The 228,143-nt window shown below is 59.1% G+C and carries 204 protein-coding genes, 4 tRNA genes, 2 pseudogenes and 1 riboswitch (2 of these 211 only partly in view); of the genes and pseudogenes, 124 read left to right on the forward strand and 86 right to left on the reverse strand.

The features are described 5' to 3' along the window. On the forward strand, nt 1-360 hold the final stretch of the coding sequence (locus RYC18_RS04145) for a LysR family transcriptional regulator (RefSeq protein WP_316883492.1). 549 nt of this gene lie to the left of the window's left edge; 360 of the gene's 909 nt are visible here — the last part of the coding sequence; its start codon lies beyond the left edge, outside the window; it ends in the stop codon at nt 358-360. A 32-nt stretch (nt 361-392) separates the two neighbouring features. Here RYC18_RS04145 and RYC18_RS04150 read toward each other — a convergent pair whose 3' ends face one another. The 3 genes from RYC18_RS04150 to RYC18_RS04160 form a co-directional block, all read right to left on the reverse strand. Then, nucleotides 393-983, reverse strand: a complete 591-nt coding sequence (locus tag RYC18_RS04150; protein WP_002552548.1) for a polyribonucleotide nucleotidyltransferase (polynucleotide phosphorylase) — start codon at nt 981-983, stop codon at nt 393-395. Nucleotides 984-1,125: 142 nt separating this feature from the next. Then, nucleotides 1,126-1,938 carry a VacJ family lipoprotein gene (locus RYC18_RS04155; protein ID WP_005733992.1) on the reverse strand — a complete coding sequence of 271 codons (813 nt, stop codon included), beginning with the start codon at nt 1,936-1,938 and terminating at the stop codon, nt 1,126-1,128. Next, complete coding sequence (locus tag RYC18_RS04160; protein WP_005733991.1) at nt 1,931-3,229, reverse strand: serine protein kinase PrkA; 1,299 nt, start codon at nt 3,227-3,229, stop codon at nt 1,931-1,933. Before RYC18_RS04160 ends, RYC18_RS04155 begins: the two co-directional genes overlap by 8 nt. A gap of 1,276 nt (nt 3,230-4,505) precedes the next feature. Here RYC18_RS04160 and RYC18_RS04165 point away from each other — a divergent pair. The 3 genes from RYC18_RS04165 (at nt 4,506) to RYC18_RS04175 (ending at nt 7,563) form a co-directional block, all read left to right on the forward strand. Beyond that, nucleotides 4,506-5,360: a glycine betaine ABC transporter substrate-binding protein gene (locus RYC18_RS04165; protein WP_002552551.1), complete on the forward strand. Its 855-nt coding sequence runs from the start codon at nt 4,506-4,508 to the stop codon at nt 5,358-5,360. A 236-nt stretch (nt 5,361-5,596) separates the two neighbouring features. Further along, nucleotides 5,597-5,908, forward strand: a complete 312-nt coding sequence (locus RYC18_RS04170; protein ID WP_002552552.1) for a DUF485 domain-containing protein — start codon at nt 5,597-5,599, stop codon at nt 5,906-5,908. Further along, nucleotides 5,905-7,563, forward strand: coding sequence for a cation acetate symporter (locus RYC18_RS04175; protein WP_005746255.1), 1,659 nt, complete (start codon nt 5,905-5,907; stop codon nt 7,561-7,563). The genes RYC18_RS04170 and RYC18_RS04175 overlap by 4 nt, the downstream gene beginning before the upstream one ends. 105 nt (nt 7,564-7,668) lie before the next feature. On the opposite strand, the gene RYC18_RS04180 is transcribed toward RYC18_RS04175, so the two are convergent. Further along, a complete protein-coding gene (locus RYC18_RS04180; RefSeq protein ID WP_002552554.1) occupies nt 7,669-7,827 on the reverse strand; it encodes a DUF3309 family protein in 159 nt (52 codons plus the stop codon). Nucleotides 7,828-8,141: 314 nt separating this feature from the next. Between RYC18_RS04180 and RYC18_RS04185 the strand changes: the two genes are divergently transcribed. From RYC18_RS04185 to csrA, 4 genes are all read left to right on the forward strand, one after another. Then, nucleotides 8,142-8,519, forward strand: coding sequence for a DUF2784 domain-containing protein (locus RYC18_RS04185; RefSeq protein WP_005746253.1), 378 nt, complete (start codon nt 8,142-8,144; stop codon nt 8,517-8,519). A gap of 103 nt (nt 8,520-8,622) precedes the next feature. Next, the gene (locus RYC18_RS04190; protein WP_005746252.1) at nt 8,623-9,438 is read left to right on the forward strand and encodes an SDR family oxidoreductase; all 816 of its coding nucleotides are present in this window, start codon (nt 8,623-8,625) and stop codon (nt 9,436-9,438) included. A gap of 368 nt (nt 9,439-9,806) precedes the next feature. Next, on the forward strand, nt 9,807-10,139 hold the full coding sequence (locus RYC18_RS04195; protein ID WP_029240841.1) for a YnfA family protein: 333 nt from the start codon (nt 9,807-9,809) through the stop codon (nt 10,137-10,139). Nucleotides 10,140-10,307: 168 nt separating this feature from the next. Then, nucleotides 10,308-10,502, forward strand: a complete 195-nt coding sequence (gene csrA, locus RYC18_RS04200) for a carbon storage regulator CsrA (RefSeq protein WP_002552557.1) — start codon at nt 10,308-10,310, stop codon at nt 10,500-10,502. Between the two features lie 47 nt (nt 10,503-10,549). On the opposite strand, the gene RYC18_RS04205 is transcribed toward csrA, so the two are convergent. From RYC18_RS04205 to RYC18_RS04220, 4 genes are all read right to left on the reverse strand, one after another. After that, entirely contained in the window at nt 10,550-10,777 is a 228-nt protein-coding gene (locus tag RYC18_RS04205; protein WP_003314533.1) for a YheU family protein, read from the reverse strand. Nucleotides 10,778-10,844: 67 nt separating this feature from the next. After that, nucleotides 10,845-12,041 (reverse strand): osmoprotectant NAGGN system M42 family peptidase, encoded by a 1,197-nt coding sequence (locus tag RYC18_RS04210; protein WP_002552559.1) that lies wholly within the window; start codon nt 12,039-12,041, stop codon nt 10,845-10,847. Nucleotides 12,042-12,122: 81 nt separating this feature from the next. Continuing rightward, a complete protein-coding gene (gene ngg, locus RYC18_RS04215; RefSeq protein WP_005746250.1) occupies nt 12,123-13,871 on the reverse strand; it encodes an N-acetylglutaminylglutamine synthetase in 1,749 nt (582 codons plus the stop codon). 3 nt (nt 13,872-13,874) lie between these two features. Next, nucleotides 13,875-15,647, reverse strand: coding sequence for an N-acetylglutaminylglutamine amidotransferase (locus RYC18_RS04220; protein WP_044322414.1), 1,773 nt, complete (start codon nt 15,645-15,647; stop codon nt 13,875-13,877). 378 nt (nt 15,648-16,025) lie between these two features. On the opposite strand from RYC18_RS04220, the gene RYC18_RS04225 reads away from it, so the two are divergent. After that, a complete protein-coding gene (locus tag RYC18_RS04225; RefSeq protein ID WP_005746247.1) occupies nt 16,026-16,598 on the forward strand; it encodes a DUF4760 domain-containing protein in 573 nt (190 codons plus the stop codon). 70 nt (nt 16,599-16,668) lie between these two features. Here RYC18_RS04225 and RYC18_RS04230 read toward each other — a convergent pair whose 3' ends face one another. From RYC18_RS04230 to mnmC, 4 genes are all read right to left on the reverse strand, one after another. Then, nucleotides 16,669-17,748 (reverse strand): lipocalin-like domain-containing protein, encoded by a 1,080-nt coding sequence (locus tag RYC18_RS04230; protein WP_316883537.1) that lies wholly within the window; start codon nt 17,746-17,748, stop codon nt 16,669-16,671. Next, entirely contained in the window at nt 17,738-20,218 is a 2,481-nt protein-coding gene (locus RYC18_RS04235) for an ABC transporter permease (protein ID WP_316883539.1), read from the reverse strand. Before RYC18_RS04235 ends, RYC18_RS04230 begins: the two co-directional genes overlap by 11 nt. After that, on the reverse strand, nt 20,218-20,886 hold the full coding sequence (locus RYC18_RS04240) for an ABC transporter ATP-binding protein (RefSeq protein WP_003434317.1): 669 nt from the start codon (nt 20,884-20,886) through the stop codon (nt 20,218-20,220). The genes RYC18_RS04235 and RYC18_RS04240 overlap by 1 nt, the downstream gene beginning before the upstream one ends. 174 nt (nt 20,887-21,060) lie before the next feature. Continuing rightward, nucleotides 21,061-23,043, reverse strand: a complete 1,983-nt coding sequence (gene mnmC / locus RYC18_RS04245) for a bifunctional tRNA (5-methylaminomethyl-2-thiouridine)(34)-methyltransferase MnmD/FAD-dependent 5-carboxymethylaminomethyl-2-thiouridine(34) oxidoreductase MnmC (RefSeq protein WP_316883542.1) — start codon at nt 23,041-23,043, stop codon at nt 21,061-21,063. A gap of 162 nt (nt 23,044-23,205) precedes the next feature. On the opposite strand from mnmC, the gene pap reads away from it, so the two are divergent. Further along, complete coding sequence (pap, locus tag RYC18_RS04250) at nt 23,206-24,702, forward strand: polyphosphate:AMP phosphotransferase (protein ID WP_004664251.1); 1,497 nt, start codon at nt 23,206-23,208, stop codon at nt 24,700-24,702. A 52-nt stretch (nt 24,703-24,754) separates the two neighbouring features. Here pap and RYC18_RS04255 read toward each other — a convergent pair whose 3' ends face one another. Together RYC18_RS04255 and RYC18_RS04260 are read right to left on the reverse strand one after the other, a co-directional pair. Continuing rightward, complete coding sequence (locus RYC18_RS04255; RefSeq protein WP_044345092.1) at nt 24,755-25,159, reverse strand: YbaN family protein; 405 nt, start codon at nt 25,157-25,159, stop codon at nt 24,755-24,757. Nucleotides 25,160-25,169: 10 nt separating this feature from the next. Continuing rightward, on the reverse strand, nt 25,170-25,757 hold the full coding sequence (locus RYC18_RS04260; RefSeq protein WP_002552569.1) for a YecA family protein: 588 nt from the start codon (nt 25,755-25,757) through the stop codon (nt 25,170-25,172). A gap of 176 nt (nt 25,758-25,933) precedes the next feature. On the opposite strand from RYC18_RS04260, the gene recQ reads away from it, so the two are divergent. From recQ to RYC18_RS04275, 3 genes are all read left to right on the forward strand, one after another. Continuing rightward, nucleotides 25,934-28,063 (forward strand): DNA helicase RecQ, encoded by a 2,130-nt coding sequence (gene recQ, locus RYC18_RS04265; RefSeq protein ID WP_005746239.1) that lies wholly within the window; start codon nt 25,934-25,936, stop codon nt 28,061-28,063. A 93-nt stretch (nt 28,064-28,156) separates the two neighbouring features. Beyond that, nucleotides 28,157-28,591, forward strand: coding sequence for a MarR family transcriptional regulator (locus RYC18_RS04270; RefSeq protein ID WP_002552570.1), 435 nt, complete (start codon nt 28,157-28,159; stop codon nt 28,589-28,591). A gap of 95 nt (nt 28,592-28,686) precedes the next feature. Next, the gene (locus RYC18_RS04275) at nt 28,687-30,894 is read left to right on the forward strand and encodes a FimV/HubP family polar landmark protein (RefSeq protein WP_316883553.1); all 2,208 of its coding nucleotides are present in this window, start codon (nt 28,687-28,689) and stop codon (nt 30,892-30,894) included. 39 nt (nt 30,895-30,933) lie between these two features. Here the strand turns inward: RYC18_RS04275 and RYC18_RS04280 are convergent, their stop codons facing one another. After that, nucleotides 30,934-31,284 carry a topoisomerase DNA-binding C4 zinc finger domain-containing protein gene (locus RYC18_RS04280; RefSeq protein WP_316883555.1) on the reverse strand — a complete coding sequence of 117 codons (351 nt, stop codon included), beginning with the start codon at nt 31,282-31,284 and terminating at the stop codon, nt 30,934-30,936. A gap of 262 nt (nt 31,285-31,546) precedes the next feature. On the opposite strand from RYC18_RS04280, the pseudogene RYC18_RS26310 reads away from it, so the two are divergent. From RYC18_RS26310 to RYC18_RS04300, 5 genes and pseudogenes are all read left to right on the forward strand, one after another. Beyond that, nucleotides 31,547-31,816 (forward strand): annotated as a pseudogene (locus tag RYC18_RS26310) (PAS domain-containing protein); the annotation flags it as partial. A 249-nt stretch (nt 31,817-32,065) separates the two neighbouring features. Next, nucleotides 32,066-33,100 carry a methyl-accepting chemotaxis protein gene (locus tag RYC18_RS04285; protein ID WP_410478348.1) on the forward strand — a complete coding sequence of 345 codons (1,035 nt, stop codon included), beginning with the start codon at nt 32,066-32,068 and terminating at the stop codon, nt 33,098-33,100. A 659-nt stretch (nt 33,101-33,759) separates the two neighbouring features. Then, entirely contained in the window at nt 33,760-36,765 is a 3,006-nt protein-coding gene (locus RYC18_RS04290; RefSeq protein WP_316883559.1) for an autotransporter domain-containing protein, read from the forward strand. 105 nt (nt 36,766-36,870) lie between these two features. Beyond that, the gene (locus RYC18_RS04295) at nt 36,871-39,987 is read left to right on the forward strand and encodes an autotransporter domain-containing protein (RefSeq protein WP_316883561.1); all 3,117 of its coding nucleotides are present in this window, start codon (nt 36,871-36,873) and stop codon (nt 39,985-39,987) included. Between the two features lie 357 nt (nt 39,988-40,344). Then, a complete protein-coding gene (locus tag RYC18_RS04300; protein WP_316883563.1) occupies nt 40,345-40,635 on the forward strand; it encodes a hypothetical protein in 291 nt (96 codons plus the stop codon). 52 nt (nt 40,636-40,687) lie between these two features. Here the strand turns inward: RYC18_RS04300 and RYC18_RS04305 are convergent, their stop codons facing one another. The 4 genes from RYC18_RS04305 to RYC18_RS04320 all read right to left on the reverse strand — a co-directional run bounded on the left by RYC18_RS04305 (nt 40,688) and on the right by RYC18_RS04320 (nt 47,449). Beyond that, on the reverse strand, nt 40,688-41,263 hold the full coding sequence (locus RYC18_RS04305; protein WP_316883565.1) for a Bro-N domain-containing protein: 576 nt from the start codon (nt 41,261-41,263) through the stop codon (nt 40,688-40,690). A gap of 415 nt (nt 41,264-41,678) precedes the next feature. Further along, nucleotides 41,679-42,611, reverse strand: a complete 933-nt coding sequence (locus tag RYC18_RS04310; RefSeq protein WP_316883566.1) for an HNH endonuclease signature motif containing protein — start codon at nt 42,609-42,611, stop codon at nt 41,679-41,681. Nucleotides 42,612-42,964: 353 nt separating this feature from the next. Then, on the reverse strand, nt 42,965-44,212 hold the full coding sequence (locus RYC18_RS04315) for a ribonucleotide-diphosphate reductase subunit beta (protein WP_316883567.1): 1,248 nt from the start codon (nt 44,210-44,212) through the stop codon (nt 42,965-42,967). 324 nt (nt 44,213-44,536) lie between these two features. Next, the gene (locus tag RYC18_RS04320) at nt 44,537-47,449 is read right to left on the reverse strand and encodes a ribonucleoside-diphosphate reductase subunit alpha (protein ID WP_002554636.1); all 2,913 of its coding nucleotides are present in this window, start codon (nt 47,447-47,449) and stop codon (nt 44,537-44,539) included. 685 nt (nt 47,450-48,134) lie between these two features. Between RYC18_RS04320 and RYC18_RS04325 the strand changes: the two genes are divergently transcribed. Genes RYC18_RS04325 through fhuF form a run of 3 tightly spaced genes read left to right on the forward strand, consistent with a single transcriptional unit; the run spans nt 48,135 to nt 51,233 of the window. Continuing rightward, nucleotides 48,135-48,902 carry a response regulator transcription factor gene (locus tag RYC18_RS04325; RefSeq protein WP_161794678.1) on the forward strand — a complete coding sequence of 256 codons (768 nt, stop codon included), beginning with the start codon at nt 48,135-48,137 and terminating at the stop codon, nt 48,900-48,902. Nucleotides 48,903-48,906: 4 nt separating this feature from the next. Next, nucleotides 48,907-50,517 carry an ATP-binding protein gene (locus tag RYC18_RS04330; protein WP_117139702.1) on the forward strand — a complete coding sequence of 537 codons (1,611 nt, stop codon included), beginning with the start codon at nt 48,907-48,909 and terminating at the stop codon, nt 50,515-50,517. After that, nucleotides 50,475-51,233 (forward strand): siderophore-iron reductase FhuF, encoded by a 759-nt coding sequence (gene fhuF, locus RYC18_RS04335; RefSeq protein WP_316883576.1) that lies wholly within the window; start codon nt 50,475-50,477, stop codon nt 51,231-51,233. The genes RYC18_RS04330 and fhuF overlap by 43 nt, the downstream gene beginning before the upstream one ends. Here the strand turns inward: fhuF and RYC18_RS04340 are convergent, their stop codons facing one another. After that, the gene (locus tag RYC18_RS04340) at nt 51,234-51,959 is read right to left on the reverse strand and encodes a 4'-phosphopantetheinyl transferase (RefSeq protein WP_316883577.1); all 726 of its coding nucleotides are present in this window, start codon (nt 51,957-51,959) and stop codon (nt 51,234-51,236) included. A 724-nt stretch (nt 51,960-52,683) separates the two neighbouring features. Between RYC18_RS04340 and RYC18_RS04345 the strand changes: the two genes are divergently transcribed. Continuing rightward, entirely contained in the window at nt 52,684-53,217 is a 534-nt protein-coding gene (locus tag RYC18_RS04345; protein WP_316883579.1) for an REP-associated tyrosine transposase, read from the forward strand. Between the two features lie 192 nt (nt 53,218-53,409). Here RYC18_RS04345 and RYC18_RS04350 read toward each other — a convergent pair whose 3' ends face one another. Next, on the reverse strand, nt 53,410-54,198 hold the full coding sequence (locus RYC18_RS04350; protein ID WP_057404097.1) for a dienelactone hydrolase family protein: 789 nt from the start codon (nt 54,196-54,198) through the stop codon (nt 53,410-53,412). A 172-nt stretch (nt 54,199-54,370) separates the two neighbouring features. Between RYC18_RS04350 and RYC18_RS04355 the strand changes: the two genes are divergently transcribed. The 4 genes from RYC18_RS04355 (at nt 54,371) to RYC18_RS04370 (ending at nt 58,581) form a co-directional block, all read left to right on the forward strand. Next, complete coding sequence (locus RYC18_RS04355; protein WP_002554630.1) at nt 54,371-54,721, forward strand: hypothetical protein; 351 nt, start codon at nt 54,371-54,373, stop codon at nt 54,719-54,721. A gap of 27 nt (nt 54,722-54,748) precedes the next feature. Continuing rightward, entirely contained in the window at nt 54,749-55,426 is a 678-nt protein-coding gene (locus RYC18_RS04360) for a response regulator (protein ID WP_002554629.1), read from the forward strand. Next, a complete protein-coding gene (locus RYC18_RS04365) occupies nt 55,423-56,769 on the forward strand; it encodes an ATP-binding protein (protein ID WP_004665996.1) in 1,347 nt (448 codons plus the stop codon). Before RYC18_RS04360 ends, RYC18_RS04365 begins: the two co-directional genes overlap by 4 nt. 459 nt (nt 56,770-57,228) lie before the next feature. Further along, on the forward strand, nt 57,229-58,581 hold the full coding sequence (locus tag RYC18_RS04370) for a dicarboxylate/amino acid:cation symporter (RefSeq protein ID WP_005744748.1): 1,353 nt from the start codon (nt 57,229-57,231) through the stop codon (nt 58,579-58,581). Between the two features lie 67 nt (nt 58,582-58,648). Here RYC18_RS04370 and RYC18_RS04375 read toward each other — a convergent pair whose 3' ends face one another. Next, on the reverse strand, nt 58,649-59,143 hold the full coding sequence (locus tag RYC18_RS04375; protein WP_002554626.1) for a SprT family zinc-dependent metalloprotease: 495 nt from the start codon (nt 59,141-59,143) through the stop codon (nt 58,649-58,651). Nucleotides 59,144-59,337: 194 nt separating this feature from the next. Between RYC18_RS04375 and ttcA the strand changes: the two genes are divergently transcribed. Continuing rightward, nucleotides 59,338-60,162, forward strand: a complete 825-nt coding sequence (gene ttcA / locus RYC18_RS04380) for a tRNA 2-thiocytidine(32) synthetase TtcA (protein WP_002554625.1) — start codon at nt 59,338-59,340, stop codon at nt 60,160-60,162. A 6-nt stretch (nt 60,163-60,168) separates the two neighbouring features. Here ttcA and RYC18_RS04385 read toward each other — a convergent pair whose 3' ends face one another. From RYC18_RS04385 to arsC, 3 genes are all read right to left on the reverse strand, one after another. Next, nucleotides 60,169-60,840: a DNA-3-methyladenine glycosylase I gene (locus tag RYC18_RS04385; protein WP_004657183.1), complete on the reverse strand. Its 672-nt coding sequence runs from the start codon at nt 60,838-60,840 to the stop codon at nt 60,169-60,171. Between the two features lie 102 nt (nt 60,841-60,942). Beyond that, nucleotides 60,943-61,548 (reverse strand): NAD(P)H:quinone oxidoreductase, encoded by a 606-nt coding sequence (wrbA, locus tag RYC18_RS04390; RefSeq protein ID WP_005744747.1) that lies wholly within the window; start codon nt 61,546-61,548, stop codon nt 60,943-60,945. Then, a complete protein-coding gene (gene arsC, locus RYC18_RS04395; RefSeq protein ID WP_002554622.1) occupies nt 61,545-61,898 on the reverse strand; it encodes an arsenate reductase (glutaredoxin) in 354 nt (117 codons plus the stop codon). Before arsC ends, wrbA begins: the two co-directional genes overlap by 4 nt. Before the next feature lie 129 nt (nt 61,899-62,027). Here arsC and RYC18_RS04400 point away from each other — a divergent pair, with 129 nt between their 5' ends. After that, complete coding sequence (locus tag RYC18_RS04400; protein ID WP_005739010.1) at nt 62,028-62,495, forward strand: TlpA disulfide reductase family protein; 468 nt, start codon at nt 62,028-62,030, stop codon at nt 62,493-62,495. A gap of 724 nt (nt 62,496-63,219) precedes the next feature. Here the strand turns inward: RYC18_RS04400 and RYC18_RS04405 are convergent. From RYC18_RS04405 to RYC18_RS04415, 3 genes are all read right to left on the reverse strand, one after another. After that, on the reverse strand, nt 63,220-63,627 hold the full coding sequence (locus RYC18_RS04405; RefSeq protein WP_004657193.1) for an META domain-containing protein: 408 nt from the start codon (nt 63,625-63,627) through the stop codon (nt 63,220-63,222). After that, the gene (locus RYC18_RS04410; RefSeq protein WP_002554619.1) at nt 63,624-64,061 is read right to left on the reverse strand and encodes a hypothetical protein; all 438 of its coding nucleotides are present in this window, start codon (nt 64,059-64,061) and stop codon (nt 63,624-63,626) included. The genes RYC18_RS04405 and RYC18_RS04410 overlap by 4 nt, the downstream gene beginning before the upstream one ends. A gap of 109 nt (nt 64,062-64,170) precedes the next feature. Then, nucleotides 64,171-66,924 carry a response regulator gene (locus RYC18_RS04415; protein WP_117139696.1) on the reverse strand — a complete coding sequence of 918 codons (2,754 nt, stop codon included), beginning with the start codon at nt 66,922-66,924 and terminating at the stop codon, nt 64,171-64,173. A gap of 250 nt (nt 66,925-67,174) precedes the next feature. On the opposite strand from RYC18_RS04415, the gene cysM reads away from it, so the two are divergent. The 5 genes from cysM to RYC18_RS04440 all read left to right on the forward strand — a co-directional run bounded on the left by cysM (nt 67,175) and on the right by RYC18_RS04440 (nt 73,263). Next, nucleotides 67,175-68,077: a cysteine synthase CysM gene (cysM, locus tag RYC18_RS04420; protein WP_002554618.1), complete on the forward strand. Its 903-nt coding sequence runs from the start codon at nt 67,175-67,177 to the stop codon at nt 68,075-68,077. After that, nucleotides 68,077-69,432, forward strand: a complete 1,356-nt coding sequence (gene rlmD / locus RYC18_RS04425) for a 23S rRNA (uracil(1939)-C(5))-methyltransferase RlmD (protein ID WP_316883627.1) — start codon at nt 68,077-68,079, stop codon at nt 69,430-69,432. The genes cysM and rlmD overlap by 1 nt, the downstream gene beginning before the upstream one ends. Before the next feature lie 156 nt (nt 69,433-69,588). After that, nucleotides 69,589-71,832, forward strand: coding sequence for a GTP diphosphokinase (gene relA / locus RYC18_RS04430; protein ID WP_004657204.1), 2,244 nt, complete (start codon nt 69,589-69,591; stop codon nt 71,830-71,832). 27 nt (nt 71,833-71,859) lie between these two features. After that, complete coding sequence (gene mazG, locus RYC18_RS04435; protein ID WP_002554615.1) at nt 71,860-72,693, forward strand: nucleoside triphosphate pyrophosphohydrolase; 834 nt, start codon at nt 71,860-71,862, stop codon at nt 72,691-72,693. Nucleotides 72,694-72,723: 30 nt separating this feature from the next. Continuing rightward, on the forward strand, nt 72,724-73,263 hold the full coding sequence (locus tag RYC18_RS04440) for a DUF2058 domain-containing protein (protein WP_005744739.1): 540 nt from the start codon (nt 72,724-72,726) through the stop codon (nt 73,261-73,263). A gap of 83 nt (nt 73,264-73,346) precedes the next feature. Here the strand turns inward: RYC18_RS04440 and RYC18_RS04445 are convergent, their stop codons facing one another. From RYC18_RS04445 to purM, 4 genes are all read right to left on the reverse strand, one after another. Further along, complete coding sequence (locus RYC18_RS04445) at nt 73,347-73,526, reverse strand: hypothetical protein (RefSeq protein ID WP_002554613.1); 180 nt, start codon at nt 73,524-73,526, stop codon at nt 73,347-73,349. A gap of 482 nt (nt 73,527-74,008) precedes the next feature. Then, nucleotides 74,009-74,722, reverse strand: a complete 714-nt coding sequence (locus RYC18_RS04450; protein ID WP_004665988.1) for a DUF3108 domain-containing protein — start codon at nt 74,720-74,722, stop codon at nt 74,009-74,011. A gap of 8 nt (nt 74,723-74,730) precedes the next feature. Further along, nucleotides 74,731-75,381, reverse strand: coding sequence for a phosphoribosylglycinamide formyltransferase (purN, locus tag RYC18_RS04455; protein ID WP_005783262.1), 651 nt, complete (start codon nt 75,379-75,381; stop codon nt 74,731-74,733). Continuing rightward, a complete protein-coding gene (gene purM, locus RYC18_RS04460; protein ID WP_016982705.1) occupies nt 75,381-76,439 on the reverse strand; it encodes a phosphoribosylformylglycinamidine cyclo-ligase in 1,059 nt (352 codons plus the stop codon). Before purM ends, purN begins: the two co-directional genes overlap by 1 nt. Before the next feature lie 341 nt (nt 76,440-76,780). Here purM and RYC18_RS04465 point away from each other — a divergent pair, with 341 nt between their 5' ends. From RYC18_RS04465 to RYC18_RS04490, 6 genes are all read left to right on the forward strand, one after another. Further along, complete coding sequence (locus RYC18_RS04465) at nt 76,781-77,878, forward strand: DUF2066 domain-containing protein (protein WP_316883649.1); 1,098 nt, start codon at nt 76,781-76,783, stop codon at nt 77,876-77,878. A gap of 38 nt (nt 77,879-77,916) precedes the next feature. Next, on the forward strand, nt 77,917-78,990 hold the full coding sequence (locus RYC18_RS04470; RefSeq protein ID WP_057405684.1) for an AI-2E family transporter: 1,074 nt from the start codon (nt 77,917-77,919) through the stop codon (nt 78,988-78,990). Between the two features lie 217 nt (nt 78,991-79,207). Next, nucleotides 79,208-79,912, forward strand: coding sequence for a DnaA regulatory inactivator Hda (gene hda / locus RYC18_RS04475; protein ID WP_002554607.1), 705 nt, complete (start codon nt 79,208-79,210; stop codon nt 79,910-79,912). Continuing rightward, complete coding sequence (locus RYC18_RS04480; protein WP_057405662.1) at nt 79,906-80,670, forward strand: NAD-dependent deacylase; 765 nt, start codon at nt 79,906-79,908, stop codon at nt 80,668-80,670. Before hda ends, RYC18_RS04480 begins: the two co-directional genes overlap by 7 nt. Nucleotides 80,671-80,745: 75 nt before the next feature. Continuing rightward, entirely contained in the window at nt 80,746-81,468 is a 723-nt protein-coding gene (locus RYC18_RS04485) for a C40 family peptidase (protein WP_002554605.1), read from the forward strand. A 90-nt stretch (nt 81,469-81,558) separates the two neighbouring features. Next, on the forward strand, nt 81,559-82,104 hold the full coding sequence (locus RYC18_RS04490; RefSeq protein ID WP_004657225.1) for a C40 family peptidase: 546 nt from the start codon (nt 81,559-81,561) through the stop codon (nt 82,102-82,104). Between the two features lie 480 nt (nt 82,105-82,584). On the opposite strand, the gene RYC18_RS04495 is transcribed toward RYC18_RS04490, so the two are convergent. Beyond that, nucleotides 82,585-83,913, reverse strand: coding sequence for a PQQ-dependent sugar dehydrogenase (locus RYC18_RS04495; protein ID WP_016981440.1), 1,329 nt, complete (start codon nt 83,911-83,913; stop codon nt 82,585-82,587). A 119-nt stretch (nt 83,914-84,032) separates the two neighbouring features. Next, nucleotides 84,033-84,247, forward strand: a riboswitch (cobalamin riboswitch). A gap of 90 nt (nt 84,248-84,337) precedes the next feature. Here RYC18_RS04495 and cobO point away from each other — a divergent pair. The 13 genes from cobO to RYC18_RS04560 all read left to right on the forward strand — a co-directional run bounded on the left by cobO (nt 84,338) and on the right by RYC18_RS04560 (nt 95,200). Next, nucleotides 84,338-84,949 (forward strand): cob(I)yrinic acid a,c-diamide adenosyltransferase, encoded by a 612-nt coding sequence (gene cobO / locus RYC18_RS04500; protein WP_002554602.1) that lies wholly within the window; start codon nt 84,338-84,340, stop codon nt 84,947-84,949. Nucleotides 84,950-84,988: 39 nt separating this feature from the next. Further along, nucleotides 84,989-86,284 carry a cobyrinate a,c-diamide synthase gene (locus RYC18_RS04505; RefSeq protein WP_004657233.1) on the forward strand — a complete coding sequence of 432 codons (1,296 nt, stop codon included), beginning with the start codon at nt 84,989-84,991 and terminating at the stop codon, nt 86,282-86,284. Next, a complete protein-coding gene (gene bluB / locus RYC18_RS04510) occupies nt 86,281-86,931 on the forward strand; it encodes a 5,6-dimethylbenzimidazole synthase (RefSeq protein ID WP_004657236.1) in 651 nt (216 codons plus the stop codon). Before RYC18_RS04505 ends, bluB begins: the two co-directional genes overlap by 4 nt. Continuing rightward, nucleotides 86,928-87,836, forward strand: a complete 909-nt coding sequence (gene cbiB, locus RYC18_RS04515) for an adenosylcobinamide-phosphate synthase CbiB (protein WP_057405665.1) — start codon at nt 86,928-86,930, stop codon at nt 87,834-87,836. The genes bluB and cbiB overlap by 4 nt, the downstream gene beginning before the upstream one ends. Beyond that, nucleotides 87,829-88,833: a threonine-phosphate decarboxylase CobD gene (cobD, locus tag RYC18_RS04520; protein WP_005782613.1), complete on the forward strand. Its 1,005-nt coding sequence runs from the start codon at nt 87,829-87,831 to the stop codon at nt 88,831-88,833. The genes cbiB and cobD overlap by 8 nt, the downstream gene beginning before the upstream one ends. After that, on the forward strand, nt 88,830-90,290 hold the full coding sequence (locus RYC18_RS04525; RefSeq protein ID WP_054995320.1) for a cobyric acid synthase: 1,461 nt from the start codon (nt 88,830-88,832) through the stop codon (nt 90,288-90,290). Before cobD ends, RYC18_RS04525 begins: the two co-directional genes overlap by 4 nt. Next, nucleotides 90,291-90,812 carry a bifunctional adenosylcobinamide kinase/adenosylcobinamide-phosphate guanylyltransferase gene (cobU, locus tag RYC18_RS04530; protein WP_004643289.1) on the forward strand — a complete coding sequence of 174 codons (522 nt, stop codon included), beginning with the start codon at nt 90,291-90,293 and terminating at the stop codon, nt 90,810-90,812. It abuts the gene before it with no gap. Further along, a complete protein-coding gene (cobT, locus tag RYC18_RS04535) occupies nt 90,809-91,861 on the forward strand; it encodes a nicotinate-nucleotide--dimethylbenzimidazole phosphoribosyltransferase (protein WP_057405673.1) in 1,053 nt (350 codons plus the stop codon). The genes cobU and cobT overlap by 4 nt, the downstream gene beginning before the upstream one ends. Beyond that, a complete protein-coding gene (gene cobC, locus RYC18_RS04540; RefSeq protein WP_057405675.1) occupies nt 91,858-92,430 on the forward strand; it encodes an alpha-ribazole phosphatase family protein in 573 nt (190 codons plus the stop codon). The genes cobT and cobC overlap by 4 nt, the downstream gene beginning before the upstream one ends. A gap of 1 nt (nt 92,431) precedes the next feature. Beyond that, entirely contained in the window at nt 92,432-93,163 is a 732-nt protein-coding gene (locus RYC18_RS04545) for an adenosylcobinamide-GDP ribazoletransferase (RefSeq protein ID WP_057405677.1), read from the forward strand. Nucleotides 93,164-93,259: 96 nt separating this feature from the next. Further along, entirely contained in the window at nt 93,260-94,468 is a 1,209-nt protein-coding gene (locus tag RYC18_RS04550; RefSeq protein ID WP_016981434.1) for an MFS transporter, read from the forward strand. Continuing rightward, nucleotides 94,465-94,587 carry a hypothetical protein gene (locus tag RYC18_RS04555; RefSeq protein WP_016981433.1) on the forward strand — a complete coding sequence of 41 codons (123 nt, stop codon included), beginning with the start codon at nt 94,465-94,467 and terminating at the stop codon, nt 94,585-94,587. Before RYC18_RS04550 ends, RYC18_RS04555 begins: the two co-directional genes overlap by 4 nt. Before the next feature lie 61 nt (nt 94,588-94,648). Next, nucleotides 94,649-95,200 (forward strand): glutathione peroxidase, encoded by a 552-nt coding sequence (locus RYC18_RS04560; RefSeq protein WP_002554590.1) that lies wholly within the window; start codon nt 94,649-94,651, stop codon nt 95,198-95,200. Between the two features lie 276 nt (nt 95,201-95,476). On the opposite strand, the gene RYC18_RS04565 is transcribed toward RYC18_RS04560, so the two are convergent. The 3 genes from RYC18_RS04565 to RYC18_RS04575 form a co-directional block, all read right to left on the reverse strand. Beyond that, nucleotides 95,477-96,760, reverse strand: a complete 1,284-nt coding sequence (locus RYC18_RS04565; protein ID WP_016981432.1) for an OmpP1/FadL family transporter — start codon at nt 96,758-96,760, stop codon at nt 95,477-95,479. A gap of 242 nt (nt 96,761-97,002) precedes the next feature. Then, nucleotides 97,003-97,221: a hypothetical protein gene (locus RYC18_RS04570; RefSeq protein WP_002554588.1), complete on the reverse strand. Its 219-nt coding sequence runs from the start codon at nt 97,219-97,221 to the stop codon at nt 97,003-97,005. Nucleotides 97,222-97,701: 480 nt separating this feature from the next. Further along, entirely contained in the window at nt 97,702-98,007 is a 306-nt protein-coding gene (locus tag RYC18_RS04575) for a hypothetical protein (protein WP_002554587.1), read from the reverse strand. Nucleotides 98,008-98,754: 747 nt separating this feature from the next. On the opposite strand from RYC18_RS04575, the gene rmuC reads away from it, so the two are divergent. After that, entirely contained in the window at nt 98,755-100,119 is a 1,365-nt protein-coding gene (gene rmuC / locus RYC18_RS04580; RefSeq protein WP_162836993.1) for a DNA recombination protein RmuC, read from the forward strand. A gap of 198 nt (nt 100,120-100,317) precedes the next feature. Next, nucleotides 100,318-100,440, forward strand: a complete 123-nt coding sequence (locus RYC18_RS04585) for a PA1414 family protein (protein WP_101165338.1) — start codon at nt 100,318-100,320, stop codon at nt 100,438-100,440. Between the two features lie 87 nt (nt 100,441-100,527). On the opposite strand, the gene RYC18_RS04590 is transcribed toward RYC18_RS04585, so the two are convergent. After that, entirely contained in the window at nt 100,528-100,821 is a 294-nt protein-coding gene (locus RYC18_RS04590) for a hypothetical protein (RefSeq protein ID WP_005755183.1), read from the reverse strand. 225 nt (nt 100,822-101,046) lie between these two features. Between RYC18_RS04590 and RYC18_RS04595 the strand changes: the two genes are divergently transcribed. Then, nucleotides 101,047-101,646 carry a tRNA-uridine aminocarboxypropyltransferase gene (locus RYC18_RS04595; RefSeq protein WP_002554584.1) on the forward strand — a complete coding sequence of 200 codons (600 nt, stop codon included), beginning with the start codon at nt 101,047-101,049 and terminating at the stop codon, nt 101,644-101,646. 100 nt (nt 101,647-101,746) lie between these two features. Beyond that, complete coding sequence (locus tag RYC18_RS04600; protein WP_005744715.1) at nt 101,747-102,706, forward strand: DMT family transporter; 960 nt, start codon at nt 101,747-101,749, stop codon at nt 102,704-102,706. Nucleotides 102,707-102,724: 18 nt separating this feature from the next. Here the strand turns inward: RYC18_RS04600 and RYC18_RS04605 are convergent, their stop codons facing one another. Together RYC18_RS04605 and RYC18_RS04610 are read right to left on the reverse strand one after the other, a co-directional pair. Then, on the reverse strand, nt 102,725-103,339 hold the full coding sequence (locus RYC18_RS04605; protein ID WP_005744713.1) for an NAD(P)H-dependent oxidoreductase: 615 nt from the start codon (nt 103,337-103,339) through the stop codon (nt 102,725-102,727). Continuing rightward, nucleotides 103,332-104,726, reverse strand: coding sequence for a class II fumarate hydratase (locus RYC18_RS04610; protein WP_002554581.1), 1,395 nt, complete (start codon nt 104,724-104,726; stop codon nt 103,332-103,334). The genes RYC18_RS04605 and RYC18_RS04610 overlap by 8 nt, the downstream gene beginning before the upstream one ends. 169 nt (nt 104,727-104,895) lie before the next feature. On the opposite strand from RYC18_RS04610, the gene RYC18_RS04615 reads away from it, so the two are divergent. From RYC18_RS04615 to RYC18_RS04645, 7 genes are all read left to right on the forward strand, one after another. Next, on the forward strand, nt 104,896-105,423 hold the full coding sequence (locus RYC18_RS04615) for a DUF2059 domain-containing protein (protein WP_003314637.1): 528 nt from the start codon (nt 104,896-104,898) through the stop codon (nt 105,421-105,423). 15 nt (nt 105,424-105,438) lie between these two features. Continuing rightward, on the forward strand, nt 105,439-105,732 hold the full coding sequence (locus RYC18_RS04620) for a BolA family protein (protein WP_002554579.1): 294 nt from the start codon (nt 105,439-105,441) through the stop codon (nt 105,730-105,732). A 172-nt stretch (nt 105,733-105,904) separates the two neighbouring features. Further along, the gene (locus tag RYC18_RS04625) at nt 105,905-106,858 is read left to right on the forward strand and encodes a rhodanese-related sulfurtransferase (RefSeq protein WP_010200048.1); all 954 of its coding nucleotides are present in this window, start codon (nt 105,905-105,907) and stop codon (nt 106,856-106,858) included. Between the two features lie 3 nt (nt 106,859-106,861). After that, a complete protein-coding gene (locus RYC18_RS04630; RefSeq protein WP_316883717.1) occupies nt 106,862-107,494 on the forward strand; it encodes a DsbA family protein in 633 nt (210 codons plus the stop codon). Next, a complete protein-coding gene (locus tag RYC18_RS04635) occupies nt 107,487-109,313 on the forward strand; it encodes an ABC transporter ATP-binding protein (protein ID WP_316883719.1) in 1,827 nt (608 codons plus the stop codon). The genes RYC18_RS04630 and RYC18_RS04635 overlap by 8 nt, the downstream gene beginning before the upstream one ends. A 123-nt stretch (nt 109,314-109,436) precedes the next feature. Continuing rightward, the gene (locus tag RYC18_RS04640; RefSeq protein ID WP_005755176.1) at nt 109,437-111,899 is read left to right on the forward strand and encodes an EAL domain-containing protein; all 2,463 of its coding nucleotides are present in this window, start codon (nt 109,437-109,439) and stop codon (nt 111,897-111,899) included. Between the two features lie 29 nt (nt 111,900-111,928). Next, nucleotides 111,929-112,714, forward strand: a complete 786-nt coding sequence (locus RYC18_RS04645) for a TenA family transcriptional regulator (RefSeq protein ID WP_054078247.1) — start codon at nt 111,929-111,931, stop codon at nt 112,712-112,714. Between the two features lie 29 nt (nt 112,715-112,743). On the opposite strand, the gene RYC18_RS04650 is transcribed toward RYC18_RS04645, so the two are convergent. From RYC18_RS04650 to RYC18_RS04670, 5 genes are all read right to left on the reverse strand, one after another. Further along, nucleotides 112,744-113,670 carry a GGDEF domain-containing protein gene (locus RYC18_RS04650; protein WP_002554573.1) on the reverse strand — a complete coding sequence of 309 codons (927 nt, stop codon included), beginning with the start codon at nt 113,668-113,670 and terminating at the stop codon, nt 112,744-112,746. 214 nt (nt 113,671-113,884) lie between these two features. Beyond that, on the reverse strand, nt 113,885-114,625 hold the full coding sequence (locus tag RYC18_RS04655) for a YciK family oxidoreductase (RefSeq protein WP_005744705.1): 741 nt from the start codon (nt 114,623-114,625) through the stop codon (nt 113,885-113,887). A gap of 12 nt (nt 114,626-114,637) precedes the next feature. Next, a complete protein-coding gene (gene mupP / locus RYC18_RS04660) occupies nt 114,638-115,309 on the reverse strand; it encodes an N-acetylmuramic acid 6-phosphate phosphatase MupP (RefSeq protein ID WP_316883726.1) in 672 nt (223 codons plus the stop codon). Between the two features lie 3 nt (nt 115,310-115,312). Then, the gene (ubiG, locus tag RYC18_RS04665; RefSeq protein WP_057401939.1) at nt 115,313-116,011 is read right to left on the reverse strand and encodes a bifunctional 2-polyprenyl-6-hydroxyphenol methylase/3-demethylubiquinol 3-O-methyltransferase UbiG; all 699 of its coding nucleotides are present in this window, start codon (nt 116,009-116,011) and stop codon (nt 115,313-115,315) included. Nucleotides 116,012-116,096: 85 nt separating this feature from the next. Beyond that, a complete protein-coding gene (locus tag RYC18_RS04670; protein ID WP_316883731.1) occupies nt 116,097-117,428 on the reverse strand; it encodes a TRZ/ATZ family hydrolase in 1,332 nt (443 codons plus the stop codon). A gap of 120 nt (nt 117,429-117,548) precedes the next feature. On the opposite strand from RYC18_RS04670, the gene mtnA reads away from it, so the two are divergent. From mtnA to RYC18_RS04740, 14 genes are all read left to right on the forward strand, one after another. Next, nucleotides 117,549-118,625, forward strand: a complete 1,077-nt coding sequence (gene mtnA, locus RYC18_RS04675; protein ID WP_005731285.1) for an S-methyl-5-thioribose-1-phosphate isomerase — start codon at nt 117,549-117,551, stop codon at nt 118,623-118,625. A 304-nt stretch (nt 118,626-118,929) separates the two neighbouring features. Beyond that, complete coding sequence (gene gyrA, locus RYC18_RS04680; protein WP_004665965.1) at nt 118,930-121,716, forward strand: DNA gyrase subunit A; 2,787 nt, start codon at nt 118,930-118,932, stop codon at nt 121,714-121,716. Nucleotides 121,717-121,920: 204 nt separating this feature from the next. Continuing rightward, complete coding sequence (gene serC, locus RYC18_RS04685; RefSeq protein ID WP_005744699.1) at nt 121,921-123,006, forward strand: 3-phosphoserine/phosphohydroxythreonine transaminase; 1,086 nt, start codon at nt 121,921-121,923, stop codon at nt 123,004-123,006. Then, nucleotides 123,006-124,100, forward strand: a complete 1,095-nt coding sequence (pheA, locus tag RYC18_RS04690) for a prephenate dehydratase (RefSeq protein WP_005755158.1) — start codon at nt 123,006-123,008, stop codon at nt 124,098-124,100. The genes serC and pheA overlap by 1 nt, the downstream gene beginning before the upstream one ends. A gap of 114 nt (nt 124,101-124,214) precedes the next feature. Continuing rightward, nucleotides 124,215-125,762, forward strand: coding sequence for a prephenate dehydrogenase/arogenate dehydrogenase family protein (locus RYC18_RS04695; protein ID WP_394326301.1), 1,548 nt, complete (start codon nt 124,215-124,217; stop codon nt 125,760-125,762). Beyond that, nucleotides 125,759-126,448: a (d)CMP kinase gene (gene cmk, locus RYC18_RS04700; protein ID WP_002554563.1), complete on the forward strand. Its 690-nt coding sequence runs from the start codon at nt 125,759-125,761 to the stop codon at nt 126,446-126,448. Before RYC18_RS04695 ends, cmk begins: the two co-directional genes overlap by 4 nt. Before the next feature lie 121 nt (nt 126,449-126,569). Further along, entirely contained in the window at nt 126,570-128,261 is a 1,692-nt protein-coding gene (rpsA, locus tag RYC18_RS04705; RefSeq protein WP_002554562.1) for a 30S ribosomal protein S1, read from the forward strand. A 320-nt stretch (nt 128,262-128,581) separates the two neighbouring features. Further along, nucleotides 128,582-128,878 carry an integration host factor subunit beta gene (ihfB, locus tag RYC18_RS04710; RefSeq protein ID WP_002554561.1) on the forward strand — a complete coding sequence of 99 codons (297 nt, stop codon included), beginning with the start codon at nt 128,582-128,584 and terminating at the stop codon, nt 128,876-128,878. A 24-nt stretch (nt 128,879-128,902) separates the two neighbouring features. Further along, on the forward strand, nt 128,903-129,145 hold the full coding sequence (locus RYC18_RS04715) for a lipopolysaccharide assembly protein LapA domain-containing protein (RefSeq protein WP_004657309.1): 243 nt from the start codon (nt 128,903-128,905) through the stop codon (nt 129,143-129,145). A 421-nt stretch (nt 129,146-129,566) separates the two neighbouring features. Further along, nucleotides 129,567-131,003 carry an MBL fold metallo-hydrolase gene (locus tag RYC18_RS04720; protein ID WP_016981425.1) on the forward strand — a complete coding sequence of 479 codons (1,437 nt, stop codon included), beginning with the start codon at nt 129,567-129,569 and terminating at the stop codon, nt 131,001-131,003. Nucleotides 131,004-131,260: 257 nt separating this feature from the next. Next, nucleotides 131,261-132,241 carry a UDP-glucose 4-epimerase family protein gene (locus RYC18_RS04725; protein ID WP_016981424.1) on the forward strand — a complete coding sequence of 327 codons (981 nt, stop codon included), beginning with the start codon at nt 131,261-131,263 and terminating at the stop codon, nt 132,239-132,241. After that, nucleotides 132,234-133,250, forward strand: coding sequence for an MraY family glycosyltransferase (locus RYC18_RS04730; protein WP_005744694.1), 1,017 nt, complete (start codon nt 132,234-132,236; stop codon nt 133,248-133,250). The genes RYC18_RS04725 and RYC18_RS04730 overlap by 8 nt, the downstream gene beginning before the upstream one ends. 99 nt (nt 133,251-133,349) lie before the next feature. Further along, nucleotides 133,350-135,344 carry a polysaccharide biosynthesis protein gene (locus RYC18_RS04735; RefSeq protein WP_004665954.1) on the forward strand — a complete coding sequence of 665 codons (1,995 nt, stop codon included), beginning with the start codon at nt 133,350-133,352 and terminating at the stop codon, nt 135,342-135,344. Between the two features lie 159 nt (nt 135,345-135,503). Beyond that, nucleotides 135,504-135,851 (forward strand): ComEA family DNA-binding protein, encoded by a 348-nt coding sequence (locus RYC18_RS04740; protein WP_002554556.1) that lies wholly within the window; start codon nt 135,504-135,506, stop codon nt 135,849-135,851. 104 nt (nt 135,852-135,955) lie between these two features. Here the strand turns inward: RYC18_RS04740 and RYC18_RS04745 are convergent, their stop codons facing one another. Then, nucleotides 135,956-136,525, reverse strand: a complete 570-nt coding sequence (locus RYC18_RS04745) for a TetR/AcrR family transcriptional regulator (RefSeq protein ID WP_004657326.1) — start codon at nt 136,523-136,525, stop codon at nt 135,956-135,958. Between the two features lie 443 nt (nt 136,526-136,968). Here RYC18_RS04745 and RYC18_RS04750 point away from each other — a divergent pair, with 443 nt between their 5' ends. Next, nucleotides 136,969-138,246, forward strand: coding sequence for an aromatic amino acid transport family protein (locus RYC18_RS04750; RefSeq protein ID WP_005782569.1), 1,278 nt, complete (start codon nt 136,969-136,971; stop codon nt 138,244-138,246). A 72-nt stretch (nt 138,247-138,318) separates the two neighbouring features. Here the strand turns inward: RYC18_RS04750 and RYC18_RS04755 are convergent, their stop codons facing one another. The 3 genes from RYC18_RS04755 to RYC18_RS04765 form a co-directional block, all read right to left on the reverse strand. Further along, complete coding sequence (locus tag RYC18_RS04755) at nt 138,319-138,525, reverse strand: hypothetical protein (protein ID WP_002554553.1); 207 nt, start codon at nt 138,523-138,525, stop codon at nt 138,319-138,321. Nucleotides 138,526-138,648: 123 nt separating this feature from the next. Further along, nucleotides 138,649-139,131: a transcription elongation factor GreAB gene (locus RYC18_RS04760; protein ID WP_316883797.1), complete on the reverse strand. Its 483-nt coding sequence runs from the start codon at nt 139,129-139,131 to the stop codon at nt 138,649-138,651. A gap of 3 nt (nt 139,132-139,134) precedes the next feature. Continuing rightward, nucleotides 139,135-139,533, reverse strand: coding sequence for a hypothetical protein (locus RYC18_RS04765; protein WP_004667822.1), 399 nt, complete (start codon nt 139,531-139,533; stop codon nt 139,135-139,137). Nucleotides 139,534-139,683: 150 nt separating this feature from the next. Between RYC18_RS04765 and earP the strand changes: the two genes are divergently transcribed. Continuing rightward, nucleotides 139,684-140,820: an elongation factor P maturation arginine rhamnosyltransferase EarP gene (earP, locus tag RYC18_RS04770; protein WP_316883802.1), complete on the forward strand. Its 1,137-nt coding sequence runs from the start codon at nt 139,684-139,686 to the stop codon at nt 140,818-140,820. A 99-nt stretch (nt 140,821-140,919) separates the two neighbouring features. Then, complete coding sequence (locus RYC18_RS04775; protein ID WP_005744690.1) at nt 140,920-141,489, forward strand: elongation factor P; 570 nt, start codon at nt 140,920-140,922, stop codon at nt 141,487-141,489. A 91-nt stretch (nt 141,490-141,580) separates the two neighbouring features. Here RYC18_RS04775 and RYC18_RS04780 read toward each other — a convergent pair whose 3' ends face one another. From RYC18_RS04780 to RYC18_RS04790, 3 genes are all read right to left on the reverse strand, one after another. Beyond that, the gene (locus tag RYC18_RS04780; RefSeq protein ID WP_005781734.1) at nt 141,581-142,600 is read right to left on the reverse strand and encodes an alpha/beta hydrolase; all 1,020 of its coding nucleotides are present in this window, start codon (nt 142,598-142,600) and stop codon (nt 141,581-141,583) included. 40 nt (nt 142,601-142,640) lie between these two features. Further along, on the reverse strand, nt 142,641-143,060 hold the full coding sequence (locus RYC18_RS04785) for an organic hydroperoxide resistance protein (protein ID WP_004657344.1): 420 nt from the start codon (nt 143,058-143,060) through the stop codon (nt 142,641-142,643). Between the two features lie 240 nt (nt 143,061-143,300). Next, nucleotides 143,301-143,774, reverse strand: coding sequence for a MarR family winged helix-turn-helix transcriptional regulator (locus tag RYC18_RS04790; protein ID WP_002554546.1), 474 nt, complete (start codon nt 143,772-143,774; stop codon nt 143,301-143,303). A gap of 189 nt (nt 143,775-143,963) precedes the next feature. Here RYC18_RS04790 and RYC18_RS04795 point away from each other — a divergent pair, with 189 nt between their 5' ends. Then, nucleotides 143,964-144,710, forward strand: coding sequence for a sulfite exporter TauE/SafE family protein (locus RYC18_RS04795; protein WP_039847302.1), 747 nt, complete (start codon nt 143,964-143,966; stop codon nt 144,708-144,710). On the opposite strand, the gene RYC18_RS04800 is transcribed toward RYC18_RS04795, so the two are convergent. The 3 genes from RYC18_RS04800 to RYC18_RS04810 all read right to left on the reverse strand — a co-directional run bounded on the left by RYC18_RS04800 (nt 144,700) and on the right by RYC18_RS04810 (nt 147,804). After that, nucleotides 144,700-145,554, reverse strand: a complete 855-nt coding sequence (locus RYC18_RS04800) for a LysR substrate-binding domain-containing protein (protein WP_029240944.1) — start codon at nt 145,552-145,554, stop codon at nt 144,700-144,702. The two genes, RYC18_RS04795 and RYC18_RS04800, sit on opposite strands and share 11 nt — an antisense overlap. A gap of 85 nt (nt 145,555-145,639) precedes the next feature. Further along, nucleotides 145,640-146,677: a glycosyltransferase family 4 protein gene (locus RYC18_RS04805; protein ID WP_005744686.1), complete on the reverse strand. Its 1,038-nt coding sequence runs from the start codon at nt 146,675-146,677 to the stop codon at nt 145,640-145,642. Next, nucleotides 146,674-147,804 carry a hypothetical protein gene (locus RYC18_RS04810; protein ID WP_016981417.1) on the reverse strand — a complete coding sequence of 377 codons (1,131 nt, stop codon included), beginning with the start codon at nt 147,802-147,804 and terminating at the stop codon, nt 146,674-146,676. Before RYC18_RS04810 ends, RYC18_RS04805 begins: the two co-directional genes overlap by 4 nt. 460 nt (nt 147,805-148,264) lie before the next feature. Between RYC18_RS04810 and RYC18_RS04815 the strand changes: the two genes are divergently transcribed. Next, nucleotides 148,265-148,498 carry a DUF1127 domain-containing protein gene (locus RYC18_RS04815; RefSeq protein ID WP_005744682.1) on the forward strand — a complete coding sequence of 78 codons (234 nt, stop codon included), beginning with the start codon at nt 148,265-148,267 and terminating at the stop codon, nt 148,496-148,498. A gap of 18 nt (nt 148,499-148,516) precedes the next feature. Here the strand turns inward: RYC18_RS04815 and RYC18_RS04820 are convergent, their stop codons facing one another. After that, nucleotides 148,517-149,863 (reverse strand): class II 3-deoxy-7-phosphoheptulonate synthase, encoded by a 1,347-nt coding sequence (locus tag RYC18_RS04820; RefSeq protein WP_002554540.1) that lies wholly within the window; start codon nt 149,861-149,863, stop codon nt 148,517-148,519. Between the two features lie 171 nt (nt 149,864-150,034). On the opposite strand from RYC18_RS04820, the gene RYC18_RS04825 reads away from it, so the two are divergent. Then, on the forward strand, nt 150,035-150,796 hold the full coding sequence (locus tag RYC18_RS04825; protein WP_057404782.1) for a spermidine synthase: 762 nt from the start codon (nt 150,035-150,037) through the stop codon (nt 150,794-150,796). 421 nt (nt 150,797-151,217) lie between these two features. Next, nucleotides 151,218-152,930, forward strand: coding sequence for a DEAD/DEAH box helicase (locus tag RYC18_RS04830; RefSeq protein ID WP_011169210.1), 1,713 nt, complete (start codon nt 151,218-151,220; stop codon nt 152,928-152,930). A 90-nt stretch (nt 152,931-153,020) separates the two neighbouring features. On the opposite strand, the gene RYC18_RS04835 is transcribed toward RYC18_RS04830, so the two are convergent. The 3 genes from RYC18_RS04835 to RYC18_RS04845 form a co-directional block, all read right to left on the reverse strand. Further along, nucleotides 153,021-153,788, reverse strand: coding sequence for a class III extradiol ring-cleavage dioxygenase (locus RYC18_RS04835; protein ID WP_316883820.1), 768 nt, complete (start codon nt 153,786-153,788; stop codon nt 153,021-153,023). A gap of 324 nt (nt 153,789-154,112) precedes the next feature. After that, on the reverse strand, nt 154,113-155,000 hold the full coding sequence (htpX, locus tag RYC18_RS04840; RefSeq protein ID WP_002554536.1) for a protease HtpX: 888 nt from the start codon (nt 154,998-155,000) through the stop codon (nt 154,113-154,115). Between the two features lie 267 nt (nt 155,001-155,267). Continuing rightward, complete coding sequence (locus RYC18_RS04845) at nt 155,268-156,479, reverse strand: pyridoxal phosphate-dependent aminotransferase (protein ID WP_004657364.1); 1,212 nt, start codon at nt 156,477-156,479, stop codon at nt 155,268-155,270. A 190-nt stretch (nt 156,480-156,669) separates the two neighbouring features. Here RYC18_RS04845 and msrB point away from each other — a divergent pair, with 190 nt between their 5' ends. Both msrB and RYC18_RS04855 read left to right on the forward strand, forming a co-directional pair. Beyond that, complete coding sequence (gene msrB / locus RYC18_RS04850) at nt 156,670-157,065, forward strand: peptide-methionine (R)-S-oxide reductase MsrB (RefSeq protein ID WP_002554534.1); 396 nt, start codon at nt 156,670-156,672, stop codon at nt 157,063-157,065. A 150-nt stretch (nt 157,066-157,215) separates the two neighbouring features. After that, nucleotides 157,216-157,701, forward strand: a complete 486-nt coding sequence (locus RYC18_RS04855; protein WP_004665941.1) for a glutathione peroxidase — start codon at nt 157,216-157,218, stop codon at nt 157,699-157,701. Nucleotides 157,702-157,707: 6 nt separating this feature from the next. Here the strand turns inward: RYC18_RS04855 and RYC18_RS04860 are convergent, their stop codons facing one another. Next, nucleotides 157,708-160,056, reverse strand: a complete 2,349-nt coding sequence (locus RYC18_RS04860; protein WP_046835210.1) for an ATP-binding protein — start codon at nt 160,054-160,056, stop codon at nt 157,708-157,710. Nucleotides 160,057-160,136: 80 nt separating this feature from the next. Between RYC18_RS04860 and RYC18_RS04865 the strand changes: the two genes are divergently transcribed. Continuing rightward, complete coding sequence (locus RYC18_RS04865; RefSeq protein ID WP_005744673.1) at nt 160,137-161,027, forward strand: ATP-binding protein; 891 nt, start codon at nt 160,137-160,139, stop codon at nt 161,025-161,027. Further along, nucleotides 161,024-161,506: a GAF domain-containing protein gene (locus RYC18_RS04870; protein ID WP_005744672.1), complete on the forward strand. Its 483-nt coding sequence runs from the start codon at nt 161,024-161,026 to the stop codon at nt 161,504-161,506. The genes RYC18_RS04865 and RYC18_RS04870 overlap by 4 nt, the downstream gene beginning before the upstream one ends. 54 nt (nt 161,507-161,560) lie before the next feature. Here RYC18_RS04870 and RYC18_RS04875 read toward each other — a convergent pair whose 3' ends face one another. After that, a complete protein-coding gene (locus RYC18_RS04875; protein ID WP_019742402.1) occupies nt 161,561-162,319 on the reverse strand; it encodes a hypothetical protein in 759 nt (252 codons plus the stop codon). Between the two features lie 294 nt (nt 162,320-162,613). On the opposite strand from RYC18_RS04875, the gene RYC18_RS04880 reads away from it, so the two are divergent. The 4 genes from RYC18_RS04880 to RYC18_RS04895 all read left to right on the forward strand — a co-directional run bounded on the left by RYC18_RS04880 (nt 162,614) and on the right by RYC18_RS04895 (nt 163,023). Next, a tRNA-Glu gene (locus RYC18_RS04880) sits at nt 162,614-162,689 on the forward strand. 2 nt (nt 162,690-162,691) lie between these two features. Beyond that, nucleotides 162,692-162,767, forward strand: a tRNA-Gly gene (locus tag RYC18_RS04885). Between the two features lie 100 nt (nt 162,768-162,867). After that, nucleotides 162,868-162,943 (forward strand) — tRNA-Glu (locus tag RYC18_RS04890). 4 nt (nt 162,944-162,947) lie between these two features. Further along, nucleotides 162,948-163,023: transfer RNA gene (locus RYC18_RS04895), tRNA-Gly, on the forward strand. 90 nt (nt 163,024-163,113) lie between these two features. Here RYC18_RS04895 and RYC18_RS04900 read toward each other — a convergent pair. Then, complete coding sequence (locus RYC18_RS04900; protein WP_223282381.1) at nt 163,114-163,470, reverse strand: cupin domain-containing protein; 357 nt, start codon at nt 163,468-163,470, stop codon at nt 163,114-163,116. Nucleotides 163,471-163,701: 231 nt separating this feature from the next. Further along, the gene (locus RYC18_RS04905; RefSeq protein WP_002554527.1) at nt 163,702-164,424 is read right to left on the reverse strand and encodes a pirin family protein; all 723 of its coding nucleotides are present in this window, start codon (nt 164,422-164,424) and stop codon (nt 163,702-163,704) included. Nucleotides 164,425-164,612: 188 nt separating this feature from the next. Here RYC18_RS04905 and RYC18_RS04910 point away from each other — a divergent pair, with 188 nt between their 5' ends. The 3 genes from RYC18_RS04910 (at nt 164,613) to RYC18_RS04920 (ending at nt 168,928) form a co-directional block, all read left to right on the forward strand. Continuing rightward, entirely contained in the window at nt 164,613-165,521 is a 909-nt protein-coding gene (locus tag RYC18_RS04910) for a LysR family transcriptional regulator (RefSeq protein WP_005744671.1), read from the forward strand. Between the two features lie 115 nt (nt 165,522-165,636). Next, nucleotides 165,637-166,629: an ABC transporter substrate-binding protein gene (locus RYC18_RS04915; RefSeq protein WP_183134526.1), complete on the forward strand. Its 993-nt coding sequence runs from the start codon at nt 165,637-165,639 to the stop codon at nt 166,627-166,629. Nucleotides 166,630-166,657: 28 nt separating this feature from the next. Beyond that, nucleotides 166,658-168,928: a molybdopterin guanine dinucleotide-containing S/N-oxide reductase gene (locus RYC18_RS04920; protein ID WP_316883840.1), complete on the forward strand. Its 2,271-nt coding sequence runs from the start codon at nt 166,658-166,660 to the stop codon at nt 168,926-168,928. 7 nt (nt 168,929-168,935) lie between these two features. On the opposite strand, the gene RYC18_RS04925 is transcribed toward RYC18_RS04920, so the two are convergent. From RYC18_RS04925 to RYC18_RS04940, 4 genes are read right to left on the reverse strand one after another with little or no spacing between them, the layout of a single operon-like run. After that, a complete protein-coding gene (locus tag RYC18_RS04925; RefSeq protein ID WP_005781758.1) occupies nt 168,936-170,129 on the reverse strand; it encodes an acyl-CoA dehydrogenase family protein in 1,194 nt (397 codons plus the stop codon). A 32-nt stretch (nt 170,130-170,161) separates the two neighbouring features. Further along, on the reverse strand, nt 170,162-171,151 hold the full coding sequence (locus RYC18_RS04930) for an ABC transporter substrate-binding protein (protein WP_004667817.1): 990 nt from the start codon (nt 171,149-171,151) through the stop codon (nt 170,162-170,164). Nucleotides 171,152-171,207: 56 nt separating this feature from the next. After that, nucleotides 171,208-172,791, reverse strand: coding sequence for a rhodanese-related sulfurtransferase (locus tag RYC18_RS04935; protein ID WP_016982456.1), 1,584 nt, complete (start codon nt 172,789-172,791; stop codon nt 171,208-171,210). After that, a complete protein-coding gene (locus RYC18_RS04940) occupies nt 172,788-173,402 on the reverse strand; it encodes a cysteine dioxygenase (protein WP_004667815.1) in 615 nt (204 codons plus the stop codon). Before RYC18_RS04940 ends, RYC18_RS04935 begins: the two co-directional genes overlap by 4 nt. Before the next feature lie 219 nt (nt 173,403-173,621). On the opposite strand from RYC18_RS04940, the gene RYC18_RS04945 reads away from it, so the two are divergent. After that, nucleotides 173,622-174,527 carry a LysR family transcriptional regulator gene (locus tag RYC18_RS04945; RefSeq protein WP_004657392.1) on the forward strand — a complete coding sequence of 302 codons (906 nt, stop codon included), beginning with the start codon at nt 173,622-173,624 and terminating at the stop codon, nt 174,525-174,527. A 61-nt stretch (nt 174,528-174,588) separates the two neighbouring features. On the opposite strand, the gene RYC18_RS04950 is transcribed toward RYC18_RS04945, so the two are convergent. Further along, a complete protein-coding gene (locus RYC18_RS04950) occupies nt 174,589-175,677 on the reverse strand; it encodes an LLM class flavin-dependent oxidoreductase (protein ID WP_316883843.1) in 1,089 nt (362 codons plus the stop codon). Nucleotides 175,678-175,934: 257 nt separating this feature from the next. On the opposite strand from RYC18_RS04950, the gene RYC18_RS04955 reads away from it, so the two are divergent. From RYC18_RS04955 to RYC18_RS04970, 4 genes are all read left to right on the forward strand, one after another. Beyond that, nucleotides 175,935-176,792 carry an ABC transporter permease gene (locus RYC18_RS04955; RefSeq protein WP_010194230.1) on the forward strand — a complete coding sequence of 286 codons (858 nt, stop codon included), beginning with the start codon at nt 175,935-175,937 and terminating at the stop codon, nt 176,790-176,792. Between the two features lie 2 nt (nt 176,793-176,794). Then, a complete protein-coding gene (locus tag RYC18_RS04960; RefSeq protein WP_005781766.1) occupies nt 176,795-177,601 on the forward strand; it encodes an ABC transporter ATP-binding protein in 807 nt (268 codons plus the stop codon). 50 nt (nt 177,602-177,651) lie between these two features. Then, nucleotides 177,652-177,954 (forward strand): SelT/SelW/SelH family protein, encoded by a 303-nt coding sequence (locus RYC18_RS04965; RefSeq protein ID WP_002554513.1) that lies wholly within the window; start codon nt 177,652-177,654, stop codon nt 177,952-177,954. A 92-nt stretch (nt 177,955-178,046) separates the two neighbouring features. Next, nucleotides 178,047-178,868 (forward strand): UDP-2,3-diacylglucosamine diphosphatase, encoded by an 822-nt coding sequence (locus RYC18_RS04970; RefSeq protein WP_002554512.1) that lies wholly within the window; start codon nt 178,047-178,049, stop codon nt 178,866-178,868. A 9-nt stretch (nt 178,869-178,877) separates the two neighbouring features. On the opposite strand, the gene RYC18_RS04975 is transcribed toward RYC18_RS04970, so the two are convergent. Further along, nucleotides 178,878-179,189, reverse strand: a complete 312-nt coding sequence (locus RYC18_RS04975; protein WP_057401964.1) for a DUF962 domain-containing protein — start codon at nt 179,187-179,189, stop codon at nt 178,878-178,880. A gap of 308 nt (nt 179,190-179,497) precedes the next feature. Between RYC18_RS04975 and RYC18_RS04980 the strand changes: the two genes are divergently transcribed. Then, nucleotides 179,498-180,706 (forward strand): MFS transporter, encoded by a 1,209-nt coding sequence (locus RYC18_RS04980; RefSeq protein ID WP_005781768.1) that lies wholly within the window; start codon nt 179,498-179,500, stop codon nt 180,704-180,706. After that, nucleotides 180,706-181,986, forward strand: coding sequence for an arsenic transporter (locus RYC18_RS04985; RefSeq protein ID WP_004665931.1), 1,281 nt, complete (start codon nt 180,706-180,708; stop codon nt 181,984-181,986). Before RYC18_RS04980 ends, RYC18_RS04985 begins: the two co-directional genes overlap by 1 nt. Here the strand turns inward: RYC18_RS04985 and RYC18_RS04990 are convergent. From RYC18_RS04990 to RYC18_RS05000, 3 genes and pseudogenes are all read right to left on the reverse strand, one after another. Continuing rightward, the gene (locus tag RYC18_RS04990) at nt 181,952-182,935 is read right to left on the reverse strand and encodes a DUF1853 family protein (RefSeq protein WP_046832755.1); all 984 of its coding nucleotides are present in this window, start codon (nt 182,933-182,935) and stop codon (nt 181,952-181,954) included. The two genes, RYC18_RS04985 and RYC18_RS04990, sit on opposite strands and share 35 nt — an antisense overlap. 63 nt (nt 182,936-182,998) lie before the next feature. Next, nucleotides 182,999-183,433, reverse strand: coding sequence for a hypothetical protein (locus RYC18_RS04995; protein WP_005781771.1), 435 nt, complete (start codon nt 183,431-183,433; stop codon nt 182,999-183,001). Nucleotides 183,434-183,512: 79 nt separating this feature from the next. After that, a pseudogene (locus tag RYC18_RS05000) lies at nt 183,513-184,016 on the reverse strand (PAAR domain-containing protein); the annotation flags it as partial. A 236-nt stretch (nt 184,017-184,252) separates the two neighbouring features. Between RYC18_RS05000 and RYC18_RS05005 the strand changes: the two are divergent. From RYC18_RS05005 to RYC18_RS05080, 16 genes are all read left to right on the forward strand, one after another. After that, the gene (locus RYC18_RS05005) at nt 184,253-185,143 is read left to right on the forward strand and encodes an NAD(+) kinase (RefSeq protein WP_002554505.1); all 891 of its coding nucleotides are present in this window, start codon (nt 184,253-184,255) and stop codon (nt 185,141-185,143) included. Beyond that, nucleotides 185,143-186,114 (forward strand): metallophosphoesterase, encoded by a 972-nt coding sequence (locus RYC18_RS05010; protein ID WP_005744654.1) that lies wholly within the window; start codon nt 185,143-185,145, stop codon nt 186,112-186,114. The genes RYC18_RS05005 and RYC18_RS05010 overlap by 1 nt, the downstream gene beginning before the upstream one ends. Then, nucleotides 186,111-186,983 carry a rhomboid family intramembrane serine protease gene (locus tag RYC18_RS05015; protein WP_005781775.1) on the forward strand — a complete coding sequence of 291 codons (873 nt, stop codon included), beginning with the start codon at nt 186,111-186,113 and terminating at the stop codon, nt 186,981-186,983. Before RYC18_RS05010 ends, RYC18_RS05015 begins: the two co-directional genes overlap by 4 nt. Nucleotides 186,984-187,011: 28 nt before the next feature. Continuing rightward, a complete protein-coding gene (locus RYC18_RS05020; protein ID WP_002554502.1) occupies nt 187,012-187,272 on the forward strand; it encodes a YeaC family protein in 261 nt (86 codons plus the stop codon). Then, on the forward strand, nt 187,269-188,102 hold the full coding sequence (locus RYC18_RS05025) for a DUF2797 domain-containing protein (RefSeq protein WP_010194261.1): 834 nt from the start codon (nt 187,269-187,271) through the stop codon (nt 188,100-188,102). The genes RYC18_RS05020 and RYC18_RS05025 overlap by 4 nt, the downstream gene beginning before the upstream one ends. A gap of 12 nt (nt 188,103-188,114) precedes the next feature. Then, nucleotides 188,115-190,781, forward strand: coding sequence for an aminopeptidase N (gene pepN, locus RYC18_RS05030; RefSeq protein WP_316883874.1), 2,667 nt, complete (start codon nt 188,115-188,117; stop codon nt 190,779-190,781). Between the two features lie 235 nt (nt 190,782-191,016). Continuing rightward, a complete protein-coding gene (locus tag RYC18_RS05035) occupies nt 191,017-191,670 on the forward strand; it encodes a YjfI family protein (protein WP_005744651.1) in 654 nt (217 codons plus the stop codon). A 26-nt stretch (nt 191,671-191,696) separates the two neighbouring features. Next, nucleotides 191,697-192,404, forward strand: a complete 708-nt coding sequence (locus RYC18_RS05040; protein WP_002554498.1) for a PspA/IM30 family protein — start codon at nt 191,697-191,699, stop codon at nt 192,402-192,404. A gap of 30 nt (nt 192,405-192,434) precedes the next feature. After that, nucleotides 192,435-192,989 (forward strand): rhomboid family intramembrane serine protease, encoded by a 555-nt coding sequence (locus RYC18_RS05045; RefSeq protein WP_002554497.1) that lies wholly within the window; start codon nt 192,435-192,437, stop codon nt 192,987-192,989. An 80-nt stretch (nt 192,990-193,069) separates the two neighbouring features. Continuing rightward, nucleotides 193,070-193,735 carry a DUF2491 family protein gene (locus RYC18_RS05050; RefSeq protein ID WP_005731335.1) on the forward strand — a complete coding sequence of 222 codons (666 nt, stop codon included), beginning with the start codon at nt 193,070-193,072 and terminating at the stop codon, nt 193,733-193,735. 13 nt (nt 193,736-193,748) lie between these two features. Continuing rightward, on the forward strand, nt 193,749-194,174 hold the full coding sequence (locus RYC18_RS05055; RefSeq protein ID WP_004657435.1) for a DUF350 domain-containing protein: 426 nt from the start codon (nt 193,749-193,751) through the stop codon (nt 194,172-194,174). A 27-nt stretch (nt 194,175-194,201) separates the two neighbouring features. After that, entirely contained in the window at nt 194,202-194,948 is a 747-nt protein-coding gene (locus RYC18_RS05060; protein ID WP_002554494.1) for a DUF1190 domain-containing protein, read from the forward strand. A gap of 11 nt (nt 194,949-194,959) precedes the next feature. Beyond that, nucleotides 194,960-196,117: a glutathionylspermidine synthase family protein gene (locus tag RYC18_RS05065; RefSeq protein WP_005781785.1), complete on the forward strand. Its 1,158-nt coding sequence runs from the start codon at nt 194,960-194,962 to the stop codon at nt 196,115-196,117. Between the two features lie 505 nt (nt 196,118-196,622). After that, a complete protein-coding gene (locus RYC18_RS05070) occupies nt 196,623-197,978 on the forward strand; it encodes a DUF1329 domain-containing protein (RefSeq protein ID WP_005781787.1) in 1,356 nt (451 codons plus the stop codon). 232 nt (nt 197,979-198,210) lie between these two features. Then, nucleotides 198,211-199,260, forward strand: a complete 1,050-nt coding sequence (locus tag RYC18_RS05075; protein ID WP_080725918.1) for a YCF48-related protein — start codon at nt 198,211-198,213, stop codon at nt 199,258-199,260. 27 nt (nt 199,261-199,287) lie between these two features. Then, nucleotides 199,288-201,678, forward strand: a complete 2,391-nt coding sequence (locus RYC18_RS05080) for an RND family transporter (RefSeq protein ID WP_316883886.1) — start codon at nt 199,288-199,290, stop codon at nt 201,676-201,678. Between the two features lie 187 nt (nt 201,679-201,865). Here RYC18_RS05080 and RYC18_RS05085 read toward each other — a convergent pair whose 3' ends face one another. The 5 genes from RYC18_RS05085 to RYC18_RS05105 form a co-directional block, all read right to left on the reverse strand. Next, entirely contained in the window at nt 201,866-202,306 is a 441-nt protein-coding gene (locus RYC18_RS05085; protein ID WP_080544533.1) for a hypothetical protein, read from the reverse strand. Next, on the reverse strand, nt 202,303-203,229 hold the full coding sequence (locus tag RYC18_RS05090) for a DUF6402 family protein (RefSeq protein ID WP_316883887.1): 927 nt from the start codon (nt 203,227-203,229) through the stop codon (nt 202,303-202,305). Before RYC18_RS05090 ends, RYC18_RS05085 begins: the two co-directional genes overlap by 4 nt. Nucleotides 203,230-203,234: 5 nt before the next feature. Continuing rightward, on the reverse strand, nt 203,235-203,819 hold the full coding sequence (locus RYC18_RS05095) for a PAAR domain-containing protein (protein WP_316883889.1): 585 nt from the start codon (nt 203,817-203,819) through the stop codon (nt 203,235-203,237). A 330-nt stretch (nt 203,820-204,149) separates the two neighbouring features. After that, nucleotides 204,150-204,863: a FadR/GntR family transcriptional regulator gene (locus RYC18_RS05100; RefSeq protein WP_002554489.1), complete on the reverse strand. Its 714-nt coding sequence runs from the start codon at nt 204,861-204,863 to the stop codon at nt 204,150-204,152. A 93-nt stretch (nt 204,864-204,956) separates the two neighbouring features. Continuing rightward, on the reverse strand, nt 204,957-206,699 hold the full coding sequence (locus tag RYC18_RS05105) for an IlvD/Edd family dehydratase (protein WP_016980971.1): 1,743 nt from the start codon (nt 206,697-206,699) through the stop codon (nt 204,957-204,959). Between the two features lie 214 nt (nt 206,700-206,913). On the opposite strand from RYC18_RS05105, the gene RYC18_RS05110 reads away from it, so the two are divergent. The 5 genes from RYC18_RS05110 to RYC18_RS05130 all read left to right on the forward strand — a co-directional run bounded on the left by RYC18_RS05110 (nt 206,914) and on the right by RYC18_RS05130 (nt 211,289). Continuing rightward, nucleotides 206,914-208,227: an MFS transporter gene (locus tag RYC18_RS05110; protein ID WP_057402602.1), complete on the forward strand. Its 1,314-nt coding sequence runs from the start codon at nt 206,914-206,916 to the stop codon at nt 208,225-208,227. A gap of 35 nt (nt 208,228-208,262) precedes the next feature. Continuing rightward, complete coding sequence (gene araD1, locus RYC18_RS05115) at nt 208,263-209,255, forward strand: AraD1 family protein (RefSeq protein WP_004418549.1); 993 nt, start codon at nt 208,263-208,265, stop codon at nt 209,253-209,255. Between the two features lie 127 nt (nt 209,256-209,382). Further along, entirely contained in the window at nt 209,383-209,667 is a 285-nt protein-coding gene (locus tag RYC18_RS05120; protein ID WP_004665918.1) for a DUF5629 family protein, read from the forward strand. A gap of 79 nt (nt 209,668-209,746) precedes the next feature. Next, the gene (locus RYC18_RS05125; protein WP_316883912.1) at nt 209,747-210,919 is read left to right on the forward strand and encodes a lactonase family protein; all 1,173 of its coding nucleotides are present in this window, start codon (nt 209,747-209,749) and stop codon (nt 210,917-210,919) included. Between the two features lie 175 nt (nt 210,920-211,094). Then, the gene (locus tag RYC18_RS05130) at nt 211,095-211,289 is read left to right on the forward strand and encodes a hypothetical protein (protein WP_004665916.1); all 195 of its coding nucleotides are present in this window, start codon (nt 211,095-211,097) and stop codon (nt 211,287-211,289) included. Between the two features lie 287 nt (nt 211,290-211,576). On the opposite strand, the gene RYC18_RS05135 is transcribed toward RYC18_RS05130, so the two are convergent. From RYC18_RS05135 to RYC18_RS05180, 10 genes are all read right to left on the reverse strand, one after another. Further along, the gene (locus RYC18_RS05135) at nt 211,577-215,221 is read right to left on the reverse strand and encodes an SbcC/MukB-like Walker B domain-containing protein (protein ID WP_316883915.1); all 3,645 of its coding nucleotides are present in this window, start codon (nt 215,219-215,221) and stop codon (nt 211,577-211,579) included. After that, complete coding sequence (locus RYC18_RS05140; RefSeq protein ID WP_005781813.1) at nt 215,218-216,462, reverse strand: exonuclease SbcCD subunit D C-terminal domain-containing protein; 1,245 nt, start codon at nt 216,460-216,462, stop codon at nt 215,218-215,220. The genes RYC18_RS05135 and RYC18_RS05140 overlap by 4 nt, the downstream gene beginning before the upstream one ends. Before the next feature lie 42 nt (nt 216,463-216,504). Next, nucleotides 216,505-218,163 (reverse strand): BatD family protein, encoded by a 1,659-nt coding sequence (locus RYC18_RS05145; protein WP_316883918.1) that lies wholly within the window; start codon nt 218,161-218,163, stop codon nt 216,505-216,507. Next, entirely contained in the window at nt 218,160-219,878 is a 1,719-nt protein-coding gene (locus tag RYC18_RS05150) for a VWA domain-containing protein (protein WP_316883920.1), read from the reverse strand. Before RYC18_RS05150 ends, RYC18_RS05145 begins: the two co-directional genes overlap by 4 nt. Then, nucleotides 219,875-220,933, reverse strand: coding sequence for a vWA domain-containing protein (locus RYC18_RS05155; RefSeq protein ID WP_057402598.1), 1,059 nt, complete (start codon nt 220,931-220,933; stop codon nt 219,875-219,877). Before RYC18_RS05155 ends, RYC18_RS05150 begins: the two co-directional genes overlap by 4 nt. Further along, nucleotides 220,926-221,420 (reverse strand): DUF4381 domain-containing protein, encoded by a 495-nt coding sequence (locus RYC18_RS05160; RefSeq protein WP_005746750.1) that lies wholly within the window; start codon nt 221,418-221,420, stop codon nt 220,926-220,928. The genes RYC18_RS05155 and RYC18_RS05160 overlap by 8 nt, the downstream gene beginning before the upstream one ends. Next, nucleotides 221,417-222,361, reverse strand: coding sequence for a DUF58 domain-containing protein (locus RYC18_RS05165; RefSeq protein ID WP_005781821.1), 945 nt, complete (start codon nt 222,359-222,361; stop codon nt 221,417-221,419). Before RYC18_RS05165 ends, RYC18_RS05160 begins: the two co-directional genes overlap by 4 nt. Before the next feature lie 4 nt (nt 222,362-222,365). Then, on the reverse strand, nt 222,366-223,325 hold the full coding sequence (locus RYC18_RS05170) for an AAA family ATPase (RefSeq protein ID WP_002554476.1): 960 nt from the start codon (nt 223,323-223,325) through the stop codon (nt 222,366-222,368). Between the two features lie 210 nt (nt 223,326-223,535). Continuing rightward, nucleotides 223,536-224,282, reverse strand: coding sequence for an amidohydrolase family protein (locus RYC18_RS05175; RefSeq protein WP_005781824.1), 747 nt, complete (start codon nt 224,280-224,282; stop codon nt 223,536-223,538). Nucleotides 224,283-224,328: 46 nt separating this feature from the next. Further along, a complete protein-coding gene (locus RYC18_RS05180) occupies nt 224,329-224,688 on the reverse strand; it encodes a hypothetical protein (protein ID WP_002554474.1) in 360 nt (119 codons plus the stop codon). A 368-nt stretch (nt 224,689-225,056) separates the two neighbouring features. On the opposite strand from RYC18_RS05180, the gene RYC18_RS05185 reads away from it, so the two are divergent. Then, nucleotides 225,057-228,143: the 5' portion of an NAD-glutamate dehydrogenase gene (locus RYC18_RS05185; protein WP_117139673.1), read on the forward strand. Its footprint extends 1,773 nt past the window's final position; the window shows 3,087 of its 4,860 coding nt (coding positions 1-3,087); it begins with the start codon at nt 225,057-225,059; its stop codon lies off the right edge, out of view.

A 228,143-nucleotide genomic window follows, 5' to 3' on the forward strand; every position in this document is an offset into this window, starting at 1 on the left:
ACGACGTTCGAGGACCTTGCCAGTCACGCATGTATTCTGTTTGGTCGTGGCGATGGCAGCACCAGCCCTTGGTTGTTTGTTGACGACCAAGGGCAGCGTGAGGCTCGCGCTGTCGAAGCGCGGCTGGTTATTGGCAACGGCGAAGCCCAGGTGGCTGCGGTGACTTCGGCGTGGGGCATTGCGCAGCTGGCGACCTGGCTGATCAGGGAGCAGTTGCAGCGTGGCGAGTTGGTGGAGATCCTTCCACAACTGGCCACTGACGGTTTGGCGCTGCATCTGGCCTGGCCGCGCAACCGCGAGTCATTGCCCAAGGTGCAGGCGCTGGTTGAGCGACTGTCAGAGGCGTTGCGGGTGGATTAAGCCATACTGGTCAGAGCCACCCGATGCTCGAATCATTCGCCTATGACGGCCTTCACCAGCGCTGCGTGTTCCTTCGGGTTTTTCGCGTTGGAGACCACATTGAGCACGGCTGCGCGGGCACCCGAAGCGGCAATGATCGATGTGCTCAGAACCTGGGCGTCGCTCATGGTCGCCGAGGTATCCAGCTGCCGCACACCCAGACCGTTCTTCTTGACGATCTTTTTGTCACCCAGCTTTTTGAAGTCTTTGTAGCCGGTACTCTGCTGGGCAAGTATCCCGGTGACCAGGCCATCAAGCACTACGCCGTCGTTGTCGCTGGCCTGCACGCCCATTGGCATAGGCGTCTCGGTAACGATCAGCACGCGCTTTTCAGCGGCATTGGTGTAGAGCGCACCCGTCACCCCCTGAGCCTTTGCCTTCGCGTCAATCTCGGGCATCTCGCCCTGCACGTAGCCCGCAGGAATGGTAAACGCCAGTTTGCCACCCAGCAGCGACGCCTTTTGTACCGCAGCGGCGGCAGGCGCAGCGGCCTGGGGCTTGGTCGCGGCCTGAACGCTGACCATGCTCTGGCAGGCTGCCAGCGCGACACACACAACAATTGCCTTGAAACCGAAAGACCGCATGGAAATTCCTTGTTTGTCTGTTAAATGGAGATGGATCGAGGCCTGTGTGCCCGAGGAATGTGAGTGGCCCGGCAGGTAAAAGTGCCCATAAAAAACGGCCAGCAGGATCACTCCAGCTGGCCGTCCTTTTACTGCGTTTCGCTTACTCGGCGATCTGCAGTTTGCGCGACTCGGTATAGACGTAACGCACTTTCTCGTACTCGAATGGCGAGTTCAGCTGGCCATATCGGAAGCTGGTGACATACCGGCGATCAATCGCACGCAGCACGGTGATTTCCGGATGGTCGTCGCTGACTTCGGCAACGTTCAGGAAGTTGATCTGGTTTTCAGCCGTGTAGTCGAACAGCATGCCGCCAGTGTCACGCAGGTTCGATGGGCCGAACAATGGCAACACCAGATAAGGGCCGGCAGGAACACCATAAAAGCCCAGCGTCTGGCCGAAGTCTTCGCTCTGGCGCGGCAGGCCCATCATGGTCGCCGGGTCCCACAGACCGGCGATGCCGATGGTGGTGTTGAGCAGCAGACGACCGGTTGTGTCCAGCGAACGCTCACCCTTGAACTGCAGCAGGCTGTTCAGCAGGTTGGAGACGTCCCCCAGGTTGCTGAAAAAGTTGCTCACGCCGCTGCGCACGAAGCCGGGTGTGATGTAGCGATAGCCGTCCACGACCGGCAGGAACACCCATTCATCAAAGCGGTAGTTGAAGTGGTACACCCGACGGTTCCAGGATTCCAGCGGGTCGTAGACTTCCAGCGCGTTAATGGAGGCGCGCTCGAATTCACGCTGATCCAGCCCCGGGTTGAATTGCAGCGACTTCAGCGGCTGGGTGAAACCGTCAGCATCGGTCTGACGGGCCACAGTGGCCGGGTGTTGAGCCTTGTTGCTGGTATCCGCGTCAGCGGCCTGGACTGTGCCGGCACAGAGCAGAGCGGCAAGAAGTAAAAGACGTTTAGCCACGGAAAAACTCCAGCATGGCGTCGGTGTTGACGCGGTAATTAAGGTTGCCGCAATGCCCGCCGTACGGATAAACGGTCAGACGATCCCCGAAGGTCTTGCGCAGGAAGCCCAGATCACCCGAGCCCAGAATCACATCGTCAGCGTTGTGCATGACGGCAATCTTGGTGTTGCTGTGCAGGTAATCCTTGAGTGCGTAAAGACTGACCTGGTCGACCAGCTGCAGCAGGCTACCGCCGTCAGTGCGGGCGCGCCACATCGGAATGACCTGTTCGGTCAGGTAGCAATCGAAGTCGCATTGCAGGGCACGCTTGAGGAACGGCGTCAGGCTGGTGCCTTCAGAAATAGGGAATTTCGGTGGCGTGATCAGACCGCGGCGGTTGATCAGGTCCGAGGTGAACGCGATGTCGGCAGACGAGAAGCGGAACGAGGTGCCGATCAGCATCGCCATCTGCTCATTGGTCAGGTGCTGCTTGGACTGCTGGAAGTCGAACAGCAATGCATCGTTGAGGTCGATGTAACCCTTTTGCCGGAAGTAACGGGTCAGCTTGGCCAGCACCAGTTCATAGAACGTGGTGGTGTTGTTGATGCCCTTGACGTTGGTCTGCACCAGTTTGTCGAGGTTGCTGATCGAGGTGTAAAGGTTGACCGGCGGGTTGAGCAGCAGCACTTTCTTAAAGTTGAAGCTGCGGCGGGTTTCATCCAGTTTGCTGACGAAGGCGGCATTCAGTGCGCCGAGGCTGTAACCGGTCAGGTAATAGTCGGTCACCGGCAGTTGCGCCTGCTGGGCACGAATGGCCTGCATGACGCGATAAATGTCTTCTGCATCGTCGGTGGAGACACCAGGAGTGGCAAAGCGCGAGGCCGAGCTCATGAAGTCATAGCTGGTGGGCGAAGACAGCTGCACGACGTGGTAGCCCGCGCCGTAATAGAGTTTTTTCAGGAATTCATTGATGGTGCTGTTATACGGCGCGCCTGTGCCGGCGATCAGGAAGATAAGCGGGGCAGCGTGGTCCTGCTTCGCCAGGCGATAGTGCAGCTTTTTTACCGCCCAGAAGTTGTCCGGCAGGGTGAACTCGCGTTCGGGATGCAGGTTCAGGGTGTAGACGTCCTGATCGATGTCTTCATCGTCAGGCAGATCGGGGCGCAGATCAGGCGGTGTGGTCGCAATGGTCGCTTCAAACGGATTAGTCAGCGGGTAGCCATAGGTAGCAGAGTCGACGGTGGTTGCCAGAGCGGACGCACTTAAACACAAGCCACCTATAACGGTAGCGAAGCGCAGAAAACGGAGCATGACTAAATCCCTTGGGAAAGAAGTGCTGATGAGATACGCAGGCTATGACCAAGGTGTAGTGCCAAAGTGCCGCATCCACCGGTTAACCGTGTAAATTATGACGGAACAATACACGTTCTTTGGAATTTGCAATGCAGTTATGCGGTTTATTTTTTGCAGGCGACGTAGATTGGCTCGGTTTGACCATACAGGCGGGGGACTGACTGCCGCTACATCCAGCTACGCTGCAGCTTCCTGGGGACGAAAAACACAAAGGAGAGCCGTAGCTCTCCTCTAATGTGTTTTACCTGCTCTTTTTATTGTTGTAGGGCGGCCTGTTATTGTTGTTGGCGGCCAGTCCCTTTACAGCGTTGTTGGGCGACCCCCATCCGGGGTCAAGAGCAAACGTATTTTTTTGAGCGCTGACTCGCTTTAATCACCTGTCTGCACAACATCGTGATCCCACCGGTTCGGGAGCTACCTGAAGGTAGTTTTATTGTTCTCTGTCCGGTCGCGAGGCCTTTCACCGAAAGGTCCCTGTAAAGCTGATCCACTCCAAAAAAATCTGTTAGCTGCGCCTCTGTCCGTTTTGTTCTTGTTATGTCAGAGCCGTTACGTCTTGTTTTTATTGGTTTGCCGCTTCGTTTCTTGTTTTTGTTGTACAAGAGAGATAGCAGAAGCTGTGCCAACTTTTTAAAGTGCTTTTAAAACAACGATTTAGCTGTTCTGCGGGAAGAGGTGAGTGGGCTGCGCTGGAAAAACTGTTCCCGTGTTACCCGTTCGGGCCGGTGGATGTGAGTCGGCGGTAACACATCCTGTTTCCTTTTATAAAACGAGCAGGCTGAGACGTTTTTCAGCAGCGCTTGTCGCTGATGACTGCATGTTGTCGTTTCCCGTTGCCCGAGTGTCGTAGCCAGAGCATGTCTGCTTGCCCGGCAGGTTGATGATGACGGTGGCAATTTGCTGCGTGTCACTGCGCGTGGCGGCGATCAGAGCGCAGCGTGCCCCGAAACTGGACGCTCAGCGTTATACATCAGCCCCGGAGAGCCCGGGAAGTGATGCTTTCAAGCTTCTGCCCGCAGGGCGTGGGAGCGAACCTGTTCGCGAAAGGGCCGGTACAATCTCTGAATATGCATCGTCTGAGATACAGCCTTCGCGAACCAGTTCGCTCCCACGGCCTTCAGCCAGAATCACAAGCAACGTGTGTATGACGATGAGAGCCAAGCGTGGGTGTGCGCTTGAAAACAACGTTGACGAAGCCCGACAACCGTCGGTGCAGACTTCCGGGGAAGCGACAATGATGATGCGAAAAATACTGGGGGCGGGTGCCGCTCTGGTGCTTGCTGTCAGCTCCACGCTGGCGATTGCTGAAACCAAAACCCTGACTATCGGCTATGTGGAAGGCTGGTCCGACAGCGTCGCCACCACCTTCGTGGCTTCCGAAGTGATCAAGCAGAAGCTTGGCTACGACGTCAAACTGCAATCGGTCGCGGCCGGGATCATGTGGCAGGCCGTGGCCACCGACAAGCTCGACCTGATGTTGTCTGCTTGGCTTCCGGGCACTCACGGCGAGTACTACACCAAGTACAAGGATCAGGTCGTCAACTACGGGCCCAACTTCAAGGACGCCAAAATCGGCCTGATCGTGCCTGAATACGTGAAAGCCAAAACCATCGAAGACCTCAAGACCGATGCTTCCTTCAACAAGAAGATCACCGGGATCGATGCCGGTTCAGGGGTTATGCTCAAGACAGATCAGGCCATCAAGGATTACGGTCTGGACGGTTACAAACTGCAGGCGAGTTCCGGCGCAGGCATGATTGCCGAACTGACTCGTGCGGAGAAAGCGCAGAAAGCCATCGTCGTCACCGGCTGGGTGCCGCACTGGATGTTCGCCAAGTGGAAACTGCGTTTCCTGGAAGACCCTAAAGGCGTCTACGGTGCAGCTGAAACCGTCGACAACGTCGCCAGCCTTGGCCTGGAGAAAAAAGCCCCCGAGGTCGTGGCCTTCCTGAAAAAATTCCAGTGGGCATCCAAGGATGAAATCGGTGAAGTGATGCTGGCGATTCAGGACGGTGCCAAACCTGAAGCCGCTGCCAAGGACTGGGTAGCCAAGCACCCGGATCGGGTTGCTGCATGGACCGCTAAATAGTTCTGCAGCCCTCTGCAAAAGCCGTTTCAAGGCCGTCTGGTGCCATCGCCAGACGGCCTTTGGCGTTTCTGGACCACGGTATTTTCTGCACAGGCTGACTGATGGCGGACCTGTGCCGTGCAAAGAGGTTCATCTGCGGCTAGTGTCGTTCTAATACTAAGGTCGTCTGGAGTGCGCGCCGGACCCGACTAAAGTGCGTTACGTGACATCTCATCTGTGCTGCGAGGACAAAAACAATGAACGACAGCATTTACCTCTCGATTCAAAACAGCCCGCGTTTCAAGGAGCTGGTATCCAAAAGAGAGCGGTTCGCCTGGATTCTCTCGGCGATCATGCTTGGCCTGTATGCGGCCTTTATTCTTTTGATTGCGTACGGACCCCATATTCTGGGGGCCAAGTTGAGCCCGACTTCAACCATTACCTGGGGAATGCCGATAGGCGTAGGGCTGATTCTCTCCGCGTTTGTGCTGACCGCCATCTATGTTCGCCGTGCCAATGGCGAATTCGATGATCTGAACAACGCCATCCTGAAGGAGGCTCAGCAATGATCCGGCGCCTATCAGCAGCACTTGGCCTTGCCGCCTTCGCGCCGACTCTCTGGGCGGCAGACGCATTGACGGGCGCCGTGCAGAAGCAACCCCTTAACATCGCCGCGATTGTCATGTTCGTGGTATTCGTCGCCTTCACGCTGTACATCACCTACTGGGCGTCGAAAAAGAACAAGACCGCGTCGGACTACTACTCGGCAGGCGGCAAGATCACCGGTTTCCAGAACGGTCTGGCAATTGCCGGTGATTACATGTCGGCAGCGTCCTTTCTGGGGATTTCCGCACTGGTCTACACCTCCGGCTACGACGGCCTGATCTACTCGATCGGCTTCCTGGTGGGCTGGCCGATCATTCTGTTCCTGATCGCCGAACGCTTGCGTAACCTGGGTAAATACACATTTGCTGACGTTGCGTCGTATCGCCTCAAGCAAAAGGAAATTCGCACCTTGTCCGCCTGCGGCTCGCTGGTGGTAGTGGCGTTCTACCTGATTGCGCAAATGGTCGGTGCCGGCAAGCTGATCCAACTGCTGTTCGGTCTGGACTACACGGTTGCGGTGGTACTGGTCGGCATCCTGATGTGCCTTTACGTATTGTTCGGCGGCATGCTGGCCACTACCTGGGTGCAGATCATCAAGGCAGTCATGTTGCTGTCCGGTGCGTCGTTCATGGCCCTTATGGTTATGAAACACGTTAACTTCGACTTCAACATGCTGTTCTCCGAGGCGATCAAGGTTCACCCTAAAGGTGAAGCGATCATGAGCCCTGGCGGTCTGGTGAAAGACCCGATTTCAGCGTTCTCGCTGGGTCTGGCGCTGATGTTCGGTACTGCTGGCCTGCCGCATATTCTGATGCGCTTCTTCACCGTGAGCGATGCCAAGGAAGCCCGCAAGTCTGTGCTGTACGCAACCGGCTTCATCGGCTACTTCTACATCCTGACCTTTATCATCGGTTTTGGCGCGATCCTGTTGGTCAGCACCAACCCGGCGTTCAAGGATGCAGCGGGTGCCTTGCTGGGCGGTAACAACATGGCAGCGGTTCACCTGGCCGATGCGGTCGGTGGCAGCCTGTTCCTGGGCTTCATCTCGGCAGTCGCCTTCGCCACCATTCTGGCAGTGGTTGCCGGTCTGACCCTGGCAGGTGCTTCGGCGGTCTCCCATGACCTGTATGCCAGCGTGATCAAAGCGGGCAAGGCCAACGAGAAAGACGAGATCCGTATCTCGAAAATCACCACCATTGCGCTGGCAGTCGTGGCGATCCTTCTGGGTATTGCCTTCGAAAGTCAGAACATCGCGTTCATGGTGGGTCTGGCGTTCTCGGTCGCTGCAAGCTGCAACTTCCCGATCCTGCTGCTTTCCATGTACTGGAAAAACCTGACCACCCGTGGCGCTATGATTGGCGGCTGGATGGGCCTGATCAGTGCCGTGGTGCTGATGATCCTGGGGCCAACCATCTGGGTGCAGATCCTGCATCACGAGAAAGCCATTTTCCCTTACGAATACCCGGCGCTGTTTTCTATCGCCATCGCCTTCGTAGGTATCTGGTTCTTCTCCATCACCGACAAGTCGAAAGCGGCAGAGGGCGAGCGCGCCTTGTTCTACCCGCAATTCGTCCGGTCACAAACAGGCCTGGGTGCCAGCGGTGCGGTTTCGCACTAAGTGCTGAAGCAGTAAATAAAGCAGCCTTCGGGCTGCTTTTTCATGGGCCATAAAAAAGCCCCGCCTGGAGAGGCGGGGCTTTTGCCTGTTGCTTGAAGCAACAGGTTATATCTTGCCGAGCAATACCAGAATCAGCAGGATCACCAGGATAGTACCGATGATGCCCGACGGACCGTAGCCCCAGCTGCGCGAGTGCGGGAATACCGGCAGACCGCCAACCAGCAACAGAATCAGAACGATGATAAGAATAGTGCCGATGCCCATGATGAGTTCCCTCTTTCATTTAAGTTAGTTAACAGATGCAGTACAGAATTTCATACCCAACGGCACTGAATTTGCCTGCTTGACTCATCCGACTATGGCCACTCGGGAAAGGTTTCATCTATTTTTAATAATTTCTTACATATCTAAAAAATCATTAAAATCATGGGCTTGATGTGTTTTTGTCCGACAATAATTCGGGTCTAGTTGATGGAAAGTGCCTGAAATGATCTTAAAAATAATTGAACTAAATGGCGTGAAAATTCTCCGCTGATTTGCACAGATGACCTGATTGAAATCCAGCAGAGGGCGCGCAGATGTTTTATCGAGTGGCGGCAGATGCCGTGGTCGCGTTTCATCTACTGTTCATCGTATTCGTGCTGTTCGGCGGTCTGTTGGTAGTGAGCAGGCCGTGGCTGGCATTACTACACGTTCCGGCAGTTGCGTGGGGGGCTGCGGTTGAGTTTCTGCATCTGTATTGCCCACTGACACCGCTGGAAAACACACTGCGCCGCACAGCCGGTGAGCAAGGATATGACGGCGGCTTCGTCGAGCATTATCTGATTCCGCTGATCTACCCGGCCGGGCTTACGCCGGGCATACAGCTGTGGCTGGGGGGCATTGTGCTGTTGGTCAATGTGTCGGTGTACGGTCTGTTATTGATGCGTTTCGTATCACGCGTGCGGCATTCATAAGCTTCGGGTTTGCTCCAGGCATTCAGCGCCTTGATGGTGGGGTTGTAGGGCCCCAGCTGTGATTACACTCAGGCAACTCCTGCACATCACAAGGCACTCGGCTATGCAAAACCGCATCATGATTACTGGCGCCGGCTCAGGTCTGGGTCGTGAAATTGCACTGCGCTGGGCGCGCGAAGGCTGGCGGCTGGCGCTGTCGGACATCAACGATGCCGGTCTGCAGGAAACCCTGATGCTGGTGCGCGAGGCGGGTGGTGACGGGTTCGTTCAGCGTTGCGATGTTCGCGATTACAGTCAGCTCACGGCGTTTGCTCAGGCATGTGAAGAGCGACTGGGCGGCATCGACATCATCGTCAACAACGCGGGCGTGGCATCGGGTGGCTTCTTCAACGAGCTGTCGCTGGAAGACTGGGACTGGCAGATCGCGATCAACCTGATGGGGGTCGTCAAAGGCTGCAAGGCGTTTTTGCCTATGTTGCAGGCCAGCAAAGGCAAAATCATCAACATTGCGTCGATGGCCGCGTTGATGCAGGCCCCGGCGATGAGCAATTACAACGTCGCCAAGGCAGGGGTTGTGGCACTTTCCGAAAGCCTGCTGGTTGAACTGCATGATCAGGGCGTCGCCGTGCATGTGGTCTGCCCGTCGTTCTTTCAGACCAACTTGCTGGATTCGTTTCGAGGCCCGACGCCTGCCATGAAAGCGCAGATCGGCAGACTGCTGGAGAAGTCACCGATCACTGCCGCAGATATTGCCGACTACATCTTCAGGCAAGTAGCCGCAGGCGAGTTCATGATCCTGCCCCACGAAGAAGGCCGAATGGCCTGGGACCTGAAGCGCAACCAGCCACAAGCGATGTATGACGAAATGACCATCATGTGCGCAAAGATGCGCGCCAAGGCGCAGAAAGGGCACGCCTGACACCGCCCCAAAGTTTCACTATCGTGCGACGCAGAGCGTCGACATGTCGTTGCGTACGTTGACTATCGTGCGACGCTCCGCGTCGCATGCCGTTCCGGACGCTCTGCGTCCTCCTGCGACGCAGAGCGTCGCGACCTGCATTCCCACGCTGGGGCGTGCGGAACGATAACCTCAACTTCGTGCTAAAGCTTTTGCGTCAGTCTGGCCCTGTATTTCAGCTATGACTATCGTGCGACGCTCCGCGTCGCATGCCGTTCTGGACGCTCTGCGTCCTCTTGAGCGACGTGTTCAAGGTCATCAGGGTCATGACCGCGCTGTTTTCTGATAGGGTTGCGCCCATCCTTTCAGCCCCTTTCAGCGAGTCCATCGTGCTCAATTACCTGTGGTTCTTTCTCGCAGCCCTGTTCGAGATATTCGGCTGCTATGCCTTCTGGCTATGGCTGCGCCAAGGCAAAAGCGCGCTGTGGGTCATTCCGGCACTCATCAGCCTGACACTGTTCGCGCTGTTGCTGACACGTGTGGAAGCGGCCTATGCGGGGCGAGCCTATGCGGCGTATGGCGGGATTTACATCGTCGCGTCGATTGCCTGGCTGGGGCTGGTCGAGCGGGTCAGGCCGCTGGGTACGGACTGGCTGGGTCTGGCTTTCTGCGTGATCGGCGCGACTATCATCCTGCTCGGGCCGCGCTGGTCAGCTCCATGAAAACTGCGGCTGTCAGCGATATTTCCTACAGATTTAGCTAGAAGTAAGACCCTTCCTTCAGTCTTTTCCGATGCGTTTGAAGGGCGTTACTGATTTGCCATCAGCGCATTGAAGCGCTCGGTTTCGCGATGCACCCTGCCTTTTTGCGCAACGAGAAGGGTGGGAAAAATGCTGGTACTGACGCGGGAAATTGGTGAAACGTTTTCAATCGGTGATGACATCACCGTGCAGATTCTGGGTATCAACGGCAATCAGGTGAGGCTCGGGATCAATGCCCCGAAAGACATCAAGGTTCACCGAGCCGAGGTCTACAAGCGCATCGCCAACAAACTTTCGCAACAAGCGACAACGCCGCTTCAATAGGCGACGTTGTTCGCCTCATTGAAAACCCGATTCAGGCCCGCCCAAGGTTATTCAAAAAACTCCTTGGGCACATCGTGCTTGAGCATCAACTGACATTGCTGACTCTCAAGATCGAAAAAGATTACCGCCTGGCCTTTGGTCAGCGCATGTCGCACACGCAGCACGCGGGTTTGCAGCGGTGTTTCGTCGCCATTATCGGTGCCCTCACGGGTGACGAAATCCTCGATCAGGCGGGTGAGGGTGTCGGGTTCCAGTTGGTCGTAGGGGATCAGCATGGCGGTTCTCGTGTCGATGAGCAGCGATGATAGAACTGCGGTGCCAGGCACCGCAATTCACAGGCCCTCAACTTTCCTCGCGATTCTGCCCGATCAGGCTGTCGACCGGTGGCACACGGGTGTCGGATTCCATCTGCGCATCATGTTCGATCTGATGGCTGAACCGCTCCAGTGAACTCTGGGCCGGTTTGGCATCGCTGGCGAACACAGGTGGGCTCAATATGTAAGCACCCAGCAGTTTGCTCAGCGCTGCCAGGCTATCGATGTGCGTACGCTCATACCCGTGAGTCGCGTCGCAGCCGAAGGCCAGCAGGGCCGTGCGGATGTCGTGCCCCGACGTCACTGCCGAATGCGCATCGCTGTAGTAATAGCGAAACAGGTCACGGCGTACCGGCAGTTCGTTCTCTACGCCCAGACGCAGCAAGTGGCGGGACAGATGGTAGTCGTACGGACCGCCCGAGTCCTGCATCGCCACGCTCACCGCGTGCTCGCTGGAGTGCTGGCCCGGTGCAACCGGCGCGATGTCGATACCGACGAACTCGCTCACGTCCCAAGGCAGTACGCCCGCTGCGCCCGTACCGGTTTCTTCGGTGATGGTGAACAGCGGGTGGCAATCGATCAACGGCTCTGCACCGCTGTCGACAATGGATTTCAGCGCCGCAAGCAGCGCCGCAACACCGGCCTTGTCATCCAGATGGCGTGCACTGATGTGACCGCTCTCGGTGAACTCCGGCAGCGGGTCGAAAGCCACAAAGTCGCCGATACCGATGCCCAGCGATTCGCAGTCGGCACGTGTGGTGCAATAGGCATCCAGACGTAGCTCGACGTGGTCCCAACTGATCGGCATCTCGTCCACGGCGGTATTGAACGCATGACCGGACGCCATCAACGGCAGAACGCTGCCACGAATCACGCCCGTGTCGGTGAATACACTGACACGGCTGCCCTCGGCAAACCGGCTTGACCAGCAACCGACTGCCGCCAGTGCCAGGCGGCCATTATCTTTGACTTCCCGAACGCTGGCACCGATGGTGTCCAGGTGCGCCGATACCGCACGGTCAGGGCTATTCTGCTTGCCCTTGAGGGTGGCGCGGATCGTGCCGCGGCGGGTCAGTTCGAACGGGATGCCCAGTTCTTCAAGACGCTCGGCCACGTAACGCACGATAGTGTCGGTAAAACCGGTCGGGCTTGGAATCGCGAGCATTTCCAACAGAACTTTCTGCAGGTATTTCAGATCCGGATCGGGGATATTTGCAGGGGTCATGGATGCTCCTTATGGAACAGTTGCAAGCCACAAGGCCGCAAGGGCTTATAGCCCTTTTGCAGCCTGTGTCCGCAACTGCGATCAGATATGCACAGGCAGGCTGTGCGGAAACAACAGATCGACGAAACGTTCGGCGGTGGGTTGTGGTTCATGGTTGGCAAGGCCCACGCGTTCATTGGCTTCGATGAACACGTACTCGGGCTGATCGGCGGCCGGCACCATCAGGTCCAGGCCGACGACCGGGATGTCCAGAGCCCGCGCTGCGCGTACTGCTGCATCGCTGAGCACCGGGTGCAGAATGGCCGTGACATCTTCAAGGCAGCCACCGGTGTGCAAGTTTGCAGCGCGGCGCACGGCCAGACGCTGATCCATCGGCAGGATATCGGCATACTCAAAACCGGCCTCGCGCACTGTGCGCTCGGTCTCCTGGTCCATCGGAATACGGCTTTCGCCATCAGTCGCGGCGGCACGGCGTCGGCTCTGGGCCTCGATCAACTGTTTGATGGTATGGCGCCCATCACCAATGACCTCAGCCGGACGACGGATCGCTGCAGCCACCACCTGAAAGCCGATCACCACGATGCGCAGGTCGAGGCCTTCATGAAAGCTTTCCAGAATGACGCGCGTGTCGAACCGACGGGCCTGTTCGATAGCGCTCTGAACGTCTTCGATGGTCCGCAGATCGACGGCGACACCCTGGCCTTGCTCGCCATCCAGCGGCTTGACCACGATTTGCCCGTGCTCTTCAAGAAACGCAAGGTTGTCGTCTGCACTGCCTGCCCGCTGCTGTGCGGGCAAGCGCAGGCCGGCAGCCTTCAACGCTCGATGGGTCAGGCTTTTGTCCTGACACAGGGTCATGCTCACCGCGCTGGTCAGATCGCTCAACGACTCGCGGCAGCGGATCCGCCGACCACCATAGCTGAGGGTAAACAGGCCAGCATCCGCGTCATCCACCTGTACATCAATGCCACGACGATGGGCTTCCTCGACGATGATTCGCGCATATGGATTGAAATCCGCCTGCGGACCGGGGCCGAGGAACAACGACTCGTTGATGCCGTTCTTGCGCTTGATGGCGAAGGTCGGCAGGTTACGGAAATTCAGCTTGGCGTACAGCGCCTTGGCCTGATCGTTGTCATGCAACACCGACAGATCAAGGTAGCTCAGACCGCGGCTCATGAAGTGCTCGATCAAATGCCGCACCAGCACTTCACCCACGCCGGGACGTGTGCATTGCGGGTCAACCGCCAGGCACCAGAGGCTGCTGCCTTTTTCCGGGTCATTAAAGGCTTTCTGATGATCAAGGCCCATGACGCTGCCGATGATCGTGCTGCTGCCCTCATCTTCGGCCACCCAATATACCGGGCCACCTTCATGACGCGGCGTGAGCAGGGCCGGGTCGATGGGCAACATGCCGCGTGCCAGATACAGGTTATTGATGGCTTGCCAGTCCGCTTCGTTATGCGCCCGCCGGATGCGATACCCGCGAAACACCCGGTGCGCCGGTCGGTAGTCGCTGAACCACAGACGAAGCGTGTCCGACGGGTCGAGAAACAACTGCTGCGGCGATTGCGCCAATACCTGCTGCGGCGCCGCCACATACAAGGCAATGTCACGCTCGCCGGGCTTTTCGTTGAGCAGGTCCTGGGCCAGTGCTGCCGGATCAGGGTAAGTGTGACCGATCAGCAAGCGACCCCAGCCACAATGCAGCGCCAAAGGCTCTGCGTCTATCTGGCTGCCATCTTCGGCAAGACGCGCTTGCAGACGTTCGTACGAGGGCGACTGGCCACGCAACAAGCGCTGGCTATAAGTCGTCGCGTTCTGTTTCATCAATCACAGTCCTTGTTCGCTGAGCCACAGGTTCAGCGCTGCCAGTTGCCACAGCTTGGAGCCGCGCAATGGCGTGAGCTGGCCTTCTGGGTTGGTCAGCAACTTATCGACCATGGCCGGATTGAACAGGCCGCGGTCCTGACTGGAGTCGGTCAACAGTTCACGCACCCAGTTAAGGGTGTCGCCCTGCAAGTGCTTGAGGCCGGGAACCGGGAAGTAGCCCTTCTTGCGGTCGATCACTTCCGAAGGAATGACCAGACGCGCCGCTTCTTTCAACACTTGCTTGCCGCCATCAGGCAATTTGAACTTGCCCGGAATACGCGCAGACAGCTCAACCAGACGGTAGTCAAGGAACGGTGTACGCGCTTCCAGGCCCCAGGCCATGGTCATGTTGTCGACTCGTTTGACCGGGTCATCGACCAGCATCACCGTACTGTCCAGGCGCAACGCCTTGTCGACCGCCGCGCTGGCACCGGGCTGGGCGAAATGATCGCGAACGAAATCACCGGCTGCGTCGTTGGCTGTGCGCCACTTCGGCTGCACCGTCTCGGCATATTCCGCATAGCTGCGGTCGACAAACGCATCGCGGTAGGCCGCAACCGGGTCGCTCGCGCCGTCTACTTGTGGGTACCAGTGGTAACCGGCAAACAGCTCGTCAGCGCCCTGACCGCTCTGTACCACCTTGCAATGCTTGGACACTTCACGCGATAGCAGGTAGAAGGCGATGCAATCGTGGCTGACCATCGGCTCGCTCATGGCGCGGAACGCCGCAGGCAGCTGTTCGATGATCTCGCTTTCCTGAATACGCAACTGGTGGTGGCGTGTGCCGTAATGCTTGGCGATCAGGTCGGAATACTGAAACTCATCTCCACGCTCGCCACCGGCATCCTGAAAGCCGATAGAGAAGGTCGACAGGTCTTCGACCCCCACTTCACGCAACAGGCCGACCAGCATGCTGGAGTCGACACCGCCGGAAAGCAGCACGCCGACGTCTACCGCGGCACGCTGACGAATCGCCACTGCTTCACGGGTGCTGTCCAGTACGCGGTCGCGCCAGTCTTCGAGCGTGAGGTTTTTCTCGTCTTCATGAGGACCGTAAGGCAGGGTCCACCAGACTTTCTGTTCGACCTTGCCGCTGGCGTCGATACGCATCCAGCTGGCTGGCGGAAGTTTTTCGACGCCGGCCAGCAAAGTGCGCGGCGCAGGCACCACAGCGTGGAAGTTGAGGTAATGGTTGAGCGCCACCGGATCAAGCATCCCGCTGATGTCACCACCCTTGAGCAGGGCAGGCAGCGAAGACGCGAAGCGCAGGCGCTTGTCGGTTTTCGACAGGTACAACGGCTTTACGCCGAGGCGGTCACGGGCGATGAACAGCTGCTTGCTGTCACGCTCCCAGATGGCGAAGGCGAACATGCCATTGAGCTTGGGAAGCATGTCTGCACCCCAGGCGTGATAGCCCTTGAGCAACACCTCGGTGTCGCCACCGGAATGGAACTGATAGCCAAGGCTTTCCAACTCGGCACGCAATTCCGGGAAGTTATAAATCGCACCGTTGAAGGCCATGGACAGGCCCAAGTGACTGTCGATCATCGGCTGCGCCGAGCCATCCGACAGGTCCATGATTTTCAGACGGCGATGACCAAGGGCAACCGGCCCCTGGCTGTGAAACCCCCACGCATCCGGGCCGCGAGGCGCCAGCTCATGGGTAATGCGCTCAACAGCGGCCAGGTCCGCTGGTTGATGGTCGAAACGTAATTCACCTGCTAATCCGCACATAAGTCCTTACCGGGTTTCCGTTGGGGAGGTGACTGAGAAAGTGCAGTCACCCAGAAACTGACCCAGTGCGGGCATGGTAGTTTTAGATCAAAAAGTTATAAGCGTTTGTTTTCAGCTGGTTGGCAACGTGCTTCTGGAATTGATGCTCTCACTGGGTTCGATTTGCCGTCGTGCTTACCGCACCCGCTTTAAGACGGATTTTTCTGACATGTAAAGCAGATTCGGCTCATTGACGGTGATGTTGGCAGCACGCTAGCTTGGGGCATGTGAAAGCACGCCAACTCACTTGCCATACGTAAAAAGGTATCGATATGAACAAGCACGCTGCAAAGGCTCGCGAAGAGTACGAAGGCTTTTAAACCCGCCCAGGAATTTCAGATGGAGACCCAGCCGGTCTCTATTTTTTATGAGAAAAATCATATGGATATGTGTCTGGCTCTGGCCGAATTGCTGGCAAAAGAAGCGCTCCGCAATATTCTTTTGCTATGCGGAGTGCTCACTGCAATCGTTTCGATGTACATGGTTTTGGCGACTGCAAAAAAGAAACAGACCGCAGACCTGTTATTTGGATGTCGGCTGGATGAACAGCTGCAGTTGGGTAACACGCGCATCGCCGCTATGCATGTCGCCCAGTCGCCAATGAAGGATTTGCTTTTGTCCTGCAACGAGGCCGACCGCAAGGAAAAGGAAGCGGTCAAGTATGTGTTAAACCATTGGGAGCGAGTGGCCGTCGGTATTGTTCAGGGGATCTATCACGAGGAGATGCTGCGTCAGTCCAACCATTCGAATGTCGTGAGCCTGTACAAGAAAGCCAAGCCTTTTATAGACGCGGTACGTTACAAGGAGCAGAAGGATACTTTTTACAGACATTTTGAAAAAATGGCGTTGTCTTGGGATGAGCGCCCTCTGAAAAATCTGAGAACATGGCCCTATTTCAAAAAGTCAGCCTGATGTGCGTCGGCGGTTCTCGCAGGGCCTGCTGGTGTTTCGAATTGAAAGCGCAACTGCCAGCAGGATCCGCTCAATACCCGGTCATCTCCAGATACCCCACGCCTTCCTGACTCCCGCTGAACCTCACCGGCCCCTCCCAGTAGGGAATGCTCACGCCCATCCAGGCGGCCGGGTTCAGCGCATCGGTGGTGATGTCCAGGTCTTTGCCGGGGACCCTGACTCTCCAGCGGGTGGGCACTTTATGCTCGCCGATCAATGTTTCTTTCAGTGGCTCCAGGCTGATCTCGTTGGCGTGCAGCATCCGGGTGGTGCCATCGGCGCTGATCCAGTTGCCGGTCAGGTAGGGTGTGCCGTCCTTGTGGCGGATGCGGTAAAGCATCAAGCGGTCGCCGCCTGCCAGTTGCAGCGAGAACCAGTCCCAGCCGCTCTGGTTGGCGGTCAGTGGCTGGCTGCTCCACTCCCGATCCAGCCAGGCGTTACCGGTGACCTGATAGGTTTTTCCTTCAATTACCACACTGCCTTTGGCGTCGAAGAAAGGCTGGCTGTAGTAGTACGACGCCTGGCCCGCTTCCGATTTCTGGCTGTAGCCTTGTTCGCCCTGCAACACCAGCGGCTTACTGGAGGTCAGGTGCAGGTCGTAGCGGAAATCCTTGCCGCTTGCCTTGAGTTGCATCGATGCGAGCGGGTCTCCGGTTTGAGCAGTGCTGGTGAATGCCCAATCGTCGATCCACGCCGAGAAGGGCGCCGACGTCACATTTGCCTGGCCGACTCCACCTCGTGCGTAACGCTCTGCCACGTAATGGCCGCTGCTTGATGTGGCTGCTGCATGGCCCAGCCAGATCGTGCCTTCGTTCCAGCCACTGCCGGTCTGTTGGCCGGGTCGCAGGGCATTGCGGAACAAGGTCCACTGCACGCCGAACTGCTGGCCCGCTTCATCCTTGAGGGTGGCGGTGATGTACCACCACTCGATACGAAAGCCGGGGTGCTGGCCGTGGTCCTGCGGGAATGAAAAGACCTTGCCGGGTGTCACCTGCGCATAGCTGTCGGCCGTATTGCCCAGACCGGCGAACCCGCTTTCAGGTTGGGGTTTGTCGTCGCAGGCGGTGAGTAGCACTGCGGCGACCAGCGGCATCAGCCATTTACTGTTCATTGGCGAATGTCCTGATTAGATCCGCTGGACGGCTACGGTACAGCCTCAGCAACGGCCAGGCCGAGGCCAGCAAAGTCGCCAGCATCGCCAGCGCCATCAATTGCAGCAGTTGCAGCGGGAACACCTGCAGCGGCAGGCGCCAGCCAAAGGCGCGAACGTTGATCACCGCATCCAGGCACCAGGCCAGCAGCAGCCCCAGTGGCAGCGCGAGCACCAGTGTCAGGACCGCCAGCAGCCAGGTCTGCCCCAGGTTGAGCAGCATCAGTTGCCGTCGCGTGACGCCCAGCGCCCACAACGGGGCGAGCTGCCCGAGGCGGCTCTGGCTCTGGGTCAGCAGGCTGATGAACAGCGCCACGCCAGCCACGCCCAGTGTCAGGCTGTTGAGTGCGGCAGTGGCGGCAAACGTACGTTCAAAGACCTGACTCGACCAGCCCTTGAGCTGGCTCTGATCGATGATGTGATTATCGTCCAGCTTGAAACGCGCTTGCAGCCGGGTGACCAGTGAGGGGATTGCCGCCTGATCGACTCTCAGGTTGAAACGCACCGGCATCGATTGCGGCCAGTGGGCGAGCAGGTGCCGGGAGTTGACCAGCAGATGGCCCTTAGGGTTGCCATAGTCGGCATAGATCCCGACGATGCGTGGGGTCCACTTGCCAGTGGGCACCGGGATACTCAGCGTATCTTCCAGCCCCAGTTGAAGGCGGCGGGCCAATTGTTCGCTGAGCATGACTGTGTCTTCATCGCGCCACAGATTCCACGGATCACCGGCGACGGATTCCAGCAACGCCCAATGCTGGCGATAGGTGTCGTGATCGATAACGCCAAACAGGTCCGCAGGCCAGCCCTGAACTTGCACCGGCACTTGCCAGTTGGGCAGCACGGCGCCGATATCCTGTTGCTGGCTCAGCCAGGTGTTCAGCGGCTCGGCCTGCTCCGGATTCTGCGGGCTGACATACAGTTCGGCGGTCAGGCGTTGCTCCAGCCAACTGTTGAATGTTTGCCGAAAACCCGAGGTCATGCTGCCTGCGCCGATGTTCGCGGCCATCGCCAGCAGCAGGGCCATCAGCGCCAGACTCAGGGCGGGCAACTGTTGACGGCAATCCGCCAGAAACCACTGCCCGAGCACCGAGCGGCTGCGCGTCAACAGACCGCCAAGCATGGTGTCCAGCAAAACCGGCAGGGCCAGCGCGGCACTGAGCAGTAGGGCGGACATCATCACAAACCCCAGCATCAGACTGGTGCCAAATAACAGCGCGCTCACGCCCACCAACGCGCCCAGCACCGCCACCCACGCCTGGCGCTGCAACCAGCGTGCATGGGCTTGCTGCCATGCCTGGGCATCGGCCAGTGCCAACAACGGCAAGCGCGCAGCCCGCAACAGGCTATTGGCACCGGCCAGCAACGCGCCAAGCAGACTCAGGCCGATACCGCTCAGCCACCACCACAGACTGAGGTTCAACTGGCCGGCGACCTCCGCGCCGTACAAGCCGCGCAGGCTGGCCGCGACATCCGGCAATAACAGGCTGGCCAGCAAGTAGCCGCTGACCACGCCGAAAATACCGCCCAACAGAGCCAGTGCGCCCAACTCTACGCCCAGCGCAGCTATCAACAGGCGTGCGCTGACGCCACAGGCACGCAAGTTACGCAACAGCCCACGGCGCTGTTCAAGGGCCAGGCCAATGGCCGCGTGGACAATGAACAGGCCGACGATGAAGGACAGCCCCCCGAGCGCATTCAGATTCAGGTGGAAGCTTTCGGTAAGGCGCTCCAGATTGTTTTCTTCGCCGCTTTTCTTGATCACCAGCAGATCGTTAAGGGTTGCCGGTAGCGCAGGGTTCTGCCGGGCAAAATCCTTGGCCAGCAGCATTCCGGACAATTGCCCCGGCTGGCCCAATAACGGTTGCGCAAAGCCTATGTCAGTCAGCAAAACGCCAGGCGCCATATCGGGTTTAGCGTGCAAGGGGGGCAGCGGAACACCGGTTTCGGTCAACGGTTGCTGGCCTTCTTCGAGCCCCAGCGCTTGCAGGGTCTGCGGCGCAATCCAGGTCATGCCCGGCGGCGTGAGGAAGTCCACGACCTGTTCGGCGTTCAGCGTCTGCCCGGCCAGTGCCGAGCCGGTCGGCAAGGTCACCGGCTCGATACCCATCAGTTGCAGGCGACGGTCTTCGCGCCCTTGAAGCACGATACGGCCTTGCAGCATGGGCGATACGGGCCAGCCTTCGCGGCGCAACTCGATAAACAATGCCTGCGGGAACAGCCCGCCGCTGCTGGCGGCGATACGGGTCTGCGGCTCGCCGCCAATCAACTGGCTGGCCCGCTGGTAGCTTTCCCGTGCCTGACTATTGAGCGCCTGAACGCCGGTCAGCAGTGCGGTGGCCAGCCACAAGCCGGTCAGCACACTGAAAAACTGCACCGGATGACGGCGCCAATGGCTCAGCAGGGCGCGCAGCGTCCAATAGAAAACCCGCATCAGCGTTCGCCTTCGTCAGCCAGACGCCCCATATGCAGTACCACTTTACGCGACAGGCGCTGCGCGACGCGCGGGCTGTGGGTGACCATCAGCAGGCTGGTGGGGCTGTCGGCGAGAATATCCAGCAGCAGTTGCAGCACCTCGTCGCTGGTGGCTTCGTCGAGATTGCCGGTGGGTTCGTCAGCCAGCAGCAGGCCGGGTCGAGAGGCGAGGGCGCGGCCTATCGCCACTCGTTGCTGCTGTCCGCCGGAGAGTTGTTCGGGATAGCGATCCAGCAGTGCGGCCAGACCCAGGCGCTCGATCAAATGCGCCTGCCAAGCTGCATCTACGCGCCCGGCCAGCCGTGCCTGGAACGCCAGGTTGTCGGCTATCTTCAGGCTGCCGATCAGGTTGAACTGCTGAAACACCAGACCGATCTCGGTACGCCGCCAGTTGGCCAGCTGGCTTTCGTTCATCAGGTCCAGACGCTGGCCTGCAACCTCGATGCTGCCATCGTCGACCTGATCCAGGCCCGCCACCAAATGCAGCAAGGTGCTCTTGCCACTGCCGGACTCACCCATCAACGCCAGGCTTTCGCCCTGTGCCAGATGCAGATCGACACCACGCAAGACATCCAGCGGTCCCTGTGCCGTGGTGTAGCGCTTGAATACGTTTCGCACTTGCAGCATGAGCGGCTCTATATGCTTGACTGAGTTCAAAGAGTAGCGCCTGAGCGCAAGCGCGTCGCGACCAGATATCAGCTATCGTGCGACGCTCCGCGTCGTCATGCCGTTCAGGACGCTCTGCGTCCTCTTTGCTACGCAGAGCGTCGCGACCAGCATTCCCGAACGACAATCATAAAGCTACTTCCCGCCGCCACGAATCAGCCCGCGCAGGGCAAACCGGTTGGGGTGACAGGCTTCGGCAACGCTGCGCGGCAAGGGCAGGGGCTCGTTGTCGAGCCAGGCGGCGATCAGCTCGCCACACAGCGGCGCGGTGATCAGCCCGCGCGAACCGTGGCCGCTGTTGACGTACAGGCCGTCCAGCCACGGGCAGGCGATGTTGGGCACTTGGCGCGCGTCCTTGCCCAGGGCAGCATAGGCCTGAAGGAATGCTTCGCGGTCGGCCAGCGGCCCGACGATGGGCAGGTAGTCCGGGCTTGTACAGCGAAAGGCTGCGCGACCCTGCAATTGCTCGGGCGACAAATCGGCGGTGTCGAGGCGCGAAGTGAGGTCTTCTGAAATCTCCCGCAACAGCCCCAGATTGTCCAGATGATCGGCCAGGTTGGGGGTCAGATCAGTACTGTTGAAGTCGAAACTGGCCCCCAGCGTATGTTCGCCCAGACGCGCCGGAGCCACATAACCCTCGGCGCACACCACACTGCGCAATGCCGCGCTGGCCTGAGTCTGCGGCAAACGGGTGATCTGCCCGCGGATGCGTTTGAGCGGTAAATCGGCGCTCTGCGAAAACTGCTTGATATCCGCCGCCCCGGCCAGCACGACGACCGGAGCACTGTCGATCAACTGTTCGTCACTCCAGACCTGCCACTGATCATCGACGCGTCTCAGCTCCAATGCCTGCTGATGAGCGATCAGACGGATATTGGCGTGCGCGGCCTGTGCGTGACACAGCGCAGGCGGATGAACCCAGCCGCCTTCGGGGTAAAACAGCCCGCCACTGTTCAGCGCAACGCCGCTCTGCGCTTCGGCCGCAGGCTGGTCCAGCAGGTGCAGGAGTGATTCGGGGAAGGCATCGGCCAGTTGTTTCTGACGCAGCGCCTCCTTGTCGTCGAAGGTCAGTTGCAGCACGCCGCAAGCGTCCCAGTCGACACCGCGCTGCAAGCGTTCAAGCAGCCTTCGCGTGTGGCCAAAACCACTGAGGATCAACTGTGAAAGCGCTGTGCCATGCGCCGATAACTTCAGGTACAGCACGCCCTGCGGATTGCCCGAGGCTTCCTGCGCCGGTGCGGCATGACGCTCCAGCAGGCTGACCTGCCAACCCCGCTGTGCCAGGCTCTGCGCCGTGGCGCAGCCGGCCAGCCCTGCGCCAATCACCAGCGCTTTGCGCTCGCCGCCAATCGGCGCGGGGCGGGCGAACCAGGGCTTGGCGGCAGGAGAGGGTGCAGCATCTTCAGGCCAGGCGATAAACGCGCCGCGCAGCACTTCCCATTTATGGCCGATGCCCGGCACCCGCTTCATTTTGAAGCCTGCTGCGTTCAGCGAGCGCCGCACCCAGCCGGTGCTGGTAAACGTGCCTATCGTGGTGCTCGGTGCAGACAGCCGCGCCAGTTCGGCAAACAGTTCGGGTGTCCACATTTCCGGGTTTTTCGCTGGCGCAAACCCGTCGAGAAACCACGCATCAATCTGCCCGTCCAGCTGCGGCAGCATCTGCAGCGCGTCACCAATCAGCAGGGTCAGGGTCACGCGGCCGTCATCGAATACCAGACGCTGAAAGCCTTCATGCACAGCCACATATTGATCGAGCAATTGACCCGCGAACGGCGACAGCTCCGGCCACAATGCCAGCGCGCGTTGCAGGTCGGCGCGGCTCAACGGGTATTTCTCGACGCTGACGAAATGCAGACGCGCCTCGGCTGGCGCGCATTCATCGAACAACTGCCAGGCACAGAGGAAATTCAGCCCGGTGCCGAATCCGGTTTCACCAATGATCAGCCTGCCGTCCTCCGGCAGCTCGCTGAAACGCCGACGCAGGTCGTTCTGTACCAGAAACACATGGCGCGTTTCGTCCAGACCGGACTCGGTGGAAAAGTAGACATCGGAGAAATCGCGGGAACGCGGGTTGCCTTGTTCGTCCCAGTCTATCCGGGCGTGGCGGGTAATGGTCATGTCAGGCTCAGCGGTGGCAGTGGGCGCATTTTAGCCGTGTGCGAGGATAAAAGTGCGATCACTGCTGCGCGGATTGACCGATGCCTGCAATCGGTGGTCAGAATGCTCACTGAGGGTTGTCCACCGGGCGTTCTCTGAGCCATCCCCAATCAGGAGTTGTGCATGTTTGAATCCGCTGAAATCGGTCATGCCATTGACGACGAGACCTACGAAGCTGCTTTGCCCGAGTTGCGCGAAGCTTTGCTGGAAGCGCAGATAGACCTGCACGAGCAGGCCGGTCGGCAGATCATCGTGCTGATCAACGGCATAGAGGGCGCAGGCAAGGGCGAGACCGTCAAACTGCTCAGCGAATGGATGGACCCGCGCCTGATCGAGGTACGCACCTTCGATCAGCAGACCGACGAAGAGCTGGCCCATCCACCCGCCTGGCGTTACTGGCGACAACTGCCTGCCAAGGGGCGCATGGGAATCTTCTTTGGTAACTGGTATAGCCAGATGTTGCAGGGCAGGGTCCACGGGCGTTTCAAGGACGCGGTGCTCGATCAGGCCATCAGCGGTGCCGAGCGCCTGGAAAAGATGCTCTGTGACGAAGGCGCGCTGATCTTCAAATTCTGGTTCCACCTGTCCAAGAAACAGATGAAGCTGCGCCTCAAAACCCTCAAGGATGATCCGCTGCACAGCTGGCGCATCAGCCCGCTGGACTGGCAGCAGTCCAAGACTTACGACAAGTTCGTGCGCTTCGGTGAGCGGGTGCTGCGCCGCACCAGCCGCGAATATGCGCCCTGGCATGTGATCGAAGGCGTGGACGCCAACTACCGCAGCCTGACGGTTGGCCGCCTGCTGCTGGAAGGCATGCAGGCTGCACTGAACAAGGTCGAACCCGAGCCCGCTGCGCTCACCGTCGGCCCGCTGGCGATCCATGACAACGAGCTGACCCTGCTGGACAGCCTCGACCTGAGCCTGCACCTGAGCAAGGACGACTACCAGCAGCAGCTCATCACCGAGCAGGCGCGCCTGTCCGGCAACATGCGCGACAAACGCATGAAAAGCCATGCACTGGTGGCCGTGTTCGAAGGCAACGACGCGGCAGGCAAGGGCGGCGCGATACGTCGTGTTGCAGCGGCGCTCGACCCGCGGCAGTACGCTATCGTACCGATTGCTGCACCGACTCAGGATGAACGCGCTCAGCCGTATTTGTGGCGTTTCTGGCGGCAGATACCGGCGCGCGGCAAATTCACTATTTTTGACCGCTCGTGGTACGGCCGGGTGTTGGTCGAGCGGGTCGAGGGCTTTTGCAGCGAGTCCGACTGGAAGCGCGCTTACGCCGAAATCAATGACTTCGAAGAGCAACTCACGGACGCAGGCATTGTGGTGGTCAAGTTCTGGCTGGCCATTGATCAGCAGACCCAGCTGGAACGCTTTCAAGAGCGCGAAAAGATCCCGTTCAAGCGTTACAAGATCACCGAAGACGACTGGCGCAACCGCAAGAAATGGCCGGATTACCGCCAGGCAGTGGGTGACATGGTGGATCGTACCAGCACCGAAATTGCGCCGTGGACGCTGATCGAGGCCAACGACAAGCGCTGGGCGAGGGTCAAGGTGTTACGCACGATCAACGAGGCGCTGGAAAAGGCGTTTGGCAAAGACAAGAAGAAGTGATCGTCTGAACCGCGTGCCTGTCTGCATCGGCACTGGCGGGCGCAGCGGGGCATCATTTGCGAGGCGGGCGCGTTTTCTGCCTGATGATGTAAATGGTCACCAGCACCGCGCTGGTCAGCATGAAGGCTCGTGCCCAAGGCTGTGCGATCAGGTAGCACGACAGGCTGATGCTCAGCCACATCAGGCCGATTGCGTACACCTTGCCCTTGAGCGGGATGCCGTTGCCTTCAAGGTAGTCTCGAATCCATGGGCCAAGCCGCGGGTGGTCGACCAGCCAGTGGTAGAAACGTGGAGAGCTGCGCGCGAAGCATGCAGCTGCCAGCAGCAGAAAGGGCGTGGTGGGCAGCACCGGCAGGAATATCCCGATGACGCCCGATACCACGCTCAACCAGCCAACCGCTATCAGCAGATAGCGCACCGAGCGGTGACGGCTGGTGCGCGGTGAGTCTTGCGCCATAGGCGCCGACTCAGTGGTGGCGGGGCTTGAGGATCGCCGGCTTTTCGTCCGGAGCCTGGCAGAGCAGGTACAGGGCGGTCAGTGCTTCGGGGATTTGCACGATCATGTCGTCCATCAGGTTGGCGTCCTGAGCGATGTCGGCGAACTCCGGCTGCTCATCGAACAGGCCCGAACCGACCATGATCGGCAGGAGCATTTCGCTGACTTCTTCCTCGGCACTTTCGAACCAGGCGTTTTCACGCAGGAATACGCCTTCCATGAAGCCGATGCACCAGCCACGCAGGTCCGAATCATCCGGATCGTCGCCCAGGTCGAGATCACATGGCAGTTCGAACTCTTCGTCCGACGCCAGCTGGCGGGCAATGTGTGCCTTGAGTGCGATCAGAGTGGCTTCGACTTCTGTCTGTTGCGCCTCGCTGCTGTACTGCGGCGGCTCGGAGAACAGCGCGTCGATCCACTCGCGCTCCGGTACGTCTTCGGCACAGATGGATAGGGCGGTCAGGTAGCCATGAGCGGCCACGTAGTCCAGTGCTTCTTCGTGCAGTTCATCTGCATCGAGGAAGACTTGCAGGCGGGTTAATTGCTCAGCGAAGGACATGGAAGCGCTACCTTGAAAATAAACGATGCTGGATTCTAGGCCCTGAGCGTCCTTGGCGCCAGCGCGCAGGCCAATTGCGGTTAATTTCGACCGCTCATGTCCGAGCCATCCATTGCTCCCGAGCGCTCGGGTATACTCCCCCGTTTTGCAGTGCAGCAGGATATTCCGGGGTTTTTATGCTTGAGCAGGCACAACGCGTACTTAAAGACATCTTCGGTTACGACAGTTTTCGTGGTCGCCAGGGTGCCATTATCGAGCGTGTAGCCAACGGTGGCGATGCACTGGTGCTGATGCCGACCGGTGGTGGCAAGTCCCTGTGTTTTCAGGTGCCGGGGCTGTTGCGTGAGGGGCTCTGTGTGGTCGTCTCGCCGCTCATTGCGCTGATGGACGATCAGGTCGCCACGCTGGATGAACTCGGTGTGTCCGCTGCTGCGCTCAACTCCACCCTCAGTGCCGAGCAACAGCGTGAGCTGGCCAACCGCATTCGCCTGGGCGAAGTCAAAATGCTTTACCTCGCCCCGGAGCGCCTGGTGCAGCCGCGCATGCTGTCGTTTCTGCAAAACCTTCAAATTGCCCTGTTTGCCATCGATGAAGCGCACTGCGTATCGCAATGGGGTCATGATTTCCGCCCTGAGTACCTGCAATTGGGGCAACTGGCCGAGCTGTTTCCGGATGTGCCGCGCATTGCGCTGACTGCCACCGCCGACAAGCGTACCCGTGAAGAAATCGTCACGCGCCTGCACCTGCAGAACGCCGAGCGCTTTCTGTCCAGCTTCGACCGGCCAAACATTTTCTATCGCATCGTGCCCAAGGAACAGCCGCGCAAACAGCTGCTGGCGTTCCTCTCCGAACGGCGCAGCGATGCTGGCATTGTCTACTGCCTGTCGCGCAAGAAAGTCGATGAAGTGGCCGTATTTCTGAGCGAAAACGGCTATCCCGCGCTGCCGTATCACGCCGGGCTGCCCTCGGAAACACGTGCTGCCAACCAGAAACGCTTCCTTAATGAGGAAGGGCTGATCATGGTGGCGACCATCGCGTTCGGCATGGGCATCGACAAACCCAACGTGCGTTTTGTGGCGCACATGGATCTGCCCAAATCGCTTGAGGCCTACTATCAGGAAACCGGCCGGGCCGGGCGTGATGGTCTGCCTGCCGATGCCTGGATGGCCTACGGTCTGCAAGACGTGCTGATGCTCAAGCAGATGTTGCAGAACTCCGAAGGTGACGAGCGCCATAAGCGTCTGGAGCAGCACAAGCTCGACGCCATGCTCGCCCTGTGCGAAGAAACCCGTTGCCGTCGACAGACCCTGCTAGCCTATTTCGACGAAGACATGCCCAACCCGTGCGGGCATTGCGACAATTGCGTCGATGGCGTGCAGACCTGGGATGCCACCGAACCTGCGCGTCAGGCGCTGTCGGCCATCTACCGTACCGGCCAGCGTTATGGCGTCGGTCATCTGGTCGATGTGCTGCTGGGCAAATCCAACGACAAGGTAGAAAGCTTCGGCCATCAGCATCTGTCGGTGTTCGGGGTCGGCAAGGCACGCACCGAGGCCGAGTGGCGCTCGCTGTTCCGCCAACTGGTGGCGCGCGGGCTGGCAGACATCGACCTTGAAGGCTATGGCGGCCTGCGCTTGAGCGACACGTGCCGGCCTTTGCTGCGTGGCGAAGTTACTCTGGAACTGCGCCGCGACCTCAAGCCACAAACCACTTCAAAGAGCAGTTCCGGCAGCCCGGCGAGCCAACTGGTGCGCGGCGAAGAGCGCGAGCAGTGGGAGGCCTTGCGTGCCTTGCGGCGCAAGCTGGCCGAGGAACATGCCGTGCCGCCTTACGTCATTTTCCCGGACTCGACCCTGCTGGAAATGCTGCGCAGCAAACCCGGATCAATGGCCGAGATGGCCCGAGTGGGCGGCGTGGGCGCGCGCAAGCTGGAGCGTTACGGCGAGGCCTTTCTTGAAGTGCTCAGTGGCAAGGCCGAGGCACCACGGGTGGTGGCCGATGTACGCCACGAGCTGATCAGCCTGGCGCGTGCCGGCATGACCCCTACGCAGATTGCCGGTCAGTTGCAGTGCTCGGAAAAGAATGTCTACACCCTGTTGGCCGAGGCCATCGGCAAGCAGCAGCTGTCCATCGAGCAGGCACTGGACTTACCGGAAGACCTGTTGGGCGAGGTTCAGGATGCCTTTCTCGATGGCGAAGGAGAACTACCACCGGTGTCGGCGATTGCCGAGCAGTTTGCCGGGCGGGTGCCGGAGGGCGTTTTGTATTGCGTGCGAGCGGCGTTGCAATCGGAATTTGAGGTATAACAGCGTGCGACGAAACGTCACCGTCCCGCGCTTGCCTGAACATAAGGACCATGCTTAGCTCGCTAATAATTAGTTTGAATCATGAGTTTCCTTATGCCATTGACTGATGAACACCGTTTCGGGATGCAACTCGGACATCTCACCCGGGGCTGGCGCGCCGAACTGGATCGTCGGCTTGCCGATCTTGGCCTGTCTCAGGCGCGTTGGCTGGTCCTGCTGCACCTCGCCCGGTTCACCGAGCCGCCCACCCAGCGCGAGCTTGCGCAAAGCGTGGGCGTCGAAGGGCCGACCCTGGCGCGTTTGCTCGACAGTCTTGAAAAGCAGGGCCTGGTTCAGCGCCAGGCAGTGGTCGAGGATCGACGCGCGAAAAAGATCCTGCTCAGTGATACTGCCTTGCCACTGATTGAAAAGATTGAAACCATCGCCAATGTGCTGCGTATCGAGCTGTTCGAGGGCGTGAGCGAGGAAGATTTGCGCGTCAGCATGCGGGTGCACTCGCAGATTCTGGCCAATCTGGAAAGATCCTGAGACGAAGCCGGGCGTTCTCAACCATAATCTTGCAACGGATACTGAAGTCCAACTGATTACGTGAGAAGCCTGCTGTGGTTTCTATAAGGGTTCGCATGCTGAAGAGTTCACTGGCTGCTGTCGAAGGTGCAGGTCGCAGGGCGCGCGTGGTGTTTTGCAAGAGCGTCATAGCGGCGTCATTGCTGGCCTGCTCTACGCTGGCGTCTGCGCTGGGGCTGGGTGAAATCACCTTGCACTCGGCGCTCAACCAACCGTTGAATGCCGAGATCCAGTTGCTGGAGACCGGTGGTCTGAGCAACGAAGACGTTGTCGCCAGGCTCGCGTCGCCCGAGGCTTTTGCCAAGGCGGGTATAGAGCGGGTGTTCTTTCTCAACGACCTGCGCTTCACCCCAGTGCTGCGCGGCGATCGCGGCGTGATCCGGGTGGTTTCCACCAAACCGGTCACCGAGCCCTACCTGAGCTTTCTCGTCCAGCTGGCGCGGCCGAATGGCGATTTGCTGCACGAATATACGGTGTTGCTTGATCCTGCCACCTCACCGCAAGGTCTGGCCGCCACGCGCAGCCGCAACACGCAACGTTCGACGGCCTCGGCGCAGGAAAGCCGCATGCCGGTCGCGCCACCGGCCGCCGTGCAGGGCAAGCATTACACGGTTGCCAATGGCGATACCCTGAATGGCATTGCCAGCCGTTTGCAAGGGCCGGGTAACAAGGTTTCGGCAAGTCAGCTGGCAGACGGCATTCGTTTGCTCAATCCGCAGGCATTCGCGGCGGGCGCCGGTTCCGCGCTTAAAGTTGGCCAGGATTTGTTGCTGCCCGATTCCGCGGTATTGCCAAGTGCCGCTGCGCCTGCCGCCAGCCCGGAGGCGTCGTCACCCAAGCCTGCCGAGTTGCAGCGCACCGCCGAGCAACTGTCGGCGGCCGCCATTGAAAACCAGCAACTGGCTCAATCGCTGGAGGCGCTCAAAGCCCAGACTCAAGAATTGCAAGAGCAGATGAGTGGCAAGGACAAGCAAATCACCGCGCTGCGCAGTGATCTTGCCGTTGCGCAATCCGCTGCCCGACCTGCCACGCCTGCCGCACCTGCAATGACTCCGGCTACTCCTGCTCAACCGGCCGCTGCCCCGACGCCAGGCACCGATTCATTCCTGAGCCTGCCGATACTGCTTGCTGCCGTGTTGATTGTGCTTCTGCTTGTAGCGTTTGCTTATTCGAGACGACGCCAGCAGCGCAAACAGTCCGCAGCACCTGCTGTTGCGCCGGATGAGCAACTGATCAAACCTGCTCAGGCGACCATGCTTCCGGTGTTCGAAGTGCCCGCCGTTGCGCCACAGCCCGTGGTGCAGCCACCACCGACCCCGGCAGCGACCAAACCACCGGCAGCGCAACGTTCGGCTGGCTCTACGCCGGATGCGCTGGACGGCGTCAGCATTTACATCGCCTACGGGCGCTTTACCGAGGCGATGGGCATTCTGCGCAGCGCCCTGGAAAAGCAGCCGGAGCGTGATGACATTCGCATCCGCTTGCTGGAATTGTTGGCGGAGCAGGGCGACGGCAGCGGTTTTGTTCGCGAAGAGCAATCAGCGCTGGAGCACGGTGTTGATCCGCAGACCATTCAAGACATCCGCGACCGCTTTCCACAAATCAAGGCCGCCGAAGTTGCGCCTGTGGCGGCGGTCGTCCCTGCCGCCGCGGTCGCGGCTACTACGCTGTCTTTCGAAAAGTCCGAGCCCGAGCCAGAATCTGCCGCCTATCTGCAGCCCGACCTGGAGCCTGAACCCGCGGCGCAGCTGGACGAAACCGCCGCAGCGGCGCTGAATCCGCAGGACGAGTTTCAGTTGAACCTTGATGACCTGTCGATGGATGCCGACTGGGATCTGGTCGATCCGTTCGACAGCCCGCCGCCGCGCATCAAGCCAGCAGCGGCGACTGCTGCGCCAGCCCCCGCTGACGTCGACCCTGGTTTTTCTTCGGACCTGACTCAACTGCCGGAAGTCTTTGAGCTCTCGGATGAGCAGTTCCTCAGTGATTTCTCCGAGCCCGATGTCATCGAGCCCATCGAAGTGGTGGCACCTGCCGCCGCTGACGACCTGAGCGATGACTTTCTCGACAGTTTCATGAGCGACGACGCAGAGTTCGACCTGCTGGACCTTGAAGAGCCACCGCTCAGCCAGATCAATCAGGCGCAGGTGCTGATCGAGGAGGGCGACCTCGAGTCGGCTCGTGAAATTCTGCAACAGGTCATTGCCGAGTCCGACGAGGAGCATCGGCGCATGGCGCGGGAACTGTTGGCGGGCATCAGCTGAACCCATTGTTTCCTTGAGCGGGCGTGACCGGTCTGGCGTTTAACGAAAGATCGGCCGAATGCCCCGGCATTTCGGATACGCCACACAGCCCCAGAACTCACCGGCATTCTTGCCGGTCCGGGCCACCTTGATCACCATGGTTTTTTTACAGTGCGGACACGCTGGCGCTGCTGGCTTTGCCGGCAGCTTTGGTGTGGCCGGTTCACGACGCTTTTCCGGGCGCTTGGCGCGGCTGGTTTTGACAGGCTTTTGCGGTTGCGGTGAATGCACTGTGGGTTTGGTGGGCTGCACATGTTGTTGCTGATCCGCTGTCTGACCGGCAACCCTGCTCAGTAGCCTGCGAAACGTGCGGATCAATGCCGCCAGAGCAGATGTCGTGTTGCGTGCCATAAAGGTGCCTTGAGTCGCGTCGCGTCCAGGGGCGGCATGGTGCAGGCATCCTCGTCAGGACGCAAACTCCTACGTGGCAATCATGCCCGTCTGCTGTTCCCCGCCCCACCTAATTGCCGCCTGTCGCTAAAGCCCTGCGTTTTGTGGGCGATAACAGTGCACGAGGACTGCCGGTTGCCACCCTGAAGGGTTGTGCTACACCTTCAGCACACGCCCGGCATATCAAGCATTATCACGGAGTGAATTATTAATGCGCGTCAACATGCCTATCACGCAGACTGAACGGACTTTTCCGGCATCTGAACGCCTCATCTCCACCACCGACCTCAATAGCCACATTACCTACTGCAACGATGCCTTCGTCGCGTTGAGCGGTTTTACCCGCGAAGAACTGGTCGGCCAGCCGCATAACCTTGTGCGCCACCCGGATATGCCGGCTTCGGTGTTCGCCCATATGTGGGAAACCATCAAGCAGGGCAAGCCGTGGATGGGCGTAGTCAAGAATCGCTCCAAACAGGGTGACTATTACTGGGTCAGCGCCTACGTGACGGCGGTGTATGAAAACGGTCGAATCGTCGGCTATGAGTCCGTACGCTCGTTGCCTACCCGCGATCAGGTTCGTCGGGCAGAAGCATTGTATGCACGGCTGCGTGCTGGCAAATCGGCGGTGTCGGCAACCAGCTCGGCGGCCTATCACTTGGTTCGCCAGCTACCGATGATCCTCTGCGCCCTGGCACTCGCTGTCGGCGTCTACCTGCTCGACGATCTGCCTTCGATAATCATGATTCCGATAGTAATGGTGGTGCTGGGCGTTTTTCTGGAAATGCGTCAGCGCCGCAGCATTCGCAACACCCTTGAAGAACATCCCAAAGCGTTCACCAGTTCTTTGGTTGCGCTGACCTACAGCAACAACCGTGGCCCGCAGGCGCAACTCGATCTGGCCATGCTCAGCGAAGAAGCCCGCCTGCAAACTGCCCTGACGCGCCTGGCCGATACCGGCGAGAGCGTACGCCAGCATGCCGGGCGTTCTGCGCAACTGTCGTTGCGTCAGGCCGAGTCGCTGGACCAGCAGCGCAGTGAGGCGGATCAATCGGCTACGGCCATCAATCAGATGGCGGCGACCATTCAGGAAGTGACCCACAACGTACAGAACACTGCCCACGCCGCCGAAGAAGCTGACAAACTGGCGCAACAGGGGCGTGGTCTGGCCGATGAAAGCCTGTTGGCGATTCGGCACATGGCCAACTCGGTCACCGACATCGGCAACGCAGTGGGTGAACTGGCCAGCGCGACGCAGTCAATCGGCAGCGTGGTTGACGTGATCACCTCCATCGCTCAACAAACCAACCTGCTGGCGCTCAATGCGGCCATCGAAGCGGCCCGTGCCGGTGAGCAGGGGCGTGGCTTTGCGGTGGTGGCCGATGAGGTTCGCTCGCTGGCTTCCCGTACGCAGTCCTCGACCGAGCAGATTCAGCAAATCATCACCTCGCTGCGTGATGGTGCCGACCGTGCGGTGCAGACCGCCAACAAAGGCGAGCAGATCTCCCAGGAAAGCGTCGCCAGCGTCGAAGCCGTGCAGAAGGCCCTGGACGGCATCAGCCAGTCGGTGACCCGTATCACAGGCATGAGCCAGCAAATGGCCTCGGCATCCGAAGAACAGAGCCACGTTGCGGAAAACATCAGCCAGCAGATTACCCGTATCGCGCAACTCTGCGACGAGAGTGCCAGCCAGGCGCAGCAAGGCTCGCAGATCAGCGGCGAACTGGAAGAAATGGCGCAGTACCTGCACAGCCTGGCCGAGCGATTCAGTCGCTAAGCATGCGCAGAGGACGCAGAGCGTCCGGAACGGCATTACCACGCGGAGCGTGGTAACGAGAATTGGGGGGATTGCGCCTGGGTGCGTTCACACTACAACCCCACTGTCCGGACCTCAGCCTGACCTCAGAAGGCGTAGCCCGAAGAGGACGCAGAGCGTCCAGAACGGCATTACCACGCGGAGCGTGGTAACGAGAATTGGGGGGATTGCGCCTGGGTGCGTTTACACAAAACCCAACCCCACCACCTATCGTGCCCATCGCTCCGCGTGGGCATGCAGTTCATGACGCTCCGCGTCATCTGTTTGCCGTAACGCAGACTCCATTTGGGTGATTATCAATTATTGTCGGACAATTATTGGTATATCCGAATAAATAAGGCGCTTAACTGAAGTTGTTGAAGATATTGGCTGGAAAACTAGACAAAGTGCAGGGCGTGCAATTAAATTGCCACTACTGAATTCAATTACCTCTATATCAAAAAACCAAACAAACTCAATACATTCAAACGGATATCACTGAACTATATATCCAGTGATGCATTATCCTTATGTCCTGAAACTTGTATCAGAATTGAAATAAATCTGTTGCCAAGTGCATAACTGCAGACTATGTTCTGGAATCGCTCAATGAAGAGCCGACCATTATCAGGTGTGCAGGGATGCGAAAGTCCAAGCGTTTGGGTGCTGTCCGTTATTCGTTTAAACCAGTAGCAAGCGGTGCTCTTTGTGCGTTGTCTTTTACGTTTGGCTGCTCTGCCTACGCGGATTATGTCGAGCAGGGCAAACCGGGTGACGCTGCCAGTTGGCGTTCGGCAGAATTCCAGAGCGACTGGGGCCTGGGGCGTATTCAGGCTGATCAGGCCTACGCCGCTGGCATCACTGGCGCAGGCGTCAAGATCGGTGCGCTGGACTCGGGTTTTGATTCGTCCCACCCTGAAGCCACTTTGTCCCGCTATCACGCAGTCACCGCTACCGGTACTTACGTTGACGGTTCGCCCTTCAGCATCACCGGCGCCATCAACCCGAACAACGATACCCACGGCACGCACGTTACCGGCACCATGGGCGCGGCGCGCGATGGCGTCGGCGTGCATGGCGTGGCGTACAACGCACAGATCTACGTCGGCAACACCAATCAGAACGACAGCTTCCTGTTCGGCCCGAGCCCGGACCCGCAGTATTTCAAGGCGGTGTATGGGGCGCTGGCGGATGCCGGAGTACGCGCCATCAACAACAGCTGGGGCAGCCAGCCATCCGACGTGACCTACGCCACCGAGGCAGGTGTGCGTGCGGCCTACGCTCAGCACTACAACCGTGGAACCTGGCTGGACGAAGCGGCGAACGTCTCGCGCAAGGGCGTGATCAACGTGTTCAGTGCAGGCAACAGCGGTTACGCCAATGCCAGCGTGCGGGCGTCGTTGCCGTATTTCGAGCCAGACCTCGAAGGCCACTGGCTGGCTGTATCGGGCCTCGACAGCAGCAACGGTCAGCGCTACAACCAGTGCGGCCTGTCCAAATACTGGTGCATCACCACGCCCGGGCGACTGATCAACGGCACCGTGCCCGGCGGCGGTTACGGGATCAAGTCCGGCACCTCGATGTCTGCACCGCACGCCACCGGGGCGCTGGCACTGGTGATGGAACGCTTCCCGTACCTGAATAACGAGCAGGCGCTGCAAGTGTTGCTGACCACCGCCACCCAGCTCGATGGCTCGGTCACTCAGGCACCGACCAACAGCGTGGGCTGGGGCGTGGCCAATCTTGAGCGGGCGATGCGCGGTCCCGGTCAATTGCTCGGCACCTTCGACGCCAACCTGGGGGCCGGTGTGAGCGATGTATGGAGCAACGATATTTCCGATCAGGCGCTGCTTCAGCGTCAGGCCGAAGACACTGCCGAGCAGGCCACCTGGCAGCAAACCCTGATCAGCAAAGGCTGGCAAAACGGCGTTGCCAGCACCGCCAGCCAGCAGGATCAGGCCGATTACGCCACCGGCACTGCGCGAGCCGCCGCAGCCGCTCAGCGTCAGTACCAAGGCAGCCTGGTCAAATCCGGTGCCGGTCGACTGATTCTGCAAGGCGCCAACACCTACCGTGGCGATACCCTGGTCAACGGCGGCTTGCTGTCGGTCAACGGCTCGCTGGTTTCCGCTGTGCAGGTCAATGCGGGCGGCACGCTGGGCGGTAACGGCCAGATCGGTGGGCTGACAGCGCGCAGTGGCGGTATCGTTGCGCCGGGTAATTCCATCGGTACGTTGCAGGTCAACGGTGATGTCACCCTGCAACCGGGTTCGACCTACGCTGTTGAGCTTTCGCCCACCGCCAGTGACCGTATCGTCGCCACCGGAAGCGCCACCGTGTCAGGCGCGAACATGACGCTGGCGCTGGAGAACGCGACGCCGGTGGCCTTGAGTTCTGCACCGATCCAAAGCGTCGTAGGTCGCCAGTACAACGTGCTGCAAGCCGCCAATGGCGTGAACGGCCAGTTCGGCTCAGTGACTTCGAACTACGCGTTTCTGGGTGGCCGACTCGACTACGCAGCCAACGGCGTCGCGCTGAACGTCGAGCAAACCAGCGCATTTAGCAGCGTCGCCCAAACCCCGAATCAATCTGCCGTAGCAACCGCTGCCGAACAGCTTGGCGCAGGCAACGCGGTGTACGAAAACCTGTTGCTGACTCAAAGCGCAACTGCTGCCCGAGACAGCTTTCAGCAACTGTCCGGCGAGATCTACCCGGCCATTGGCAGCGTGCTGATCAACGACAGCCGGCAGATCCGCGATGCAGTGGGTGAGCGTCTCGGGACCAGCGTATTCGGCACTGATGGCAATACGGCCGCGCAAGACAATGTCTGGATCAAAGCCCTAGGTGCCTGGGGCAAGACCGACTCGCGTGACGATACCGCCGGTTACACCACCTCGATTGGCGGCCTGCTGGCCGGTGTCGATGGCAACCTTACCGATGACACACGTCTGGGCGTGGTCGCGGGCTACAGCGACAGCTCATTGAACATGGGCTCCGGCACGCATTCCCGGGCTTCGGTGGACAGCTACCACCTGGGCGCTTACCTCGGCCATGAAATCGGCGCACTGCGCCTGACCCTCGGCGGCGCGCACAGTTGGCATCGCATTGATGCACAACGCGACGTGCAGGTCGGCGGTGCTGCTGGCAAAGAGAAAACCAAACACGATGCCCAGAGCACGCAAGTGTTTACCGAGGCGGCGTATCGCATCCACTTGCAACCCGCGACCCTCGAGCCGTTCGCCAATCTGGCCTACGTCCACCTCAACACCGACAGCTTCTCCGAGAAGGGTGACGCGGCGGCCCTGTCTGCCGGTAGCGATAACCGCGATGCGGTGCTGAGCACTCTCGGTGTACGGGCGCTGAAAACCATCGCGATCAGCGACCGACAGAAAATCGATCTGTCGGGCAGCCTCGGCTGGCAGCACAACCTGAGCAACACCGATTCCGAGCAGCACCTGGCATTTGCCTCGGGCGGTGGCAGTTTCGGTATCGAAAGCTCGCCGCTGGTCCGTGACGCCGCGCTGGTCGGTGCTCATGCCAGCGTTGCATTGAGCAAAGACGCCAGGGTCAGCCTCGACTACAGCGGCCAACTGGCCAGCCGGGAAAAAAGCCACGGTGTCGGCCTGAGCCTTAACTGGCAGTTCTAAACCCGGCATTACCCAACCCAAACCAACCCTCAAACCAAAAAAACGACGCGCATGCAGATGCATGCGCGCGGAGATTCGTGCGCGTTAACTAAGGACGGTCGTTTCATGAAAGATGCATCCACCACCCGACACACCTCTGTCAAACCCCTCGGTCAGGCCATTCGCGCCATCAACCGCGCCTCTTGCGGCGCACTGGCCTGCTACCTCGCGACCTTGGGCGTGGCACATGCCGCACCCTATGTGGAAGCAGGTCAGGCGGGCAATGCGGCCAGCTGGCGCAGTGCCGAATTCAATGCCGACTGGGGCCTGGGCGCGATCAATGCTGATCAAGCCTACGCCGCTGGCTACTCCGGCAAGGGCATCAAACTGGGCATCTTCGACCAGCCGGTCTACGCCCCGCATCCAGAGTTTTCCAGCGCCAACAAGGTGATCAATCTGGTCACCAGCGGTATCCGTGAATACACCGACCCGTATATCCCGGTGAAGGCGGGCGACGCGTTTCGCTACGACGGCGCACCGACTCTGGACTCCGGCGGCAAACTCGGTAACCACGGCACCCACGTCGGCGGCATCGCCGGTGGCGATCGTGATGGCGGGCCGATGCATGGCGTGGCCTACAACGCGCAAATCATCAGCGCCGACAACGGCGACCCAGGCCCGGAAGACGGCATCGTGCTGGGCAACGACGGCGCGGTGTATCAGGCTGGCTGGAACGCGCTGGTCAACAGCGGCGCGCGGGTCATCAACAACAGCTGGGGCATCGGCATTACTGATCGCTTCAGCAAGGGCGGTCGCGACCCGGCCTTCCCGCATTTCACCGTGCAGGACGCGCAAGTGCAGTTCGATCAGATCCGCCAGATCCTCGGCACCCGTCCAGGCGGCGCGTATCAGGGCGCTATCGATGCCGCACGCAGCGGTGTCGTGACCATCTTCGCCGCGGGCAACGACTACAACCTCAACAACCCGGACGCGATGGCCGGGCTCGGCTACTTCGTACCGGAAATCGCACCCAACTGGCTGACCGTCGCCGCCCTGCAACAAAACCCGGATGCCGCCGCAGCTGCAACCACGCCCTACACGCTGAGCACCTTCTCGTCGCGCTGCGGCTACACCGCCAGCTTCTGCGTCTCAGCGCCGGGCACGCGCATCTACAGCTCGGTGCTCAACGGCACCAGCCTTGCAGACCTGACCGTCGGCTGGGCCAACAAGAACGGCACCTCAATGGCCGCGCCACACGTGGCAGGCAGCATGGCCGTGCTGATGGAGCGCTTCCCGTACATGACCGGCGCGCAGGTCGCCGACGTCCTGAAGACCACCGCCACCGACCTTGGCGCACCGGGCGTCGACGCGCTGTACGGCTGGGGCATGATCAACCTCGGCAAAGCAGTCAACGGCCCGAGCATGTTCGTGACCGAGGCAGATATTCCTGCCGAGTTCCGCATCGACGGCGCCTACGGCGACAGCCAGTTCGTCGCTGACCTGCCCGGCGTCGGCGCGATTGTCGACGCAGGCAAACCGACCCAACGCACTTGCACCGGGCCGCAATGCGGGCTGGATGTATGGAGCAACGGCATCTCCGGTCACGGCGGACTGACCAAGCAAGGCATCGGCACCCTGGTGCTGACCGGGGCCAACAGCTACAGCGGCCCGACGCTGGTCAATCAAGGGCGCCTGGCCATCAACGGCTCGCTGGCCTCTGCGGTCACCGTCAACAACGGCGGCATACTGGGTGGCAACGGCAGCGTCGCGTCGCTGACCGCCAACCGTGGCGGCACCGTCGCGCCGGGCAACTCCATCGGCACCCTGCAAGTGGCGGGCGACCTCAACCTGGCACCGGGCTCGACCTACGCGGTTGAATTCTCGCCCACTGCCAGCGACCGCATCGTGGTCGGCGGCACCGCGACTGTGAGCGGTGCCAACATGGCCCTGTCTCTGGAAAACGACAATCCCGCACTGCTCAGCAGCAGCCAGACCCGCAGCGTTCTGGGTCAGCAGTTCAACGTGCTGCAGGCGGCTGGCGGCATTCAGGGTCAGTTTGGTTCGGTGACGGATAACTACGCATTCCTCGACGGCAACCTGGCTTACACCGGCACTGGCGTAACCCTGGCCCTGGAGCGCAATGGCGACAGCTTCGCCAGCGCGGCGCAAACGTCCAATCAACGCAGCGTGGCCCAGGCCATTGAGCAACTGAGTGCGGGCAACTCCGTCTATGAGAGCATCATCCTCAGCCAGGACGCCGCCAGCGCACGCCGCGCCTTCACCCAACTGTCGGGAGAAGTGCACCCGGCCATCGCTACACAATTGATCAACGACAGCCGCCAACTGCGCGACGCCGTAGGTGATCGCCTGCGCGTCGAAGGGCTGTACGACCAGCCAGCAGCGGGCAGCGAAGACAATTCGGTATGGGTCAAAGCGCTCGGCGCATGGGGCAAAAACAGCGGCAGCAGCGACAGCGCCAGCTCGACCTCATCGCTGGGCGGCCTGCTGGCAGGCGTTGACGGCCTGATCAGCGAACACACCCGTTTGGGCGCGATGGCAGGTTACAGCGACACCTCGCTGAGCCTTGGCGACGACACCCACTCGCGGGCCTCGGCAGACAGCTACCACCTGGGCGCCTACATCGGCCACGAACAGGGTGCTTTGCGCCTGACTGCAGGCGCATCGCACAGCTGGCACCGCATCGACGTGAAACGCGACCTGCAATTCGGCGCGTTCTCCGACCGCCAGAAGGTCAAGCGTGACGCCCAGTCAAGCCAGGTCTTCACCGAAGCCGCCTACCGCCTGAACCTGCAACCGCTGGCACTGGAGCCTTTCGCCAACCTGGCCTACGTACACTTCGACAGCGACAGCTTCACCGAAAAAGGCGGCGCCATGGCCCTCAAAGGCAGCGACGACACCCGCGACACCGTGCTCTCGACCCTGGGCATGCGCGCCGGAAACCGCTTCAACCTCAACGACACACAAAAACTCGACGTCTCCGCCACCCTCGGCTGGCAGCACAACCTGAGCGACACCTCGTCGGAACAACACCTGGCCTTCGCCAGCGCCGGCAACAGCTTCAACGTGCAAAGCGTCTCAATGGACCGCGACGCCGCCGTAGTCGGCGCCCGCGCCAGCCTGGCGCTGGGCAAGGATGCACGCATCAACCTGGACTACAACGGCTTGCTCGGTGCGCGGGATAAAACCCACGGCGTGGGCTTGTCGCTGGATTGGCAGTTCTGATGGAGGACGCCTGCGGGGTGTAGTAGCCCCGCAGGCACTCGGTAATACCTATCGTGCCAATGCTCCGCGTTGGCACGCATCTCGTGACGCTCTGCGTCACATCCAAGCCATCACGCGAATGCTGGATCACTCATAAGTCCAAGCTTCTGCCCGCAGGGCGTGGGAGCGAACTTGTTCGCGATCTGCCGGGAACCGGCAGCAAAACCTACGTATGCGGTACATCATTTGCGAACCAAATTTCAGGCTCGGCCTAGCCATGCCTCCCCAGATCGCCTCAATAAACAAAATTTGATGGCTCAATAGCATCATGGTAAAAGCTTGCAACAGACGCCCGTCTGCACTCGCTAAGGAATAGCCATGAAAAAGACAGGGACAGGCTTCGTCGCCATACTCGCATTCCTCTGTGCCTTCTCCGCAAACGCCAGAGAAGCCCAGGTAACAGACGCCTCAATCGTCAAAGCCATCATCCAGGAATCTATCGACAGCTACCCCGGCCGCTGCCCGTGCCCCTACAACTCTGCCAGCAATGGCAGTCAATGTGGCAAACGCAGCGCGTACAGCCGCAAAGGCGGCTACGCACCCATCTGCTACAAGGATGACGTCACCAAAGAAATGATCAACGACTACCGACGCCGCCTGAAAGACTGATCCCACGAGACACAATGGCCGTTACCCACATGGCACGGCCATCACCACGCATTCAACCTAGCCGAGAAGCAGGCAGCACCGCCCGCCACCAAGACCTGCCCAAACTACGTGGCCGCGCTTCAACCTGCATCTGCGGATGCGCCAACACCATAGGCATGTCCCGCAACCGTATCCACGGCTCGCCGTGCCAGTGCAACATACTCACAGACAAACCCGGCCACTGCAGCATGCTCAGGTGCGGCGTGCAGTCATCAAACGGCAACTGCCCATCCCGCAACGCAGGCACCACCTCATTGGTAAGCCACTGCCGCAACCCACGATTCTCCGCGTGATAGTGATGCACCATCATCGCGTACGCCCCCGACTCACTGACTATCAACTCCGGCTGTGCTTCGCCGTGCAGGTCGAGCGTGATCATCCGATGCTGGTCAGCGTCCAGCTTGCGCAGCGTCCGCTCGTTCAACGGCCAGCCGATCATGCGACCGAGATCGCGGGCGCTGAACCAGGGTTGGTTTTCGAGGAGGAGGGCGAGGAGTTGGCGGTTGTGGCGGTGGAAGGGGGTTGGGGTGAAACCGGCACACACCTCGCGCGGCTGACGAGCACTGGCCTGAAACAGATTGCTTAACATGCTGACCTCTACGTATGAACTGAAATGACGTTAAAGACAAACGTAGAGCGGGCGTAAGAAAACCCAACTGAGCGGATCAGCAAAGCCGAGATTCCCGTTTGATTAGAACGATTGGAATCTGAAGCTATACGTGAACTCACTGCATCTACGTTGGGTGTTTCTTAGGCACCGGCGCATATGATACTTGCGCTAGCAACGTGTCGATATCGGACAGGGGAGGGAGGGGCTGTCAGGGGTTTCCGATTTTTTAGAGGGCAGCGGGTCTCGGCAGCTCGGATTAGCTTGAGGTTGTGCGAATAAGGATTGCTTGATAGTTATTCGATTTTAGAAACTCACGACCACTACACCGCCACAGACGGTTGGCTAAGCCGTCTGTGCTCGGGTTTGGTGATATTGAAACTCTGGTTTAGCAAAGTTAATGCTTTTTTTTGTTAGATAGCCAAGGAGATTCTTTTGATGAAATTATTTGTTTAAGTATCTCATTTTTCTGCTCGCCCATTTTTCCGTAGTGAATTTCTTTATGACATGCCGGGCAGAGAGCTGCTATAAATTGTGGGTGGTCTAAGCCGCCATCTGATAAGCGATTTATGTGATGAGGTTCTAAATAAGGCTGTTCCTTTTTTGTGACGAAAGGAGCCGATTTCTCACAGCTCTCACATGCCCCATTAGCTCTTCGTAGCACATAGTCTTTTACTGCTTGGCTTCTAGCGTACACTGTACGAATTGCCGTCATCTTGCCTTTGCTAGGCAATGCAACTGTTGCTTCATATGCGCGATTGCGGAGTATCTCTATGTCAATTTCTTGTTGGTCTTCTTGCAAGATTTCTCTCGGGCTTTCTTCGTTTGTTAGCAGATCTATTGCAGGGATTAGGTGAAAGATTAAAACTTTTCGTGTAGTGCCTTCTCGATCTGGTCCGTCGGTCCACGAAATATCTGCGCATGAAAACTCACCAACGTATTGCTGTCCTTTCCGCCCATCAAGCGCTTTGAAAAGGTGTAAAGTTCTACCGGTTTCTGCGTGTTTTTGAATAGCTAGATTACCCCTGGTTAGAGTCATATCTCCAATTTGGCCCTCACCAGTGTACGAGTAAACACCACTCGCATCGATCTCGTCCCGATACCCGTATTGTTCGCCTGACGAACCAGTGAATAAAAATACTACAGGTGCTTTATCTGATGGTGCTATCCCACTTTGGAAACTACCGCCGAACGGCGTATGAATCTCAGATCTTCGGTCATATATTTCTCCCTTTACGAATTCAAGTCTTGGTGATTTACGTAGATCTACGACCTCAAACCCGCGAGCACGAAGATATCCATTTTGTAGGCCTACCTCCAGTAAAGTCATAAACGGCAATACCGGTAGCTAGAGAAACGATTTTTTTCGCAGGGTACAGCTGTCCCTCAACTCGGATAGCAAACTTATGTGACCTATTCGATTCCCATGTAGCCCAATCAGGCTGCTTCCTGAGCTCTTTGTCGAATTTTTTTAGTGCCTTTTCAATGGCTTTTTGTTCAACCGCCGGAATCGCCACTTCATCATCCTTGTAGGAAAAATCTCCTACAACTGTACGAAATGGATGAGCCTCTTGGCTACCTATACGATTACTAAAGACAGGAATTTCTCAGATGATTTTACGCAGCTAATAAAAAAGGCCGCCTATCGGCGACCTTCTTTGTGTAGGACTGGACGATTGCAAATCAATCCCAGCTCAACGCCCCACCAGTCTGATACTCAATAACCCGAGTCTCAAAGAAGTTCTTCTCTTTCTTCAGGTCCATGATCTCGCTCATCCAAGGGAACGGGTTGCTCGTCCCTGGATACTCTTCCTTCAAGCCAATCTGGCTCAAACGACGGTTAGCGATAAACTTCAGGTAATCCTCCATCATCGCTGCGTTCATGCCCAGCACGCCGCGGGGCATGGTGTCGCGGGCGTATTCGATTTCCAGCTGGGTGCCTTGCAGGATCATCTGCGTGGCTTCTTCTTTCATCTCGGCATCCCACAGGTGCGGGTTTTCGATTTTGATCTGGTTGATCACGTCGATGCCGAAGTTCAGGTGCATGGACTCGTCGCGCAGGATGTACTGGAACTGCTCGGCGACGCCGGTCATTTTGTTGCGGCGGCCCATGGAGAGGATCTGGGTGAAGCCGCAGTAGAAGAAGATGCCTTCCAGTACGCAGTAGTAGGCGATCAGGTTGCGCAGCAGCTCTTTGTCGGTTTCGACGGTGCCGGTTTCGAACTTCGGATCGGAGATCGAACGGGTGTACTTCAGGCCCCAGGCTGCTTTTTTAGCGACCGACGGGATCTCGTGGTACATGTTGAAGATCTCGCCTTCATCCATGGCCAGCGATTCGATGCAGTACTGGTAGGCGTGGGTGTGGATCGCCTCTTCGAAGGCCTGGCGCAGGATGTACTGGCGGCACTCCGGGTTGGTGATCAGGCGGTACACGGCCAGTACCAGGTTGTTGGCAACCAGCGAGTCAGCAGTGGAGAAGAAGCCCAGGTTACGCATGACGATGCGGCGCTCGTCGTCGGTCAGGCCTTCCGGGTTTTTCCAGAGGGCGATGTCGGCGGTCATGTTGACTTCTTGCGGCATCCAGTGGTTTGCGCAACCGTCCAGGTACTTCTGCCAGGCCCAGTCGTACTTGAAAGGTACGAGCTGATTGAGGTCGGCGCGGCAGTTGATCATCATTTTTTCGTCAACGGCGACGCGGGCGCTGGCGCCTTCGAGTTCGGCCAGGCCTTCAGCAACGTCCAGTGCGTCCAGCGCTTTCTTGGCGCGGATCAGGGCAGCGGAGTCGGCGGCGGTAACGGCGCGGGCTTCTTGTGCAGCCAGGCCACCGGCGCTGTCGAGGCGGTCCATGTTGGCTTCGTTGGCGTGACCGGCGTTGGTCGCTTTGGCGACTACTTCGCCGTCTTCTTTATCGAATTCGTCCCAGCTCAGCATGGTGTAATTCTCCTGCTTGAGGGTCAGTCGGGTGGACTGGCCTGTTGGATCCAGAGGGGGTGTTGCTTGCTTTTAAGGTGTTGCGCGCAAGGAACATGAATTTTTGGCTTTTTAGGCCTTTGGGTGAGGAGGAGGGTGGCAAGGGCATGTGTGTCCTTGCCGACCTCTTCGCGGACAAGTCCGCTCCTACAGGAGTCTACAAGTCAGCATTCGGCTTGTTGGCCTCTTTGCGGACAAGTCCGCTCCTACAGGTACAGCGTCAGGCTTGGTGACCTCTCGCTCCCACAGGGTTGTGTTTATCCTGTGGGGCGAGGTGCGGTTGCCTTACTGGCAAGCCTCACAATCCGGCTCGTCGATTGCGCAAGCCTTTGGCACTGGGGCCGGGCCGGCCGGTGCTGCTTCGGTTGGACGCGGGGCGGTGATCGCCGAGTCGTCCGGGCCGTGGCCGCCGCTCGATACTGCGTTGAGCTTGCCGGTGTTGACGGTGGACTTCTCGGTGCTGGTCGCGGCCAGGGCACGGAGGTAGTAAGTGGTTTTCAGACCACGGTACCAGGCCATGCGGTAGGTCACGTCCAGCTTCTTGCCCGAAGCGCCAGCGATGTACAGGTTCAGCGACTGAGCCTGGTCGATCCACTTTTGACGACGGCTTGCCGCGTCGACGATCCACTTGGTGTCCACTTCGAAAGCAGTCGCGTAAAGCTCCTTGAGCTCCTGCGGGATGCGCTCGATCTGTTGTACCGAACCGTCGTAGTACTTCAGGTCGTTGATCATGACCGAGTCCCACAGGTCGCGAGCCTTGAGGTCGCGAACCAGGTACGGGTTGATCACGGTGAATTCGCCGGACAGGTTCGATTTCACGTAGAGGTTCTGATAGGTCGGTTCGATCGACTGCGACACGCCAGTGATGTTGGCGATGGTGGCGGTCGGTGCGATGGCCATGATGTTCGAGTTACGGATACCTTTCTGCACACGGGCACGAACCGGCGCCCAGTCCAGGGTTTCCTTCAGGTCGACATCGATGTACTTCTCGCCACGCTGCTCGATCAGGATCTGTTGCGAATCCAGCGGCAGGATGCCTTTGGACCACAGCGAACCCTGGAACGTCTCGTAGGCACCGCGCTCGTCGGCCAGGTCGCAGGACGCCTGGATGGCGTAGTAGCTGACCGCTTCCATGGACGTGTCGGCGAACTGCACGGCAGCATCGGAACCGTACGGGATGTGCTGCAGGTACAGCGCATCCTGGAAGCCCATGATGCCCAGGCCGACCGGACGGTGACGCAGGTTGGAGTTCTTGGCCTGCGGCACGGAGTAGTAGTTGATGTCGATAACGTTATCGAGCATGCGCACTGCTACATCGACGGTGCGCTTGAGCTTGTCGGTGTCCAGCTTGCCGTTGACGATGTGGTTCGGCAGGTTGATCGAGCCCAGGTTGCAGACCGCGATCTCGTCCTTGTTGGTGTTCAGGGTGATCTCGGTGCACAGGTTCGAGCTGTGAACCACGCCCACGTGCTGCTGCGGGCTGCGCAGGTTGCACGGGTCCTTGAAGGTCAGCCATGGGTGGCCGGTTTCGAACAGCATCGAGAGCATCTTGCGCCACAGATCCTTGGCCTGGATGGTCTTGAACAGTTTGATCTTGCCCGGGTATTCGGTCAGCGCTTCGTAGTACTCGTAACGCTCCTGGAAGGCCTTGCCGGTCAGGTCGTGCAGGTCCGGTACTTCGGATGGCGAGAACAGGGTCCACGGGCCGTCGTCGAAGACGCGCTTCATGAACAGGTCAGGGATCCAGTTGGCGGTGTTCATGTCGTGGGTACGACGACGATCATCACCGGTGTTCTTGCGCAGCTCGATGAACTCTTCGATGTCCATGTGCCAGGTTTCCAGGTAGGCACAGACAGCGCCCTTGCGCTTGCCGCCCTGGTTGACCGCAACGGCGGTGTCGTTGACCACTTTCAGGAACGGCACGACGCCTTGCGATTTGCCGTTGGTGCCCTTGATGTACGAGCCCAGCGCACGAACCGGCGTCCAGTCGTTGCCCAGGCCGCCTGCGAATTTGGACAGCATGGCGTTATCGTGGATCGCGTGGTAGATGCCCGACAGGTCATCCGGCACGGTGGTCAGGTAGCAGCTGGACAGCTGTGGACGCAGGGTACCAGCGTTGAACAGCGTCGGGGTCGAGGACATGTAGTCGAACGACGACAGCAGGTTGTAGAACTCGATGGCGCGGTCTTCACGGGCTTTCTCTTCGATTGCCAGGCCCATGGCCACACGCATGAAGAAGATCTGCGGCAGTTCGAAACGCACGCCATCCTTGTGGATGAAGTAACGGTCGTACAGGGTTTGCAGGCCCAGGTAGGTGAACTGCTGATCGCGCTCGTGGTTGATGGCCTTGCCGAGTTTTTCGAGGTCGAATTCGGCCAGTACAGGGTTGAGCAGTTCGAACTTGATACCGGTGGCGACGTAGGCAGGCAGCGCCTTGGCGTACAGGTCGGCCATTTCGTGGTGGGTGGCGCTGTCGGCGACACCGAGGAAACCCAGGCCTTCGGCGCGCAGGGTGTCCATCAGCAGGCGGGCGGTGACGAACGAGTAGTTCGGCTCACGCTCGACCAGGGTACGTGCGGTCATGACCAGTGCGGTGTTGACGTCTTTCAGCGCCACGCCGTCATACAGGTTTTTCAGGGTTTCGGTCTGGATCAGGTTGGCGTCGACTTCAGCCAGGCCTTCACACGCTTCGGTAACGATGGTGTTCAGACGACCCATGTCCAGCGGCGCAAAGCTGCCGTCGGCGAGGGTGATGCGGATCGACGGGTGAGCCTGGACCTGATCTTCAGGGGCACGAACGGCACGCTCCTTGGCGCGCGAATCACGGTAGATGACGTAGTCGCGAGCCACTTTCTGCTCGCCGGCACGCATCAGCGCCAGTTCGACCTGATCCTGGATTTCTTCGATGTGGATGGTGCCGCCCGAAGGCATGCGCCGTTTGAACGTGGCGCTGACCTGTTCGGTCAGGCGTGCAACGGTGTCGTGGATGCGCGACGAGGCGGCAGCGTTGCCGCCCTCAACTGCAAGAAACGCCTTGGTGATGGCAACGGTGATCTTGTCATCCGTGTAAGGAACGACAGTGCCGTTACGCTTGATCACGCGCAGTTGACCGGGAGCAGTGGCAGACAGGTCCTGTGGGGTCTGGCTGGCCTGCGGCGCGCCGGTCGGCGAGTTCTCGCGAGTTGTGTCTGTTTGCATGTGTGACTCCACGTTCCTTTAAGTTTGTTCGGGCATTGCTGCCCACCGTTTCGTTTCGAGCAGTAAGTCGCAAAAGGCGACTCAAGGGCTCCAAAACGAAGGTGGAAGCGGGAGGTGCAGCCGCTTCCAGGTTTTGAAGCCAAAAAGGACCGGGCTGTGCCCGATCCTTTGAAAATCTGATGAAGAATGCGTGTTCGATGTTGCAAAACGTATACGGGATGGCTCTGGCTCAAGCGCGAGCGGTTTGGGTGCCTAAACCGGCTTGAAGTTCAACCCCTCAGACGCAACAAAAATGCTTGAATTTCCCATTTGAGTTGTGCTGGTGTTTTTGCGAAAAACCCCACATGTAGGGTGTGTCTCGTCGCCGGGCTACAAGATAATGCGTTTTGGACATGAATTGCAACGCACCGCCTGTGGATAAAGTGTGTGTAGTTTGTGTATGAATCGCACACCATGCGTGTAGGCCGCATAACTACTGGATCGTGACCGTTTGTCACCGATTTCTGTAGGTGCTGGCGACAGGTTGCTGATTTTTGAGGGCGCGAACCCTATCACAAAAAAACGCTGCTGCAAGACCTGTCTGGCATGTGATGTGCTAAGCCGCGCCGGGTGTCGTGCGAGGTGGGCGGCGGTTGCTACACTCGCCTGCGACGCGGTGCCGCAACCCTTGTTTTGAATAACAACAATGGGTCAATCACAACAAGGGGAGATTGCTTTGGAGCCACACACCTGGCATGTACTGATTGTCGAAGATGACCAGCGACTGGCCGAGCTGACCAGCGATTACCTGCACAACAACGGCCTGCGCGTGAGCATTGAGGGCAATGGCGCGCTGGCGGCGGCGCGAATCATTGCCGAACAGCCGGATCTGGTGATTCTCGACCTGATGCTGCCCGGTGAGGACGGTTTCAGTATCTGTCGCTCGGTACGTGACCGTTACGACGGGCCGATTCTGATGCTCACCGCGCGCACTGATGACACCGATCATATTCAGGGGCTCGATACCGGGGCTGACGATTTCGTCTGCAAACCGGTGCATCCGCGCGTGCTGCTGGCGCGTATTCATGCCTTGCTGCGCCGCAGTGAAGCGCCGCAGGTGCCTGCTGCAGAGCTGCGGCGGTTGGTGTTCGGCCCGTTGGTGGTGGACAACGCCCTGCGCGAGGCCTGGCTGCGCGAGCAGAGCATCGAACTGACCGGCGCCGAATTCGACCTGCTGTGGCTGCTGGTGGCCAACGCCGGGCGCACGCTGTCCCGCGAGGAAATCTTCACTGCGCTGCGCGGTGTAGGTTATGACGGGCAGGATCGCTCTATCGACGTGCGTATCTCGCGCATCCGCCCGAAAATCGGCGACGACCCCATCCACCCGCGTCTGATCAAGACCGTGCGCAGCAAGGGCTATCTGTTTGTGCCCGAAGCGGCGCAGGACATGAGCGGCCACGTGTTCAGCGGCTGACCTTATGAACTCGATCTTTCTGCGGATCTACGGCGGCATGCTCGGCGTACTGGTGCTGGTCGCGCTGCTTGGCGTGTTCGCCCTGCACGTGCTCAATCAGTCGCGCGGCGAGCAATACCGCGAACGTCTGGCCCACGGCACCTTTACGGTGATGGCCGATAACCTTGTGCCGCTCAACGACATCGAGCGCCGCCGCGCCCTGGCGATCTGGGAGCGCTTGCTGGGGATTCCCCTCAGCCTGCAAAGCATCGAGCAGGCTGGACTGGACAGCGGCGCGCGCGGTCGTCTGGCGCGTGGGCAGGTGGTGGTCGAGCAGATCGGCCCGCACGCCGCCAGGGTCTATCGTCAGTTGAACGACAAGGAGCCGCTGCTGCTGAGCGGCGAGGTGCAGCAGATCACCGAGCAACTGGCGCGAGCCACTATTTACCTGCTGATCGACGAGCTGGTGCGCTTTCCGGTCGATGAGCAACCGGCGCGCCTGCAAGCCCTGCGCATCGACAAGGGCTTTGGTTTCGACTTGCATCTACTGGCGCTGGACCAGGCTGACCTGGACGATGACCAGCGCCGCCGCATCTATGAAGGCGACACGGTGATGGCGCTGGGCAAGGGCGGCGACTCGATCCGCGTGCTGGCCGGAATCGTCGACACCAACTGGGTGCTGGAAATCGGCCCGCTGTATCAGATGAACCCTTATCCGCTGCACTGGCTACTGGTGATCGCCTTGATGGGCCTGTGTTTCATCGGTCTGGTAGTGTATTTGCTGGTGCGGCGTCTGGAGCGACGGGTGCTGGAGCTGGAAGCGGCGGCAACGCAGATTGCTCAAGGCAGCTTGCAAACCCGCGTGCCGACCGAGGGTTCCGACTCGGTGGGGCGTGTGGCGGCAGCGTTCAACAGCATGGCCGAGCATCTGCAGCGCTCGTTGATGATCCAGCGCGAGCTGGTGCGTGCGGTGTCTCACGAGCTACGCACGCCGGTTGCACGCTTGCGTTTCGGTCTGGAGATGGTCAGCGACGCCACCACTCCCGAGGCGCGACGCAAATACATGCGCGGCATGGACAGCGATATTCAGGACCTCGACAAACTGGTCGATGAAATGCTCACTTACGCGCGCCTTGAGCAAGGCGCGCCGACCCTGAACTTCCAGCGTGTCGATCTGGATGCGCTGATCGATCAGGTGATCGCCGAACTGGCACCCTTGCGCGCCGATGTGCGGGTTTCACGGGGCGAATGTTTGACCTCTGAAGAGGGCGAAGCCGCCTGGGTCGAGGCAGAACCGCGTTATCTGCATCGTGCGGTACAGAATCTGGTGAGCAACGCGATGCGCCATGCGGAAAACGAGGTGCGTATCAGTTACCGACTGGAGGCGCAGCAGTGCCGTATTGATGTGGACGACGACGGTCCCGGTGTTCCGGAAGAGGCGTGGGAGCAGATTTTCACGCCGTTCATGCGTATCGATGACAGCCGCACCCGAGCGTCAGGCGGGCATGGGCTGGGCCTTTCGATTGTGCGGCGGATCATCCATTGGCACGAAGGTCGCGCGCTGATTGGCCATAGTGTCAGCCTGGGTGGCGCGTGTTTCAGCCTGTCCTGGCCGCGTACGCAGGTGCCGCGTTGAGTGCTCAGCTGTTCAGTGGTCCGCTTGAGCGCTTCGGGCAGACGTTGCTGGCGGCAGATGATTCGCGCCCTGATTCGCGCCCTGTAGTGGCGTTGTCTGATCTGCTGCAAACCGAGCGGCTTGATCAGTTACTGCTGAGCATTTACGGGCCGCAGTTGATGCCCAGCCAATTGCCGGTGCTGGTGTCGCAGTGGGCCAAGTTTTACTTCATGCAGATTGTTCCGCCGGTGCTGGTTGCCAGTCTGGTGCATGGCTGGCATTGGCCGTTGGCGCTTGGGCAGGTCGCACTGGCAGTGGATGAACGTGGCCTGCCGAATGGTGTTCGGTTGGCGGGGGAGGGAGAGGCCTGGCGGGGCATTCCGGCTGATCCGTTTCAACAGTTTGCCGGATTGCTTGATGACAATCTGCAGCCCTTTATTGCCGCATTGAGCGCCTATGGCGGGCTGCCCTGCGCGGTGTTGTGGAGCAGCGCCGGGGATTATCTGGAAGGCTGTCTTGTGCAACTGGCCACGTGCAGCACTGTGTCATTGGCGCCAGGGCTGGCGCTGTTGAGAGAGAGGAAAAGGCCGGATGGGCGGGCCAATCCTCTGTTTCAGGCGGTGCGTTACGTTCCGCAGGCGCAGGGTGGTGAACCGCGCAGGCAACGGCGTGTGTGCTGCCTGAGTCATCGTGTGGAGTGGGTCGGGCGTTGCGAGCATTGTCCGCTGCCCGGCTGATCAGCCTTCGACTGCGACCAGACTCAACAGATGATCACCCAGCACACTGAACTGGCCGTCGAGTTCCTTGCCTGCGTGCCATTCACTGGACAGATCGATGAGCAGGCGCAAGCGGGCGCTGCCGTCGGCGGACCATTCAAGCAGTTGCGCGTCTTCAAAATAGAAGCGCTTTTGCACGATGGGATAGAGCGCCTTGAACAGCGCTTCCTTGATCGAAAAGGTCAGGGTCACGCGCAACGCGATCTGATCCTGCGGGCCTGCTGCCATGTCGGCCAGCTCGGCAGCCGTCAGAATTTCCCCGGCCAGTCGCGAGGCACGCTCATGGCTCAGCAGGTTCTCCGTGTCCAGCCCTAGCCCGCGCCATTGTCGCTTGTGCGCCACCACAGCGGCGGCCCAGCCGGTGCTGTGGGTGATCGAGCCACAGACATCAGCGGGCCAGATTGGCGCGCGGTCTTCCCCCACCACCGGAACATGTAAGCGGCCATCCAGCTGACGCATGGCTTCGCGGGCGCAGAGACGACCGGCGAGAAATTCGGCCTGACGCTTGGCGACTGAGCGCTGAATGCTCGCAGGCATCTGCACCGCACAGCGCTGAAAATCGCCGTCGATCAGCGTGTGCGGATCAAACCGCCCACTGACCAGCATCGCGCCCGGCAGCGCATGCGGCAACGGCCAGTGCTGAACGAGTTCGGGACAGCAGACGGGAAGGTCGGGTAATTGAGTCATGGGCGGCATTTTGCCGGGGGAACGGGTTTGAGGGAAGGGCACTGGTAACTATCCGCGCCCTTCTTGACGACGCAGAGCGTCGCGACCTGCATTCCCACGCTGGAGCGTGGGAACGAGAATCCCACTATCGTGCGTCGCTCCGCGTCGCATGCCGTTCCGGACGCTCCGCGTCCTCTTGACGACGCTGGGCGTCGCGACCTGCATTACCACGCTGGAGCGTGGGAACGAGAATTTCAACTATCGTGCGTCGCTCTGCGTCGCATGCCGTTCCGGACGCTCCGCGTCCTCTTGACGACGCTGGGCGTCGCGACCTGTATTACCACGCTGGAGCGTGGGAACGAGAATCCCACTATCGTGCGTCGCTCCGCGTCGCATGCGTTTCCGGACGCTCCGCGTCCTCTTGACGACGCAGAGCGTCGAGATCTGCATTCCCACGCTGGAGCGTGCGGAACGAGAATCCAACTATCGTGCGACGCTCCGCGTCGCATGCCGTTCCGGACGCTCCGCGTCCTCTTGGCGACGCAGAGCGTCGCGACCTGCATTCCCACGCTGGAGCGTGGGAACGAGAATCTCAACTATCGTGCGTCGCTCCGCGTCGAATGCCGTTCTGGACGCTCTGCGTCCTCTTTGCCAGGTAGAGCAAAAAGCTGGTCACACTTTCATCATTTCCACCCACTCAGTCGGGATGTACCGTTCGGGCCTCTGATGATTCAAGGACGAACTCATGGGCCGAAGCCGGTACACCATCGCCGAACGTGAAAAACCCCACTTTCTGACCTGTACGGTGGTGGAGTGGTTGCCGCTTTTTACCCGGCCTGCTCTGGTGGACGTTCTGTTGAACGCATGGCGCTATCAACAGGCTCATCAAGGACTGCAGCTCTTCGGGTATGTCGTCCTGGAAAACCATCTGCACTTCGTGGCCCAAGCCCCCGAGCTAGATAAATGTGTGAACAGTTTCAAGTCTTTCACTGCCCGGCAGATAATCCACGTCCTCGAGAAAGCGAATGCCCAGAGCGCGCTTCAGCGTCTGCGCTTTGTCAAACCCATGCACAAGACCGACAGGGTTTATCAGGTCTGGCAGGAAGGGTCTCATGCCGAGCTTGTCTGGAATGAAGCAGTGATGCGTCAAAAGCTCGATTACATTCACCACAACCCGGTAAAGAGAGGCTATGTGGACATCGGTGAGCACTGGAGATACTCCAGCGCTCGCGATTATGAGGGGCAGCGCGGTTTGATCGATATTCAGCGCTGGTATTAGCGAATTGATGCGACGCAGAGCGTGCGGAACGAGAATCCAGCTATCGTGCGACGCTCTGCGTCGCATGCCTTTCCGGACGCTCCGCGTCCTCTTGACGACGCAGAGCGTCGAGACCTGCATTCCCACGCTGGAGCGTGGGAACGATGATCGCAACTATCGTGCGACGCTCCGTGCAGAAGGAGCATCTGCTAGTCAACCAAATATCTTCTTGAAGAACACCTGCATGTCTGACCATGAGCTCTGGTCGGCAGCCTTGTTGTAGCCGATGTCCGGGCCGCCGTGGTCGCCGTGGCTCAGGCGGTCGGCGTCGGGGTTGGTGAAGCCGTGTTTGGCACCGTCGATGCTGACGAATTTGTAGTCTGCCTTGGCGTCGTCCATTTCCTTTTTGAACGCCGCAACGTTTTCAGCGGTGACCATGCTGTCCTTGGCGCCGTGCTCGACCAGCATCGGCACTTTGATGCCTGGTTTGGCCGGGGTATTGGTGACCAGTGCGCCGTGGAAGCTCACTACGCCCAGCAACGGTTCGCCGCGCCGCGCCGCGTCCAGCACGATCTTGCCGCCGAAGCAGTAACCGATCGCTGCAATTTTTTTCGGGTCGGTCTGAGGTTGCTTCTTCAATTGCTCCAGCCCGGCATCAAAGCGCTTGTCAGCCGCATCGCTGTCCTTCAGCGCAGCCTGCATGAATGCCATCGCGTCCTTCGGGTGCTCGGTGTTCTTGCCTTCGCCGTACATGTCGATAGCCATGGCGCTGTAGCCCAGGGCAGCCAGGTCGCGGGCGCGGCGCTTGGCGTAGTCGTTCAGGCCCCACCACTCGTGAACCACCAGAACACCGGGGCGTGGACCTTTTACCGCGTCGTCGTAAGCGTAGTAACCCACCAGTTTGGTTCCGTCGGCACTCTTGTAATCGATCTGCTCGGTCTTGATCGCTGCCTGAGCGAGTCCGGTCAGGCCCATCATGATCATTGCAATCCACACACGCATGGTCAGCTCCTTTTGATAGTTTGAGGTCGCAAACAACCATAGCCGATTCCGCTGCATCCGGTGTAGATGACTGTTCAGCGCCGGTTCATGGCGTGTTCAGTCGGGGTTCAGCCCGGCGCGATTACTGTTGGGCCGTACCTTGACAGCGTCCCCGAGCGCAAAAGGAGTCGATATGTTGAATCTCAACAAGTTTTTCCTGGCCTTGGCTTTTCTGGGTGGCAGCGCCGCAGCGCAGGCGGGCGATGGTCGGCTTGACGTGGCTCGTATCGAGTTCGGCAAGACCAGCGAAAGGCTTGATGACGCCAACAGCTGGGGGCATGCGCTCGGGGAACAGGCACATACCAATGTTTCTGTGGGCACACTTTATTCACCGCCGGTTTACGGCACCCTGACAGGGACTCACAATGGTGTGCCTGTCAGCCGCGAAATCCTGCTGGGCAGCTATGATGTGACACAACACGTGCCCGTCAGCGCCCGCCTGTTGAGTACTGATGCGACGATGTCGTTTCATTCTTTGTCTTGAGGCTGCGATTGTGCCTGGGAGAGCTGCATGAAGTTGTTGGTAGTTGAGGATGAAGCGCTGCTGCGCCATCACTTGCGAACCCGTCTGACCGAAGCGGGACATGTGGTGGAAGCGGTGGCCAACGCTGAGGAAGCGTTGTATCAGGTCACGCAATTCAATCACGACCTGGCCGTGATCGATCTGGGCTTGCCGGGCATCGGTGGGCTGGACCTGATTCGGCAGTTGCGCACCGTGGGCAAGGCGTTTCCTATTCTGATCCTGACCGCGCGCGGCAATTGGCAGGACAAGGTCGAAGGGCTGGCGGCCGGCGCTGACGACTACGTGGTCAAACCCTTCCAGTTCGAAGAGCTGGAAGCGCGGCTCAACGCCTTGTTGCGGCGTTCCAGCGGCTTCATTCAGTCCACCATCACGGCTGGCCCGCTGCTGCTGGACCTCAATCGCAAGCACGCCGCGCTGGCTGAACAACCGCTGGCGCTGACCGCCTACGAATACCGCATCCTTGAATACCTGATGCTCCATCACCAGCAAGTGGTGCCCAAAGAGCGCCTGATGGAGCAGCTGTATCCTGATGACGACGAGCGCGACCCAAACGTGATCGAAGTGCTGGTCGGCCGCCTGCGGCGCAAGCTGGACAGCAACGTGGCGTTCAAACCTATCGAAACCGTGCGCGGCATGGGCTACCTGTTCAATGAGCGCTGTACGTGATTCGTTCGCTTCGCCTGCGCCTGATGTTGGGTGCCGCCACTCTGGCGGTGATCTTCATGTTGCTGATGCTGCCTGCTTTGCAGGGGGCGTTCAGCCTGGCGCTGCGTGGGGCGATAGAGCAACGCCTGGCTTCCGACGTGACCACCATGATTTCGGCGGCGCGCGTCGAAGACGGTCATCTATTGATGCCGTCTGTGCTACCGGGCGAACAGTTCAACCTGCCGGGCAGTCGTCTGCTGGGCTACATCTATAACCGCCAGGGACAGATGGTCTGGCGCTCACTGTCCACCGAAGGCGAGAACATCGACTACCGCCCGCAGTATGACGGGCAGGGCAGCGAGTTCACCAAGATCAAGGAAATCAATGGCGATGAGTATTTCGTCTATGACGTCGAGATCCGGCTGCTCGGCGGGCGCAATGCCGCGTTCAGTATCGTCGCCGTGCAGCCCTTGCGTGGCTATCAGGAAACCATCGACGGTTTGCGCCGCAAGCTCTATCTGGGCTTTGGCGCAGCACTGGCGGTGCTGCTCGGGTTGCTGTGGATGGGCCTGACCTGGGGGTTGCGTGCCTTGCGCGGCTTGAGCCAGGAACTGGATCAGGTGGAAGCCGGCGTGCGCGACAGCCTGAGCGAGGAACATCCCAGCGAACTGCTGCGTCTGACCGACTCGCTCAACCGCCTGCTGCGCAGCGAACGTGAACAACGGATTCGTTACCGCGATTCGCTGGATGACCTGGCCCACAGCCTTAAAACACCGCTGGCGGTCTTGCAGGGGGTCAGCGAAAACATCGCCAAGCGTCCCGAGGATGTCGAGCAGGCGTGGGTGCTGCAATCGCAGATCGAGCGCATGAGCCAACAGATTGGCTATCAACTGCAACGGGCCAGCCTGCGCAAGAGCGGTCTGGTGCGCCATCACGTCATGCTGCGGCCTGTGGTCGAAAGCCTGTGCAACACACTCGACAAGGTGTATCGCGACAAACAGGTCAAGGCCACGCTGGACCTGCCGGAGCATTGTCAGGTGCATATGGAAGAGGGCGCGTTGCTGGAAATGCTCGGCAACCTGCTGGAAAACGCCTATCGGCTATGCCTGAGCGAAGTACGCGTGAGCTTTACCCGCTCAGCGGACGGCGATGAACTGTGCGTCGAAGACGACGGCCCCGGCGTTCCGCAGAGCCAGCGCGCGCGCATTCTCGAGCGTGGCGAACGCCTGGACCGCCAGAACCCTGGGCAAGGCATTGGTCTGGCGGTGGTCAAGGACATCATCGAAAGCTACGGCGCACAACTGACCCTGGGCGATTCCCCGCTGGGCGGCGCGGCGTTCAGGATTCATTTCCTGGCGCAGTGAGGGTGTGTTCGTCCAGTTTCAAGAGCGGACGCAGAGCGTCCAGAACGGCATGCCGACGCGGAGCATTGGCACGATAGTGTTATCACACCTGTCGTTCCTCACGCTCCAGCGTGGCAATGCCGTGCGTGACGCTCTGCGTCACACCTCTGCGCGTCACCGAGCACTCCTGTCACCACAGAAAGACGGCGGATACCCGCCACTGTGTGCCCATTTTTCCCACCATACGGCGGAAAACCGCCACGTCTTTTTCGGATTGCGTCTACCGTTACCCGTCTGCGCCTTGTAATGCGGGGTTTTGATGGCTATTTGATTCTATGGCACGCCTATTGCTATCTACATGGCAGAGGCCTGCCTTGCGCAGCTCGACAAAACAAATCCCTCCAGTGCAGGAGGGTTAGCGCTTTATAGGCTCGCGTGCATCAGGTGAAGATGCCGACGACGCCCTTGAGGAAAACTGCAATGACGACTCGTCAGCCCATCTACAAATCCCTCTATTTTCAGGTAATCGTTGCGATTGTCATCGGTATCCTGATCGGTCACTTCTACCCGGACACCGGCAAGGCTCTAAAGCCACTGGGTGACGGGTTTATCAAACTGATCAAGATGGTTATCGCGCCGATCATCTTCTGTACCGTCGTGAGCGGCATCGCCGGCATGCAGAACATGAAGTCGGTCGGCAAGACCGGCGGTTATGCGCTGCTGTACTTCGAGATCGTTTCGACCATCGCTCTGCTGATCGGTCTGATCGTGGTCAACGTGGTTCAGCCGGGTGCTGGCATGAACATCGACGTCAGCACGCTCGACGCATCCAAGATCGCGGCTTATGTGACTGCCGGTCAGGATCAGAGCATCGTCGGCTTCATCCTCAACGTGATTCCGAACACCATCGTCGGCGCGTTTGCCAACGGCGATATCCTGCAAGTCCTGATGTTCTCGGTGATCTTCGGCTTCGCCCTGCATCGTCTGGGTTCGTACGGCAAGCCGGTTCTGGACTTCATCGATCGCTTCGCCCACGTGATGTTCAACATCATCAACATGATCATGAAGCTGGCACCCATCGGTGCGTTTGGTGCCATGGCCTTCACCATCGGTGCCTACGGCGTAAGCTCGCTGGTGCAGTTGGGTCAGTTGATGATCTGCTTCTACATCACCTGCGCGCTGTTCGTGGTGCTAGTGCTGGGTGCCATCTGCCGCGCTCACGGTTTCAGCATCTTCAAGCTGGTTCGCTACATCCGTGAAGAGCTGTTGATCGTACTGGGTACTTCCTCGTCGGAATCGGCCCTGCCACGCATGCTGATCAAGATGGAGCGTCTGGGCGCCAAAAAATCTGTCGTGGGTCTGGTTATCCCGACGGGTTACTCGTTCAACCTCGACGGTACGTCGATCTACCTGACCATGGCTGCCGTGTTCATCGCTCAGGCGACCAACACGCACATGGACATCACCCACCAGATCACTTTGTTGCTGGTGTTGCTGCTGTCCTCCAAGGGTGCTGCTGGCGTAACCGGTAGCGGCTTCATCGTTCTGGCTGCAACCCTGTCGGCTGTCGGCCACCTGCCGGTTGCCGGTCTGGCGCTGATTCTGGGTATCGACCGCTTCATGTCCGAAGCCCGCGCCCTGACCAACCTGGTCGGTAACGCTGTTGCCACCGTTGTGGTTGCCAAGTGGGTCGGCGAGCTGGACACCGACAAGCTGCAATCCGAGCTGGCTTCCGGTGGCAGTGCCATCCTGGAAACCCGTCCTGAAGACGACCTCGGCGTTGCCGAAGGCCCGGCTCCGGCCAATGCGGTGAATACCACCAAAACCGTCTGATTAACCGTCAGGCCATAAAAAACCCATCTTCGGATGGGTTTTTTTATGCTCGTCGTTTGCGCGGGGGTTATTCCGTGCGCGTCTCGCCGCTGAACACCAACGGCTCGCGGCAGCGGCGGCACAGGTAGCGCCGGCCCTTGCGAACCATGCTATGACGCTGGGCAGTGAACGGAAAGTCGCTGTCCGGGCAAGGGCAGCGGTAGATGTAACGGATCACGCTGCGTCGCTTGACGGCGTAGGTGTGGCAGCGGTTGGGTGGCAGTTCATAGACGCCGCGCATGATCAGTTGCCATTCTTCGCCATGTGGCTGGATGCTGCCGCCAAACAGCTGGTGGGCAATCAGGTGCGCGACTTCGTGCGGCACTGTCTGGCGCAGGAAGTCTTCGGCGTTTTCCTTGTAGAGCTGCGGATTGAAGCGCAGCAGGTTTTCGTGCAGGTGAGCGACACCAGCCTTCTGGCCGCGCAACTGGAAACTGACCACTGGGCGTTTGAAGGTGCGCTTGAAGAAGGTTTCGGCTTGTTGGTAACAGGTTTCAACGCGTGAATTGAGTTGGTCGGGCATGCTTTAGGATTCTCCAGTGCGCCAAGTATGCCGCAATGTGGCTACGCTCTGAAAATGCTGGCCGCCCGGTGGTCGTTTTTGATCAAGGGCGATTGCCAGCCTGAACAGCACGCGCGCAGCATATTTAACCAAAGGTCGGTTATAGGTAAAATGCCCGGCTTTTCTCAAGCTACCGTCAGCGGATATTTCCATAAATGGGCACCCTTTCAGTCAATCAGAACAAACTGCAGAAACGTCTGCGTCGGCTGGCCGGCGAGGCGGTTGCCGACTTCAACATGATCGAAGAGGGTGACAAGGTCATGGTCTGCCTGTCCGGCGGTAAGGACAGTTACACCATGCTCGATGTGCTGATGCACTTGCAGAAAGTCGCGCCGATCAAATTCGACATCGTGGCCGTCAACATGGACCAGAAGCAGCCTGGCTTCCCCGAGCACGTGCTGCCTGCGTATCTGAAAGAGCTGGGTATCGAGTACCACATCGTCGAGAAAGACACGTATTCAGTGGTCAAGGAATTGATTCCTGAAGGCAAGACGACCTGTTCGCTGTGTTCACGGCTGCGTCGTGGCACGCTGTATACCTTCGCTGATGAAATAGGTGCTACCAAGATGGCACTGGGGCATCATCGAGACGATATCGTCGAGACGTTCTTCCTCAATATGTTTTTCAACGGCTCGCTCAAGGCCATGCCACCCAAACTGCGTGCCGACGATGGCCGTAACGTGGTGATTCGTCCATTGGCGTATTGCCATGAAAAGGACATTCAGGCCTATTCGGACCTTAAACAGTTTCCGATCATCCCGTGCAACCTCTGCGGCTCTCAGGAGAACCTGCAACGTCAGGTGGTCAAGGACATGTTGATCGACTGGGAGCGCAAGACACCGGGTCGTACGGAAAGCATCTTCCGCGCCCTGCAGAACGTACAGCCCTCGCAACTGGCTGACCGCAACCTGTTCGACTTCAGCAACCTGCGCATCGACGAAACCGCTGCGTCGCGGTTCGTCAATGTGGTGAATATCTGAGGGTGCTCAGTGGTTGACGGTGAACGCCAGCATGGCTGACAGCTGGCACATCGGCCGACCGCTTTCTGCGTGCCATTGGTTGAACACGTCCTGCACAATTGCCTGATCGCGTTTGCTGGTAGGCACGCGGTCAACAATATCCTGCGCGTTCAGCGCGGCCACCACGTCCCAGGTCGGAATGAACGTGTCCTTGCCGATCATGCGCAGAAAGCGTGGCGCTGACAGTCCGCCCATCTGGTTGCCGTGTTTGGCAATGTACTGCCACAAGCCAGTGATGTTATCGACCGGCCACTCGGCGATGAATTTGCCGAAACTGCCGTGTTCCTGTTCGATGTCCAGAATCAGTTGCGCATTGCGCGGCACGCTCTTGAGTTTGCCCAGGTGGCGGATGATGCGCGCGTCCTGCATCAGCCGCTCCAGGTGATCAGCCCCCATCAGCACGACTTTTTCCGGGTCGAAGCGGAAGAAGACTTCCTCGAACGCTGGCCATTTAGAGTCCACCAGGCTGTGTTTCAGGCCTGCGCGAAACACGCGCAGGGCCATGGTCGACAGATAGCGGTCGGCGCTGATGGCTTGCAGTTGTTTCGGTGTCTTCGGGGTCGGCAGGTGGGCTTCCAGTGCTTTGGCGGAGCCGAATCGATTCAGGCAATACTCGTTCAGCCATTTGTAGTCTTGCATCGGTTCTCCAAAGAAATTCAACAGGCAGGTCAAGGGTTCAGACCGACCCTTGCGCTGCAAGTTTGCGATTTAACTGAAAGCGTCAGACCACGCCCTGCCGATTCAGCTGCGTGCTGTGTCCAGCTGCAACGCGGTTTTGGCCAGGCGCTGGCCCAGTGCACGGCACAGGTCAGTCTCATGGCGGTCCAGCGCGCGCTTGCCATCGGCACCGGCGTGATGACTGGCACCATAAGGCGTGCCACCCCCTGCGGTTTCCAGCAGCGCCGATTCGCTGTAGGGCAGACCCATGATCAGCATGCCGTGGTGCAGCAACGGCAGCAGCATCGACATCAGCGTGGTTTCCTGGCCGCCGTGCAGGCTGGCAGTGGAAGTGAAGACGCCTGCGGGTTTGCCGACCAGTGCGCCGGTCAGCCAAAGGTTGCTGGTACCGTCGAGAAAGTATTTCAGCGGGGCGGCCATGTTGCCGAAGCGCGTCGGGCTGCCCAGCGCCAGGCCTGAGCAGTTTTTCAGGTCGTCGAGGGTCGCGTACAGCGCGCCGTTTTCCGGGATCTCAGGGGCGGTCGCTTCGCAGTCGGCGGAAACGGCAGGAACGGTGCGCAGCCGAGCTTCCATGCCGCCCAGCTCGATACCGCGGGCAATCTGCCGGGCCATTTCGCTGGTGGAACCGTTGCGGCTGTAATAGAGGACCAGAATGTAAGGTGTGCTCACGGCAGCAGCTCCAGGATGTTCTCGGGTGGGCGGCCAATCACAGCCTTGTCGCCTGCGACCAGAATTGGCCGCTCGATCAGTTTGGGGTGCGCGGCCATGGCGGCGATCAGTTGCTCGTCGCTCAGGCTCGGGTCGGCCAGGTTGAGTTGCTTGTAATCATCTTCGCCGGTACGCAGCAGTTGCCGGGCAGTGATGCCCAGCTTGCCGAGCAGATCGCGCAAACGCTCTGCGTCGGGCGGGGTTTCCAGGTACAGGACGATATCGGGCGTCAGGCCGCGGGCCTGAAGCAGTTCCAGCGCGCCGCGGGATTTGCTGCAGCGCGGGTTGTGATACAGCGTCAGATCGGTCATTTGCACGTCGCATCTTGTGTGGGGTGGCGTATTCTAACCAGCGATGGCACTGTCCGACATATCGAATGGTCAATAGTCGTAGCCTGGATATAAGTGATTGCAGGTTGAACGGGGCGAGGAAGGAAACAAATGGCAAGGCGATTAACAGCAGCAGTGATACTTTTCGGCAGCTTGCTGCTCAGCGGATGTGGCGTGGACCTGGGCACTGACCAGAACGGCCAGAAGGTGGCCAGCGAGCGAATCAAGGGGCATTGGCTGGTGGTGAACTACTGGGCCGAATGGTGTGGCCCGTGCCGTACCGAGGTTCCGGAATTCAACGCATTGTCCGAACAGCTCAAGGACAAGAAGGTCACGGTGCTGGGTGTCAACTTTGACAATCTGCAGGGCGACGAGCTGAAAAACGCTGCCAACGCACTGGGTATCAAATTCACCGTGCTGGCTCAGGACCCAGCCGAGCAGTACAGCCTGCCGCCCTCCGAAGCGCTGCCGGTGACCTACATCATCGACGACAAGGGCAAGATGCGCGAGCAACTGCTCGGTGAGCAGTCAGCCGCGACCGTGATCCAGAAGCTCAAGGCATTGCGCGGCGAGGGGTGATCGGATCGATTTTCGACGCTCTGCGCCGTAACGAGGACGCGGAGCGTCCAGAACGGCATGCGACGCGGAGCGCCGCACGATAGTGAAATGCGCGAGCAGTCGGCTTTGATCCAGGCGTTGCGCAGATCATCGCACGATAGTCTGGATTATCGTTCCGTACGCTCCAGCGTGGGAATGCAGGTCGCGACGCTCTGCGTCGAAAGAGGACGCGGAGCGTCCAGAACGGCATGCGACGCGGAGCGCCGCACGATAGTGAAATGCGCGAGCAGTCGGCTGTGATCCGGGCGTTGCGCAGAACATCGCACGATAGTCGGGATTATCGTTCCCTACGCTCCAGCGTGGGAATGCAGGTCGCGACGCTCTGCGTCGCAAGAGGACGCGGAGCGTCCAGAACGGCATGCGACGCGGAGCGTCGCACGATAGTGAAATGCGTGAGCAGTCGGCTTTGATCCAGGCGTTGCGCAGAACATCGCACGATAGTCGGGATTATCGTTCCCTACGCTCCAGCGTGGGAATGCAGGTCGCGACGCTCTGCGTCGCAAGAGGACGCGGAGCGTCCAGAACGGCATGCGACGCGGAGCGTCGCACGATAGTGAAATGCGCGAGCAGTCGGCTGTTATCCAGGCGTTGCGCGGGGCGTCGCAGGATAGTGATCGTTCCCTGCGCTCCAGCGTGGGAATGCAGTTCTAGACGCTCTGCGTCGCAAGTTACGCGGAGCTTCGGATCAGCTATCTTCCAGCCAGAAGCGCAGCGGCTTGCCTTGGGTTGGCCACAGGCGCAGTTGCTCGATGGGCGAGATGTCCCAGCGTTGCACGCTGCTGATGGCTTTGATGAAGCGTTGTTCCTGTTCCATCAGCGCGGGGGCGCACATCTTGCGGGTTTTGCCCACCGGACCGAAGCTGATGCTGTGGTCGTTCAGCGTATAGGGTGCGAACCAGTGGTTGCAGCCTGCATTGCCATATGCGCGGCCATCGGCACCCAGGGTCATGGTCAGGCGGCTGTTGTCGATGAGTGGACGTTCGCCAATCCATTCCATCACGTAGCTGTGGTCCTGACGGATCGGCAGCGGGTCAGCGGTACAACCGGCCAGCAGCGCGCCGCCGATCAGGCTCAGGAGCGCAAACTGTTTCATGCCGCTTTCTCCTGGCACTTCTTGCAGAGGTGCTTCTCGCCTTCGGTTTTCCAGCCCAGCTCCGCGATGCGCGCGATGGCGGCAGGTTTCTGCGCCTTGACGCCCAGCTTGCTCTCTACCATGAACTCGAAATTCAGTTCAGCGGCGCAGCTGTCGCAATTCACTTTCCACTGATGAATCGCCAACTCGTCGAACACCGGACCTTTGGCCACTGCAATCCATTGGCCCGGCGGGTTGATCAGGTGCCGGACTTTCTCGACGGTCAGGCGCATGTGCAGGCTTTTGCTGCCTTTGATCGTCACCAGCAACTGGTCGTTGTCGTGAATCGAGCCGCCGTTACCGGTGACCTGATAGCGACCGGGCGCCAAAGTGCGGCATTCGGTCAAGGTGTGCTGCGGGTTGAGCATGCTGTAGCGAAAATCGTGTTCGACCATGGGTCCTCCAAAATTGCGCGCATCCTATCATGCTCCACGCCTTCAGGACCGGACGCAGGGCACCCACAACGGCATTGCTGCGCTGAAGTGTGAGGAGCGAGCGTTACCATTACGCTGTCACCCGCGCCTCGGATTCCAGGCGAATGATGGCTTTGTCCAAATCGTCCAGAGCTTCTTCGGTGTGCGCGGCGTTCTGCTTGAGCAGGGTTTCAGCGCGTTGACAGGCGGTGCGCAGCTGCGGGACGCCGCAGTAGCGCGTTGCGCCGTGCAGACGGTGAATGCGTTCGATCAGCGCCTGTACATCCTGGTTGGCCCGCGCCGCACGGATGGCCTCGCGGTCGGCGGCCAGCGAGGCCAGCAGCATGGCCAGCATGTCGGCGGCGAGATCCGCCTTGCCCGCAGCCAGGCGCAGCCCTTCTTCATGATCGAGCACCAGCGGCCCGACGTGCCCTTCAGGTGCTTCGTTCTGGCGTTCTGGCGCAGGGTTGCGCAGTGCCAGCCCCGTCCACTTGAGGACCACCTGTGCCAGCTGCCGCTCGCTGATCGGTTTGGTCAGGTAGTCATCCATGCCACTTTGCAGCAGCGAGCGTTTTTCATTGGCCATCGCGTGGGCGGTAAGTGCCACGATCGGCAGTGAGCTCTGGTTGCGTTCAGCTTCCCAGGCCCGAATCGCCTCGGTGGCCTGGCGCCCGTCCATACCGGGCATCTGCACGTCCATCAACACTAGATCGAACGCTTCCTGCTGCACCGCGTTGACCGCTGCATAGCCGCCCTCGACGGCCACGACTTCTGCGCCCATGTCCTCAAGCAGGGTCTGCACCAGCAGCAGGTTGGCCGGGTTGTCATCCACGCACAGCACCCGCGGCGCGCGGCTCGACAACGGCGGGCCGATGTCGGCGCGGATCGCTCGCGGCGCGATCAGTTCGGACAAGGCTTTTTGCAGTTTTCGGGTGCAGGCGGGTTTGGCTTGTAACTGGGTATAGACATCGTGGACCGCCAACTGGAACAGCGCGTGCTCGGTGGTCGGACATAGCACCATGACCTTGCAGTTGAGGTTTTCCAGATCCCAGATGTGCTGGCGCAACCGTTCCGGGGAAATTTCCAGCGCCGTCACGCCGAGCACCGCCAGATCGATGGCCGACGGGGTCTCGTGCGCCGCCGTCACCCCGTTGAGCAGGTTTTCCAGGTTGTTGAACACGATGGTTTGCAGACCGCAGTCTTCCAGCTGATGCTCCAGCGCCTGGCGCGCTAGGTCATGGTGTTCAAGCACTGCTGCGCGTAGCCCTCCCAGCGGGATATTGAACGACTCTTCCTTGTCTTCGCGGGCCTTGGGCAGTTTCAGGCTGATCCAGAATTCCGAGCCTTCGCCCGGTGTGCTGTCGACACCGATTTCGCCGCCCATCTGTTCGATCAGGCGCTTGGAAATCACCAGGCCCAGACCCGTGCCGCCCGGCTGGCGCGAGAGCGAATTGTCGGCCTGGCTGAAGGCCTGGAACAGCGCCCGCACATCCTGGCTGGACAGGCCGATGCCGGTGTCCTGCACGCTGATGCGCAATTGCGCGTGCTCTTCGGTTTCGTCTTCAAGCATGGCGCGGGCGACGATGGTGCCTTCGCGGGTGAACTTGATCGCGTTGCTGACCAGGTTGGTCAGAATCTGCCGCAGGCGCAACGGGTCGCCGGACAGCGCCAGTGGTGTATCGCGGTACACCAGACTGACCAGTTCCAGCTGTTTGGCATGCGCCGCCGGGGCGAGGATGGTCAAGGTGTCCTGCAGCAGATCGCGCAGGTTGAACGGGATGTTGTCGAGCACCAGCTTGCCAGCCTCGATCTTCGAAAAGTCGAGAATCTCGTTGATGATGCTCAACAGGTTGTCGGCCGACTTCTCGATGGTGCCCAGATAGTCGAACTGACGCGGCGTCAGCTCGCTTTTTTGCAGCAAATGGGTGAAACCCAGAATGCCATTGAGCGGCGTGCGGATTTCGTGGCTCATGTTGGCCAGGAATTCGGACTTGATCCGGCTCGCTTCAAGGGCTTCCTTGCGAGCCAGGTCCAGCTCGATGTTCTGGATTTCGATGGTTTCCAGATTCTGGCGTACATCCTCGGTCGCCTGATCGATGCTCAGTTGCAGCTCTTCCTGCGCGTTCTGCAAGGTCGCCGCCATGCGATTGATGCCCGACGCCAGCTCGTCCAGCTCCCGACTGCCCAGCGGCGGCAGGCGGGTTTCGAGATTGCCGTCCTTGAGCTGCGACACCGCTTGTTTGATCTGGCTCATCGGCCCGTTGATGGTGCGGCTCATGCGCACTGCAAGAGTCGCGGTGCAGGCCAGCCCGGTCAGGATCAGCAGCAGGCTGGCAAACAGGCTTCGATAGCCGCGCAACAGCGTGCCGTTATGGGATATTTCAAGTTCGACCCAGCCCAGCAGGGTGTCGGCTTCGGCCGGAATGATCGGGCTGGTCAGGTGGCGTTGATTGCCGAATACCGGGAGCAAATAACGCGTGGCGTCGGTGCCGGTCGAATTGAGCAACTGCGAGCCGCTGCCAATGGGCGAAGGGCTGATCATGGTCGGTCCGGCGTGGGCCAGTGGCGTGCGATCGACGTCGAGAAACGACACGGCGCGCACGTCGGTCTGCTCCAGGGTCTGGGTCGCGATGCGGCTCAGCAGGACTTTGTCCTTGCGCCCCAATGCGTTGGCGGCCAATGGTGCCAGATCCTGGGCGATCATTTCGCCGCGTTGCAGCAATTGGCTTTGCAGTTCGCTCAACTGCATCCAGGTGAAATAACCACCAAGCATTGCGGCCATCAGGCTGGCAGGCAAAATAGTCAGTAGCAGCACACGGCCTTTTATACCCAGCTTGGTCAGCACGCTCGTTCTCCGGCAACACGTATCAGTCCGTCGATATCAGGCATCGGCTGCCTGGCTGTATCGGCACAAGGGGTTGAGTTTAGCCATTTACCGCCAGCATGGGCACCTAACTCTCTGTGCAGGACGAGGCCGCAGTGGAAAAAACAGTGTTTATTCTTTTTGGGAATAAGCAGCGCACTTTGCGTGATATGGGCTTTGGCCGTTTGCCGTTATGATAGGCACCCCCCGCAGTCTGGATTGCGAAGACGCCATGACCCTGCAGTATCAAACCATTGCCGATTGCGTCGGCAACACTCCGCTGGTGCGTCTGCAACGCATGGCGGGTAATACCAGCAATACCCTCCTGTTGAAGCTTGAAGGTAATAACCCCGCTGGCTCGGTAAAAGACCGTCCGGCCCTGTCGATGATCACCCGTGCCGAGTTGCGCGGCCAGATCCATCCGGGTGACACGCTGATCGAAGCGACTTCCGGCAATACCGGGATTGCACTGGCCATGGCCGCAGCGATAAAGGGTTACCGGATGATTCTGATCATGCCGGACAACTCCAGTGCCGAACGCAAGGCCGCAATGACCGCCTACGGTGCCGAGCTGATTTCGGTCAGCAAGGACGAGGGCATGGAAGGTGCCCGTGATCTGGCCGAGCGCATGCAGGCCGAAGGCCGCGGCAAAGTGCTCGATCAGTTCGCCAATGGCGACAATCCCGAGGCGCATTACACGTCCACCGGTCCGGAAATCTGGCGGCAGACGGGCGGTACCGTGACCCATTTCGTCAGCTCGATGGGCACCACCGGCACCATCATGGGCACCTCACGCTACCTCAAGGAGCAAAATCCCGAGGTGCAGATCGTCGGTCTGCAACCGATGGAGGGCGCTTCGATCCCCGGTATTCGCCGCTGGCCGCATGAATACCTGCCGAAAATCTATCAGTCGGACCGTGTCGACCGCATCATCGACATGGGCCAGACCGAGGCCGAAGACACCATGCGCCGACTGGCGCGCGAAGAAGGCATCTTCTGTGGCGTGTCGTCCGGCGGCTCGGTCGCTGGGGCACTGCGCATTTCCCGTGAAGTCGAAAATGCCGTGATTGTGGCGATCATCTGTGACCGAGGCGACCGCTACCTGTCGACCGGCATCTACGATTCGCCCAACTGATGGCCAAACATGAACGAGGTCTGCGCTTTCAGCCCACGGGCGGCGTCAAGACCGTGCAGATTCCTGCCGGTAAAAAACAGCGGCTGACCATCGAACGGCTGTCCGACGACGGTCGCGGTATCGCTTTTCTCGACGGCAAAACCTGGTTTGTCGCTGGCAGTCTGGCCGGCGAAGAGGTCGAGGCGCGCGTGCTCAATGCGCGCGGCAAGGTCGTCGAGGCGCGCACCGAGCGGGTCTTCAACGCCAGCACCATGCGTCGCGCTCCGGCCTGTGAGTATTTCGGTCGCTGCGGCGGCTGCAGTGTTCAGCATGTGCCCCACGAAGAACAGCTTGCCCTGAAACAGCGCATGCTCGCCGAGCAATTGTTGCGGGTGGCGAACGTGGTGCCGGATGAATGGGCTGCGCCGTTGATCGGTGCCGAGCTGGCCTATCGTCGACGCGCGCGGGTCGCGGTTCGCTGGGATGCCAAGGCCAAAAGGCTGGACGTGGGGTTCCGCGCAGCCGCCAGTCAGGACATCGTCAGCATCGAACACTGTCCGGTGCTGGTACAGGCCTTGCAACCCATCATGAATGAGTTGCCTGGCATGCTGAAAAACTTCAGCAAACCGCAGGCGCTGGGTCACGTCGAGTTGTTCAGTGGGGTTGCGACTGCCGTGTTGTTGCGCCACACCGCGCCGCTTGCCGAGGCCGACCTGACGTTGTTGCAGGCGTTTTGCTCCAAGCACGGCGCGCAGCTGTGGCTGCACGGCGAGGGCGAGCCCCAACCGGCCAGCCCCGGCGATACGCTGGGTTACCGGCTGGAGCCGTGGAACCTGCAACTGGCCTGGCGACCGGGAGATTTCATTCAGGTCAACGCGGCGGTTAACACCGCGATGATCGAGCAGGCTCTGCAATGGCTGGCGCCTGCCAAAGATGAACGGGTAATGGACCTGTTTTGCGGTCTGGGCAATTTTGCCTTGCCACTGGCGGGTCTGGCGAAGGAGGTGGTGGCGGTCGAAGGCGTTGCGACCATGGTCGAGCGTGCAGCCGTCAACGCAATGAGTAATGATCTGCACAATGTGCAGTTTTTTCAGGCGGATCTTTCCCAGCCGCTGACACACGCCGACTGGGCGGCGGAAGGGTTTTCTGCGGTACTCTTGGACCCACCGCGTGACGGGGCCTTTGAAGTGGTTCGCCAGATCAGAAAGACGGGTGCCCGGCGACTGCTTTATGTTTCATGCAACCCGGCAACTTTGGCTCGTGACACGGTCGAACTGATCAGTCAGGGCTACCGATTAAAACGTGCCGGAATCCTCGATATGTTTCCACAGACGGCGCATGTCGAGGCGATGGCTTTATTTGAAATGAGTAAGTGAGCAGCGTTCACTGGATCGAGGTCGCTGCTGACAGGGAACCTCATTTAATCCGACTGGCCCGCGAATGCCGGTCCTTGCTTGCCCGGCAAGTGGCATTCGCTCAGAAGGCTGGCGACTGATGGCGCTATTCATCGCGCCGTAGGGAAGGTAAGCAGCATGGTACAGGTGAGAGCGAACCAGCCGATAAACACAGACGGCAGTATCAATCTCGACGCGTGGCTCGATCATATTGTCAGCGTCGACCTGGTCCTGGACCGGGAAGTCATGAAACAGGCCTGTGAGTTTGCCCGGCAAGCCGAGCAGAACGACAAGGCCCACAAGAATCACTGGGCAGAGGGCACCTCCAGTTTCCAGACCGGTCTGGAAATCGCGGAGATCCTGGCTGACCTCAAGCTGGATCAGGACTCGCTGGTTGCGGCGGTCATTTACCGCGGCGTGCGTGAAGGTGTCATCCCTTTGCCGGAGGTCGAGCAGCGTTTCGGCGCGACGGTCGCCAAACTGATCGACGGCGTGCTGCGCATGGCCGCGATCAGCGCCAGTCTCAGCCCTCGTCAATCTCTGGTGCTGGGCAGTCAGGCGCAGGTCGAAAACCTGCGCAAGATGCTCGTGGCGATGGTCGACGACGTTCGCGTTGCGCTGATCAAGCTGGCCGAGCGCACTTGCGCGATTCGTGCGGTAAAGAACGCCGACGACGAGAAACGCAACCGTGTGGCCCGGGAAGTCTTCGACATCTACGCGCCGCTGGCCCATCGTCTGGGTATCGGGCATATCAAGTGGGAGCTGGAAGACCTTTCTTTCCGCTACCTGGAGCCTGATCAGTACAAGCAGATCGCCAAGCTGCTGCACGAGCGCCGGCTGGACCGCGAGCGCTTCATCAGCGATGTCATGTCCCAGCTCGACAACGAACTGCAAGCCACCGGCGTGACGGCTGACATCAGTGGCCGAGCCAAGCATATCTATTCCATCTGGCGCAAAATGCAGCGCAAAGGCCTGGCATTCAGCCAGATCTATGACGTGCGCGCGTTGCGTGTACTGGTCCCGGAAATGCGCGATTGCTATACCGCGCTGGGCATTGTGCACACCTTGTGGCGGCATATTCCCAAAGAGTTCGACGATTACATCGCCAACCCCAAGGAAAATGGCTATCGCTCGCTGCACACAGCGGTCATCGGGCCGGAAGGCAAGGTCCTGGAAGTGCAGATACGCACCCACGCCATGCACGAAGAGGCCGAACTGGGCGTTTGCGCGCACTGGCGCTATAAAGGCACCGACGTCAAATCTGGCTCCAATCATTACGAAGAGAAAATTTCCTGGCTGCGTCAGGTACTTGAGTGGCATGAAGAGCTGGGTGACATCGGTGGCCTGGCAGATCAGCTGCGGGTTGATATCGAGCCTGACCGGGTCTACGTCTTCACCCCTGACGGCCACGCCATCGACCTGCCCAAGGGCGCGACACCGCTGGACTTTGCCTATCGGGTGCACACCGAAATCGGCCATAACTGCCGTGGTGCGAAGATCAACGGCCGCATCGTACCGCTCAACTACAGTTTGCAGACCGGCGAGCAGGTCGAGATCATCACCAGCAAGCACGGCACGCCGAGCCGTGACTGGCTGAACTCCAACCTCGGTTACATCACGACCTCGCGGGCGCGCGCCAAGATTGTTCACTGGTTCAAATTGCAGGCCCGCGACCAGAACGTGGCGGCCGGTAAAACCCTTATCGAACGCGAACTGGCGCGCCTGGCATTGCCGCAGGTCGACTTCGACAAGCTGGCGGACAAGGCCAACCACAAGACCGCCGACGACATGTTTGCCGCCTTGGGCGCGGGTGATCTGCGTCTGGCGCAACTGGTCAATCTGGCTCAGCAGCAGGTTGAACCTGATCGCGTCAATGAACAGCTGGAACTGATCCCGCGCAAGGCTACGGGCTACAAGCCTGGCAAGCGTGGCGATATTCAGATTCAGGGCGTTGGCAACCTGATGACACAGATGGCCGGTTGCTGCCAGCCGCTGCCGGGCGATGCGATTGTCGGTTACATCACCCAGGGCCGTGGCGTCAGCATTCACCGTCAGGATTGCGCCTCGGTGCTGCAACTGGGTGGTCGCGAGCCCGAGCGGATCATTCAGGTCAGCTGGGGGCCGGTGCCGGTGCTCACCTATCCGGTGGACATCATCATTCGCGCCTACGACCGTTCCGGCCTGCTGCGTGACGTCACCCAGGTGCTGCTCAACGAGCGTATCAACGTACTGGCGGTCAACACCCGCTCGAACAAGGAAGACAACACAGCGCTCATGTCGCTGACCATCGAGATTCCGGGCCTGGACGCACTGGGGCGGTTGCTGGGGCGTATTTCCCAGTTGCCGAACATCATTGAAACGCGCAGGAACAGGACGCCATAAGCGTTGCCTGCGCTCACAGGGAGCCCCATGTATACAGTTCAAGACCTGCTGAACCTCATGGCCCGGCTGCGTGATCCGCAGTCTGGTTGCCCGTGGGACCTGAAGCAGACCTACGCCAGCATCGTGCCGCATACGCTGGAAGAAGCCTACGAAGTGGCCGATGCCATCGAGCAGGGCGACCTCGACCATCTGAAAGGTGAGTTGGGTGACCTGCTGTTTCAGGTGGTCTTCTATGCGCAGTTGGCCAAGGAAGAAGGCCGGTTTGAATTTGACGACGTCATCGACGGCATTACCCGCAAGTTGCTGCGTCGCCATCCGCACGTGTTTCCGACCGGCGAGTTGTACGCGCCGGCAGAAACGCCGTGCCTGACCGACGAGCAGGTCAACCAGCGCTGGGACGAGATCAAGGCCGAGGAACGTGCCGAAAAGTCTGGCGCCCCCGAGCAGTTGTCGCTGCTCGACGACGTGCCGGTGGCCTTGCCTGCGTTGAGTCGTGCCGCCAAACTGCAAAAGCGCGCTTCGCAGGTCGGCTTCGACTGGCCTGCAGCGTTGCCGGTGGTCGACAAGGTACGTGAAGAACTCGATGAAATTCTCGAAGCCATGGTCGACAATGACGCCGAAGGCATTGCCGAGGAAGTCGGCGATTTGCTGTTCAGCGTCGTCAACCTGGCCCGGCACCTTAAAGTCGACCCGGAAACTGCGCTACGCTCGGCCAATAGCAAGTTCGACAGACGCTTCCGATTCATTGAACAGGCATTGCGCCACATCCAGCGTCCTATCGAAGCGTGCTCGCTCGAAGAAATGGACGCATTGTGGGGCGAAGCCAAACGTCAGGAAAAGAGCACGCCCGGCTGCGGCTGAGTGTGCGGTAACGGTATAAGTGAGTAGACAATGAGCCTTTCCCTTCGCGATCAGTTGCTCAAGGCAGGTCTGGTCAACCAAAAGCAGGCCAAGCAGGTCGGCAAAGAAAAGCAGAAAGAGCAGCGTCTGGTGCACAAGGGTCAGGCCCAGGCCGACGACTCGCAAAAGCGCGCGGCTCAGGAAGCCATGGCCGAGAAGGCCAAGCGTGATCAGGAGCTCAACCGTCAGCAGCAGGAGAAGGTCGAGCAGAAGGCCCGTACTGCTCAGGTCAAACAACTGATCGAAGTGTCGCGTCTGCCCAAGCTGATTACCGAGGATTACTACAACTTCGTTGACGACAAGAAGGTCAAGCGGATCTCGGTCAACGCGCTGGTGCGCAACAAGCTCAGCAGCGGTTCGCTGGCCATCGTTCACCATGGTGGCGGTTACGAGATCATTCCGCGTGAGGCAGCGCTGAAGATCCAGGAGCGCGACCCGCGCCGTATCGTGTTGCTCAACACCCCGACCGAAGCGCCGGACGCCGACGATCCGTACGCTGCGTATCAGGTGCCTGACGACCTGATGTGGTAACGCGCTGACCGGTCAAAACAAAACCCGCATTCAGCGGGTTTTGTCGTTTATTGTTCTGGGTGGTTGCGGTTCAGGGAAGTCGCTTAGTGGTTGCCCTGGCTTTCAAGTGCTTCCAGCTCTTCCTTGTAGCGTAGAGCATCGGACTCTACGTGGAACATACCGACAAGTTGGTCCTGTTGATGCACGTCCCAGATCTGGATGCCGTCGGCAACGGCTTCGTGAGAGAGGTGGGCGTCGTCGCGTTCAGTAACTCTGACAGTCATAGTAGTAAGCTCCTGACTTTGATGGCCTGAATGGTTAGGCCTCTGGATACTGCGGCAATGTGTCGCAGGACTCTTTTATAGAATTTGTTAGCTGCCTAAGTAAATAGCCTGTTCAGGTTCCCGAGTGAGCAAAAAATGGTCGTTTGCCTACAGCCCTTGCATGGCGAGGCTTGCAGCTTGGTTGCGGCAAAGTGAAGGATTTTTCATGTGCCTTTAGCGGTGCAAAAAGATGACGCGGAGCGTCAAGAACGGCATTCCCACGCGGAGCGTAGGGAACGATAGGTGTTCGTATAGCGCGAGGTTCGGCGTCGGGGCGTTCCCACCCGGAGCGTAGGGCGCGCCAGGTGTCCGGGAGAGCACCGCCACTATCGTGCGACGCTCTGCGCCGGCATGCCGTTCTGGACGCTCTGCGTCCTCTTGTTTGCAGCCAATAAAAAGCCCCGCTAATAAGCGGGGCTCTGTATGGCAAGCGGTCAGGGCAATCAGCTGCCTTTGACGGCCTTGCCGTTCACGGTGCCGTCGAGCAGCACGATGTTGTATTCCTTACCGTCGGTTTCGACCTGTTGCAGGCGCACTAGCAGGTAATCCCAGTCCTTGGCGAACCACAGCACGGTGGTGCGCTTGCTTTGCGTCGGGTCACGCACGCGCTCGACCTTGATCGCATCGACCTGGCCAGTCTTGGTGGTAACCTTTTCCGAGCCCAGTACGCGGAAGTCGTAGGTGTCTACTTCATCACCGTCGACCACCTGGTAACTCATGCTCTTCTTGCCATCAGCGATGTCGTGTTGCAACGCCAGCTGATACGTGGACTTGTCGAGGATGCCGCGGTTGAGTGGCAGCTTGATCGCATCGCCACGGTCGGTGCCGGTGACGAACTTGGTGTTCCAGTCGAACGCCAGATCAACCTTCTTGGATTTGCCCAGGCCGCTGCGTTCGAAGCTGTAGGTCTGTGGCAGCAAGGTTTCCTTGTCGACCTTCAGCGTGCTGACTTCAGTCAGGCTGGCAATCATCATCGATGCCTTGAAGCTCAGGGTCCAGGTGCCATTGGCACCGGCTTCCAGGCTGCGTTCAGCGGTGCCACTCATGGGCAGCTGTTTCCAGTCGGCGGTGTAGCTGGCGGAGAAAGGTTGAAGGTCTGCGGCCTGTACGGCAGGCAAGGCGAGCAGAGCGAAAGCGAAGAGCAGAGCGCGACGCATAGTATCTCCTAATGTCGAATCAGATGGCCGCTGGCCGGGAGTAACTGGCTATCGAGTAACGCACCTTGTTCACCAAGGCTCAGTCGGCCCTCGGCAAACCAGCGAATGGCCAGTGGGTAAATACGGTGCTCTTGAACATGAACCCGTTGCGCGAGCGTTGTGGGCGTGTCGTGCAACTGTACCGAAATAACTGCCTGTACGACCAGTGGGCCGCCATCGAGTTCCTCGGTGACGAAATGCACGCTGCAGCCATGCTCGGCGTCACCAGCCTCCAGAGCACGCTTGTGCGTGTGCAAGCCTTTGTAACGCGGCAGCAGGGAAGGGTGAATATTCAGAAGGCGACCATGGAAATGGCGCACGAAGCCTGCGCTGAGAATGCGCATGAACCCGGCCAGTACTACCAACTGTGGCTGGAAAGTGTCGATCAGTTCGATCAGCGCTGCATCGAAGGCTTCGCGGCCTTCATAAGCAGTGTGATCCAGCACGCAGGCTTCGATGCCCGCATCCCTGGCGCGTTGCAGGCCGAACGCATCGGCGCGGTTGGAAATCACCGCGCGGATGCGGACCGGGCTGGACCCGTCCTTGAAACTGTCGATCATCGCTTGCAGGTTGCCGCCGGTGCCGGACAGCAGCACCACGACATCGCAGGTGGCTGGCATCAATGCGCCTTGAGGTTTTTCAGCTCGACTTGTGCTGCACCTTCGGCAGCGGTAGCGATCTGACCGATCACCCATGGCTGCTCGCCAGCTTCGCGCAGAACCTTCAACGCGGCTTCAACGTGTTCCTGAGCAACGCAGATGACCATGCCCACGCCGCAGTTCAGCACGCGGTGCATTTCGTTTTCTGCGACGTTGCCTTGCTGCTGCAGCCAGTCGAACACGGCCGGACGCTGCCAGCTGGCAACATCGACAACGGCCTGAGCGCCCTGCGGCAGAACACGCGGGATGTTGTCGAGCAGGCCGCCACCGGTGATGTGGGCCATGGCCTTGACCGCGCCGGTTTCCTTGATCAGCTTGAGCAGCGGCTTGACGTAGATGCGGGTTGGCGCCATCAGCAGCTCGGTCAATGGCTTGCCGTCCAGCTGGATGCTTTCGATATCGGCATCGGCCACTTCGATGATCTTGCGGATCAGCGAATAACCGTTGGAGTGCGGGCCGGACGATGGCAGGGCCAGCAGGGCATCACCGGCAGCGACTTTCGAACCGTCAATGATCTCGGCCTTTTCCACGACGCCGACGCAGAAGCCAGCCAGGTCGTAGTCTTCGCCTTCGTACATGCCCGGCATTTCAGCGGTTTCGCCGCCGACCAGCGAGCAGCCAGCCAGTTCGCAGCCAGCGCCGATGCCGGTGACGACCTGGGCAGCGGTGTCGACGTTCAGTTTGCCGGTGGCATAGTAATCAAGGAAGAACAAAGGCTCTGCGCCGCAGACCACCAGATCGTTGACGCACATGGCGACCAGATCGATACCGATGGTGTCGTGCTTGTTCAGGTTCAGGGCCAGACGCAGCTTGGTGCCCACGCCGTCGGTGCCGGAAACCAGGACCGGTTGCTTGTAGCCGGCCGGGATTTCGCAGAGGGCGCCGAAGCCTCCCAGGCCGCCCATGACTTCCGGACGCTTGGTGCGCTTGGCGACGCTCTTGATGCGTTCGACCAATGCTTCACCGGCGTCGATGTCTACACCGGCGTCTTTATAGCTCAGGGAGGGTTGCTTGCTCATAAAAAATCCAGGCCTTTAGGGGGGATTCGGAGGTATCGACCGCTGCGTTGGGACCCGTTCAGCACCGCGCTGTCATGCGATGGTAATGTTGGGCCGTGGCGATTGCCGGTCTGCGAAGGCGCGCGATTTTATCAGGCTTGCTCCCCAGGGGCCATCCTTGCGCCGACAACAGGGCGGTGTTGCGCCAAATAAACCTGATCCGGCGTCTCCCGTCAGTGCGAGTGCCGCCGTTTAAGGTGTACTTTATGCGCAAATTGAATGATTGGTGGTTCAAGGCTGTCCCAGACTTGTACTCCTCCTGAAACAGCTTCTTTTTACTTTTTTCCGTTCGGGAACTGTCCATGCGTTTTTCCAGAGTTCTTCTAGTCGGCTGTCTGTCCCTGATCAGCCTCCCCAGCCTTGCCGAAACGGTCAGCAACCTTTATCAGGTCCGCGAGCCGGTGACTGGTCAGTCGCCCGATGAGCGCACACGGGCCACCCAGGCCGCGGTCGAAACGCTGGTGCTGCGCCTGACCGGTGACGCCAAGGCTGCGCAGGGTTCGGCCATCGCCGCGCTGCGCAAAGATCCGCAGCAAATCATCAGCCAGTACGGCTACGAGGCCGGTCCGCCGGAAACCCTGCTGGTGGACTTCGATCCGGCGACCACCGACCGTGCGTTGCGTGATGCCGGCCTGTCGATCTGGGGCAGCAATCGCCCGTCGATCCTCGGCTGGTGGCTGAACGACTCGGTCGAAGGCTCGAATCTGGTCGGTGACGGTCAGGCCGCCGCTGAACCACTGCGCCGGGCTGCGCAACACCGCGGTTTGCCGCTGCGTCTGCCGCTGGCCGATTTGAGCGAGCAGGGCATCGGTGACGCCAAGACACTGGAAGGCACTGATGCCGCACCGCTCAAGGAAGCCTCCGAGCGTTACGGTGCTGACGCGATACTGGCGGTGCACGCCAAGGAAGACGCAGGCCAGTGGCAGGGCAAATGGCGCTTGTGGCTGGGCGATCAGCGCGAGCAGGGCACTGCGACCGGGGCTACTTCCGAAGCCTTGGCAGACGCTGTGCTGCTGTCGGTCAGCCAGCGTCTGGCCCCACGTTTCGTCGCCAAGCCCGGTGCCTCGACGGGCCTGTTGGTGCAGGTTCAGGGCATGACACTGGAGCGCTATGCACAACTGCTTCAGTTACTTGATCCGTTCGGCGTGCGTCTGAGTTCTGTTGACGGCGACAAAGTGGTGTTTGAGGTCAGTGGCAGCACCGATCAGCTACGCTCGCAGTTGTCGCTGGCCAAATTGCAGGAAGTGCCCGCAGCCGAGGCAGCCGCCGCCGCAACACCGCCTGCTGCGCCTGTCGATGCGACTGCGCCGGTTGCGCCAGCCAATGGGGCTGCTTCGGCACCTGCGCCCGCAGCGATGATTGTTCCGGCGTCTGCACCACAGCTTTATTTCCGCTGGTAAACCGGCAAAGCGCTTTTCCATTGGGTTGAGGGATGTTGATGACTGATACACGGCGTTGGTTCTGGATCGGCGGCCTGGCCTTGCTGGTCGCATTCGTGGTGCTGTTGCACACGATCCTCACCCCTTTTCTGGTGGCGCTGCTGCTGGCCTACATGGGCGATCCACTGGTGGATCGTCTGGAGCGTGCCGGGCTGTCCAGAACCTTGAGCGTGGTGGCGGTGTTCGGTCTGTTCACGCTGGTGCTGATGGCCTTGCTGCTGGTGCTGGTGCCGATGCTGGCCAAGCAGTTGTTTCGTCTCTATGAGCTGGCCCCGCAGATCCTCGACTGGCTGCAACACTCGGCGTTGCCGTGGGTGCAGGCCAAGTTCGGGCTGGCAGACGGGTTCTGGAAGTTCGACAAGATCAAGGCAGCCATCTCCGAACACATGGGGCAGGCTGGGGATATCGTCTCTGTGGTGCTGTCTCAGGCTACGGCGTCGAGCCTGGCGCTGATCGGCTGGCTGACCAATCTGGTGCTGATCCCGGTGGTGTGTTTCTACCTGTTGCGTGACTGGGACATCATGACCGGCAAGATCCGCGGTCTGCTGCCGCGTCAGCGTGAAGGTCAAATCGTCAAGCTGGCGGGCGAGTGCCATGAGGTGCTGGGCGCGTTCATACGCGGGCAATTGCTGGTCATGGTCGGTCTCGGGGTGATCTACGCGGCCGGTCTGATGCTGGTCGGGCTGGAACTGGGCCTGTTGATCGGGGTGATCGCCGGTCTGGCTGCCATCGTGCCTTATATGGGCTTTGTGATCGGCATTGGTTCAGCGCTGGTCGCCGGGTTGTTCCAGTTTGGTGGCGACCTGTACCCGATGATGGGGATTGTTGCGGTGTTCATGATCGGTCAGGCACTCGAAGGGATGGTGCTCACGCCATTGCTGGTAGGGGATCGCATCGGTCTGCACCCGGTGGCGGTGATCTTCGCGATTCTGGCGGGTGGCGAGCTGTTCGGTTTCACTGGCATTCTGCTGGCGTTGCCGGTCGCTGCAGTGATCATGGTGCTGGTGCGCCACATGCATGACGTTTATAAAGGCTCGGAAATCTATGCAGGTGCGGAAGATCCCGAGCTGTAAGGGCATCGCACGCCTCTTCACCGGGCAGTGAAGAGGCTTGTGCAGGCAATGCATGCATCACCTCAAAACGCTCTTTCTCGACCCGAGCTTTACGCACCCTGACGCAAACCTTTGATTTTGCTTGAGGTCTGTCGCATTGTGCGACCCGCTTCACGGGTATAAACTTTGCGCTCTTTACACAGAGGCCCTTGACGGTTTGCATGAGCCGTTAGTCAGCATGAAACCGATTCAGCTGCCCCTGAGTGTGCGTCTGCGTGATGACGCCACTTTCGTCAATTACTATCCAGGCGCCAATGCCGCTGCACTCGGCTATGTCGAGCGGCTGTGCGAAGCCGACGCTGGGTGGACGGAAAGCCTCATCTATCTGTGGGGCAAGGATGGAGTAGGGCGCACGCACCTGCTTCAGGCTGCGTGCCTGCGTTTCGAGCAGCTGGGCGAACCTGCGGTGTATCTGCCGCTTGCCGAAGTTATCGATGAAGGTATCGAGCTGTTCGACCATCTTGAACAGTACGAACTGGTGTGCCTGGATGACCTGCAAGCCATTGTCGGCAAGCCGGAGTGGGAAGAAGCCCTGTTTCACCTGTTCAACCGTTTGCGTGACAGCGGGCGTCGTCTGCTCATTGCAGCGTCCAAATCGCCCCGCGAACTGCCGGTCAAACTCCCCGATCTGAAATCCCGTCTGACCATGGCCCTGGTATTCCAGATGCGTGGCCTGTCCGACGAAGACAAGCTGCGTGCGCTGCAACTGCGTGCGTCACGGCGCGGCCTGCACCTCACCGATGAGGTAGGCCATTTCATTTTGACGCGTGGTACGCGCAGCATGAGCGCTCTGTTCGAATTGCTTGAGCGCCTTGATCAAGCGTCACTCCAGGAAAAGCGCAAGCTGACCATTCCCTTCCTTAAAGAGACGCTGGGGTGGTAGATCAGGCGCTGTTGATGCAAACGGCGGCAGCCTTGCGCCATGCACAACGGATTCTGGTGATCACCGGGGCAGGCCTGTCGGCTGATTCGGGCCTGCCGACCTATCGCGGCGTCGGCGGGCTGTACAACGGCAAGACCGACGACGGCCTGCCTATAGAGATGGCCTTGTCCGGGCCCATGCTGCGCCGTGACCCCGAGCTGTGCTGGAAATACATCGCCGAGCTGGGCAAGGCCTGTCTGGGAGGTGAGCCCAACGTCGCGCATTACGCCATCGCCCAGTTGCAGCGCATCAAGCCCGAGTGCTGGGTGCTGACCCAGAATGTCGACGGCTATCATCGCGCCGCTGGCAGCCCGCCGGAGCGCCTGATCGAAATTCACGGGCAACTCTCGCCACTGTTTTGCCAATCCTGTGGTGCTGAAGATCCGCAATTGAGTGAGCACTTGCAGCGTCCTTTACCCCCTTTATGCCCGGCATGTAGTGGCGTTATGCGACCGCCCGTCGTTCTTTTTCAGGAAATGCTCCCTGAAAAGGCACTGGAAACACTGTATGAACAACTGGCTAAAGGCTATGACGCAGTCCTGAGTATCGGTACCACAGCAAGCTTCCCCTACATTCACGAACCTGTCATTCGCACCAGAGTTTCCGGGGGTTTTACGGCAGAAATCAATCCGCAGCCGACCGATCACAGCGCGCAGATGGACGTCTTTTTGCAGTGCCGGGCAGCACATGTCATGGCGGAACTCATAAGTCACATCTAGTTCGATTGAATTTGCAAATCACCTTCATAAAAGGCATAGTCTCGCCATCTTAACTAGTCAGCCACGGTTGTGCCCATGCAGGTTGTTCGCTTCGCACCCCTCGTGCCTCTCGCACTCGTTACATTCCTCTTCGGTTGCTCGGCCAATATGCCGGTCGCACAGCAAGAACAGGCTCAGCCCGTTGCGCGTTATCAGAGCGCGGCAAACGCTCAGTCCGCAGCACGTCGCGCCGACGCCGCAGCCTTGCAGGACGAGATTGCCACCGAAGACGAACTCGCTCACTTCGCCGACAACAAGTCCTACCAGCTGCCGGTTCTGGCCGACAGTATCCTGGAACGTGGCAAATCCCTGATCGGCACGCGTTACAAGTTCGGCGGCACGTCGACTTCCTCGGGTTTCGATTGCAGCGGCTTCATTGGTTACCTGTTTCGCGAAGAGGCTGGCATGAGCCTGCCGCGCTCCACGCGTGAAATGATCAACGTTGACGCACCGCTGGTATCGCGCAAAAACCTTCAGCCTGGCGATGTACTGTTCTTCAGTACCCGTGGCCGTGGTCGCGTAAGCCATGCAGCGATCTACGCCGGTAATCAGCAGTTCATTCACTCCAGCAGCCGTCGCAGTGGCGGTGTACGCATCGACAGCCTCGATGACGCCTACTGGAGCAAGACCTTTATCGAGGCCAAGCGGCCTCTGGCAATGGCGCCGGGTACAGTCGCGGTGAAGTCGACACCTGATGCCACGCAGACAACGGCGATGACTTCGACTACAGTCAAGACCGCGCCAAAGCGGCGTAAATAAAATAGAACGTGCAGAACAAGACCTTCGGGTCTTTCTGCGTTTTTGAGCTTCTCGGCAGCGTAAGCCGCATCCGGATAGGTTGTTGTGGTTATGTCGATTGCGTTGCGCCTGATAGTTATTTCTGTTGCTGCGTTACTGGGTGCCTGCGCCAGTGCGCCGCCACCGCCCAAAGCACCCCGGGTCGTTCAGCGTCCGGTGGTCACTGCTCCCCCTCAGATTCTTTCTCCGGCTGCCGAAGACGTGCTGTTTCGTGCGTTGGGGCTGGTTGGCACGCCTTATCGCTGGGGTGGCAACACGCCTGACTCTGGTTTTGATTGCAGCGGTCTTATAGGTTATGTCTATCGTGATGCCGCGGGCATTTCCCTGCCGCGTTCCACGCGCGAGATGATCGTGATGGGTGCGCCGAATATCCGTCGCGAGCAATTGCAGTCAGGAGATCTGGTGTTCTTCGCCACCTCGGGCGGCTCGCAGGTGTCCCATGCGGGCATCTACGTCGGCGAAGGCCGCTTCGTACATGCCCCGGCCAGCGGCGGCACGGTCAAGCTCGACAGCCTCGACAAGCCTTACTGGCAGAAAGCCTACCTCAACGCCAAGCGCGTCATTCAGCCGTCCAGTCTGGCGCAGATTCGGCCATAGCGCGTCGCCTGCTCGCGGTCTGACCAGAACTTATCGTGCGGCGCTCCGCGTCGCATGCCTTTCCGGACGCTCTGCGTCCTCTTGCGACGCGGAGCGTCGAGAACTGCATTCCCACGCTGGAGCGTAGGGAACGATCATCTCAACTGCCGTACGGCGCTCTGCGTCGACATATCGATCCGGACGTGCGGAACGATCATCGCAATTATCGTGCGACGCTCCGCGTCGCATGCCGTTCCGGACGCTCCGCGTCCTCTTGCGACGCGGAGCGTCGAGAACTGCATTCCCACGCTGGAGCGTAGGGAACGATCATCTCAACTGCCGTACGGCGCTCTGCGTCGACATGCCTTTCCAGGCGTGCGGAACGATCATCGCAACTATCGTGCGACGCGGAGCGTCGAGAACTGCATTCCCACGCTGGAGCGTGCGGAACGATAACTCAACTAACGTACGACGCTCTGCGTCAACCCTCTACGCTCAGCGTTATTGAGCTGCCTTGGCCGAGGTCACGCGCCAGATTTTGTTGCCGACATCATCTGCCACCAGCAAGCCGCCGCGCTGATCATTGACCACGCCAACCGGGCGGCCCATGGCTTTTTCGTCTTTGTTGAGGAAACCGGTCAGCACATCGACCGGAGCACCGTTGGGCTTGCCGCCGCTGAAGGGCACGAACACCACTTTATAGCCGCTGTGCGGTTTGCGATTCCATGAGCCGTGCTGGCCAATGAACAGGCCTTCGTTGAACGGCGCCGCCAGCGTCTTGCCATCGGCGAATACCAACCCTAACGAGGCCGTATGCGGGCCGACTGCGTAATCCGGTGCGATGGCCTTGGCGACCAGTGCCGGGTTCTGCGGTTTGACGCGCTCGTCGACATGCTGGCCGTAGTAGCTGTAGGGCCAGCCGTAGAAAGCGCCATCCTGCACCGAGGTCACGTAGTCTGGCACCAGGTCGCTGCCGATTTCGTCACGCTCGTTGACCGCCGTCCACAGCTTGCCGGTTTTGGGTTCCCAGTCCATGCCGTTGGGGTTGCGAAGGCCCGAGGCAAAAATGCGGTGATTGCCGGTGGCAGCGTCCACTTCCCAGATGGCTGCACGACCTTCTTCCTTGTCCATGCCGTTCTCGGCCACGTTGCTGTTGGAGCCCACTGTGACGTACAGCTTGCTGCCATCCTTGCTGGCGATGACGTTTTTGGTCCAGTGATGGTTGAGCGTGCCGCCCGGCAGGTCGACCACTTTGGTCGGCTGCGCGCTGATCGAGGTCTGGCCCGCTTCATACGGGAAGCTGATCAGGCGGTCGGTGTCGGCGACATAGAGCTTGTTGCCCACTAGCGTCATGCCAAACGGCGAATTGAGGTTTTGCAGGAACACGGTGCGGGTCTCTGCGACGCCGTCCTTGTCCATGTCGCGCAGCAGAGTAATGCGGTTGGCGCTTGGCACGCCCGCACCGGCGCGGCCCATGACTTTTTCCATTACCCAGCCGCGAATACCCTTGGAATCATCCGGTTTGGCCGGCGAATTGGTTTCCGCCACCAACACGTCGCCATTGGGCAATACATACAGCCAGCGCGGGTGGTCGAGGTTTTCGGCGAACGCTGCCACTTGTGTGCCCGGCGCGGCGACCGGTTTTGCGCCTTTTTCCCAGCCTACGGCAGGGGCGATGTTGACGGTCGGGATCAGCGTCTTGTTAGGCTCCGGCAGTTTGGGCGAGGGGCCTGTTCCATCCGAGACTTGCAGGGTCGAAGACTCGCCGCAGGCAGCGAGGCCACCGGCAACCAGAAGCAACACTGCGTAGTGGGGTCTGAGTCTGAACATGGTGAATCTCCATAAACAAGGGCGTGGTCCGATAATTGATAGAGGCACTGCGAACCGTCTGGGTTCAATCACGTTTCACAGCGTCGGTGTCGATTGACGCTCCCAGCCCAACCCTCTACCCTTCGCGGTTTGTTTCAGGTGCTCTGCAATCCTTGATTGGCAGGGTGAAACAGGGAAGCCGGTGTGGATCAATCGATCCGATCCCGGCGCTGCCCCCGCAACGGTAAATGAGTCAAGGCTGTGCCTGACGCCACTGTGTTTCGACATGGGAAGGCGCGCAGCCGGGGTAACCCGCTCATGAGCCCGGAGACCGGCCTGAACCACTCAATGGCATCACGGAGGGTGATGCTCTGTGCAGGGCGTTGCCGTGCTGTCCAGTGCTGTCCTTCCGTCTGTTGTCGACTGCCACGAGCGGAGAACCCGGATGAACGAATCCCCCGAACGCGACGAACGCCATCTGGCGCGCATGCTGCGCAAGAAAGCCGTGATGGACGAGCGCATTGCCAGCTCACCCAACGAGTGCGGCCTGCTGCTGGTCTTGACCGGCAACGGCAAAGGCAAGAGCAGCTCGGCATTCGGCATGCTTGCCAGGGCCATGGGCCACGACATGCAGTGCGGCGTGGTGCAGTTCATCAAGGGCCGCAACAGCACTGGCGAAGAAATGTTTTTCCGTCGTTTCCCCGAGCAGGTGCGCTATCACGTGATGGGCGAGGGCTTCACCTGGGAAACCCAGGATCGCCAGCGTGACATTGCCGCTGCCGAAGCCGCCTGGGCCGTGTCTCGGGAAATGCTTCGCGATCCGGCCATTGGTCTGGTGGTGCTCGACGAACTGAACATTGCCCTCAAGCATGGCTACCTCGACCTTGAACAGGTGCTGAGTGATCTGCAGGCCCGCCCGCCGATGCAGCATGTGCTGGTGACCGGCCGCGGTGCCAAACCCGAATTGATCGACCTGGCTGATACGGTTTCCGATATCGGCGTGGTCAAGCATGCGTTCCAGGCCGGTATCCGGGCGCAGAAAGGTATCGAGCTGTGAATAATCCTTTATTGGGCGCACTGCAATGAGAGCACTGCAATGAGAGCTCCGCGCGATTGCCCGGCGGTTTTGATCGCCGCGCCTGCCTCCGGGCAAGGTAAGACTACCGTCACCGCGGCACTGGCACGTTTGCACCGCAACCAGGGCCGCAAGGTCCGGGTGTTCAAGTGCGGGCCGGATTTTCTCGACCCGATGATTCTTGAGCGGGCCAGCGGCGCACCGGTCTATCAGCTGGACATGTGGATGGTCGGTGCCGACGAAAGCCGTCGCCTGTTGTGGGAAGCCGCGGATGAGGCAGACCTGATCCTGATCGAAGGCGTCATGGGGTTGTTCGACGGCACACCGTCCAGCGCTGATCTGGCCCGCCACTTTGGCGTACCGGTGTTGGGGGTGATCGACGGCACGGCGATGGCGCAGACGTTTGGCGCGCTGGCGCTCGGGCTGGCGCGTTATCAGCCGGATCTGCCGTTTGCCGGCGTGCTGGCCAATCGGGTTGGTACGGTACGCCACGCGCAGTTGCTGGAAAACAGTCTGACCGAAGGCCTGCGCTGGTATGGCGCACTGTCCCGGGAAGTCGGTTTCGAATTGCCCAGCCGCCATCTGGGGCTGGTCCAGGCCAGCGAACTCAATGATCTGGATGTGCGGCTGGACATGGCTGCCGCCGCGCTGGCCAGCACCTGCGAAGTGGCCTTGCCGCCAGCCGTAACCTTTACCGCGCCCGACCCGGTTCAGGTCGAGCCGTTGCTCAGCGGTGTGCGCATCGCCATTGCCCGCGACGAGGCCTTTGCCTTTCTGTACGGCGCAAGCCTGGACCTGCTGCGAAACATGGGCGCAGAGCTGAGTTTCTTCTCGCCGATCCATGATCGTGAGCTGCCCGACGCCGACAGCCTGTACCTGCCGGGTGGTTACCCGGAGCTGCATCACGTTGCGCTGGCGGAAAACCTGACGATGCAGGCGTCGATCAGGGCGCACCATATTGCTGGCAAGCCGATTCTGGCCGAGTGCGGCGGCATGCTTTATTTACTCGAAGCCTTGACCGATGTGGAGGGCGTGCGCGCCGAACTGGTCGGCTTGCTGTCCGGTGAGGCGGTCATGCAGAAGCGTCTGGCGGCGCTGGCCTTGCAAGCGGTTGAATTGCCCGAGGGCACGCTGCACGGCCACACGTACCACCATTCGCTGACCAGCACCGAGTTGCAGCCGATTGCTCGTGGCGTCAGCCCCAACGGCGGGCGTGGCGCAGAGGCAGTCTACCGCCTGGGTCGTCTGACCGCGTCCTACGTGCATTTCTATTTCCCTTCCTGCCCTCAGGCGATTGCGGCGCTGTTCAAACCATGACCGAACAAGCGTTCAGCCCTGAAGAGCGGGCTGCGGTGTACCGGGCCATCGCCGAGCGTCGCGACATGCGCCACTTCGTCGGCGGCACGGTGGCGCCCGAGTTGCTGGCGCGCTTGCTGGAAGCCGCACACCAGGCACCCAGTGTCGGGCTGATGCAGCCGTGGCGCTTCATTCGCATCAGCGATCCGGCGTTGCGCGGAAAAATGCAGGCGCAGGTAGAAGATGAACGTATCCGCACTGCCCAGGCACTGGGCGAGCGCACCGACGAGTTCATGAAACTCAAGGTCGAAGGAATCAATGACTGCGCCGAGGTGTTGGTCGCCGCACTGATGGAAGGCCGTGAACAGCATATTTTCGGCCGCCGCACCTTGCCGGAAATGGACATGGCATCGCTGTCCTGCGCGATCCAGAACCTGTGGCTGGCATCGCGTGCCGAGGGGCTGGGCATGGGCTGGGTGTCGCTGTTCGACCCCGAGGCATTGGCCGAACTGCTGGGCATGCCTGACGGCGCGAAGCCGCTGGCGATCATTTGCCTGGGGCCGGTCAAGGAATTCTATCCTGCGCCAATGCTGGTGATGGAAGGCTGGGCGCAGGCGCGTCCGCTGCACGAGCTGCTGTACGAGAATCAATGGGGAGTGAATCAATGAGTGTGGCGCTGTTGAGCGTCGCCGGGGTCGCACTGGATGCGCTGCTCGGTGAGCCAAAACGATGGCATCCGCTGGTAGCGTTCGGCAACTTCGCCAATCGGGTCGAGCAGCGTTTCAACAGCGGTGGCCGTGGCTGGCGCAGTCATGGCGTTACCGCCTGGGTTATCACCGTAATGCCGTTGACGCTGCTGGCCACGCTACTGAGCTGGTTGCCCGGTATTGGCTGGCTGGTCGAGGTTCTGGCGCTGTATTGCGCGCTGGGCATGCGCAGCCTGGGCGAACATGTTCAGCCGGTGGCGCAAGCGTTGCGCAGTGACGATCTGGTCGAGGCACGCCAGCGGGTCGGTTATCTGGTCAGTCGCCAGACCAGCGAACTGGATGCCACCGAAGTGGCCCGCGCAGCTACCGAATCAGTGCTGGAGAACGGCAGTGATGCGGTGTTCGCCGCGCTGTTCTGGTTTGTCGTGGCCGGTGCGCCCGGCGTGGTGCTGTACCGGCTGAGCAACACGCTGGACGCCATGTGGGGTTACCGCAACGAGCGCTTCGAGCGTTTTGGCTGGGCTGCGGCGAAGATCGACGATCTGCTCAACTATATTCCCGCACGTCTTGTGGCATTGACTTACGCCTTGCTGGGCAAGACCCGGCTGGCGCTGCGTTGCTGGCGCACACAGGCTCCGGCCTGGGACAGTCCGAATGCAGGTCCGGTGATGGCCGCTGGCGCTGGCGCGCTGGGTGTCGAACTGGGCGGGGCGGCGATCTATCACGGCGAGCTGCATCAGCGTCCGCAACTGGGTGAAGGTGCGCCTGCCGATGCGGATTCCATTGATCGCGGCTGGCAACTGGTGCAGCGCGGCGTCTGGTTGTGGTTGCTGGTCATATGCGTGGTAGCTGAATTCTATGCTTGAGCACGGCGGTCGGTTGCGCGCCGCGGCGCAGCATTACGGTATCGAACTGGCTGACTGGCTGGACCTGTCCACGGGCATTGCACCCTGGTCGTGGCCCATCCCGGAGATTCCGACGCGTGCATGGGCGCGTTTGCCCGAGACCGATGATGGCCTGGAAGCAGCTGCCTGCCGCTATTACGGCGTACCTCGCTTATTGCCGGTGTCCGGCTCGCAGGCCGCGATTCAAGCGTTGCCGCGGGTACGCAGCGGAGGTCGGGTTGGCGTGCTGTCGCCCTGCTACGCCGAGCATGCACATGCATGGCGCAAGAACGGCTTCGTGGTCCGCGAGATAGGCGAGCAGGAGGTCGAATACTTTCTCGACTCTCTTGATGTGCTGGTGGTGGTCAATCCGAACAATCCGACCGGCCTGCACCTGAGCGCCGAGCGCCTGCTGGAGTGGCATGCACGACTGGCCGAGCGCGGTGGCTGGCTGGTCGTCGATGAGGCGTTCATGGATAACACGCCGGGCCTGAGCCTGGCTGCCGAAACGTGGCGCACCGGGCTGATTGTGCTGCGCTCGTTCGGCAAGTTTTTTGGCCTGGCCGGTGTCAGGCTCGGTTTTGTCATGGCCGAGCCGGTATTGCTGAGGATGCTGGCGCAGGAAATCGGCCCATGGTCGGTCAGCGGGCCAACACGAATCATCGGTCAGGTGTGCCTCAATGATCAGGAAGGGCACGCCCGTCAGCGTCAACGCAGCGAGCAGGCTCGCGAGCGTCTGGTGGCTTTGCTCGACCAGTACGGGCTGAGCCCGCAGGGCGGCTGTGCGCTGTTTCAGTGGCGGTTGACCCCTGAAGCGCAAACGCTCTATGAGTTCTGTGCGCGACGTGGCGTATTGTTGCGTCTTTTCAAGGGCGGCACACCCGAGTCCGCCAGCCTGCGCTTCGGTCTGCCCCGCGACGAGGCCGACTGGCTGCGTTTGCACACTGTTCTGCTTGAATACCGCAAGGAATACCCATGACCACGCTGATGGTACAAGGCACCACCTCCGACGCCGGCAAAAGCACACTGGTGACGGCACTGTGCCGCTGGCTGACCCGACAGGGCGTCAAGGTCGTGCCATTCAAACCGCAGAACATGGCGCTCAACAGCGCTGTAACGGCGGACGGCGGCGAAATCGGCCGCGCCCAGGCGGTGCAGGCGCAGGCGTGCTTTCTGGAGCCGCACACCGACATGAACCCGGTGCTGCTCAAGCCCAACAGTGATACCGGTGCGCAGGTGATCATTCACGGTCGCGCCGTCACCACCATGAACGCGGTGGCGTACCACGGCTATAAAGAGATCGCCATGCAGGCGGTGCTGGAGTCGCATCGGCGGCTGGGTGAAAGCTACCCGGTGATCATGGTAGAAGGCGCGGGCTCTCCGGCCGAGATCAACCTGCGCGCCAACGATATCGCCAACATGGGCTTTGCCGAGGCGGTCGACTGCCCGGTGTTGCTGATTGCCGATATCAATCGTGGCGGGGTGTTTGCCCATCTGGTCGGCACGCTGGAGTTGCTGTCGCCCAGCGAACAGGCGCGGGTCAAGGGGTTCATCATCAATCGTTTTCGCGGTGACATTGCCTTGTTGCAGCCGGGCCTGGACTGGCTGGAAGCACGCACCGGCAAGCCGGTGGTTGGCGTGCTGCCCTACGTAATGGACCTTCATCTGGAGGCCGAAGACGGCCTGGACCAGCGTCAGACCGACAAGGTCGAGCATGTGCTGAACGTGGTGGTCCCGGTGCTGCCTCGCATCAGTAATCACACTGATTTCGACCCGCTGCGCCTGCACCCTCAGGTCAATCTGCAGTTCATCGGTCCCGGCCAGGCGATTCCTCCTGCGGACCTGATCATTCTGCCCGGCTCGAAAAGCGTGCGCAGCGATCTGAACTACCTGCGCAACAGTGGCTGGGACACCGCCATCGAGCGGCATTTGCGTTATGGCGGCAAGCTGATGGGGATCTGCGGCGGCCTGCAAATGCTCGGTGAGCAGGTGCACGATCCTCTCGGGCTGGAAGGCGCAGCCGGGTCCAGCGCCGGGTTTGGCCTACTGGCAATGAGCACGGTGCTGGAAGCGGAAAAGCAACTGCGCAATGTGCGCGGTCGTCTGACCCTGGAAGACGCCGAGGTCAGCGGCTACGAAATTCATGCCGGGGTAACGACAGGGCCGGCGCTGGAGCAGGCTGCCGTGCAACTGGACGACGGGCGTTGCGATGGCGCGCAGAGTGTCGACGGGCAGGTGCTCGGGACTTACCTGCACGGCCTGTTCGAATCACCTGCGGCCTGTAGCGCGTTACTGCGCTGGGCGGGGTTGGCGAACGTGCAGTCCGTCGACTATCACGCCCTGCGCGAGCGCGACATCGAACGTCTGGCGGACCTGGTGGAAAAACACCTGGACGGCCCATTGCTTCGCGAACTGTGTGGCCTGGAGGCGAACTGAATGCTGCAATTGATCCTCGGCGGCGCGCGTTCCGGCAAGAGTCGCCTGGCGGAAAAACTGGCCGCCGACAGCACGCTGAAGGTGACCTACATCGCCACCAGTCAGCCTCTGGACGGCGAAATGAATCAGCGCGTGGCCAGCCATCGCGCCCGTCGCCCCGAACACTGGGGGCTGGTCGAAGAACCGCTCGAGCTGGCGCGGGTGCTGCGCGAAAATGCGGCGCCCGATTGCTGCCTGCTAGTCGATTGCCTGACCCTCTGGCTGACCAATCTGCTGATGCTCGACAACCCCGAGCGCCTGCTTCAAGAACGTGAATCCCTGCTCGACAGCCTTGCCGGGCTGCCGGGTGAAATCATTTTTGTCAGCAACGAAACCGGGCTTGGCGTCGTGCCGCTCGGCGAACTGACCCGTCGCTATGTCGATGAAGCCGGCCTGTTGCATCAGGCGCTGGCCGAGCGTTGCCAGCGTGTCGTGTTGACCGTTGCCGGCTTGCCCCTGACGTTGAAAGGAACCGCGCTATGAGTAATTCCTGGTGGCTCAAGCCTGCACAGGCTATTGATGTACCAATGCGCGAGGCGGCACTGGCCCGTCAGCAACAGTTGACCAAGCCGGCGGGTTCGCTGGCACAACTGGAGCGTCTGGCGGTACAGCTTGCCGGCCTGCAAGGGCGCGAGCGTCCGGCTGCCGATAAATTGTGGATCGCGATCTTTGCCAGCGATCATGGTGTGGTGGCCGAAGGTGTATCGGCCTATCCACAGGAAGTCACCGGCCAGATGCTGCATAACTTCGTCAACGGTGGCGCAGCGATCAGCGTGCTGGCGCGCCAGCTCTCGGCGCAGCTGGACGTGGTGGATCTGGGTACCGTGGCGCCTCTGGATTTGCCGGGCGTGCGTCATTTGCGCATCGGCGCGGGCACCGCCAATTTCGCCCACGGGCCAGCCATGAGCGCTGAGCAGGGGCTTGCTGCTCTGCAGGCCGGGCGCGACAGTGTATTGCGCGCCAAGGCGGTCGGCACCGAGCTGTTTATCGGTGGCGAGATGGGCATCGGCAATACCACGGCGGCCAGCGCCGTCGCCTGCTCGGTGCTGGAATGTGCCGCGCCGTTGCTGGTCGGTCCCGGCACCGGGCTGAACGCCGAGGGCATCGAGCACAAGACCCGTGTCATCGAACGCGCACTGGCGCTGCATGCCGAGCAGGCGGGCGACCCGCTGCATAGCCTGTTCTGCCTGGGTGGTTTCGAGATTGCCGCGCTGACCGGCGCTTATCTGGCCTGTGCGCAGGAAGGCATCGTGGCGCTGGTCGACGGTTTCATTTGCAGCGTGGCCGCGTTGGTGGCGGTGCGCCTGAATCCGTCTTGCCGCAACTGGCTGTTGTTCGGCCACCGTGGCGCCGAACCGGGCCACCGGCACTTGCTGGAAACGCTACAGGCCGAACCGCTTCTGGACCTCGGCTTGCGTCTGGGCGAGGGCAGTGGCGCAGCCCTGGCGGTGCCGCTGGTGCGTCTGGCCTGTGAGTTGCACAACGGCATGGCAACGTTTGCCGAAGCGGCAGTGGCGGATCGCCCCGCATGACCTTGCGTCTGGACTTGCTGCGTCATGGCGAAACAGAGCTGGGCGGTGGTCTGCGCGGCAGCCTCGACGATGCTCTGACCGAACTCGGCTGGCAGCAGATGCGTGCGGCAGTGGCCGATGGCGGTCCCTGGGAACGGATTGTCAGCTCGCCTTTGCAGCGCTGTGCACGTTTTTCCGAAGAGCTGGCGCAGCGCCTGTCGCTGCCCATGCAACTGGAGCCGGGTTTGCAGGAGCTGCATTTCGGCGACTGGGAAGGCCACAGCCCTGCGCAGCTCATGGAAACCGATGCCGAAGGCTTGGGCCTGTTCTGGGCCGATCCCTACGCCTTCACACCGCCCAATGGCGAGCCAGTGATCGAATTTTCGACACGGGTGCTGAATGCGGTGGCGCGTCTGCATAAGTCGTATGCCGATGAACGCGTGTTGCTGGTCAGTCACGGCGGTGTAATGCGCCTGCTGCTGGCGCAGGCGCGCGGTCTGCCGCGTGAGCAATTGTTGCAGGTAGTGGTCGGCCATGGCGCACTGCTGTCGATTCAGGTCGCAGCTGCTGGCGTAATCACGGAGGTCTGAGATGCTGCCGTTCTGGATCGCCCTGCAATTTCTCGGTAGCCTGCCGATTCGTCTGCCCGGCATGCCGCGCCCGGAAGAGCTTGGGCGTTCGTTGTTGTTCTACCCGCTGGTAGGCGTGGTGTTCGGCATGCTGCTGCTGGGTTTCAGCGCGCTACTCAGTGGTACGCCGCTCATGCTGCATGCCGCGTTGGTACTCAGCGCCTGGGTGCTGCTCAGTGGCGGCTTGCATCTGGACGGTCTGGCCGACAGTGCCGACGCCTGGCTGGGCGGTTTTGGTGATCGCGAACGTACCTTGCAGATCATGAAGGACCCGCGTAGCGGGCCGATTGCCGTGGCCACGCTGGTGCTGGTGCTGCTGCTCAAATTTGCAGCGATTCTGGCGCTGATCGAAAGTCACAGCAGTATCGGGCTGCTGTTGGCGCCGCTGATCGGACGCGCTGCCATGCTTGGGCTTTTTCTGGGCACACCATATGTGCGTTCCGGGGGATTGGGGCAGGCGCTCGCCGATCACCTGCCGCGTGGCCCTGGACGCAAGGTTTTGGCCGCCACTGCCATTGCGTGCGTGCTGCTCGCCGGCTGGTCAGGGGTAGCTGTATTGCTGGTCTGCGCCGTTTGTTTCTTCTGGCTGCGGCAGTTGATGATGCGCCGTCTGGGCGGCTGCACGGGCGACACCGCCGGGGCGCTGCTCGAACTGTTGGAGCTGGCAGTCCTGCTGACGCTGGCGCTGCTTTAACAGCCCTGCCAATGCTTTGTTGACAGCTTTTACCGGCAGCGCGTAGCTTCGCGATTCGCAGGTAAAACCATGTAACAAAGTGCAGGGAGCTTAACCATGACATCGATCTGGCGTACCAGCGGCTGGGTTCTGCTGGGCAGTGCGTTGATCCTTGCGCTTTCGCTGGGCACGCGGCACGGTTTCGGCCTGTTTCTGGCGCCCATGAGCGCGGATTTTGGCTGGGGGCGTGAGGTCTTTGCCTTTGCCATCGCCTTGCAGAACCTTATGTGGGGTCTGGCGCAGCCGTTCGCCGGGGCGCTGGCAGATCGATTTGGCGCGGCCAAAGTCGTCTTCGTTGGCGGTGTGCTGTATGCGGCAGGGCTGTTGTGCATGAGTATGGCTGATTCGTCTCTCAGTCTCTCCCTTAGTGCTGGTTTGCTGATCGGTATTGGTCTGTCCGGCACGTCTTTTTCGGTCATTCTGGGTGTCGTCGGGCGCGCGCTGCCTGCGGAAAAACGCAGCATGGGCATGGGGATCGCCAGCGCGGCGGGTTCATTCGGCCAGTTCGCCATGTTGCCCGGCACACTGGGCTTGATCAGTTGGTTGGGCTGGTCCGGTGCCTTGCTGGTGCTGGGCTTGATGGTGGCGCTGATCCTGCCCTTGGTAGGCATGCTCAAGGATACGCCGAGCGTGTCTACCGGTATCGAGCTGACGCTGGGCGAGGCGCTGCGTGAAGCCTGCTCGCATTCGGGTTTCTGGCTGCTGGCACTGGGTTTCTTCGTCTGTGGCTTTCAAGTGGTGTTCATCGGCGTGCACCTGCCGGCCTATCTGGTGGATCAACACTTGCCTGCCAAGGTCGGTACAACGGTGCTGGCCTTGATCGGGTTGTTCAATATCTTTGGCACTTACACCGCTGGCTGGCTGGGCGGGCGCATGTCCAAACCTCGACTGTTGACCGCGCTTTATCTGTTGCGCGCGGTGGTGATCGTCTTGTTTCTCTGGGTCCCGCTGAGCCAGACCAATGCCTATCTGTTCGGCGTAGCAATGGGCCTGCTGTGGCTGTCGACTGTGCCGCTGACCAACGGCACGGTCGCGACACTGTTTGGTGTGCGTAACCTGTCGATGCTGGGCGGTATCGTCTTTCTGTTTCACCAGTTAGGCGCATTCCTCGGCGGCTGGCTGGGCGGGCTGGTGTATGACCGTACCGGCAACTACGACCTCGTCTGGCAAGTCTCGATACTGCTGAGTCTGCTGGCCGCCGCTTTGAACTGGCCGGTGCGTGAGCGCCCGGTGGCCAGGTTGCAGGCGCAGGGTAGCCTTGCATGAGCCGTCGCTGGCCTCTACTGGCGGCGGTGCTCGCAGGCGCGGTGGTGTTGGGGCTGGTCTGGTGGGCCTGGCAGCACGTTGGACTGGCTGCGTTGCAACTGGGAATGGCCGCTTGCTAGGCAGACAGCCTGGCATGGGGTAGCGTGTCGACAAACGACAACATTATCCAGGGCCGCCATGATGAACATTCGCTTTGTTTCGATTCCTCTCCTGCTGCTGGCCATGAGTGGCGCTGCAATGGCTGCCGACTGTCCGCCGCTGCTGCAGGGCGAGTTGCCCAAGCTGCGCGCCAAGGAAAACATCGACCTGTGCAAACGCTTTGCCGGCAAGCCGCTGGTGGTGGTCAACACCGCCAGTTTCTGTGGCTTTGCCCCGCAGTTCAAAGGGCTTGAAGAGCTGAGTCAGCGCTACAAGGGGCAGGGGCTTGAGGTGTTGGGCGTGCCGTCCAATGACTTCAAACAGGAAGCCAAGGATGGTGAGGAGACCGCCAAGGTTTGCTACGTCAATTACGGCGTGACTTTCACCATGACCGAGCCGCAGGCCGTACGCGGCGATGATGCGACCCATTTGTTCAAGGTGCTGGCCGAGCAAAGCAGTGCGCCGCGCTGGAATTTCTACAAGTACGTGGTTGATCGCCAGGGTAAAGTCATTGCCAACTTCTCCAGCATGACCAAGCCGGATGATCCTGAGCTGATCGCAGCCATTGAAAAGGCGATTGCGTCGAAGCCTTAGGGCGGGCTTGAGTGTTGTCTGAATCTGCCTGACATCGCAGAAGCCTTGTGTGACGCGGAGCGCCACAAAGAGGACGCAGAGCGTCCAGAACTGCATGCCGACGCGGAGCGTCGGCACGATAGTCAGTCATGAGGCGGAGCATCTGTACGGTAGCCCGTCAATGACGCGGAGTATCTGTACGGCAGTCAATCAATGCGGGTCTGAGCGCATCAGGCACGCAATAAAAAGCCCGCAACCATTACTGGTTGCGGGCTTTTTTCAGTCTGGCAGTTGCTATCAGAAGCGATAGGTAACCGAAGTGCCCAGGCCGTGAGCGGTGTTGCGGTAGTCAGCGCTGTACGAACCTTTGGTCGCGCTGGAGTCGCGGATCTTGGTTTCGTCTTCACGCAGGTACGAGTACGCCACGTCGATGGTCAGGTCGTCGGTCGGGCTCCAGCCTGCACCGAAACTGATGATCTTGCGATCGCCAGTCGGGATGCGTGGGGAGCGGTTGACGTTGTTGGTCGGCGACTGATCAACGGAGAAACCTGTGCGCAGGGTCCACTCTTTATTGACCTTGTACGAGGCACCGATGGCGTGCGCCCAGGTGTCGTGCCAGTTCTGTTCTTCGGTGATGGTGCCGATTGGGCCGGCAGAACCGCCCAGCAGAGCAGGGACGCCATCGTTGTTGACGGTGATGTCTTGCAGGCGGCTCCAGCGAGTCCAGGTACTGCCTGCGTAAACAGTCCAGTTTTCGTCGAGTTGCTGGGTGATGGAGAAATCCACCGACTCAGGCGTGGAGATGTCCAGCGAGGCATCGTACTTCTGGCCGCCGAACGGACCGAAGCCCGAGCCTTCGATCTTGGTCTTGCCCTTGAGCTTGTAATCGACCTTGGAGTGGTAAGTCAGGCCCAGACGAGTGGTGTCGGTAGCCTGCACCAGAATGCCGGCATTGAAGCCGATTGCGGTGTCATCGCCTTCGATCTTCACCTTGCCGTCATTACGGCCCGGTGTTGCGGCGTTCAATGTTGCCGAGGTCAGTTCACCGTCGATGCGGTTGATGGTCGGGCCGAAACCGATGGAAACCTTGTCATTGAATGCATAGCTGACAGTTGGCTGGAAGGTCACGATCTGGACGTGACTCTTGTCGCCCCAGTAGCGGCCGGCGAAGCCTTTTTCGTAATCAGTGACCAGGCCGAACGGGACGTACACGCCCAGACCAAATGCCCAGTGATCATCGATAGGTTTGACGTAATAGCCCATTGGCACGCCCACCACCGGAACCATGTCACCGTCGTTGCTGCCGCCGAATGTGCCGCGACCGTTGTCGATGTCGGTCTTGGCGATCACGGCTGCGGCGCCGACGCTGATTTGTTCGCGTTTGATTCGGGACATGCCGGCAGGGTTGCCGAATACGGTGCTTGCATCATCGGCTGACGAGGAGCGACCAGCAAAGCCTGTGCCCATGCCGCTGATGCTTTGTTCGTTTAGGGCAAAACCGGCTGCAAGCAGTTGAGAAGAAGCCAGACCCAGGGCGAGTCCAAGTGTTGTCCGGTTCAGTGCTTTTGTCATTATTTTCATTATTAGAACTCCTTGTTGTTCACCGGTCGAAAATTACCAACATTTTCGATGGCGCGCTATAGGCTGAGGAGCCCGATTTAGAGCTATTCTTGTAGGACAATCTTGATAAAGCCGTGGGAATTGCAATTTAGACGAAGTCCCAGTGCTGCACATTGGTTAATGTCGTCAATTCAATATAGAGCGGGCATAAAAAAGCCCCGCTTTGCAGGGCGGGGCTTTTGGCGAGCGGTGAATCGTTTGCGTCAGGCGATGAGTGCTTGACGAGTACGCTCGATCACGGCTTGCAGCGGTTCGGCGCTTGCGTACTGATCGGGGTACAGGCGTTCGCTGTGACGGGCGATGCCGTGTTCGTTGACGATTGTAAAACTGAAACAGCCTTTGCGAGCGGCCATGATCAGGCAGTTCATCGGGGCAAAAGCATTGGTCAATGTGTGAATTGCGTGTTGGGTTTGAGTATTCATATTCAAGGTGTTTCCTGAAACAACACGGAACAATACCGTGCATAAATAAAGATTCCAGTAAACGCGGGCCGACATTTGATACAAAAGCCTGGCTGGGCGGAGAACCTGACTGGAACAAAGACAGGCAGTTGAAGCGCGCTTTATCGTATGGCGCTCTGGCTGACCGGTAGGTACTTAGGAGGGCAGGCAACACAACAGGAGCAAAGGTTCTACGCTCCGGGTGAAGATCCTGATCAATTGCAGGCTGGTTGAAGCAGACCATGAGAGCCATGACTGCACTGTCACCCCAAATGGTGCATCAGCGCGAAAGGTTCATGTCTGGAAACCATCAAGGTGGTCGATCCCTTGTTGCCAACATTCTCGTCGCATGGAGGAGTGTCTGTCGGGGGACTTGTCGACCGGAATTGATTTTCAGCTTGGTACTAACGGCGGCAATTTTACCCGCCATTTCGAAGTATTGCAAGCGTCGGTAAATAAAATTCACCAGTGCCCGACCATACGGTAGATCAGCACGGTCACGGATGCGACCATCGAGCACCCGAGCAGGTAGGCAGCGATGGTCAGCCGCAGGGACTTGCGGCCTTCGATGGCGCGCATGATGTCGCCTGTCTTGTTGATACGTCCATTGCTCAGGTCGCTGCAGATGATCAGCAGCAGGGCAATTGCAGACAACAGCACGCTGTAGGCGAAGACGCCGCCGTCCGGCGGTGGCAGGACAATACTGGTGGCCAGGGCGACGATGCAGACGGCCATCAGCAGCAGGAAGAACTTCACTATCTCCTTCATGGGGCCTTCACTGAATCCTTGGTGGCTGATATTTGGTCTTTTTTGGCAGTGCTTGGACCGCGAGATGCATGATTTGTCGCCTGCATTGTTTTCAAGGCGTCTGGTGAGGTGTGGACTGCGTCGGCGACAGGTCGATCCCAGTGGTTGAAAGGCTGCTGAAAGCCACGTATTCATTGAGAATAAGATGCAATCGAGCAACAATCATATGATGCCCGAAATGGCTGAAAAGAGCCCCGGCAAGGAGTTGTGCACATTAGCTGAACAAGCTGCCATATCACTGTCACAAGCGTTGCTAAGGGTTTGATTTATGATGGTGAATTATTAAGTCAATGAAAAACATCGTTTTTTTTAGCTGGTGAAAAAATCGTCAGTTTGAGCGCAGGCCGCATCCTGCTTGCGTTTGCGGAAGTTAAAGGGGGGTTGTCCACTGAGTTATCCACAGCTTCTGTGGATTGTCCCGGCTGAAATGTCCCCGAAATGGGGGCTGTGCACGTTGCTGAAAGCGCGTACAATTCGTTCCCCCGATTTGCCCCCGCCTGTTGATCTTGCCTCGCCCTAGACGACGTTTCTGCTGCACTATCACGCGCTTACCCACACTGCCGCTGGCGATGATTCAGCCTGCATGGAGTCTTTATGGCACTGGACCTGAACAGCCTTTTACTGGGGCTTGCTGCAGCTGCTGTGCCCTTGTTGGCATTGCTCTGGCAGTTGCAGCGTCGTCTGGCACTTCGTCAGGCCGAGAGCGCGCTGCTGGACGAGCGCCTGAGCATGGCGCAGATGGCGCAGGAAGGCCTCAATGCGCAACTGGATGCCTGCCGCGACGAGGTGAGTGACCTCAGCCAGGCCAATGCGGCCAAACAGGCCGACCTTGCAGCGCTGCGGCGCGAGGTCGAGTTGCTGCGTCAGGAAGGCGATAGCGCTCGCGAAACGGCGCATGCCTGGAATCATGAACGTGCCGGCAGAGAAGCCGAGTTGCGTCGTCTGGATGCGCAGTGCGCGGCATTGAATGCCGAGTTGCGTGAACAGCAGGACAGCCATCAGCAGCGCCTGAATGACCTGCAGGGTTCCCGGGATGAGCTGCGCGCGCAGTTCGCCGAGTTGGCAGGCAAGATCTTTGATGAGCGTGAGCAGCGTTTTGCCGAAACCAGCCAGCAGCAACTGGGGCAATTGCTCACACCGCTCAAGGAGCGCATCCAGTCGTTCGAAAAGCGCGTCGAGGAAAGTTATCAGAACGAAGCCCGCGAACGTTTTTCGCTGGCGAAGGAGCTGGAGCGTCTGCAGCAGTTGAATCAACGTTTGAGCGATGAAGCCACCAACCTGACGCGCGCCCTGAAAGGGCAGAAGACCCAGGGTAACTGGGGTGAACTGATTCTTGAGCGGGTGCTGGAGCATGCCGGGCTTGAAAAGGGCCGTGAATACCAGACGCAAATAAGCCTCAAGGGGCCGGATGGCGAGCGCTTTCAGCCTGATGTGCTGATCATGCTGCCCGGTGACAAACAAGTGGTGGTCGATGCCAAGGTCAGCCTGACGGCTTATCAGCAGTACGTATCGGCTGATGACGACGTTATCGGTCAGGCTGCGCTCAAGCAACATGTGCTGTCGCTGCGCAATCACGTCAAAGGCCTCTCAGGCAAGGATTACAAGCGTCTTGAGGGGCTTCACAGTCTGGATTTCGTTCTACTCTTCGTGCCTATCGAAGCGGCTTTTTCTGCAGCCTTGCAGGCGGAGCCGAATCTGTTTCAGGAAGCTTTTGATCGCAACATCGTGATTGTCAGCCCCACCACACTGCTGGCCACCTTGCGGGTCATCGACAGCCTGTGGAAGCAGGAACGTCAGAGCCAGAACGCGCGCGAGATTGCCGAGCGTGCAGGTTGGCTGTACGACAAGTTTGTGTTGTTCATTCAGGATCTGGACGAGGTAGGCAACCGTCTGCAGCAACTGGACAAGGCCTACTCGGCGGCGCGCAACAAGCTGACGGAGGGGCGCGGCAACCTGATAAGCCGTAGCGAGCAACTCAAGCTGCTGGGTGCGCGTGCCAGCAAGAGTCTGCCCGCGGACTTGCTCGAACGGGCTATGACTGACAATGACGGCCTGATCAGTCCGCCTGAATGATCAGTTTGGCTCGTCGGCGCAACGTTCAGTAACAGGCCGTCCGTCGCAAAGACTAGAAGCGAGCCTGTACAAATGTCACATTGGCTCTATCGGAAAATTGTTTTCCGTAGCACTCGGCTAACGGTTCATTTGCTTCTATGATCTCTAGTGAGTGATGTGTATAGATTGACTGCCGGGTATTTCCCTCAAGGGGGCTCTATGAATAGCAAACTGCAAGAATGGCTCCATGACGCAGGCGTTGCATTGGGTCTTATAGAACGACCAAAACTGCAGCCCATTCCGGTTCGTGCCGATGATGATCGTCGTCGCCAACGCCGGTAAACCTCTCGCCTGACCCTCTTCGCTGGGCAGAGCGTATATTGAATCTGGTCGGGACGCACAGGAGTGTCCCGATACAAGGGCTGGCATTCAATGCCGATGTTCAGGTTTTCCCTTGGTTTTGTTGCCTTCGCTTCCCATCAACAGAATTAGCTCGATGATCATGTGCAGGGAAAAGTCCTCGGGCTTTGTGATGGCCTGTTCCTTGATCTGGTCAGGAAACGCGAAGTTGAAGACGTCCCCCAGCGCCGCGAACAGGCACTCTATGTCATCGTCCTCAAAAGCCAGGTCGATGAAGGTGGCACCTTCGTGAATCATGCTTTTATCCACTAGAATGATGCCTAGCGCGTCAAACACCTTCTGTTTGATTTCTTCGCGATTCATGAAAGCCCCTGAGGTTGATCTTGTCAGATTCAGCAGGCGTATTTCATTTCACCAGCCCAGACCTCAAGGCTAGCTCAAATCGCTGTTGCAGCTACGGTTTACCCCCGCGCAATGGGGGCTATCCGGTTAAACTGCGCCGCAGTTCGACAGGCGGTTGTGATGAGCTCAAGGTCATGGCGCAGCGCGGCATGTTTTAACCCTTTTGGATTGTCCGAGTAAGAACCGATGCCCCGCGCCCGCTGTAAACGTTGCCTGCGTCCCGTCCCGCACTGTCTCTGCGCCTTGATTCCGCAACTGGACAGCCGCACGCGAGTGTTGATCCTGCAGCATCCCGATGAAGCCGGCCATGCGTTGAATACGGCGCGACTGGCCGCACTGGGTCTGGTCAATGCGCAGTTGCGGGTGGGGGAAGTGTTCGATGATCTGCAAACGCTTTTGAACCCGCCCGGCTATCAGGCGCGGTTGCTGTTTCCGGGTGACGCTGCCGAGACGTTGCTGCCCTATGTGCAGAACTCGCTGCCCATGTTGCTGGTCGTGCCGGATGGCACCTGGCGCAAGGCGCGCAAACTGCTGCACCTCAACCCCTTGTTGGCGGGCCTGCCAAGGGTCACGCCAGGCATTGTGCCGGTTTCGCGTTATCGCTTGCGCAAAGCGCCGGGTCCGGATGCCTTATCAACGCTTGAGGCTATCGTTCATACGTTGCAGACGCTGGAAGCGCCACGCTCTTTCGAGGCGCTGCTGAAGCCTTTCGACGCCTTGATCGAAGGTCAGATTCAGGCAATGGGCAGCGAGACGTATCAGCGCAATCACGGCGGTCAGGGGTAAAGAACACAATTGGCGGCGTTAACTGCGCCCAGCTGTAACTGTTGCTTTGCAGATCAGCGCCTAGAATGAGCAACTGGTTCTATCTCTTGCGGAAGGTTCAATGCACATCTCGTCTGGTCGTTGGGTCTATGGCCTTTGTCTGTCGCTGTTGACTGCGTTGCTCTGGGGCATTCTGCCAATCAAGCTCAAGCAGGTTCTGCAGGTGATGGACCCTGTCACTGTGACCTGGTTTCGCCTGGCTGTTTCCGGCGCGCTGTTGTTCATCTGGCTGGCGTCGGTCAAGCGCCTGCCCAGCTTCAAGGTGCTGGGACGCAAGGGGCAGGTACTGGTGGGGCTGGCGGTATTCGGCCTGGTCGGCAACTACGTGCTGTACCTCATCGGCTTGCGGCTGCTGAGCCCCGGTACCACGCAATTACTGGTTCAGGTCGGCCCGATCTTCCTGTTGATCAGCAGTATCTTTTTGTTCAAGGAACGTTTCAGTCTGGGGCAGGGCATTGGTCTGGCCGTCTTGCTGATCGGTTTCGGCTTCTTTTTCAATCAGCGTCTGGTGGAGCTGTTCACCTCGTTGGGCGATTACACCCTTGGTGTGCTGGTGGTGCTCCTGGCCTCGACCATCTGGACGTTCTATGGATTGAGCCAGAAGCAGCTCCTGACCGTGTGGAATTCGCTGCAGGTGATGATGGTGATTTACCTGTTCTGTGCGCTGTTGCTAACGCCTTGGGCGCACCCCGCCGAGGCGTTATTGTTGAGCCCGTTGCAGGGCTGGTTGCTGCTCGCCTGCTGTCTGAATACGCTGGTGGCCTACGGTGCTTTCGCTGAGGCGCTGGCGCATTGGGAGGCATCACGGGTTAGCGCGACGCTTGCGTTGACGCCGTTGGTTACGCTGACCGCCGTGGCTGCCGCAGCGTGGCTATGGCCTGATTATGTGCAGGCAGAGGAATTGAACGTGATGGGTTATGGCGGCGCGCTGCTGGTCGTGACGGGGTCGGCGCTGACCGCGCTTGGCCCTTCACTGGTCGCGGGCCTCAGAGCGCGCAAGGCAAGGCTCGCACAGGCCTGAATTCACCGCCCGGACAGATCAGCGCTTGCCCAGTGCCTGTGCCTGGAGAATCCATTCCTGGCGTTGCTGTTCGCTGGCACTGTGCACCGGGGCAAATTCGCTAAGGCGTTTGGTTTTTATCCCGCAAAAGCCCAGTATCGTCCGCACCATCTGCCGGTGAGCCGGCGCGCCGTAAATCCATTGAAAATAGCGTGGCGGCGTGTCCATGGCGACCAGCAGCTCCGCAGTGCGGCCTCGGAGCAGCTCATTGGAGGAATGCTTGCGGCCGTGGGTCTTGAACGCAAAACCGGGCGTCAGTACCCGGTCGAAAAAGCCCGTCAGTAGCGCCGGCAAGCCACCCCACCAGACGGGATAGACGAATACCAGATGCTCGGCCCAGTGAATCTGGCGCTGGGCTTCGAGCAGGTCCGGTTCAAGTGTCTGGGTTTGATCGTAGCCGTTGTGCAGAATAGGATCGAAATCCAGCTCGCCCAGCTTGAGCTCCCGCACCACATGCCCTTCACTGCGCGCAGCCTGTGCATAGGCTTCGCCAAGGGCATGGCAGAGGCTGATGGCTTTCGGCGTACCGTAAACCATCAGAATCCGTTTGCCGTTACCTTCCAGTGGCGTTGCGCCGCTTCTGGCATCAGCCATTACTGCCTGCCTCGAGCATTTTGTCCGGACGCACCCAGGCGTCGAACTCCTCATCGGTCAGATAACCCAGCGCCAATGCGGCTTCACGCAGGGTCAGGCCTTCGGTGTAAGCCTTCTTGGCAATCTGCGCCGATTTGTCATAACCGATATGCGGATTGAGTGCAGTAACCAGCATCAGTCCGCGCTCCAGGTGCTCAGCCATTTTTTCAGCATCCGGCTGCATGCCTGCAATGCAGTGTTCATTGAAATTGCTGCAGCCATCGGCCAGCAAGCGGATCGATTGCAGCACATTGTGGATGATCACCGGCTTGTAGACGTTCAGTTGCAGGTGGCCCTGGCTGGCGGCGAAGCCGATGGTCACGTCGTTGCCCATGACCTGGCAGGCGAGCATCGACAAGGCCTCGCACTGGGTCGGGTTGACCTTGCCGGGCATGATCGAACTGCCGGGCTCGTTGGCTGGCAGCCTGACTTCGGCCAGCCCGGCACGCGGGCCGGAACCCAGCAAGCGCAGGTCGTTGGCGATTTTCATCAGGGTTCCGGCCAAGGTCTTCAGTGCGCCGGAAAGTGCTGCAAGCGGCTCGTGACCGGCCAGTGCGGCGAACTTGTTGGGCGCAGTGACGAACGGCAGCCCGGACAGTGCAGCCAGCTCTGCTGCGATGGCCTCGGCGAAGCCTTTCGGCGAGTTGAGCCCGGTACCGACCGCAGTACCGCCCTGAGCCAGCTCATAGACGGCGGGAAGCGCAGCGCGAATGGCCTTTTCTGCGTAATCCAGTTGCGCGACAAACCCCGACAGCTCCTGGCCAAAGGTGATAGGCGTCGCGTCCATCATGTGCGTGCGCCCGGTCTTGACCAGTTTCATGTGCCGCGCAGCCTGTTCGGCAAGCCCGCTGGAAAGCTCGGCGATGGCGGGCAGCAGCTGTTCCTTGACCGCTTGGGCAGTGGCGATGTGCATGGCTGTCGGGAAGCAATCGTTGGAGCTTTGCGAGCGGTTGACGTGATCGTTGGGGTGAACTGGTGATTTACCGCCACGGCCCTGACCTGCCAGTTCGTTAGCTCGGCCTGCGATCACTTCGTTGACGTTCATGTTGCTTTGCGTGCCGCTGCCGGTCTGCCAGACCACCAGCGGGAATTGCGCGTCGTGCTGACCGTCGAGCACCTCATCGGCGGCCTGTTCGATCAGGCGGGCAATGTCGGCGGGCAGATCGCCGTTACGGTCGTTGACGCGTGCCGCGGCTTTCTTGATCAGGGTCAGCGCGTGCAGAACGGGCAGTGGCATACGCTGATCGCCAATCGCAAAATTGATCAGTGAGCGTTGGGTCTGCGCGCCCCAGTAGGCATCTTCAGGGACTTCGATCGGGCCAATGCTGTCGGTTTCGGTGCGGCTCACTGTTCTTACTCCTTTAAGTGCGTTGCAGGGTTAGGTGTCCATATGCCTATAGGGTTCCCGCGCAGTGCTTTTTAACCGCTGGGTGAACCGGGGGTTGAGCCAAAAGCCCAGATAAGCGCAGAATGGTCGGCCCTGGGGTAATGCCTCGTTTGCTAGATAAGGAAACTCGATGACCCGTCTTCGTGCCATTTGTACCGCGGTAGCCCTGGTCTGTGCCAGCGGCCAGGTCTTCGCCGACACCGCCAGTCACAACGCGAGCGCCGAAACGTTCCTGAAGCTTGCCAACGCCGATCGCCTGGGCGCTCCGGTCTATGCGCAGGTTCAGCAGATGTTCGCTCAGCGTTTTGCTGAAACCAAGGCACCTGCATCGAAAAAAGCCCTGCTTGAAACCTATCAGGCCAAGGCCAACACGGCTCTGGACCAGGCCATTGGCTGGAATAAGCTCAAGCCTGAGATGGTCAAGCTGTACACCGCCAACTTCACTGAAAGCGAGCTGAAGGACCTGGTTGCGTTCTACCAGTCTCCGCTGGGCAAGAAAGTGATGACCAAAATGCCTGAGCTGGCTCAGCAATCGGCTCAACTGACCCAGAGCAAACTGGAAAGCGCAGTGCCGGTCGTCAACAAGCTTCTGGCTGACATGACTGCCGAACTGGAACCTGCCAAGGCAGCCGCTCCAGCTCCTGCCAAAAAGCCCTGACAGGCGATTGCTGCCATGACCATGCAACAACGAATCGAGTCGGCGCTTGCGCTGCTGCAACCGCACCATCTGCAAGTGCTCGACGAGAGCCACATGCACAGTCGTGGTCAGCAGACCCATTACAAGGCTGTTCTGGTCAGTGATCAGTTTCAGGGCCTGAATTCGGTCAAGCGGCACCAGAAGGTTTACGCCACGCTGGGTGCCCTGATGGGCGAGTTTCATGCGCTGGCGTTGCACACTTACACGCCTGAAGAATGGTCGAAGGTCGGTGCAGCGCCTGCTTCACCGACCTGTGCTGGCGGTCACTGATCAGGGCTTTTGGCTGATTTGCGCCCTTTTACCGGGGCTATTGATCCGCTGACCTGCCTGCGGCACTCCGGTTTTTGCTAGAATCCGCACCGCGCCGCCTGGCCGGTGCGTTTTTTTGTCCGCACATTTTTACCCGGTAGGCCCTTTGCGAGGGTCGCCACTGGAGAGATACATGACTCAAGAGCCGATGACTCAGCCGATCGTCGTGGCCGCGCTGTACAAGTTCGTCACCCTCAGCGATTACGTGGAACTGCGCGAGCCCCTGTTGCAGGCGATGGTCGACAACGGCATCAAGGGCACGCTGTTGATCGCCGATGAAGGCATCAACGGTACGGTGTCCGGCAGCCGCGAAGGCATTGACGGCCTGATGGCCTGGTTGAAGAGCGATCCGCGTCTGATCGACATCGACCACAAGGAATCCTACTGCGACGAGCAGCCGTTCTATCGCACCAAGGTCAAGCTCAAGAAAGAGATCGTGACCCTGGGCGTAGAGGGTGTCGACCCCAACAAGAGCGTCGGTACGTACGTCGAGCCCAAGGATTGGAACGAGCTGATCACTGACCCTGAAGTGCTGTTGATCGATACCCGCAACGACTACGAAGTCTCGATTGGCACCTTCGAGGGCGCCATAGATCCGAAGACGACGTCTTTTCGCGAGTTTCCGGAGTACATCAAGGCGCATTTCGACCCGGCGGTGCACAAGAAGGTCGCCATGTTCTGTACCGGTGGCATTCGCTGCGAAAAGGCCTCCAGTTACATGCTGGGCGAAGGTTTTGAAGAGGTCTATCACCTCAAGGGCGGGATTCTCAAATATCTGGAAGAAGTCCCCGAGCAGGAAAGTCAGTGGCGCGGCGAGTGTTTCGTGTTCGACAACCGGGTTACGGTGCGCCACGATCTGACCGAAGGCGATTATGATCAATGCCATGCCTGCCGCACGCCGATCAGTGCCGAGGATCGTGCCAGCGAGCATTACTCACCGGGTGTCAGTTGCCCGCATTGTTGGGATTCGCTGAGCGAGAAGACTCGTCGCAGCGCCATCGACCGGCAAAAACAGATCGAACTGGCTAAGGCACGTAACCAGCCCCATCCGATTGGTCGCAACTATCGTTTGCCCTCCGAGGCCTGAGCCATGTCTGCCCGCCTGATCTATGTCATGGACCCTATGTGCTCCTGGTGCTGGGGCTTCGCTCCAGTTGCCGACGCGTTGGTGCAACAGGCTCGGGCAGCGGGCGTGCCGCTGCATCTGGTCGTGGGCGGTCTGCGCTCTGAGGGTGCAGCGCTGGAGCCGGCCAAGCGTCGTTACATTCTCGAGCACTGGCAGGCGGTCGAAGAGGCCACCGGCCAGCCGTTTCTTCGCGACGGTGCGCTGCCGGAAGGTTTTGTCTACGACACCACGCCTGCCTGTCTGGCCGTCACTGCGGCACGGCAGTTGGACCCGGACCGCGCCTGGGAACTGGTCGGGCTGATTCAGCGGGCTTTCTATAGCGAAGGTCGTGACGTAACACGCCCTTCATTGCTGGCCGAACTGGCCGAGCAGGCGGGGCTGTCGCGTCAGGCATTTGCCGATGAATTCGAGAGTAAGGAGCGGCAAGCTGCCACGGCAGCTGATTTCGCCTGGGCGCAGGATCTGGGCATCGCCGGTTTTCCGACCCTGCTTGCCGAGCGTAACGGCCAGTTGGCGCTGTTGACCAACGGTTATCAGCCGTTGAGCAGCCTTTCGCCCTTGCTGCGTCGATGGCTGGAGCGTGCAGCCAGTGCGTGATGAATCGCCCGATGCCGCCCGGCAGTCGCAAGCCACGCATGGCGATGCGTTGAGTTGGGCCGAGATCCGGCGTCTTGCGTTGCGTCATAAAAAGGCCCTGTGGCTGGCCAATGGTGTCGCGGTTCTGGCGACACTGTGCAGCGTGCCGATCCCGTTGTTGTTGCCGTTGCTGGTTGACGAAGTGCTGTTGGGGCGCGGCGATGCGGCACTGAAAGTCATGAATCACTTGCTGCCTGACGGCCTGCAAAAGGCGGCGGGCTACATCGGCCTGATGCTCTTGCTGACTCTGGTGCTGCGTGTCGGAGCGCTGGTGTTCAACGTTCTGCAGGCGCGGCTGTTTGCCGGGCTGGCCAAGGATATCGTCTACCGTATCCGGCTACGTTTGATCGAACGGCTCAAGCGCATTTCCCTGCGTGAGTACGAAAGCCTGGGCAGCGGCACGGTGACTACGCATCTGGTGACCGACCTGGACACGCTGGACAAGTTTGTCGGCGAAACCCTCAGCCGACTGCTGGTAGCCACGCTGACCCTGGCAGGCACGGCGGGCATTCTGATGTGGATGCACTGGAAGCTGGCGCTGCTGATTATGCTGTTCAACCCGCTGGTGATTCTGCTCACGGTGAAGCTGGGCAAGCGGGTCAAGCATCTCAAGAAGCTGGAAAACGACAGCACGTCGCGTTTTACCCAGGCGCTGAGTGAAACACTGGATGCGATTCAGGAAGTCAGGGCGGGTAATCGACAGGGTTTTTTCATTGGTCGGCTGGGCGTGCGGGCGCAGGAAGTGCGTGATTACGCCATCAATTCGCAATGGAAAAGCGACGCCTCGGGGCGTGCCAGCGGGCTGCTGTTCCAGTTCGGTATCGATATCTTTCGTGCCGCCGCAATGCTCACGGTGTTGTTCTCGGACCTGTCGATCGGGCAGATGCTCGCGGTGTTCAGCTACCTGTGGTTCATGATGACGCCGGTTGAGCAACTGTTGAATCTGCAATACGCCTATTACGCGGCGGGTGGTGCTCTGACGCGTATCAACGAGCTGCTGGCGCGTGCCGATGAGCCGCAATATGTCGGCGGCACTGACCCTTTCGCAGGGCGCGAGACCGTGGGGGTCGAGGTGCGTGGCCTGAGTTTCGGTTATGGCGAAGACCTGGTGCTGGATCAGTTGAACCTGAGCATCGCGCCGGGTGAAAAAGTCGCCATCGTCGGTGCCAGTGGTGGCGGCAAGAGCACCTTGGTGCAGTTGCTGCTGGGCTTGTACACGGCCCGCACCGGAGTGATCCGTTTTGGCGGCGTCAGTCAGCAGGATATCGGTCTGGACACTGTGCGCGAGAACGTTGCCGTGGTACTGCAGCATCCCGCCCTGTTCAATGACACGGTGCGCGCCAACCTGACCATGGGTCGTGACTGCAGCGACGAAGCCTGCTGGCGTGCGCTGGAAGTTGCGCAACTCGATTCTGCGATCCGCGATCTGCCACAAGGTCTGGACAGCGTGGTAGGGCGCTCCGGGGTCAGAATGTCGGGTGGCCAGCGTCAGCGCATGGCCATCGCACGCATGGTATTGTCCGACCCTAAAGTGGTTATCCTCGATGAAGCTACCTCGGCACTGGACGCGGCTACCGAGTACAACCTGCATCAGGCCCTCGCACGTTTTCTGCGTAGTCGCACAACGCTGATCATCGCGCACCGCCTGTCGGCCGTGAAGCAGGCTGACCGGGTGCTGGTGTTTGATGGCGGGCGGATTGTCGAAGACGGCGGACACCAACAGTTGATTGCCGATGGAGGTCTTTACGCAAAGCTGTACGGACACTTGCAACAAATCTGATGTGCGATGCCTCGATCAGCGCACAGCTTGGCTCGATTGCGGGAGAATCACCCGCCATCATTTACGAATTTAGCCTAGTCTCTGCGCTAGACGTTTATTCAGGCATGTGGTGAGGTGAAACCCATGAATCAACCATGGACCTTCTCCAAGCCCCGTCTGTTGGGCATCGTATGGCCATTCATTGCCGTCGCGCTGTTTCAGGCGTTGCTGGGGTGTGTCAGTCTCTACACCATGTCTGCGGTGCGCAGCTATGTGGCGGGCGAGAGTCTCTGGTCCAAGGGCCAGAAAGACGCCATCCATTACCTGAGCCTATACGCCATCACGCATGATGAGCGTGACTATCTGAAGTATCAAAACGCCTTTTCCGTCCCTCAGGGCGGCCACGCCTTGCGCAAGGCGCTCGATCAGCCTATTCCGTCCATGGCGGATGCCAGGGCCGGGATCATTCAGGGCGGCAATCACCCCGATGACGCGAACGGCATCATCTGGATGTACCTGAACTTCCATAACTTCAGCTTCATGAAGCAGGCCATTCACTTTTGGGAGGTGGGTGATGGCTACCTCATGCAGCTCAATGAACTTGCGCGGAATATTCACGACCGGGTCGGTGAAGGTGAGGTGACTGCCGCCGAGGTCAATCAGTGGCGAGTGCAGATCAATGTCATCAATGAAGGAGTAACACCCGCAGCGCGGGCGTTCAGTGATGCGCTGGGCGAGGGGTCCCGGTTCATCCTCAACCTGCTGATTGCGGTCAATCTGGTCACTGCCGTTTTACTGATTCTTCTGGCGCTGCTGCGCGTGCGTCGTCTGATTGTCCAGCGGCGCGTGTTTGCTGATGCCCTGCAACTTGAGAAAGAGCGCGCCCAGATTACCCTGGAGTCCATCGGCGACGGAGTGATCACCATCGACGTGGCCGGGGCCATTGTCTACATGAACCCCGCAGCCGAGGGCCTGACGCACTGGAAAAGCACCCAGGCCAGCGGGCTTCCGCTGACAGCGCTGTTCAATCTGCTGGATGAAAACGATCAGAAGGACACCTCGACGCTGGTCGAACAGATCGTCACCGGCAAGCTCAAGGGCGGCAGCGCCAACAGCAAGCTTATCCAGCGGCTGGATGGCAGTACGGTCTCGGTAGCACTGGTCGGTACGCCGATCTACAACGAGGGGGTGGTCAGCGGGGCGGTGCTGGTACTGCATGACATGACACAGGAGCGTCAGTACATCGCCGATCTGTCATGGCAGGCCGCCCATGATCCGCTGACCGGGCTGGTCAATCGCAGTGAATTCGAGCATCGCCTGCAGCGGGTACTGGATGGTATTGACGATCAGGCGAGCAGCCACTGTCTGATGTTTCTTGACCTGGATCAGTTCAAACTGGTCAATGACACTGGTGGTCATGCGGCGGGCGATGAGCTGCTGCGCCAGCTTTGCCGGGCATTGCCGCAGGGCTTGCGCGACGGTGACACACTGGCCCGGTTGGGAGGTGACGAGTTTGGCGTGTTGCTGGTCGATTGCCCTGCCGACACTGCCCTCGATATAGCCGAGGGGTTGCGCGAGATCGTGCAGACCCTGCATTTCATGTGGAAAGGTCGGCCATTCATGACTACCGTAAGTATCGGTCTGGTGCAGCTCGGCGATACACCCGCCACGCTTGAAGGGTCGTTGTCTGCTGCCGACATGGCCTGTTATATGGCCAAGGAGAGAGGCCGCAACCGGGTTCAGGTCTACAGTGTTGACGACCTGACTCTGTCGATGCGTTTCGGCGAGATGGCCTGGATACAACGTCTGCACATGGCAATGGATGAAAATCGCTTTTGCCTTTATGCGCAGGAAATCGCTTCGATCAAAGGTGAAGGCGATGAGGTACGGCACATAGAAATCCTCCTGCGCCTGCGTGATGAGTCCGGACGAATGGTGGTTCCGGACAACTTTATCCCGGCTGCCGAGCGCTACGGTCTTATGACGACGCTGGATCGTTGGGTGGTGCACAATGTCTTCAAAGTGATCGCCCAATGCCAGAGTGATGATCGGCATCAGGCACCGCAGGCGCTATGTGCTATAAATTTGTCAGGTTCAAGTATCGGCGATGATACGTTCCTCGAATACCTGAAACAGCAGTTCAAGGCATTTGCCGTATCGCCTGGAATGATCTGTTTCGAGATCACTGAAACCAGTGCCATTGCAGACCTGGACAGCGCGATTCGCTTTATCAACGAGTTGAAGGGGCTGGGCTGTCAGTTTTCTCTTGATGATTTCTGTTCGGGCATGTCGTCCTTTGCCTATCTCAAACACTTGCCTGTGGATTTTCTGAAAATCGATGGCAGTTTTGTAAAGGACATGCTCGACAATCCGATCAACAAGGCTATGGTCGAGGTCATCAACAATATTGGTCATGTAATGGGCAAACGCACCATTGCCGAGTACGTAGAAACGCCGCAGATAGAGTTTGCGTTGCAGGAAATGGGCGTGGATTTTGCACAAGGGTATCTGATATCACGCCCTGAATTGTTCACTTGCGAGAGTCTGTACATTCAGCCCGTACGGCCTGACCCCCTGATGTTCGGCGCGCCAGGAACGCTACGTTAATCAGTTGAAACCCTATAAGGAGATACCCAGTGATCGACACTTTCGAGAGAACCGGTCCGCTCATGGAAGCCAGCAGTTATCCGGCCTGGGCGCAGCAGTTGATCAAGGATTGCAGCGCTGCAAAGGCACGGGTGGTCGAGCACGAGTTGTACCAGCAGATGCGCGACGCGAAGCTGAGTCCGCAGATCATGCGCCATTACCTGATTGGCGGTTGGCCGGTTGTCGAGCAGTTCGCGGTGTACATGGCCAAGAACCTCACCAAGACCCGCTTTGGTCGTCATCCTGGCGAAGACATGGCGCGCCGCTGGCTGATGCGCAATATTCGCGTCGAACTCAATCATGCTGACTACTGGGTGAACTGGTGTGCAGCGCACGATGTGACGCTTGAAGACCTCCACGATCAACGGGTTGCGCCTGAGCTGCACGCACTGAGCCACTGGTGCTGGCAGACCAGCTCTTCGGACTCACTGGCTGTTGCGATGGCGGCCACCAACTATGCCATTGAAGGAGCGACGGGCGAGTGGTCGGCAGTGGTCTGTTCCACTGGTGCGTACGCCGAAGCATTCCCTGAAGAAACCCGCAAGAAAGCCATGAAATGGCTCAAGATGCATGCACAGTATGACGACGCGCACCCTTGGGAGGCGCTCGAGATCATTTGCACGTTGGTGGGTAATAAACCGAGCCTGCAGCTGCAAGCTGAGCTGCGTCAGGCCGTTACCAAGAGTTACGATTACATGCATTTGTTCCTGGAGCGTTGCATGCAGCTGGACAAGGTCAAGCCTGCGCGTGGGCGTGTTGCCGCGCTGGAAGTTTAGAGGCTGGGCGAGAAAGGCAGGAAAGAGTGCTAGCTGGCCATGGCAAGACGGTTGCGACCTTCGCGTTTAGCAACATACAGGGCGTTGTCGGCCCTGCGCAGCAGGCTGTCGGCGGTTTCTGCCGGCAGCAGTGTTGAGCATCCCAGGCTGACGGTCATGGTCAGGGCTGGGTCAAGCTCGCGAAACTCGAGGTTCCGCACGGCCTGACGCAGGCGTTCGCCGATCAGTTCAGCCGAACTGGCTCCGGTGTTGGAAAGAATCACCACGAACTCTTCACCGCCATAGCGGAACACACGATCGATGTTGCGCAGTTGCGCTTTCAGGCTTTGCGCAACGGTTTTCAGTACATCATCGCCAGTATGATGGCCGTACTCATCGTTCACTTTCTTGAAATGATCGATATCCAGCATAAGCAATGAAAGCGGTTGCTTGTGACGACGCGATATTTCTATCTCGCGAGCCAGGCCCTGATCCATTGCGATACGGTTACCGGTACTGGTCAAAGGGTCGCGCAACGCCGTCTGTGTCGCAATGCGATACAGCAGGGCGTTCAGCAGCGGGTACACCAGACAGACCAGCAGCGATTCAAGGTCGCTCAGTTGCCGGGTATCAAATGGCTTGGCGCCTTGAAACTCCAGCTCACCGATGCACTTGCCCTCGTGACGCAGGTGAAAGGTGGCGCTGTCGGATGACATCTCGCCCAGACGCAGATTCAGGTCGCTTTCGATATGTCGATAGGCCAGACCACTCAATGGCAGGAACCGTTGCACACCCTGAAAAAACAGGGTCAGTATCCGCTCGGCTTCCAGGCTGGTCTGCAATTGTCGCCCAAGCTGATAAACCAGCTCGGGCAGTGACGGGGGTGGAAGTATGGCGTCGGGTCGATTTCGAAAACCCAGGCGTTGCAGTTCAGCCGTATCGAAATCGATTGCATGGGTCTGGGTAGGAAAATTCATCTCTTCGCTCCTCAGCACATATTGCTGGCTTGGCTGGGTTAGAGGGGATGTCGTGCCATTCGGTTCATTTTTGCCCGGACTTATTAAAATCAGTGGTTTAGCTGACGCCATCTCTCTGACAGTGAGGGCGAGTCGGCAATTCCTTGACTTAAAATGCCGCTAAAAACGCCTGCCGTGACAGTTTTCCGTCACGGCAATGTCTGGTTATTTTTGCTCACTGAGCATTCAGCGCCTGCCCGTTTATGCCCTTACTGTCCGGTCCCATCAAGTACAGGTAGACCGGCATGATGTCTTCAGGCGCGGGATTGTTCTGCGGGTTTTCGTCAGGGTAGGCCTGCGCACGCATACCGGTGCGGGTAGCGCCCGGGTTGATGCTGTTGGCCCGCACACTGGTGACGCCTTCAAGCTCGTCGGCGAGGGTTTGCATCAGGCCTTCGGTAGCAAATTTCGATACCCCGTACGCGCCCCATTGCGCGCGGCCTTTGCGACCAACGCTGCTGGAAGTGAAGGCCACCGATGCATCGGTCGAGCGCCGAAGCAGTGGCAGCAATGCCTGGGTGAGCATGAAGGTGGCATTGACGTTGACGTGCATGACCTGCATGAAGTCTTCGCCTGGCAGGTGTTCCACTGAAGTGCGCGGTCCGATGATCGAGGCGTTGTGCAGCAGCCCGTCAAGACGGCCGACTTTGCGCTCGATCATGGTCGCCAGGTCGTGATACTGCGCGGGGTCGGCGCTTTCCAGATCGAAGGGTATGACCAACGGCAGCAAATGACCTGCTGCCTGTATCTCGTCATGGACCTGAGCCAGGCTGGCTTCAGTTCTGCCCAGCAGCAGAACAGTCGCGCCATGCGCTGCGTAGGTTTTTGCGGCTGCAGCACCGATGCCGCGAGCGGCACCGGTGACCAGAATGATCCGGCCCTTGAGCAGTTCCGGGTGCGCTGAGTAGTCAAACATGTAAAACCTCGTTCAGCAGCTGCACAGTGCGTCATCCAGCACCTTACGCAGTTCCAGCGGATGATCGACCACCACGTCGGCACCCCAGTGATCAGGATTGTCGTCGGGGTGGATGTAGCCGTAGCGCACGGCAGCAGTCTTGGTGCCTGCGTCGCGGCCGGACTCAATGTCGCGCAGATCGTCGCCTACGAACAGGACGCTGGCCGGGTCGAGGTCGAGCATCTTGCAGGCCAGAATCATCGGCTCGGGGTGTGGCTTGCTGTGCGTGACGTGGTCCGGGCAGATCAGTACGGCGGAGCGTTCGGCCAGGCCGAGCTGTTCCATGATCGGCTGAGCGAAGCGCACCGGCTTGTTTGTCACCACGCCCCAGATCAGGCCGGCCTTCTCGATGTCGACCAGCAACTCGCCCATGCCATCGAACAGTCTGCTGTGGACGGCGCAGTCACGCTGATAGCGCTCCAGGAACTCGAGGCGCAATGCTTCGAATTGCGGCGCTTGCGGCGACATCGCGAAGGTCGCTGCCACCATGGCCCTGGCGCCACCTGAAACTTCATCGCGGATCAGTTTGTCCGGTACGGGGGGAAGGCCGCGGTCGGCCAGCATCGCCTGAGCAATGGCGATGAAGTCCGGTGCGGTGTCGAGCAGGGTGCCGTCCATGTCGAATAAAACCGCTCTCAGGCGCATCTGTCATGCCTCCCGCAGGGTCTGGATCATGTAGTTGACGTCGACGTCGGAGGTCAGCTTGTAATGCTTGGTCAGCGGATTGTAGGTCAGGCCGATGACGTCCTTGACCTGCAAGCCTGCATCGCGGCTCCAGGCACCCAGTTCGGAAGGGCGGATGAATTTCTTGAAGTCGTGGGTCCCGCGTGGCAGCAGGTTGAGGATGTATTCGGCACCGACCACGGCGAACAGATAAGCTTTCGGGTTGCGGTTGATGGTCGAGAAAAACACCTGACCGCCCGGCTTGACCATGCGATAGCAGGCGCGGATCACCGACGATGGGTCCGGTACGTGCTCAAGCATTTCCAGGCACGTCACCACATCGAACTGCTCGGGCATCTCTTCGGCCATGTCCTCGGCGGTGATCTGCCGATACTCGACGCTGACGCCTGATTCAAGCTGATGCAGCTGTGCGACGGCCAGCGGCGCTTCGCCCATGTCGATGCCGGTGACCGTTGCGCCGCGCAGGGCCATCGCCTCGCTGAGAATGCCGCCGCCGCAGCCGACGTCGAGCACCTTCTTGCCTGCCAGGCCGACACGCTCGTCGATCCAGTTGACGCGCAGCGGATTGATGTCATGCAGCGGCTTGAATTCGCTTTCGCGGTCCCACCAGCGATGGGCCAAGGCCTCGAATTTAGCGATTTCTGCGCGGTCGACGTTGCTCATGGGTGTCCCTCTTGAACTCAAAATTCTTTTTCATCAGTCAGGCTTATAGATAAGCCTGACTGGCATGTGTTCGGTCCGAATCGAATTATTCGGCTTTACCGGAAATACGCTGGCCCCACGCAATCGCGGTGTCGCGCAGTGCGGGTTCATCCATGCGAGTCAGCCGGCGAGCGTCGAGCAATTGCTTGCCGGCCACCCAGACATGGCTCACGCAATCGCGGCCAGTGGCATATATAAGCTGCGACACCGGGTCGTAGATCGGTTGCTGGGCCAGGCCCGACAGGTCGAAAGCGACCATGTCTGCCGCCTTGCCGATCTCCAGCGAGCCGGTCTCGGCCTGAATACCCAGGGCGCGAGCGCCGTTCAGCGTCGCCATGCGCAGCGCACGGTGTGCATCCAGTGCTGTGGCCGAACCGGCAACAGCCTTGGCCAGCAAGGCGGCGGTGCGGGTTTCGCCGAGCAGGTCCAGGTCATTGTTGCTGGCGGCACCGTCGGTGCCCACCGCAACATTCACTCCGGCCTGCCACAGCCGTTCGACCGGGCAGAAACCGCTGGCCAGCTTGAGATTGGATTCTGGGCAATGAATCACGTTGGTATTGCTTTCCACCAGCAGGGCCAGATCGTTGTCGTTGATCTGTGTCATGTGCACGGCCTGGAAACGCGGGCCGAGCATGCCCAGCCGATTCAAGCGGGCGAGAGGGCGCTCCTGGCGCTGTTCGACAGCCTGTTCGACTTCGAATGCGGTCTCATGGACATGCATCTGAATCATGGCGTCCAGTTCATCGGCGATAACCCGGACCTTCTCCAGATTCTCGTCGCCCACGGTGTAGGGCGCATGCGGGCCAAAGGCGATCTTGATGCGTGGATGATGGGCGAGGTCGTTGAACAGCTCTATACCGTTGTGCAGTGCTTCATCCGTTGTGTGAGCCCCCGGAATCGGGAAATCCAGTACCGGAACGGTGATCTGCGCGCGCATGCCGCTGGCGTGGACGCGCTCGGCAGCCACCTTGGGGTAGAAATACATGTCCGAGAAGCAGGTGATGCCGCCCTTGAGCTGCTCGGCGATGGCCAGGTCGGTGCCATCGCGAACGAAGTCTTCGTTGACCCATTTGCCTTCGGCGGGCCAGATATGGTCCTGCAGCCAGGTCATCAGTGGCAGGTCATCGGCCAGCCCGCGAAACAGTGTCATGGCTGCATGACCGTGGGCGTTGATCAGGCCTGGGCTGAGCAGCATGCCGGGAAGCTCCTGCACCTGCACTGCGTTTTGCCTCAATGCCTCGGCCCGCGGCCCTATATAGACGATACAGCCGTCGCGCACGCCGATGCCGTGGTCCTTGAGCACCACGCCTGCGGGCTCGACCGGCACCAGCCAGGCGGGCAGGAGCAAAAGGTCGAGCGGTGCTGTAGCGTTCGGCATGAGAAGGTTTCCATCGTTTATTACGTTGATGGCGAAGTATACCCGAGCGTCTTCGCAGGCGGCTCGCTATAATCAGCGGCTTTTGATGCTGGGTTTCGGATGTTCAAGATGGAGTTGGCGATGCGCGATCGACTGTTGGCTGCAGAGAAAGTTAAGGCCATCGATTGGCGAGACGACGCTCTGTACCTGCTGGACCAGCGGGTACTGCCGTTCGAGGAAGTCTGGCACCGCTATACCACCGCCGAGGGAGTCGCCGAGGCGATTCGCACGATGGTCGTGCGCGGGGCACCGGCCATCGGTATCAGTGCCGCCTACGGTGCGGTGCTGGGCGCACGTGCGCGCATTGCTGAAGGCGAGGACTGGTATCCGGCGCTGGAAGAAGACATGCAGTTGCTGGCCGACTCACGCCCGACCGCCGTGAACCTGTTCTGGGCGCTGAACCGGATGCGTGATCGTCTGATGCGTGTGAAGGACGGTGACGATCCGCTCGTGGCCCTTGAGGCAGAAGCCGTGGCGATTCACTTGAGTGATCGCGAGGCCAATCTGACCATGGCGCAACTGGGCGCCGACCTGATCCGCAGGCATCAAGGCAACTTGCAGACGGTGCTCACCCACTGCAATACCGGAGCGCTGGCCACCGGTGGTTTCGGGACTGCGTTGGGCGTGATCCGCGCAGCGCATCTGGAAGGCATGATCGAGCGGGTCTATGCCGATGAAACCCGGCCCTGGCTGCAGGGTTCGCGGCTTACCGCATGGGAACTGGCCAACGAGGGCATCCCGGTCACCCTGAATGCAGACTCCGCCGCTGCGCACCTGATGCGTACCAAGGGCATTACCTGGGTCATCGTCGGGGCTGATCGCATCACCGCCAATGGCGATGTTGCGAACAAGATCGGCACCTATCAGCTTGCCGTAGCCGCGATGCACCACGGGGTGCGCTTCATGGTGGTGGCACCGAGCTCGACCATCGATATGGAGATGGCCAGCGGCGACGACATCATCATTGAAGAGCGCGACGGCCGTGAGCTGCTTGAAGTGGGCGGTCAGCGGGTTGGTGCACAGGTCGAGGCCTTCAATCCGGTGTTCGATGTGACACCGGCAGACCTGATCGATGCGATTGTGACCGAGAAGGGCATTGTCGAGCGTCCCGATACCGCCCGGATGGCGCAATTGATGAGCCGTAAACACCTTCACTGATGCGGTCGGGCTCGAGCCGTTGCCGCTGTGCAATGCGGCTGGGCGGGCCTGTAAGCGTTTCTCAGGCGTCTGGCACGCCGGTGGCTCGTTTTCAGCGCCTGCAAAGGATGTGAGCGCCTCGGCGATTGTGGTAATATCCGGCGGTTATCGGGGACACTGATTGTAGTCGCCCACGCTGCGTAGATTCATGGCATAACTCGTTGATTTGTCGTAAGTCGCTGCCCTGCACATGCTGGCAGCGGCGAGCTTCGTATACCCCGAATGGGTTTGCGAGGTTTCACCAGAAAAAGGAATCAGGCTTCTCATGGGCGAACTGGCCAAAGAAATCCTCCCGGTCAATATCGAAGACGAGCTGAAGCAGTCCTACCTCGACTACGCGATGAGCGTAATCGTCGGTCGAGCACTGCCCGATGCGCGCGACGGCTTGAAGCCCGTGCACCGGCGCGTGTTGTTCGCAATGAGCGAGCTGGGTAACGACTGGAACAAGCCGTACAAGAAATCCGCCCGTGTGGTTGGTGACGTGATCGGTAAGTATCACCCGCACGGCGATACAGCCGTGTACGACACCATCGTTCGTATGGCTCAGCCATTCTCGCTACGCTACCTGCTGGTAGACGGTCAGGGCAACTTCGGTTCGGTCGATGGCGACAACGCTGCGGCCATGCGATACACCGAAGTGCGCATGACCAAGCTGGCGCACGAGCTGCTGGCCGACCTGCACAAGGAAACCGTGGACTGGGTGCCGAACTACGACGGCACCGAAATGATCCCCGCGGTCATGCCGACCCGTATTCCCAACCTGCTGGTCAACGGTTCCAGCGGTATCGCCGTGGGCATGGCGACCAACATTCCGCCGCACAACCTTGGTGAAGTCATCGACGGTTGCCTGGCACTGATCGACAACCCCGAGTTGACGATCGATGAGCTGATGCAGTACATCCCCGGCCCGGATTTCCCGACAGCGGCGATCATCAACGGCCGTGCGGGTATCATCGAAGCCTATCGTACGGGTCGTGGACGCATTTACATGCGTGCCCGCTCCATCGTCGAAGACATCGACAAGGTCGGCGGACGCCAGCAGATCGTCATCACCGAACTGCCGTACCAGCTTAACAAGGCACGTCTGATCGAGAAGATCGCCGAGCTGGTCAAGGAAAAGAAACTCGAAGGCATTACCGAGCTGCGTGACGAGTCCGACAAGGACGGTATGCGCGTGGTCATCGAGCTGCGTCGTGGCGAAGTGCCAGAGGTTGTTCTCAACAACCTTTATGCCCAGACCCAGCTGCAAAGCGTTTTCGGTATCAACATCGTTGCCTTGATTGACGGTCGTCCACGCATCCTGAACCTCAAGGACCTGTTGGAAGCCTTTGTTCGTCACCGTCGCGAAGTGGTTACCCGCCGTACCGTATTCGAGCTGCGCAAGGCGCGTGAGCGTGGCCATATCCTTGAAGGTCAGGCTGTTGCGTTGTCCAACATCGACCCGGTCATCGCCCTCATCAAGGCCTCTCCGACACCTGCAGAAGCCAAGGAGGCGTTGATCAAGACGCCTTGGGAATCAAGCGCAGTGGTCGAAATGGTCGAGCGTGCAGGTGCCGATTCGTGCCGCCCTGAGAACCTGGACCCGCAATACGGTCTGCGTGAAGGCAAGTATTTCCTGTCACCGGAACAGGCTCAGGCCATTCTGGAACTGCGTCTGCATCGCCTGACCGGTCTGGAACACGAGAAGCTGCTGGGCGAGTACCAGGAAATCCTCAACCAGATCGGCGAGCTGATCCGCATCCTCAACAGCGCAACGCGCCTGATGGAAGTGATCCGCGAAGAGCTGGAAGTGATCCGCTCCGAGTACGGCGATGCCCGTCGTACCGAGATTCTCGATGCACGTCTGGACCTGACCCTGGGTGACCTGATCACCGAAGAAGAGCGTGTGGTCACCATCTCCCATGGCGGCTATGCCAAGACCCAGCCATTGGCGGTCTATCAGGCTCAGCGTCGTGGCGGCAAGGGCAAGTCGGCCACCGGCATCAAGGATGAGGATTACATTGCTCACCTGCTGGTCGCCAACAGCCACACGACACTGCTGATGTTCTCCAGCAAGGGCAAGGTGTACTGGCTCAAGACCTATGAGATCCCGGAAGCGTCCCGCGCTGCCCGTGGTCGTCCGTTGGTCAACCTGTTGCCGCTGAGCGACGGCGAATACATCACCACCATGCTGCCGGTTGACCTCGAAGCCATGCGCAAGCGTGCCGACGAAGAAGGCGAAGCCCTCGAAGGCGAGCTGGACGACGCGGAAAACAGCAGCGAGACCGAAGAAGAGCGCAAGGCCCGTATCAAGGCCGCCGACAAGAAGAAGGCTCCGTTCATCTTCATGTCCACCGCCAACGGTACCGTCAAGAAGACCCCGCTGGTTGCATTCAGCCGTCAACGCAGTTCGGGCCTCATTGCCCTTGAGCTGGACGAGGGCGACATCCTGATCTCCGCTGCCATTACCGATGGCGAACAGGAAATCATGCTGTTCTCCGATGGCGGCAAAGTGACCCGCTTCAAGGAATCCGATGTGCGCGCCATGGGGCGTACCGCTCGCGGCGTGCGTGGCATGCGTCTGCCAGAAGGGCAAAAGCTCATTTCGATGCTGATCCCGGAAGAAGGCAGCCAGATCCTCACCGCTTCCGAGCGCGGTTACGGCAAGCGTACGGCCATTTCCGAGTTCCCCGAGTACAAGCGCGGCGGTCAGGGTGTCATCGCCATGGTCAGCAACGAGCGTAACGGCCGTCTGGTTGGCGCAGTTCAGGTGCTTGATGGCGAAGAAATCATGCTGATTTCCGATCAGGGCACGCTGGTGCGTACCCGGGTGGGCGAAGTGTCCAGTCTGGGCCGTAACACTCAGGGTGTGACCCTGATCAAGCTGGCCAGCGACGAGAAACTGGTCGGTCTGGAGCGTGTTCAGGAGCCGTCGGAAGTCGAAGGCGAAGAGCTTGAAGGCGAAGAAGTTATCGACGGCGTGATTGTCGATGCCGCTGAAGCTGAAGTGGGCGACGCCGGTGAAGACCTGCAAGCGGACGCTGCGCCAGACGAAGACGAACCGCAGAACTGAGTTGTAGCGTAAATCAGGTAAGGGCTGGCTCGTCTGTGAGTGCATCTGCATTCCAGGCAAGTCCAGCCCTTGCGACATTCGGCCAGCCCTGCAGCCGGATCAGAATTTCAGCAAGGAGCTGCCAGTCGCTGCGGCGTCTGTCTGCTCGTGGCAAGCAACCAGAAACAAGCGCGTACAGACCCAACGTATTTGACGAGAGTGGATATGAGCAAGCGAGCCTTTAACTTCTGCGCAGGTCCTGCTGCGCTTCCTGAAGCTGTTCTGCTGCGTGCCCAGGCGGAACTCCTCGACTGGCACGGCAAAGGCCTTTCCGTCATGGAAATGAGCCACCGCAGTGACGAGTTCGTCTCCATTGCCACCAAGGCCGAGCAGGATCTGCGCGATCTGCTGTCCATCCCCTCCAATTACAAAGTGCTGTTCCTGCAAGGCGGCGCGAGCCAGCAGTTCGCGCAGATTGCGCTGAACCTGCTGCCGGAAAACGGCAAGGCCGATTACATCGATACCGGCATCTGGTCGCAGAAGGCTATCGACGAGGCATCGCGCTACGGCACGGTCAACGTCGCCGCCAGCGCCAAACCTTACGACTACTTTGCCATTCCCGGTCAGAACGAATGGAAGCTGTCCAAGGATGCTGCCTACGTTCACTACGCGCCAAACGAAACCATTGGAGGTCTGGAATTCAACTGGATTCCTGAAACGGGCGACGTGCCGCTGGTGGCTGACATGTCTTCGGACATCCTCTCGCGTCCGGTGGATATTTCGCGTTTCGGCATGATCTACGCCGGTGCCCAGAAGAACATCGGCCCGAGCGGCATCGTGGTGGTGATCATTCGTGAAGACCTGCTGGGCCGCGCACGTTCGCTGTGCCCGACCATGCTCGACTACAAAGTCGCTGCCGACAATGGCTCGATGTACAACACGCCGCCGACTCTCGCCTGGTACCTGTCGGGGCTGGTCTTCGAATGGCTCAAGGAGCAGGGCGGTGTCGAGGCAATCGGCAAGCGCAACGATATCAAGCAGCGCACGCTGTATGACTTCATCGACGCCAGCGAGCTGTACAGCAACCCCATCAACAAGCCTGATCGTTCGTGGATGAACGTACCGTTCCGTCTGGCTGACGATCGCCTCGACAAGCCTTTCCTGGCAGGTGCTGATGCAAACGGCCTGCTCAACCTCAAAGGCCATCGCTCGGTGGGCGGCATGCGTGCGTCCATCTACAACGCTGTCGATATCAACGCGGTCAACGCGCTGGTGGCCTACATGAAAGATTTCGAGAAGGAGCACGGCTGATGTCCGAGCAAGAACTCAAGGCGCTTCGCGTCCGTATCGACAGCCTCGATGAGAAAGTTCTGGAGCTGATCAGCGAGCGTGCCCGCTGCGCCCAGGAGGTGGCCAGGGTCAAGATGTCCTCGCTGGCCGAAGGTGAAGTGCCTGTGTTCTACCGTCCGGAGCGTGAAGCTGCGGTGCTCAGGCGAGTCATGGACCGCAATCGCGGGCCGTTGAGCAATGAAGAAATGGCGCGTCTGTTCCGCGAAATCATGTCTTCCTGTCTCGCGCTTGAGCAGCCGCTCAAGGTCGCCTATCTCGGCCCTGAGGGTACATTTACCCAGGCCGCCGCGATGAAGCACTTCGGGCATGCAGTCATCAGTCTGCCGATGGCTGCGATTGACGAAGTGTTTCGTGAAGTGGTTGCCGGTGCCGTGAATTTTGGCGTGGTCCCGGTGGAAAACTCCACCGAAGGCGCGGTCAACCATACGCTCGACAGCTTTCTTGAGCACGACATGGTGATCTGTGGAGAAGTCGAGCTGCGTATCCACCACCATTTGCTGGTTGGCGAAAGCACCAAGACGCAAAGCATTTCGCGCATTTATTCTCACGCTCAGTCGCTGGCCCAGTGCCGCAAATGGCTGGATGCTCATTACCCGAATGTCGAACGTGTGGCCGTTGCCAGCAACGCCGAAGCCGCCAAGCGGGTCAAGGGCGAGTGGAATTCGGCGGCTATCGCTGGCGATATGGCGGCAGGCCTGTATGGTCTGACGCGTCTTGCGGAAAAGATCGAAGATCGCCCGGACAACTCCACGCGCTTCCTCATCATCGGCAACCAGGAAGTCCCGCCGACCGGCGATGACAAGACCTCGATCATTGTGTCGATGAGCAACAAGCCGGGTGCGCTGCACGAGCTGCTGGTGCCGTTTCACGAGAGCGGTCTGGACCTGACACGCATCGAAACCCGCCCGTCGCGCAGTGGCAAGTGGACTTACGTGTTTTTCATCGACTTTGTCGGCCATCACCAGGACCCGCTGGTCAAGGCCGTGCTGGAAAAAATCAGAAGTGAAGCCGTTGCCTTGAAGGTGCTGGGTTCCTACCCGAAAGCGGTTCTTTGAGGGCGTTGTGCATGATCCGTTTGTTTGTTGTCTTGTCGGGCTGTCAGGTGTGTTCGCGTGGTTGATGTGATTTCGGAACAACCTGCCCGGCCGTTGATCGGTCGTCTGGTGGTCGTGGGGCTTGGGCTGATCGGCGGCTCCTTTGCCAAGGGCGTGCGCGAAAGCGGCCTGTGTCGCGAAGTCGTCGGCGTCGATCTTTATCCGCAGTCGCGAAAGCTGGCTGTCGAACTGGGGGTAGTGGATCGCTGTGAGGCCGATCTTGCCGTGGCCTGTCATGGCGCCGACGTGATTCAGTTGGCGGTGCCGATTCTGGCTATGGAAAAGCTCCTCGCGCTGCTTGCGCCGCTGGATCTGGGTAGCGCAATTCTCACCGATGTCGGCAGTGCCAAAGGCAATGTGGTCAGCGCTGCGCGCCAGGCATTCGGCCATATGCCGACACGTTTTGTGCCCGGGCATCCGATTGCCGGGTCCGAGCAGAGCGGCGTTGAAGCATCCAATGCGGCGCTGTTCAGGCGTCATAAAGTCATTCTGACTCCGCTGGCTGAGACCGATCCTCAAGCGGTGGCGATTGTCGACCGGTTGTGGTCTGCCTTGGGCGCCGATGTCGAGCACATGCAGGTCGAGCGTCACGATGAGGTGTTGGCTGCAACCAGCCATCTGCCGCATTTGCTGGCATTCGGTCTGGTCGACTCACTGGCCAAGCGTAATGAAAACCTGGACATATTCAGGTATGCCGCTGGCGGTTTTCGTGATTTCACGCGTATCGCAGGCAGCGATCCGACCATGTGGCACGACATCTTCATGGCCAATCGGCAGGCAGTACTGCGCACGCTGGACAGCTTTCGTACGGATCTCGATGCCTTGCGCGATGCGGTAGACGCTGGCGATGGCGCACAACTGAAGGATGTGTTCACCCGCGCTCGCGCAGCCAGGGAGCACTTCGGCAGAATTCTGGCCAGTCGTGCCCGGGTCGATACAGCGTCTGGCGACCATCGTGAGGTTCGCGGCGGGCCTGCGGATGGCGTGAGCCACCACATCAAAGGGCCGGTGGATGTCATGTCTGCGGTGCTGTTCATGGTGGCAACGTCGATCAGCGAAGGGTGCGACTTGCTGCTCGAGGACGTTCCGGTCAGTTCCCCTTGTGAGGGGGCGATCGATATCCTGCGCCTGATGGGCGGCGACATCGTGCTGCAAAATGTCCGCAAACTGGCGAGCGGGACGCTCGCAGACCTGCATGTCCGCTCCGCCCGGCTGAAAGGGGCTGATATTCCTGAAGCGCTGGTGCCATTGGCGATCAATACATTTCCGGTGCTGCTTGTTGCCGCAGCGTGTGCAGAAGGGCGTACCATTCTGCGCGGCGCACAGGCGCTGCAAGCCGACGAGTCAGAGTGCGTCAGGCTGATGGCCGATGGTCTGCTGGCTCTGGGTATCGAGGCCGAGCCTGTGCTGGATGGCATTATTATCGAAGGCGGTGTGCCAGGTGGCGGCGAGGTTGATGCTCGCAGCGATCAGCGTATCGTCATGGCGTTTCGCGTTGCATCGTTGAGGGCTTCGGCGCCCATCCGTATTCAAGCGTGCGCGGATGCCGCCGCATCGTTTCCCCATTTTCTGGCGCTGTGCGCTCAGGTTGGCATGCGTGTAGCGCAAGAGGACAAAAAGTGAAAATCAAAGCTCCCGTTATCACCATCGACGGACCCAGCGGTTCCGGAAAGGGCACTGTAGCCGGGTTGCTGGCCAGAAAACTCGGCTGGTGCCTGCTTGATTCCGGTGCGCTGTATCGTCTTCTGGCTTTTGCCGCGCGTAATCATGGCGTCGACCTGACCAATGAAGAGGCGCTCAAGCTTCTGGCCGCTCATCTGGATGTGCAGTTCGAAGCGACTGCGGCGGGGCAGGGGCAGCGCATCATTCTGGAAGGCGAGGATGTCACCCATGCCATTCGCAACGAGCAGGTAGGCAGCGGCGCGTCGCAGGTGGCTTCGCTGCCTGCGGTGCGCGACGCCTTGCTGTTGCGCCAGCGCGCTTTTCAGGAGGAGCCGGGCCTTGTTGCAGATGGTCGCGACATGGGCACCGTGGTGTTCCCGGATGCACCACTGAAGATATTCCTCACTGCCAGTGCCGAGGAGCGTGCGCGCAGGCGTTACTTGCAGTTGAAGGCCAAGGGCGATGATGTTAGTCTGTCGAGTCTGCTAGATGAGATATGTGCACGCGACGAGCGTGACACCCAGCGAGCGGTAGCCCCGCTGAAGCCGGCGCACGACGCCATACAGCTGGATTCCACTGAATTGTCCATCGAGCAGGTGCTGGAACGCATTCTGAGCGAAATCGCGCTTCGCGGTATCGCCGGATGACGAAGAAGCGTGTGGGAGACCAGTCATAGTCCCGCAGGCTTTCTTTTACTTGAACGAAACCCACGTTGTCTGGAGCGTGGCAGATGGGCGTATCCTTCGCCCTTGATCAACAGGAATTAAAATGAGCGAAAGCTTTGCAGAACTTTTTGAAGAAAGCCTAAAGACCCTCAACCTTCAGGCTGGTTCGATCATCACCGCTATCATCGTGGATATCGACTACCAGGCAGGTTGGGTTACGGTTCACGCCGGTCTGAAATCTGAAGGCCTCATCCCGCTGGAACAGTTCCACAACGACGCTGGCGAGCTGACCATCAAGATCGGCGATGAAGTTCACGTTGCGCTGGACGCGGTCGAAGATGGCTTTGGCGAAACCAAGCTGTCCCGCGAAAAAGCCAAGCGTGCCGAGTGCTGGATCGTTCTGGAAGCGGCTTTCGCAGCTGAAGAAGTGGTCAAGGGCGTTATCAACGGTAAGGTTAAAGGCGGCTTCACTGTCGACGTTAACGGCATCCGTGCGTTCCTGCCTGGTTCTCTGGTTGACGTCCGCCCTGTGCGTGACACGACTCACCTGGAAGGCAAAGAGCTCGAGTTCAAGGTCATCAAGCTGGACCAGAAGCGCAACAACGTTGTCGTTTCCCGTCGCAGTGTCCTGGAAGCCGAGAACAGTGCCGAGCGCGAAGCTCTGCTCGAGTCCCTGCAGGAAGGCCAACAGGTCAAGGGTATCGTCAAGAACCTCACCGATTACGGCGCATTCGTCGATCTGGGTGGCGTCGATGGCCTGCTGCACATCACCGACATGGCCTGGAAGCGCATCAAGCATCCATCGGAAATCGTCAACGTTGGCGATGAGATCGATGTAAAGGTCCTGAAGTACGATCGCGAGCGCAATCGTGTTTCCCTGGGTCTGAAGCAACTGGGTGAAGATCCATGGGTTGCTATCAAGGCTCGCTACCCGGAAAGCACCCGCGTTACCGCGCGTGTTACCAACCTGACCGACTACGGCTGCTTCGCAGAGCTGGAAGAAGGCGTGGAAGGCCTGGTACACGTTTCCGAAATGGACTGGACCAACAAGAACATCCACCCTTCGAAAGTCGTTCAGGTTGGCGACGAAGTGGAAGTCATGGTTCTGGACATCGACGAAGAGCGTCGTCGTATCTCCCTCGGCATCAAACAGTGCAAATCCAACCCATGGGAAGATTTCTCTGGCCAGTTCAACAAGGGCGATAAAATCTCCGGCACCATCAAGTCGATCACCGATTTCGGTATCTTCATTGGTCTGGACGGCGGCATCGACGGCCTGGTTCACCTGTCCGATATCTCCTGGAACGAAGTGGGCGAAGAAGCCGTACGTCGCTTCAAGAAGGGCGACGAGCTCGACACCGTGATCCTGTCTGTTGATCCTGAGCGTGAGCGCATCTCGCTGGGTATCAAGCAGCTGGAAAGCGATCCGTTCTCCGAGTACGTCACTGTCAATGACAAGGGCGCTATCGTTCGCGGTATCGTTAAAGAAGTTGACGCCAAAGGCGCCATCATCACCCTGGCCGACGACATCGAAGCGACCCTCAAAGCCTCCGAAATCAGCCGTGACCGCGTTGAAGACGCGCGTAACGTTCTGAAAGAAGGCGAAGAGATCGAAGCCAAGATCATCAGCGTTGACCGCAAGAGCCGCGTAATCAGCTTGTCCATCAAGTCGAAAGACGTTGAAGACGAGAAAGAAGCCATTCAGAGCCTGCGTAGCAAGCCTGAAGTCGCTGAAAGCACTGGTCCTACCACCATTGGTGACCTGCTGCGCGCGCAAATGGAAAAACAGAACTAAGTTCTGCTTGGCCACAAAAAGGACGACTTCGGTCGTCCTTTTTTATTTCTGCTGCTAAGGCCTTACAGGCCCTTGTTTCAGGAGTGTCTGCACATGCACTGCCCTAGCTGCCAAATGTCCTCAGTGGCCTCTCAGGCCGTCTCTATTCTTCGAATGCTCCAGCTCCCTTCCGATACGTCTCGCCTGTAATGTGGGTGTAATCTTTTCATGCCTGGTAGACAGTGTTGAACATAAGTCAATAGATGGGCTGTTCAAATTCATCCGGTCATGCTAAAACCTTCCAAGCGCTGATCTAGCTGCTTGAAAAAGAAGGGAAAAATATGACGAAGTCGGAGTTGATCGAACGAATTGTCACCCATCAAGGGCTGCTCTCATCCAAGGATGTCGAGCTGGCCATCAAGACCATGCTTGAACAAATGTCCCAGTGCCTGGCGACCGGTGACCGAATTGAAATTCGGGGCTTTGGCAGCTTTTCGCTGCATTACCGTGCACCGCGAGTAGGGCGCAACCCGAAGACCGGTCAGTCGGTCAGCCTCGACGGCAAGTTTGTCCCGCATTTCAAGCCGGGCAAAGAGCTGCGGGATCGGGTCAATGAGGATGAAGAAGAGGGCTTTTGAAGCCATTCACCACAGGATCATCAGATGCGTATCTTCAAACGAGTCATTTTGATCGTCGCCGTGTTGCTTGCTGTTTTGGCAACAGCCGTGTTCGTTCTTGAAAACCGGCAATCTGTCGCGGTAACTTTTTTCGGCTGGTCAGCGCCTCAGCTTCCGTTGGCATTGCCTGTTGTCCTCGCTCTGCTGCTGGGCATGATTATCGGCCCAGTGCTGACATGGATAACCAGTCTTCGAAAAAAACGTGCGCCTTCCCCTCGCTCCGTCTGAGCATCACAGCAGCGCTGATCAGGCGTCGCCGCAGGCATTTCTGGCGACGTGATATGCGTATTCTCCACGCCCTTGCGCTCAATTGAATGCCATGCGGCGTTTTGAGGCTGGCGTGTAATTCATGTCTATAGTCGGTATTTTTCAAAAAAAGCCGACTTATAATTCTGTCAGTTTATTCTTATGTTTTACGAGGAATAGTTACTTCGGTATGTAGGAATATTCTCTTTTTTAATTAAGGTGCCCATTCTAAAGGGCTATCCGGTTATCTTCTTTAGCAGCGTCTATTGCTGCTGTTCTGACGGCTTTGTGTCAAGTCTTGAAAATAAGCCTTTCACGTGCAGAATGCGCCGAAACTTACTGTTCAGATCCGATGCCGGATGTTGCAAACATCAAGTGAAGGCTGGCAAGAAAAGGTGACTGCATGTCTTATCCGGAAATTATTCATCATGGCGCTGTCGATACGGTAACGGGCTCATGCCATCAACTGTGTATGGATGCCTCGAGTAACCTGTTGATCGACTGCGGCTCGGTGCAGGAGCGCGGTGAGCGTGCCGCCTCGTTCGGGTTCGATCCCGAGACGATCAGGGCGCTGCTGGTCACCCATGTGCACAATGACCATGTCGGGCGTATCCCCGAGTTGCTCGCCTCTGGCTACAAGGGACCCATACTGTGCAGCGAGCCCAGTGCTCATCTGCTGCCACTGGTCATGGAAGATATTCTGAAGATCGAGTTTGCGCATGACCCCGAACAAATACAGCGCTACCTGGAGCTCATCAACAAGAGAATCATCGCGCTGCCATTCGATAACTGGTTCAGTCTGGTCGATCACGAAACATTGCGCTGCCGGGTTCGTCTGCAGCGTGCCGGACATATACTCGGTTCTGCCTATATCGAGTGCGATCTGCATTACCCTGTGCAAGAGCGTTCCATGCGTGTGGTGTTCTCCGGTGATCTGGGCGCAAGTCATACACCGTTTCTGCCCGCCCCCAAGCCTCCCGAGCGCGCGGATGTTCTGATTCTGGAAAGCACTTACGGTGATCGCCTTCACGAGGATCGCAGCATTCGCCAGCAAGCACTTGAGCAGATCATTGACAAGGCACTCGAAGATAACGGCACCGTTCTGATACCTGCGTTCAGCATCGGCCGTACTCAGGAATTGCTCTACGAGCTGGAGGACATTCTGCGGCGCAAAATGCCGTTGAATCACTCTGTCGAAAACAGTGCGCTCCCGGCTGGAGGTGAAGTAACGCCTGCCGATTGGTCGAGATTGCCGATCATTCTTGACTCACCTCTGGCGAGCCGGTTCACGAAGGTTTATCAGGCATTCGAAGACTATTGGGATGAGGATGCCCGGCTAAGGCTTGACGCTGGCAGGAAGCCGCTGGGTTTCGAGCAGCTGATCACCGTCGATACGCATGAGGAGCACCTGCGTACAGTCAACTACCTGACCAGCACTGCGCGTCCGGCCATCGTGATTGCCGGCAACGGCATGTGCGCCGGCGGCAGAATTGTCAATTACCTGAAAGCCATGTTGGGCGATGCCAGGCATAACGTGGTGTTTGTCGGCTATCAGGGCAAGGGGACACCCGGTGCAGCCATTCAGATGCACGGTCCTTTGGGTGGCTATGTCGAACTGGATCGTGAACGCGTTGATATCCACGCAGGGGTTCATACTGCCAAAGGCTACTCCGCCCATGCGGATCAGGCAGGACTTGTCAGTTTCGTGACCGGCATGAAAGAGTGGCCTGCGCAGATTCGACTGGTGCATGGCGAGGCAACTGCGAAAAAGATGCTGGGGAATATTCTGGGTCGTAAATACGCGCTTGAAAAAAGAACCGTGGAACTGCTTATTCCTTGAGGGGCGAGCGCGCTAGTTACGGTTGGGGTGTAATTGAATTTTCGAGGTGTGCACCTGACCCGGTTTAGTGTAAATCACCTCTGGTCCACACTGAAGACCGGAGGGCACTGATGCAGGGATTTATACAGTTGATTCAGGTACGTTGCCGAAAAGGGTTCTTACGCCAGCTGGAAAGTTATAAAATGAATTGAAGATATTTCAGTTGTCAAAAAGCGTCATATACGGAATATTTGGCTAATTTGGAAGGGCGTTCTTGCATGAGCGGTGATGTTGCATTGGTTGCAATAACAGGTGCGACAGGTTTCGTGGGCAGTGCTGTGGTGCGCCGATTGATCGAGCACACCGGTCATTCTGTTCGGGTCGCGGTGCGGGGGGCCTATAGCTGCTCTTCAGAACGCATCAATGTTGTCAGCGCAGAGTCTCTGGCCCCGGATAACCAATGGGCTGATCTTGTGAACGGGGCGCATGTAGTTATTCATTGTGCTGCCCGGGTCCATGTACTCAATGAGACTGCTGACGAGCCGGATCAGGAATACTTTCGCGCCAATGTCACTGCGACGCTGAATCTTGCCGAGCAAGCTGCAGCAGCGGGGGTCAGGCGCTTTATCTTCCTCAGCTCCATCAAGGCCAACGGCGAGTTCACCCATCCCGGTGCGCCGTTCAGAGCCGACGATCCCTGTAATCCACTGGACGCTTATGGCGTTTCCAAGCAGAAGGCCGAGGAGGGGCTACGCGAGCTTTCTGCCCGATCCGGTATGCAGGTTGTGATTATTCGTCCGGTTCTGGTCTACGGCCCGGGAGTCAAGGCCAACTTCAAGAGCATGATGCGCTGGCTCGACAAAGGGCTGCCGCTTCCGCTCGGGTCCATTAATAATCGTCGAAGCCTGGTGGCGGTGGATAATCTGGCTGATCTGGTCATGGTCTGCGTCGATCATCCTGCTGCAGGTGACCAGACATTTCTGGTCAGTGACGGGGACGACCTGTCCACTACCCGACTTCTGCGTGAAATGGGCAAGGCCCTCGGAAAACCGGCCCGCTTGCTGCCGGTGCCTGCAGGGCTGTTGAAAAGCGCTGCTGCATTGCTTGGCAAGAAAGCCTTTTCACAACGGTTATGCAGCTCGCTGCAGGTCGATATCAGTAAAACCTGTACGATGCTGGACTGGCATCCACCTGTGAGTATTGAACACGCCATGCAGGATACTGCTCGATATTATCTGGAACACGACAAACATGATTGAGTGGCTGTCAGTCATTGCTATTGCCTTTGTGTCTCTGCTTCTGACGGCGTTGCTGCGCAAGTATGCCCTCGCCAGAAGTTTGATCGACGTTCCAAATGCCCGCAGCTCACATTCCACGCCTACACCCAGGGGCGGTGGCGTTTCTATCGTCGTTACCTTTGTCATGGCGATGGCAGTTCTGGCTTGGGCGGGGGATCTATCTGCATCGGCTTTTGCTGCAATCGTCGGCTCGGGAGGGCTGGTCGCCGTGATCGGTTTCATGGACGATCATGGGCACATCGCCGCACGATGGCGCCTGCTGGGGCATTTTTTTGCCGCTGCCTGGGCGTTGTTCTGGCTGGACGGGCTCGCTCCGGTTGACATCATGGGGTGGACATTCACCCCTGGCGCAGTCGGCCAGGTACTCGCGGCGTTCTACCTGGTATGGATGTTGAATCTTTATAACTTCATGGACGGTATTGACGGGATCGCCGGTATCGAGGCAGTTACGGTGTGCCTGGGCATGAGCATCATTTATGCGCTCGGTGACTATGTCGGGCTGTCGTTGGAGGTGCTTTTGCTGGCCGCCGCCGTTGCCGGTTTCCTTTATTGGAATTTTCCGCCGGCGAAGATATTCATGGGCGATGCAGGCAGCGGATTTCTCGGAATAGTGCTCGGTGTGCTATCCATTCAGGGTTCCTGGGCCTCGCCTCAGTTACTCTGGTCCTGGCTGATTCTGCTGGGTGTGTTTATTGTCGACGCCACGGTAACGCTTGTCCGGCGTCTGTTGCGCAAGGAAAAGCTCTATGAGGCCCATCGCAGCCATGCTTATCAGTTCGCGTCACGTCATTACGGCAGGCATTCGCCGGTCACGCTGGCTGTGGGGCTGATCAATCTGGTCTGGTTGTTACCTATTGCGATGTGGGTGGCACTGGGCGATGGCGAAGGGCTGATATGGACGGTAATTGCGTACATCCCTCTTGTTTTTCTGGCGCTAAGGTTCCGCGCCGGTGAGGCGGAAATCAGGTAACGAAGCGGTTTTCTGGTTGTCTCAGGCTCGTAGCTGTTTCACAGATACTGGTATGAGGTGATGGTTCAGCCGGTATCATAACGGAGCATTAAACAATTGATGAGCAGGTTGCGGGCCAGTTTGCTGGCTCTACCACGCCGCAAAAAGCGAATAATTCAGGTCGCTGCTGACGTTCTTCTTGTCTGGCTCGCGCTGTGGATGTCGTTTGTCGTGCGCTTGGGAATTGATGAGTTGATCAATCCTCTGGAAAAACATACCTGGCTTTTCATCAGTGCGCCGCTGGCTGCTATCCCATTGTTCATTCGTTTTGGCATGTACCGCGCGGTGATGCGCTATTTCGGTAACGACGCCCTGATTGCGATCATCAAGGCCGTCACGATGTCCTCTCTGATCCTCGGTTGCATGGTCTACGTTTACAGCAATCACCAGCAATTGGTGCCGCGCTCGGTCATCTTCAACTACTGGTGGCTGAGCATGGTGATGATCGGCGGCCTGCGCCTGGCCATGCGGCAGTATTTTCTCGGCGACTGGTTCGCCGCAGCGCAACACGTACCCTTTGCCAAGAGTGACAACGGTCTGCAGAAGGTCGCCATTTACGGCGCTGGCGCGGCAGGAAACCAATTGGTTGCTGCCTTGCGCATGGGACGCCTTATGCATCCGGTGGCGTTCATTGACGATGACGAGTCGATTTCCAATCGGGTGATTTCCGGCCTTCAGGTCTACAAGCCCCGAAATATCCAGCGAATGATAGATTCCACTGGTGCTCAGGAAATCCTGTTGGCGATCCCGTCTTCATCGCGCGGGCGTCGCCGGGAAATTCTGGGCTTTCTGGAAGGCTTTCCGCTCCACGTACGAAGCGTTCCCGGCTTCATGGACCTTGCCGCCGGCAGGGTCAAGGTAGACGATCTTCAGGAAGTCGATATCGCGGACCTTCTGGGACGCGATGCAGTTCCGGCCCGGGACAACCTGCTTGAGCACTGCATAAAGGGCAAAACGGTGCTGGTAACCGGCGCAGGCGGCTCGATCGGCTCAGAGTTGTGCCGACAGATATTACTGTTGCAGCCCACCCAGTTGCTGTTGCTCGACCACAGCGAGTTCAACCTCTACAGCATTCTTACCGAGCTTGAGCAGCGAGCGGCTCGCGAGTCTCTCTCGGTCAAGTTGCTGCCCATACTCGGGTCGGTACGCAATCACCCCAAGCTGCTGTCGATCATGAAAACCTGGAAGGTCGACACGGTCTATCACGCTGCAGCCTACAAGCATGTCCCTATGGTCGAGCACAATATTGCCGAGGGAGTCATCAATAACGTCGTCGGTACGCTCAATACCGCACAGGCGGCGTTGCAGGCGGGTGTTTCCAACTTCGTTCTGATTTCCACCGACAAGGCAGTGCGCCCGACCAACGTGATGGGCAGCACCAAGCGCCTTGCCGAACTGATACTGCAGGCGCTGAGTCGCGAGACCGCGCCGGTGATATTCGGTGACAAGGCCAACGTTTATCAGGTCAACAAGACGCGCTTCACAATGGTTCGTTTCGGCAATGTGCTCGGGTCGTCCGGTTCGGTTATTCCGCTGTTTCACAAGCAGATCCAGTCAGGCGGACCGTTGACGGTGACGCATCCCAAGATCACCCGTTACTTCATGACCATCCCCGAGGCCGCGCAGCTGGTCATTCAGGCGGGTTCCATGGGGCATGGTGGGGATGTGTTCGTTCTGGACATGGGCGAGCCGGTCAAGATTGTCGAACTGGCCGAGAAAATGATCCACCTGTCCGGTCTGTCCATTCGCTCCGAGAAAAACCCGCAGGGAGATATCTCCATCGAATTCACCGGGCTGCGTCCTGGTGAAAAGCTCTATGAAGAGCTGTTGATCGGGGACAACGTCGTTGCCACCGAGCACCCGATGATCATGAGTGCGAATGAAGATTTCCTGCAGTGGGATGTCTTGAAGGGCCGTCTTGTAAAACTGCTGGATGCGGTGGACCGCGACGATTACAACAGCGTGCGTCAATTACTGCGAGAAACCGTAAACGGGTATGCGCCGGAAGGTGAAATCGTTGACTGGATGTATCAGGAGCGCAGCGGCGAACCGTGATTTGATCAACGATTACCGAGTGCCCGGCAACGGCAGACATACGTTGATTGATCTGGACATAGACAGCAACGCTCGACTTCTTTTCCAGGCGGCAGCAGTGCTCTAAGTTTCAGGCACAGCATGTGAAATGCTGCCTTTAACTGTTATGGAGCCTTATCTATGCGAACCCGTATCTTCAGTGCTTTGATCTTTGCCTTGCTTACCAGTGCCTCGGTTGCGGTCAACGCCACTGCGGCACCGTCTTCCTCCGCCGTGTCGCCCGCCACCATGGAAAACGCAGCGCCCGCTGCCGTTCACGAGCAACGTAACGATAAGGTCAATCTCAATACCGCTGATGCGCAAATGCTTCAGAAAGAACTGGCGGGTATAGGAAAAAACAAGGCCGATGCCATCGTTGCTTACCGGGACGCCAATGGCGAGTTTACCTCCGTCGATGAATTGATCGAAGTAAAGGGCATTGGCAAGGCTATTCTGGAGAGGAATCGCGAGAAGCTGGCAATTGATTAACTCTTGCTCTATCCACTAAACAGACAGGCCGATCGATGATCGGCCTGTCTGTTTATGCACGCTTTATCGAGAACGGATCTTGATAACGTTCTGCTTTCGATAAGTCAGTTGGCGCTCTTCTTTATCTCCTGTTTGAGATAGTCCCGGGTCGTGTCCAGAATGCGCTGCGACAATTCTTCGTTAAAAGCACTGCGGGCGAGTACCACGCCGCCTACCAGGGTAGACAGTACTGGCAGGCTCTTGGATTCAGTACCCGTCTGCGACAGAGACTGATCGAACAGTTCCAGCAAGTGAAGAATGATTTTATCCGTCGTCGCGCTGGGCTGGTCGCGCTGACCCAGTTCCAGGCACATGGTCGGCAGCGGACAGCCGCCGTCTGGTGGATCGCGACTGTCCAAAGAGAGGTAGAGATCAATGAATTCACTGAGCGAGTCCTGTCTGGCGAAAACGTCGCTGGTGATTCCTTTTACATTGTCGAGGGCGTGACTCAGTGCCTGTTCAACAAGATCATCCTTGGATTTGAAATGCGCGTAGAAACCGCCATGGGTCAAGCCTAGTGCCTTCATCAAAGGTTGTAAGCCCGTAGCACCAATGCCGTCGCGACGAAAGCGCATGGACGCTTCCTTGACGATACGTTGATGGGTTTGGGCCTTATGATCGAGCGCGTAACGCATGCGCTGAGTCTCCAGAGATGGGCCAATGTGTAACAGCATTTATACATGGATAGATGAATCGATGCAGCAGGCTTTCAATCGTGATGAGAACTTGTACCGGAATCAAGTGAAAGAACGCCTGTCTGCTTATCCAGCTAATGAGTGAGGCTGGCTGAAAAACGCAAACTGTTCCCGCGCAGAATGCAGGCACGGGTGCTCACTGAGCGCGCTGTCCTGTAAAACCACGACGTCGTCGACAAGAGGTCGATCATTCGCCAGCCCTTTATGCAGAAGGCGTGCACGGGTTTACCTGCCTACAGTCCGGAAATTGTTGTCCTACAAGCCTTTGACTTCTGGCGTTAATCCCGGAGAATCTCGCCCGCTGTTTTCGAGGGGAGCGCTGAACTGCCGGCTTTTTCGACGCGCTGCCCTTTTTGATAAACCGGCCACGGAGAGTCGACCGGATGAATGATCAGGCTAACGGCGTCGTAGAACGCCTGGATGTAGCTCCCGAGAGCATCGCCTCTTGGAACCGTAATGACACCACCTGGATGCTCGGACTGTTCGGTACTGCCATTGGCGCAGGTACGCTGTTCCTGCCCATCAATGCAGGCATCGGTGGTTTTTGGCCACTGATGGCGCTGGCGCTGCTGGCGTTTCCCATGACGTTCTATGCTCACCGCGGGCTGACCCGTTTCGTATTGTCCGGGCGTGAAGGGGCCGATATCACTGAAGTGGTCGAGCAGCATTTCGGCAAAAGCGCCGGCGCGATGATCACCTTGCTGTATTTTTTTGCGATCTTTCCGATCCTGTTGATCTACAGCGTGGCCCTCACCAATACCGTGGGCAGTTTTCTTGAGCATCAGTTGCACATAGCGCCGCCGCCACGCGCAGCGCTGGCGTTCGTGCTGATCATGGGCCTGCTGGCCGTGGTGCGTTGTGGCGAGCGGATCATCGTCAAGGCCATGAGCCTGATGGTTTACCCGTTCATCGTCGCACTGCTGTTTCTGGCGGTATTCCTGATTCCGCACTGGACTGGTGGCATCCTGAGTACCGCGACCACCTTTCCCGAGCCTTCGGCGTTCCTGCCTACTTTGTGGCTGGCCATTCCGGTAATGGTGTTTTCTTTCAACCACACGCCGATCATCTCGGCGTTTGCCGTTGATCAAAAACGTCAGTATGGAGAAAACGCCGAGGTGCGCAGTTCGCAGATACTGGCCCGTGCCCACGGTTTGATGGTGGTGATGGTGCTGTTTTTCGTGTTCAGCTGCGTATTGACGCTGTCGCCAGCCCAATTGGCTGAGGCCAAAGCACAGAACATTTCGATCCTCTCCTACCTGGCCAACCACTTCAACAACCCGACCATCGCCTTCGTGGCACCGCTGATTGCGTTCGTGGCTATTTCCAAGTCGTTTCTCGGCCACTACATCGGTGCAAGCGAGGGCCTGAAAGGGCTGGTTCTGAAAACCGGGCGTCGTCCTGCACCAAAGGCTCTGGATCGTCTGACAGCAGTCTTCATGCTGGTGGTGTGCTGGCTGGTCGCAACGCTGAACCCGAGCATTCTGGGCATGATCGAGACCCTGGGCGGGCCGGTGATTTCAGCTCTGCTGTTCCTGATGCCGATGTACGCTATCTACAAGGTGCCAGCCATGCGCAAATATGCAGGTGCATGGTCGAACTACTTTGTGGTGGCCGCCGGTGTGGTGGCGATCTCTGCACTGATCTTTTCGCTGACACGCTGAACCCGGCAGACATAACCCAGAAAGCTGCGCCGATATACCGGCGCAGCCTTTGGCCAGGTTCTGCAATCAGGGTCAATCCACAGGTTCGGGATACAACGGCCTGGACAAATGCATGATGCTGGCATAGTCATAGACGTACTGGCGTCCCGCATGGCTGGTGGAACGCAGTTGGTCGATCAACTGTCGCTCTTTCTTGTTCAGGTATCTCAACGCCGGATCTTGACTGGACTTCAGGCGATCACGTTCATGGGCGTCAGGGAAAGCGATGACGTTCGTCATGAAAAATCTCCTTGGGTTTTAGTCCTTGTTTGCTTTGATGTTGCCCCGGTTGCGGTGGTGATTGCGACGCTTCACCTTACCCACAAAAACTTGGTGCAATCAACCCTGCAGATGCCGGGTGTGTCACATCGTTTGTGTGATCTCATAGGATTGTCCGCTGCCGTTGATGACAATCTGTACGGCATCGTCTTCGAATTTTCCCAGCAAGCTCTGCCCCAGCGGTGCCTTGGCAGTGATGACCGTGACCAGTTGTTCACCTGCGCTGACCTTCAGGCCAGCAGCATCAGGGCCGAGAAACAGGTATTGCGTCTGACCGCCCAAGGCTTCGACAGCGATCAGATCACCGGTCTGAATGCCGCGTGATTCATCGAATGGCTTGAGCGACCATTTCCGATACGCCGCCAGCGACTGGCGAATCTCCTCGACACGTCGTGCCTGGCCTGCTGCCAGATACGATGCTTCCAGTCCCAGCGTGTCGTATTTGTTCTCGGCAATGTTCTCTTCGTGGGTTGCCGTTTCGTAGGCGGTCTGTGCCGCCCGTTGCGCGATGTCCAGATCGATTTCCAGCTTGTCGATGATCAATTGCAGCACGTCCTGCTTGTTCATGGTTTATCCGCAGTACTGATTGATGCTGGCGCGACTTTTTTCGCTCGGCGCAGTGCGGTCCTGTTGTATCCAGAAATCACACTTGGAACGGTTGAAGGTGCGCTGTTGTTGTTCCTGAGCCTGTTCACGGGCCTGACGGGCCTCGCTTTCACGCAGGCTTTGCTCGTATTTGCGGAACATTTCAGTCTCCGGGCCGGACGGCGCGGCAGTTTTTTGCGCAGGCGGGGCGGTGAGCTGGGCGGCGGCGTTTTCCAACGCCTGGGTTTGCGCCGGGGGCAGGCTTTTGTAATACAGCAGGGCGGTCAGAAACACCGCCATTGCGCCCAGCCAGATACCCAGCGCAATGCAGACAATCAATTTCAACGACACGTACAGGTCGCGACGGCGGGTAGTGGATGACATGGCTGAACTCCTTGCAGGGCAACAGATGCGATTGTGCCATGCCTGATGGCCGGGCATGAAAACTGTGCTGTCCAGTGGCATCAGGCTGGTGGCAACGGGGCGTTCTGAACGACAATCAACGTTTTTGCCATCCAGCCTCAGGGAGCCACGATGAAAGTCTCGTGGGACATTTTTTGCAGCGTAGTCGACAACTACGGTGATGCCGGCGTGACCTGGCGTCTGGCACGCCAGCTGGTTGCCGAGCAGGGTCTGCATGTGCGTTTATGGATCGACGACCTGTCGGCTTTCGTTCGCTTGTGTCCCGACGCTGATCCTCAGGCTCTGCAGCAATGGCAAGAGGGCGTGAGGGTGTGCCAATGGCCCGCTGAATGGGTAAACAGCGATATTCCTGACGTGGTCATCGAGGCCTTTGCCTGCCGCCTGCCGACGCCCTATACCGAATCGATGCTGCAGCGTTCGCCAAGGCCGCTGTGGTTGAACCTTGAGTACCTCAGCGCCGAAGACTGGGTCTCGGGTTGCCACGGTTTGCCTTCGCCACAGTTGAACGGTTTGAAGAAGTTCTTTTTCTTTCCCGGTTTTTCCGACGCCACGGGTGGCCTGCTGCGCGAAAGAAACCTGATCGAACAGCGCCATCGATTTCAGCAAGACAAGGCCGCGAGGCAAGGTTTCTTGCAGGGGTTGGGTGTCGAGCCGTTGCATGATGCCCGCTTGATCTCGGTATTTGCCTATGAAAATCCCGGGCTGGGCAGCTGGCTTGACGCGCTGGCCAGCGACACTCGGCCGAATCACCTGCTGGTGCCGGAGGGACGCATTCTCGCCGATCTGCGGCGCTGGCTGGGCGTCGACGATGAGTTACACGCAGGTTTCATGCAGGTAAGGGGAGGGCTGACGGTTCAGGTGTTACCGTTCATCCGCCAGGAGCGCTACGACCAACTGCTGTGGAGCTGCGATTTCAACGTCGTGCGTGGCGAAGATTCATTCGTCCGTGCGCAATGGGCGGGGCGGCCGATGCTCTGGCACATCTATCAGCAGGAAGACGACGCGCACCTGCCCAAGCTTGATGCGTTTTTAGCGCTCTACCTGGCGGATCTTGCGCCTGAGGCAGCGCATGCTGTGAATCAGTTCTGGCAGAACTGGAATATCGGCAGCGACCTGGGCGAAAGCTGGCTGGCACTCACCGAACACTGGGCTGAAATTGAAAAGCACGCCGGGCACTGGTGCCTGCAACAAGCCGCACAGACTGATCTTGCCACGGCGCTGGTGCAGTTTTATGGAAATTCGCTATGATACGCGGCCTTGATACAAGACTCTGTACGAAAAAGGCCTGCGCAGGCTGTTTCTCGTACAGAGCCTTTGGTTAATTCCATCCAAATTCGGATATATGCAATGAAAACTGGTAAAGAGCTGAAACCCGGTACCGTGATCCGTCTCGAAAAAGATCCTTGGCTGGTTCAGAAAGCTGAATTCACCAAATCCGGTCGTAACAGCGCAATCATGAAGACCAAGCTGAAAAACCTGCTGACCGGTTACAAGACCGAGATCGTTTACAGCGCCGACGACAAGCTGGACGATGTGATCCTCGATCGCAAGGAAGCCACTCTGTCTTTCATCAGCGGTGACACCTACACGTTCATGGACACCACTGACTACACCATGTACGAGCTGAACGCCGAAGACATCGAAAGCGTTCTGCCTTTCGTCGAAGAAGGCATGACCGACGTTTGTGAAGCCGTATTCTTCGAAGACCGTCTGGTTTCCGTAGAACTGCCGACCACTATCGTGCGTCAGGTCGACTACACCGAAGGCTCCGCTCGTGGCGACACGTCGGGCAAGGTCATGAAGCCTGCCAAACTGAAAAACGGTACCGAGCTGAGCGTTGCTGACTTCATCGAAATCGGCGACATGATCGAGATCGATACCCGTGAAGGCGGTTCCTACAAAGGTCGTGCGAAGTAAGCATGGTTTTGTAACCCCGTTACGCAAAAAACCCGCATTGCTGCGGGTTTTTTTACGGCTGAAGTTTGAGCCCCTGCCGTTATTTCGGGCGCTATTTCAGGTGTTCTTTCAACTCCTGAGACGCCTGCAGGATGGCTGAGCGAACAGCCGGGACCTGGCTGACCACGTTGAGCAGACCGTAGTCATGGATCATGCCGTTGTAACGTACCGCCGTGACCGGCACGCCCGCCTGGTCCAGCTTGCGCGCATAGGCTTCGCCTTCATCACGCAGCACGTCGGCACTGGCGGTCTGAATCAGCGCCGGTGGCAGACCTTTCAGTTGCTCGGTGGTGGCGCGCAGCGGCGAGGCGTAGATCTCGTTGCGTTGCGCGGCATCGGTGGTGTAGTTGTCCCAGAACCACTTCATCATGTTACGGGTCAGGAAGTGGCCTTCGGCGTATTGGTTGTATGAATCGTTATCAAAGTTGGCGTCAGTCACCGGCCACAGAAGCACCTGATACCTGAGCGCCGGAGTGCCTTTTTCTTTGGCCATCAGTGCAACGACCGCTGCCATGTTGCCGCCCACGCTGTTACCCGCCACAGCCAGGCGCTTACCGTCGACGTTGATTTCCTTGCCGTGCTCAGCTACCCATCTGGTTGCTGCGTAAGCCTGGTTGATCGCCGTCGGATAATGCGCTTCGGGTGAAGGCGTGTAATTGACGAACACCGCTACCGCGCCCGAGCCGACGACCAGGTCGCGGACCAGTCGCTCGTGGGTCTGGAAATCACCCAGTACCCAGCCGCCGCCGTGGAAGAACATGAAAACCGGCAAGGTCCCTTTTACGCCAGCAGGGCGCACGATATTCAGGCTGATCGGCTGGCCATCGACGTTGATGGTCTTTTCGCTGACATCGGCTTTGGGCAGCGTCAGTTTGACCCCTGCCTGTGCTCCTACCAGCACGGCCCTGGCATCTTTCGGCGACAACTGCTCAATGGGCTTGCCAGTGCCCGAATTCAAGGCATCGAGAAAAGCCTGAGTGTTGTGCTCGATGGCAGGATCGCCTGCGGCAAACGCGCTGCCGATGGACAGTGCGAGAAGCGTACCCGTCATGACTTTGCTGAAGGTCTTCATGTTCGTTCCCTTGCTCATGTTCGTATCTATGGCCGGTGGGTTAGACGGTTACATGCAGGCGCACATCGACGTTGCCGCGTGTGGCGTTGGAATAAGGGCAGACCACGTGAGCGGCATCGACCAGTTGCTGAGCGTCGGCTTGTTCAAGGCCGGGCAGGCTGACATGCAGGTCGATGTCCAGACCGAAACCACCAGGAATCTGGCCAATCCCTACGTGGGCGGTGATCGAGGCGTCTGCCGGGATGCTGCGTTTGCTCTGACCGGCGACAAATTTCAGGGCACCGATGAAGCAGGCCGAATAACCGGCAGCGAACAGTTGCTCCGGGTTGGTGGCTGCGCCGCCAGCACCGCCAAGCTCTTTCGGAGTGGCGAGTTTGACGTCGAGAATCTTGTCGTTGGATACGGCACGACCATCACGGCCGCCTGTGGCGGTTGCAACTGCGGTGTAAAGAGTGTCCATGATTTTTCCTCGTTCGGTAGGTTTCATTGCGCAAAATACTTGCGCGCTAACTAAGTGCAGGGCAAAGGTAGTCCAAGGATAGTTAGCGCGCAAGCTAAATTTTGCGAAAAGTCGAAAGAGGTTTTTTCCGGAGGAGGAAAGCTACCAGGGCGGGCAGCTGTAAATCTTGCCAGCCCCTTGATGTGCGGGGCTTTGGCGAGACGAGCAACAGGTCAGTCCGGGTGGGCGTGACCCTTTGTCTTAAAGGCTCTGGTGCAGATGGTCACGCAAGTCCAGCAACTGTGTCTGCAGGTCACGAAGCCTTTCCATGTTCAGGCCGCTCGCCGACAGAATACAGCCGGGTATGCTCAGTGCCTGGTGTTGCAGTGCACGACCTTGTTCAGTCAGGTGCAGCAATACCACGCGTTCGTCCTCCTTGCTGCGGGTGCGGCTGATAAAGCCCTCGCCCTCAAGACGCTTGAGCAAAGGTGTCAGAGAACCCGGATCGGTGAGCAGGCGCGTGCTGACATCACCTACGGTAAGGCCGTCTTTTTCCCACAGCACCATCATTGCCAGATACTGCGGATAGGTCAGCCCAAGCGCCTGCAGCAGCGGTTTGTAAACCTTGGTCATCATCAATGAGGTGGAATACAGGGCGAAGCACAATTGGTTATCCAGCAGCAGCGAATCGCAATCGGCAGGTGCAGCGTGGGCAGGGTTTTCTTCGGCACTCATATCAGGTCCTCAAACTCAGTCGAATGAGTTTAACTTAGTGTTGCATTCTTTAATGTGCCAGATAATTTCGAGTGTGCAGGCTCAAAGCGCTGACAGTTCGCGCCGCGCGCAAAAAAAACAGGTAACACCGGGTGTTGGTTGCGCGCAGGACTGCGTAGCATTTGGCCATTGACTGGGCGGGGACGTAGTGTGATTGAAATTGTGATGTTTGTGTTACTGGGTGCAGCGATGGGCACCCTGGGGGGGCTGTTCGGAATCGGTGGTGGTCTTGTGGCAATTCCCGCGCTGGGTGTGCTGTTCGGTCTGGATCAGCAGCTGGCGCAAGGGACAGCGTTGTTGATGGTGCTGCCTAACGTGTTACTCGCCTTGTGGCGCTATAACCAGCGCAACCGGATTTTGCTGCGTAATGCGTTGACGTTGATTGTTCCCAGTTTTATTTTTGCCTGGCTGACGTCGCTGCTGGCGGTGCGCGTGGATCCGCAAAGCATGCGCCTGGGCTTTGTCGGCTTTCTAGTGGTTCTGACCGTGTTCAACGTGGCGCAGATGTATTGGCGCGGCCATCAGGCCGGTAGCGGGTTGCGCCACGAAAAATGGCTATGGCTGCTGGGCGTCGGGTCCGGTATGACCGGAGGTCTGTTTGGCGTTGGCGGGGGAGTGGTGGCCACGCCAATTCTTACCAGCGTGTTTGGCACGACACAGGTTGTGGCGCAAGGGTTGGCGCTGTCCCTCGCAGCCCCGAGCACCGGGATCACGCTGGTTACCTACGCGCTGCACGATCACGTCAACTGGTCGATGGGCATTCCATTGGCCATTGGTGGTCTGGCGAGCATCAGTTGGGGTGTCAAACTGGCGCATTCGCTGCCGGAGCGAACGCTGCGCCTGATGTTCTGCGTGTTTCTGGTGCTCTGCGCAGTCATTCTCGCGCTCAAGGTTTGAAGCCGTCGATGATGTAGTCGGCCATGCATTCGGTGATGGGCGAGGGGTTTTTCGGATTGCGCAGCAGTACGATGCTGGCCGTTGGCAGCTCGGGCAATTGTTCGGCCGCGCCGATGATGCGCAAATCTGCAGTGATCAGGCTTTGAAACTGTGCAGTGACTGCCAGGCCCGCGCTGACCACTGCTGTGATTGCTGCCATGCTGGAGCTGCTGTAGGCGATGCGGTAATCACGCTCCACGCTGTCCAGTGCGTTGCATGCCCAGTCGCGACAGAAGCAGTGCGTATTGAACATCGCCAGCGGAATGGGGTTTTGCTCATGCGGAGCAAAACCGCTGGCTTCCATCCAGACCAGACGCTCATGACGCAACAGCGTACCGATCTCGGTGCCGGGCTTGCGCGTAACGATGGTCAGGTCCAGGTCATTGCGTTGTAGCAGCAGGTCGGACGGTTCGCAATGCACCTCTACCTGAACCAGCGGGTAGGCCTGCGCGAACTGCGAAAGAATGCCGGGCAGAAAGCGCATCACGTAGTCATCGGGCGAGCCGATTTTTACCACCCCGATCATGTGTGGCTCGCGCAGCGTATTGAACACCTCACTGTGCAGCTTGAGGATGCGCCGCGCATAGCCAAGTAACACTTGCCCCTCTGCCGTCAGGTTCAGGGTCCGGCCTTCACGCTGGAACAGTTGACGCTGTACGACATCCTCCTCCAGACGCTTCATTTGCATGCTGACCGCCGATTGAGTGCGGTTCACGGCTTCACCTGCGCGGGTGAAACCGCCGTGGTCGGCAATTGCCACAAAGGTACGAAGCAGCTCTGTATCGATGCCTGGATAGCTGGCCAAACCATCAATCTCCCAGATGGACTGCATAAGAAACATTCTTCAAGCTGATCTTATGCGTCAGCTCTATTTTTTGCGATGACGACTTTTAACAGGATGAGGACCGGTCAATGAGTGACTGATAGGCATGGACATAGTTTTCGGCCATTTGACGCGCTGAAAAACGCTTTTGAAACTGCTCGCGTATTCGCATGGCAGATAGCTGGCCCACCTTATGGACGGCGGCTACCGCTTCTGCTTCGTTGCGGACAACGAAGCCTGTGACTCCGTCTTCTATGACTTCCGGGACTGAGCCGGAGGGAAATGCGATCACTGGAGTACCGCACGCCATTGCCTCGATCATGACCAGACCGAAAGGCTCTGGCCAATCAATAGGAAACAAAAGTGCCAAGGCACCTGACAGGAAAGTGGTTTTTTCCTGCTCATTGATCTCACCTATGTATTCGACCAGCGGAGAATCCAATAGCGGACGTATGTCTCGTTCAAAGTAAGCGCTGTCAACGGCGTCTATCTTGGCAGCAATCTTGATGGGGATATCGCATTGTTGGGCGATGCGAATGGCCGCATCGACTTGCTTCACAGGCGTGATTCGTCCCAGAAAAGCAAGGTATGTCCTTTCCACTTGCCGGGGTGTATGGAGTTGTAGCGGCAAGCCGTGATACACCGTGCCCACCCAGTTGGCGGCTGGCAGATCATTGCGTTGAGCGTTGGAAATCGAAATAAGCGGCATGTCTGCAAAGGTGTTGAACACCGGTTTGAGTGCGGGCAGATCGACTCGACCATGCAAGGTGGTAACAAACGGTGTGGGCTGGCGGCTGAACAGGGAGAAGGGGTAGAAGTCCAGGTGGAAGTGAATAATGTCGAACTCCTGCGCACGACGCCTCACGCGTTCCATCATGACCAGGTGCGGGCTGATGACGTCGAAGCTTCCGTAATCGAGCCTCAGAGCGGCGGGCCAGACTGCATCAAGCTCTGCAGACGTCAATGAGTCGCCGCTGGCGAACAACGTCACTTGGTGGCCTAGTTCAACAAGTGCCTCAGTGAGGTAGGACACCACTCGCTCCGTACCTCCGTAGCGTTGAGGCGGGACCGCCTCGAACAAAGGGGCAACCTGGGCAATTTTCATAAGCGATCTCCGTTTTCGGGTACGTTTATCCATTCCCTGATTTTTTGAGCGGCCACTGCGTCACCTCCGCTGCCGAAGCGTTCGATCAGCCGAGAAGTCTTGCCGCCTGTGCACTGGCGCATGCGGGCAACTGCAACTGCCATTTTTTCATTGAGAACGGCACTTCGCTCAATGTCTCCCAGTGTTGAAATTGCCTCGTCGATGCTAGCCAGACAGGTTTGTGTGGATGTTGTGTAATCAATGTTGACGCCCAGCGTTTCCCAGCCTAGCTCCGCGTCAACCATACCGGCGTTGCGCAGATGAGCCAGCTGAAGGCCTTGCGTATTGTTGACCGGCGGCAGCCATATGACCGGTGTTTGCATAACAGCCGATTCGTAGATGTTGCCCAAGCCAGGTGTACAAACTGCAAATTGGCAGTCATGCATCATCCGGGCGACCTCCGTAAGGGGGTAAGTGCTGGCATCGTCTGATGCCAGTGCTTCTGCGATTGTTTGGCTGGTGGCGATGTGAAGCTTCACCCCCTGATCGAGTGCTGCACGCAAGGCGAGCGTAATCGCGCGGGCAAAGTCGATAAGCATCGCCTCATCGGTATAAGGGTTCTTAAGTCCGCCCAGATTAAGCAGGACAACGTTGGACTGGCTATTTCGAGGTGCGTACCTGGCTCGGGATGTAATGGGCGGGACGACAAAGTGATTTTTTGATTTTATGCCCGCCAGGCGTTCAACTACGCCTATAAAGTTCTGGGCAATATAAAGCAAGCGAGGGCGGTGAATAAGTTCTTCGATGCGGGGCCAGCGTGTTTCTGCTTGCCAGCACCAGGTCAAGGCATCATAAAAAACAACGCGTTTACCTAAGGACAGTGATCGAATTGCTATGTCGAGATCCATGGCTGTTACAACGATATCGACATCAGAGATTAATTTATCCCAGTCTCTCGGGCTGCTTCCGGTCATGTCATGGATTTTTCGATAGGGAAGGTGCTTTTGCAGATCCAGTGAGTGCCCTTCACCCGCGTAGGCATGGCAGCCGCTGCCTATAAAGTAAGGTGCAATGGCGGCAATTGCCGCAGAGGGACCGAATCCAAACGGTTCGGCGTTGAATAAAATGCGATTGGCTTCCATGCCCATGTGTTTCTCCAGAACGCCACATATTACCGATGCACGTCTTCTCGTTTAGGGGGCGTCTCTTAGCACCCTCAGTGGTTAGCTATTATCTTCAATGGACGGGTGTCAGCCGTTTTTATAATGGGCATTGGTATAATGGTTTTTATAGTAGTTACCCAAGAAGCTGTTTTCAGAATTCTAGAGCGTTCACGGGGCCTGTCAATTGAAACGCTAGTCTATTCTGTAATAACGAAAGCGTTTGGCTTGCTGTAAGGTTGCTGCATGTCTGGCTTGGGTTTTTATATATTGGTTATCTGTCTGTCGGGGCAAGTGGGCACTTAAATAATTATCGACTGCCGGTGTGAGCGGCAGCACATTTGGGTCGATCAATACATCAATTTCAAAGATGTATTGCATAAGAAACATTCGTTGGATTGATCTTGGGTCAGGCGCGAGACTTTAGTCATCTCACACGGAGGGCAAGATGATGAATGGTCAAAAAGAGTGTGTATTGATCGCAAGGGCTGCCGGGCATGCTCAGCCTGGCAAGGCATTGGTGTGGTTGAAGCATCACTTGCAGCGCTGGCTGGAGCTGCATCGTCAGCGCCGCTATCTGGCGCAGATGAGTGATGACACGCTTAAGGACCTGGGGCTGAGCAGGGCCGACATTCAGCAGGAAGCCGAGCGTCCGTTTTGGGATGACCCGCTCAAGCGCTGAGCGGGCGGTTTGCTCTGCTTAGCGCCTGACCTGCTTCAGGGTTTCGGCAATCAGGAACGCCAGCTCCAGTGACTGATCGGCGTTCATGCGCGGGTCGCAGTGGGTGTGGTAGCGATCCGAAAGGCCATCTTCGGTGATGGGGCGGGCGCCGCCGATGCATTCGGTGACGTTTTGCCCGGTCATTTCGATATGGATGCCTCCGGCATAAGTGCCTTCAGCCTGATGCACCTGAAAGAACTGCTTCACTTCGCCGAGGATCTGCGCAAAGTCGCGGGTTTTGTAGCCGCTGCTGGCCTTGATGGTGTTGCCATGCATCGGATCGGAGCTCCACAGCACTTTGCGGCCTTCGCGCTCAACCGCACGAATCAGCTGTGGCAGGTGATCGCCGACCTTGTTGGCACCCATCCGCGCGATCAGATTGAGACGGCCCGGATCGTTGTCCGGGTTAAGGATGTCGATCAGGCGAATCAGGTCGTCAGTGTTCATGCTCGGGCCGACCTTGACGCCGATCGGGTTGTTCACCCCACGCAGGAATTCGACATGCGCGCCATCCAGTTGCCGGGTACGGTCGCCGATCCACAGCATGTGTGCCGAGCAATCGTAGTAATCATTGGTCAGGCTGTCGCGCCGCACGAAGGCTTCTTCGTAATTGAGCAGCAATGCCTCGTGGGCGGTGAAAAAGCTGGTTTCACGCAGTTGCGGCGAACTGTCCATGCCGCAGGCGCGCATGAACGCGAGCGTTTCATCGATGCGTCCCGCCAGCTGGCTGTATTTTTCGGCCAGCGCCGAGTTGGCAATGAAGTCCAGATTCCACTTGTGTACCTGATGCAGGTCGGCAAACCCGCCCTGTGCGAAGGCGCGCAGCAGGTTCAGGGTGGCGGTGGACTGGTTATAGGCTTGCAGCAGACGCTCCGGGTCCGGCACACGGCTTTTTTCATCGAAACCGATACCGTTGACGATGTCACCGCGATACGCCGGGAGCGTTACGCCGTCGATGATTTCGTCGTTTGCCGAGCGAGGCTTGGCAAATTGTCCGGCCATGCGTCCGACTTTCACCACCGGGCAACCGGCTGCGAAGGTCATGACGATGGCCATCTGCAGCAGCACCTTGAACGTGTCGCGAATCTTGGCGGCGGAAAACTCCATGAAGCTTTCCGCGCAGTCGCCGCCCTGCAGCAGGAACGCGCGACCCTGGGTTACTTCGGCAAACTGGCGGCGCAGCTCTCGGGCTTCGCCGGCAAACACCAGCGGCGGATAGCTGGCCAGGGTCTGTTCGACCTTCAACAGATGCGCGGCATCAGGGTAGTGAGGTTGCTGCTGAATCGGCAGTGCCCGCCAGCTGTCGGGGCTCCAGGGTTGGCTCATTATTGGCTCTAGGGTTGTGCAATCGGGTCCGCATGTTAGCAGTTCGCTGTTGCTCTGCCAGCGTAGGGCAGACCACCGGGACGGCATCACGCCCGGCAATGTGTGACAAAGCCGCGCGCTTGCCCGACAATTCGCGTTTTGCGCTCGGCGCAGCGATGACCAGGAACGGTAATGACGGAAGAGCGTGAGCGCGTAGAACGAATTCTGGCCGAGGTCCACGACGACTTCGGCATGATCCGCGTGCTGGAAGTAGAGGATTATCGCTTTCTGGAGTTTGGCGAGGCCATCGAGCAGAGCTGCACGTTTACGGCTGACCCGAGCTGGCTGGAATACGACTACACCCGCGCGATGCTGATCGGCGCACTGTGTCACGATGCGCCGGACAGCGCGCTGTTTCTAGGGCTGGGTGCGGGTACCCTGACCCAGGCCTGCATGAAGTTCCTGCCGCTTGAAGACGTGGAAGTCATCGAGCTGCGCCCTGATGTGCCGCGCCTGGCCATGGAGTTCATGGGGCTCGATGACGACCCGCGTCTGTATATCCGCATCGGCGATGCGCTGGAGTTGCTGGACAGCGCAGAGCCTGCCGACCTGATCTTTGTCGACCTGTACACCGATGTCGGGCCGGGCGTCGGGCATTTGGCCTGGAATTTTTTGCAGGGCTGCCAGCAACGCCTCAATCCCGGTGGCTGGCTGATCATCAACCAGTGGGCCACCGACGACGGTAAACCGCTGGGCGCGGCCTTGCTGCGGGGTTTGTACCACCGTCATTACTGGGAGCTGCCGGTAAAGGAGGGCAACGTCATTCTGATCGTGCCTGCCGACCTCGATCAGACGCTGGATATCGAGGCATTGAGTTCGCATGCCGAGGCACTTGCGCCGCATCTGGGGTACTCGCTGGAGTCGTTGATCAGGGCGGTCCGTTCCGCGACTTGAGCGGGGGAGGCATGTGCTGGCTGGTCTGAAATCAGGGGTGAGACAATTCGCCACACCCCGCAGGTCGGGATACCGGCCATCCGCAAGAGCAGATTAAACGTTTAAGCGGCAACGCCCGCAATCTCGGGCCCGCGCCCTTGTCGGCCAGCCCTCTGCCCGGACCAAGGGCCTTGGGTTGCTCAAGGATGGCGCAATGTTTCGCAAAAAAAGACTCACTAAGGTGCATATTTCCGGTATAGTGCGCGCCGGCCTTAACAGGGCCCTCGTCAAGGTATTGCAGTACCCCGAAGCCAGCTTCGGTTGCTTGTTCGCACAACGGACTAGCCTGGACGATCCATTCATCAAACGTTTTCGCAAATCCCCGCCGACAAAGCAGCCAGGGTGACCTCAAGGTCGTACACGGCACGCGCAGCTTTGAAGCATGGGTCTTTGCGGATGCACTAGAGGCAGACCCATGACCCAGGAAATCGGCGGCTTCGCCGCTCTCGAACTTCATCCAAATATCGTTGCAGCAGTCGTCGCCACTGGCTACGAAGAGCCTTCGGCCATTCAGCAGCAATCGATCCCGATTATTCTCGCCGGTCACGACATGATTGGTCAGGCGCAAACCGGTACGGGTAAAACTGCCGCGTTCGCACTGCCTATCCTGCATCGCATCGACCCGAGCAAGCGCGAGCCGCAAGCACTGATCCTGGCCCCGACCCGCGAACTGGCACTTCAGGTTGCCACCGCGTTCGAGACCTACGCCAAACAAATGCCGGGCGTGACCGTTGTAGCGGTCTACGGCGGCGCGCCAATGGGCCCGCAGCTCAAGGCCATCCGCAACGGCGCACAAATCGTTGTCGCCACCCCGGGCCGTCTCTGCGACCACCTGCGTCGTGACGAGAAAGTCCTGGCAACCGTGAACCATCTGGTTCTCGATGAAGCGGACGAAATGCTCAAGCTGGGCTTCATGGACGACCTCGAAGTCATCTTCAAGGCCATGCCTGAAACCCGCCAGACCGTACTGTTCTCGGCAACGCTGCCACAGTCGATCCGTGCCATCGCCGAGCGCCATCTGCGCGATCCGAAGCACGTCAAGATCCAGACCAAGACCCAGACCGTTACCGCGATCGAGCAGGCTCACCTGCTGGTTCACGCTGACCAGAAGACCTCCGCTGTACTGAGCCTGCTGGAAGTCGAAGACTTCGACGCCCTGATCATGTTCGTCCGCACCAAGCAGGCGACCCTGGACCTGGCAAGCGCCCTTGAAGCCAAAGGCTACAAGGCTGCTGCACTGAACGGTGACATCGCTCAGAACCAGCGCGAGCGCGTAATCGATTCCCTCAAGGATGGCCGTCTGGACATCGTTGTAGCGACCGACGTTGCTGCCCGTGGTCTTGACGTTCCGCGTATCACCCACGTATTCAACGTGGACATGCCTTACGATCCAGAGTCCTACGTTCACCGTATCGGCCGTACCGGTCGTGCCGGTCGCGAAGGTCGTGCACTGCTGCTGGTAACTCCTCGCGAGCGCCGTATGCTGCAGGTGATCGAGCGTGTAACCGGTCAGAAGGTTGCTGAAGTCCGCCTGCCGGATGCCCAGGCCGTTCTGGATGCCCGCATCAAGAAACTGACCAACAGCCTGTCGCCACTGGTTGCCGATGCCGAATCGACTCATGGCGATCTGCTGGATCGTCTGACTGCCGACATCGGTTGCAGCCCGCGTGCCCTTGCTGCTGCACTGCTGCGCAAGGCTACCAACGGTCAGGCTCTGACCCTGGCAGCTATCGAGCGCGAGCGCCCGCTGGTTCCGAACAACGCTCCACGCGGTGATCGTCCAGAGCGTAGCGGCAGCAGCGATCGCGGTGATCGTCCTGAGCGTGAGCGTCGTGCGCCGGTCCCGCTGGCCGAAGGCCGTGCTCGTTGCCGTACCGCGCTGGGTGCGCGTGATGGTATCGCTGCCAAGAACCTGCTGGGTGCCATCCTCAACGAAGGCGGCCTGGCCCGCGAAGCTATCGGCCGCATCCAGGTGCGTGACAGCTTCAGCCTGGTCGAGCTGCCGGAAGATGGTCTTGAGCGTCTGCTGACCAAGCTCAAGGACACCCGTGTTGCTGGCAAGCAGCTCAAGCTGCGTCGCTATCGCGAAGACTGATCGGCTTTTGAGCTGATAGGTCAATAAAAAATCCCCGACTGGTTCGGGGATTTTTTTGTCTCGAATTCGGGCGGTCGGATCTTTTCGGGATCAATCGAAGCGGTAGATATCCATCCCTAGCGCGCCCATGGTGAAGCCCTGATAGGCAATGCCGAAGACACCGCCTGCACCGCGTGCGAAATACAGCGGCAGCAAATGCTCGTCACTCGGGTGCGCTCGCATCGCGTGGGGGGCGAGACTGCGGTAGTGGTGCAGTGCGGCTTCATCGTCGTTTTGCAGCTTGTCGATCATCCAGTCACGAAACGTCGCAGCCCATGGCTCTGTGCTTCCGGGGCCGGCGTTCCAGTCCAGATCGCGCAGGTTATGCGTGATGCTACCGGAGCCGATAATCAATACACCCTGTGCGCGCAGTCTGGCCAGCGCGCGGCCCACTCGTGTCTGTAGCTCGGGGCCCTGGCGGCTGGGCAGGGAGACCTGCACCACCGGAATATCGGCGTTCGGGTACATCAACGACAAAGGCACCCAGACACCATGGTCGAACGGTCGTCTGCTGTCGATGCGTGCGGGCAGACCGCTGGCGGCCAGCAACTCGACTATCGTGCGGCTCAGCTCAGGCAGACCTGGCGCCGGGTACTGCACCGCAAACAGTTCAGCCGCAAAGCCGCCGAAATCATGCCAGGTCTCGGGCTCAGGGTTGGCGTTAACGATCAGTTCGTGGCTTTCCCAGTGTGCAGACACCACTACGATGGCGCGAGGCCTGGGCAGGCTGGCGGCCAATCGCGTCAGGGCGGGGCCACTCTCGCCGGGCTCCAGCGCGAGCATGGGAGAGCCATGGGAAATAAACAGGCTTGGGAACATTTACAGCTCCAGAATATGAGAATGCCCCATAGTCGGTCATTCTCATGATCTAAATCTAATATAAGTTCTGGCGCTTTTTGATCTAATTTTCAGGAGGTTTCATGCAGGCGGAGTTTTGGCTGCAGCGTTGGAAGGCAGGGTAGATTGGCTTTCATCAGGCGCAGGTCAATCGGGACCTGGGACAGCACGATATTGGTCATTGCGCAGCCTTTTACGACCGTGCCGCCTTTCCTGCCGTGCCATGCACTCAGGACCGGACGCAGAGCGTCCATAACGGCGTGCCGACGCAGAGCGCCGGCACGATAGTCATCTCGAAACCCTGAATCAACCGCGGCGGCGCAGCGCCTCGATACGTTGCTCCAGCGGCGGGTGGCTCATGAACAGCCCTGCCAGGCCTTTCTTCAGACCGGCGTTGATGCCGAACGCCGTCAGGCTGTCAGGCATGTTCACCGGTACGCCCTGTTCGGAACGCAGGCGTTGCAACGCACCGATCATCGCGTCCGTACCGGCCAGTCGAGCCCCTGCGTCGTCAGCGCGGAATTCGCGTTTGCGCGAGAACCACATGACGATGGCGCTGGCCAGAAAGCCCAATACCAGCTCGGCGAAAATCGTCGTGATGTAGTAGGCAATACCCTGACCGTTCTCGCTCTTGAAGATCACCTTGTCGACGAAGTTACCGATGATGCGGGCAAAGAACATCACGAACGTGTTCACCACACCCTGCACCAGCGCCAGTGTGACCATGTCGCCGTTGGCAACGTGGCCGATTTCGTGCGCCAGTACAGCTTTTACCTCATCCGGCGAGAACCGCTCGAGCAGGCCCTGGCTTACCGCAACCAGTGCGTCGTTCTTGTTCCAGCCCGTGGCGAAAGCGTTGGCTTCATACGCCGGGAAAATACCGACTTCCGGCATCTTGATACCCGCATCGCGGGACAGTTGTTCAACGGTCTGCAGCAACCATTGCTCATGGCGGGTACGAGGCTGACTGATGATCTGAGTACCGGTACTCATTTTCGCCATCCACTTGGAGATGAACAGCGAGAACAACGAGCCCGCGAAACCGAACACAGCGCAGAAAACCAGCAGCTGATTGAGGTTCAGATCAACCCCGTTGGCCGCCATGAACCCATTGAAGCCAAAAAGGCTCAGGGTGATGCTGGCAATCAGCACGACCGCAAGGTTAGTGGCCAAAAACAGCAAAATGCGCATCATGGTCGAAACGTTCTCCTCAGGTAAATATGTAACTCGATGCCGGGTATATAAGGTGATGCCCGCTGCTATTCAACAGAGGGACTATTTCAAACTGTGTCCTCTTCACGCAATCGATGGTAATCCCGCAAAGCTGAACGGCGCCTGAGCCAGAGTGGTCGATGCCTGAGGGGGTGAGGGCAGGGCGGTGATGCTGTTTTGGCAGGTCACAAATAAACTGCCCCGAACAGGTCGGGGCAGGGATGCGGCGCGAGAGGGGACGATGTCTGTTTACTGACGATAACCTTTCAGGAAGTTACCGATGCGGCCAATGGCCTGCTCCAGTTCGTCGACACGTGGCAGTGTCACGACGCGGAAGTGATCAGGGTACGGCCAGTTGAACGCGGTGCCCTGAACCACCAGCAGTTTTTCAGAAAGCAGCAGGTCGAGGACGAATTTTTCGTCGTTGAAGATCGGGCACACCTTCGGGTCGATGCGCGGGAATGCATACAGCGCGCCCATCGGCTTGACGCAGCTGACGCCGGGAATATCGTTGAGCAGCTCCCAGGTGCGGTTGCGTTGCTCCAACAGACGGCCTGGCGGCAGGATCAGGTCGTTGATGCTCTGATAGCCGCCCAGCGCAGTCTGGATGGCGTGCTGGCTCGGCACGTTGGCACACAGGCGCATGTTGGCCAGGATGTCGATGCCTTCGATGTAGCTCTGTGCGTTGTGTTTCGGTCCGGAAATGGCAATCCAGCCGGAGCGGAAGCCTGCGACCCGATACGACTTGGACAGACCGTTGAAGGTCAGGCACAGCAGGTCCGGTGCCAGCGAGGCAGTGCAGATGTGCACGGCGTCGTCGTAGAGGATCTTGTCGTAGATTTCGTCGGAGAACACCACCAGATTATGCTGGCGAGCCAGCTCCAGCATGCCCAGCAATACCTCGCGGGAATACACTGCGCCGGTCGGGTTATTGGGGTTGATGATCACCATGGCCTTGGTGTTCGGCGTGATTTTGGCCTTGATGTCTTCAAGGTCTGGCCACCAGTTGGCCTGCTCGTCGCACAGATAATGCACCGGGCTGCCGCCGGACAGCGCCACTGCCGCAGTCCACAATGGGTAATCGGGTGCCGGAACCAGCACTTCGTCGCCGTTGTTGAGCAATGCTTGCATCGACATCACGATCAGCTCGGACACACCGTTGCCCAGATAGATGTCTTCGATGCCGACGCCTTCGACCTGCTTCTGCTGGTAATACTGCATCACAGCCTTGCGGGCGCTGAATAGGCCCTTGGAGTCGCTGTAGCCCTGGGCAGTCGGCAGGTTGCGGATCACGTCCTGCAGGATTTCGTCCGGCGCCTCGAAACCAAACGGTGCCGGGTTGCCGATGTTCAGCTTGAGGATGCGATGGCCTTCCTCTTCCAGGCGTTTGGCGTGCTTGAGCACCGGCCCGCGAATGTCGTAGCAGACGTTTGCGAGCTTGTTCGATTTGTTGAACTGCATGGTGATGATCCCGAAAATGGACGAGCTGTTGCCGGCTTGCAATGAAGGTCGCAGCACGTTCGCCATGAAAATGGGTTTGTATGCGACAAACGCGGGTGCCAGACTGACGTCTGACCTGGCGCAATCATACGTGCCACCTGATCTGTGGAAAAGGTACAGATCGGGGTTTTTCGAATTCGGAGGTGTACCTGTGGACAAGTTGCAGAAAACGCTTGAAGAGTGGAAAGAGATGCTCGACCCGGCGCAGTATCAGGTTTGCCGCCTGAAAGGCACCGAGCGGCCGTTTTCCGGTAAGTACAACGAGACAAAGACAGAAGGCGTCTACCACTGCATCTGCTGCAATGAGCCGCTGTTCGATTCCACTACCAAGTTCGATTCGGGCTGCGGCTGGCCCAGCTTTTATGCGCCGCTGGAAGGTAGCGCGGTGGTCGAAGTGCGCGATGTCAGCCACGGCATGATTCGTACCGAAGTGGTCTGTGCCAAATGCGACGCTCACCTGGGTCATGTGTTTCCCGATGGTCCGCCACCGACCGGGTTGCGTTACTGCATCAACTCGGTGTGCCTGGACCTGGTCCCTCGCCAGTAGCCGGGCGATTGCTGTGCCGCTGCGCGCAGCGGCTCCGGGCTTATCGACCTGTATCAATACCGAAAATTGGCGTGCGCCGCACGCCGTTGCAGGCTAAGGTCAGTGCTCACATTCAGATCCCGCCACCGCCTGGTCTTGAGGCCTCTTTTGATGAGCGAAAACCTGCTGAGTATCCCGGTCACTACGATCAAGGGAGAACAGAAAACCCTCGCCGACTACGCTGGCAAGGCGGTGCTGGTGGTCAATACGGCCAGTAAATGCGGCTTTACCCCGCAATATAAAGGCCTGGAAAAACTCTGGCTGGACTACAAGGATAAAGGGCTGGTAGTGCTGGGCTTCCCTTGCAATCAGTTCGGCAAGCAGGAGCCGGGTGACGAGGGCGCGATTTCCGGGTTTTGCGAACTGAACTACGGGGTCAGCTTCCCGCTGTTCAAGAAGATCGACGTGAACGGCGCTCAGGCCCATCCCTTGTTCGTTCAGCTCAAGCAGCAGGCACCGGGGTTGCTGGGGACCGAGCGAATCAAGTGGAATTTCACCAAGTTCCTGATTGGCAGGAATGGCGCGCTGGTCAAGCGTTTCGCCCCGTTGACCAAGCCCGAGGAACTGACCGGTGAAATCGAAGCGCTGCTGCGCTAAGCCGTTTCAGCGGATATCAGCGATGGGAATCCACTGGTCCAGAATGCCCGCCAGTTCGGCGCGCCGGAATGGCTTGGCCAGGTAGTCGTTCATGCCTGCCGCCTTGCAGCGCTCACGTTCATCGGGCATGGCGTTGGCGGTAAGTGCCACGATCGGCAGGTTTGGCCAGCGGCCGCTGCTGCGGATCTGGCGGCTGGCTTCATAGCCGTCCATGACGGGCATGTTGCAGTCCATCAACACCAGATCAAAGTGGCCTTGCTCCAATTGTTCCAAGGCCTCGCCGCCGTGACTGCTGATGATCACCTCGCACCCCAGCTTGCCAAGTATGCCCTTGGCCACCAGCTGATTGACCGGGTTGTCTTCCACCAACAGTACTCTGGCCATGCGCTGAGCTGTTTGCTCTGGCGCTTTTGTGTCCCTGACGCCTGTCTCTTCCTGACCGAGTACACGCCGCAGCGTGTGGTAAAGCGCGTTGCGCGCCAGTGGTCGAGCCTGCTGTTGCAGCGGGGCAAGGGCTGTAACCTGTTCGCCGGGCATGAAATTGCCATAGGCGGTGACCAGCAGGATCGGCACGGGTGTAGTGGGGCGAATCGCAAACAGGCATTCGGGGCAGTCGGTAATGACCAGGTCCGGGCTGCTGTCGAGGTCCACGTCTTCCGGGCGATCATCAATGCTGCGTCGCTTGAGATCGACCCCCCAGGTTGGCAGCAGGTTGCCAAGCAGCTCCACCAGGCCGCTGCCAGCCGAGCTGACCACAGTGACCCGGCCCCTGAGCGCGGTCTGAGTGACTGCGGACACATGCACCGGCAGCGGCAGCTCGGCGCAGAACTGACTGCCGAAACCGGACTGTGACTGGATACTCAGCGTGCCATTCATGGCCTCGCAGAGATTGTTGGTCAGCGCCAGACCCAGCCCGGTGCCGCCATACTGCCGAGTGATGGCGGTTTCTGCCTGAGTGAACGGCTGGAATATTTTCGCCTGGGCGTCCTGCGCAATCCCGATGCCGGTGTCACGGACTTCGATGTGTACCCGGTTTTCTCCGCTGACATCTTTATGGTGAGTCAGACGCACATCCACGCGCCCAAAACGGGTGAACTTGAGTGCGTTGGACAGCAGGTTGCTGACGATCTGCCGCACCCGGGTAGGGTCGCCAGTAACCATGGCCGGAAAGTCCGGCGCAATCAGGCAGGTCAGCTCCACGCTGGGGGCCGCATTCTGTGACAGCAGGTTGGCGGTGTCCTCGATCAACACCCCAAGGTCGAAGGGAATGCGCTCGATCTCCAGATGACCTGCGTCGAACTTGGACATGTCGAGAATATCGTTAAGCAGTTCGACCAGCACCTTGCCGGAGTCGTGGGCGATCATCAGTTGCTGGCGCTGCTCGGCGCTGAGCGGGCTGTCCAGTGACAGCGCCAGCATGCCAAGCAGGCCGTTGAGCGGGGTGCGGATTTCGTGGCTCATGTGCGCCAGAAACGCCGAGCGCGCATGGGCCATGTCCAGCGCCGTACTGCGCGCTATCTGTAGTTCCTCGTTGGATTCGCGCAGGCGTATGTTGCTGGCCTTGAGCTCATTGGTGCGTGCCGAAACAATGTTTTCCAGCTCGTTGAGATGTTCGGTCAGCCGATCTTCGGCCGCGCGTCGTCTGGAGAACTCGCTGCCCATGGTTTCGAATTGACGATTGAAGGTCGCGACCAATACGCCGATTTCATCCTGCTCATGGTGAGGCGGGCAGGTTATTTTCCCTTGGTCGGGGTTGCGCGGGTCGCGACTGCTCAGTTCGCGGATCACCCTTACCAGCGGCTTGGTCAGGGTGGCGTAGAACAGAATGGTCAGAATGCCGGCCAGCGCCAGGCTACGCACGAAGCCGTTGAGCAGAGTGATCTCGGCGCGCTGCAGAAAGTGGCTGCCGAAAGCGAAGGTGTCCACGGTCAGGTACAGTGTGCCGATGGTTTCATCCGGCAAATGGTTAAGGTGCAGTTTTTCCTGAAACTGGCGGCTTTCACCGAACAGCCAATCGCTGAACACCCGATAACGCCCTGTCGCCATGGGGCGTTCGACGCTTGCGAGCACGGCGTCATTGTTATCGGTCAGTCTCGCGCTGACCACGGCAGGCGAGCGCAGCAGCCCGAGTGTCAGCTCCTGAGCCAGCTCCGAGTCGATGTTGTAGGCAATGCGCGATGCCGGGTTCTGGATGATTTCCAGCAGTGATTTGATTTCACGATTGATGGACGCGTCTTCGCTGGCATAATCGATTGCAATCTGGAACAGGCTCAGCAAGGTCCCCAGCGCGAAGCCGATCAATACAGCCAGGCGCGCCTGCTTGAACGAAAGCCTGTTTTTGAGCGATATATCCATGAGTACTTACTGCCACTTCTGGTTGGCCAAGCATAGCTGATAGGCACTGCTGACCAATCAGTTAAATATAAGGAGATCCCGTGGATTCTCGGTTGGATGCTTTTCTGCAACGCGCCGATGCCGTGCTGGCCCGGCTGGAACCGCTCTTGCCAGCCGTGCGCGAGCCGGTCGACTGGTCACAGACGCTTGCGGCGCGCTGGGTTCAAGAGGGTCGTAGCGGCTACCTGATGCCGTTGCAGGTGAGCCTGGATACGCGCCTGACCGATCTGATCGGCGTCGACCTGCAGCGCGATCAGTTGGGGCGCAATACACGTCAGTTTATCGATGGCCTGCCTGCCAACCATGCCTTGCTCTGGGGCTCGCGCGGTACCGGCAAGTCGTCCCTGATCCGCGCTCTGCTGGCCGAGCACGCCTCGGCCGGTCTGCGCCTGATCGAGATCGAGCGTGATCATCTGGGCGACTTGCCGCGTGTGGTCGAACAACTGCACAAACTGCCGCAGCGCTTTGTACTGTTCTGCGATGACCTGTCGTTCGAGTCGGGCGAGGGTGATTATCGCGTACTGAAAAGCGTGCTTGACGGCTCGCTGGAGCAGGCACCGGATAACGTATTGCTGTATGCCACCTCCAATCGCCGCCATCTGGTGCCCGAAAAGGAAAGCGACAACGTTGACTGGAAGCACGTCGACGGCGAGTTGCACCCCAGCGAGGCCGTGGAAGACAAGATCGCATTGTCTGACCGCTTCGGCCTGTGGCTGTCGTTCTATCCATTCACTCAGGAGCATTACCTGAACGTGGTCGAGCACTGGATCACGCAACTGGCAGACAAAGCCGGCTTGCAATGGCAGCGCGACGAACGCCTGGAAAAGGCTGCGATTCGCTGGGCGACCGCGCGTGGCAATCGCAATGGCCGCTGCGCGTATCAATTTGCACGTTACTGGGTAGGACTTGAATTGTTGGAGCAACACACATGATCGATTTGCAAAACACCGGTGCCGGCCTCAATGGCTACGGTCTGCTGGCCGCCCAGCTTGAGGCATTGCTGGCCGACGAGCGCGACTTCATCGCCAATGCCGCGCAGTTCTCGGCATTCCTCTATACGCAGATCGACGATCTGAACTGGGCGGGTTTTTACCTCAATCGCAACGAAGAGCTGGTGCTGGGTCCGTTTCAGGGGCAGATTGCGTGCGTGCGCATTCCCTTTGGTCGCGGCGTTTGCGGGGCAGCAGCGCAGAGTCGGCAAACCCAGCGTGTTCAGGACGTTCACGAGTTTCCCGGACACATCGCCTGCGACAGCGCATCGAACAGCGAGCTGGTGGTGCCGTTGGTCAAGGATGGGCTTCTGATCGGCGTGCTGGACCTGGACAGTCCGAGTGTGGGGCGTTTCAACGAGGTGGATCAGGCGGGGATCGAACGTCTGGCGGCTATCTTTCTGGCATCGACCGACTGTTGAGTCGCTCGACCTGCCGCTGTCCGGAGCACAGGTCCGGCAGCGGCGGGGCAGTTATCAATCGTAGATGACTTTCTTCTTCCATTCGGATTCGGTTTCGTCTGCCTTCAGGCCTTCGGTCAGCGCGTTGTCGTCGTCTTCGGATGGCGCGGTATTGGTCAGTACCATTGAGTTGGCGCGGGCCAGTTGTTTCTCCATCGCCAGCAACTGCTGTTGGTACGTCACCGGGTCCGGCTGGTTGCGCAGATACTGCACGCCGCGTTCGAACGCCAGACGAGCCTGGCCCGGCTGGTCCTGGCTGAGGGCCATCTGACCGAGGTTGTTGAAGAACTCGATGTGCAGCGTGACCAGAATCGTGCGGATTTCGCGGATCCAGTGTTTGGCTTCGCTGGTTTGCAGAAAGCCGTCATGTGCAGCTCGGGTCACCTGACCATGCAGGGCTTCCAGAAGGAAACGCACGTCCTTGGCCTTGGCTTCGGTCTGGATCGGCGTGACCGGGTTGGGGATGTCGATGCGCTCGCCTTTGCCGATCTGCTCTTCCAGCTCGCCGATGCGGTGCTTGAGTTGAGCGTTACCCTTGTCCAGGCTGAGCATGCGCTGCACGACGTTCAGTTCCAGACGCGTAAGCAGCAGCTTCAAGGCTGGCGACATCAACTGGCCGGGGAATACTTCGGTGATTTCGCTGCAGCGACGCAAGCGATCACTGAGTTCGACCTTGGTGCGGGCCTTTTCCAGTTTGCCGTTTTCAGCGACGTGATTCAGGTAGCCGATCGCGATGAGCAGAGCGATACCTGCTAATACCATCAGCGTGATCATGAGTGGAGTCACTGTGCAAACCTCATTTGTTCAATTAGTTTTAGTGCGAGTGTAGTGGCTAAGCACTACTGCGCATAGATGTCCCTCCTGGAGTTTGTCGGCATCTCTTCTATATAGATTAGGCAGCTGAACGATTGGCGACAGTCGGTCAGCGTCCGAACGGCATCGAAGTTATTGATTTCAATAAATTTTCACATGGGGGTTGACGACCCCTCAATCCATCCATAGAATGCGCGCCACTTACAGCGTAAAGCACACAGCGTAGCGCAAATAAGTAGTGAATGTTGTACGTGTGTCCCCTTCGTCTAGTGGCCTAGGACACCGCCCTTTCACGGCGGTAACAGGGGTTCGAGTCCCCTAGGGGACGCCATTGCGGGAATAGCTCAGTTGGTAGAGCACGACCTTGCCAAGGTCGGGGTCGCGAGTTCGAGTCTCGTTTCCCGCTCCAATTTTAAGCAGCTTTGCCTCAGGGCAAGGTTGAGTGAAACCAGAACACATCTTCGGATGATGTCTGGAACTGAAACACACACCATTGTGTTTCAGGCAGTGTCCCCTTCGTCTAGTGGCCTAGGACACCGCCCTTTCACGGCGGTAACAGGGGTTCGAGTCCCCTAGGGGACGCCATATTGCGGGAATAGCTCAGTTGGTAGAGCACGACCTTGCCAAGGTCGGGGTCGCGAGTTCGAGTCTCGTTTCCCGCTCCAAATTCACAAAAACGCCGCTCATCAGAGCGGCGTTTTTGTTTGTGCGTTTTGAGCATCTTTATAAAAGATCATCTTTCCCGCATGTCACGCTCAGCCCTGTCTGGATGCCAATAACTCGTCGAGCTCCGGCATCAGGGTCACGCTCTCCTGCTCATTGGGGTCAGTACGCGCGACCAGAACCTTTGCTTCGCGCTCGTTGCTGCGGTTATAGGGCACATGCGGCATTCCCGCCGGGATATAAAAGAAGTCGCCTTCTTCCACGATGGCATGCTTTTCCAGCGACTCGCCATACCAGCAGCCGGTGGCTTCACTCAGGGCATAGATGGCGGTTTCATGCTCCTGATGTTTGTGAGCCTTGCCCCTGCCTCCAGGGGCAATTGTCAGCAGCTGCATATGGATATGTCGGGCACCTGCACTTTGTGCGGAGATGCCGACCTGATAATCCATACCCTGCTTGCCTTGAGAGGGTTTGGCGGGTTTCAAAAGGACACAATCAAGTTGATCACTGGCCACGGTTTTCTCCTCGCCTGATGCTCGATAGCGCTGACCCACCCGGCCCGCTGCCCGGCAAGGGCAGGGGGGTGAATACTATGCCTTGTCGGGCGAAGCGTGGCTCAGGCGCAGGCGTCGATCAAGTGAAAGAAACGCCATGTCGGTCCGAGTAACGGGCCCGATACATCAGGGCATTTGCGGCAGTTCATTGGGCCGCATGTCAAAAACCAACACTTCTGCGTCAACGCCTTCGCTCAGGCTAATGACCTGTTCGTTACGCAAACGCACCCCGTCACCTTCGTCAAGCGGCTGCCCATTGAGCACCACACTGCCACGGGCGACATGCACGTAGGCATATCGATTGGCAGCCAGTTCCAGGGTCGCAGTTTCATTGCCATTGAACAGACCGGCATACACACGAGCGTCCTGACGGACCTTGAGCGCACCGTTCTCGCCTTCTGGCGAAATGATCAGCTGCAAATGACCGCGTTTCTGTTCAGCGCTGAAATGCTCCTGCTGGTAGTTCGGGGTTGCGCCTGCAACATTCGGCACGATCCATATCTGCAGAAAATGCACGCCCTCGGTGTGCGAATGGTTGAACTCGCTGTGCGCCACGCCGCTGCCGGCACTCATCAATTGCACGTCGCCAGGGCGAATCACCGACCCGGTGCCCAGCGTATCCTTGTGTTCCAACGCACCTTCCAGAACGTAGGAAAAGATTTCCATGTCACGGTGTGGGTGCTGGCCGAAACCTTTGCCCGCAATCACGCGGTCGTCGTTGATCACCAGCAGATCGGAAAAGCCCTGCTCCTGAGGGTTGCGATAACCGGCAAAGGAAAAGGTATGAAAGGATTTCAACCAGCCATGGTTGGCAGCGCCGCGGTCGGAAGCTTTACGAAGAGTCAGCATGATTCTTTCTCCATCCGTCTATCGACGCTGCACATTCAGCAATCGATCAAGTGAGACAAAGGTTACGGCTTATCGACTGTCGCAATAAGTAGCTGGAACATGAATGACTGTCTCGCTGTGGTTGACAGTGCCGGTTGGCACGTTACGCTCTGTCGAACAGCACCCAGCGTTCACTCAGGCCACGACACATGAACCCTTTTGAAGACATGCGGATTTTCTGCCAGGTCATGGAGTCCGGAAGCTTCACGGCGGCGTCCGACAAGCTGGGCCTGTCCAAGCAATTTGTCAGTCGGCGCCTGATGCAACTGGAGGAACGGCTGGGCGTACGTTTGCTCAACCGCTCGACGCGACGTCTGGATGTCACGCCGCTGGGGCAGAGTTATTACGAGTCTGCCCTGCGCCTGCTGGCCGAGGTCGAACAGGTCGAGCAGGGGATTACCGGGCAGAACAGCGAGCCACGCGGCACCCTGCGCCTGAGTGCGCCGCTGTCGTTTGCCGTTGCGCATCTGGGCTGTCTGCTGCCGCTGTTTTTGCAGCGCTACCGCGACGTGGCGGTGGAGGTGGACCTGAGCGACCGTGCGGTGGACTTGATCAGCGAAGGCTATGACCTGGTGCTGCGTATCGGGGTGCTGGAAGACTCCAGCCTGATCGCCCGGCGCATTGCCTCGATTGATCGGGTCTACTGCGCCAGCCCTGCCTACCTGGCCGAGCGCGGTACGCCGCAAAAACCCGAAGATCTGCACGCTCATGATTGCCTGCCCTATGGCCACAGCCGTCAGGCGCAATGGCGTTTTCAGGTGCAGGGCAAGCCTTTGATATTGAACATCAGCGGGCGGATGCGCGCCAATAATGGCGAGCTGCTGAGAGACACGGCGGTGGCCGGGCTGGGCATCACCTACCTGCCGACGTTCATTGTTGGCGCGGCGCTGCGTGACGGCAGTCTGGTGCGGGTGCTAGACGACTTGCGGCCCGAGCCCTTGACGCTGTCAGCGGTTTATCCCCAGCACCGTCAGGCCTCACGTCCAGTGCAGGCATTCATCGAATTCCTGCGCGAACGTCTGGAATCAGGTGTCGAGCTCAATGAACCGCCTGGCTGAGCGCTTCGTCGCACAGGTTTAGATAATTTTTTTGCATCTTAGGCTAGAACAAAAATGAATTTAGCTAATTTTTGTTCGGGTGTTAGGGTCGTTGCCGATCAATTCGATCTGCCCGATGCTTCTGGAGACCCTGCCTGTGCCGACAACTATCATCTGCTGGAGCCAACGCCTGCTGACGGGCCTGGCGCTGGGCCTTGTGGCCACGCTGAACACCCAGGCTGCCGACCTGATTGTCGGTGATCAGAGTTACAGCGCCCGGACCGTGATGGAAGCGGCCGGTGTACTCAAGGATCTGCCCTACGAGCTTGAATGGAAGCAGTTCACCGCAGGCTCGCCGGTCGCCGAAGCGTTGAACGTCGGTAGCCTGGACATCGGTTTGCTGGGCGATTCGCCTGCGCTGTTCATGGGCGCGCTGGGTGCGCCGATCAAGGTCATCGGCGTATCGCGGCAGAACCTCGACGGCGTTGCGATTGTGGTGCGCAAGGATTCGCCGATCAAAACCGTCGCGGATCTGGCCGGCAAGAAAGTCGCCATCTGGAAGGGCTCGTTCAGCCAGCAATTGATGCTCACCGCGCTGGACAAGGCGGGTGTCGCCCGCGATGCCGTGGACTATCGCTACCTTAGTGCACTGGATTCCTCTCACGCGCTGGATGGCGGCTCGGTGGACGCGATTGCGACCTGGGAGCCCTATGTCACTCAACAGGAGCGTCAGGGCGCACGAATCATTGCAACTGCCGACGGCTTGATCCCTGCGCAAAGCTTTATTGTCGCCAACGATCAGGCCATCAAGGACAAGCGCGCGCAGATCAGCGATTTCCTGCAGCGCCTGCAAGCCGCGCGCGCCTGGTCGGTCAGCGACCCGCAGCACAATGAAATCTACGCCAACGCCTGGGCTGCGCTGACCAAAGCCGATGCACAAGTAGCGCGCCGCTGGTTTTCCCGCGCTCAGGTCGTGGTGGTGCCGATCACCCCGCAAGTGGTGGCAGGCGCACAGCAGACTATCGATTTTTTCAACCACGCCGGGCTGACCAAACGCTATCCTGCTGCCAGCGTGTTTGACGAGTCGTTCAATGCGGCGCTGGACAGCCAGGCGCAGGTTGCCCGCTGAACGACTGCCTTGTCCTGGAGCCTTCACCATGAGTTTTACGTCATTGCATTGGGGTGTTTATCGCCCGCAGGTCGAGGGAGGCAAGTTGAAAGCCCTGCTGCCTGCGGAGTGGGACAAGGACCCTTCACCGATTGGCGATTCGGTTGCCGATGCCATTACCTCGCCCACACGCGTCATGCGCCCGGCGATACGTCGCAGTTTTCTTCAGCAAGCCGGCGGGCGACCCGATCTGCGTGGGCAGGAGCCGTTCGTCGAGGTCTCCTGGGAGGTGGCGCTGGATCTGGTCGCCAGTGAGTTGCAGCGCGTCAAAGGCGAGTATGGCAATCAGGCAATTTTTGGCGGCAGTTACGGCTGGGGCAGCGCGGGGCGTTTTCATCACGCACAAAGCCAGTTGCATCGCTTCCTCAACTGCATCGGCGGTTATGTATTCAGTACCGACAGCTACAGCCTGGGGGCCGGGCGGGTGCTGATGCCGCACATTGTCGGCAACATGGACTGGCTGCTGGCGGCGCATACGTCCTGGAAAAACCTCGCCGAGCACTGCGAGCTGTTCGTCGCCTTCGGGGGATTGCCCGCCAAGAATGCGCAGACCAGCCCCGGTGGTGCCAGTGACCATCTGCTGGCCGACGCGTTGCAACGCATGTCCGACGCCGGAGTGGAGTTCGTCAACGTCAGCCCGCTGCGTGATGACCTGGCTGGCCCAGCGCACAACCAGTGGCTGGCGGTACGCCCCGGCAGCGACACGGCGTTGATGATGGCGCTTGCCTGGGTATTGATCAGCGAAGGGCTGCACAACGAAGATTTCGTTCAGCGCTACACCGTGGGCTATGAGCGTTTTCGCGATTATCTGCTGGGTCACGTCGACGGCCAGCCTAAGGACCCGCAGTGGGCCGCTGCATTGACCGATATCCCTGCGCAGCAGATTGTCGACCTGGCGCGGCGCATGGCCAGTAAACGCACCATGATCAATGTCGCTTATTCATTGCAACGTTCTATACATGGCGAGCAACCGTTCTGGATGACCGTCACCCTGGCGGCGTTGTTGGGGCAGATCGGTTTGCCTGGTGGCGGCTTTGGCCTGGGTTATGGCTGCATGAACAACACCGGCAGCGGCCGCAAGGCGTTCTCCGGGCCGCGCTTTTCCCAAGGCAGTAATCCGGTCAAGGACTTCATTCCGGTTGCGCGGGTGACAGATATGTTGCTCAACCCCGGCACACCCTTCGATTACAACGGGCAGCAGCAGACTTACCCGGATATTCGCCTGGTGTACTGGGCGGGTGGCAATATCTTTCACCACCATCAAGACCTCAATCGGCTGCTGGAAGCGTGGCAGCGGCCGCAAACCATCATCGTTCACGAGCAGTTCTGGACCGCTCAGGCACGCTATGCCGACATCGTGCTGCCAGCCACCACGGCGCTGGAACGCAATGACATCGGCAGCTCGGCGTCCGATCGTTTCATGATTGCGATGCAGCAGGCCATCGCGCCGGTGGGCGAGTCTCGTGATGACTATTCGATTCTGGCCGGGCTGGCCGAGCGGCTGGGTGTGGCGCAGGCGTTTACCGAAGGACGTGATGCCCAGGCCTGGCTGCATTTTATTTACGATGAGTCTCGGCAGCGCGCTGAAACCTTTGGTATTACCCTGCCGGATTTCGAACAGTTCTGGCGTGACGGATTACTGGAAATAGACTATCCCCAGACCGATAACGTACTGCTCAAGTCCTTTCGCGATGACCCTGACGCGCATCCACTGCCGACGCCGTCCGGGCGTATCGAAATTTTCTCCGAGCGCATCGCAGGCTTCGCTTATGCGGACTGTCCTGGCCATCCGGTATGGCTGGATAAACCTGCGTCTACCCACGCGCTGCACCTGCTGTCCAATCAACCCAAAACCCGCCTGCACAGTCAGTACGACCACGGCAGCTACAGCCGTTCCTCGAAAATTCAGGCACGCGAGCCGCTGACCCTGAACCCGCTGGATGCGCAAATGCGCGGGTTGGTCGATGGTGATGTGGCCAAGGTCTTCAATGAGCGGGGGGCGTTTCTGGCTGGAGTAATCGTATCGGACAGTATTCGGCCTGGCGTTGTGCAGATTGCCACCGGTGCCTGGTTCGATCCTTTGGTGCATGGCGAGCCGGGCAGTCTGGAAAAGCACGGCAACCCTAATGTGATCACCCAGGACATCGGTGCTTCCAGCCTGTCGCAAGGGTGTGCGGCGCAGACCGCGTCGGTGGATATCGTCAAATGGGATCAGGCACTGCCGCCGGTGACGGCGTTCGAGCCGCCGTCACTGCTCTGAGTGCGTTTTACTGCTCTTTATTACGCGCCGCAAAAACCGCCTTGCCCACGCTGGCTAATACCGCGTCGTTCTGCGGCGTATGTACCCGGCCGCACAGCACGTTGCGGTAATGGCGCTGCAGCGGGTTGCTGCGTGAAAGTCCCGGATTCCCCGAGGCCTCGATGGCCAGTTCCACCGCACGGATAGCATTACCGGTCACCAGGTATTTGATCTGTGCAGCATGCTGTGCGGGCGTGTGGCCCTGGGCCGCGGACTGCAGCAGGCTCTGGTTGGCGAACAGCAAGGTGTCGATCTGCCCGACGGTTTCCTGAAAGCGCGGCAGGGTCGACAGCGTAGCCCCGAGGTTGGACGGCTTGCGCTGTTCCAGCCAGTGCACCAGCCAGTCGCGGGCGGAATGGGCGATGCCGTCGTAGACCGACGACAGCAGCACCGACATCCACAGCATGCCCGACCCATCAAGTTCGGATTGCGGGGCGCTCCACGGGCTAACGCTGACGGCATGATCGAGCGGCACCAGCACGTTGTCGAAGCGGACTTCGTGGCTGCTGGTGGCGCGCATGCCCAAGTGGTCCCAGTCCTCGATGATCCTGATGCCCGGCGTGTCCTTGTGGACCAGCCAGCTGCCCACCAGCGGATCATCGTCGTCGCTGCGCGCCCACACGGCAAACCAGGTCAGGCCATGACTGCCGGTGGAGTAGATCTTGCTGCCGCTGATGCGCCAGCCGTCGGCGCTGCGGCGGGCGACGGTGCCCGGCAGGCCGCCACGCGCAGGGGTGCCCAGGTCAGGCTCGACGCGCAGGGCGTTGATCAGCGCACCTTCGCGTACCGCCTCTTCGGCAACTTGTACACGTAGATGGCTCGGCCAGTTACGGTTCTCTTGCAGCCTTGAATGCTGCAGGTATTGCATGACCAGAATCAGCGCCGTCGACGGTTCGCCCTTGGCTACTGCGCTGACTACTTGCTGCGCGCGCGGCAGATCGGCACCGCCGCCGCCCAGTTCAGCCGGTACGGTCAGGCCGAGCAGGCCGTGGGTGTGCAGTAACTGAAAGTTGGCGTGAGGGAACAGGGCGCTGATGTCGTACTGCTCGGCAGTTTCAGCCAGTGTGGCGGTCAGCGTAGCCAGTCGTTCGCTGAAGTCTTCAGCCGACTCGGCTGCCGGATAATGCTGGCGCGGGGTAGGGCGCAGGGTCGAGAGTGTCATGCGGGGTCCTTTTCGCAGCGGTTAGGCAGCGGTCATTGCGTGGCAGCCTGAGCGATCTGCGCGCGTGAGGCGTTGAAGCTCTTGTCGAAGCCGGTTGAAACATCGATTTTTTTAGTCAGGATGCCTTCAGCCAGATAGGTGTCCGCAGTGTTCTGCAGTCCCTGAACGATCTGATCATCAATCGGCGTACGTTGCATTTTCGTCGCCTTGGCCACCGCCAGATGCACCGCCAGCGGCAGGCCGGTGACCTTCGCCTGAGCGGCCGCGTACTCTTCGGGATGAGCATTGGACCAGTTGAAGGCGCGCTCCACCCGGGCTACAAAATCATCCAGTTGGGCACGTTTGCCTTCAATGGCCTTGCTGGTGGCGGCGAGGTAGAGGTGATTGCTCAGCAACTCGCTGCCACTGACCAGCACACGAGCGTCGCTTTGCGCGATGGAAATCGTCGTGTAAGGGTCCCAGGTCGCCCAGGCATCGGCGTCGCCGCTGTCCAGCAACAGACGCGATTCGCTGGGCAGCAGGTTGATGAAGGTGACGTCACTGGTTTTCAGCCCGGCTTCATGCAGGGCGCGGATCGCCAGGTAGTGGCCGATGGAGCCGCGCCCGGTGACGATGCGCTTGCCCTTGAGGTCGGCAACGGTCTTGATCGGCGAGTCCTTCGAGACCAGCACCGCCGTGGTGAAACGGCCCTGGGCATGGGTAATGCTGACCACTTTCAAGGGCGCACCTGCGCCCAGCGCGAACACATAGGGCGCATCACCCAGCGCACCGATATCCACAGCGCCAGCGTTCAATGCCTCGCCCAGAGGGGCCGCCGAGGGGAACTCGGAAAACTGGATCTCGTAAGGCACGTCCTTGAGTTCGCCGGAGACCTGCAACAGTATTTTCAGCAGCGACTTCTGATTGGCGACCAACAGCGGAGCCTGCTCGGCAGCGACCACCTGCTGGCCTGCCAGCACACTGAGCAACGCGCCCAGCAGCAGGCTTTTGAGCGGTAGAGGTGATTTGAAAAAAGGCAGCATTGAGGTGTTTCTCCATTGAGTTGATCGGTCGGCCAGACACTTATCGTTCCTCACGCTCAAATCACGTAAAACCCGTGCGTCCCGTCCCGGCCCAATTGCTCCACCAGGCCAGACTCCCAGTCCAGGTAGGCCTGCATGGCTTCGCGCGGCGCATCGGTGCCTTCGTACGGGCGGCGATAGCGATCGATGCGTGGCGAGGCCAGTCGGCTTTCGCCATGCTCCAACGGCAGGCCAGCCTTGATCCAGCTGGCGGTGCCGCCATCGAGCAAAAACACCGGCTTGTCGGTCAGCGCTTCGACGTCGGCCACGGCAAAGCGCGCCAGCCGGCTGCTGCCACAGGTCAATACGTAGCGGTCGGCGGCAGGTATTTTTTCCAGCGCCTGTTTGAGGTCGGCGCGCAAGGTCCACCAGGCACCGGGAATGTGCTGTTTGACGTAATTGGCGCTGGCGGTGAAATCCAGCACCGCCACCTTGACCTGTGTCTGCCATTGAACAAGCGTCTCGACGCTGATCGCCTCCACTTGCGGTGGCGCAGGGAACGGCGCATCCCAGTCACCCGTTTCGCTGAAGTCTGCTGCATGCAGATCATCGAGCACCGACACGTCCCAGCCCAGTTGCGCCAGCCAGGAAGCCGACATGTTGGCGCGCACGCCGTCGTCGTCCACCAAGGCTATTCGTGCGCCGCGTACGCTGGCGAAGTGATCGGTTTCCTGCACCAGTTGCCCGCCCGGTGTGGAGCGCGCACCGGGCAGATGGCCTTTGGCAAACTCTTCCGGTGTGCGCACATCGAACAGGTACGTGGTGCGCGAAGTCTCGGCTTGCCAGCGTTGCAGGTCAGCGCGGCTGGCGCGTTTGACCTTGGCGCGATCAGCCACCTTGCGCGCATCGGCACTGGCGGTTTCGCGGGTTTCCTCACTGACTGCTGCAAAACGCCGGTCTTGACCATGATCCAGCGTCTGACCGGCCAGTAACCAGCCAATCGTGCCATTGCGCAGCGCATTGATCTGATTGGGCAGGCCCGCGTTGACCAGTGACTGAGTGCCGATGATGCTGCGCGTGCGACCGGCGCAATTGACGATGATTCGGGTGTTCGGGTCCGGTGCCAGCTCCCGTGCCCGCAGCACCAGTTCCGCGCCCGGTACGCTGATGCCGCCGGGGATGCTCATGGTCTGGTACTCGTCGTAGCGCCGGGCATCGAGCACCACTACATCGGCGTTGTTGTCGAGCAGGGCCTTGACCTCTTCAGCCGCCAGAGACGGGGTAGCGCGATGGTGTTCCACCAGTTCGCCAAACGCCTTGCTCGGCACATTTACATCAATGAACAACTCGCCGCCAGCCTCACGCCAGCCTTGCAGGCCGCCGTCGAGCAGTCTCACATCGCTGTAGCCCAGCGCCTGTAAACGTTGCAGCGCAACCTGCGCCAGGCCCTCGCCATCGTCGTACAGGGTTATGGCTGTGTCGCGTCGCGGGATGCGCGGGAACACCTCCAGCTCCAGCTTCGACAACGGGATGTTCACCGCAAACAGAGGATGGGCCTGGGCAAAGGGTGCTTCTTCGCGGACGTCTACCAAGGCCAGTTCCTGGCGGTCCAGCAATGCCTGACGAACGTCGGCGAATGATCGGGTGGCGGGGGTGGTCATCGGGCGGGGCTCCCTGTTGGCTGATCCTGAGTGGCGTGGGTGATGGCTGCGGCATTCGAATAGCCGGAGATGAACAGTTTTTCTGTGCCGTCCAGGTCGTAGACCGCACGTTTCACGGTGCCAATATCGGCGCCGTAAACGTGGATGCTGATCGACACTTGATCGTTGAAAGCATTGCTGACCTGATGCACATCGTTGCTTTTCGGTGACAGCGCTTCGACTTGGCCGGGTTGCAGGCGAATTGCCGGGCCGCTGGTTTCCAGGCGTCCTTGCGCGTTGCGGGTATAGCCCTGTGAATGCTCGGCACCGCGCAGCATGCCGATCAGGCCCCAGACGCGATGGTCATGAATCGGCGTGCGTTGCCCCGGCCCCCAGACAAAACTGACCACTGAAAAGCGCTGCTGCGGGTCGGCATGCAGCAGAAATTGCTGATAGCGGTCGGGGTCGGGTACGGCAAATTCTTCTGCCAGCCAGTCATCGTGGCTGACCAGTTGCGCCAGCAGCTTGCCGCCGCGACGCAACAGATCGCCTTCGTGCGGCTCGCTGCCAATCAGCTCGCCCAGCGCGTCGATAAAGGCCCCGAGTCGTTCCGGGTGTAGGTTCTGAGTCATGTCCATTTCCAGATCAGGGTCAGGGAATGGTTTGATATAAGCATAATATGGATATTTAATATGCTATTTTTTAATGATTAGGTTATAACGAAAACGTCTTTTACTTCCGTGCTGCAATGCGTGAAATCTAGCGTCGGTCTGTTGGACGGGCTATGAATGGACGTCTGCCGGGACTATTCTTTTTGCCTGTGTTTCTTCTCTTCTTTATGTGCGGTCCGAATGAAAATTGATGATATCGATGCGTTCGTTGCAGTCATCCGCTGTCAGTCGATCAGCCATGCCGCTGAATCGCTGGATCTGACCCAGCCGGCGATTACTCGCCGGGTGCAGAATTTCGAGCAGGCCCTTGGGGTCGAGCTGTTCGATCGTAATACCAAGCCGCTCAAGCCAACGCCGATGGGCATCCAGGTGTACCAGAAGTGCCTGGCAATCCTGCGCGAGATGGATGCGTTGCGCGAGCTGGTGGCCAGCGACACGCCGCCCAGCGGCCTGTTGCGTCTGGGTGTGCCGCAAACCATCGGTGACGTGGTGCTGCTCGATGCGCTCAAGCAGCTACGCGGAGAATTCCCGGATTTGCGCGCCCAGGTCAGCACCGGCTGGGGCAGTCACCTGATCGGCAAAATCGAAAACGGTGAGCTGGATGCTGCGGCAGCGCTGTTCCCTGCTGGCAAGATATTTCCGGACAACATCGTCGGTCAGTCAATCGGCAAGATGGAACTGGTGGTGGTCTGCGCCAAGGGGCTGGTGCCGAAAAAGCCCGGCAAGCTGGCGGATTGCTACGAGCAGGGCTGGGTACTCAACCCCGACGGCTGCGGTTTTCGCGCAGGTTTGCAGCGTACGCTGACCGATCAGGGGCTGAGCATGAAGGTCAATCTGGAAACCTTCGGCACCGAGCTGCAACTGGGGCTGGTAGCCGATGGCATGGGGTTGGGTCTGGTGCCAAGGCCGTTGCTGGAGCGCAGCGCTCACCGCGAGCAACTGGTGGTGCTACCGCTCAAGGACTTCAAACCGGTGATGGACCTGTGGCTGTTCTACCCACGTTTCCTGGGCAATCTGCAAGCACCGGTCGAGGCTTTTGGCGCGCTGGTGGCGCGCTCCCTCAAGCCGGTTTCAGCAGCCGCCTGAAAACGTCATTGCGGGCGGGCAGTCTTCAGTCAGAAGCCTCGCCCGCCCGCATGGCGTTGAATCAGGCCACTTGTTCGCGAGCCTGCCGTTCACGCTGAGCCACCAGTGCGCGGGTCAGCGGGATCAGCTTCTTGCCATAATCGATAGCATCTTCCAGCGGGTCGAAGCCGCGAATCAGGAAGGTGGTAATCCCCAGGTCGTAATAGTCCAGCAGCGCTTCGGCGACCTGTTCCGGGGTGCCGACCAGCGACGTGGAATTGCCCTGTGCGCCGAGCAGGCCAGCGATGCCGGTCCACAGGCGCTTGTCCAGTCGTGAACCTTGTGCCGCTGCGGCCAGCAGGCGACGCGACCCTTCGTTGGGTGGTTCGCGACGGACAAAGCCGTTACGGTCTGCCAATGCCTTGGCTTTTTCCAGAATGCTGTCGGCGCGTGCCCAGGCTTGTTCTTCGGTGTCGGCCAGAATCGGGCGCAACGACAGGCTGAAACGAATGGTCCGGCCATGTTTGGCGGCTTCGGCGCGCACCTGTTTGACCACATCGCGTACCTGTTCGTACGTCTCGCCCCACAAGGCATAGACGTCGGCGTGTTTGCCAGCCACCGCAATCGCCGCTGCCGAAGAACCGCCAAAGTACAGCGGGATGTGTGGCTGCTGCGGGGACTTGACCAGCGAGTGCGCGCCCTCGAACTGGTAGTAGGTGCCCTGATGATCGAACGGCTTGTCGCTGGTCCATTCCTGACGCACCACGCTGAGGTATTCATCGCTGCGCGCGTAGCGTTCGTTCTTGCCGATGTGGCTGCCGTCGGCGCGCAGCTCCTTGTCGTCGCCACCGGTAATGATATGCACTGCGGTACGCCCGCCATTGAACACGTCCAGCGTCGCAAATTGCCGGGCTGCCACGGTGGGGGAGATGAAACCGGGACGATGCGCGACAAGAAATTTCAGTGTGCTGGTCACGCTGGCGGCATGCGCGGCCACCAGTGTGCTGTCCGGGCTGTTGGAGTGGTACGCGATCAGCGCACGATCAAAACCTGCGTCTTCATGAGCCTTGGCCACTGTCTTCACGTAGTCGGGCTGGATGGTCGCGCCGCTGCGCGGGTGGATTTCAGAACCGGGTTGCGTGGCGATATAGCCAATGAATTCGATGCTCATGAAAACTCCTGCCAATGGTTGAGGTCCGTTCGACCTTGTCGAGAAGCACCATAAAGGCAAGCAGACAGGGCTGTGAAATTCGATTTTGGTCTAAGTTAATTATAAAAAATATGCATTATAAGTTTTAGCGGTAATCAAATATTTTAACTATTAGCTTAGAGCTAAATAGAATTTCACTCGGCTTTCTTATGCTCTTAGCATGGTGTTCATACTGCGTCGGGTGCGTCATGCCCGATTTGCCCAGAAAGGATGCGCCCATGTCTGACACAACGCTCAACCCCGCCGACCCCGGTTTTCTGCTGGTCAACAAGCCTGAACAGCGTCGCGCCTCTGAACAGCATCGCCAGCGTCGGCAAGTGCCGGGCCCTGTTTTGCGTCTGCTCAGCCCGCTGGCGCTGTTGCTGCTCTGGGAACTGGCCTCACAAACCGGTCTGTTGCCCAGCCGAGTGATCGCCGCACCGTCGCAGATCGGCGGTACGCTATGGTCGATGATTGTTTCAGGCGAACTGGCCGTGCACCTGTGGGTATCGCTGCAGCGCGCATTGCTGGGCTTGAGCATCGGCGTCAGTATTGGTGTGGTGGCTGCATTGATAACCGGGCTTTCCCGGCGCGGCGAAATCGCCCTCGACTCGCCGATGCAAATGCTGCGCACCATTCCGTCGCTGGCACTGGTGCCGCTGTTCATCCTCTGGTTCGGCATTGGTGAATTCACCAAAGTGGCGCTCATCGTGATGGGCACCACCTTTCCGGTGTACCTGAACCTGTTTTCCGGCATCCGCAACATCGACCCGAAACTGATCGAGGCCGCCAACACCTTGGGGCTGAGCCGTCGCGAGCTGATCTGGCACGTGATTCTGCCCGGTTCGCTGCCTTCTTTTTTTGTCGGGCTGCGCTATTCACTGGGTATCTCCTGGCTGGCGCTGGTGTTTGTCGAACAAATCAACACCACCGCGGGAATCGGCTTTCTGGCCAGCGATGCCCGCGACTTCATGCGCACTGATGTGATCGTTATCTGCCTGTTGATCTATAGCGTCCTGGGCCTGGTGATCGACGGCATCATTCGCACGCTGGAGCGCTATGCGCTGGCCTGGCGACCGACCTTCGTGAGGAATTGAGCATGGCGACCCTTGAGTTGCGTAACACTTCATCAGTCACGCCCCCGGTTCAGTTGCGTAACGTGGTTCGCCAGTTTGGCCCACAACGGGTGATTGACGGGCTGGACCTGGACATTGCCGCGGGCGAGTTTGTCGCTTTGCTGGGTGCCAGTGGCTCCGGCAAGACCACCTTGCTGCGCACTCTGGCCGGGCTGGACGACATCGACAGTGGCGAGCTGCGTGTGCCGGTGGCACGTGCCGCGGTGTTTCAGGAACCGCGGCTGATGCCGTGGAAAAGCGCCTGGAAAAACGTGGTTCTCGGCCTGCGCATCAACGATGCCAAGGCTCGGGCCGAAGCAGCATTGACCGAAGTCGGTCTGGCCCATCGGCTGAATGCCTTTCCGGCCACATTATCCGGTGGCGAGGCGCAACGTGTAGCGTTGGCGCGCGGCCTGGTCCGAGAGCCGAAACTGCTGTTGCTCGACGAGCCTTTCGCCGCCCTCGATGCCTTGACCCGCATTCGCATGCACCAGTTGATCATCGACCTGTGGCGCAAGCACACCCCGGCGGTGCTGCTGGTAACGCACGATGTCGATGAGGCGATCCTGCTCGCTGACCGGGTCATCGTGCTGGCCGACGGTAAACTTGCCGATGACATCCGCGTCGACCTGCCACGCCAACGTGACAGCGGGCAGGCCGGGTTTCAGGCAATTCGTAGCCGCTTGCTGGGTTTGCTGGGCGTGAAGACGCAGTCTGCCGATACTGCAACGCAGGAGCCAGCCCACGACGTGACGCTCAGTGCATTGCGTCGTTTCGCCAATGCTCGTTGATCCTGCGCAGGGTGCGTATCATGGGCGTCTGAATTTCTGGAGGGACGTCCATGTCTGCCGAAAAGCCCGAAGTCATTATCACCTATTGCATTCAATGCCAGTGGCTATTGCGCGCCGCCTGGCTCGCCCAGGAGCTGTTGAGCACGTTCAGTGACGACCTGGGCAAGGTCTCGTTGCAGCCGGGCACCGGTGGTGTGTTTCGCATTACCTGCGATGGCGTGCAACTCTGGGAACGCAAGGCCGACGGCGGCTTTCCCGAGGCCAAGGTGCTCAAGCAGCGGCTCCGCGACCAGATCGACCCGGCCCGTGATCTGGGCCACAACGACCGTCATACTCCCGCCAGTCCTCAGTAATACAGGCCATTGTCACGACATCGCCACGCACGTGTCACATTCGGTTAACCGGCATGCTCCACTCTCTTGGAAACCCTGCCGGAGGTCATCCCATGACCAGTGCTCAGCTCGCCACACCCAGCCGCAAACAACGCGTGCGCACCTTGTGGATTTCCGACGTTCATCTGGGCACGCGCGATTGCCAGGCCGAACACTTGTCCGCGTTTCTCAAGCGCTATCAGGCTGACAAGGTGTATCTGGTGGGCGATATCATCGACGGCTGGAAGCTGCGCGGCGGCATGTACTGGCCGCAGGCGCATACCAACGTGATCCGTCGGCTGCTGACCATGAGCAAGCGTGGCACCGAAGTCATTTATGTCACGGGCAACCACGACGAATTCCTGCGTCGTTACTCCAAATTGGTTCTGGGCAACATCCAGCTGGTGGACGAAGCCGAGCACGTGACGGCCGATGGTCGTCGTCTTCTGGTCATCCACGGCGATCAGTTCGACGTGATCACCCGTTATCACCGCTGGCTGGCCTTTCTCGGCGATTCGGCCTATGAGTTCACCCTGACCCTCAACCGCTGGCTGAACCATTGGCGCGCCAAGTACGGCTATGGTTATTGGTCGCTGTCGGCTTACTTGAAGCACAAGGTCAAGAGTGCGGTGAATTTCATCAGCGATTTCGAGGAAGCCATCGCCCACGAGTGCGTGAAGCGCGGCCTGGATGGCGTGGTCTGCGGGCACATCCATCATGCGGAAATTCGCCAGGTGGGCGGCGTGGAATACCTCAATTGCGGCGACTGGGTTGAATCCTGTACCGCCCTGATCGAACACCTGGACGGCACTATCGAACTGTTTCGTCTGGCGGACGCGCACTTGAAAGCAAGCCAGCCGGTGGTTCAGGAGCCGGTCAGCGAAACGGTTGCCTGATTAAACCGGCTAGAACGACACCTTGCCCAACAGCATATCGCGGTACATGACGAAATCGCCGAGCAGGCTGTAGAACGGATGCCTGAACGTGGCCGGCCGGTTTTTCTCGAAGAAGAAATGCCCGGCCCAGGCGAAGCCATAACCCGCGACGGGTAACAACCACAACAACCCCCAGCGACCGCTGCCCACACCGAACGCCAGCAGGAAGATCACCAATGAGGTGCCCACAAAGTGCAGGCGCCGACTGGTACTGCTGCTGTGCTCAGCGAGGTAGAAAGGATAGAACTCGGCAAAGCTTGAGAAACGCTTGATGGTATCCACGGCGCGCACCCTCGTGTTGGTTCTTCTTGTTATACACAAATTTAGCCGACTGTCGTTCCAATGCTCCGCGTTGGCATAAGGCATTACCACGCTGAGCGTGGGAACGAGAGTCTGAGCCGAACCTCAATCCACCTGACATCACAGAACCGCTGTGCAGCGCGGAGCAGTTCTCGACCCGTCAGCAAAAACGCAACAAAACATGGCACAGTTGCCCTGAAAAATGGCACATTGGCGCGCCTTGGTACGCGTGACACATCTTGTAATCATCCGTCCGGGGAACCTGAAAACCTTTTTACGGATGAATACCCATGGCGACCAGCGCTCAGCCTGTGACGGCGAAGGCCTCGACCCCCCCTCAAGCCAGCCCGCTGGTGATGCGCATTATTGGTGCCGTTGCCCTTGCTCACCTGATCAACGACCTGATTCAGGCCATTCTTCCGTCGATCTACCCGATGCTCAAGGCCAGCTACGACTTGAGCTTCACCCAGATCGGCCTCATTACCCTGACGTTTCAGATCACAGCATCGCTGCTGCAGCCCTGGGTCGGTTATTACACTGACCGCCATCCTAACCCCCTGGTACTGCCTGTAGGGTCGATCTGTACGCTGGTCGGCATTGTGATGATGTCGATGGTGGGCAGTTTTCCATTGATTCTGCTGGCTGCCGCCTTGATCGGCATCGGTTCGTCGACATTCCACCCGGAAGCCTCGCGTATCGCGAGACTGGCTTCCGGTGGTCGTTATGGGCTTGCGCAGTCGACCTTTCAGGTGGGCGGCAACACCGGCTCCGCGTTCGGGCCATTGCTGGCGGCGGCGATCATCATCCCGTTCGGCCAGGGCAACGTGGCCTGGATCGGCCTGTTCGCATTGTTCTCGCTGGGTTTGCTGTATGCGATAAGCCGCTGGTATCGCGCGCACCTCAACCTGTTCAAGCTCAAGGCAGGCCAGGCGGCCACTCATGGCCTGTCCAGGAAACGCGTGATTGCCTCACTGGCAGTGCTGGCATTTCTGGTGTTTTCCAAGTTCTTCTACATGACCAGCCTGACCAGCTATTTCACCTTCTACCTGATCGAGAAGTTTGACCTTTCAGTCGCCAGCTCGCAGTTGCACTTGTTCCTGTTTCTGGGCGCAGTGGCGGCCGGGACCTTTTTCGGCGGTCCGATCGGCGACCGCATTGGCCGCAAGGCTGTGATCTGGTTTTCGATCCTTGGCGCTGCACCCTTCACCCTGGCCCTGCCTTATGCAGACCTGTTCTGGACCAGCGTGCTCAGCGTGATCATTGGATTTGTACTGGCGTCGGCTTTTTCCGCCATCGTCGTCTACGCCCAGGAGCTTGTACCTGGCAACGTGGGCATGATTGCCGGGCTTTTCTTTGGCCTGATGTTCGGCTTCGGCGGCATTGGCGCAGCCTTGCTCGGCTATCTGGCTGACAGCCACGGCATTCTGTTCGTCTACACGTTGTGCTCATACCTGCCGCTGCTTGGCTTCCTCGCCATTCTTCTGCCCCGGACCAAATAATGCTGATAGCAACGCTGATCTTCCTGTTCACCATTACGCTGGTCATCTGGCAGCCCAAAGGCCTGAGCGTAGGCTGGAGTGCGGTACTCGGGGCGGTTCTGGCGTTGCTGACAGGGGTTGTGCACCTCAGCGACATCGCTGTGGTGTGGGGCATCATCTGGAATGCCACGGCGACGTTCATTTCGCTGATCATTATCACGCTGTTACTGGATGAGGCGGGTTTCTTTGCCTGGGCCGCGCTGCATGTGGCGCGCTGGGGCAAGGGTAAGGGACGTCGTCTGTTCGCCCTGTTCGTGCTGTTCGGTGCGCTGGTATCAGCCTTGTTCGCCAACGACGGTGCCGTGCTGATTCTCACGCCTATCGTCATTGCCATGATGCTGGCGTTGCGCTTCTCCGCTGCGTCGACCCTGGCATTCGTCATGGCGGCCGGCTTCATTGCCGATACGGCCAGCCTGCCGTTGGTGGTATCGAACCTGGTGAACATCGTTTCGGCGGATTACTTCAAGATCGGTTTCAACCGTTACGCAGCCGTCATGGTGCCGGTGAACCTGGCCAGTGTCGCCGCCACTCTGGCCGTGCTGATGTGGTATTTCCGTCGGGATATTCCCAGCGAGTTCGAGCCCGAACATCTGGACAAGCCCGAAACGGCTATCCATGACCGCGCTACGTTTCTGGCCGGTTGGGCCGTACTACTGATTTTGTTGGTGGGCTGTTTCGCTCTTGAGCCGCTGGGCATCCCGATCAGTGCGATTTCGTCGGTCTGCGCGTTGCTGCTGCTCGCCATTGCCGCCAAAGGGCATACGATCAAGACGCGCAAGGTGATGAAAGAAGCACCGTGGCACATCGTGGTGTTTTCGCTGGGTATGTACCTGGTGGTTTATGGTCTGCGCAACGCCGGACTCACCGGTTATCTGGCCAGTCTGCTGGACTGGTTTGCCGGCTATGGCATCTGGGGCGCAGCGATGGGCACCGGCGTCATGACGGCGTTTCTGTCTTCGATCATGAACAACATGCCCACCGTGCTCATCGGGCTGCTGTCCATTGATGCAAGCCATGCCAGCGGGGCCATTCAGGAAGCGATGATCTACGCCAACGTGATCGGCAGCGACCTGGGGCCAAAAATTACCCCGATCGGCAGTCTGGCGACGCTGCTCTGGCTGCATGTGCTGGAGCGCAAGGGAATCACCATCAGTTGGGGCTACTACTTCAAGGTCGGCATCGTACTGACCGTGCCGGTGTTGCTGATTACACTGGCTGCGCTGGCACTTCGATTGAGTTGAGCAGGTGGCTGGTGTCGGCCAGATTCGGCCACATGTCCGACACCAGAAACAAGCGATCGGCTTCTTCCCAGTTGCCCTCGGTATTCTCTTTCAGGCGCACCAGCAATTGCGCCGGAGCCAGCGGGTCGAGTTCGGCCAGCCAGTCGCGCAGTTGCTGATCGCTCCACGCATCGTGGTAAAGCGCTGGTGCCAGCCAGGCATGACGCGGCAGGGGCTGCCAGCGTCCGGGGCTGCTCTGCGCCACAAACGGTTTCCAGTCACGTTGATGCAACCAGCGGCCCTTGAGATGCTGCGGATGAACACCTGCGGGCGATTCGCATGAGCCTGGCCACGGATACAGCAGATAACCGCCCAGCCACAACTGCGCGCTGAAGGCCTCGACACCCAGCGCTGCCAGGGCCGCGCGGCTTTCCGGACGTGCAGACATCGGCAACTGATGCTGGCTCAGGTGGGCAAGCTTGCGGTCCAGCCGATCCTGGCAGCCGGGCCCCAGCCAGCACGCCGGATCGCGGCCGTCTCCGTCCTGCGGCCCAAGGTAGAGCTTGATTGCCAGTTCAACGTGATGCACGCCTGCACGATCACGCAGCAGCATGTCCAGTTCGCCCAGCGTCTGGCTGCCGAGCCGGATCGGCAGGTTGGCGGCAATGATTTCCACCCCCGGCGCGTGCTGCACTGCGAACTGCCAGAGCCGTTCGTAATAGCGGCCCAGCCGGCGTGTGGTTGCCAGCGCCAGCCAGTCTTCCAGCGGGCGACTGTCACGGTCGAGTTGCCAGAGAAAGTCTGCCAATCGCTGCGGGTCCTGTACCCAGTCACTGCCGGCCAGCGGATGACGCTGTGGCCACGGCGCGACTTCCAGCATGGGCGGCGCGAGGATCACCCAGGCAAGGTCGCGCACTTCGGAGTGCCGTAGTTGGCGGGGGAGGTCGATCAGGCTTGGGAATAGGGTCATGTGCCGAGGATAGCGTGAGTTGAGGTTCAGGTGAGCTGATTGTGAAGGCGAAAAGATGCGGTGCTATTCAACGGGCCTGGCCAGTCCGAGAAAATCAGCGTCTTCACCGGGGCAGGGCGAGAATCGCTTGACGTCGGTTGCCCCCTTGACGTTCAGGTCGATGCGGCCGTTGGCATCTATGAAGATTGTAGTCTCTGGCCATTGCGGATCTATGTTTACGCAACCGCTGATTCCCGCGTTGTCCCACCATTGGAAATACATGAAGAAATCTTTTTTTTGAAATATGTGGCCGCTGTTCCCAGTTGCTCCTCCAGGCTCTATGCCACCTCTGCTTATGCGATGATCGGTAATCCATGTGTAGCTAAGCTCTCCGTCTGCCTTGTCTGAGTAATAGACGCTTACGTAGGGCGTAGCGAAATCCCATAGTGCGAGGATGAGAAAGGTCGCCGTTAACTTCGGCCAGCGGGCAATGGCGTGTATCAGGATTTTTCGGTTCATGCAGTGCCCTCGTTTTCAGTCGCGCTGAAGCATGAGTGCACTCTTACTCCTTTACCCCACCTGCTCTTGGGTATCTGTGGTTCATCTCGTCAGCGATGTAGCGGGTCAGTTCTTCCATTTGATCCGGGTGGTTGCAGGCTGGCGCTATGGCCGTGTTGGAAGTTGCAGATGAGAACAGTGCTTCAGCCGCTTTGGCGTTCTCCTGCAACCCAGGGTCGTTCACAAGCTGATTCAGCTTCGGTTCGTCCAGTGTGCCGTCCTTGCGAAGGATGCCGAGCCTGGAGAAATCGATGGCTGGGCCAGCGGCATCGCCGAAGTCGGAGCCGCCACCCACATCGGGGCTGCCGGAAATGATCGTTCCGCCGTGGCTGGTCGGGCTGCCCAGGTGGGCCATCGGACGACCGTTGATGAGGATCGAGGGAAAGCCGGTGACGATCACCGCGTCGCAGCCGCACAGATCGCCTACTCTGGCGGCGGGCATGCCGTTGATCAGGGTGTCGGAGGAGGCTGTGACAATCGGGGTGCAACCGTGGCCCGGCAACGGGCAGAGGTGCATGTCGCCCTGGCGGCCTGAGGGAGTCATGTGTCGTCCTTAGGTGTATTGAAAACGGACGAAGCTAATGAATACCTTGTGTGGGGTATGTAAGGAAAATCCGGGTTTTTTGCGGGAATTTGCTCATTCGTTCAGAGCCAATCGGCTGATTGAAGCACTTCGTTATAAGGCCTTCCGCTAGATCTTTACGTGCCGGTTTGCTGCTACCGGGCCGTTTCGCCCATAATCGCTGTTTTAAGTCGTCTCGAAACCGCAGCAGGAGCCTCATGGAGCAATTTCGCAATATCGGCATCATCGGTCGCCTGGGCAGTGTTCAGGTGCTCGATACCGTTCGCCGACTCAAGAGATTCCTGCTGGACCGCCACCTGCACGTCATTCTTGAAGAGACGATTGCCGAAGTCCTGCCCGGTCATGGCCTGCAAACCTCGTCGCGCAAGATGCTCGGTGAAGTCTGTGACATGGTCATCGTGGTCGGTGGCGATGGCAGCCTGTTAGGCGCTGCACGGGCACTGGCCAGGCACAATGTTCCGGTACTGGGTATCAACCGCGGCAGCCTGGGTTTTCTGACCGACATTCGTCCCGACGAGCTGGAGGTCAAATGCGCTGAAGTGCTCGACGGGCACTATCTGGTCGAAAACCGCTTCCTGCTTCAGGCCGAAGTGCGCCGCCACGGTGAGGCCATCGGTCAGGGCGATGCGCTCAACGACGTTGTGCTGCACCCCGGCAAGTCCACGCGCATGATCGAGTTCGAGATCTATATAGATGGTCAGTTTGTGTGCAGTCAGAAGGCCGATGGCCTGATCGTCGCCACGCCGACCGGATCGACAGCCTATGCGCTGTCGGCGGGCGGGCCGATCATGCATCCCAAGCTCGACGCCATCGTTATCGTGCCGATGTACCCGCACACCTTGTCCGGGCGGCCCATCGTGGTCGACGGCAACAGCGAGCTGAAAATCGTGGTGTCCAAGGACATGACCATTTATCCGCAAGTGTCCTGCGATGGCCAGAATCACTTTACCTGCGCACCGGGTGACACCATCACGGTCAGCAAGAAACCGCAGAAGCTGCGTCTGATTCACCCGCTGGATCACAATTATTACGAAGTCTGCCGCACCAAGCTCGGCTGGGGCAGCAAGCTCGGCGGCGGGGGCGATTAATGCTCGATCCGGCGCGTGGCTACGATCTGATCGGTGACGTGCACGGGTGCGCCCATACCTTGGAGCACTTGCTGGAGCTTCTCGGCTACCGTCTGCAGGCTGGCGTCTGGCGTCACCCTGAGCGTATTGCGATTTTCCTCGGCGACATCATTGACCGTGGCCCGCGTATTCGCGAGTCGCTGCATATCGTCCGCGATATGGTTCAGGCCGGTCATGCCCTGTGCATCATGGGCAACCATGAGTTCAACGCGCTGGGCTGGATGACGCCAGCCTTGCCGGAAAGCGGTCATGAGTTCGTGCGTGAGCACACCCCGCGCCATGCCCGGCTGATCGGCGAAACCCTGGCGCAGTTCGAGCGCTACCTGGATGAATGGAGCGAGTTCGTCAACTGGTTCTATGAGCTGCCGCTGTACATGGACGCCGGTCGCTTCAGGGTGGTGCATGCCTGCTGGGATGCGACTCTGATCGATCCGTTGCGCGGCCTGCATGGCACCGGCTGTATCGACAAGCATTTTGTCCAGGCCTCGGCAGTGCCCGGCAGCTTCGCCAGCAATGTGTTCAACCGTCTGCTGCGCGGCACCGACATGCGTTTGCCGCACGGTCTTACTCTGACCGGCGGCGACGGGCTGACCCGCGAGTTTTTTCGTACCAAGTTCTGGGAAGATGACCCGCAGACCTATGGCGACGTGGTATTTCAGCCCGACGCGCTGCCTGAAGGCGTAGCCAAGACCCCGCTGTCCACGTCCGAAAAAAACGCATTGCTGCGTTACGGTATCAATGAGCCGCTGCTGTTTGTCGGTCATTACTGGCGCAGCGGCGTCCCCGCGCCTATCCGGCCTAATCTGGCCTGTCTGGATTACAGCGCCGTGCTCTACGGCAAGCTGGTCGCCTATCGGCTGGACCAGGAAACACAGATCGACCCGGACAAATTCGTCTGGGTCGACGTGCAGCGTCCCGAGGTTTCAGAATGAGTGCTGTTGCAGTCCTGCGGTTGCCGTTGACCACCAACCTGAGCGGGTTTGTCAGCCTGTTGCAGCGCTTGCGGATTCCCCACAGGGTCAGCGAAGAGGCTGGCGAGCAGGTACTTTGGGTGCCGGATGCGCCGCAACTGGCCGATGAGGTGCGCGACTTGTACACGCGCTTTCCTGAAGGGGACGAGCATTTTCAACTGGCGCAAGACGCCCCAAACGTGACGTACAAGCCGCCGGGCCTGATCGAGCAGCTACGCAACAGCCCGGTAACGGCCCTGGTATTGCTGGTCACCCTGCTGGTGGCGGGCATGACGTTGCTGGGGGACAACCTTGAAGCCATCCGCTGGCTGACCTTTCAGGATTTCCGGATCAGTGGCGAGTACGCGACGTTTCTGCCGTTGTCCGACAGCCTGGCCGCCGGGCAATGGTGGCGGATCGTCTCACCTATGCTGATTCACTTCGGCATCCTGCACCTGGCCATGAACGGCATGTGGTTCTGGGAACTGGGCAGGCGCATCGAAATTCGTCAGGGCGGTCTGTCTTTATTGCTGCTCACGCTGCTGTTTTCAGCTGTTTCAAATTACGTGCAGTACCTGTTCAGCGGCCCAAGCCTGTTTGGCGGACTGTCCGGCGTGCTGTATGGCCTGCTCGGGCATTGCTGGATTTTCCAGATGCTGGCGCCCAACCCGGTCTATCGCCTGCCGCGCGGGGTATTGATCATGATGCTCATCTGGCTGGCGCTATGCCTGTCCGGCCTGGTGAGCATGCTCGGTTTCGGCGAGATCGCCAACGGCGCGCACGTCGGCGGTCTGATCATCGGTTGTGCTACCGGCCTGGTCGGCGGTGCGATTGCGCGCCGCAAGTCGTAAAATTACCCGCTATTTTCTGGAGTGCGCCATGTCGTCTTTTATAGAAATGATCGAAAACATCACCCCGGATATCTACGAAAGCCTGAAGCTGGCCGTGGAAATCGGCAAATGGTCCGATGGCCGCAAGCTTACTCAGGAACAGCGTGAGCTGTCGTTGCAGGCGCTGATCGCCTGGGAAGTGCAGAACCTGCCGGAAGACCAGCGCACGGGCTACATGGGACCGCAGGAATGCGCCTCCAAATCAGCGCCAGTGCCCAATATCCTGTTCAAATCGGATGCTATTCATTGATCGAAATTGGTCGCGGAGCAGTCAACAAAATGTCGGCGCGTCAGGATGATGCGTCATGTGTGCAATACGCTTTTCGCCTGGGCGAGACTGAGATTGCGGTCAACCCGCTGATCGGCAAGATGCTGCGCCTGGAGTTTCTTGGTGCCATTCATTGCAGTCATTGCGGGCGCAAGACCAAGTCCAGCTACAGCCAGGGCTACTGCTACCCGTGCATGCTCAAGCTGGCGCAATGCGACATGTGCATCATGAGCCCGGAAAAATGCCATCACGATCAGGGCACCTGTCGCGATCCGGCATGGGGCGAACAGTTCTGCATGACCGATCACATCGTCTACCTGGCCAATTCGTCAGGCGTGAAGGTCGGTATTACCCGGTCCACGCAGTTGCCGACCCGCTGGCTGGATCAGGGCGCAAGTCAGGCGTTGCCGATTCTGCGTGTGGCCACCCGTCAGCAGTCAGGCTTTGTCGAAGACTTGCTGCGCAGTCAGGTGGCTGACCGTACCAACTGGCGTGCGCTGCTCAAAGGTGATGCCCAGCCGGTCGATCTCAAGGCCATTCGCCAGGAATTGTTCGACAGTTGCGGCGCGGGCCTGCTGGGATTGCAAGAACGATTCGGTCTGCAAGCCATCCAATTGCTACATGACGCCGAGCCTGTCGAGTTTCGTTACCCGGTCGAGGCGTATCCGACCAAGATTGTCAGCTTCAACCTGGACAAGAACCCGATTGCCGAGGGCACGCTGCTGGGGATCAAGGGCCAATACCTGATTTTCGATACCGGCGTGATCAATATTCGCAAGTACACGGCCTATCAGCTGGCCGTGCATCAGTAGAAGGATTCCAGCATGCGCACCGAGCAACCGAAAATGATTTACCTGAAGGACTACCAGGCTCCCGAGTACCTCATCGATGAGACGAACCTGACCTTCGAACTGTTCGACGACCACTCGCTGGTCCACGCCCAACTGGTCATGCGCCGCAACCCCGAGCGCGGCGCAGGCCTGCCGCCGCTGGTGCTGGACGGTCAGTATCTGGAACTGGTCTCGGTCAAGCTGAGCGATGTGGAGCTGAGCGCTGCGGATTATCAACTGGCAGAAGATCACCTGACGCTGCATCCGCAAGCCGAAAGTTTCACGGTCGACAGCACCGTGCGCATTCATCCTGAAACCAATACCGCGCTGGAAGGCCTGTACAAATCCAGCGGCATGTTCTGCACCCAGTGCGAGGCCGAAGGCTTTCGCAAGATTACCTACTACCTCGACCGCCCCGACGTGATGAGCAAGTTCACTACCACGCTCAGCGCCGACAAGCAGAATTTCCCTATTCTGCTTTCCAACGGCAATCCGATTGCCAGTGGTGAAGAAGAGGGCGGACGGCACTGGGCGACGTGGGAAGACCCGTTCATGAAGCCGGCTTACCTGTTCGCGCTGGTGGCCGGTGATCTGTGGTGCATCGAAGACACCTTTACCACCATGAGCCAGCGGGAAGTGACCCTGCGCATCTATGTCGAGCCAGAAAACGTCGACAAGTGCCAGCACGCCATGACCAGCCTGAAGAAATCCATGCGCTGGGATGAAGAAACCTACGGTCGTGAGTATGACCTGGACATCTTCATGATTGTCGCGGTCAACGACTTCAACATGGGCGCGATGGAGAACAAGGGCCTCAACATCTTCAATTCCAGTGCCGTGCTGGCACGTGCCGAGACCGCAACCGATGCCGCGCATCAGCGGGTTGAAGCGATCGTTGCCCACGAATACTTCCACAACTGGTCGGGTAACCGCGTGACCTGCCGTGACTGGTTCCAGCTGTCGCTCAAGGAAGGCTTCACGGTGTACCGCGACGCCGGTTTCTCGGCGGACATGAACTCGGCCACGGTCAAGCGTATTCAGGACGTTGCTTACCTGCGAACTCACCAGTTTGCCGAAGACGCAGGCCCGATGGCCCACGCCGTGCGTCCGGACAGCTTCATCGAAATCTCCAACTTCTACACCCTGACCGTTTACGAAAAGGGTTCGGAAGTGGTTGGCATGCTCCACACCCTGCTGGGCGCCGAAGGCTTCCGCAAGGGCAGTGATCTGTATTTTGAACGTCATGACGGCCAGGCCGTGACCTGCGACGACTTCATCAAGGCCATGGAAGACGCCAACGGCGTCGACCTGACCCAGTTCAAGCGCTGGTACAGCCAGGCGGGTACGCCGCGTCTGGCGGTCAGCGAGTCGTATGACGCTGCTGCGAAAACCTACAGCCTGACTTTCCGGCAGAGCTGCCCAAGCACACCAGGCCAGCCTGGCGATCAGAAACAGCCGTTTGTGATTCCGGTCGAACTGGGGCTGCTGGACAGCAAAGGCGGCGAAATTGCTCTGCGTCTGGCGGACGAAACCGCAGCTTCCAGCACCACGCGAGTGCTCTCGGTTACCGAGTCCGAGCAGACCTTCACCTTCGTTGACGTTGCCGAAAAGCCACTGCCGTCACTGCTGCGCGGTTTCTCTGCGCCGGTCAAGCTGAGCTTTCCGTATGACCGTGATCAACTGATGTTCCTGATGCAACACGACAGCGACGGTTTCAACCGTTGGGATGCCGGTCAGCAACTGTCGGTTCAGGTATTGCAGGAGCTGATCGGTCAGCACCAGCAAGGTCAGGCACTGGTCATGGACCAGCGTTTGATCACTGCGCTGGGCACCGTGCTGGCGGATGAGCGTCTGGATCAAGCGATGGTCGCAGAAATGCTCTCGTTGCCGGGTGAGGCTTATCTCGCCGAGATCAGCGAGGTGGCGGATGTCGATGCCATTCACGCCGCTCGCGAATTTGCTCGCCAGCAACTGGCCGACGGCCTGTTTGACAGTCTGCTGACGCGCTACAAGGCCAACCGCGAGGTATCCAGGGCCACGCCATACGTCGCCGAGTCCACGCATTTCGCCCGTCGCGCGCTGCAGAACATTGCGCTGTCGTACCTGATGCTTAGCGGCAAACCTGAAGTACTGGCGGCGACCATCGACCAGTTCGATACCAGTGACAACATGACCGAACGCCTGACTGCGCTGGCTGTACTGGTCAATTCGCCGTTTACGGCCGAACGCGACAAAGCGCTCGCCGTGTTCGCCGAGAACTTCAAAAGCAACGCGCTGGTCATGGATCAATGGTTCAGCGTACAGGCGGCCAGCACTCAGCCGGGCGGCCTGCAACGCGTGCAGGAACTGATGAAGCATCCTGCATTCAGCATCAAGAACCCGAACAAGGTCCGCGCCCTGATCGGTGCATTTGCCGGGCAGAACCTGATCAATTTCCACGCAGCGGACGGCTCCGGCTATCGCTTCCTCGCGGACCTTGTGATCGAGCTGAACGCCCTGAACCCGCAGATCGCCTCCCGCCAATTGGCACCACTGACCCGCTGGCGCAAATACGACAGCGCCCGTCAGGCGCTGATGAAGGCCGAGCTGGAGCGTATCCTCGCCTCCGGCAAACTGTCGGCGGACGTGTATGAAGTGGTGAGTAAAAGCCTGGCTGAATAAGGGTTGCCCAGTGCCTGACAGGCACTTGTGAGAAAGGCGCTGTCCGCTGATGCGGACAGCGCTTTTTTTTGGAGTGTGCGTCGCCGTGCGGTGTTTTGACTATCGTGCCAACGCGGGGCGTGGGAACGAGAATTTTGGCGTCCATAAAAATCTCACATGTGATGCGTATCTATCTTCAAAAACATCTGATACGTTGCTCACCTGATCCACGGCCAGCAGCAAGGGGGAAGCGCCAATGCCTCGTAAAACCCAGGGCGATAACGCAGCGGTCCCGGCCAAGGCTTCGAAGAGCTCCACCGATTACATGCGTGAAATGCGTCTGCGACTCAAAGAGGCGGGGCTGGTCAAGCGGGAATTCTGGATCCGGCCCGAGAACGTCGATGCCCTGCGTGGCATTGAAAAAGCCTTAAGACAGCCCTTTTTGGGCGACAGAATAAAACTGGAGGATTTCATGACCGAGAATACCCACTGGACCATCAGCTCTCTGCAGAAGGCACTTTGCGAACTGGAGCTGGTGACGAATGGAAAGATCGAGCTCGATGTGACCGAGGGCGATGCCTCGGGAATCAGGCTGACCATGGCCGACTACGGCGACCTGCCGATCTACATCGCCGTGGAAGGCGAGCAGATTCTCGCCGATGCGACCTTGATCGAAGTGAACAAGATCAAGAACGTGCAGGCGTTCAACGATGTCGTCCTGCGCAGCCGCGATCTGTTTCCGCTGTCATCGGTCGGTATCGAAAAGCTGGGTGACGGTCAGGAAGTCTACTGCCTGTTTGGCGCGTTGAGCGCAGCATCGTCGCTCACAGTAGTCGTGCAGGAAATCCTTACCCTCGCGGACAACGTGATCCGTGCGGCCGATGCTTTTGAAGATCATTTCATCTACTGAACAGCGCTGTCAGGCGGAGACTATTCATGACTACGAGTATCTGGAAAAAACTGGTGACCGCCGTTCGTGGTGGCGCTTCCGAAGTGGGCGAGTCGATTGCCGATGCCAATGCCATCCGCATTCTGGATCAGGAAATTCGTGACGCCGACAATGCGCTGGTCAAGGCCCGCGACGGGCTGATTACCATCAAGGCCAAGCACAAGCTCTCGGCACAGCGTCTTGAAGAACACGCCACCAGCATCGCCAACTGGGAAGGCCGCGCCATGCAGGCTCTGAACAAGGGTGAAGAAGCGCTGGCTGTGGAGTGCGCGAACAAGATCGCCGAGATCGAGGCCTTGCGTGATCAGGAGCAGGAACTGGCCGATCAGTTCAACAAGCAGGTCAGCCTGCTGCAAGAACAGGTGGTCAAGGCCGAATCGCGAATCAAGAGCCTCAAGCAGCAGGTCGAGATGGCCAAGGCCCGTGAAACCGTGCAAAAAGCTCGCGTTGCAACGGCCACTGCAACCGGTGGTGCCAGCGGCGCAGTCGAAACCGCAGTAGGCTCGCTGGCGCGTCTCAAGCAACGTCAGGATGAACAGGACGCCAAGCTCGAAGCGGCCGAAGAACTGGCCAGCCAGTCCAGCGGCAGCGATCTGGAGCGTCGTCTGCAGGATGCAGGTATTGGTGCCAAAAGTGGCGGTGCGCAAGATGTGCTGGCACGTCTGAAAGCCAAAAACCAGACGCCGGCTCAGTAAGCGACGCCACAGGGCAGGCGAGGGTGGTGAATGGAGTTTTCCAAACGACTCAAGGTCATCCTCGCCCTGGCAGCAGTTATGATTGCGGTGCAAGTACTGAACTCGATCACCGGCAACGGCCTGATTCATTTCGGTATCATTCCGCGCAATGCGACCGGGTTGCGCGGCATTGTGTTTGCGCCTTTTCTGCACGGTTCGATTCAGCACTTGCTCAGCAACCTGCTGCCGTTCATTGTGCTGAGCTGGCTGGTCGCCACCGAGGGTGTCAGGCGTTATGCGTGGGTCGCCGGGCTGGTCTGTCTGCTGGGCGGGTTGCTGGTCTGGAGCTTCGGTCGCAGCAATATCCATGTCGGTGCGAGCGGTCTGATTTTTGGTTTGTGGGCTTACCTGCTCGCGCGGGCATGGTATCAGCGCAGTATCGCCAGCGTGCTGGTCGCGCTGTTGGTACTGGCGGGCTACAGCGGACTGGTTTTCGGCTTTGTCCCGGTAGCTGGCATATCGTTTGAATCACATATTGCCGGCGCACTGGCGGGTATTTGTGTAGCGTGGCTGATGCATTCCAAGGCATTGCTGGCGCAGAAGTGAGCCAGTCTTTTGAACAGTGTGTTTATTCCGGTTGAAGACATGTCCATACCGGCTCCAGTCGACTTCAAGGGAACTGCACTATGAGTTGGTTCAAACGTGCCATGGGGCTGGAAGCACCCAAGGCATCAGGTCGTGATGGCGTGCAATCCGTCAGCACGGTCAGCCCGTTAGGGTTGGCGTCCGGTCGCATGTTGTGTCTGGACAGCTCGTTGAAGCTGTTGCTCGACGGGCATTCGCAAGTGGTTGTTCCAGGCGATGAAAAGGTCTGGGCCGTGGGGCGCGTAGATCTGGGCCAGTCGATGGCGTTGCATCGCTTCTACCTGGATAACGAGGACTACTTCCTGCAGGTGGTCAGCAACGGCCCCAATCCGGAAGACGTGCAGGACATCATTCTGTTCGGTTACTACAGCGCCGAGCCGATCACCAGCAAGGATGAGTTGCTGCGCCTGACCGGTCCTTCGTCGAAGATCGGCCTGCCCACCTACGAACACGATGGCGAGGTATTCGAACGGCAATGGGGCACGTCGCCCGGCCAGACCGAGCTGACGCCGCTGGATGAGGACATTGTCAGCCCTGATGCTGCGTATCGCGTCAAACACCTGAGCATGCTGTACGCCCGCGAAACGGGGCTGATCAACCGCCGCGAGTTTCTGCTGTTTTCCGTCGAGGAAGACGAAGAGGGCAGCATTACCCTCACCACGGCCGTTGGCATAACGCTGCAATCCACTGATATCAACGTTCTTTGACAAGGAAATCTTCATGATCGACGCGCTGCGTATGTCGCTCAATGCCCCTGCCGTGATTGGCTTCATCATGTACATTCTGGTAGCGGCCATTCTGTTCGCCCTGTTCCAGTTCATCTACAGCAGGATCACGCCGCACAAGGAATTTGCGCTGATCCGCGAGAACAACAGTGCTGCCGCGTTGGCGTTGGGTGGTTCGCTGATCGGTTTCGCACTGCCAGCCAGCAACATCATCAGTTACAGCATCAGCATTCTGGATGTGATCGTCTGGGTGGTGATTGCAGCCGTTGTGCAACTGCTGGCGTTCGGTGTTACCAGCCTGGTGCTCAAGGGCCTGTCGACACGTATTGCCAAGGGCGAAATGGCTGCCGCCATTTACTCGGCCAGCGTCGCAATCAGCGTCGGTCTTCTCAACGCAGCCTGCATGACCCCTTCGGTCTGACGGCAGCCTTGAACAAGGAGACTCACGATGAGACGCAGTTCAGTAAAGCTGGTACTTGCCAGCACGCTTCCGCTGGCCCTTGCCGGGTGTGGCCCGTCGCAAGACAAGGATACTTTCAACGCGCAGGCCAACTTCAGTTCGGTGCAGGAGTGCGTTGATGCCAAAGTGCCGGTAAATGTCTGTTCGGATGCCTACATGCAGGCGCTGTCCGACCATCGCCGCATAGCGCCGACCTATGATGACAAGGCGTCTTGCGACGCGGACTTTGTACCGGATTATTGCCAGGTCACTTCGGATGGCAAGTACATGCCGAAACTCGGCGGCTTTGAGCTGGGTTTTTCCGGGCGTGTGCCCAAAGAGGCGCTGGACCGGGCCAATCAGGAAGTCGCCCAGTCCGCTCCCGCAGGCATGAGCGGCACCACCGGGCTGATGGCCGGTCTGCTGATCGGTAATCTGCTCAGCAATGGCTTCGGCAACAATCGCTATTACTCGCAACCTATCTACCAGACGCGCGATGACCGCGGCGGTTACTACAGCTCGTCCTTGCCAAGTCAGATTGATCGCGGCAAAACCTTTGGCCGTTCGACCCAGGCGCAATCCAGTCCGGATCGCAGCTATGGCAAGAGCACACTGGGGCGTAACCTGGGGAGTTCGGGCTCCGGCTCGTCCTCTGTGTCGTCGACTATCTCGCGCGGCGGCTTCGGCAGCCAGGCCTCGGCACGCAGTGGCTGGGGCGGCAAGAGCAGCGGTGGCAGCAGCAGTTTCGGAGGCTGACGGTCCGGGCCATGAAAAAGATCAGTATCGAGGAACGCCCGGACTGGCGCGCAACGGCGGAACGTGAAGGGTTCAACTTTCACACCATCGACGGCGAGCGCTATTGGGATGAGCGCGGGTATTACCTGTTCACCGAGCAGCAGATTACCCGCGACCTTGAAGTGCCTACCCAGGAACTTCACCAGATGTGTCTGGACGCAGTCGCGCGGGTGGTGGACAGCGAAGAGTTGTTGCACCGCCTGGCGATTCCGGAAGCGTTCTTTGATGTGATCCGCGCGTCATGGAAACAGGGGCATCCACATCTTTACGGGCGCTTCGACTTTGCCTACGACGGCACGGGCCCGGCAAGGATGTACGAAATCAATGCCGATACGCCCACCAGTCTGATGGAGGCAGGTGCGTTCCAGTTGCTTTGGCTGGACGAGCAGATGGCGCGCGGTGTTCTGCCCGCGCATGCCAGCCAGTTCAATTCGATTGCCGAGGATCTTGTTCGGGCGTTTGCCGAGTTTCCGGGGGCGAGCCCGTTCTACTTTTCGGCGATGTCCGGCTCTGTCGAAGACCGTGGTACTACCGACTTTCTGCGGCGCATGGCTGCGCACGTGGGCATTGATGCCCGGCATATCGATATCGAGGACATCGGGCTCAGTGCCGAGGGGCGTTTTGTCGACCTGGACGGACGCTGGATCGAGCGGCTGTTCAAGCTTCACGCCTGGGAACATATCTTTCACGAGGAGTTTGGCCAGCACGTTCCAGCCAGTGGCACTCAGTTCGTTGAACCTGCCTGGAAGTCGATTCTCAGCAACAAGGGAATTCTGCCGTTGTTGTGGCAGTTCAATGAGGGCCATCCGAACCTGCTGCCTTCGCGCGTCGATCAGGACCCGAGCAGACCGGTTCCCAAGGGTTGGGTACGCAAACCCTACTTTTCCCGTGAAGGTGCCAACATTGAAATGCGCACGCCTGGCGATCAGGTGATTTCAGTCGATGGGCCTTACACTGATGCGCCTTATATTTTGCAGGCGTACTCGCCGCTGCCGCGATTCGGTGACAGCTACACGCTGATCGGCTCCTGGGTCATCGGCGACCTTGCCTCCGGAATCGGCATTCGCGAAGACCACAGTCTGATCACCAAGGACACCAGCCGGTTCCTGCCCCACGTGGTCATCGACTGAACGCTGCTTATTCTCAATAAGTGTTACTTGTCCAATACACGTAACACCCTCGCTGTTACCGAACGTTTATAGAGTCCGCAATGACCGGCATCAACCGGTTACTATTTTGATGCGATGTCTGACAATCAAACAGGCTGTGCTCGTGTTTTTAATTCTGGCGATACAGAAGGTCCGTTAATGAACTGATCTGTACCGGCTCTCTATGTTGATCTGTATGTTCACGCTTATTGGCATTCGCGTTGCATTACTGCGGACAACTCTGGGTGCCTGCTGTGTCGGTCATCTTGTAAAGTATCGTAAGTTTAGGAAGTTTCCTACAGACTCTTGCCTGACCTCCACAGTGTTCGCGGGATCAATAATTACATTGACGGGTTCGTCCGTTTAATAAGTCTTTATGAACGGACGGTAAGTCTATTCGTCTCTCACGACACCTCGTATACATCGCAAATACTATCGGCCTGAGTTCGGACACTTGTCCCGGACAGGCCACGCAAGGAGAGCCCACATGCTCATGAAACAACTGCCGGGGTTCGCGCTGGCGATGCTGCTCGCGCTCAACACCAGTCTGGCAGCTGACGCTACGCTGCTCGGAAACCGCCTGACACCGCTGGGAGGCGAGGTGGCGGGTAACGCAGCAGGGACCATCCCGCCATGGCGCGGCGGAATCACTCAGCCTCCGCCTGGATACAAGGGCTCAGGTACGCGGCATGTCGACCCGTATGCCGCAGACAAGCCCTTGTTCACTATTACGCACGCCAATATGCAGCACTATCGCAGCTACCTGACACCTGGGCAGGTGGCGATGTTCGAAACCTGGCCTGATAGTTATCAGATGCCGATATACACCACCCGACGTTCCGGGTCGGCACCGCAATGGGTGTACGATAATACACGGCATAATGCACAAAACGCCCGGTTGATCGGTGGCGGTAACGGTTTTATCGATGCCTATGGCGGCATTCCATTTCCTGTTCCGGAAAAGGGTATTCAGGCTGTGTGGAATCATATTGCCCGCTATCGCGGTCATTACGTGGTGCGAGGGACTTCGGAGGTCGCCATACAGCGTGACGGCAGTTTCAAATTAAACACCTCGCGTCAGAAAGTGCTGTTCCGCTTTTATGACCCCGCGGGCAGTTTTGCCAGTCTGGATAATGTGCTGTTTTATTACCTGTCGTTTATCCAGTGCCCGACCCGCATGGCCGGTTCCGCCGTGCTGGTCCATGAAACACTTGATCAGGTGCAGGAGCCTCGGCAAGCGTGGGCTTACAGTGCTGCGCAACGTCGGGTAAGACGGGCGCCGAGTCTGGCTTACGATATGCCGATCCCGGCCTCCGAGGGGTTGCGTACCGCAGATGATACCGACATGTTCAATGGTTCGCCGGACCGTTACGAGTGGACGTTGCTGGGCAAACGCGAAATTTATATTCCTTACAACAACTACCGGATATCCAGCCCTGATATTACCTACCGACAGTTATTGCAGGTCGGCCACCTCAACCCGGCTTATACGCGCCATGAGTTGCATCGTGTATGGGTGGTGGAGGGCAGGCTCAAACCTACCGCGCGGCACGTCTACTCCCGGCGCACGCTGTACCTGGATGAAGACAGCTGGCAGGCCGCAGTTGTCGATCAATATGACGGCAGAGGGCAATTGTGGCGGGTCTCCATGGCGTACCTGAAAAACTATTACGAGCTACCGACCACCTGGTCTGCACTGGACGTTTTCCATGACTTGCAGGCACGCCGTTACCACGTACAGAACCTGGACAATCAGGAGCCCGGTACCAGTGATTTCTCCCAGCCTGTGCCCAGCGTAAATGCCTTCAAACCCGCCGCATTGCGTCGCCGGGGTATTCACTGACAGGCGTCTGGGGAAGCTGCGCGATTAACCATCGTGATGATCCATCAATCACATTTGCGCGCTTAACAAAAGATAACGACATGTCGATTGTCAGGCATTTGCAAAGCTGCCTAGGATGAACGGTCTTCCACACAGGTAAAGCCGGACGGGTGTGGACGTCCGGGTCAATACGAGTCGGTTGATACCCGCAGTCGATAGCAGCCACCTGATAATAATAAGAGCGGAGAAGTTCATGCGTGCCCCTTTCCATCGACGCATCCGGTTATACGCGGGCCTGCCCCTGGCGATTTTTACTTCATGTTCTTTTGCCGTCTCTGCAACGGCCGGGTCCGACTCTGCATCGACATCAGCCGCTGCTGCAGACAAGGCTGTTTATGCTGTCGAATCGGCCAGAGCCTCACGCGGTTTGTTGCTGGACGTCGCCCATGCCGGCGCACGGCTGGTCGTGGTGGGTGATCATGGGCATATTCTGTTCTCCGATGATCAAGGCAAGACCTGGAGCCAGGCTCGCGTGCCGACCCGCCAGCTGTTGACGGCTGTGTTTTTCGTGGATGAACAGCATGGCTGGGCGGTGGGTCATGACGCACAGATACTGGCCAGTAACGATGGTGGCAAGAGCTGGAGCAAGCAGTTCGAGGACTTGAAGCGCGAGGCGCCACTGCTGGACGTCTGGTTCAAGGACCTCGACACCGGTTTTGCCGTGGGCGCTTACGGTGCGCTGTTGAGCACCGTTGATGGCGGTCAGCATTGGGAAGATGTCAGCGAGCGGCTGGACAACGAAGACCAGTATCACCTGAACAGCATTGCTCAGGTCAAAGACGCAGGCCTGTTCATTGTCGGCGAGGCGGGCAGCATGTTTCGCTCAAATGACCAGGGGCAGACCTGGGAGAAACTCGAAGGCCCCTATCAAGGCTCGCTATTCGGCGTGATCGGCACGGCTCAGCCTTCTACGCTGCTGGCTTATGGTTTGCGCGGCAATCTGTTTCGTTCCAGCGATTTTGGTGACAGCTGGCAGCCTATAGAACTGAAGGGCGCACGCGGCCCGGTCGAGTTCGGTCTGGCCAGCGCCACATTGCTGGCCGATGGTTCGCTGGTGCTGGTCGGTAACGGCGGTAGCGTCATGCGCAGCAATGATGATGGCGAAACGTTCGAGGTGTTCAATCGGCCCGATCGCATCTCGCTGGCCGGGGTCACCGGCAACCTTCAAGGCAATCTGATTCTGGTAGGACAAGGCGGCGTGCGCGTCACCTCGCCGACGGGCGCCGATACGACCCAACAATAAGACCTTTCAGGGCGGGGACATTCCGGCATGAGCACTGTTCAACACACGCAACACTCGGACGAAAAGGCAACCTTCCTTGAACGCCTGATTTTCAATCATCGCCCCGCGGTGATTATCCTTTGTCTGCTGGCGAGTATTTTTCTGTTCTGGCAGGCCACGCAGGTTCGGCCTTCCACCAGTTTCGAAAAAATGATCCCCCTGTCTCATCCGTTCATTCAGAACATGATGAAGCACCGCAACGATCTGGCGAACCTGGGCAATACCGTGCGCATCTCTGTCGAGGCGGTGGATGGCGATATTTTCTCCAAAGAGTACATGGAGACCCTGCGCCAGATCAGTGACGAGGTGTTTTACATTCCCGGGGTGGACCGCTCCGGTCTCAAATCGCTCTGGAGCCCCAGCGTGCGCTGGACCGAAGTGACGGAAGAGGGGTTTGCAGGGGGCGAAGTCATACCGCAGAGTTACAACGGCTCGGACGCCAGTCTGGATCAGTTACGCAACAACGTGCTCAAGTCCGGGCAGGTCGGGCGACTGGTCGCCAACGATTTCAGGTCGAGCATCATTGAGGTTCCGCTGCAGGAGTCTTACCCGGACCCGGCAGACCAGGGCACTTTGCTGGCGCTGGACTACCAGCAATTCTCTCATCAGCTTGAAGAGAAGATCCGCGACAAATACCAGGCACAAAACCCCCATATCAAGATTCATATCGTCGGTTTCGCCAAGAAAGTCGGCGACTTGATTGACGGTCTGTTCATGGTGGTGATGTTCTTTGGCATCGCGTTTCTGATCACTCTGGTATTGCTGATCTGGTTCACCCGTTGTATCCGCAGTACCGTGGCGGTTCTGAGCACCACGCTCATTGCGGTGATCTGGCAACTGGGGCTGATGCACGTCGTCGGCTTCGGTATTGACCCGTATTCGATGCTGGTGCCGTTTCTGATTTTTGCTATCGGCATCTCTCACGGCGTGCAGAAAATCAACGGTATCGCCCTGCAATCCAGCGAGGCCGAAAACGCTCTGACTGCTGCGCGTCGCACGTTTCGTCAGCTGTTTCTGCCGGGCATGATCGCCATTCTGGCTGATGCCGTCGGGTTCATCACGTTGCTGATCATCGACATCGGCGTGATCCGCGAACTGGCCATCGGCGCGTCCATAGGCGTTGCGGTGATCGTGTTCACCAACCTGATTCTGTTGCCCGTGGCCATTTCCTACGTGGGTATCAGCAAACGGGCGGTGAGCCGTAGCAAGCAGGATGCGGTCTGCGAGCATCCTTTTTGGCGACTGCTGTCGAACTTTGCCAGTGCCAAAGTCGCGCCGGTGTCGATTGTGTTGGCGTTGCTGGCCTTCGGTGGCGGGCTCTGGTACAGCCAGAACCTGAAGATCGGTGATCTGGACCAGGGCGCCCCTGAGCTGCGCCCCGACTCGCGCTATAACAAGGACAACGAGTTCATCATTAATCACTACTCGACCAGTTCCGATGTGCTGGTGGTCATGGTCAAGACAGCCCCCGAGGGCTGCTCGGCGTATTCGACTATGTCAGCGATCAACGAACTGGCCTGGAAGATGGAAAACACCCAAGGCGTGCAGTCAGCCATTTCGCTGGTGACCGTTTCCAAGCAGGTCATCAAGGGCATGAACGAGGGCAACCTGAAGTGGGAAAGCCTGTCGCGCAACAAAGACGTGCTGAACAACTCCATCGCCCGCGCTGATGGTTTGTACAACACCGACTGTTCCCTGGCCCCACTGCTGGTATTCCTCAACGACCATAAAGCCGAAACCCTGGACCGTGCCGTACATGCCGTCCAGGACTTCGCCAAAGAGAACGACACGCCGGACCTGCAGTTCCTGCTGGCCGCAGGCAATGCCGGGATCGAGGCCGCGACCAACGAGGTCATCAGGCAGTCCGAGCTGGTCATTCTGGTGCTGGTCTACCTCTGCGTGGCAGCCATGTGCATGATCACTTTCCGCTCATGGGCCGCGACCCTGTGCATCGTCCTGCCGCTGGTGCTGACCTCGGTGCTGGGTAACGCGCTGATGGCGTTCATGGGCATCGGCGTCAAGGTCGCGACCCTGCCGGTTGTGGCGTTGGGAGTGGGGATTGGTGTCGATTACGGCATCTACATCTACAGCCGCCTGGAAAGCTTCCTGCGCGCCGGTCTGCCGCTGCAGCAAGCCTATTACGAAACCCTGAAGTCCACCGGCAAGGCCGTGCTGTTTACTGGCCTTTGCCTGGCCATTGGTGTGTGCACCTGGATCTTCTCGGCAATCAAGTTTCAGGCCGACATGGGCCTGATGCTGACCTTCATGCTGCTGTGGAACATGTTCGGCGCACTGTGGCTGCTGCCCGCGCTGGCACGGTTTCTGATCAAACCGGAGAAGATGGCGGGGAAAGTGGGCAATTCGCTGTTTTCACATTAAGGCTGTGGCGGCCTGTAACTCTGGGTCCTTTTAACTATTAACTATCGTGCCAATGCTCCGCGTTGGCACGCAGTTCGTGACGCTCTGCGTCACAAATTTGCGCCGCGTCGCTTACTTGGGACAGGACGCAGAGCGTCCTGAGCGTTGGAACGATCATTTAAAAACGTCCAGCATCGTGATGCTCTCGTTATTGAGGGCTTACTGGAGTAGGGCGGTCACCCAGACAATCAGGGAGATTGGGGCCAATTGAGATCATTCCAGCCGATACCTCACCCGATCCGCCCCCCCAGTCCAGCGGTCCACTCGCTGACGCCAGATCGTAAACCTCTGTCTCTGAAATCAACTCGCCAGTGCGATGATCATAGAGCCGAAAAAACGCAGGGTACTCCCACCAGGGTAGCCACCTTCTTGGCACCTCACTATCCGGGTGTGGCATCGAATGAAACATCATCGGAAGAACCCAGAGTGGTTTGAACAGCTCCACTCTGTAACAGCCTCCAGGGCTTATGTCAGGCTCGCCAGAGCGTTCCGCTAACCCTTTTTCCCACCATTCCGATGCGGTCCAGAGACTACCGGCGATAATAATGTAGGCTATAAAAAATTTGAGCCGTTGTGGAAGTGGTTTCATTTACGGACTCCCAACTTTATGATCTGATCAGATTTTTTCCACAAAATGTTTGAGTAAATAAAAAAATCGCCCCCTTGACCTGTGTCGCTACGATAGTTGCGAAAGTGGGAGTTTGTAACTGCAGCAAATGGTCCGTCTTTTAAACGGATGACCAGATTTCCTTGTGGCGTCAAGGCTATAGCGGTTTCTGCCTTGGTCAGCACGCGATCTTCTGTCCACGTGCCGAGATATTGTAATCCGCTAAAGTCGTAATGGTCCCGTATGTAGAAGCCTAGGTTTTTTATCTGGAAATACAGCTCGGTCTGCTGGGTGATGAAATTTTTCTTACTGAAAGCTCGTCCTGTAACACCAACTTTTAGTGTTGCAGACCCCAGCGCACCGTACATATCGTCCAGTGAGTCCCACGTACTGCCGAATATACGAAAATTTACTTGGGATAAAACATCTATCTGCCGAGAAGACAGTAAGTTGTTGCCCAGTTCAAATGAGCTATTCTCATCCCATCCGGCACGTTTCAAAAGTTTTCTCAATCTTTCAACCGCTTTTGCCGAGGATACGATGGACTCGGCCTCATCTACTGCTTCCCGACAACGCTCAAACTGCATTGCCCACTCCATTTTTACAATACTTTCGTCACACTGTATTGCAGGTAAGCTCAAAGGGTCAGGTTGGGTTTTTGGCTCCTTCCACTCCTCCGGCATCTCCCACGCTGGACTGTCAAACCATCGCTGCATCAGCGCCGCTGCCGTGTTCCAACCCATGTTGCGCATGGCTCCGGGTATGCGGGAGAGGGCCAGGCTTTGGATGATGACTTCTTTGGCCGGGGTGTCTGTCGGGGCGTAGGTGTGTGAGGCGCCTTGGGGCAAGGCGAAGTAAGTGTCGGGGCCCAAGGCGTTGGTACGCTGGAAATCGTTCAGAGACATTGAGGTTACTCCATGACCGGCCAAGGGGCGGTGGTTGCGAGTTGCAGTGCGATGACAGCCGGGCTTTTATGGCTGCGGCTGTAGCCTTGCAGGTCAAGCGCGCCAACGCAGGTGCAGCGTTGGTCTTGCATCACCACATAGCCCAGATGACCAAGGCTGGAGCGTTGTTGATTGAACAGACGAAAACGTTCGTCGCACATGATTGACTCTCGCTGGCCCACCAGCGAATTAACTGAATGCACAACCCGATCCACCACACTTTCGCTGGCCGCCTCCTGATCATTACCAACCGAAGGATCGGGCGCAGACTGCACAACACTCGACTGCCTCTCAACCCGAAAGAAACTTTGTTGCCTGGATATCAACCGAGCCCCGCAACTGGTCAGGTCGCCTTCCAGTGCGATGATGTTTCCTTCGATATGAAAGTTGTTTTCTTCTCCGATGATTTTGCTGGCACCATGCAGTGGGCAGATGACGTCACAGCCCCTGTGCGCCACGGGGAAACCATTGATGCGCTTTGTTTGATCGCCGTTGATAACAGACCCTCCGTGGTCTGTTGTATCGCCCTGAACGATAGCCAGAAGTTTCATGCAATGCTCCTTGCACACTTTTTTATCAGCTGCACGAGTCTCTGACGTCTGATAGGTTTAATCGACGTTTATGAACAGGCGCAGCGTTTTAATTAATAGGCAGGGAGAGATATCATTACCTTATGTTTTCGGAAATGGCGGAGCGTCATTTGCGATAATTAAGGACTGAGCTTACGCTGGGCTTATAACGCTCTTACAAATAGTCTGGATATTTCCCACAGAAATAGAACATTCAGAGGCGGGTACCAGCAATAAGGAGGATTCGCCCTATTTGATCAATAAACACGGCGAATACACAGGCTCAACGAGTTATCGACTCAGTCGAGCCAATCAACCGCCACCCAGCACCACACTCAGCGCATTGCGCGCATCGTCCAGTTGCACCAGCGAAGCATGGCGTGCGCCCAGCGCGTCGCGGTTCTGGATGGCGGTGAGGATGGCTTTGTGGCGGGGCATGGCCAGTTCGTGCAGGTTGGGGCGTTTGTTGGAGTATTTGAGTGCTTCGCGCAACGCCAGCGACAGCATGTTGCACAAGTGCGCCAGCAGGTCGTTATGGGTGGCATCGGCTATGCGGCTGTGGAAGTCGAGATCGGGTTGCAGCAGGTCTTCCGGGGTCGGCGCGGCCTCCATGCGCAGGTAGGCTTCGTGAATCGACTCGATTTCTGCGTCCGTGGCATGTTGCGCAGCCAGTGCTGCAACAGCCGGTTCGATGACTGCGCGCACACTGGTCAGCAGGTTGAAGAATTCATTCTGCGGCGAACTTTGCATCACCCAGTGCAGCACATCCGGGTCCAGCAGGTGCCATTCGCGTCGGGCCTTGACCACCGTGCCGACACGCGGCCGCGAGTAGACCAGCCCCTTGGCGACCAGAACCCGTGTGGCCTCGCGCAGTACCGGGCGGCTGACGGCGTACTCTTCACAGAGCAGCGCTTCGGCAGGCAGCTTTTCGTCAGGCTTGAAACGGCCGGATACGATTTGCATGCCCAGTTCCTGAACAATGCGCGCGTGCATGCTTTTTCGGTCGGAAGGCTTTCGATAATCCATGAGAGCGCAATTGGGTCCTGGCAGTGATTGCTGGGCATCATACCATCGCACAACAGTGACGGCGGTCGCCAGAACAAGGGACCGCCGCTTCTTTTAGTGCGAGTGGCGAGGCACTTCTGAACCTCTGCAACCGACCAGAAAGTCGAAGTCACAGCCTTGATCCGCCTGCATCACACGGTCCACGTACAGTTGGCGATAGCCACCGAGTAACAGCTGCTGCGGTGCCTGCCAATCGGCGAGGCGTGCATCCAGTTCAGCTTGTGGGATGTCCAGATGCAGACGTCCGCCAGCGCAGTCCAGCTCGATCCAGTCACCTTCCTTGACCACCGCCAGCGGACCGCCAGCTGCGGCTTCCGGTGCCACATGCAAAACCACTGTGCCATAGGCCGTGCCGCTCATACGTGCATCGGAAATGCGCACCATGTCGGTCACACCCTGCGCCAGCAGTTTGGCCGGAAGGCCCATGTTGCCGACCTCGGCCATGCCCGGATAACCCTTGGGGCCACAGTTCTTGAGGACCATGACCGAGGTGGCGTCGATGTCCAGATCCGGATCGTTGATCCGCGCCTTGTACATTTCGAAGTTCTCGAACACCACCGCCCGGCCACGATGCTGCATCAGTGCCGGTGTAGCGGCAGACGGTTTGAGCACTGCGCCGAGGGGGGCGAGGTTGCCGCGCAATACGCAGATACCACCATCAGCGCGAATCGGATTGTCCAGCGCACGGATTACCTGGTCCTCGCCATAGATCGGTGAGTTGCAGGTATTTTCGCCGATGCTCTTGCCATTGACGGTCAGGGCATCCGGGTTGGGCAGCAAATTGGCTTCGTTCATGCGCCGCAGCACGGCAGGCAGGCCACCGGCGTAGTAAAACTCTTCCATCAGGAAGCGCCCTGAGGGTTGCAGGTCGACGATGGTCGGCATACCGCGGCCCATGCGCGACCAGTCGTCCAGGTCCAGGTCGACGCCGATGCGCCCGGCAATCGCCTTCAGGTGAATAACGGCGTTGGTCGAACCGCCGATGGCCGCATTGACCCGGATGGCGTTTTCGAATGCGGCCTTGGTGAGAATCTTCGACAGGCGAAGGTCTTCACGAACCATGTCCACCGCACGCATGCCGGACATGTGGGCCAGCACGTAACGTCGCGAATCCACCGCAGGAATGGCGGCGTTGTGTGGCAATGAAGTGCCCAGCGCTTCGGCCATGCAGGCCATGGTCGAGGCCGTGCCCATTGTGTTGCAGGTGCCTGCCGAGCGAGACATGCCGGCTTCGGCGGACAGGAATTCATCCAGGCTGATGGTGCCGGCCTTGTAGGACTCATGCATCTGCCAGACGATGGTGCCGGCGCCGATGTCCTTGCCCTGATGCTTGCCGTTGAGCATCGGTCCGCCAGTCACGACGATGGCGGGGATGTCGCAACTGGCGGCACCCATCAGCAGGGCAGGCGTGGTTTTGTCACAGCCAGTCAGCAGCACGACGCCATCGATGGGGTTGCCGCGAATCGCTTCTTCAACGTCCATGCTCGCCAGGTTGCGGGTGAACATCGCGGTAGGGCGCAGGTTGGATTCGCCGTTGGAAAACACCGGAAACTCGACCGGCCAGCCGCCTGCTTCGATCACACCACGTTTGACGTGCTCGGCGATCTGCCGGAAATGCGCGTTGCAGGGGGTCAACTCCGACCAGGTATTGCAAATGCCGATGATCGGCTTGCCCTGGAACTGATGGTCGGCAATACCCTGATTCTTCATCCAGCTACGGTACATGAAGCCATTCTTGTCAGCGGTGCCAAACCACTGGGCAGAACGGAGGGTCGGTTTTTTATCGGAGTCAGACATGATCGGCTCTCTTATTGTAAGACTTAATGGCGATACTGCTGGCTAAGGTAAGCCTAAAAAACGCGTATTGGAAGAGTTGTCAGTTTAAATAGTATTACTATATAGTCGGTCGTAGACGAGGGATCATCCTGGCGCATGTGCTGCGTTATTCAGCCCCCAGGCACAGAGGCGATCCCCGCAGGTTCCATAACAAAAACAATGGGAGACCGCCTACATGAGCCAGGAACTGCGGCTTATACGCCGCATTACGTTCAAACTGATTCCTTTCCTTATCCTGCTGTACCTGATCGCTTATGTAGACCGCTCTGCCGTGGGCTTTGCCAAGCTGCACATGGGCGCGGACATCGGTATCGGCGACGCCGCCTACGGGCTGGGTGCCGGCCTGTTCTTCATCGGTTACTTCCTGCTGGAGATCCCCAGTAACCTGATGCTCGAGCGTTTCGGCGCACGTCGCTGGTTCGCGCGGATCATGATCACCTGGGGCGCAATCACCATCGGCATGGCCTTCGTGCAGGGGCCACACAGCTTCTATGTGATGCGTTTTCTGCTGGGTGCAGCCGAGGCGGGATTCTTTCCCGGCGTGCTGTACTACATCACCCAATGGTTTCCGGTGCGCCATCGCGGCAAGATTCTTGGCCTTTTCATCCTCTCGCAACCCATCGCCATGATGATCACCGGGCCCGTTTCCGGCGGCTTGCTGGGCATGGACGGCATACTCGGTCTGCATGGCTGGCAATGGCTGTTCATCGTCATTGGTACGCCAGCGATTCTGCTGACCTGGCCGGTGCTGCGCTGGTTGCCGGACGGTCCGCAACAGGTCAAATGGATGGACCAGGCCGAGAAAGACTGGCTGACCGGTGAGCTGAAAAAGGACCTGGAAGAATACGGCCAGACTCGCCACGGCAATCCCTTGCACGCCTTGAAAGACAAGCGTGTGTTGCTTCTCGCGCTGTTCTATCTGCCAGTGACCTTAAGTATCTACGGTCTGGGCCTGTGGCTGCCGACGCTGATCAAACAGTTCGGTGGCAGTGATCTGACCACCGGCTTTGTGTCTTCGGTGCCGTACATTTTCGGCATCATTGGCCTGCTGATCGTGCCGCGCAGTTCCGACCGCCTCAACGACCGTTACGGGCATCTGGCCGTGCTGTATGTACTGGGTGCCATCGGCCTGTTCTGCAGCGCCTGGCTGACCCTGCCGGTGGCGCAGCTGGCTGCATTGTGCGTCGTGGCGTTCGCGCTGTTTTCCTGCACGGCAGTGTTCTGGACCTTGCCGGGGCGGTTCTTCGCGGGTGCCAGTGCCGCAGCCGGTATCGCGCTGATCAATTCGGTCGGCAACCTGGGCGGCTACATCGGGCCGTTCGTGATCGGTGCGTTGAAGGAAATCACCGGCAGCCTGGCATCGGGCCTCTATTTTCTGTCGGGCGTCATGGTCTTCGGGCTGCTGCTGACCGGCATCGTCTATCACGTGCTGGAGCGCAAGCATGTGCTGCCAGTGTCCGACTTCGCGGCGAGTGCCAAGGCGAGATAGGTTTTCAGCGGCCCATTATCTGGAAGGAGAATTTCATGCGGTTAGTACAGTTTGAATTGAGCGACGGTCAGCGCCGGGTCGGTCTGGTCGACGGTGATCAGGTACGTGAGGTCCAGGGTGTCGAAAGTGTTCGCGAGCTGGCGCTGGCGGCAATCGAGGCGGGTTCGGCTCTGGCGCACCAGGTCGAGCAGCGTGGCGTTGGCGAGACGCACGACTATTCGCAGTTGCTTGAGGAGTTGCGGATCCTGCCGCCGCTCGACCATCCTGATCCGGCGCACCTGCTGGTCAGCGGCACCGGGCTGACCCATCTGGGCAGTGCTTCGGCACGCGACAAGATGCACCAGCAGTCCGGAGACGAAGCTTCGATGACCGACACCATGCGTATTTTCAAATGGGGCGTCGAAGGCGGCAAGCCGGCTGCGGGGCAGGCCGGTGTTCAGCCAGAGTGGTTCTACAAAGGTGATGGCAGCATTGTCGTGCGCCCCGGACATTCGTTTTCGCTGCCGCCCTTTGCCGAAGATGGCGGGGAAGAGCCCGAGCTGAGCGGCCTGTATGTGATCGGTCATGACCGCAAGCCTTATCGCCTGGGCTTCGCCATCGGTAACGAATACTCCGATCACGTCATGGAGCGTCGCAACTACCTGTATCTGGCGCATTCGAAACTGCGTGCCTGTTCGTTCGGGCCGGAGTTGCGCGTGGGCGACTTGCCGCAAAGCCTGTCGGGCACCAGCCGGGTCTGGCGCGACGGCAAGGTGCTGTGGGAAAAAGAGTTCCTCAGTGGCGAAGCGAACATGTGCCACAGTCTGGAAAACCTTGAGTATCACCACTTTAAATACGCCCAGTTCCTCAGGCCCGGTGATGTGCATGTGCATTTCTTCGGCACCGCGACCCTGTCGTTTGCCGATGGCGTGCGCACCCAGCCGGGCGATCGTTTCGAGATCAGTCAGGCCGAGTTCGGCAAGCCGCTGGTCAACGGCCTGGCACCGAGCGAGCCGGTGTTTCAGCCGGGCGGCATCGGCAAGCTGTAAGCGCAGTCCCTGTTTGATTGCTCACCGTGCCAGCGCTCGGCGCTGGTACGGCTCTACTCACGCTCCGACTGTATCTACGCCTGCCTTTTGCCCTATCATTCGAGCTTTTGCTGGCCGGATGAATTTCATGACTACCACACCCACCACACTGCTTGCCGCCCTTGAAGCCACTACCATGCTGGAAATCGACGGTCTGCACGCTTGGGATTTCTCTCTGGGCGATGAACTGAACGTCGAATGCATGGACGGCCGCGAGCGCAAGGTATGGCGCTTCAGCAAAGCCCAAGTCGACGCCGCGACCTTTGATGAATCCCTGCAAAGCTGGGTGATCAATGACGGCAACGCCGATCACCGGATCATCTGCCTGGATGCCTTTACCCCCTCCGATGAAGATGATTCCGCGCAGGATTGAGTAAATGCGGGCTGGCGCTGTCATAGACCCGACAGTGCCGTAACAGGCATCAATAATTTCGACAAAAAGGGATGCCCCCATGCCCCATAAATTTCTGCCGTGGCTGGCGATTGCCAGTGCCATGAGCGCGTTTACCCTGCAGGCCCAAGCCATGCCCGATACTGAATTGCTGATAGGTTCCTACACACAAGGCAAGAGTGAAGGGATCTATCGTTTTGCCTTCAACAGCGTAACCGGGATGATCGATGCCAAGCCGCTGCAAGTGGTCAAAACCGAAAACCCCTCGTGGCTGACCGTCTCCAGAGACCAGCGTTATCTGTTCGCGGTCAATGAAAACGGCCCAGGGCAAAAAGATGTGGTCGGTAAGGTCAGCAGCTTTGCAATCGACCCGAAAACCCGTCAGATCACGCCGATCAATCAGGTTCAAAGCCGCGGTGAAGAACCGACGCACTCCAGCCTGAGTTATGACGGCCGCTACCTGTTCGTTGCCAACTACGCAGTAAACCCTGAACCGGGCGGTGCGCTGACCGTGGTGCCGGTGGGTAAGGACGGCACGTTGAGCGAAGCCGTTCAGGTGCTGCCGCTGGGTCCTGGAAGCAAGGTCAACAGTGAGCGGCAGATGTCGTCCCATGTGCATCTGGCCGTGCCGACCCCGGATGATAAGTACGTAGTGAGCGCTGACTTGGGCGCTGACAAGCTGTTTGTGTATCGCTACGACGCGAGCCAGCCCAAGCCACTGCAGCCAGCCAAGGAGCCGACCGTGCAATTGCCGGGTGGCTCCGGACCACGTCACACCCTGTTCAGTGCTGATGGCAAGCATGCCTGGCTGGTGCTGGAAATGACGGCGCAGGTCGCGGTGTTTGACTATCATGACGGCGTCTTCAAGCAGACCCAACTGGTCGACATGAAGAACAAGGGCGTGGAAGAGAAAAACGGTGGTGGCGCCTTGCACACTTCACCGGATGGCAAGTTTCTGTACGTGACCAATCGGGGTGACGCGAATCAGGTCGTGGTATTCCGGATCGATCAGGCCAGCGGCAAGCTGGAAGAAATTCAGCGCCGTTCCCTGGAAGGCAAGGAGCCACGCGAGTTCGCCTTTGACCCGACTGGCAAGTACATGCTGTTCGCCAATCAGAAGAGCAACCAGATCGTGACCGTGCGCCGTGATCCGCAGAGCGGAAAGATCGGTGAAACGGTGCAGAAATTTGATGCAGATTCACCTTCTTATCTGCGTTTTCTGACTGACAAGTAAGCCTTTCCAGCTCCAGCCCTCTAGATACAAGGGCTGGAGCCGTTATCATTCTTGATGATATGGGTTAGTGCTACAAAAGATTTCTGCTGAACCACCCTCGGGCGTAAGTTTGAGTCACGGCCAAGACGGCTGACACTTCAAGCAAACGCTAACCGGATAACGAGGGGTGACCGACATGAATTTCAATCTTTTCTCCATCATTGCTGCATCGGCTGTTTCCGCAAGCGTCGCGCTTCCAGCCAGTGCCAGTGTCGATGTAACTGACAAAAAAGCCCACGCTGCTCAAACCTACACTCAGACCTACACCTCGAAATACCTGCAACAGAGCGCTAATTTCTACGCAGCGCTGGATCACAAATCCGCTCAATGATTCATCAGCCGTCACGCTTTCGCGAGCATGTTCGCCAACACAGGTCCCTGCGACTTACTGCCCACTGCGCGGCAGACCATGCACGGAATGTCAGGCGAGCCTGTTCGCGAAAGCATTGACGGCGATGGCGTATTCAAGACCGGACGCAGAGCGTCCAGAACGGCATGCGACGCGGAGCGCCGCACGATAGTTGAAAACGTCCAGAGCTACGGCACGATAGTTGAGATTATCGTTCCGCACGCTCCAGCGTGGGAATTCCGTTCGTGACGCTCCGCGTCACAGGTCTTTCAGTTACCCACCTCGATTGTGCTCAACCCATTCCCCTGGCGACGCACTTTGATCTGCACCGGAATCCGTTCATGCATTTCCTGTACGTGGGAGATCACGCCGACCTTGCGACCCTGTGCCTGCAAGCCGTCCAGTGCGTCCATCGCCAGTTGCAGCGATTCCGGGTCGAGGCTGCCGAAGCCCTCGTCGATGAACAGCGATTCGATACGCAGCGTGCTGGAGGCCATCGACGCCAGTCCCAGCGCCAACGCCAGCGAGACCAGGAAGGTTTCCCCACCCGACAGCGAATGAACCGAGCGTAGTTCGTCGCCCATTTCCGTGTCCATGACCAGCAGGCCGAGCATGCTGCCGCCGCGTTTCAGGCGGTAGCGGCGCACTAGTTGCCGGAGCTGCGCATTGGCGTGATGGACCAGCAGGTCAAGGTTGTAGGCTTGGGCGATCTTGCGGAATTTATCGCCTTCGGCCGAGCCGATCAGCGATGCCAGGCGTGCCCAGCGCAGGTATTCGTTATTGGCATCGTTGATGCGCGCCTGCAACTCGCTGTTGGCGTTGCGACGGCGCTGATCTTCGCTGAGTTCGGCACGCAGGTCGGCGCATTGCTGCTCGCCGAGCGCGGACTGTTCATGGGCCTGTTGCAGCGCTGCCGCCAGTTGCGTGCTGTCGCTAAGGTCGCTGTGTTGCGCCTGATGCTGTTGCAGGCGCTGATCGCGCTCCTGCAGCAATACTTTTGCCTGCTCCAGCGCTTTGTCGGTAGCGTTCAGTTGCAGACGCAGTTGCTCGACATGCGCGTCATCGTAGGTCAGCAGCGTGTCGAGCGCGGTATCGTCCAGCTCGGGATGCTGGCCGCGCCATTCGCTGATCTGCACATCAAGTTCAGCCAGTTCCTGCTGCAAGGATTGCTGTTGTTGCTGGGCGGACTTGAGTTCGGCAGCCAGCTGGATCAACTGGCTTTGAATCTGCTGCAGAGCCTCGGCGGCCGAGCTTTCGGTTTGCCTGGCTTGCTCGATGGCGTTTTCCAGCGCCTGTTGCCAGTGCTCGGCAGTCGCATGCTCGCCCAGCAAGCCGGTCAGTGCCTGCTGGCTGGCCTGTTGCTGCTCGCCTAGCCGGGCGACTTCCTGCGCCAGTTCGGTCTGGCGGTGCAGGCGAGTCTGCTGCTCGATCTGTTGCTTTTCGATCTTCTGCTGGCGCTCGCTCTGCTCCTGTTGCTCTTCGTGTTGCTGTTCAAGTTGATCCAGCCGCTGAGTCACCTGCTGCTCAAGCTGCATCACTGTCGCCGATGCATCGCTGCGCAGCCCTTCAAGCACGTGTGGCGAGACCAGCGGCGTGAATGCGCTCAGTTCTTCGTCCAGCCGCTGCCTGTCGACGTCCAGCTGCTTGAGCTGCTCGGCAACATGGCTCGCCGCAGTCTGACTGGCTTCTGTGGCTGCCTGAAGTTGCTGCTGCAAGCGGGCGGCGTCTTTCTGCAGGGTCAGCAACGCTTCCTGGCGTTGCTCGTCACGGGTGATGACTTCGCTCAGGTTATTCAATTGCTGGCTCAACCAGCTGTCACGCCTGCCTGGGTCGTGGTCGAGCAATTGAGCCGCGAGGGGATGAGATTCCAGGTCCGGTGCCAGGGTTTGATGGCGCAGGGTGAGCTGTTCGTGCTGACGCAGCAGCTCTTTCTGGCGGGCGATCACGCCGCCAACCTGCTCGCGCAATTGGTTGCGCTGTTCGGTCAGCTGGTCCACCGCCTTCTGCGCACTGGCCTGCTCGTTGTCATCATGTTGCGTGAGGCTTTCCAGTAACGCTTCCGGCTGATGCCAAGGGTGTTCGATGCTGCCGCAGACCGGGCAGGGCTGGTCGTCCTGCAACTGGACGCGCAATTCTTCAACGCTGGCGCTGCGGGCCAGGCGTTGACGTTCCAGCAGTTGCCGGGTAACGGTCAGGGTCTGTTCGGCGACGGTCAGTTCATCACGAACGCGAATGCCTTCGCTGTTGAGCTGTTCGCGTTGCTGCTGAGCGCTTTGCTGTTGCTGCGCCAGATCGGCCAGTTGTCGGTCTACGTCCTGCTGGCTGGTCCACAGACGAGCCAGGTCTTCGAACGCGCGTTGCTGCTTGCGATTATCCTGCAGCAGGCTGCCGAGAATCTGTACCTGTTCGGTGACCGCATCCACTTCGCAATCGGCTTCGCGGTACAGCAATTCCAGCGCGTTGCGTTGCTCGGTCAACTGTTGATCAGCCGTGCTGGCACGTTGCTGCAGTGCAGGCAGTTCACTCTGTCCGTGCTTGAGGCGGTTGGCGATCAGCGTGAGGGATTTCAGCCGGTCGCGCCAGGCGCTCCAGGCCTGAGCCAGGGGGGCCAGTTCGCTGCTGTGCTCCAGCTGCCCGGCAATACGTTCAAGGCGCTGCGAAACCTGTTGCTGCTGGTCGAGCAAAATGTTCAGGCTGGCCTGACCCTCAGTACAAAGCTGCCCGGTTTGCTGATGCAGGTCAGACACCTTGGTCAGTTCCTGAGCCAGGTGGTTAAGCGTGTTCTGTGTGTCAGAAGCCTGCTGCAACAGTGGCTTGGCGCTGCTGTGGTTTTGCTGGGCCTCCAGCAGACTGGCCTGCGCCTGGGTGCGGCGGGTCTCCAGTTGTCGCTGCTGATCTTGCAGCGAAGCCTGCTGTTGCTGATGCTGAAGAATCTGTTCCGCCAGCGGGTTGAGCTGGGCGTTCAACGTGACCCGACGCGCGAAACGGTGGCGTTGCGGGCCCAGGCGTTCCAGTTGGCCAAGGGTCTGACGTGCACCGCTCTGGTCGTCCCAGGCCTGTTGAGCACGGGTGATCGCCTCCTGCGCGGCAAGCTGTTCATCGCGCAGGCGGTGTAGCTCGATCAGCCACTGCTGTTTGATTTCCAGTTGCCTTTGCTGTGCCTGGTGCGCCTTGAGCTGCTGCTGTGCGTCGTTGAGGCGTTGCTCCAGTTCGGCCAGCAGCTCCGGAGCCAGCGGGACGATGTTGCTGGCTTGGGCGGTAAGGGTTTTAAGCGCTTCCTCGGCCTCTTTGCTCTTGCTGTAGGCGCGCCTCCCGAGCTGGCTGTAGATGGCGGTATTGGTCAGCTTCTCCAGCAGTTCGCTGCGTTCCTTATCGTCGGCCTTGAGGAAGGCGCTGAACTCGCTCTGGGCAAGCATCACGGCACGGGTGAACTGCTCGAAGTTGAGCCCCAGACGGTGCTCGATCAGTTGCTCGAATTCACGCTTGCTCTGGTTGCTGAGCACCTGTTCGCTGTCCAGGTCGGTCAGGATCTGGCGACTGGCCTGCAGCTTTTTGGTCGCGTTGTCGCGTGCGCGGTTGGTTTCCCAGCGGGCGCGATAACGGCGCTGATCGATGCCGATAAAGTCCACTTCTGCGTAACCGCTGCCCGTGCCACGCCGCAGCAGGGTGCGCGGGTCGCTGGTGGTGATGTCGCCGTCGATGTCCGGGACCTTGGACTGCCCGATACTACTCAGCCGCGGAATCGCTCCAAACAGCGCCAGGCACAAGGCGTCGAGCAGGGTGCTTTTACCTGCGCCGGTCGGGCCGGTAATGGCGAACAGACCGGCGCTGGCCAGCGGCTCGGCAGTGAAATCGATTTCAAACGGCCCGGCCAGCGAGGCAAGGTTTTTCAGGCGAATGGCAAGGATTTTCATGGCTGTTCGCTCTCCTGCTGGACTTCACGCAGCAGCGTGGCGAAATCGGTCAGGGTCTGTTCGTCGACCTCGCTACCGAAGTTGTCCTGCCAGGCACGGCTGAACAATTCTTGAGGCGTGAGCTGGTCCAGCTCGATCAGGGCGGCTTCACCTTCGTTGCCGTCGGCACTGCCTTTACCGGCGTATTCAGCACCGATGCGCACCAGCCGCACGGCTTTGCCTTGCAGCGCGGTTTCGATCTGGTTGCGCAGGTCCGGTTGCGGTTCATCAAGACGCACGCGCACTTCCAGCCACGGCTGGCGGTCCGGGTCGGCGAGCAGGTCAATGTCCGGCAGCGCCTTGAGCTGTACCAGCAAATCGGCCAAGGGCGCAGGCCCCAGGCGTTGCAGGTTGACGGCGCGAGGGATGAGCAACGGCTCGACACTGGTCAGCGTCTCACCGTCGCAATTGATCTCGAGAATCTGGTGCTGATAGCTGATTTCCGAAAAGGACAGCGGGATCGGCGAGCCGCTGTAGCGAATGCGCTCTTCACCATTGACTCGTTGCGGCTTGTGCAAATGGCCAAGCGCGACATAGGTGATGCTCGGTCCGAACAGACTGGCGGGCAGGGCTTCGGCGTTGCCGATGATCAGGCTGCGCTCGGAGTCTTCCGAGACCGAACCGCCCGCCATGTGCGCGTGGCTGATGGCGATCAGTGCCTGACCTGGCTGGCGCTTGAGGTTGGCTGCTTCGATCAGCAGCTCATGAACCCGACCAATACCGCGCAGGTAGTCGTCACCCAGCGTCGGGCCGGTGACCTCGGCAGGACGCAGGAAGGGCAGCGCCAGGCACCAGGCTTTGACGTTGCCTTCGGCGTCCGGCAACGGTAGCAGCAGGCGTTCGGCGTCCAGCACACCGTCGTCCAGCCACATTACCCTGCCCAGTGCGTGTGTGCGCAAACGGCGCATCAGGGGTGCAGGGAGTTCGATACGCGAGCCGGAGTCGTGGTTGCCTGCGATCATCACGATGGTCAGCAGCGGCTGCCGTTCATGGGCGTTGACGATGAAGTCGTACAGGCGTTCCTGCGCTTTGACCGGCGGGTTGACAGTGTCGAAGATGTCGCCCGCGATCAACAGTACATCAGGTTTTCGTTCGGCCAGACGGGCCAGCAGCCAGGTCAGAAAGCAGGCGTGTTCGAAATCCCGCTCCTGACCGTGCAGGTTCTGACCCAGATGCCAGTCAGAGGTGTGAAACAGACGCATTGGTTTACCTTGTCGTGTAGAGGTGTTGCCTGAGCTGCATCCTCACTTGGGATACAGCGGTGGCAACCCGGCATCGCCTGCCGGGTCCTTGATATGTTCGGCGGCGGGCAGCTTGCGCACGGCGCGCCAGAGGTCTTCACCCAGCCACAGCTTGCCGGTCTCGCTATAAAGCGCGCCGTTCAGACCGTCCAGTGCATCGGACAGCGGCACGAAACGCGCGGCCATTTCGGCCAGGGTTTCCGGCTGCTGGCGTGCCCACGCGTCGAGTGCCTGACGGGTGCCTTGAGGGTCGTTGGCCAGGCAGGCGCGTTTGAGGTCATCCAGGACGGTACGCGGGCTGGGCCCGGTCTGCACGGCCCGGGCGATTGCCGGCTGCCCGCGGGCCCGCCACCACAGGGCGAAACCGTAAAAGGTGGTGCAGGCCAGCAATAGCGTGCTCAGTTGCCACGGCCAGACCGGCGGGCCGATCACCGTCACGCCGCTCATGTCGTTGTTCACCGGCGTGTCCACTGCCAGGCCGGGGTTGCTGCTGATCTGCAGGGTACGTGCGGCCAGGCTGGTGTGTTCCAGGTGATCTTCACGGGTATTCCACCAGGTCACTTCAACCGCAGGCAGGTCAATTGCCCCGGCGCGGGTTGGCACCAGTGCCTCGCGTTCTTCGCGGGTGCCGATCAGGCCACGTTCACTGGGCAGGTTGCGCAGCTGTGGCTGATCCGGATAACGCCGCAGGCCGGGCACTTCGGTGGGCGGCAAGGGTGGCAGTTGCGCACCGGCCAGGCCTTCGGCCTTGAGTATGAGGGTGCGGGTCAGTGAGTCGCCGACCTGAGTGGTGCCTGGCTCGGGGCTCCAGCTCTCTTCAAGGCTGATACTGCGCGCCGGCAACCAGGCGACATCAGCCGGGTAGTCGGCGGGTTTGGGTTTGACGGTCAACGGCACTTCGGCGGACTTGACCCGTACCGATCGACCTGGTTGCGGGCCGAACGGGCTGGCCTCCTGGCCTTGCGAGCCTTCGGCAGGCGTCTGCACCAGCGTAGCGCTGAACACTTGTGCCGGTATCTTAAGCACGCCGCTTTGCTGCGGATAGATCGCGTAGCGTGTTTCGATCACGCCATGACGCACACCATTGATCAGCTTTTCGTAGGTGCGCGAATCACCCAGTTTTTCGACCCGTGCGTCCGGTACTTGCAAAGGGCTCAGGCTGCTGTCATCGAACAGCGACACCGAGTGGTAGACGCGCAGGGTCAGCACGGTCTGGGCCTGAACATAGACGCTGTCCTGATCGAGGCTCGCTTCGATGAAGATCGACGCCAGATGGCTGCCTGGGTCCTGGGGCTCGCTTTGCAGAACCTGTAGCGTCAGTGGCTGGCTTTTCAGCTCACCCAGTTGCAACGACGGGATCAACACGCTGCCGGTCTCGCGAGGCAGCAGGGTAACGATCCATCGAGTGGTGGCCTGACTGCTGCCGTCCAGGGTTTTCAGGCTGTTGAGCTGACGCGTATCGCGCACCTCGAAGCTGCTCTCCAAAGCGCTCATGTCCGGCTTGCCAAACTGGGTGACATCGTCGGTTTCCAGCGTCAACTCGACAGTTTCCCCGGCGTTCAGGCGCGTGCGGTCGACGCTGGCGGTCAGTTGCGCAGCCTGCAATGACAAGCTGATCAGGCTCAGCAGCAGGCCGATCAATAAGGTGTACACGCGACTCATCGGGTCTTTTCCTGATGTTGCTGTTCGTAGCGAAATTTGCGCCGCAGCAGCTCGCCCGGATCATCCGGAATCTGCCTCAGCCACTGTTCCAGTTCCTGACGCCGCTCGCCGGTAATAGGGGTGTCTGCGGCCTGGAGCGGTGGGCGGGTAGTTTGCTCGTCGTCCGCCGATTCGCCTGAGGTGGCCTGACCGCTGACGTCTGGCGGCAGGCTCTCGCTGGCACCGGGCTGATCCGAGCGGGACGGGTTCTGATCGGCTGGCGATGCACTGCTGTTGGGGTCCTGTGACGCTTGCTGGCCTTCTTCGCCCTGATCGGCCTTGTTCTGTTCATCCTCGGCAGGCTTCTGGACATCGGCCTTGTCCAGCAGGCTTTGTACCAGCGCCCGGTTGGTTTGTGCAGCGGGAAACTCCGGCTGGCGGTCCAGGGCCTGTTCGTAGGCATCCAGTGCTGCTGCCAGTTCGCCGCTGCGCGCCAGGGCATTGCCGCGATTGTAATGGTCGGCGGCGCTGTTGCCTTCGGCAAACTGCTGGGCGGCGCTGACATAGTCTTCGGCCTGGTAAAAGGCCACGCCTTTCCAGCGCGTGTCTTCGAAGCGTTGTGCGGCCTCGGCTGGCCGATGCTGTTCCAGTAGCCGCTGGCCCTGTTGATCGGGACGCAGCCACAGGTCCTGAAACTCAAACGCCTGGCTGTTTTGCGGAAACATGAACAGTAGCGGCAGACAGAACAGCCAGCCGCGCCGACCAGCCAGGGCTGCGATCAACAATAGCGGGAGCAGGAACCAGTGGCCCTGATCGGCCCAGGTATCGAGTTGCACGACCTGCCCGTCGCTGCTCATGTGCTGGGGGCTGGCCAGCAGGCCAAGGCTGCGCAAATCTTCTTCATCGCCTCGTGCCTGACGATAGCTGCCGCCGACCTGATCGGCGAATTCGTTGAGGCTGTTGCTGTCCAGGCGCGACACCAGAATGGCGCCCTGATCGTCCTTGAGCAGGCTGCCGTTTTCCTGCATGACCGGCGCGCCGTCAGCCGTACCGATGCCAAGGATCAGCAACGGCGGCGATTGCCCGCGCAACGCCGTACGGATGCCCTGACGTTCCTGTTCGCTAAGTGAAGAGGTGATCAGCAGAATTCGCCCTTGGCCCAGTGCGCCCTGTTTCAGCAGGTGCAGGGCTTTCTGGACCGCCAGATCGGCACGCTGGCCGGTCATGGGCATGATCGACGGCCTGATGGCTTCCAGCAGATTATGGCTGGTGATCAGGTCATCGGACAGCGGCACCAGCGTGTGCGCGCTGCCCGCATAGACGACGATGGCGGTCTGCGCATCGCTGCGCTTTTGCAACAGGTCCAGCAGTTTGCGTTTCGCCTGTTCCAGGCGGGTGGGCGCAGTGTCGGTGGCGAGCATCTGCGGGGTGAGTTCAAGTATCACCACCAGCGGATCGACCGGTTTCTGGCTGATCTGTTCGACGCGTTGCCAGCTGGGGCCCAGCAACGCGAAAAGCGCCAGCAGCCATGCCAGCCCGAGTGCGATCCACGGCAGTTTGCTGTTGCTGCCGCGCCCACCGTTGAGCAGGACGGCATGAAAATGGGTCGGCAGAAGCATTTGCCAGCGTCCGGCGCGTTTCTGCCGATGCCAGAGCCGCCAGATCAACAGCGCCAGCAACGGCAGGATCAGCAGCCACTCGGGGCGAAACCAGTGCGGCCACAGAGAGGCGATCATCGCGACCTCCAGAGGCTTTTGACGCGCTCACGCCATTTGACGGAGCGCACGACAGTCAGCAGGCGTTGCAGCGCATTGTTTGGCCACAGTTCACGCAGCACCAGTAGCACACTCAACAGCAGGGCTGTTGCCAACGGCCATTGATAAAGCGTCTGCGCCGGACGTGCCTGGGTGGGTTGCTGGGCAACCGGCTCCAGGCTGTCCAGGGTGGCGCGAATCTTTTCCAATTGGTCGCCGTCGCGAGCACGGAAATACTGGCCGCCACTGAGACTGGCGATTTCCTTGAGCGTCGGCTCGTCCAGATCAAGGCTCGGATTGAGGCCGAGGACGCTTTGTAGCGCGTCCTTGTCGGGGTCCGCGCCAATACCGATAGGGTAGATTTTTACGCCTTCTTCGGCAGCCAGCCGCGCGGCAGTGATCGGATCGATCTGACCGGCGTTATTGGCACCGTCGGTGACCAGCACCAGCACGCGGCTGGTGGCCGGGCGCAAGCGCAGGCGTTTCAGGCCCAGACCGATAGCATCGCCAAGCGCAGTGTTCTTGCCTGCAATACCGATTTTTGCCTCGTCAAGCCAGACCCTTACAGTGCGCCGGTCATAGGTGAGCGGTGCCTGGACAAAAGCCTGAGTGCCAAACAGGATCAAACCAACCCGGTCGCCCTTGCGGCCCTCGAGAAAGTCACCGAGCAACTGTTGCACCAGCACCAGTCGGCTGACTTCATCGCTTTTCCACTGCATGTCCGGGTAGTCCATGGAACCGGACACGTCGACCGCCACCAGCAGGTCGCGCCCGCTGGCAGCCACTGGCAGTGGCTCGCCCAGCCATTGCGGTCGCGCGGTGGCAATCAACAGCAACAGCCAGATCAGCAGAAAGGGCGCACGCTGTCTCCAGACCGGCAGATTGGCCTTGGCGCGGCGTCCACTCAGCCCTTCGAGTTCACTGAGAAAACTGACCTTTAGCGCCGGCTCGCCGCTGTCGGCCATGGGCAGCAGGGCACGCATCAGCCACGGCAGCGGCAGCAGGGCGAAAACCCAGGGCCAGACGAACTCAAACATGTTTGCGGATCCAGGTATCGACCGCCTGAGTCAGCCCGGTGATCGCCTTGTCGTCCAGCTTGCACTCGGGCTTGTAGGCACCTTCGACCAGAATCATCCAGCGCGTCAGGCCTGCCGCCGGACAGCGATTGTCGAGGAATGCCAGCCATTTACGGCCGTTCAGCGTGTGGCTCTGGCTATGCGGATAATGGTTGCGGCACAGGCGTTTGAGCAAGCCGTTGATCTGCTGCAGCCAGGCACCTGCCGGAGCGCCATCGTATGGCTTGGGCAAGCTGGCGAGTTCCGCCAGGGCGGCGAGGCGAACCGGGTCCAGCGGTTGTTCGCTGCGAACCTTGCGCGCCTTGACTGGCAGCAGTACACGCAAACGCCACAGGCCCCAGCCTGCTGCCGGGATCAGCAACAGCAGCAGCCACCAGCCCGGGGCAAGCGGCCAAAAGCCGACGGCATCGGGAGCAATCAGCGGCTCGAGCTGATCAAGCGGATTCATTTGCGCTTCACCGGACGCTTTGCGTTGAGGTATTCGCGCAATTGTTCAACGAGTTCCGCCTGGGTGCTCAAGGGCATGAGCAATACCCGCAGTTTCTGCGCGAGCAATTCCCAGCGCGCAGAGCGGTCTTCGCCCTGCTGCCGGTAGGCGCGGCGCAGTTCGGGGTTGAGGGTATCGAGTTCCAGCTGCGCGCCGCGTTCGGCAAAGCGCAGCAGGCCCGCAGCGGGCAGCGCGCGGTCCAGTGGGTCGGACAATGGCAGCAACAGCAGGTCGCTGTGGCGTGACAGCAGGCTCAACTGTTGTTCGGCAGCATCGGAAAGGGCGCGTTCGTCGCACAAAACGATGACCAGGCTGCCAGGGCGCAGCACTTCCCGGGCGCGACGCAGCGCAGTGCCGAAGGCATCGCGGTCCGCCGGGATCTCGGTGTGCAGTGACTGATTGACCCGCACCAGTCGGTTGAGCAACTGCAACAGGCTTTGTTTGCTGCGTCGGGGCTTGATCTCGTAGTGCTCGTTATCGCCGAACACCAGCCCGCCGACCCTGTCGTTGTGTTCCAGCGCTGCCCAGCCGATCAGCGCGGCAGCCTGGGCCGCGAGTACCGACTTGAACATCAGGCCGGAGCCGAAGAACAGTCGACGGCTTTGCTCCACCAGAATGAAAATCGGCCGCTCGCGTTCTTCGTGGAACAGCTTGGTGTGCGGCTCCTGAGTGCGTGCGGTCACGCGCCAGTCGATGCTGCGCACGTCGTCGCCAGCCTGATAGACCCGCACCTGATCGAAATCCACGCCGCGCCCGCGCAGTTTGGAGGGGTGCAGGCCGATCAACGGGCTGCGTTGGCTGGGCGTAGAGAACAGCTGCACTTCCCGCACCCGATGACGCATTTCGATCAGCTCGCTGAGGCTGACGCGGATGCCCGGCTGGGGGATCAGGTAGGGTTGCATGGGCTCAGGCGACGGCCACGACGTCGAGAATGCGCTGAATCACGCGATCCTGATCGATACCGGCAGCTTCGGCTTCGAACGACAGGATGATCCGGTGGCGCAATACATCGAACAACACTGCCTGAATGTCTTCGGGGCTGACGAAGTCACGTCCGGCCAGCCAGGCATGTGCGCGGGCGCAGCGGTCCAGCGAAATGGAACCACGCGGGCTGGCACCGTAGGCAATCCACTCGGCCAGCTCCGGGTCGAACTTGGCCGGGGTCCGGGTGGCCATGACCAGTTGCACCAGGTACTCCTCGACCGCATCGGCCATGTACAGGCCGAGAATTTCCTTGCGTGCGGCAAAGATCGCCTGCTGGCTGACACGGCGTTCCGGCTTGGTTTCGCCATTCAGGGCTTCGCCACGCGCCTGTTGCAGGATCTTGCGTTCGACGGCGGCATCCGGGAAACCGATCTTGACGTGCATCAGAAAGCGATCGAGCTGGGCTTCGGGCAACGGGTAAGTGCCTTCCTGCTCAATGGGGTTCTGGGTGGCCATGACCAGAAACAGCGGTGACAGGTCGTAGGTGCTGCGGCCCACGCTCACCTGGCGTTCGGCCATGGCTTCGAGCAACGCTGACTGAACCTTGGCCGGCGCACGGTTGATTTCGTCGGCCAGTACCAGATTGTGGAAGATCGGCCCTTGCTGGAATACGAAACTGCCGGTTTCAGGGCGATAGATTTCCGTACCGGTGATGTCGGCAGGCAGCAGGTCGGGGGTGAACTGAATGCGGTGGAACTGTGCTTCGATGCCTTCTGCCAGTTCCTTGATGGCCTTGGTCTTGGCCAGGCCGGGTGCGCCTTCGACCAGCATGTGACCGTCGGCAAGCAGGGCGATGAGCAGGCGTTCTATCAGCTTTTCCTGGCCAAGGATCTGCGTTGAAAGAAAGGTTCGCAGCGCAATCAGCGCTTCACGATGTTCCATCGGTGACGGTTCCTGGCAGGGTGATCAGCTGTGTCTGGTGACTGCTGAGCTGGGGGCGATACTTTAATCCATCCAGGCAGGTATCGACTAACGACTACCGCGTTTTTTATTGCATTTAGAGACGCATACGTCATTTAACTGGGAATTGCCCTACATGTTCTGTGTATGGGCGTGTAGGACGACAGGGTCAGGCCGTCGAATGCGGCAGGGTTAGAGCCGATAGAATTCAGCGGCGTTATCCCACAACGCCTGACGGGCGCCGCCTTCACCCAGTGCGTCGATCAGCAATTCGATATCGTCAGGCTGGAAAGGGCGGGGCGCTCGCGTGGAGGGCAGGTCGGTGCCGAACATCAACGCATTTGGATTGGCGGCATGGATATCCCTGAGTGCTTCGCGCACCGGAAAGTCAACGCGTCCAAAACCACAGGCCTTGACCCGCACACCGCGCTCGGCAAGTCGCAGCACCACGGGCAATCCTTCGGCGCTCAATCCCAGGTGATCGATGCTGATCGCTGGCAACTTCAGCAGACGGGTTTCTATTTCTGCCAGTTCTCGGGAGTCGATGTACAGCTCCGAATGCCAGCCTGCGCGTTCATGCACTCGCACGGCCAGCGCTTCCAGCTGGTCGAGCTGCTCCGAGCCGCCACGCTTGAGGTTGAAACGCAGGGCGCGCACGCCTGCAGCATTGAGGGTGTCCAGTTCAGTATCGGTGACACTGGCGGGCAGTTGAGTGACACCGACGAAGCCCGGCCCCAGCAAGCGCAGCGCCTGAAGTAAATAACCCTGATCAAAGCCCTGAAAGGACCCGGACACCACCGCGCCGCCCTGAACGCCCAGCGGCTGGACCGTCGCAAGGTAGTCTCCGACGCCGAACGGGTCCGGCAGGTAGCTGTTATTGGCTATCAGCGGGAAGTGCGGGTCGATGATATGGCAGTGTGCGTCGAAAATGCGGTTCATGACGGGCTCCTTTACGGCGAAGTACTCACTCTAGCGGTTTTGCCCGTTAACTGATCGTGCTGGTGTACTCGCCCACGTTTTCAAGAATGATCTGTAACGTGTGGTGAACATCCTGCAGCTCGGCTGCGTCGGTGCCGTGGAGAATTTCATACTGGTGGTGGCCATCGAGCTGCTTCGCGTCCTCCGGGGTGATTTCCACCAACAGGCGCTCGGCACTGAAGCTGACTTTCAGGCTGGACACATTAAGTGACTTTTCATCGCTGACAGTGATTTCCACTTCGTTCTCGTCCGGGAAGCGGGTCAGGGAAAACAGCACGCCGTTCTCTGCGTGGCAGCAAAGCAGCGCCATGTCGTCGTATTCGTCGTCGCACGGGTTGGCGATGAGGCTGGCGGTCTTGATTTGCATGATGTGGCTCCGGGTCTTGGCAACTGAGGCGTGAGGGGGATTTTGCCAGTCCCGAGTAAATTTTGTCGGGGATGTTTGGCACCATCGTGCGGATTTTAACGCGACCTGATGACCGAATATGTCGCAGCCTCGTAAGCAGCACGCCGTCAGCTCTCGTTAAGCTGCATGGCAGACGAGTGGTGTACGGTGTCGGATGCGCGCAGCTTTTTTTATTCCCGCATTCAAATGTGACTACCCTGACACTGCGCGCGTTAGTACTTTAGCTTTACACTCGATCAGGTTATGCCCACGCAAGTGAATGTAAGGGCACACCGGTCGCAACACCTTCTTCAAGCCTCCCCAATAAAAGCCAAAGCGGAGTACCACAGATGGCGTTCTTCACCGCAGCCAGCAAGGCCGACTTCCAGCATCAACTGCAAGCGGCACTGGCTCAGCACATCAGCGAACAGGCACTGCCACAAGTGGCGCTGTTTGCCGAGCAATTCTTCGGCATCATTTCCCTCGACGAACTCACCCAGCGGCGTCTGTCCGACCTGGCAGGCTGCACCTTGTCCGCATGGCGCCTGCTGGAGCGTTTCGAACACGCTCACCCGCAGGTCCGGGTCTACAACCCTGATTACGAGCGCCACGGCTGGCAGTCGACTCATACTGCCGTTGAAGTGCTGCATCACGACCTGCCGTTTCTGGTCGACTCCGTGCGTACCGAGCTGAACCGTCGCGGTTACAGCATCCACACCCTGCAGACCACCGTACTGAGCGTGCGTCGCGGCGCTGCTGGCGAACTGTTGGAGCTGCTGCCCAAGGGCACCACCGGCGAGGACGTGCTGCAGGAATCGCTGATGTACCTGGAGATCGACCGCTGCGCCAACGTCAGCGAGTTGAATGTGCTGGCTCGCGAGCTGGAGCAGGTGCTGGGCGAGGTGCGTGCTGCCGTCGAAGACTTCGGGCCGATGAAAGCGCGTCTGCATGAGCTGCTGGCCAGTATCGATGCCAACGAATCCAATACCGACGTCGAAGAGAAGGCCGAGATCAAGGTCTTCCTGCAATGGCTGGTGGATAACCACTTCACCTTTCTGGGTTATGAAGAGTTTGAAGTACGCAACGACGCCGAAGGCGGCCAGTTGGTGTATGACGAGTCGTCTTTCCTGGGGCTGACCCGACTGTTACGCCCCGGTCTGACCCGCGAAGAGCTGCACATCGAAGACTACGCAGTGAAATACCTGCAAGAGCCGGTGCTGCTGTCGTTTGCCAAGGCGGCGCATCCAAGCCGCGTACACCGTCCGGCCTATCCGGATTACGTGTCGATCCGGCAGATAGACGCCTCGGGCAAGGTCATCAAGGAATGTCGCTTCATGGGCCTGTACACCTCGTCGGTGTATGGCGAGAGCGTACGGCAGATCCCGTACATCCGTCGCAAGGTCGCAGAAGTCGAGCGCCGTTCCGGTTTCGACGCCAAGGCGCACCTGGGCAAGGAGCTGGCGCAGGTCGTCGAAGTGCTGCCCCGTGACGATCTGTTCCAGACGCCGGTGGATGAGTTGTTCACTACGGTCATGTCCATCGTGCAGATCCAGGAGCGCAACAAGATTCGCGTGTTCCTGCGCAAGGACCCATACGGCCGTTTCTGCTACTGCCTGGCTTATGTGCCGCGCGACGTGTACTCCACCGAAGTGCGTCAGAAGATCCAGCAGGTATTGATGGATCGCCTGAAAGCCAGCGATTGCGAGTTCTGGACGTTCTTCTCTGAATCCGTGCTGGCGCGTGTGCAGTTGATCCTGCGGGTCGATCCGAAGGTCAATCTGGACATCGACGTTGCCCAGCTGGAAAACGAAGTCATTCAGGCCTGCCGCTCGTGGAAAGACGACTACGCCAGTCTGGTGGTCGAGAGCTTTGGCGAGGCCCACGGCACCAACGTGCTGGCCGATTTCCCGAAAGGTTTCCCGGCCGGCTACCGCGAGCGCTTTGCTGCGCATTCGGCGGTGGTCGACATGCAGCACGTGCTGAGCCTGAGCGAAACCAATCCGCTGGTGATGAGCTTCTATCAGCCACTGGCTGGTGGCCGCCAGCAATTGCATTGCAAGCTGTATCACGCCGACACGCCGCTGGCACTTTCCGATGTGCTGCCGATTCTTGAAAACCTCGGTCTGCGTGTATTGGGCGAGTTCCCGTATCGCCTGCACCACGCCAATGGTCGCGAATTCTGGATTCATGACTTCGCCTTCACCTATGGCGAAGGTCTGAACCTCGATATTCAGCAGCTCAATGACACCTTGCAGGATGCGTTCGTGCATATCGTGCGCGGCGACGCCGAAAACGATGCGTTCAACCGTCTGGTGCTGACTGCCGGTCTGCCTTGGCGCGACGTGGCGCTGCTGCGTGCCTATGCGCGCTATCTGAAGCAGATTCGTCTGGGCTTCGATCTGGGCTACATCGCCAGCACCCTGAATAACCACACCGACATTGCCCGCGAGCTGACGCGTCTGTTCAAGACCCGTTTCTACCTGGCGCGCAAGCTGGGTTCCGACGATCTGGATGACAAGCAGCTGCGTCTGGAACAGGCGATTCTGACTGCCCTGGACGACGTTCAGGTGCTCAACGAAGACCGCATCCTGCGTCGTTATCTGGACCTGATCAAGGCCACCCTGCGGACCAACTTCTATCAGGCTGATGCCAACGGGCAGAGCAAGGGCTATTTCAGCTTCAAGTTCAACCCGCGCCTGATCCCCGAATTGCCAAAGCCGGTGCCCAAGTTTGAAATCTTCGTCTACTCGCCGCGTGTCGAAGGCGTGCACCTGCGCTTCGGCAACGTGGCGCGTGGCGGCCTGCGCTGGTCTGATCGCGAAGAAGACTTCCGTACCGAAGTGCTGGGCCTGGTAAAAGCCCAGCAGGTGAAGAACTCGGTCATCGTGCCGGTCGGCGCGAAGGGCGGTTTTGTGCCGCGTCGTCTGCCGACCACTGGCAACCGTGATGAGGTGCAGGCTGAAGCGATTGCCTGCTACCGCATCTTCATCTCGGGGCTGCTGGACATCACCGACAACCTCAAGGAAGGTGTGCTGGTACCGCCGGTCAATGTGGTGCGTCATGACGACGATGACCCGTATCTGGTAGTCGCAGCCGACAAGGGCACCGCGACCTTTTCCGACATCGCCAACGGCATCGCCATCGACTACGGCTTCTGGCTGGGTGACGCGTTCGCGTCCGGTGGTTCGGCCGGTTATGACCACAAGAAGATGGGCATCACCGCCAAGGGCGCGTGGGTAGGCGTGCAGCGTCACTTCCGTGAGCGCGACATCAATGTCCAGCAGGACAGCATCAGTGTGATCGGCATCGGCGACATGGCCGGTGACGTGTTCGGCAACGGCTTGCTGATGTCCGACAAGCTGCAACTGGTTGCCGCATTTAACCACCTGCACATTTTCATCGATCCGAATCCGGACCCGGCCAGCAGCTTTGTCGAG

The organism is Pseudomonas syringae group sp. 247E2 (genome assembly GCF_032587795.1).
Lineage (GTDB): Bacteria > Pseudomonadota > Gammaproteobacteria > Pseudomonadales > Pseudomonadaceae > Aquipseudomonas > Aquipseudomonas amygdali.

What these genes read in the sequence shown, in the direction of transcription:
- RYC18_RS04150 (WP_002552548.1), bottom strand. Translation starts at nt 983, where the DNA reads ATGCGGTCTTTCGGTTTCAAGGCAATTGTTGTGTGTGTCGCGCTGGCA.
- RYC18_RS04160 (WP_005733991.1), bottom strand. Translation starts at nt 3,229, where the DNA reads ATGCTCCGTTTTCTGCGCTTCGCTACCGTTATAGGTGGCTTGTGTTTA.
- RYC18_RS04165 (WP_002552551.1), top strand. Translation starts at nt 4,506, where the DNA reads ATGATGATGCGAAAAATACTGGGGGCGGGTGCCGCTCTGGTGCTTGCT.
- RYC18_RS04170 (WP_002552552.1), top strand. Translation starts at nt 5,597, where the DNA reads ATGAACGACAGCATTTACCTCTCGATTCAAAACAGCCCGCGTTTCAAG.
- RYC18_RS04175 (WP_005746255.1), top strand. Translation starts at nt 5,905, where the DNA reads ATGATCCGGCGCCTATCAGCAGCACTTGGCCTTGCCGCCTTCGCGCCG.
- RYC18_RS04180 (WP_002552554.1), bottom strand. Translation starts at nt 7,827, where the DNA reads ATGGGCATCGGCACTATTCTTATCATCGTTCTGATTCTGTTGCTGGTT.
- RYC18_RS04185 (WP_005746253.1), top strand. Translation starts at nt 8,142, where the DNA reads ATGTTTTATCGAGTGGCGGCAGATGCCGTGGTCGCGTTTCATCTACTG.
- RYC18_RS04190 (WP_005746252.1), top strand. Translation starts at nt 8,623, where the DNA reads ATGCAAAACCGCATCATGATTACTGGCGCCGGCTCAGGTCTGGGTCGT.
- csrA (WP_002552557.1), top strand. Translation starts at nt 10,308, where the DNA reads ATGCTGGTACTGACGCGGGAAATTGGTGAAACGTTTTCAATCGGTGAT.
- RYC18_RS04205 (WP_003314533.1), bottom strand. Translation starts at nt 10,777, where the DNA reads ATGCTGATCCCCTACGACCAACTGGAACCCGACACCCTCACCCGCCTG.
- RYC18_RS04210 (WP_002552559.1), bottom strand. Translation starts at nt 12,041, where the DNA reads ATGACCCCTGCAAATATCCCCGATCCGGATCTGAAATACCTGCAGAAA.
- ngg (WP_005746250.1), bottom strand. Translation starts at nt 13,871, where the DNA reads ATGAAACAGAACGCGACGACTTATAGCCAGCGCTTGTTGCGTGGCCAG.
- RYC18_RS04220 (WP_044322414.1), bottom strand. Translation starts at nt 15,647, where the DNA reads ATGTGCGGATTAGCAGGTGAATTACGTTTCGACCATCAACCAGCGGAC.
- RYC18_RS04225 (WP_005746247.1), top strand. Translation starts at nt 16,026, where the DNA reads ATGGAGACCCAGCCGGTCTCTATTTTTTATGAGAAAAATCATATGGAT.
- RYC18_RS04230 (WP_316883537.1), bottom strand. Translation starts at nt 17,748, where the DNA reads ATGAACAGTAAATGGCTGATGCCGCTGGTCGCCGCAGTGCTACTCACC.
- RYC18_RS04235 (WP_316883539.1), bottom strand. Translation starts at nt 20,218, where the DNA reads ATGCGGGTTTTCTATTGGACGCTGCGCGCCCTGCTGAGCCATTGGCGC.
- RYC18_RS04240 (WP_003434317.1), bottom strand. Translation starts at nt 20,886, where the DNA reads ATGCTGCAAGTGCGAAACGTATTCAAGCGCTACACCACGGCACAGGGA.
- mnmC (WP_316883542.1), bottom strand. Translation starts at nt 23,043, where the DNA reads ATGACCATTACCCGCCACGCCCGGATAGACTGGGACGAACAAGGCAAC.
- pap (WP_004664251.1), top strand. Translation starts at nt 23,206, where the DNA reads ATGTTTGAATCCGCTGAAATCGGTCATGCCATTGACGACGAGACCTAC.
- RYC18_RS04255 (WP_044345092.1), bottom strand. Translation starts at nt 25,159, where the DNA reads ATGGCGCAAGACTCACCGCGCACCAGCCGTCACCGCTCGGTGCGCTAT.
- RYC18_RS04260 (WP_002552569.1), bottom strand. Translation starts at nt 25,757, where the DNA reads ATGTCCTTCGCTGAGCAATTAACCCGCCTGCAAGTCTTCCTCGATGCA.
- recQ (WP_005746239.1), top strand. Translation starts at nt 25,934, where the DNA reads ATGCTTGAGCAGGCACAACGCGTACTTAAAGACATCTTCGGTTACGAC.
- RYC18_RS04270 (WP_002552570.1), top strand. Translation starts at nt 28,157, where the DNA reads ATGCCATTGACTGATGAACACCGTTTCGGGATGCAACTCGGACATCTC.
- RYC18_RS04275 (WP_316883553.1), top strand. Translation starts at nt 28,687, where the DNA reads ATGCTGAAGAGTTCACTGGCTGCTGTCGAAGGTGCAGGTCGCAGGGCG.
- RYC18_RS04280 (WP_316883555.1), bottom strand. Translation starts at nt 31,284, where the DNA reads ATGGCACGCAACACGACATCTGCTCTGGCGGCATTGATCCGCACGTTT.
- RYC18_RS04285 (WP_410478348.1), top strand. Translation starts at nt 32,066, where the DNA reads ATGATTCCGATAGTAATGGTGGTGCTGGGCGTTTTTCTGGAAATGCGT.
- RYC18_RS04290 (WP_316883559.1), top strand. Translation starts at nt 33,760, where the DNA reads ATGCGAAAGTCCAAGCGTTTGGGTGCTGTCCGTTATTCGTTTAAACCA.
- RYC18_RS04295 (WP_316883561.1), top strand. Translation starts at nt 36,871, where the DNA reads ATGAAAGATGCATCCACCACCCGACACACCTCTGTCAAACCCCTCGGT.
- RYC18_RS04300 (WP_316883563.1), top strand. Translation starts at nt 40,345, where the DNA reads ATGAAAAAGACAGGGACAGGCTTCGTCGCCATACTCGCATTCCTCTGT.
- RYC18_RS04305 (WP_316883565.1), bottom strand. Translation starts at nt 41,263, where the DNA reads ATGTTAAGCAATCTGTTTCAGGCCAGTGCTCGTCAGCCGCGCGAGGTG.
- RYC18_RS04310 (WP_316883566.1), bottom strand. Translation starts at nt 42,611, where the DNA reads ATGACTTTACTGGAGGTAGGCCTACAAAATGGATATCTTCGTGCTCGC.
- RYC18_RS04315 (WP_316883567.1), bottom strand. Translation starts at nt 44,212, where the DNA reads ATGCTGAGCTGGGACGAATTCGATAAAGAAGACGGCGAAGTAGTCGCC.
- RYC18_RS04320 (WP_002554636.1), bottom strand. Translation starts at nt 47,449, where the DNA reads ATGCAAACAGACACAACTCGCGAGAACTCGCCGACCGGCGCGCCGCAG.
- RYC18_RS04325 (WP_161794678.1), top strand. Translation starts at nt 48,135, where the DNA reads ATGGGTCAATCACAACAAGGGGAGATTGCTTTGGAGCCACACACCTGG.
- RYC18_RS04330 (WP_117139702.1), top strand. Translation starts at nt 48,907, where the DNA reads ATGAACTCGATCTTTCTGCGGATCTACGGCGGCATGCTCGGCGTACTG.
- RYC18_RS04340 (WP_316883577.1), bottom strand. Translation starts at nt 51,959, where the DNA reads ATGACTCAATTACCCGACCTTCCCGTCTGCTGTCCCGAACTCGTTCAG.
- RYC18_RS04345 (WP_316883579.1), top strand. Translation starts at nt 52,684, where the DNA reads ATGGGCCGAAGCCGGTACACCATCGCCGAACGTGAAAAACCCCACTTT.
- RYC18_RS04350 (WP_057404097.1), bottom strand. Translation starts at nt 54,198, where the DNA reads ATGCGTGTGTGGATTGCAATGATCATGATGGGCCTGACCGGACTCGCT.
- RYC18_RS04355 (WP_002554630.1), top strand. Translation starts at nt 54,371, where the DNA reads ATGTTGAATCTCAACAAGTTTTTCCTGGCCTTGGCTTTTCTGGGTGGC.
- RYC18_RS04360 (WP_002554629.1), top strand. Translation starts at nt 54,749, where the DNA reads ATGAAGTTGTTGGTAGTTGAGGATGAAGCGCTGCTGCGCCATCACTTG.
- RYC18_RS04370 (WP_005744748.1), top strand. Translation starts at nt 57,229, where the DNA reads ATGACGACTCGTCAGCCCATCTACAAATCCCTCTATTTTCAGGTAATC.
- RYC18_RS04375 (WP_002554626.1), bottom strand. Translation starts at nt 59,143, where the DNA reads ATGCCCGACCAACTCAATTCACGCGTTGAAACCTGTTACCAACAAGCC.
- ttcA (WP_002554625.1), top strand. Translation starts at nt 59,338, where the DNA reads ATGGGCACCCTTTCAGTCAATCAGAACAAACTGCAGAAACGTCTGCGT.
- RYC18_RS04385 (WP_004657183.1), bottom strand. Translation starts at nt 60,840, where the DNA reads ATGCAAGACTACAAATGGCTGAACGAGTATTGCCTGAATCGATTCGGC.
- arsC (WP_002554622.1), bottom strand. Translation starts at nt 61,898, where the DNA reads ATGACCGATCTGACGCTGTATCACAACCCGCGCTGCAGCAAATCCCGC.
- RYC18_RS04400 (WP_005739010.1), top strand. Translation starts at nt 62,028, where the DNA reads ATGGCAAGGCGATTAACAGCAGCAGTGATACTTTTCGGCAGCTTGCTG.
- RYC18_RS04405 (WP_004657193.1), bottom strand. Translation starts at nt 63,627, where the DNA reads ATGAAACAGTTTGCGCTCCTGAGCCTGATCGGCGGCGCGCTGCTGGCC.
- RYC18_RS04410 (WP_002554619.1), bottom strand. Translation starts at nt 64,061, where the DNA reads ATGGTCGAACACGATTTTCGCTACAGCATGCTCAACCCGCAGCACACC.
- cysM (WP_002554618.1), top strand. Translation starts at nt 67,175, where the DNA reads ATGACCCTGCAGTATCAAACCATTGCCGATTGCGTCGGCAACACTCCG.
- rlmD (WP_316883627.1), top strand. Translation starts at nt 68,077, where the DNA reads ATGGCCAAACATGAACGAGGTCTGCGCTTTCAGCCCACGGGCGGCGTC.
- relA (WP_004657204.1), top strand. Translation starts at nt 69,589, where the DNA reads ATGGTACAGGTGAGAGCGAACCAGCCGATAAACACAGACGGCAGTATC.
- mazG (WP_002554615.1), top strand. Translation starts at nt 71,860, where the DNA reads ATGTATACAGTTCAAGACCTGCTGAACCTCATGGCCCGGCTGCGTGAT.
- RYC18_RS04440 (WP_005744739.1), top strand. Translation starts at nt 72,724, where the DNA reads ATGAGCCTTTCCCTTCGCGATCAGTTGCTCAAGGCAGGTCTGGTCAAC.
- RYC18_RS04445 (WP_002554613.1), bottom strand. Translation starts at nt 73,526, where the DNA reads ATGACTGTCAGAGTTACTGAACGCGACGACGCCCACCTCTCTCACGAA.
- RYC18_RS04450 (WP_004665988.1), bottom strand. Translation starts at nt 74,722, where the DNA reads ATGCGTCGCGCTCTGCTCTTCGCTTTCGCTCTGCTCGCCTTGCCTGCC.
- purN (WP_005783262.1), bottom strand. Translation starts at nt 75,381, where the DNA reads ATGCCAGCCACCTGCGATGTCGTGGTGCTGCTGTCCGGCACCGGCGGC.
- purM (WP_016982705.1), bottom strand. Translation starts at nt 76,439, where the DNA reads ATGAGCAAGCAACCCTCCCTGAGCTATAAAGACGCCGGTGTAGACATC.
- RYC18_RS04465 (WP_316883649.1), top strand. Translation starts at nt 76,781, where the DNA reads ATGCGTTTTTCCAGAGTTCTTCTAGTCGGCTGTCTGTCCCTGATCAGC.
- RYC18_RS04470 (WP_057405684.1), top strand. Translation starts at nt 77,917, where the DNA reads ATGACTGATACACGGCGTTGGTTCTGGATCGGCGGCCTGGCCTTGCTG.
- hda (WP_002554607.1), top strand. Translation starts at nt 79,208, where the DNA reads ATGAAACCGATTCAGCTGCCCCTGAGTGTGCGTCTGCGTGATGACGCC.
- RYC18_RS04485 (WP_002554605.1), top strand. Translation starts at nt 80,746, where the DNA reads ATGCAGGTTGTTCGCTTCGCACCCCTCGTGCCTCTCGCACTCGTTACA.
- RYC18_RS04490 (WP_004657225.1), top strand. Translation starts at nt 81,559, where the DNA reads ATGTCGATTGCGTTGCGCCTGATAGTTATTTCTGTTGCTGCGTTACTG.
- RYC18_RS04495 (WP_016981440.1), bottom strand. Translation starts at nt 83,913, where the DNA reads ATGTTCAGACTCAGACCCCACTACGCAGTGTTGCTTCTGGTTGCCGGT.
- cobO (WP_002554602.1), top strand. Translation starts at nt 84,338, where the DNA reads ATGAACGAATCCCCCGAACGCGACGAACGCCATCTGGCGCGCATGCTG.
- RYC18_RS04505 (WP_004657233.1), top strand. Translation starts at nt 84,989, where the DNA reads ATGAGAGCTCCGCGCGATTGCCCGGCGGTTTTGATCGCCGCGCCTGCC.
- bluB (WP_004657236.1), top strand. Translation starts at nt 86,281, where the DNA reads ATGACCGAACAAGCGTTCAGCCCTGAAGAGCGGGCTGCGGTGTACCGG.
- cbiB (WP_057405665.1), top strand. Translation starts at nt 86,928, where the DNA reads ATGAGTGTGGCGCTGTTGAGCGTCGCCGGGGTCGCACTGGATGCGCTG.
- cobD (WP_005782613.1), top strand. Translation starts at nt 87,829, where the DNA reads ATGCTTGAGCACGGCGGTCGGTTGCGCGCCGCGGCGCAGCATTACGGT.
- RYC18_RS04525 (WP_054995320.1), top strand. Translation starts at nt 88,830, where the DNA reads ATGACCACGCTGATGGTACAAGGCACCACCTCCGACGCCGGCAAAAGC.
- cobU (WP_004643289.1), top strand. Translation starts at nt 90,291, where the DNA reads ATGCTGCAATTGATCCTCGGCGGCGCGCGTTCCGGCAAGAGTCGCCTG.
- cobT (WP_057405673.1), top strand. Translation starts at nt 90,809, where the DNA reads ATGAGTAATTCCTGGTGGCTCAAGCCTGCACAGGCTATTGATGTACCA.
- cobC (WP_057405675.1), top strand. Translation starts at nt 91,858, where the DNA reads ATGACCTTGCGTCTGGACTTGCTGCGTCATGGCGAAACAGAGCTGGGC.
- RYC18_RS04545 (WP_057405677.1), top strand. Translation starts at nt 92,432, where the DNA reads ATGCTGCCGTTCTGGATCGCCCTGCAATTTCTCGGTAGCCTGCCGATT.
- RYC18_RS04550 (WP_016981434.1), top strand. Translation starts at nt 93,260, where the DNA reads ATGACATCGATCTGGCGTACCAGCGGCTGGGTTCTGCTGGGCAGTGCG.
- RYC18_RS04555 (WP_016981433.1), top strand. Translation starts at nt 94,465, where the DNA reads ATGAGCCGTCGCTGGCCTCTACTGGCGGCGGTGCTCGCAGGCGCGGTG.
- RYC18_RS04560 (WP_002554590.1), top strand. Translation starts at nt 94,649, where the DNA reads ATGAACATTCGCTTTGTTTCGATTCCTCTCCTGCTGCTGGCCATGAGT.
- RYC18_RS04565 (WP_016981432.1), bottom strand. Translation starts at nt 96,760, where the DNA reads ATGAAAATAATGACAAAAGCACTGAACCGGACAACACTTGGACTCGCC.
- RYC18_RS04570 (WP_002554588.1), bottom strand. Translation starts at nt 97,221, where the DNA reads ATGAATACTCAAACCCAACACGCAATTCACACATTGACCAATGCTTTT.
- RYC18_RS04575 (WP_002554587.1), bottom strand. Translation starts at nt 98,007, where the DNA reads ATGAAGGAGATAGTGAAGTTCTTCCTGCTGCTGATGGCCGTCTGCATC.
- RYC18_RS04585 (WP_101165338.1), top strand. Translation starts at nt 100,318, where the DNA reads ATGAATAGCAAACTGCAAGAATGGCTCCATGACGCAGGCGTTGCATTG.
- RYC18_RS04590 (WP_005755183.1), bottom strand. Translation starts at nt 100,821, where the DNA reads ATGAATCGCGAAGAAATCAAACAGAAGGTGTTTGACGCGCTAGGCATC.
- RYC18_RS04595 (WP_002554584.1), top strand. Translation starts at nt 101,047, where the DNA reads ATGCCCCGCGCCCGCTGTAAACGTTGCCTGCGTCCCGTCCCGCACTGT.
- RYC18_RS04600 (WP_005744715.1), top strand. Translation starts at nt 101,747, where the DNA reads ATGCACATCTCGTCTGGTCGTTGGGTCTATGGCCTTTGTCTGTCGCTG.
- RYC18_RS04605 (WP_005744713.1), bottom strand. Translation starts at nt 103,339, where the DNA reads ATGGCTGATGCCAGAAGCGGCGCAACGCCACTGGAAGGTAACGGCAAA.
- RYC18_RS04615 (WP_003314637.1), top strand. Translation starts at nt 104,896, where the DNA reads ATGACCCGTCTTCGTGCCATTTGTACCGCGGTAGCCCTGGTCTGTGCC.
- RYC18_RS04620 (WP_002554579.1), top strand. Translation starts at nt 105,439, where the DNA reads ATGACCATGCAACAACGAATCGAGTCGGCGCTTGCGCTGCTGCAACCG.
- RYC18_RS04625 (WP_010200048.1), top strand. Translation starts at nt 105,905, where the DNA reads ATGACTCAAGAGCCGATGACTCAGCCGATCGTCGTGGCCGCGCTGTAC.
- RYC18_RS04630 (WP_316883717.1), top strand. Translation starts at nt 106,862, where the DNA reads ATGTCTGCCCGCCTGATCTATGTCATGGACCCTATGTGCTCCTGGTGC.
- RYC18_RS04640 (WP_005755176.1), top strand. Translation starts at nt 109,437, where the DNA reads ATGAATCAACCATGGACCTTCTCCAAGCCCCGTCTGTTGGGCATCGTA.
- RYC18_RS04650 (WP_002554573.1), bottom strand. Translation starts at nt 113,670, where the DNA reads ATGAATTTTCCTACCCAGACCCATGCAATCGATTTCGATACGGCTGAA.
- RYC18_RS04655 (WP_005744705.1), bottom strand. Translation starts at nt 114,625, where the DNA reads ATGTTTGACTACTCAGCGCACCCGGAACTGCTCAAGGGCCGGATCATT.
- mupP (WP_316883726.1), bottom strand. Translation starts at nt 115,309, where the DNA reads ATGCGCCTGAGAGCGGTTTTATTCGACATGGACGGCACCCTGCTCGAC.
- ubiG (WP_057401939.1), bottom strand. Translation starts at nt 116,011, where the DNA reads ATGAGCAACGTCGACCGCGCAGAAATCGCTAAATTCGAGGCCTTGGCC.
- RYC18_RS04670 (WP_316883731.1), bottom strand. Translation starts at nt 117,428, where the DNA reads ATGCCGAACGCTACAGCACCGCTCGACCTTTTGCTCCTGCCCGCCTGG.
- mtnA (WP_005731285.1), top strand. Translation starts at nt 117,549, where the DNA reads ATGCGCGATCGACTGTTGGCTGCAGAGAAAGTTAAGGCCATCGATTGG.
- gyrA (WP_004665965.1), top strand. Translation starts at nt 118,930, where the DNA reads ATGGGCGAACTGGCCAAAGAAATCCTCCCGGTCAATATCGAAGACGAG.
- serC (WP_005744699.1), top strand. Translation starts at nt 121,921, where the DNA reads ATGAGCAAGCGAGCCTTTAACTTCTGCGCAGGTCCTGCTGCGCTTCCT.
- pheA (WP_005755158.1), top strand. Translation starts at nt 123,006, where the DNA reads ATGTCCGAGCAAGAACTCAAGGCGCTTCGCGTCCGTATCGACAGCCTC.
- rpsA (WP_002554562.1), top strand. Translation starts at nt 126,570, where the DNA reads ATGAGCGAAAGCTTTGCAGAACTTTTTGAAGAAAGCCTAAAGACCCTC.
- ihfB (WP_002554561.1), top strand. Translation starts at nt 128,582, where the DNA reads ATGACGAAGTCGGAGTTGATCGAACGAATTGTCACCCATCAAGGGCTG.
- RYC18_RS04715 (WP_004657309.1), top strand. Translation starts at nt 128,903, where the DNA reads ATGCGTATCTTCAAACGAGTCATTTTGATCGTCGCCGTGTTGCTTGCT.
- RYC18_RS04720 (WP_016981425.1), top strand. Translation starts at nt 129,567, where the DNA reads ATGTCTTATCCGGAAATTATTCATCATGGCGCTGTCGATACGGTAACG.
- RYC18_RS04725 (WP_016981424.1), top strand. Translation starts at nt 131,261, where the DNA reads ATGAGCGGTGATGTTGCATTGGTTGCAATAACAGGTGCGACAGGTTTC.
- RYC18_RS04730 (WP_005744694.1), top strand. Translation starts at nt 132,234, where the DNA reads ATGATTGAGTGGCTGTCAGTCATTGCTATTGCCTTTGTGTCTCTGCTT.
- RYC18_RS04735 (WP_004665954.1), top strand. Translation starts at nt 133,350, where the DNA reads ATGAGCAGGTTGCGGGCCAGTTTGCTGGCTCTACCACGCCGCAAAAAG.
- RYC18_RS04740 (WP_002554556.1), top strand. Translation starts at nt 135,504, where the DNA reads ATGCGAACCCGTATCTTCAGTGCTTTGATCTTTGCCTTGCTTACCAGT.
- RYC18_RS04745 (WP_004657326.1), bottom strand. Translation starts at nt 136,525, where the DNA reads ATGCGTTACGCGCTCGATCATAAGGCCCAAACCCATCAACGTATCGTC.
- RYC18_RS04750 (WP_005782569.1), top strand. Translation starts at nt 136,969, where the DNA reads ATGAATGATCAGGCTAACGGCGTCGTAGAACGCCTGGATGTAGCTCCC.
- RYC18_RS04755 (WP_002554553.1), bottom strand. Translation starts at nt 138,525, where the DNA reads ATGACGAACGTCATCGCTTTCCCTGACGCCCATGAACGTGATCGCCTG.
- RYC18_RS04760 (WP_316883797.1), bottom strand. Translation starts at nt 139,131, where the DNA reads ATGAACAAGCAGGACGTGCTGCAATTGATCATCGACAAGCTGGAAATC.
- RYC18_RS04765 (WP_004667822.1), bottom strand. Translation starts at nt 139,533, where the DNA reads ATGTCATCCACTACCCGCCGTCGCGACCTGTACGTGTCGTTGAAATTG.
- earP (WP_316883802.1), top strand. Translation starts at nt 139,684, where the DNA reads ATGAAAGTCTCGTGGGACATTTTTTGCAGCGTAGTCGACAACTACGGT.
- RYC18_RS04775 (WP_005744690.1), top strand. Translation starts at nt 140,920, where the DNA reads ATGAAAACTGGTAAAGAGCTGAAACCCGGTACCGTGATCCGTCTCGAA.
- RYC18_RS04780 (WP_005781734.1), bottom strand. Translation starts at nt 142,600, where the DNA reads ATGAAGACCTTCAGCAAAGTCATGACGGGTACGCTTCTCGCACTGTCC.
- RYC18_RS04785 (WP_004657344.1), bottom strand. Translation starts at nt 143,060, where the DNA reads ATGGACACTCTTTACACCGCAGTTGCAACCGCCACAGGCGGCCGTGAT.
- RYC18_RS04790 (WP_002554546.1), bottom strand. Translation starts at nt 143,774, where the DNA reads ATGAGTGCCGAAGAAAACCCTGCCCACGCTGCACCTGCCGATTGCGAT.
- RYC18_RS04805 (WP_005744686.1), bottom strand. Translation starts at nt 146,677, where the DNA reads ATGAAAATTGCCCAGGTTGCCCCTTTGTTCGAGGCGGTCCCGCCTCAA.
- RYC18_RS04810 (WP_016981417.1), bottom strand. Translation starts at nt 147,804, where the DNA reads ATGGGCATGGAAGCCAATCGCATTTTATTCAACGCCGAACCGTTTGGA.
- RYC18_RS04815 (WP_005744682.1), top strand. Translation starts at nt 148,265, where the DNA reads ATGATGAATGGTCAAAAAGAGTGTGTATTGATCGCAAGGGCTGCCGGG.
- RYC18_RS04820 (WP_002554540.1), bottom strand. Translation starts at nt 149,863, where the DNA reads ATGAGCCAACCCTGGAGCCCCGACAGCTGGCGGGCACTGCCGATTCAG.
- RYC18_RS04825 (WP_057404782.1), top strand. Translation starts at nt 150,035, where the DNA reads ATGACGGAAGAGCGTGAGCGCGTAGAACGAATTCTGGCCGAGGTCCAC.
- RYC18_RS04830 (WP_011169210.1), top strand. Translation starts at nt 151,218, where the DNA reads ATGGGTCTTTGCGGATGCACTAGAGGCAGACCCATGACCCAGGAAATC.
- RYC18_RS04835 (WP_316883820.1), bottom strand. Translation starts at nt 153,788, where the DNA reads ATGTTCCCAAGCCTGTTTATTTCCCATGGCTCTCCCATGCTCGCGCTG.
- htpX (WP_002554536.1), bottom strand. Translation starts at nt 155,000, where the DNA reads ATGATGCGCATTTTGCTGTTTTTGGCCACTAACCTTGCGGTCGTGCTG.
- RYC18_RS04845 (WP_004657364.1), bottom strand. Translation starts at nt 156,479, where the DNA reads ATGCAGTTCAACAAATCGAACAAGCTCGCAAACGTCTGCTACGACATT.
- RYC18_RS04855 (WP_004665941.1), top strand. Translation starts at nt 157,216, where the DNA reads ATGAGCGAAAACCTGCTGAGTATCCCGGTCACTACGATCAAGGGAGAA.
- RYC18_RS04860 (WP_046835210.1), bottom strand. Translation starts at nt 160,056, where the DNA reads ATGGATATATCGCTCAAAAACAGGCTTTCGTTCAAGCAGGCGCGCCTG.
- RYC18_RS04870 (WP_005744672.1), top strand. Translation starts at nt 161,024, where the DNA reads ATGATCGATTTGCAAAACACCGGTGCCGGCCTCAATGGCTACGGTCTG.
- RYC18_RS04875 (WP_019742402.1), bottom strand. Translation starts at nt 162,319, where the DNA reads ATGATCACGCTGATGGTATTAGCAGGTATCGCTCTGCTCATCGCGATC.
- RYC18_RS04900 (WP_223282381.1), bottom strand. Translation starts at nt 163,470, where the DNA reads ATGGATTATCAGGTCGGCATCTCCGCACAAAGTGCAGGTGCCCGACAT.
- RYC18_RS04905 (WP_002554527.1), bottom strand. Translation starts at nt 164,424, where the DNA reads ATGCTGACTCTTCGTAAAGCTTCCGACCGCGGCGCTGCCAACCATGGC.
- RYC18_RS04910 (WP_005744671.1), top strand. Translation starts at nt 164,613, where the DNA reads ATGAACCCTTTTGAAGACATGCGGATTTTCTGCCAGGTCATGGAGTCC.
- RYC18_RS04915 (WP_183134526.1), top strand. Translation starts at nt 165,637, where the DNA reads ATGCTTCTGGAGACCCTGCCTGTGCCGACAACTATCATCTGCTGGAGC.
- RYC18_RS04920 (WP_316883840.1), top strand. Translation starts at nt 166,658, where the DNA reads ATGAGTTTTACGTCATTGCATTGGGGTGTTTATCGCCCGCAGGTCGAG.
- RYC18_RS04925 (WP_005781758.1), bottom strand. Translation starts at nt 170,129, where the DNA reads ATGACACTCTCGACCCTGCGCCCTACCCCGCGCCAGCATTATCCGGCA.
- RYC18_RS04930 (WP_004667817.1), bottom strand. Translation starts at nt 171,151, where the DNA reads ATGCTGCCTTTTTTCAAATCACCTCTACCGCTCAAAAGCCTGCTGCTG.
- RYC18_RS04935 (WP_016982456.1), bottom strand. Translation starts at nt 172,791, where the DNA reads ATGACCACCCCCGCCACCCGATCATTCGCCGACGTTCGTCAGGCATTG.
- RYC18_RS04940 (WP_004667815.1), bottom strand. Translation starts at nt 173,402, where the DNA reads ATGACTCAGAACCTACACCCGGAACGACTCGGGGCCTTTATCGACGCG.
- RYC18_RS04945 (WP_004657392.1), top strand. Translation starts at nt 173,622, where the DNA reads ATGAAAATTGATGATATCGATGCGTTCGTTGCAGTCATCCGCTGTCAG.
- RYC18_RS04950 (WP_316883843.1), bottom strand. Translation starts at nt 175,677, where the DNA reads ATGAGCATCGAATTCATTGGCTATATCGCCACGCAACCCGGTTCTGAA.
- RYC18_RS04955 (WP_010194230.1), top strand. Translation starts at nt 175,935, where the DNA reads ATGTCTGACACAACGCTCAACCCCGCCGACCCCGGTTTTCTGCTGGTC.
- RYC18_RS04960 (WP_005781766.1), top strand. Translation starts at nt 176,795, where the DNA reads ATGGCGACCCTTGAGTTGCGTAACACTTCATCAGTCACGCCCCCGGTT.
- RYC18_RS04965 (WP_002554513.1), top strand. Translation starts at nt 177,652, where the DNA reads ATGTCTGCCGAAAAGCCCGAAGTCATTATCACCTATTGCATTCAATGC.
- RYC18_RS04970 (WP_002554512.1), top strand. Translation starts at nt 178,047, where the DNA reads ATGACCAGTGCTCAGCTCGCCACACCCAGCCGCAAACAACGCGTGCGC.
- RYC18_RS04980 (WP_005781768.1), top strand. Translation starts at nt 179,498, where the DNA reads ATGGCGACCAGCGCTCAGCCTGTGACGGCGAAGGCCTCGACCCCCCCT.
- RYC18_RS04985 (WP_004665931.1), top strand. Translation starts at nt 180,706, where the DNA reads ATGCTGATAGCAACGCTGATCTTCCTGTTCACCATTACGCTGGTCATC.
- RYC18_RS04990 (WP_046832755.1), bottom strand. Translation starts at nt 182,935, where the DNA reads ATGACCCTATTCCCAAGCCTGATCGACCTCCCCCGCCAACTACGGCAC.
- RYC18_RS04995 (WP_005781771.1), bottom strand. Translation starts at nt 183,433, where the DNA reads ATGAACCGAAAAATCCTGATACACGCCATTGCCCGCTGGCCGAAGTTA.
- RYC18_RS05005 (WP_002554505.1), top strand. Translation starts at nt 184,253, where the DNA reads ATGGAGCAATTTCGCAATATCGGCATCATCGGTCGCCTGGGCAGTGTT.
- RYC18_RS05010 (WP_005744654.1), top strand. Translation starts at nt 185,143, where the DNA reads ATGCTCGATCCGGCGCGTGGCTACGATCTGATCGGTGACGTGCACGGG.
- RYC18_RS05015 (WP_005781775.1), top strand. Translation starts at nt 186,111, where the DNA reads ATGAGTGCTGTTGCAGTCCTGCGGTTGCCGTTGACCACCAACCTGAGC.
- RYC18_RS05020 (WP_002554502.1), top strand. Translation starts at nt 187,012, where the DNA reads ATGTCGTCTTTTATAGAAATGATCGAAAACATCACCCCGGATATCTAC.
- pepN (WP_316883874.1), top strand. Translation starts at nt 188,115, where the DNA reads ATGCGCACCGAGCAACCGAAAATGATTTACCTGAAGGACTACCAGGCT.
- RYC18_RS05035 (WP_005744651.1), top strand. Translation starts at nt 191,017, where the DNA reads ATGCCTCGTAAAACCCAGGGCGATAACGCAGCGGTCCCGGCCAAGGCT.
- RYC18_RS05040 (WP_002554498.1), top strand. Translation starts at nt 191,697, where the DNA reads ATGACTACGAGTATCTGGAAAAAACTGGTGACCGCCGTTCGTGGTGGC.
- RYC18_RS05045 (WP_002554497.1), top strand. Translation starts at nt 192,435, where the DNA reads ATGGAGTTTTCCAAACGACTCAAGGTCATCCTCGCCCTGGCAGCAGTT.
- RYC18_RS05050 (WP_005731335.1), top strand. Translation starts at nt 193,070, where the DNA reads ATGAGTTGGTTCAAACGTGCCATGGGGCTGGAAGCACCCAAGGCATCA.
- RYC18_RS05055 (WP_004657435.1), top strand. Translation starts at nt 193,749, where the DNA reads ATGATCGACGCGCTGCGTATGTCGCTCAATGCCCCTGCCGTGATTGGC.
- RYC18_RS05060 (WP_002554494.1), top strand. Translation starts at nt 194,202, where the DNA reads ATGAGACGCAGTTCAGTAAAGCTGGTACTTGCCAGCACGCTTCCGCTG.
- RYC18_RS05065 (WP_005781785.1), top strand. Translation starts at nt 194,960, where the DNA reads ATGAAAAAGATCAGTATCGAGGAACGCCCGGACTGGCGCGCAACGGCG.
- RYC18_RS05070 (WP_005781787.1), top strand. Translation starts at nt 196,623, where the DNA reads ATGCTCATGAAACAACTGCCGGGGTTCGCGCTGGCGATGCTGCTCGCG.
- RYC18_RS05075 (WP_080725918.1), top strand. Translation starts at nt 198,211, where the DNA reads ATGCGTGCCCCTTTCCATCGACGCATCCGGTTATACGCGGGCCTGCCC.
- RYC18_RS05080 (WP_316883886.1), top strand. Translation starts at nt 199,288, where the DNA reads ATGAGCACTGTTCAACACACGCAACACTCGGACGAAAAGGCAACCTTC.
- RYC18_RS05085 (WP_080544533.1), bottom strand. Translation starts at nt 202,306, where the DNA reads ATGAAACCACTTCCACAACGGCTCAAATTTTTTATAGCCTACATTATT.
- RYC18_RS05090 (WP_316883887.1), bottom strand. Translation starts at nt 203,229, where the DNA reads ATGTCTCTGAACGATTTCCAGCGTACCAACGCCTTGGGCCCCGACACT.
- RYC18_RS05095 (WP_316883889.1), bottom strand. Translation starts at nt 203,819, where the DNA reads ATGAAACTTCTGGCTATCGTTCAGGGCGATACAACAGACCACGGAGGG.
- RYC18_RS05100 (WP_002554489.1), bottom strand. Translation starts at nt 204,863, where the DNA reads ATGGATTATCGAAAGCCTTCCGACCGAAAAAGCATGCACGCGCGCATT.
- RYC18_RS05105 (WP_016980971.1), bottom strand. Translation starts at nt 206,699, where the DNA reads ATGTCTGACTCCGATAAAAAACCGACCCTCCGTTCTGCCCAGTGGTTT.
- RYC18_RS05110 (WP_057402602.1), top strand. Translation starts at nt 206,914, where the DNA reads ATGAGCCAGGAACTGCGGCTTATACGCCGCATTACGTTCAAACTGATT.
- araD1 (WP_004418549.1), top strand. Translation starts at nt 208,263, where the DNA reads ATGCGGTTAGTACAGTTTGAATTGAGCGACGGTCAGCGCCGGGTCGGT.
- RYC18_RS05120 (WP_004665918.1), top strand. Translation starts at nt 209,383, where the DNA reads ATGACTACCACACCCACCACACTGCTTGCCGCCCTTGAAGCCACTACC.
- RYC18_RS05125 (WP_316883912.1), top strand. Translation starts at nt 209,747, where the DNA reads ATGCCCCATAAATTTCTGCCGTGGCTGGCGATTGCCAGTGCCATGAGC.
- RYC18_RS05130 (WP_004665916.1), top strand. Translation starts at nt 211,095, where the DNA reads ATGAATTTCAATCTTTTCTCCATCATTGCTGCATCGGCTGTTTCCGCA.
- RYC18_RS05135 (WP_316883915.1), bottom strand. Translation starts at nt 215,221, where the DNA reads ATGAAAATCCTTGCCATTCGCCTGAAAAACCTTGCCTCGCTGGCCGGG.
- RYC18_RS05140 (WP_005781813.1), bottom strand. Translation starts at nt 216,462, where the DNA reads ATGCGTCTGTTTCACACCTCTGACTGGCATCTGGGTCAGAACCTGCAC.
- RYC18_RS05145 (WP_316883918.1), bottom strand. Translation starts at nt 218,163, where the DNA reads ATGAGTCGCGTGTACACCTTATTGATCGGCCTGCTGCTGAGCCTGATC.
- RYC18_RS05150 (WP_316883920.1), bottom strand. Translation starts at nt 219,878, where the DNA reads ATGATCGCCTCTCTGTGGCCGCACTGGTTTCGCCCCGAGTGGCTGCTG.
- RYC18_RS05155 (WP_057402598.1), bottom strand. Translation starts at nt 220,933, where the DNA reads ATGTTTGAGTTCGTCTGGCCCTGGGTTTTCGCCCTGCTGCCGCTGCCG.
- RYC18_RS05160 (WP_005746750.1), bottom strand. Translation starts at nt 221,420, where the DNA reads ATGAATCCGCTTGATCAGCTCGAGCCGCTGATTGCTCCCGATGCCGTC.
- RYC18_RS05165 (WP_005781821.1), bottom strand. Translation starts at nt 222,361, where the DNA reads ATGCAACCCTACCTGATCCCCCAGCCGGGCATCCGCGTCAGCCTCAGC.
- RYC18_RS05170 (WP_002554476.1), bottom strand. Translation starts at nt 223,325, where the DNA reads ATGGAACATCGTGAAGCGCTGATTGCGCTGCGAACCTTTCTTTCAACG.
- RYC18_RS05175 (WP_005781824.1), bottom strand. Translation starts at nt 224,282, where the DNA reads ATGAACCGCATTTTCGACGCACACTGCCATATCATCGACCCGCACTTC.
- RYC18_RS05180 (WP_002554474.1), bottom strand. Translation starts at nt 224,688, where the DNA reads ATGCAAATCAAGACCGCCAGCCTCATCGCCAACCCGTGCGACGACGAA.